This window comes from Kitasatospora sp. NBC_01266, assembly GCF_036242395.1.
Taxonomy (GTDB): domain Bacteria; phylum Actinomycetota; class Actinomycetes; order Streptomycetales; family Streptomycetaceae; genus Kitasatospora.
On record NZ_CP108458.1, the window covers coordinates 2,909,936 to 3,140,621 of the forward strand.

At 71.6% G+C, this 230,686-nt stretch carries 185 protein-coding genes, 8 tRNA genes, 3 rRNA genes and 2 pseudogenes (2 of these 198 cut by a window edge); 71 read left to right on the forward strand and 127 right to left on the reverse strand.

Annotated elements, in window-relative coordinates; all coding sequences use genetic code 11:
• The 5 genes from ppdK to OG403_RS12340 form a co-directional block, all read right to left on the reverse strand.
• Positions 1 to 374, reverse strand: the 5' end (the start) of a protein-coding gene (ppdK, locus tag OG403_RS12320; protein ID WP_329564030.1) for a pyruvate, phosphate dikinase. It extends 2,335 nt beyond the left edge of the window; the window shows 374 of its 2,709 coding nt (coding positions 1–374); it begins with the start codon at positions 372 to 374; its stop codon lies off the left edge, out of view.
• Positions 375 to 937: 563 nt separating this feature from the next.
• The gene (dusB, locus tag OG403_RS12325) at positions 938 to 2,122 is read right to left on the reverse strand and encodes a tRNA dihydrouridine synthase DusB (protein WP_329564031.1); all 1,185 of its coding nucleotides are present in this window, start codon (positions 2,120 to 2,122) and stop codon (positions 938 to 940) included.
• A gap of 95 nt (positions 2,123 to 2,217) precedes the next feature.
• Entirely contained in the window at positions 2,218 to 3,027 is an 810-nt protein-coding gene (locus tag OG403_RS12330) for a DUF4097 family beta strand repeat-containing protein (RefSeq protein ID WP_329564033.1), read from the reverse strand.
• 2 nt (positions 3,028 to 3,029) lie between these two features.
• Positions 3,030 to 3,674, reverse strand: a complete 645-nt coding sequence (locus tag OG403_RS12335; RefSeq protein WP_329564035.1) for a response regulator transcription factor — start codon at positions 3,672 to 3,674, stop codon at positions 3,030 to 3,032.
• On the reverse strand, positions 3,662 to 5,098 hold the full coding sequence (locus OG403_RS12340) for a sensor histidine kinase (protein WP_329564037.1): 1,437 nt from the start codon (positions 5,096 to 5,098) through the stop codon (positions 3,662 to 3,664). The genes OG403_RS12335 and OG403_RS12340 overlap by 13 nt, the downstream gene beginning before the upstream one ends.
• A gap of 160 nt (positions 5,099 to 5,258) precedes the next feature.
• On the opposite strand from OG403_RS12340, the gene OG403_RS12345 reads away from it, so the two are divergent.
• The 3 genes from OG403_RS12345 (at position 5,259) to OG403_RS12355 (ending at position 8,376) form a co-directional block, all read left to right on the forward strand.
• A complete protein-coding gene (locus OG403_RS12345; RefSeq protein ID WP_329564038.1) occupies positions 5,259 to 5,738 on the forward strand; it encodes a hypothetical protein in 480 nt (159 codons plus the stop codon).
• A gap of 82 nt (positions 5,739 to 5,820) precedes the next feature.
• On the forward strand, positions 5,821 to 6,237 hold the full coding sequence (locus OG403_RS12350) for a hypothetical protein (RefSeq protein WP_329564039.1): 417 nt from the start codon (positions 5,821 to 5,823) through the stop codon (positions 6,235 to 6,237).
• A gap of 186 nt (positions 6,238 to 6,423) precedes the next feature.
• On the forward strand, positions 6,424 to 8,376 hold the full coding sequence (locus OG403_RS12355) for a glycoside hydrolase family 5 protein (protein WP_329564040.1): 1,953 nt from the start codon (positions 6,424 to 6,426) through the stop codon (positions 8,374 to 8,376).
• A 33-nt stretch (positions 8,377 to 8,409) separates the two neighbouring features.
• Here the strand turns inward: OG403_RS12355 and OG403_RS12360 are convergent, their stop codons facing one another.
• Positions 8,410 to 9,267, reverse strand: coding sequence for an SDR family NAD(P)-dependent oxidoreductase (locus OG403_RS12360; protein ID WP_329564041.1), 858 nt, complete (start codon positions 9,265 to 9,267; stop codon positions 8,410 to 8,412).
• 1 nt (position 9,268) lies between these two features.
• Positions 9,269 to 9,853 carry a TetR/AcrR family transcriptional regulator gene (locus tag OG403_RS12365; protein WP_329564042.1) on the reverse strand — a complete coding sequence of 195 codons (585 nt, stop codon included), beginning with the start codon at positions 9,851 to 9,853 and terminating at the stop codon, positions 9,269 to 9,271.
• 248 nt (positions 9,854 to 10,101) lie between these two features.
• On the opposite strand from OG403_RS12365, the gene OG403_RS12370 reads away from it, so the two are divergent.
• Positions 10,102 to 11,466 (forward strand): erythromycin esterase family protein, encoded by a 1,365-nt coding sequence (locus OG403_RS12370; RefSeq protein ID WP_329564044.1) that lies wholly within the window; start codon positions 10,102 to 10,104, stop codon positions 11,464 to 11,466.
• Positions 11,467 to 11,556: 90 nt separating this feature from the next.
• Here OG403_RS12370 and OG403_RS12375 read toward each other — a convergent pair whose 3' ends face one another.
• The 4 genes from OG403_RS12375 to OG403_RS12390 all read right to left on the reverse strand — a co-directional run bounded on the left by OG403_RS12375 (position 11,557) and on the right by OG403_RS12390 (position 14,547).
• Complete coding sequence (locus tag OG403_RS12375; RefSeq protein ID WP_329564046.1) at positions 11,557 to 12,891, reverse strand: S53 family peptidase; 1,335 nt, start codon at positions 12,889 to 12,891, stop codon at positions 11,557 to 11,559.
• 452 nt (positions 12,892 to 13,343) lie between these two features.
• Positions 13,344 to 13,529 carry a DUF397 domain-containing protein gene (locus OG403_RS12380; protein WP_329564047.1) on the reverse strand — a complete coding sequence of 62 codons (186 nt, stop codon included), beginning with the start codon at positions 13,527 to 13,529 and terminating at the stop codon, positions 13,344 to 13,346.
• Between the two features lie 2 nt (positions 13,530 to 13,531).
• Positions 13,532 to 13,735 (reverse strand): DUF397 domain-containing protein, encoded by a 204-nt coding sequence (locus OG403_RS12385; RefSeq protein ID WP_329564049.1) that lies wholly within the window; start codon positions 13,733 to 13,735, stop codon positions 13,532 to 13,534.
• Positions 13,732 to 14,547, reverse strand: coding sequence for a helix-turn-helix domain-containing protein (locus OG403_RS12390; RefSeq protein WP_329564051.1), 816 nt, complete (start codon positions 14,545 to 14,547; stop codon positions 13,732 to 13,734). The genes OG403_RS12385 and OG403_RS12390 overlap by 4 nt, the downstream gene beginning before the upstream one ends.
• Positions 14,548 to 14,757: 210 nt before the next feature.
• On the opposite strand from OG403_RS12390, the gene OG403_RS12395 reads away from it, so the two are divergent.
• The gene (locus tag OG403_RS12395; RefSeq protein ID WP_329564053.1) at positions 14,758 to 15,006 is read left to right on the forward strand and encodes a hypothetical protein; all 249 of its coding nucleotides are present in this window, start codon (positions 14,758 to 14,760) and stop codon (positions 15,004 to 15,006) included.
• 105 nt (positions 15,007 to 15,111) lie between these two features.
• Complete coding sequence (locus OG403_RS12400; protein WP_329564055.1) at positions 15,112 to 15,306, forward strand: hypothetical protein; 195 nt, start codon at positions 15,112 to 15,114, stop codon at positions 15,304 to 15,306.
• A 52-nt stretch (positions 15,307 to 15,358) separates the two neighbouring features.
• Here the strand turns inward: OG403_RS12400 and OG403_RS12405 are convergent, their stop codons facing one another.
• Entirely contained in the window at positions 15,359 to 15,940 is a 582-nt protein-coding gene (locus tag OG403_RS12405) for a TetR/AcrR family transcriptional regulator (RefSeq protein WP_329564057.1), read from the reverse strand.
• A gap of 167 nt (positions 15,941 to 16,107) precedes the next feature.
• Here OG403_RS12405 and OG403_RS12410 point away from each other — a divergent pair, with 167 nt between their 5' ends.
• Positions 16,108 to 17,025 carry an alpha/beta hydrolase gene (locus OG403_RS12410; RefSeq protein WP_442911060.1) on the forward strand — a complete coding sequence of 306 codons (918 nt, stop codon included), beginning with the start codon at positions 16,108 to 16,110 and terminating at the stop codon, positions 17,023 to 17,025.
• A gap of 294 nt (positions 17,026 to 17,319) precedes the next feature.
• Here the strand turns inward: OG403_RS12410 and OG403_RS12415 are convergent, their stop codons facing one another.
• The 4 genes from OG403_RS12415 to OG403_RS12430 all read right to left on the reverse strand — a co-directional run bounded on the left by OG403_RS12415 (position 17,320) and on the right by OG403_RS12430 (position 20,370).
• Positions 17,320 to 18,288: a hypothetical protein gene (locus tag OG403_RS12415; RefSeq protein ID WP_329564061.1), complete on the reverse strand. Its 969-nt coding sequence runs from the start codon at positions 18,286 to 18,288 to the stop codon at positions 17,320 to 17,322.
• On the reverse strand, positions 18,285 to 18,635 hold the full coding sequence (locus OG403_RS12420; RefSeq protein WP_329564062.1) for a PadR family transcriptional regulator: 351 nt from the start codon (positions 18,633 to 18,635) through the stop codon (positions 18,285 to 18,287). The genes OG403_RS12415 and OG403_RS12420 overlap by 4 nt, the downstream gene beginning before the upstream one ends.
• Before the next feature lie 77 nt (positions 18,636 to 18,712).
• The gene (locus OG403_RS12425) at positions 18,713 to 19,354 is read right to left on the reverse strand and encodes a LysE family translocator (RefSeq protein ID WP_329564064.1); all 642 of its coding nucleotides are present in this window, start codon (positions 19,352 to 19,354) and stop codon (positions 18,713 to 18,715) included.
• A gap of 107 nt (positions 19,355 to 19,461) precedes the next feature.
• The gene (locus tag OG403_RS12430) at positions 19,462 to 20,370 is read right to left on the reverse strand and encodes a helix-turn-helix transcriptional regulator (RefSeq protein WP_442910904.1); all 909 of its coding nucleotides are present in this window, start codon (positions 20,368 to 20,370) and stop codon (positions 19,462 to 19,464) included.
• Between the two features lie 112 nt (positions 20,371 to 20,482).
• Between OG403_RS12430 and OG403_RS12435 the strand changes: the two genes are divergently transcribed.
• The gene (locus OG403_RS12435) at positions 20,483 to 21,931 is read left to right on the forward strand and encodes an MFS transporter (RefSeq protein ID WP_329564066.1); all 1,449 of its coding nucleotides are present in this window, start codon (positions 20,483 to 20,485) and stop codon (positions 21,929 to 21,931) included.
• Between the two features lie 125 nt (positions 21,932 to 22,056).
• Positions 22,057 to 22,620 carry an NADAR family protein gene (locus tag OG403_RS12440; protein ID WP_329564068.1) on the forward strand — a complete coding sequence of 188 codons (564 nt, stop codon included), beginning with the start codon at positions 22,057 to 22,059 and terminating at the stop codon, positions 22,618 to 22,620.
• Positions 22,621 to 22,681: 61 nt separating this feature from the next.
• Here OG403_RS12440 and OG403_RS12445 read toward each other — a convergent pair whose 3' ends face one another.
• Positions 22,682 to 24,064, reverse strand: a complete 1,383-nt coding sequence (locus tag OG403_RS12445) for a glycine--tRNA ligase (RefSeq protein WP_329564070.1) — start codon at positions 24,062 to 24,064, stop codon at positions 22,682 to 22,684.
• Between the two features lie 210 nt (positions 24,065 to 24,274).
• On the opposite strand from OG403_RS12445, the gene OG403_RS12450 reads away from it, so the two are divergent.
• Genes OG403_RS12450 through OG403_RS12465 form a run of 4 tightly spaced genes read left to right on the forward strand, consistent with a single transcriptional unit; the run spans position 24,275 to position 27,388 of the window.
• Positions 24,275 to 25,252, forward strand: coding sequence for a metal ABC transporter substrate-binding protein (locus OG403_RS12450; RefSeq protein ID WP_329564072.1), 978 nt, complete (start codon positions 24,275 to 24,277; stop codon positions 25,250 to 25,252).
• A 5-nt stretch (positions 25,253 to 25,257) separates the two neighbouring features.
• A complete protein-coding gene (locus OG403_RS12455; RefSeq protein ID WP_329572269.1) occupies positions 25,258 to 25,977 on the forward strand; it encodes a metal ABC transporter ATP-binding protein in 720 nt (239 codons plus the stop codon).
• Positions 25,974 to 26,921, forward strand: a complete 948-nt coding sequence (locus OG403_RS12460) for a metal ABC transporter permease (protein ID WP_329564074.1) — start codon at positions 25,974 to 25,976, stop codon at positions 26,919 to 26,921. Before OG403_RS12455 ends, OG403_RS12460 begins: the two co-directional genes overlap by 4 nt.
• Before the next feature lie 35 nt (positions 26,922 to 26,956).
• Positions 26,957 to 27,388 carry a Fur family transcriptional regulator gene (locus OG403_RS12465; RefSeq protein WP_329564076.1) on the forward strand — a complete coding sequence of 144 codons (432 nt, stop codon included), beginning with the start codon at positions 26,957 to 26,959 and terminating at the stop codon, positions 27,386 to 27,388.
• Between the two features lie 97 nt (positions 27,389 to 27,485).
• Here OG403_RS12465 and OG403_RS12470 read toward each other — a convergent pair whose 3' ends face one another.
• The 4 genes from OG403_RS12470 to leuA all read right to left on the reverse strand — a co-directional run bounded on the left by OG403_RS12470 (position 27,486) and on the right by leuA (position 31,811).
• A complete protein-coding gene (locus OG403_RS12470) occupies positions 27,486 to 28,325 on the reverse strand; it encodes an isoprenyl transferase (protein ID WP_329564077.1) in 840 nt (279 codons plus the stop codon).
• A 2-nt stretch (positions 28,326 to 28,327) separates the two neighbouring features.
• Positions 28,328 to 29,074 carry a DNA repair protein RecO gene (recO, locus tag OG403_RS12475; RefSeq protein ID WP_329564079.1) on the reverse strand — a complete coding sequence of 249 codons (747 nt, stop codon included), beginning with the start codon at positions 29,072 to 29,074 and terminating at the stop codon, positions 28,328 to 28,330.
• Between the two features lie 61 nt (positions 29,075 to 29,135).
• The gene (locus OG403_RS12480; protein WP_329564081.1) at positions 29,136 to 29,801 is read right to left on the reverse strand and encodes a TerB family tellurite resistance protein; all 666 of its coding nucleotides are present in this window, start codon (positions 29,799 to 29,801) and stop codon (positions 29,136 to 29,138) included.
• 228 nt (positions 29,802 to 30,029) lie between these two features.
• Positions 30,030 to 31,811, reverse strand: coding sequence for a 2-isopropylmalate synthase (gene leuA, locus OG403_RS12485; RefSeq protein WP_329564082.1), 1,782 nt, complete (start codon positions 31,809 to 31,811; stop codon positions 30,030 to 30,032).
• A 304-nt stretch (positions 31,812 to 32,115) separates the two neighbouring features.
• On the opposite strand from leuA, the gene OG403_RS12490 reads away from it, so the two are divergent.
• Both OG403_RS12490 and OG403_RS12495 read left to right on the forward strand, forming a co-directional pair.
• A complete protein-coding gene (locus OG403_RS12490; protein ID WP_329564084.1) occupies positions 32,116 to 33,183 on the forward strand; it encodes a M4 family metallopeptidase in 1,068 nt (355 codons plus the stop codon).
• A gap of 105 nt (positions 33,184 to 33,288) precedes the next feature.
• Positions 33,289 to 33,594 (forward strand): protealysin inhibitor emfourin, encoded by a 306-nt coding sequence (locus tag OG403_RS12495; protein WP_329564086.1) that lies wholly within the window; start codon positions 33,289 to 33,291, stop codon positions 33,592 to 33,594.
• A 46-nt stretch (positions 33,595 to 33,640) separates the two neighbouring features.
• Here the strand turns inward: OG403_RS12495 and era are convergent, their stop codons facing one another.
• From era to OG403_RS12510, 3 genes are all read right to left on the reverse strand, one after another.
• Positions 33,641 to 34,591 (reverse strand): GTPase Era, encoded by a 951-nt coding sequence (era, locus tag OG403_RS12500; RefSeq protein WP_442910905.1) that lies wholly within the window; start codon positions 34,589 to 34,591, stop codon positions 33,641 to 33,643.
• Positions 34,592 to 34,643: 52 nt separating this feature from the next.
• The gene (locus OG403_RS12505; protein ID WP_329564090.1) at positions 34,644 to 34,796 is read right to left on the reverse strand and encodes a hypothetical protein; all 153 of its coding nucleotides are present in this window, start codon (positions 34,794 to 34,796) and stop codon (positions 34,644 to 34,646) included.
• Positions 34,797 to 34,921: 125 nt separating this feature from the next.
• Positions 34,922 to 35,275 carry a cytidine deaminase gene (locus OG403_RS12510; RefSeq protein ID WP_329564092.1) on the reverse strand — a complete coding sequence of 118 codons (354 nt, stop codon included), beginning with the start codon at positions 35,273 to 35,275 and terminating at the stop codon, positions 34,922 to 34,924.
• 73 nt (positions 35,276 to 35,348) lie between these two features.
• Between OG403_RS12510 and OG403_RS12515 the strand changes: the two genes are divergently transcribed.
• Positions 35,349 to 35,843, forward strand: a complete 495-nt coding sequence (locus OG403_RS12515) for a hypothetical protein (protein WP_329564094.1) — start codon at positions 35,349 to 35,351, stop codon at positions 35,841 to 35,843.
• 6 nt (positions 35,844 to 35,849) lie between these two features.
• On the opposite strand, the gene OG403_RS12520 is transcribed toward OG403_RS12515, so the two are convergent.
• On the reverse strand, positions 35,850 to 36,731 hold the full coding sequence (locus OG403_RS12520; protein WP_329564095.1) for a helix-turn-helix transcriptional regulator: 882 nt from the start codon (positions 36,729 to 36,731) through the stop codon (positions 35,850 to 35,852).
• Positions 36,732 to 36,788: 57 nt separating this feature from the next.
• Here OG403_RS12520 and OG403_RS12525 point away from each other — a divergent pair, with 57 nt between their 5' ends.
• Entirely contained in the window at positions 36,789 to 38,294 is a 1,506-nt protein-coding gene (locus tag OG403_RS12525; protein ID WP_329564096.1) for an MFS transporter, read from the forward strand.
• 60 nt (positions 38,295 to 38,354) lie between these two features.
• On the opposite strand, the gene OG403_RS12530 is transcribed toward OG403_RS12525, so the two are convergent.
• The 9 genes from OG403_RS12530 to hrcA all read right to left on the reverse strand — a co-directional run bounded on the left by OG403_RS12530 (position 38,355) and on the right by hrcA (position 49,524).
• The gene (locus OG403_RS12530; RefSeq protein ID WP_329564097.1) at positions 38,355 to 39,689 is read right to left on the reverse strand and encodes a hemolysin family protein; all 1,335 of its coding nucleotides are present in this window, start codon (positions 39,687 to 39,689) and stop codon (positions 38,355 to 38,357) included.
• Between the two features lie 4 nt (positions 39,690 to 39,693).
• On the reverse strand, positions 39,694 to 40,188 hold the full coding sequence (gene ybeY / locus OG403_RS12535) for an rRNA maturation RNase YbeY (RefSeq protein ID WP_329564099.1): 495 nt from the start codon (positions 40,186 to 40,188) through the stop codon (positions 39,694 to 39,696).
• A 14-nt stretch (positions 40,189 to 40,202) separates the two neighbouring features.
• A complete protein-coding gene (locus tag OG403_RS12540; RefSeq protein WP_329564101.1) occupies positions 40,203 to 41,327 on the reverse strand; it encodes a PhoH family protein in 1,125 nt (374 codons plus the stop codon).
• 167 nt (positions 41,328 to 41,494) lie between these two features.
• On the reverse strand, positions 41,495 to 42,412 hold the full coding sequence (locus OG403_RS12545) for a ribonuclease Z (RefSeq protein WP_329564103.1): 918 nt from the start codon (positions 42,410 to 42,412) through the stop codon (positions 41,495 to 41,497).
• A gap of 4 nt (positions 42,413 to 42,416) precedes the next feature.
• Positions 42,417 to 42,770: a histidine triad nucleotide-binding protein gene (locus tag OG403_RS12550; protein ID WP_329564104.1), complete on the reverse strand. Its 354-nt coding sequence runs from the start codon at positions 42,768 to 42,770 to the stop codon at positions 42,417 to 42,419.
• A gap of 127 nt (positions 42,771 to 42,897) precedes the next feature.
• Positions 42,898 to 46,185 carry a S41 family peptidase gene (locus OG403_RS12555; RefSeq protein ID WP_329564106.1) on the reverse strand — a complete coding sequence of 1,096 codons (3,288 nt, stop codon included), beginning with the start codon at positions 46,183 to 46,185 and terminating at the stop codon, positions 42,898 to 42,900.
• Positions 46,186 to 46,305: 120 nt separating this feature from the next.
• Positions 46,306 to 47,055, reverse strand: coding sequence for a 16S rRNA (uracil(1498)-N(3))-methyltransferase (locus OG403_RS12560; protein ID WP_329564107.1), 750 nt, complete (start codon positions 47,053 to 47,055; stop codon positions 46,306 to 46,308).
• A 72-nt stretch (positions 47,056 to 47,127) separates the two neighbouring features.
• Positions 47,128 to 48,270 carry a molecular chaperone DnaJ gene (dnaJ, locus tag OG403_RS12565; RefSeq protein WP_329564108.1) on the reverse strand — a complete coding sequence of 381 codons (1,143 nt, stop codon included), beginning with the start codon at positions 48,268 to 48,270 and terminating at the stop codon, positions 47,128 to 47,130.
• Positions 48,271 to 48,345: 75 nt separating this feature from the next.
• Positions 48,346 to 49,524 carry a heat-inducible transcriptional repressor HrcA gene (hrcA, locus tag OG403_RS12570; protein WP_442910906.1) on the reverse strand — a complete coding sequence of 393 codons (1,179 nt, stop codon included), beginning with the start codon at positions 49,522 to 49,524 and terminating at the stop codon, positions 48,346 to 48,348.
• A gap of 381 nt (positions 49,525 to 49,905) precedes the next feature.
• Between hrcA and htpX the strand changes: the two genes are divergently transcribed.
• The 3 genes from htpX (at position 49,906) to OG403_RS12585 (ending at position 52,345) form a co-directional block, all read left to right on the forward strand.
• Complete coding sequence (gene htpX / locus OG403_RS12575) at positions 49,906 to 50,835, forward strand: zinc metalloprotease HtpX (RefSeq protein ID WP_329564110.1); 930 nt, start codon at positions 49,906 to 49,908, stop codon at positions 50,833 to 50,835.
• A 30-nt stretch (positions 50,836 to 50,865) separates the two neighbouring features.
• Entirely contained in the window at positions 50,866 to 51,450 is a 585-nt protein-coding gene (gene pspAB / locus OG403_RS12580; protein ID WP_329564112.1) for a PspA-associated protein PspAB, read from the forward strand.
• Positions 51,451 to 51,517: 67 nt separating this feature from the next.
• Positions 51,518 to 52,345, forward strand: a complete 828-nt coding sequence (locus OG403_RS12585) for a DUF3097 domain-containing protein (RefSeq protein ID WP_329564114.1) — start codon at positions 51,518 to 51,520, stop codon at positions 52,343 to 52,345.
• 21 nt (positions 52,346 to 52,366) lie between these two features.
• On the opposite strand, the gene hemW is transcribed toward OG403_RS12585, so the two are convergent.
• Positions 52,367 to 53,596 (reverse strand): radical SAM family heme chaperone HemW, encoded by a 1,230-nt coding sequence (gene hemW / locus OG403_RS12590; RefSeq protein ID WP_329564116.1) that lies wholly within the window; start codon positions 53,594 to 53,596, stop codon positions 52,367 to 52,369.
• Between the two features lie 149 nt (positions 53,597 to 53,745).
• Positions 53,746 to 55,659, reverse strand: coding sequence for an AMP-dependent synthetase/ligase (locus OG403_RS12595; protein WP_329564118.1), 1,914 nt, complete (start codon positions 55,657 to 55,659; stop codon positions 53,746 to 53,748).
• Between the two features lie 326 nt (positions 55,660 to 55,985).
• Here OG403_RS12595 and OG403_RS12600 point away from each other — a divergent pair, with 326 nt between their 5' ends.
• Together OG403_RS12600 and OG403_RS12605 are read left to right on the forward strand one after the other, a co-directional pair.
• On the forward strand, positions 55,986 to 57,719 hold the full coding sequence (locus OG403_RS12600) for an ABC transporter ATP-binding protein (RefSeq protein ID WP_329564120.1): 1,734 nt from the start codon (positions 55,986 to 55,988) through the stop codon (positions 57,717 to 57,719).
• A complete protein-coding gene (locus OG403_RS12605) occupies positions 57,716 to 59,731 on the forward strand; it encodes an ABC transporter ATP-binding protein (protein ID WP_442910907.1) in 2,016 nt (671 codons plus the stop codon). The genes OG403_RS12600 and OG403_RS12605 overlap by 4 nt, the downstream gene beginning before the upstream one ends.
• Positions 59,732 to 59,856: 125 nt before the next feature.
• On the opposite strand, the gene lepA is transcribed toward OG403_RS12605, so the two are convergent.
• On the reverse strand, positions 59,857 to 61,728 hold the full coding sequence (gene lepA / locus OG403_RS12610) for a translation elongation factor 4 (RefSeq protein WP_329564121.1): 1,872 nt from the start codon (positions 61,726 to 61,728) through the stop codon (positions 59,857 to 59,859).
• Positions 61,729 to 61,982: 254 nt separating this feature from the next.
• Between lepA and rpsT the strand changes: the two genes are divergently transcribed.
• The gene (rpsT, locus tag OG403_RS12615) at positions 61,983 to 62,249 is read left to right on the forward strand and encodes a 30S ribosomal protein S20 (protein WP_329564123.1); all 267 of its coding nucleotides are present in this window, start codon (positions 61,983 to 61,985) and stop codon (positions 62,247 to 62,249) included.
• 418 nt (positions 62,250 to 62,667) lie between these two features.
• Positions 62,668 to 63,456 carry a hypothetical protein gene (locus OG403_RS12620; RefSeq protein WP_329564125.1) on the forward strand — a complete coding sequence of 263 codons (789 nt, stop codon included), beginning with the start codon at positions 62,668 to 62,670 and terminating at the stop codon, positions 63,454 to 63,456.
• A 94-nt stretch (positions 63,457 to 63,550) separates the two neighbouring features.
• On the opposite strand, the gene holA is transcribed toward OG403_RS12620, so the two are convergent.
• Positions 63,551 to 64,546 (reverse strand): DNA polymerase III subunit delta, encoded by a 996-nt coding sequence (gene holA, locus OG403_RS12625; RefSeq protein ID WP_329564126.1) that lies wholly within the window; start codon positions 64,544 to 64,546, stop codon positions 63,551 to 63,553.
• Positions 64,437 to 67,511, reverse strand: coding sequence for a ComEC/Rec2 family competence protein (locus OG403_RS12630; RefSeq protein ID WP_329564128.1), 3,075 nt, complete (start codon positions 67,509 to 67,511; stop codon positions 64,437 to 64,439). The genes holA and OG403_RS12630 overlap by 110 nt, the downstream gene beginning before the upstream one ends.
• Positions 67,512 to 67,529: 18 nt before the next feature.
• Here OG403_RS12630 and OG403_RS12635 point away from each other — a divergent pair, with 18 nt between their 5' ends.
• The gene (locus OG403_RS12635; protein ID WP_329564129.1) at positions 67,530 to 67,784 is read left to right on the forward strand and encodes a hypothetical protein; all 255 of its coding nucleotides are present in this window, start codon (positions 67,530 to 67,532) and stop codon (positions 67,782 to 67,784) included.
• Between the two features lie 82 nt (positions 67,785 to 67,866).
• On the opposite strand, the gene OG403_RS12640 is transcribed toward OG403_RS12635, so the two are convergent.
• The 3 genes from OG403_RS12640 to OG403_RS12650 form a co-directional block, all read right to left on the reverse strand.
• A complete protein-coding gene (locus OG403_RS12640) occupies positions 67,867 to 68,289 on the reverse strand; it encodes a helix-hairpin-helix domain-containing protein (protein WP_329564130.1) in 423 nt (140 codons plus the stop codon).
• 888 nt (positions 68,290 to 69,177) lie between these two features.
• Positions 69,178 to 70,029 carry a DegV family protein gene (locus OG403_RS12645; protein WP_329564132.1) on the reverse strand — a complete coding sequence of 284 codons (852 nt, stop codon included), beginning with the start codon at positions 70,027 to 70,029 and terminating at the stop codon, positions 69,178 to 69,180.
• A gap of 123 nt (positions 70,030 to 70,152) precedes the next feature.
• Positions 70,153 to 70,956: a hypothetical protein gene (locus OG403_RS12650; RefSeq protein WP_329564134.1), complete on the reverse strand. Its 804-nt coding sequence runs from the start codon at positions 70,954 to 70,956 to the stop codon at positions 70,153 to 70,155.
• Between the two features lie 275 nt (positions 70,957 to 71,231).
• Here OG403_RS12650 and OG403_RS12655 point away from each other — a divergent pair, with 275 nt between their 5' ends.
• Positions 71,232 to 72,197, forward strand: coding sequence for a helix-turn-helix transcriptional regulator (locus OG403_RS12655; RefSeq protein ID WP_329564136.1), 966 nt, complete (start codon positions 71,232 to 71,234; stop codon positions 72,195 to 72,197).
• A gap of 82 nt (positions 72,198 to 72,279) precedes the next feature.
• On the opposite strand, the gene leuS is transcribed toward OG403_RS12655, so the two are convergent.
• A complete protein-coding gene (gene leuS, locus OG403_RS12660; protein WP_329564138.1) occupies positions 72,280 to 75,180 on the reverse strand; it encodes a leucine--tRNA ligase in 2,901 nt (966 codons plus the stop codon).
• 311 nt (positions 75,181 to 75,491) lie between these two features.
• Entirely contained in the window at positions 75,492 to 76,778 is a 1,287-nt protein-coding gene (locus OG403_RS12665; RefSeq protein ID WP_329564139.1) for a hypothetical protein, read from the reverse strand.
• A gap of 190 nt (positions 76,779 to 76,968) precedes the next feature.
• On the opposite strand from OG403_RS12665, the gene OG403_RS12670 reads away from it, so the two are divergent.
• Complete coding sequence (locus OG403_RS12670) at positions 76,969 to 78,261, forward strand: MFS transporter (RefSeq protein WP_329564141.1); 1,293 nt, start codon at positions 76,969 to 76,971, stop codon at positions 78,259 to 78,261.
• 72 nt (positions 78,262 to 78,333) lie between these two features.
• Here the strand turns inward: OG403_RS12670 and OG403_RS12675 are convergent.
• Together OG403_RS12675 and OG403_RS12680 are read right to left on the reverse strand one after the other, a co-directional pair.
• Positions 78,334 to 78,406, reverse strand: a tRNA-Ala gene (locus OG403_RS12675).
• A gap of 138 nt (positions 78,407 to 78,544) precedes the next feature.
• On the reverse strand, positions 78,545 to 80,038 hold the full coding sequence (locus OG403_RS12680) for an MFS transporter (protein WP_329564142.1): 1,494 nt from the start codon (positions 80,036 to 80,038) through the stop codon (positions 78,545 to 78,547).
• Between the two features lie 101 nt (positions 80,039 to 80,139).
• Here OG403_RS12680 and OG403_RS12685 point away from each other — a divergent pair, with 101 nt between their 5' ends.
• On the forward strand, positions 80,140 to 81,057 hold the full coding sequence (locus tag OG403_RS12685) for a helix-turn-helix transcriptional regulator (RefSeq protein ID WP_329564143.1): 918 nt from the start codon (positions 80,140 to 80,142) through the stop codon (positions 81,055 to 81,057).
• 81 nt (positions 81,058 to 81,138) lie between these two features.
• On the opposite strand, the gene OG403_RS12690 is transcribed toward OG403_RS12685, so the two are convergent.
• The 8 genes from OG403_RS12690 to OG403_RS12725 all read right to left on the reverse strand — a co-directional run bounded on the left by OG403_RS12690 (position 81,139) and on the right by OG403_RS12725 (position 85,637).
• Positions 81,139 to 81,211 (reverse strand) — tRNA-Ala (locus OG403_RS12690).
• A gap of 37 nt (positions 81,212 to 81,248) precedes the next feature.
• Positions 81,249 to 81,321, reverse strand: a tRNA-Ala gene (locus OG403_RS12695).
• 152 nt (positions 81,322 to 81,473) lie between these two features.
• Positions 81,474 to 82,121, reverse strand: coding sequence for a histidine phosphatase family protein (locus OG403_RS12700; RefSeq protein WP_329572273.1), 648 nt, complete (start codon positions 82,119 to 82,121; stop codon positions 81,474 to 81,476).
• Positions 82,118 to 82,561: a ribosome silencing factor gene (rsfS, locus tag OG403_RS12705; protein WP_329564146.1), complete on the reverse strand. Its 444-nt coding sequence runs from the start codon at positions 82,559 to 82,561 to the stop codon at positions 82,118 to 82,120. The genes OG403_RS12700 and rsfS overlap by 4 nt, the downstream gene beginning before the upstream one ends.
• 105 nt (positions 82,562 to 82,666) lie before the next feature.
• Positions 82,667 to 84,433 carry an LCP family protein gene (locus tag OG403_RS12710; RefSeq protein WP_329564148.1) on the reverse strand — a complete coding sequence of 589 codons (1,767 nt, stop codon included), beginning with the start codon at positions 84,431 to 84,433 and terminating at the stop codon, positions 82,667 to 82,669.
• 26 nt (positions 84,434 to 84,459) lie between these two features.
• Positions 84,460 to 85,083, reverse strand: a complete 624-nt coding sequence (nadD, locus tag OG403_RS12715) for a nicotinate-nucleotide adenylyltransferase (protein WP_329564150.1) — start codon at positions 85,081 to 85,083, stop codon at positions 84,460 to 84,462.
• Positions 85,084 to 85,210: 127 nt separating this feature from the next.
• Positions 85,211 to 85,357 (reverse strand): hypothetical protein, encoded by a 147-nt coding sequence (locus OG403_RS12720; RefSeq protein ID WP_329564152.1) that lies wholly within the window; start codon positions 85,355 to 85,357, stop codon positions 85,211 to 85,213.
• A 136-nt stretch (positions 85,358 to 85,493) separates the two neighbouring features.
• Positions 85,494 to 85,637 carry a hypothetical protein gene (locus OG403_RS12725; RefSeq protein WP_329564154.1) on the reverse strand — a complete coding sequence of 48 codons (144 nt, stop codon included), beginning with the start codon at positions 85,635 to 85,637 and terminating at the stop codon, positions 85,494 to 85,496.
• 211 nt (positions 85,638 to 85,848) lie between these two features.
• Between OG403_RS12725 and OG403_RS12730 the strand changes: the two genes are divergently transcribed.
• The gene (locus tag OG403_RS12730; RefSeq protein ID WP_329564155.1) at positions 85,849 to 86,928 is read left to right on the forward strand and encodes a M48 family metallopeptidase; all 1,080 of its coding nucleotides are present in this window, start codon (positions 85,849 to 85,851) and stop codon (positions 86,926 to 86,928) included.
• A gap of 63 nt (positions 86,929 to 86,991) precedes the next feature.
• Here the strand turns inward: OG403_RS12730 and OG403_RS12735 are convergent, their stop codons facing one another.
• Positions 86,992 to 88,335 carry a DUF2079 domain-containing protein gene (locus tag OG403_RS12735; protein ID WP_329564156.1) on the reverse strand — a complete coding sequence of 448 codons (1,344 nt, stop codon included), beginning with the start codon at positions 88,333 to 88,335 and terminating at the stop codon, positions 86,992 to 86,994.
• 178 nt (positions 88,336 to 88,513) lie between these two features.
• On the opposite strand from OG403_RS12735, the gene OG403_RS12740 reads away from it, so the two are divergent.
• Both OG403_RS12740 and OG403_RS12745 read left to right on the forward strand, forming a co-directional pair.
• On the forward strand, positions 88,514 to 89,191 hold the full coding sequence (locus OG403_RS12740; RefSeq protein WP_329564157.1) for a response regulator transcription factor: 678 nt from the start codon (positions 88,514 to 88,516) through the stop codon (positions 89,189 to 89,191).
• Complete coding sequence (locus OG403_RS12745; RefSeq protein ID WP_329564159.1) at positions 89,181 to 90,713, forward strand: sensor histidine kinase; 1,533 nt, start codon at positions 89,181 to 89,183, stop codon at positions 90,711 to 90,713. Before OG403_RS12740 ends, OG403_RS12745 begins: the two co-directional genes overlap by 11 nt.
• On the opposite strand, the gene OG403_RS12750 is transcribed toward OG403_RS12745, so the two are convergent.
• The 21 genes from OG403_RS12750 to OG403_RS12850 all read right to left on the reverse strand — a co-directional run bounded on the left by OG403_RS12750 (position 90,710) and on the right by OG403_RS12850 (position 117,453).
• Complete coding sequence (locus OG403_RS12750; RefSeq protein WP_329564161.1) at positions 90,710 to 91,786, reverse strand: SCO2583 family membrane protein; 1,077 nt, start codon at positions 91,784 to 91,786, stop codon at positions 90,710 to 90,712. The two genes, OG403_RS12745 and OG403_RS12750, sit on opposite strands and share 4 nt — an antisense overlap.
• A 71-nt stretch (positions 91,787 to 91,857) precedes the next feature.
• Complete coding sequence (locus tag OG403_RS12755) at positions 91,858 to 92,469, reverse strand: SCO2584 family spore wall biosynthesis protein (RefSeq protein WP_329564163.1); 612 nt, start codon at positions 92,467 to 92,469, stop codon at positions 91,858 to 91,860.
• 73 nt (positions 92,470 to 92,542) lie between these two features.
• On the reverse strand, positions 92,543 to 93,835 hold the full coding sequence (locus OG403_RS12760) for a glutamate-5-semialdehyde dehydrogenase (RefSeq protein WP_329564164.1): 1,293 nt from the start codon (positions 93,833 to 93,835) through the stop codon (positions 92,543 to 92,545).
• 89 nt (positions 93,836 to 93,924) lie between these two features.
• Positions 93,925 to 94,311 (reverse strand): hypothetical protein, encoded by a 387-nt coding sequence (locus OG403_RS12765; RefSeq protein ID WP_442911061.1) that lies wholly within the window; start codon positions 94,309 to 94,311, stop codon positions 93,925 to 93,927.
• A 123-nt stretch (positions 94,312 to 94,434) separates the two neighbouring features.
• The gene (gene proB, locus OG403_RS12770) at positions 94,435 to 95,589 is read right to left on the reverse strand and encodes a glutamate 5-kinase (RefSeq protein ID WP_329564165.1); all 1,155 of its coding nucleotides are present in this window, start codon (positions 95,587 to 95,589) and stop codon (positions 94,435 to 94,437) included.
• Positions 95,590 to 95,677: 88 nt separating this feature from the next.
• The gene (gene obgE, locus OG403_RS12775) at positions 95,678 to 97,156 is read right to left on the reverse strand and encodes a GTPase ObgE (RefSeq protein ID WP_329564167.1); all 1,479 of its coding nucleotides are present in this window, start codon (positions 97,154 to 97,156) and stop codon (positions 95,678 to 95,680) included.
• Positions 97,157 to 97,271: 115 nt separating this feature from the next.
• Complete coding sequence (gene rpmA, locus OG403_RS12780) at positions 97,272 to 97,529, reverse strand: 50S ribosomal protein L27 (RefSeq protein ID WP_030309712.1); 258 nt, start codon at positions 97,527 to 97,529, stop codon at positions 97,272 to 97,274.
• A gap of 16 nt (positions 97,530 to 97,545) precedes the next feature.
• Positions 97,546 to 97,860, reverse strand: coding sequence for a 50S ribosomal protein L21 (gene rplU, locus OG403_RS12785; RefSeq protein ID WP_329564171.1), 315 nt, complete (start codon positions 97,858 to 97,860; stop codon positions 97,546 to 97,548).
• Between the two features lie 276 nt (positions 97,861 to 98,136).
• Positions 98,137 to 101,649 (reverse strand): Rne/Rng family ribonuclease, encoded by a 3,513-nt coding sequence (locus tag OG403_RS12790; protein WP_329564172.1) that lies wholly within the window; start codon positions 101,647 to 101,649, stop codon positions 98,137 to 98,139.
• Between the two features lie 342 nt (positions 101,650 to 101,991).
• On the reverse strand, positions 101,992 to 102,795 hold the full coding sequence (locus OG403_RS12795) for a TIGR03936 family radical SAM-associated protein (RefSeq protein ID WP_329564173.1): 804 nt from the start codon (positions 102,793 to 102,795) through the stop codon (positions 101,992 to 101,994).
• Between the two features lie 303 nt (positions 102,796 to 103,098).
• Positions 103,099 to 105,024 (reverse strand): TIGR03960 family B12-binding radical SAM protein, encoded by a 1,926-nt coding sequence (locus OG403_RS12800; RefSeq protein ID WP_329564175.1) that lies wholly within the window; start codon positions 105,022 to 105,024, stop codon positions 103,099 to 103,101.
• 168 nt (positions 105,025 to 105,192) lie between these two features.
• Positions 105,193 to 106,395: a rod shape-determining protein RodA gene (gene rodA, locus OG403_RS12805; RefSeq protein ID WP_329564177.1), complete on the reverse strand. Its 1,203-nt coding sequence runs from the start codon at positions 106,393 to 106,395 to the stop codon at positions 105,193 to 105,195.
• A complete protein-coding gene (gene mrdA, locus OG403_RS12810; protein WP_329564178.1) occupies positions 106,392 to 108,602 on the reverse strand; it encodes a penicillin-binding protein 2 in 2,211 nt (736 codons plus the stop codon). Before mrdA ends, rodA begins: the two co-directional genes overlap by 4 nt.
• A 62-nt stretch (positions 108,603 to 108,664) precedes the next feature.
• Positions 108,665 to 109,282 (reverse strand): rod shape-determining protein MreD, encoded by a 618-nt coding sequence (mreD, locus tag OG403_RS12815; RefSeq protein WP_329564180.1) that lies wholly within the window; start codon positions 109,280 to 109,282, stop codon positions 108,665 to 108,667.
• Positions 109,283 to 109,286: 4 nt separating this feature from the next.
• Positions 109,287 to 110,270 carry a rod shape-determining protein MreC gene (gene mreC / locus OG403_RS12820; RefSeq protein WP_329564182.1) on the reverse strand — a complete coding sequence of 328 codons (984 nt, stop codon included), beginning with the start codon at positions 110,268 to 110,270 and terminating at the stop codon, positions 109,287 to 109,289.
• A gap of 47 nt (positions 110,271 to 110,317) precedes the next feature.
• Positions 110,318 to 111,343, reverse strand: coding sequence for a rod shape-determining protein (locus tag OG403_RS12825; protein ID WP_110671334.1), 1,026 nt, complete (start codon positions 111,341 to 111,343; stop codon positions 110,318 to 110,320).
• 405 nt (positions 111,344 to 111,748) lie between these two features.
• Entirely contained in the window at positions 111,749 to 112,162 is a 414-nt protein-coding gene (gene ndk / locus OG403_RS12830) for a nucleoside-diphosphate kinase (protein ID WP_329564184.1), read from the reverse strand.
• An 82-nt stretch (positions 112,163 to 112,244) separates the two neighbouring features.
• Positions 112,245 to 112,586, reverse strand: a complete 342-nt coding sequence (locus tag OG403_RS12835; RefSeq protein ID WP_329564186.1) for a DUF4233 domain-containing protein — start codon at positions 112,584 to 112,586, stop codon at positions 112,245 to 112,247.
• 2 nt (positions 112,587 to 112,588) lie between these two features.
• Positions 112,589 to 113,989, reverse strand: coding sequence for a bifunctional tetrahydrofolate synthase/dihydrofolate synthase (folC, locus tag OG403_RS12840; RefSeq protein ID WP_442910908.1), 1,401 nt, complete (start codon positions 113,987 to 113,989; stop codon positions 112,589 to 112,591).
• Between the two features lie 88 nt (positions 113,990 to 114,077).
• Positions 114,078 to 114,584, reverse strand: a complete 507-nt coding sequence (locus OG403_RS12845; RefSeq protein ID WP_329564188.1) for a hypothetical protein — start codon at positions 114,582 to 114,584, stop codon at positions 114,078 to 114,080.
• Between the two features lie 238 nt (positions 114,585 to 114,822).
• Positions 114,823 to 117,453: a valine--tRNA ligase gene (locus OG403_RS12850; RefSeq protein WP_329572278.1), complete on the reverse strand. Its 2,631-nt coding sequence runs from the start codon at positions 117,451 to 117,453 to the stop codon at positions 114,823 to 114,825.
• Between the two features lie 313 nt (positions 117,454 to 117,766).
• Here OG403_RS12850 and OG403_RS12855 point away from each other — a divergent pair, with 313 nt between their 5' ends.
• Positions 117,767 to 118,516 (forward strand): hypothetical protein, encoded by a 750-nt coding sequence (locus OG403_RS12855; protein ID WP_329564189.1) that lies wholly within the window; start codon positions 117,767 to 117,769, stop codon positions 118,514 to 118,516.
• A 115-nt stretch (positions 118,517 to 118,631) separates the two neighbouring features.
• On the opposite strand, the gene clpX is transcribed toward OG403_RS12855, so the two are convergent.
• From clpX to OG403_RS12880, 5 genes are all read right to left on the reverse strand, one after another.
• Positions 118,632 to 119,915: an ATP-dependent Clp protease ATP-binding subunit ClpX gene (gene clpX / locus OG403_RS12860; protein ID WP_329564190.1), complete on the reverse strand. Its 1,284-nt coding sequence runs from the start codon at positions 119,913 to 119,915 to the stop codon at positions 118,632 to 118,634.
• Positions 119,916 to 120,175: 260 nt separating this feature from the next.
• On the reverse strand, positions 120,176 to 120,835 hold the full coding sequence (locus OG403_RS12865; RefSeq protein WP_329564191.1) for an ATP-dependent Clp protease proteolytic subunit: 660 nt from the start codon (positions 120,833 to 120,835) through the stop codon (positions 120,176 to 120,178).
• Between the two features lie 56 nt (positions 120,836 to 120,891).
• Positions 120,892 to 121,509 carry an ATP-dependent Clp protease proteolytic subunit gene (locus OG403_RS12870; protein ID WP_442911062.1) on the reverse strand — a complete coding sequence of 206 codons (618 nt, stop codon included), beginning with the start codon at positions 121,507 to 121,509 and terminating at the stop codon, positions 120,892 to 120,894.
• Positions 121,510 to 121,848: 339 nt separating this feature from the next.
• On the reverse strand, positions 121,849 to 123,249 hold the full coding sequence (gene tig, locus OG403_RS12875; RefSeq protein ID WP_329564193.1) for a trigger factor: 1,401 nt from the start codon (positions 123,247 to 123,249) through the stop codon (positions 121,849 to 121,851).
• Positions 123,250 to 123,492: 243 nt separating this feature from the next.
• Positions 123,493 to 123,569 (reverse strand) — tRNA-Pro (locus OG403_RS12880).
• Between the two features lie 157 nt (positions 123,570 to 123,726).
• Between OG403_RS12880 and OG403_RS12885 the strand changes: the two genes are divergently transcribed.
• Both OG403_RS12885 and OG403_RS12890 read left to right on the forward strand, forming a co-directional pair.
• Positions 123,727 to 123,797 (forward strand) — tRNA-Gly (locus OG403_RS12885).
• A gap of 138 nt (positions 123,798 to 123,935) precedes the next feature.
• Complete coding sequence (locus OG403_RS12890; RefSeq protein ID WP_329564194.1) at positions 123,936 to 124,694, forward strand: DUF6348 family protein; 759 nt, start codon at positions 123,936 to 123,938, stop codon at positions 124,692 to 124,694.
• Between the two features lie 35 nt (positions 124,695 to 124,729).
• On the opposite strand, the gene OG403_RS12895 is transcribed toward OG403_RS12890, so the two are convergent.
• Positions 124,730 to 124,924 (reverse strand): hypothetical protein, encoded by a 195-nt coding sequence (locus tag OG403_RS12895; RefSeq protein ID WP_329564196.1) that lies wholly within the window; start codon positions 124,922 to 124,924, stop codon positions 124,730 to 124,732.
• A gap of 345 nt (positions 124,925 to 125,269) precedes the next feature.
• Entirely contained in the window at positions 125,270 to 126,502 is a 1,233-nt protein-coding gene (locus OG403_RS12900) for a PP2C family protein-serine/threonine phosphatase (protein ID WP_329564197.1), read from the reverse strand.
• A gap of 244 nt (positions 126,503 to 126,746) precedes the next feature.
• Here OG403_RS12900 and OG403_RS12905 point away from each other — a divergent pair, with 244 nt between their 5' ends.
• On the forward strand, positions 126,747 to 128,045 hold the full coding sequence (locus OG403_RS12905; RefSeq protein ID WP_329564199.1) for a GNAT family N-acetyltransferase: 1,299 nt from the start codon (positions 126,747 to 126,749) through the stop codon (positions 128,043 to 128,045).
• 30 nt (positions 128,046 to 128,075) lie between these two features.
• Here the strand turns inward: OG403_RS12905 and OG403_RS12910 are convergent, their stop codons facing one another.
• A complete protein-coding gene (locus tag OG403_RS12910; protein ID WP_329564200.1) occupies positions 128,076 to 128,564 on the reverse strand; it encodes a ribose-5-phosphate isomerase in 489 nt (162 codons plus the stop codon).
• 200 nt (positions 128,565 to 128,764) lie between these two features.
• Here OG403_RS12910 and OG403_RS12915 point away from each other — a divergent pair, with 200 nt between their 5' ends.
• Together OG403_RS12915 and pepN are read left to right on the forward strand one after the other, a co-directional pair.
• Positions 128,765 to 130,168: an amino acid permease gene (locus tag OG403_RS12915; RefSeq protein WP_329564201.1), complete on the forward strand. Its 1,404-nt coding sequence runs from the start codon at positions 128,765 to 128,767 to the stop codon at positions 130,166 to 130,168.
• Between the two features lie 180 nt (positions 130,169 to 130,348).
• Entirely contained in the window at positions 130,349 to 132,919 is a 2,571-nt protein-coding gene (gene pepN, locus OG403_RS12920) for an aminopeptidase N (RefSeq protein ID WP_329564202.1), read from the forward strand.
• A 63-nt stretch (positions 132,920 to 132,982) separates the two neighbouring features.
• Here the strand turns inward: pepN and OG403_RS12925 are convergent, their stop codons facing one another.
• The 5 genes from OG403_RS12925 to acnA all read right to left on the reverse strand — a co-directional run bounded on the left by OG403_RS12925 (position 132,983) and on the right by acnA (position 140,368).
• A complete protein-coding gene (locus tag OG403_RS12925; protein ID WP_329564203.1) occupies positions 132,983 to 133,933 on the reverse strand; it encodes a carbohydrate ABC transporter permease in 951 nt (316 codons plus the stop codon).
• A gap of 11 nt (positions 133,934 to 133,944) precedes the next feature.
• Positions 133,945 to 134,877, reverse strand: a complete 933-nt coding sequence (locus tag OG403_RS12930) for a carbohydrate ABC transporter permease (protein WP_329564205.1) — start codon at positions 134,875 to 134,877, stop codon at positions 133,945 to 133,947.
• A gap of 135 nt (positions 134,878 to 135,012) precedes the next feature.
• Positions 135,013 to 136,407: an N-acetylglucosamine/diacetylchitobiose ABC transporter substrate-binding protein gene (ngcE, locus tag OG403_RS12935; RefSeq protein WP_329564207.1), complete on the reverse strand. Its 1,395-nt coding sequence runs from the start codon at positions 136,405 to 136,407 to the stop codon at positions 135,013 to 135,015.
• A 507-nt stretch (positions 136,408 to 136,914) separates the two neighbouring features.
• Entirely contained in the window at positions 136,915 to 137,595 is a 681-nt protein-coding gene (locus OG403_RS12940) for a maleylpyruvate isomerase family mycothiol-dependent enzyme (protein WP_329564208.1), read from the reverse strand.
• A 127-nt stretch (positions 137,596 to 137,722) separates the two neighbouring features.
• Positions 137,723 to 140,368, reverse strand: coding sequence for an aconitate hydratase AcnA (acnA, locus tag OG403_RS12945; protein ID WP_329564209.1), 2,646 nt, complete (start codon positions 140,366 to 140,368; stop codon positions 137,723 to 137,725).
• A gap of 369 nt (positions 140,369 to 140,737) precedes the next feature.
• Here acnA and OG403_RS12950 point away from each other — a divergent pair, with 369 nt between their 5' ends.
• Positions 140,738 to 141,211, forward strand: a complete 474-nt coding sequence (locus OG403_RS12950) for a type II toxin-antitoxin system VapC family toxin (RefSeq protein WP_329564211.1) — start codon at positions 140,738 to 140,740, stop codon at positions 141,209 to 141,211.
• A 72-nt stretch (positions 141,212 to 141,283) separates the two neighbouring features.
• On the opposite strand, the gene argF is transcribed toward OG403_RS12950, so the two are convergent.
• The 3 genes from argF to OG403_RS12965 all read right to left on the reverse strand — a co-directional run bounded on the left by argF (position 141,284) and on the right by OG403_RS12965 (position 146,842).
• Entirely contained in the window at positions 141,284 to 142,285 is a 1,002-nt protein-coding gene (gene argF, locus OG403_RS12955) for an ornithine carbamoyltransferase (RefSeq protein ID WP_329564212.1), read from the reverse strand.
• Positions 142,286 to 142,538: 253 nt separating this feature from the next.
• Complete coding sequence (locus OG403_RS12960) at positions 142,539 to 145,229, reverse strand: polynucleotide kinase-phosphatase (RefSeq protein WP_329564215.1); 2,691 nt, start codon at positions 145,227 to 145,229, stop codon at positions 142,539 to 142,541.
• Entirely contained in the window at positions 145,226 to 146,842 is a 1,617-nt protein-coding gene (locus OG403_RS12965) for a 3' terminal RNA ribose 2'-O-methyltransferase Hen1 (protein ID WP_329564216.1), read from the reverse strand. The genes OG403_RS12960 and OG403_RS12965 overlap by 4 nt, the downstream gene beginning before the upstream one ends.
• Before the next feature lie 147 nt (positions 146,843 to 146,989).
• Between OG403_RS12965 and dapD the strand changes: the two genes are divergently transcribed.
• On the forward strand, positions 146,990 to 147,982 hold the full coding sequence (gene dapD, locus OG403_RS12970; RefSeq protein ID WP_329564217.1) for a 2,3,4,5-tetrahydropyridine-2,6-dicarboxylate N-succinyltransferase: 993 nt from the start codon (positions 146,990 to 146,992) through the stop codon (positions 147,980 to 147,982).
• Positions 147,983 to 148,323: 341 nt separating this feature from the next.
• Here dapD and OG403_RS12975 read toward each other — a convergent pair whose 3' ends face one another.
• The 6 genes from OG403_RS12975 to OG403_RS13000 form a co-directional block, all read right to left on the reverse strand.
• On the reverse strand, positions 148,324 to 149,439 hold the full coding sequence (locus OG403_RS12975; protein WP_329564219.1) for a DUF6099 family protein: 1,116 nt from the start codon (positions 149,437 to 149,439) through the stop codon (positions 148,324 to 148,326).
• A 159-nt stretch (positions 149,440 to 149,598) separates the two neighbouring features.
• A complete protein-coding gene (locus OG403_RS12980) occupies positions 149,599 to 149,988 on the reverse strand; it encodes a nucleotide pyrophosphohydrolase (protein ID WP_329564220.1) in 390 nt (129 codons plus the stop codon).
• A complete protein-coding gene (locus OG403_RS12985; protein ID WP_329564221.1) occupies positions 149,985 to 151,337 on the reverse strand; it encodes an AAA family ATPase in 1,353 nt (450 codons plus the stop codon). Before OG403_RS12985 ends, OG403_RS12980 begins: the two co-directional genes overlap by 4 nt.
• 160 nt (positions 151,338 to 151,497) lie before the next feature.
• A complete protein-coding gene (locus OG403_RS12990; RefSeq protein WP_329564223.1) occupies positions 151,498 to 152,358 on the reverse strand; it encodes a putative RNA methyltransferase in 861 nt (286 codons plus the stop codon).
• 40 nt (positions 152,359 to 152,398) lie between these two features.
• Positions 152,399 to 152,830 (reverse strand): fic family toxin-antitoxin system, toxin component, encoded by a 432-nt coding sequence (locus OG403_RS12995; RefSeq protein WP_329564224.1) that lies wholly within the window; start codon positions 152,828 to 152,830, stop codon positions 152,399 to 152,401.
• Positions 152,827 to 153,072: a toxin-antitoxin system HicB family antitoxin gene (locus OG403_RS13000; RefSeq protein ID WP_280690419.1), complete on the reverse strand. Its 246-nt coding sequence runs from the start codon at positions 153,070 to 153,072 to the stop codon at positions 152,827 to 152,829. Before OG403_RS13000 ends, OG403_RS12995 begins: the two co-directional genes overlap by 4 nt.
• A gap of 118 nt (positions 153,073 to 153,190) precedes the next feature.
• Between OG403_RS13000 and OG403_RS13005 the strand changes: the two genes are divergently transcribed.
• The gene (locus OG403_RS13005) at positions 153,191 to 153,772 is read left to right on the forward strand and encodes an HdeD family acid-resistance protein (protein ID WP_329564227.1); all 582 of its coding nucleotides are present in this window, start codon (positions 153,191 to 153,193) and stop codon (positions 153,770 to 153,772) included.
• Between the two features lie 86 nt (positions 153,773 to 153,858).
• Here OG403_RS13005 and OG403_RS13010 read toward each other — a convergent pair whose 3' ends face one another.
• Entirely contained in the window at positions 153,859 to 155,178 is a 1,320-nt protein-coding gene (locus OG403_RS13010; protein WP_329572282.1) for a class I SAM-dependent RNA methyltransferase, read from the reverse strand.
• A gap of 791 nt (positions 155,179 to 155,969) precedes the next feature.
• Between OG403_RS13010 and OG403_RS13015 the strand changes: the two genes are divergently transcribed.
• Together OG403_RS13015 and OG403_RS13020 are read left to right on the forward strand one after the other, a co-directional pair.
• Positions 155,970 to 156,635 carry a potassium channel family protein gene (locus OG403_RS13015; protein ID WP_329564229.1) on the forward strand — a complete coding sequence of 222 codons (666 nt, stop codon included), beginning with the start codon at positions 155,970 to 155,972 and terminating at the stop codon, positions 156,633 to 156,635.
• Positions 156,635 to 157,288, forward strand: coding sequence for a potassium channel family protein (locus tag OG403_RS13020; protein WP_329564231.1), 654 nt, complete (start codon positions 156,635 to 156,637; stop codon positions 157,286 to 157,288). Before OG403_RS13015 ends, OG403_RS13020 begins: the two co-directional genes overlap by 1 nt.
• An 82-nt stretch (positions 157,289 to 157,370) precedes the next feature.
• Here the strand turns inward: OG403_RS13020 and OG403_RS13025 are convergent, their stop codons facing one another.
• The 10 genes from OG403_RS13025 to OG403_RS13070 all read right to left on the reverse strand — a co-directional run bounded on the left by OG403_RS13025 (position 157,371) and on the right by OG403_RS13070 (position 170,580).
• The gene (locus OG403_RS13025; protein WP_329564232.1) at positions 157,371 to 158,138 is read right to left on the reverse strand and encodes a DUF3159 domain-containing protein; all 768 of its coding nucleotides are present in this window, start codon (positions 158,136 to 158,138) and stop codon (positions 157,371 to 157,373) included.
• Positions 158,135 to 158,542 carry an OB-fold nucleic acid binding domain-containing protein gene (locus OG403_RS13030; protein ID WP_329564234.1) on the reverse strand — a complete coding sequence of 136 codons (408 nt, stop codon included), beginning with the start codon at positions 158,540 to 158,542 and terminating at the stop codon, positions 158,135 to 158,137. Before OG403_RS13030 ends, OG403_RS13025 begins: the two co-directional genes overlap by 4 nt.
• Before the next feature lie 123 nt (positions 158,543 to 158,665).
• Positions 158,666 to 159,346, reverse strand: a complete 681-nt coding sequence (locus tag OG403_RS13035) for a response regulator (protein ID WP_327069175.1) — start codon at positions 159,344 to 159,346, stop codon at positions 158,666 to 158,668.
• Positions 159,343 to 161,988: a sensor histidine kinase KdpD gene (locus OG403_RS13040; RefSeq protein ID WP_329564236.1), complete on the reverse strand. Its 2,646-nt coding sequence runs from the start codon at positions 161,986 to 161,988 to the stop codon at positions 159,343 to 159,345. The genes OG403_RS13035 and OG403_RS13040 overlap by 4 nt, the downstream gene beginning before the upstream one ends.
• Positions 161,989 to 162,173: 185 nt before the next feature.
• Positions 162,174 to 162,839: an ABC transporter ATP-binding protein gene (locus OG403_RS13045; RefSeq protein ID WP_329572284.1), complete on the reverse strand. Its 666-nt coding sequence runs from the start codon at positions 162,837 to 162,839 to the stop codon at positions 162,174 to 162,176.
• Positions 162,840 to 163,137: 298 nt separating this feature from the next.
• Positions 163,138 to 163,254, reverse strand: a 5S ribosomal RNA gene (gene rrf, locus OG403_RS13050).
• An 83-nt stretch (positions 163,255 to 163,337) separates the two neighbouring features.
• Positions 163,338 to 166,457: ribosomal RNA gene (locus tag OG403_RS13055) — 23S ribosomal RNA — on the reverse strand.
• A gap of 273 nt (positions 166,458 to 166,730) precedes the next feature.
• Positions 166,731 to 168,252 (reverse strand): 16S ribosomal RNA (locus tag OG403_RS13060).
• The 16S, 23S and 5S rRNA genes sit together here, the layout of an rRNA operon.
• Positions 168,253 to 168,874: 622 nt before the next feature.
• Positions 168,875 to 169,555 (reverse strand): nucleoside/nucleotide kinase family protein, encoded by a 681-nt coding sequence (locus OG403_RS13065; protein ID WP_329564238.1) that lies wholly within the window; start codon positions 169,553 to 169,555, stop codon positions 168,875 to 168,877.
• 35 nt (positions 169,556 to 169,590) lie between these two features.
• The gene (locus OG403_RS13070; protein ID WP_329564240.1) at positions 169,591 to 170,580 is read right to left on the reverse strand and encodes a S66 peptidase family protein; all 990 of its coding nucleotides are present in this window, start codon (positions 170,578 to 170,580) and stop codon (positions 169,591 to 169,593) included.
• 343 nt (positions 170,581 to 170,923) lie between these two features.
• Between OG403_RS13070 and OG403_RS13075 the strand changes: the two genes are divergently transcribed.
• Positions 170,924 to 171,922, forward strand: a complete 999-nt coding sequence (locus tag OG403_RS13075; protein ID WP_329564242.1) for a hypothetical protein — start codon at positions 170,924 to 170,926, stop codon at positions 171,920 to 171,922.
• 190 nt (positions 171,923 to 172,112) lie between these two features.
• Positions 172,113 to 173,105, forward strand: a complete 993-nt coding sequence (locus OG403_RS13080) for an ATP-grasp domain-containing protein (RefSeq protein ID WP_329564243.1) — start codon at positions 172,113 to 172,115, stop codon at positions 173,103 to 173,105.
• A 50-nt stretch (positions 173,106 to 173,155) separates the two neighbouring features.
• Here OG403_RS13080 and OG403_RS13085 read toward each other — a convergent pair whose 3' ends face one another.
• The 3 genes from OG403_RS13085 to OG403_RS13095 all read right to left on the reverse strand — a co-directional run bounded on the left by OG403_RS13085 (position 173,156) and on the right by OG403_RS13095 (position 179,926).
• Complete coding sequence (locus OG403_RS13085) at positions 173,156 to 174,655, reverse strand: MFS transporter (protein ID WP_329564245.1); 1,500 nt, start codon at positions 174,653 to 174,655, stop codon at positions 173,156 to 173,158.
• Between the two features lie 222 nt (positions 174,656 to 174,877).
• Entirely contained in the window at positions 174,878 to 178,942 is a 4,065-nt protein-coding gene (locus tag OG403_RS13090; protein ID WP_329564247.1) for an ABC transporter ATP-binding protein, read from the reverse strand.
• A 264-nt stretch (positions 178,943 to 179,206) separates the two neighbouring features.
• Positions 179,207 to 179,926: a TetR/AcrR family transcriptional regulator gene (locus OG403_RS13095; protein ID WP_329564248.1), complete on the reverse strand. Its 720-nt coding sequence runs from the start codon at positions 179,924 to 179,926 to the stop codon at positions 179,207 to 179,209.
• A 129-nt stretch (positions 179,927 to 180,055) separates the two neighbouring features.
• On the opposite strand from OG403_RS13095, the gene OG403_RS13100 reads away from it, so the two are divergent.
• The 4 genes from OG403_RS13100 to OG403_RS13115 all read left to right on the forward strand — a co-directional run bounded on the left by OG403_RS13100 (position 180,056) and on the right by OG403_RS13115 (position 186,999).
• Positions 180,056 to 181,855, forward strand: a complete 1,800-nt coding sequence (locus OG403_RS13100) for a carboxyl transferase domain-containing protein (RefSeq protein WP_329564250.1) — start codon at positions 180,056 to 180,058, stop codon at positions 181,853 to 181,855.
• Positions 181,856 to 182,037: 182 nt separating this feature from the next.
• A complete protein-coding gene (locus tag OG403_RS13105) occupies positions 182,038 to 184,461 on the forward strand; it encodes an acetyl/propionyl/methylcrotonyl-CoA carboxylase subunit alpha (RefSeq protein ID WP_329564252.1) in 2,424 nt (807 codons plus the stop codon).
• A gap of 155 nt (positions 184,462 to 184,616) precedes the next feature.
• Positions 184,617 to 185,603, forward strand: coding sequence for a hydroxymethylglutaryl-CoA lyase (locus OG403_RS13110; RefSeq protein WP_329572286.1), 987 nt, complete (start codon positions 184,617 to 184,619; stop codon positions 185,601 to 185,603).
• A 205-nt stretch (positions 185,604 to 185,808) separates the two neighbouring features.
• Positions 185,809 to 186,999, forward strand: a complete 1,191-nt coding sequence (locus tag OG403_RS13115; RefSeq protein ID WP_329564253.1) for an acyl-CoA dehydrogenase family protein — start codon at positions 185,809 to 185,811, stop codon at positions 186,997 to 186,999.
• Between the two features lie 1,753 nt (positions 187,000 to 188,752).
• Here the strand turns inward: OG403_RS13115 and OG403_RS13120 are convergent.
• The 3 genes and pseudogenes from OG403_RS13120 to OG403_RS13130 form a co-directional block, all read right to left on the reverse strand.
• Positions 188,753 to 189,757 (reverse strand): IS3 family transposase, encoded by a 1,005-nt coding sequence (locus tag OG403_RS13120; protein ID WP_329560509.1) that lies wholly within the window; start codon positions 189,755 to 189,757, stop codon positions 188,753 to 188,755.
• A 20-nt stretch (positions 189,758 to 189,777) separates the two neighbouring features.
• Positions 189,778 to 190,161 carry a hypothetical protein gene (locus OG403_RS13125; protein ID WP_329560511.1) on the reverse strand — a complete coding sequence of 128 codons (384 nt, stop codon included), beginning with the start codon at positions 190,159 to 190,161 and terminating at the stop codon, positions 189,778 to 189,780.
• A gap of 289 nt (positions 190,162 to 190,450) precedes the next feature.
• Positions 190,451 to 190,891 (reverse strand): annotated as a pseudogene (locus OG403_RS13130) (universal stress protein); the annotation flags it as partial.
• An 894-nt stretch (positions 190,892 to 191,785) separates the two neighbouring features.
• On the opposite strand from OG403_RS13130, the gene OG403_RS13135 reads away from it, so the two are divergent.
• The 6 genes and pseudogenes from OG403_RS13135 to OG403_RS13160 all read left to right on the forward strand — a co-directional run bounded on the left by OG403_RS13135 (position 191,786) and on the right by OG403_RS13160 (position 198,593).
• Entirely contained in the window at positions 191,786 to 192,559 is a 774-nt protein-coding gene (locus OG403_RS13135) for an HAD family hydrolase (RefSeq protein ID WP_329564255.1), read from the forward strand.
• Positions 192,560 to 193,825: 1,266 nt separating this feature from the next.
• A pseudogene (locus tag OG403_RS13140) lies at positions 193,826 to 194,866 on the forward strand (helix-turn-helix domain-containing protein); the annotation flags it as partial.
• Between the two features lie 1,020 nt (positions 194,867 to 195,886).
• Positions 195,887 to 196,489 (forward strand): oligoribonuclease, encoded by a 603-nt coding sequence (gene orn / locus OG403_RS13145; protein ID WP_329564257.1) that lies wholly within the window; start codon positions 195,887 to 195,889, stop codon positions 196,487 to 196,489.
• Between the two features lie 142 nt (positions 196,490 to 196,631).
• Positions 196,632 to 196,707, forward strand: a tRNA-His gene (locus tag OG403_RS13150).
• A gap of 226 nt (positions 196,708 to 196,933) precedes the next feature.
• Positions 196,934 to 197,380, forward strand: coding sequence for a DUF4442 domain-containing protein (locus OG403_RS13155; protein ID WP_442910909.1), 447 nt, complete (start codon positions 196,934 to 196,936; stop codon positions 197,378 to 197,380).
• A 514-nt stretch (positions 197,381 to 197,894) separates the two neighbouring features.
• Entirely contained in the window at positions 197,895 to 198,593 is a 699-nt protein-coding gene (locus OG403_RS13160; protein ID WP_329564261.1) for a hypothetical protein, read from the forward strand.
• Between the two features lie 58 nt (positions 198,594 to 198,651).
• On the opposite strand, the gene OG403_RS13165 is transcribed toward OG403_RS13160, so the two are convergent.
• Positions 198,652 to 199,554, reverse strand: a complete 903-nt coding sequence (locus tag OG403_RS13165; protein ID WP_329564263.1) for a spermidine synthase — start codon at positions 199,552 to 199,554, stop codon at positions 198,652 to 198,654.
• A 58-nt stretch (positions 199,555 to 199,612) separates the two neighbouring features.
• Positions 199,613 to 200,101 carry a hypothetical protein gene (locus tag OG403_RS13170; RefSeq protein ID WP_329564265.1) on the reverse strand — a complete coding sequence of 163 codons (489 nt, stop codon included), beginning with the start codon at positions 200,099 to 200,101 and terminating at the stop codon, positions 199,613 to 199,615.
• Between the two features lie 500 nt (positions 200,102 to 200,601).
• Between OG403_RS13170 and OG403_RS13175 the strand changes: the two genes are divergently transcribed.
• Positions 200,602 to 201,960 carry a tetratricopeptide repeat protein gene (locus OG403_RS13175; protein ID WP_329564267.1) on the forward strand — a complete coding sequence of 453 codons (1,359 nt, stop codon included), beginning with the start codon at positions 200,602 to 200,604 and terminating at the stop codon, positions 201,958 to 201,960.
• Between the two features lie 7 nt (positions 201,961 to 201,967).
• Here OG403_RS13175 and OG403_RS13180 read toward each other — a convergent pair whose 3' ends face one another.
• Entirely contained in the window at positions 201,968 to 202,621 is a 654-nt protein-coding gene (locus tag OG403_RS13180; protein WP_329564269.1) for a histidine phosphatase family protein, read from the reverse strand.
• Positions 202,622 to 202,829: 208 nt separating this feature from the next.
• Here OG403_RS13180 and OG403_RS13185 point away from each other — a divergent pair, with 208 nt between their 5' ends.
• The 7 genes from OG403_RS13185 to OG403_RS13215 all read left to right on the forward strand — a co-directional run bounded on the left by OG403_RS13185 (position 202,830) and on the right by OG403_RS13215 (position 212,403).
• Positions 202,830 to 204,086, forward strand: coding sequence for a hypothetical protein (locus tag OG403_RS13185; protein ID WP_329572288.1), 1,257 nt, complete (start codon positions 202,830 to 202,832; stop codon positions 204,084 to 204,086).
• Positions 204,083 to 205,654 carry a hypothetical protein gene (locus OG403_RS13190; protein WP_329564271.1) on the forward strand — a complete coding sequence of 524 codons (1,572 nt, stop codon included), beginning with the start codon at positions 204,083 to 204,085 and terminating at the stop codon, positions 205,652 to 205,654. Before OG403_RS13185 ends, OG403_RS13190 begins: the two co-directional genes overlap by 4 nt.
• Positions 205,651 to 207,099 carry an AAA family ATPase gene (locus tag OG403_RS13195; protein ID WP_329564273.1) on the forward strand — a complete coding sequence of 483 codons (1,449 nt, stop codon included), beginning with the start codon at positions 205,651 to 205,653 and terminating at the stop codon, positions 207,097 to 207,099. The genes OG403_RS13190 and OG403_RS13195 overlap by 4 nt, the downstream gene beginning before the upstream one ends.
• Before the next feature lie 155 nt (positions 207,100 to 207,254).
• Positions 207,255 to 207,602, forward strand: a complete 348-nt coding sequence (locus OG403_RS13200; RefSeq protein WP_329564275.1) for a hypothetical protein — start codon at positions 207,255 to 207,257, stop codon at positions 207,600 to 207,602.
• A 145-nt stretch (positions 207,603 to 207,747) separates the two neighbouring features.
• A complete protein-coding gene (locus OG403_RS13205) occupies positions 207,748 to 208,416 on the forward strand; it encodes a bifunctional DNA primase/polymerase (RefSeq protein WP_442911063.1) in 669 nt (222 codons plus the stop codon).
• A 30-nt stretch (positions 208,417 to 208,446) separates the two neighbouring features.
• Positions 208,447 to 208,520 (forward strand) — tRNA-Lys (locus OG403_RS13210).
• Positions 208,521 to 208,719: 199 nt separating this feature from the next.
• Positions 208,720 to 212,403, forward strand: a complete 3,684-nt coding sequence (locus OG403_RS13215) for a glycosyl hydrolase 2 galactose-binding domain-containing protein (RefSeq protein WP_329564277.1) — start codon at positions 208,720 to 208,722, stop codon at positions 212,401 to 212,403.
• A gap of 75 nt (positions 212,404 to 212,478) precedes the next feature.
• On the opposite strand, the gene pgi is transcribed toward OG403_RS13215, so the two are convergent.
• Entirely contained in the window at positions 212,479 to 214,134 is a 1,656-nt protein-coding gene (pgi, locus tag OG403_RS13220; RefSeq protein ID WP_329564278.1) for a glucose-6-phosphate isomerase, read from the reverse strand.
• Between the two features lie 138 nt (positions 214,135 to 214,272).
• Positions 214,273 to 215,853: a Na+/H+ antiporter gene (locus tag OG403_RS13225; RefSeq protein ID WP_329564279.1), complete on the reverse strand. Its 1,581-nt coding sequence runs from the start codon at positions 215,851 to 215,853 to the stop codon at positions 214,273 to 214,275.
• Positions 215,854 to 215,981: 128 nt separating this feature from the next.
• Here OG403_RS13225 and OG403_RS13230 point away from each other — a divergent pair.
• The 5 genes from OG403_RS13230 to OG403_RS13250 all read left to right on the forward strand — a co-directional run bounded on the left by OG403_RS13230 (position 215,982) and on the right by OG403_RS13250 (position 220,020).
• Positions 215,982 to 216,055: transfer RNA gene (locus OG403_RS13230), tRNA-Lys, on the forward strand.
• Positions 216,056 to 216,311: 256 nt separating this feature from the next.
• On the forward strand, positions 216,312 to 217,808 hold the full coding sequence (locus tag OG403_RS13235; protein ID WP_329564280.1) for a DHA2 family efflux MFS transporter permease subunit: 1,497 nt from the start codon (positions 216,312 to 216,314) through the stop codon (positions 217,806 to 217,808).
• Between the two features lie 196 nt (positions 217,809 to 218,004).
• A complete protein-coding gene (locus OG403_RS13240; RefSeq protein ID WP_329564281.1) occupies positions 218,005 to 218,367 on the forward strand; it encodes a DoxX family protein in 363 nt (120 codons plus the stop codon).
• A 149-nt stretch (positions 218,368 to 218,516) separates the two neighbouring features.
• Positions 218,517 to 219,074 (forward strand): hypothetical protein, encoded by a 558-nt coding sequence (locus tag OG403_RS13245; RefSeq protein ID WP_329564282.1) that lies wholly within the window; start codon positions 218,517 to 218,519, stop codon positions 219,072 to 219,074.
• A gap of 109 nt (positions 219,075 to 219,183) precedes the next feature.
• Positions 219,184 to 220,020, forward strand: a complete 837-nt coding sequence (locus tag OG403_RS13250; protein WP_329564283.1) for a DUF4097 family beta strand repeat-containing protein — start codon at positions 219,184 to 219,186, stop codon at positions 220,018 to 220,020.
• Positions 220,021 to 220,225: 205 nt separating this feature from the next.
• Here the strand turns inward: OG403_RS13250 and OG403_RS13255 are convergent, their stop codons facing one another.
• Positions 220,226 to 221,086, reverse strand: a complete 861-nt coding sequence (locus OG403_RS13255; protein WP_329564284.1) for an ALF repeat-containing protein — start codon at positions 221,084 to 221,086, stop codon at positions 220,226 to 220,228.
• 325 nt (positions 221,087 to 221,411) lie between these two features.
• Here OG403_RS13255 and OG403_RS13260 point away from each other — a divergent pair, with 325 nt between their 5' ends.
• Positions 221,412 to 222,446 (forward strand): ketoacyl-ACP synthase III family protein, encoded by a 1,035-nt coding sequence (locus OG403_RS13260; RefSeq protein WP_329564285.1) that lies wholly within the window; start codon positions 221,412 to 221,414, stop codon positions 222,444 to 222,446.
• 234 nt (positions 222,447 to 222,680) lie between these two features.
• Here the strand turns inward: OG403_RS13260 and OG403_RS13265 are convergent, their stop codons facing one another.
• On the reverse strand, positions 222,681 to 223,343 hold the full coding sequence (locus OG403_RS13265; RefSeq protein WP_329564286.1) for a TetR/AcrR family transcriptional regulator: 663 nt from the start codon (positions 223,341 to 223,343) through the stop codon (positions 222,681 to 222,683).
• Positions 223,344 to 223,461: 118 nt separating this feature from the next.
• Here OG403_RS13265 and OG403_RS13270 point away from each other — a divergent pair, with 118 nt between their 5' ends.
• Complete coding sequence (locus OG403_RS13270) at positions 223,462 to 224,595, forward strand: FAD-dependent monooxygenase (RefSeq protein ID WP_329564287.1); 1,134 nt, start codon at positions 223,462 to 223,464, stop codon at positions 224,593 to 224,595.
• Here the strand turns inward: OG403_RS13270 and OG403_RS13275 are convergent.
• From OG403_RS13275 to OG403_RS13285, 3 genes are read right to left on the reverse strand one after another with little or no spacing between them, the layout of a single operon-like run.
• Positions 224,559 to 224,768: an acyl-CoA carboxylase subunit epsilon gene (locus tag OG403_RS13275; protein ID WP_329564288.1), complete on the reverse strand. Its 210-nt coding sequence runs from the start codon at positions 224,766 to 224,768 to the stop codon at positions 224,559 to 224,561. The two genes, OG403_RS13270 and OG403_RS13275, sit on opposite strands and share 37 nt — an antisense overlap.
• An 8-nt stretch (positions 224,769 to 224,776) precedes the next feature.
• Positions 224,777 to 226,354 carry an acyl-CoA carboxylase subunit beta gene (locus OG403_RS13280; RefSeq protein WP_329564289.1) on the reverse strand — a complete coding sequence of 526 codons (1,578 nt, stop codon included), beginning with the start codon at positions 226,352 to 226,354 and terminating at the stop codon, positions 224,777 to 224,779.
• Positions 226,351 to 226,902 carry a nuclear transport factor 2 family protein gene (locus OG403_RS13285; protein ID WP_329564290.1) on the reverse strand — a complete coding sequence of 184 codons (552 nt, stop codon included), beginning with the start codon at positions 226,900 to 226,902 and terminating at the stop codon, positions 226,351 to 226,353. The genes OG403_RS13280 and OG403_RS13285 overlap by 4 nt, the downstream gene beginning before the upstream one ends.
• 132 nt (positions 226,903 to 227,034) lie before the next feature.
• On the opposite strand from OG403_RS13285, the gene OG403_RS13290 reads away from it, so the two are divergent.
• Complete coding sequence (locus OG403_RS13290) at positions 227,035 to 227,823, forward strand: cyclase family protein (RefSeq protein ID WP_329564291.1); 789 nt, start codon at positions 227,035 to 227,037, stop codon at positions 227,821 to 227,823.
• A gap of 207 nt (positions 227,824 to 228,030) precedes the next feature.
• On the forward strand, positions 228,031 to 228,219 hold the full coding sequence (locus OG403_RS13295) for a hypothetical protein (RefSeq protein ID WP_329564292.1): 189 nt from the start codon (positions 228,031 to 228,033) through the stop codon (positions 228,217 to 228,219).
• 50 nt (positions 228,220 to 228,269) lie between these two features.
• Here OG403_RS13295 and OG403_RS13300 read toward each other — a convergent pair whose 3' ends face one another.
• Complete coding sequence (locus OG403_RS13300) at positions 228,270 to 230,231, reverse strand: AMP-binding protein (protein ID WP_329564293.1); 1,962 nt, start codon at positions 230,229 to 230,231, stop codon at positions 228,270 to 228,272.
• A 94-nt stretch (positions 230,232 to 230,325) separates the two neighbouring features.
• Positions 230,326 to 230,686, reverse strand: partial view of an aromatase/cyclase gene (locus tag OG403_RS13305; protein WP_329564294.1) — the final stretch only. It continues 608 nt past the right edge of the window; the window shows 361 of its 969 coding nt (coding positions 609–969); its start codon lies off the right edge, out of view; it ends in the stop codon at positions 230,326 to 230,328.

Sequence of the window (230,686 nt, forward strand, 5' to 3'; positions counted from 1 at the left end):
GACTGGGCGGCCAGGCCGGCCACCGAGGCGTCGGAGAGGCCGATGTTCAGGACGGTGTCCATCATGCCGGGCATCGAGAACTTGGCCCCGGAGCGGACCGAGACCAGCAGCGGGTTGTCGGCCTGGCCGAGCTTCTTGCCCATCTGCGCCTCGAGCGCCGCCAGGTGGTCGCTGACCTCCTGGTGCAGCGAGGCGGGCTCGGCACCGGTCTCCAGGAAGACCTTGCAGGCGTCGGTGGTGAGGGTGAATCCGGGGGGAACCGGCAGCCCGAGGTTGGTCATCTCGGCCAGGTTCGCGCCCTTGCCGCCCAGCAGGTCCTTGAGGTCCCTGTTTCCTTCGGTGAAGGAGTAAACAAACTTCTGCGTCGCCGCCACGGGTCGGTCTCCTCGCACGGGGTTGCCTGACGCCGGAGAACATACCCATTTCGAAGGCGGTTGCGCGCCGTCGATAGGCCGTCCGATCCCGGGGGCCGGTACCGACCCATGAGATCAAAAGCTTGTGAAGGCGTTCACCTCTGTTGCTGAAATCGTCCGGATGACGCTAGCGATCGTTCAAGTATTGAACGCGTCGATACGTGAAGATCACCGAGGCCGGACGGAGGGTAGCGGCGGATGGTCCACCGTGTTTCCCCGGCTTGATTTCCTGCAGCCAAGTGGGCGGATCGGCTCGGCTGCCCGTTCGGGAAGCGATTTGGACAACCCGGCACCTTTCGCGCCCCTGACGCGCCGTCACCCACGCCTTTGTGTGGCAAGCGTCACGGACGCGGCTCACTCATCGTACGTATCGAAACTCGTCCGTTCGTCGCCCAACGCGCCGTTCCGCTCGCGCTGAGTCATCAAGATCTGCCAAAAGGGAGCCCTCTTGGCCAGAATGGCCAAGAGGGCTGGGACACCCCGTCCGGAGTCCCCGAGAGGGCCTTTTCGACGATTCGGCGGAGTCAGCCGCCGGAGCTGTCCGATTCGGCCTCAACGCTCGGCACGGCGCAGTCGTACGGATCGTCCAACCAGCCCTCGGGCAGGACCACCCGGCCGTTGCCGCTGGTGCGCCCGCGCGGCCCGTCGGCGCCGGCCGGCCAGCGCTGCTCCTGGTCGACCTCGGCGAGCAGCTCGGCCAGCTCGCCGAGCGAGCTCGCCATGGCCAGCTTGACCCGCAGCTGGGAGCCGACCGAGAAGCCCTTGGTGTACCAGGCGACGTGCTTGCGGAAGTCCACCACTCCGCGCTGCTCGTCCTTCATCCACCGGCCCAGCAGCTCGGCATGGCGCAGCATGGTGGCGCCCACCTCGGCGAAGCTCGGGCGGACCGGGTCGGTGACCCCCTCGAAGACCGCGACCAAGTCCTTGAAGAGCCACGGCCGCCCCAGGCAGCCGCGGCCGACCACCACGCCGTCGCAGCCGGTCTCGCGCATCATCCGCAGCGCGTCCGGCGCCGACCAGATGTCGCCGTTGCCGAGCACCGGGACGTGCGCCGGAACCGCCTCGCGCAGCCGGGCGATCGCCGACCAGTCGGCGGTGCCGCCGTAGTGCTGGGAGGCGGTGCGCCCGTGCAGCGCGATCGACGAGACGCCCTCCTCGGCGCCGATCCGGCCGGCGTCCAGATAGGTGAGGTGGTCGTCGTCGATGCCCTTGCGCATCTTCATGGTGACCGGCAGGCCGCCCGCGCCCGCCACCGCCTCGCGCAGCAGCTCGCGCAGCAGGTTGCGCTTGTAGGGGAGCGCCGAGCCGCCGCCCTTGCGGGTCACCTTGGGCACCGGGCAGCCGAAGTTGAGGTCGATGTGGTCGGCCAGGTCCTCCTCCGCGATCATGCGGGCGGCCTTGCCGACGGTGGCCGGGTCCACGCCGTACAGCTGGATCGAGCGCGGCTGCTCGGTCTCGTCGAAGTGGATCAGCTGCATGGTCTTGGCGTTGCGCTCGACCAGCGCCCGGGTGGTGATCATCTCGGAGACGAACAGGCCCTTGCCGCCGGACTGCTCGCGGCACAGGGTGCGGAACGGCGCGTTGGTGATCCCCGCCATCGGCGCGAGCACCACCGGCGGCCAGACCTGGAGCTGGCCGATCGACAGCGGCGCGAACTCGCCGGCGGGGGCTTCGGGGGCGGCTGCGGGGGCTTCGGGCGTGGCGGTCATACGCGGGCGGTCCTCGGCGGGAGCGGGTGGACGGGACTCTCCATTGTCCCCCACCGCCGCGCGGCCCCCCTTTTCGGTCAGTCCGGGGGGTCCGGTCAGCCCGGGGCGAAGCCCAGGCTGGTGTTCCCCGAGCCGCAGAACGCGCTGATCGTGTTCGGCGAGTTCGGGTCGGTCAGCGCCGGGTCCACGTCGGACGAACCGGAGACGTTGAGGCGGTAGGTGCTGCCCGGCGGCAGCCCGGCGTGCAGCGAGCCCGAGGTGCAGGCCAGCGCGACGGCGTGCGGCGGGGCGGCGAACTGCAGGTCCACCGCGCCGGAGGTGACCGCCGCCTGCACCTGGGTCGAGGTGAGGTGCTGGCCGGTGAGCGAGCCGCTGGTCAGCTGCGCGGCGATCCGGCCCGAGACGTCGTCCAGCTCGATCGAACCCGAGTAGCTGCGCAGGCTCAGCGCACCGGTCAGGCCGCGGATCCTGGTGTCGCCCGAGGTGCTCTTGATCGTGACGGCGGTGCCGGGCGGCGCGGCGATGTCCAGGCCCACCGAGCAGGACGGCTCGGTGATGCCCAGCACCTGCGGGCAGCGGGTCGAGATCCGCAGCGTGTGCCCCTCCACCTTGGGGGTGACCACCGGCTTGCCGACCGTCCAGTGCTCGGACTGCTGGACGGCCAGCCGGTTGTCCAGCGCGGGGCTGATCGTGGCGTTGGCGTCCTGCAGGTCCAGTTCCAGCGCGGTGATGCGGCTCGAGTAGAGGGTCGGATGGACGCTGCTCTGGCGCACCAGGCTGGTCCAGGTCTGGCCCGCGCTGATCAGGATCACCACCGCCCCGGCCAGCGTTCCCACGCCGCGCCAGATCCGGCGCTCACTCCCGCGCCCGGTGCCGGAGGCCGCGAGCTGCTCGGCCGCGCTCACCGCTAGCCCTCCCCGAGGAAGCGCAGCACGGCCAGCACCCGCCGGTGGGTGGCGTCGGCGGCCGGCAGGTCCAGCTTGGTGAAGATGCTGCTGATGTGCTTGGCCACCGCGCTGTCGCTGACCACCAGCGCCTCGGCGATCGCCGCGTTCGAGTGGCCCTCCGCCATCAGCTTGAGCACGTCGCGCTCCCGCGGGGTCAGCTTCTCCAGCGGATCGCGGTGGCGGCGCACCAGCAGCTGGGCGACCACCTCGGGGTCCAGCGCCGTGCCGCCGGCGGCCACCCGCTGCAGGGCGTCCACGAAGTCGTCCACGTTGGCCACCCGCTCCTTGAGCAGGTAGCCCACGCCGCTGGTGTTGGAGGAGAGCAGATCGGCCGCGTACCGCTCCTCCACGTACTGGGAGAGCAGCAGCATCGCGATCTGCGGCCACTGGCGACGTATCAGCAGCGCCGCCCGGACGCCCTCGTCGGTGAAGCCGGGAGGCATCCGCACGTCCGTCACCACCACCTGCGGCTGGTGTTCCTCGACGGCGGCCAGCAGCGCCTCGGCGTCCCCGACGGCGGCGGCCACCTCGTAGCCCACCGCCTCCAGGACCTTGACCAGCCCGACCCGCAGCAGGACCGAGTCCTCGGCGATCACAGCTCGCACGGCAACTCCACAGTGATGATGGTGGGACCCCCGAAGGGGCTGCTGATGGTCAGGGTGCCGTCCACCGAAGCGGCGCGCTTGCGCAGCCCGGTCAGGCCGGTCCCCCGGGACGCGTCGGCGCCGCCCACGCCGTCGTCGCGGATCACTATCCGCAGCTGCGGACCCCGCTGGCGGACCGACAGGTCGACCCGGGAGGCACCGGCGTGCTTGGCCACGTTGGCCAGCGCCTCGGAGACCACGAAGTAGGCGACCGCCTCGACGGTGGGCGCCACCGGGGCCGGCAGGTCGACCTCCAGGCGCACCGGCAGCGGGGCGCGGGCCGCGATGCCGGAGAGCGCCGCGTCCAGGCCGCGGTCCTCCAGCACCACCGGGTGCAGGCCGCGGACCAGATCGCGGAGCTCGGCGATGGCCGCCTGCGCCTCCTCGTGCGCCTCGACGATCACCCGCATCGCCTCCGGCGGCACGTCCTTGAGCGTCTTGCGGGCCAGGCCCAGGTTCATCGCGAGCGAGACCAGCCGCTGCTGGGCGCCGTCGTGCAGGTCGCGTTCGATCCGGCGGCGCTCGGCGTCGGCGGCGTCCACCACGCCGGCCCGGCTCTCCGCCAGGTCCTCCACCCGGCGCTCCAGCTCGTGTGCCCGGCTGGGCCCGAGCAGCGCGCGGGCGGCCCGCCGGTCCATCCGGGCCACTCGGACGAGCAGCCAGGGGCCCGCGAAGAGCAGGGCCACCCCGACCGCGGTGAAGAGCAGGTCGTTGACCGAGGTCCTGGTGGTGTCGCGGACCAGGTTGCCGCGCGGCACCAGCGCGTGCCAGGCGAAGACGGTGGACATGGTCAGCCCCGCCCCGACGCTGATCAGCCCCAGCAGGCCGAACAGGGCCAGGCTCGGGCCGATCAGCACGTGGTAGCCGGCCTGGCGCCAGGTCGACTCCGAGCGGAACCAGGCCAGCAGGCGCATCGGCGCCGGGGTGCCGGGCGGTGCCAGCGGCGGGTGCGGACGGATCTCCAGGTCGCCCAGGGCCCGGAAGCGGCCGCGCTGGGCGAGGGTCAGGGCCGGCAGGAAGAGCAGCAGCAGCACGATGAGCGCGACGAGCAGCTTGGTCAGCGTGACCAGGAGGAGCAGCGGGATCAGGAACGGCAGGCCGGCGGCGACCAGCCGCAGCTCGCACAGGGCCATGGCGGACCAGGGCGCGATGTGCGCGGGGCGCGGGGCGGGCGCGGGACGCTCGTCCCGGCGGGCGTCGGGGTCCGCGTCCGGTCCTGCGTCGGGGTCTGCGGTGCGTCCTGGGCCGGGTCCTGCGCCGGGTCCTGCGCTGGGTCCGCTGTGCTGCTGATCGGCGCTGTGGTCGGAGAGCCAGGCCAGGCTCGGGTGCGCCGTCCCCCGGCGGATCTTCTCGCGCAGTCGGCGCAGCCCGCTGGTCCTGATCACGTCGGACAGCTTAGGGGGACGCTCCGGCGGCAGTCAGTGCAGTGGGGTGCCGGTGGGGGGTGTAGCTAGGTACACCCCCAAGACGGGACCCCACGCCACAGACCCGGGCCGCCGGAACCGGCAGGCTTGGGACTGTCGGAAAGCGGAGGACGGACGGCGGATGGCGACGAGCCACGTGGTGGTCCTGATGAACGGGGTGGCACGGATGAACGCGACGCGCGAAGCCCGGCCGGCGGCGGGCGGGCGGAACCCCGCCATGACCTGGCCCGCCGAGGGGCCGTGGTCGGTCCGCCTGGCCACCGGCCGCGCCGGGCGCCCGGCGCTGGAGGTCTACGAGCACGGCGAACTGCTCGACGTGCTGGTGACCAGCACGCTCGGTGGCCAACTGCTGCGCGGCGCCCGCCGCGCCGTCGACGGGGAGCAGCCGAGCGGCCTCGCCTGGGGGCGGCTGGACGCGACCGGGCGGCTGCCCGAGGTCGTCTTCGCCAGCGGCCGGCTGCGGCCCCTGTGGCGCGCGGCCGAACTGCGGGAGCTCGACGGCGGCTTCTGGCTGGCCACCGCGCCGGGGCCGCTGGCGGGCGTGGTGGCCAGCTGGGCGGACGGGCGGCGGGAGCGGCTGCGACCGTCCCGGGCGTACTGAGGTACCTGAGTCATCTGAGTTGTCTGAGCTGTCTGTGGTGGCCCGACGCGGCCGACCGCACCGACGCACCGGGGGGATCGCGATGAGTACCAGGATCAAGCACCTGCACATCGCGCTGCTCGGCGGCGCCGGCCTGGCGCTGCTGCCGTGGATCGTCGTGCTGGCGCTGACCCTGCACCACGCGGCCGGCTGGGTCGTCCTGGACGTCGCCGAGGCCGCCGCGCTGCTCGGCGCGGCCCGGCTGCTGCGCACCGGCCACCGCCTGCACCGACCGGTCGCCGCGCTGGCCGCCGTCCTGCTGCTGGCCGACGCCGGGTGGGACGTCGGCACGGCGGGCGCCCGGTCGGCGCTGCTGGTCGCGCTCGCGATGGCGGTGCTCGCCGAGCTGCCGCTGGCGGCGCTCTGCGCGGGGCTGGCGCTGCGGGGGTCGGCGCCGTGCCGCCCGGCGGTCGCGGGCCGGCCGACCGCCGATCACTACGCGCTGGCCCTGGCGGCCTGAGCCGGGAGTGGAGGGACGCCAGCGGGGAAGCGCACGCGTTTCGCAAGCGCCGGTGCAATGTTACTGAATAGTCATCCAATGGTCCGTCCAGGTTGTTCCGCTCACGACAGCGACCCGCCATCATGAGCCACCGGCCGCGCCGTTCGTCGAGTACGTGGCCCCCAACCCACCACTCCTGGACGGACGATGAAGACGTTCGCGACCCGCGCCACAGCCACCGGCGCCGCACTGTTCTCGCTGCTGGCCTGGTCGACCGGCACCGGTGCGGCCACCGCGCCGGACGCCGCCACCACGGCAACCGCTGCCGCCGCCCGCCCGGCGGTGCTGACCGGCCGTCAGCTCGCCGACTCGTGGACCGGCCCGCTGAGCACCAAGGGCCGGTACATCGTGGACGCCAACGGGCAGCGGTTCAAGCTGATGTCCGGCAACTGGGAAGGCGCGCAAGGCACCTGGACCGGCAGCGGGGACGTCGACGACCCGGCGAACAACGAGCACGGCGAGCCCTCGAACAACATGCCGCTGGGCCTGGACCGGGCGCCGATCGCCACCATCCTGGCCGGGTTCCACAGCCTGGGCATCAACAGCATCCGGCTGCCGTTCTCCAATGCGCTGATCCACAACACCACTCCGGTGCCGGACGCGTCGGTCGCCGCCAACCCGCAGCTGCGCGGCGACACCCCGCTGCAGGTCTACGACGCCGTGGTGGCCGCGCTGACCGGTGACGGCTTCGCGGTGATCCTCAACAACCACACCACCACGGCTCGCTGGTGCTGCGGCCTGGACGGCAACGAGCGCTGGAACAGCGGCCAGACCACCCAGCAGTGGGAGGCCGACTGGCTGTTCATGGTGCGGCGCTACCAGTCCAACAAGCGCGTGGTCGGTGCCGACCTGCGCAACGAGGTGCGCCGCGACGTCACCGACGACCCCAACTGGGGCTGGGGCGACGACCATGACGAGAACGCCGCCTTCGAGGAGGCCGGCAACCAGATCCTCCAGGCCGACCCGGACATGCTGATCATCATGGAGGGCATCAACTGGACCGGTATCCCGCTGAACGGGCTGCCGCACGGACGGCCGATGCTGACCCCGGTCGCCACCCTCTCCAACACCCTGATCGAGTCGAACAAGCTGGTCTACTCGGCGCACTTCTACTCCTACACCGGCCCCGCCAACTCCGGTGCGAGCAGCGGCCTGGGCGTCACCAGCGACCCGCGCTACGAGGACTTCACGCCCGCCCAGCTCGCCCAAGTGGTCAACCAGGAGGCGCTGTTCGTCACCCAGTCGGGCCAGCACTTCACCGCGCCGGTCTGGGTGAGCGAGTTCGGCGCGGCCGGACGCGGCGAGAGCGACCCCAAGGAGGTCACCTGGTTCGACAGCTTCACCGACATCCTGGCCGCCAACGACACCGACTTCGCGATCTGGCCGCTGGTCGGCTGGACCGACAGCACCGGTGCGCCGATGGACAACTGGGCCATGCTCTCGTACGACGCCAACGGCAACCAGCTGAGCGTCAACGACCCCGGTGACTGGCGCGCCGCCGACTGGAACAAGCTGGTCACCGCGCCAAGCCTGACCGGCCCGGTGCCGGACGTGAACCACTGGAACATGCTCGACCTCGACCACACCGACTACGACGTCTCGGCGGCCATGCTCGCGCTGCCCGACTGGGACTCCGGCGCCCGCAAGGGCGCCTGCCCCGACAGTGAGCGCCTGACGGGCCTGGGCCGCAGCAGCAGCCGGGGCCTGTGCACGGACGCCGGCGAGCCCGCGAAGAGCGGGGCGCCGAACGTGGTGGTCACCGACGAGCGGTACGTCACGGACGGCGACTGGGCGGTGGGGTACAACAAACTGCAGTGCCCCGACGGCGACTTCGCGGTGGGTTACAGCGTGCGCGGCGGCGCGATGTCCTCGCTGCTCTGCGCGCCCGCCGCGCAGGCGCTGCCGGGCGGCGGGCGGGACGTCTGGTTCGACCACGGCGACAACCGGCCGAGCAGCGGCGGGTCCAGCGGCAGCGACTGGGCCTCCGGGGACTACAAGGGGCAGTGCGGCGACAACGAGTACGTGGCGGGTGTCGCGTACACCTGGCAGTGGGTGCAGGAGGGCGTCCCAGACGCCCTGCTCTGCCGGCCACTGAGCTGATGTCCCCTATTTCGAAGGTTTTCTGACGTCTGGTCAGTTGAGCGGCGCGGCCGACCGGGGAACCGGGAAGCTGCGCCGCATTACCGCGTCGAAGGCGGCGTCCGGCAGCAGCCGCCGGGCGGTCATCACCACCCGCGAGAGCCCGCCGATCGCATACCGGGCGCGCGGCCGGGCCGTGGTGGCCGCCCGCACGATGACCCGGGTGGCCGCCTCGGCGGACACCGCGCCGCCTCGCCGGGTGAAGCTCTTGTGGGCGTACATGTCGGCGAGTTCGGCGCGGAAGCTGCCGTACGGGTCGTCGGCAGCCGGCGCTGTGTGCATGGTGTCCACCGCCGTGCCCGCGAACTCGGTGATGGTGGGCCCGGGTTGGACCACCACCACGTCGATCCCGAACGGCGCCACCTCGAGGCGCAGCGAGTCGCTGATCGCCTCCACCGCGTGCTTGCTGGCGTGGTAGAAGGCCCCGCCAGGCGGCGAGAACCGGCCGGCCATCGAGGAGATGTTGACGATCCGGCCGCGTCCGGCCGCCCGCATGCCCGGCAGCACCAGCTGGGTCAGCCGGACCAGCCCGAACACGTTGGTGTCGAACTGCGCCCGCACCTCGGCCGGTTCGGCCGACTCGACGGGCTGGTGCAGCCCGTACGCCGCGTTGTTGACCAGCAGCTCGACCGCGCCGTGCCGCTGCTCGATCTCCCGCACGGCGGCGACCATCGAGGCCTCGTCCGTGACGTCCAGCGCGAGGGTGTGCAACCCCTGGGCGGCCAGGTCGGCGATCGACTCCGGGCGGCGCGCGGTGGCGTACACCCGGTGGCCCAGGCGGTGCAGCGCCAGCGCCGTCTGCCGGCCCATGCCGGAGGAGCAGCCGGTGATCAGGACGGTCTTCGCACTCAATTCAGGAGTCCTTTGCGCTGAGGAGGGACCAGACGGCCTGCTCGGCCCGGTCGCGTTCGGCCTGGGGCAGATCGGTGACGGCGGCGGGCCGGATCGCCCGCAGCAGTCCGGCGAAGGCGCCGAGCGCCAGCGCTACCAGGAGCTGCGGCTCGCCCTCGCGGATCGCCCCGGCCTGCTGGCCACGTGCGATGAAGTCCGCTGCCAGCTGGTCGAGTTCGGCGGCCAGCGCCCGGCTCTCGGCGTCCAGGAAGGTGTCGTGCTGCTGGTGCTCCAGGAACGCGAAGGCGGCCGGTCGGCTGCCCGCGAACCGGGTGAACCCGGCCCAGAACTGCCCGAACTCGCCCCTGATCGACTCGGCGGGGGCCGCCGTCGCGGCGGCGAGGTGGGCGATCAGGTCGCGCTTGGCGTCCTGGAAGGCCGCGTTGCCGAGCGCTTCCTTGCTGGGGAAGTACCGGTAGATGCTGCCCACCCCGACCCCGGCGCGCGCCGCGACGGCGGGCATCTGGGCGCCCTCGTAGGTGCGGTCGGCGAACAGCGCGATGGCGGCGTCCAGGAGGAGCTGGGCGGTGTCTTGGTGTCGGGGCACGGAATGAATGTTCATTCCGGACGCCGTGGATGTCAAGCGTCCGGGGTCCACCACCGCTGCTGCGGACCGGACCCGGGACCGGGGTCCTGGTCCGGGTGCCACGGGGGTCCCTGGTCCCCTGCGCGATCTCGTCCCGCGCTCGGAGGAGAAGGCACCGGCCGGGTGATGAGCTGAGGATCGACCAGGAATCCCCGGCAGCTTCCGAGTTCGTCACCGATGCCGGCTGTTCGAGTTGAGGAGTGATCGGCATGACCGAGAACACGACGGTAGGGCGACGCCCGCTGCTGATGGCGGCAGCGGCCACGGTGGGTGCACTGCTGGTCCCCACGCCGGCCTACGCGGCCCAGCAGACCCCGGCGCCCGCCCCGGCGCAGCCTGACGGCCAGGACCTGGTCCGCGCCCTCGATCGGGCGGCCCACCCGCTGCGGTCGACGGCGCCGGGCCCGGACATGGCCGACCTGCGCCCCCTGGGGACGATGATCGGCAACGCCACGGTGGTGGGCCTGGGCGAGGCCACGCACGGGTCGCACGAGTTCTTCACCCTGAAGGAGCGGGTCTTCCGGTATCTCGTCGAGGAGAAGGGCTTCACCACCTTCGCCCTGGAGATCGGCTGGCCGTCGGGACTGCTGATCGACGACTACATCCAGAGCGGCCGTGGCGACGCGCGCCAGGTCGTGCAACAGGCCCTGGGCGGATCGCCGTTCGGGCGCGAGGAGTTCCTGCACCTGGTCGAGTGGATGCGGGACCACAACCGGCGCCGCCCCGGCCAACGGGTCCACTTCATGGGCGACGACATCGCCGCTCCCCGGATGGGCGACGAATTCTTCCAGCGGGTGACGGGCTACGTCGGCCGGACCTACCCGCAGCTGCTGGCGCGCTTCACCGAGCTCTACACTGGCCTGCGCCCGCTGGACGACGTCTTCGCCTACCTGAAGCAGGTACCGCAGGCGGACCGGCAGCGGCTGGCGGCCAACGCCCAGCAGGCCCTGGATCTGCTGGCAGGCCAACCAGGCGCGGGCGGCGAGGAGTTCGAGTGGACGGTGCAGCACGCCCGGTCCATCGCGCAGACCGCCGCGTTCCTCGCCCACGACTTGGGCAATCCCGCGGAGGTGACCGCCGCGGAGCTCTACCGCGACCAGCTGATGGCCGACAACATCATCTGGTGGCAAAGGCACACCGGCCACCGGATGATGCTGTCGGCGCACGACCAGCACGTGTCCTATGTGACCGCCCAGCCCGAGGAGTACCCGAAGATGCAGGGCGCGTTCCTGCGCGACACGCTCGGCAGCGCCTACCTCGCCATCGGAACCACCTTCGACCAGGGCTCCTTCCTGTCGGAGGCCCAGAGCCTGGACGGCTCGTGGCAGAAGTACACGGCGGACGCGGCCCCTTCCGGCAGCAATGAGTACACCCTCGCGCAGGTCCGCTACCCCGACTTCTACCTCGACACCCGCAACGCCCCGGCCCCGGCCCGCGCCTGGCTGCGCACCGCCCGCCCGACCCGCCAGATCGGCACCCAGTACCCCTGCCCGCTCGAAGACGTCGCGCTCGGCTTGTCCTTCGACCTCCTCGTCCACCTCCACCAGGTACGGGAGGCCGACCTGCTGCGCTGACATGCGGGTGGGGTGCCGGTACGGTTTCGTACCGGCACCCCACCCGGGGCCTACTGGTCCAACTGGCTTGCGAGGAACCGGATCAGCGGATCAGAAGCCGGCGAGGCCGTTGGGCGTGCCCAGGCCGGTCGGGCCGTCCCAGCCGGGGCCGGAGATGCAGAGCACGGTGCAGCCGCTGTTCGCCGGGGCGTTCTGGCCGATGGTGACGTCGTTGAACGTCGAGGAGGGCGCGGCGTAGAGGGTGTTGGGGCCCTCGACGTTCGTCAGGTTGCCGCCCCGGGCGTACAGGCCGGCGATGTACGGGCTGGACTGGCTGGTGCCGCCCACCGTGAGCCAGGTCTGGGCCGCGCCGGAGAAGGGGGTGTAGTCGTCGTAGATGGCCGCACCCGTGGTCGGGTCGGCGTCGGCGGCGATGTCCGAACCGGCGCGGTGGCCGGCGCAGTTGGCCGAGACGCTGGTGGGCTGGCCGAGCGCCGGCGGGAGTTCGGCGGCGCAGCCGCTGCCGGAGCCGTCCCAGGCGGTCTCGGTGTAGCCGTTGTGCCCGGCGCCGGGCGTGCGGTACAGCGCGGTGCCACCGACGGAGGTGACGGTGGGCAGGTTCTGCGGCCAGCCGGAGGGCGTGCCCTCGTAGCCGCCGTCACCCGAGGAGGCCGTGATCGCCATGCCGGGGTGGAAGAAGTCGCGGGCCGCCTGCCCGAGGTCGAGCGTCGCGTCCGGGGCGAACTGGTAGCTGACGCTGGCCGCCGAGGCCCCGAGCTTCGCCGCCGTGTCCATCCCGACGCCGAAGTCCTCGGCCGCCTGGTCCTGACTGGTCGTCATGTCCCGGTTGATGGTCAACTCCAGGATGTGGCAGGTCGGGCAGGCCGCGGAGGCCATGTCGACGTCCAGCGCGGTCTCGACGCCGACCTGCTCGTCGAAGTTCTTCTCGTCGGCCGTCGTGCCGGCGGCGAGCGGCGCTCCGCCGTGCTCGTTGACCTGCTTGAAGCAGCCGTTGGCCGTGGTGCAGGCGGGCAGGCCGTACTGCGTCCGGTAGGCGTTGAGGTCGGCTTCCAGGGTCGGGAACGCGCCCTCGTCCAGGATCGCGATGGTGTTGGCCGGGCCGACGTTGGCGGCCGGCAGGTTGTACGCGGCGGCGAAGTCCGCCGGCCCGTACCCGGCCGGAGCGCTGGTCACCAGGGGCTTGGCCGAGCCGTGCGCCACGGTGACCACCTGGGCCATGCAGCGCCCCCGCGCGATGCCGGCACAGGCCTGGGTCACGCCCCGGTTGGCCAGTTGGGGGCTGGGCAGGGTGGCCGCCGCACCGACGTTGGGGCTCGCGGCGTTCGCGGTGCCCTGCGCCTGCGCGGCGGTGGCCGGCAGGACGACGGGTGCTACGCCTAACGCGGCGACCGCCACTGCCGCCAGGGCGGCCTTACGGAAGTTCATCGAAGAGGTTCCTCTCACCAGGCGCGCGGCGGGGGCCCGCCGTGCGCTAGCCCGAAATGCCGACTGTCATGATCGCGTCAAGAGCTCGTTCGGGACGATGCTCGCGCGATCAGAACGCCGCTGACACGTGACACGTGGTGCACTGGAGGTTCGATGGAAACCGGCACTCCGGCGATCGGCGGGGCCCGGCCCGGTTCGCGCGGCAGGCAGGATCGCCGATCGCCGCACATCGGTCGGGCACTGCCACTCGCTGGCTGATGGACCGTCAGCATGGGTCTGCGCAAGGGCGCACGCGATACCCGGGCGTGAATTGATGTGTCCATGGGTGAAGTGCCGGTTGCAACATTCACACCACGGGACCGGCCGCGTCAATAGGCGTCACAACGGACGCAGGGGAACGCGGCGGACTCCCCCCAGCGGGCGCGAGGCGTCAGCGGGCTGGGGGTGGGGCGTCAGGCGTGGGGCAGGTAGCCGGACTTGAGGCCGGCGATGAACGCGGCGAAGGCGTCAGCCGAGAACGTCAGGGCCGGACCGTGCGGGTCCTTGCTGTCGCGGATGGGGGCAACGCCAGCAATGTCTTCGGCCACCTCGACACACTCGCCAGTGGAGTTGCTGTAGCTGCTCTTGCACCACTGCATAGTCAGGCCTCCCTGAAAGTACCGGACTTGATGCTCGCAACGAAGGCCGCGAATGCGTCGGCCGAGAACGTCAGAGCCGGGCCGTGCGGGTCCTTGCTGTCGCGGATCGGCGTGACAGCGCTCAAGCCGCCAGCCACCTCCACGCAGTCCCCGCCGTTGCTGCTGCTGTAACTGCTCTTGCGCCAGACTGGAGTCACAATGGTCATCTCAGTTCCTTCATGGCATCGGCGATCACGTCGATCGACGCGGCGGGCGAAAGAGCAAGCCCCATGAGGAGATCATAGAGCCGCCGAGCTGCCTTGACGTCAGAAGGATCGGTCAGGATCTGCCCCTGTCGGAAGCTGTCGGCGTAGACAACCCCCGGCCCCTCATCGAGCGTGAGGACGGTGAACGGACCCTCCGAGCCAGCTGGACCAGCACTCATCGGGAGGATCTGAAGTACCGTGCTGGGCACGGACGCAGCTTCAATCAAGCGTTCGAACTGCGCCCGCATGATCCGTGAACTCCCGACTGGCCGCCTCAGGACATACTCATCCAGCACGATCCACAGCTCGGGAGGCGTGTCTCGCTGAAGGATCAGTTGCCGGGCCATTCGGGCAGCCACCCGCTCCTCTTGCTCCTCCACGGCGAGTCGTGCGCCAGCGAACACCGCTCGCGCGTACTCCTCGGTCTGCAAGAGGCCTGGTACCAGCTGGAGCTGGAGCGACCGGATCGCCGCCGCTTCCTCCTCGAGCTCCACCCACGGCCTGAACCACGCCGGGTACGCGTACCTGATCACCAACTTCCACAAGTTCTGGAAGTGCTCCCCCGTCCCGAACGTCACGTCCGCCAGCACCGACAGTTCCTTCGTCGGCAGCCGCGTCGCCGACTCGATCTTGTTGAGCAGCGACGGCGCGATCAGCGCCATCTTCGCGAACGTCCGCTGGTTGATCCCGCTCGCCTCCCGCTTCCTTCGCAGGTCGGTGGCATAGAAGTTGAGGACGGATTCGGTGGGGTCGAGTTCGTTTGCCCGCGTCATGGCGTGCCCCCAAAGGGATGCAGGAGGCGCTTCGATCACGCCTCGCCGGAGGATCGTAACTACGCAGGGCAACCCGAACCCCACGTTCCGCGAGATACGTCCCCCGAACGAGTGGCGCTCCACCGCCTGAAACGTTGAAACGGCCGCTGTCAACGCCTCCGGACCCCAAACCACGCTTCAAGCCCGCCAACTTGATGCACAGTCACTTCCATGAGCAACCTCTCTCCTCTCCAGCGTCAGGCCAAGCCGCACCGCGAAGCCGCCGAGGCCGCCCTGGCACGCCTCCGCGCCGCCCTCGAAGCTGCCGGGATCACCCTCCCCTCGCTCGGTCTCGACCAGCAATACCCGTTCACCGGAACGGTGTTGATCGAGCTGGGTGCCGCCAGACCGGACATCGTGGAAGCCCTGGCCGCGGCCATCCTGCGCGGGCTGGCCCACCCGCACTGCCGCCTGCCCTGAGCACCCTCACCCGCCTCCGCCGCCTGCTGCCCCCCTACTTCCGAGCGCAACCCGCCTGCCCCCTCGGCTGGCCGAACTGCCCTCTCTGCAAAGGGAGATGAACCAATGAACCGCCAGACCGCGATCAGCGCCATGACGCTCCAGGTCTACCGGATCACCAGTACCGGCGAGCGCGTCGACCTCGCCCAGCGCACCATCACCCTCACCACACCCGCCGACGTCGAGATCGACAGCACCTGGCCGCCCTGCCGCTGCCCCCGCTGCCCACCGCCCATTCCGCCGGACCCGCTCCGCTGGTGACCGAAAATCGCCTACCGACCTGAGACCGCTGCGGTGTTCCCTCGCGCCGTGGTCAGTGCTGATCACCGCCGCGGGCGAAGTGCGGCAGCACCATCGCGACCAGGGCGTCGACATCGGCATCGACCATCGGTTCGCCGGTCATGCCCATCCGGTGGAGCAGAGTGCCGACAACGGCATCGATGAAGAACAGGACCCTGTTCTCCGGCTCGTCGAGCGCGTCCTGGAGGGCGAGCCGATAGGGGTCCTGCAACCGTGCGGAGAGGATCCCGCGCAGGGCCGGGTCGCTGACGGCGTCGCTGAACACGCCCGCGAACATGTCGCCCACCCCGGGCTCGCCGATCTTCGCCGCGATCCAGCGGATGACCGAGGCCAGGAGCTCGGCCCGATCGGCGCCCTCCTCCAGCGGCACCGGGCCGAACGCGTCGAGGAGGCAGTCCACGATCAGCGCGCCCTTCGACGGCCAGCGGCGGTAGATCGTCGTCTTCGCGATGCCGGCCGCGGCGGCGATGCGCTCGACCGTGGCGCGCGCGTAGCCGAGTTCTTGGACGGTGCTCAGCGTTGCTGTGAAGACCTCGGCGTCGACGCCGGTGCGCGGGCGTCCGGGCGGTCGGGCGGAGGAAGGCGTTCGAGTCATTCCCTCACCATAGCCAGTTCCGCTACCTTAGGTATCGATACCTTAGGTAGCGGAATCATCCGGGGTGAGGAGAAGGCATGAGCGGGGACAGTGGTGCGCGGCAGCCGTCGGCGAGCAGCAGCGGGTTGCGGCAGCAGGCGTTAGGGGGTGAGCCGGACTGGTCGGCGATGACCGCCGAGGAGCTGGCCGCCTACCGCGAGGCGGAGAACCGCAGGCGGGCGTCGCCCGCGATGCGGGCGATCACCGGGATGCCGGATCCCGGTGCCGCGATCGACTGGCAGGAGCTGGCCCTACCCGGCCGCCGTCTGCCGGTCCGGGTCCACCGGCCAGTGCGCGAGCGCGGCGCCGACCGGGACGCGGCTCTGCCTCTCGTACTCCACGTCCACGGCGGCGGGTTCGTCGGTACGGCGGTGCAGAGCGACTGGATCAACAGCCGGCTCGCCGCCCAGCTGCCGGCCCTTGTCGTCTCGGTCGAGCACCGCCTGCTCGCCCCGGACACCCCGTTGTCGGCCGCCGCCGACGACGGCTGGGACTCGCTCGACCACCTGGTGCGGCACGCCGACGACTGGGGCATCGACCCGACGCGCATCGCCGTCTTCGGTGAGAGCTGCGGCGCACTGATCACCGCCCTGGCCGCGATCCGCGCCAGGCAGGCCGGCCTGCAACTGCGGGCGCAGGTGCTGGTCAACCCCGTCGTGGACGTGACCGGGACGATGCTCGACCACCCCTCGGTCACCGAGCACGCCCACAGCCCAACCCTGACCGTTCCCCAACTGCGGCTGCTGCACCGGCTCGCCATCCCCTCGGGAACCGATCCCCGTGCGCTGTCGCCGCTGCTCGCCGGCGATCTCACCGGGCTCGCCCCGGCGCTGGTGGTGGTGCCGACCCATGACCCGTTGGCCGATCACGGCCGCCGCTACGCCGAGCACCTGCGCGCGGCCGGGACGCCCGCGCGGCTGACCGAGTTCCCCGGGGCCACACACGCCTTCGTCAGCATGCCGGCCGTAGTGCCGCAGGCCGAGGCGGCACGGACGGAGATCACCGAGTTCCTCCGCGACGCCCTCGGCCGCCCCTGCGACCGCTGACCATCCGAGTCCGACGGACGGGCCACGGCGTCCGACGGTGACCTGCGGCCCACGCGGCATGCAGGGATCACGTGCAGGTACTCGGCTGCGGCCAAGCGGTGCGGGCGGGCCCGCATCCTGCCGGACGGGTCGGGGAGAGGGCACGGCAGGCTACGGCCTGCCGTGCTCCACTTCTCCCGATCGGCCCTTGCCCCATGCCCGTTGCCCCGGACCGTCCGGTAGCCCCAACTGCCGCCGAGCGCGAGACGGGGCCGCAGCTGGACACGGTGCCCGAAGGGCCTCCGGAGCCGACCACTAAGAAGCGACGAGACTGGGGCCCGAGTTCGGGTGTTCGGCCGCGGACCGTCGGCCGCGTCCCGTCAGGTACCGGCCGCAGGCCACCAGGAGCAGGATCCCGTAGGCGCCGATCTCGGTCCACAGCATCGGAGCCGGGTGGTAGGCGAGGACGTCGCAGAACCAGGGCAGCGTGGCCAGGAGCGCACCGGCGACGGCCGCGGGGTTCGATCGGAGGCGGGCGAGGGCGGCGAGGATCACCGCACCCATCACGATGACGGGCCACGGCGAGCGATCGCCTGGGACGAGTCCCGGCACCCCCAGACTCCAAGCCACCGGCGGCAGCACGATCGCGGCCGCGGTGCCCAGCATCGCCCACCTGCTGCGGAGCGAGAGCGGCTGCAGGTCGGGCGGTGCGCACAGCAGCAGCACGATGACCAGTGCGAGGAACGGGACCCGCGCGGGCGCGGGGTTCGACAGCTGCACCAGGACAGGGCCGCCAGCACCGAACGCGATCCGCGCGACGTGCGGCCCCAGGGCGACCGCCGACGCCACCAGCAGCGCCGCGCTGCCGACCAGGGCCAACAGCCTTGCCCAGGTCCAGCGTCCGGCGACGGCGCAGAGCAGGGCGAGCGCCGACAGCGCGTTGAACACGACGCTGAACGGCCGCAGCGCCGCGGACTCGGGCGTGTAGATGGTCGGGACGAGGCCGATCAGGGCCGAAGCGGCGGTGCCGACCAGCACGTACGGCGCGGCGGCACCCAGTGCCCTTCCTGCCGGAGTGGCGGACGTGACGCCCAGCCGGACCCGGGTCGCGTGCCCGAACAGGTCGAAGGTCTCCCGTGCGCGGGCCACCCGCCCGCCGGCCGCTTCCCGAGCCTCCTGGTGGAGCGCCGCGATCTCCTCGCCGTGCTGCTGCCAGTACGCGGCGGGGTAGAGGCGCCGCAGCCGGCCGGCGGCCGGGGGCTCGGTGGAGTGCTGCGGGTTCACGCGAAGGATTCCTTCCCACGGGACATGAAGGGGCCGGCGAGGCGGCGTTCGACTTCCGCGGCGGCGGAGCGCAGGCGCTGGGCCTCGGCCGCGAGCACCACCCGCCCTTGCCCGGTCAGGCGGTAGCTGCGGCGGAGCCTGCCCGCCACGGTCTCCTCGCTGTGCACCTCGATGAGGTCTTCCAGGACGAGACGTTCCAGGGCGCCGTACAGGGTGCCGGTGCGCAGTCGCACCCTCCCCTGAGAGATCGCCAGGACCTCCTGGACGATGGCGTATCCGTGTCGCGGCTGGTCGGCCAGGACCGTCAGCATGAGCAGGGTCGGTTCCTGCAGTGCGCGCTGCGTCATGACCCGAAGCATAGGTAGGTCGCCGACCTATACACAACCCCCGGGTCGCCCAGGGCCGTCCGGCCGATGAGGGTCTGTCAGACCACTGCCGGAGCGTTCTCCGTCGCCAGCTTCACCGCCAACCCGCCCAGCACCGTGCCCATCAGGTAGCGCTGCGCGCGCAGCCAGCCCGGGCGGCGGCCGAGGAAGGCGGCGATGGTGCCGGCGGCGCAGACGATCAGCAGGTTCACCGCCAGGCTGACCCCGATCTGCGCCCCGCCCAGCAGGAAGCCCTGCAGCAGCACGTGCCCGGCCCGGACATCGATGAACTGCGGGATCAGCGACAGGTAGAGGACGGCGATCTTCGGGTTCAGCAGGTTGGTCAGCAGGCCCATCGTGAAGAGGCGGCGCGGCGAGTCGGGCGCCAACTCCCGCGGCGCGAAGGCGGACACCCCGCCGGGCCGGAGCGCCTGCCAGGCGAGCCGGAGCAGGTAGGCGGCCCCGGCCAGCTTGACCGCCAGGTAGAGCGGCGGAACCGCCACGAAGACCACCGAGAGGCCGAGGTTGGCGGCCGTGAGGTAGGCCAGGAAGCCGACCGCGACGCCCGCCAGCGAGATCACCCCGGCGCGCCGTCCCTGCGTGATGCTGCGGGAGACCAGGTACATCATGTTGGGTCCGGGGGTGAGGACCATGCCGAGCGAGACGAGCAGGACACCGAGCAACGCGTTCGTTCCGATCACCGGACCAGGATCGGCCGGGCGGACCGTTCAGCACCAGCGACGATCTCTTCAGAGAACCGGTAAGCGCTGCTGTCCGGTGGCGCACTCGGCGGGCAGTCCGCCGCCGGTCAGCCCCGCGCCAGCCGCTCCAGCCTGGCCCGGCTCTCCGCGTCGCTCGGCGTGTACGTCACCAGGCGGTTCCCCCGTCGCGGGCCGAGCCACATGTTGGTGTAGTCCAGCCAGAGCACGCCGACCTCGGGGTGGTTGAACCCCTTGACGCCGTTGTCGCCCGCCGCCACCTCGTGCCGCTGCCACATCTCCTCGAAGTCCGGTGAGGCCTGGCGCAGTCGGGCGACCAGCGTCTTCCAGGTCGGCTCGGCCACGTGCTCGGCCATCGCCGAGCGCAGCCTGGCCACGGTCTGGCGGCGGGCGCCGTCCACGTCGAGCCAACGCGCCTGGAAGGACTGGTCGGCGAAGAGCTGCCAGATCAGGTTGCGCTCCTCGAAGGGGAGTTGGGAGAAGTCACCGAGCAGCCGGGCGAACATGTCGTTGTGTGCCAGCACGTCGTAGCGGCTGTTGAGCACCCAGGCGGGCAGCGGCGAGAGCTTGTCGAGGATCTCCCGCACCACGGGGGTGACCACCGGGCAGTCCGAACTCGGCGTCGGGTTGCCCGCCCCGGCCAGGATGTAGAGGTGGGTGCGCTCGTTGGGGTCGAGCAGCAGCGCCCGGGAGACCGCCTCCAGCACCTGGCCCGACACCTGGATGTCCCGCCCCTGCTCCAGCCAGGTGTACCAGGTGACCCCGACCGCGGCGAGCTGCGCGACCTCCTCGCGGCGCAGGCCCGGCGTGCGGCGGCGGCCGGTGCTCGGCAGGCCGACCTGCTCGGGCAGGATCCGCTCGCGGCGGCTGCGCAGGAAGGCGGCCAGCTCCTGGCGGCGCACATCGGGCGGCGAGGAGGCCATGGCGGCGGCAGCAGTGCCGGCAGCGGCGCCAACAGGGCTCACGGGGGCGGTCGTCGGCGAGTTCGTGATGCGCATGCGACCAGCATGCGCCTTGCGCTCCCAGCGAGCGACCCTAGTGCCAGGTAGTCCTGATAACAGGATAACGAGACTCTGGTACCAGGTTGTGGAGAGGCGGATCGTAGTACCCGTGACTCAGCAACTGGTACGCCCACAGGCCCATCCCATCCGCTCCTCAGCTCCGGCCGCTCCCGCGCGTCACACCCTGACCACCGCGGGTCTGGTCACCCTCCTGCTGGGCGCCTTCCTGCCCATGCTGGACTTCTTCGTCGTCAACGTCGCCCTGCCCACCATCGACCACCAACTCTCGGCCGGACCAGCCGTGTTGGAGCTGATCGCGGCCGGCTACGGGATCGCCTTCGCGGTGCTGCTGGTGCTGGGCGGCCGACTCGGCGACAGCCTGGGCCGCCGCAGGCTGTTCCTGATCGGCGTCACCGCCTTCGCCCTCACCTCGCTGGCCTGCGGCCTGGCCCCCACCGCCTGGACCCTGGTCGCCGCCCGGGTCGCGCAGGGCGCCTCGGCCGCGCTGTTGGTCCCGCAGGTGCTCGCCATCATCGCCGCCACCACCGAAGGGGCCAAGCGGGCCCGGGCGCTGAGCGTCTACGGCGCGGTCGGCGGCATCAGCGTGGTGGTCGGGCAGGTGCTCGGCGGCATGCTGGTCCAGGCCGACCTGTTCGGCAGCAGCTGGCGCTCGATCTTCCTGCTCAACGTGCCGTTCGCGGTCCTCACCGTGCTGCTGGGCCTGCGCTTCGTGCCGGAGAACCGCTCGGACGCCCCGAGCCGGGTCGACGTGCCGGGTACCGTCCTGCTGAGCGTCGCGCTGCTCAGCCTGTTCATCCCGCTGATGGAGGGCCGCGCCGCGGGGTGGCCGCTGTGGAGCTGGCTGCTGCTGGCGCTCTTCCCGTTCGCCGCTTGGGCGTTCGTGGCCGTGGAGCAGCGCACCGAGCGGGCCGGCGGCAGCCCGCTGGTGCCGCTGTCGCTGCTGCGGATCCCCGACATGCGCCGTGGCCTGGGCATCGCGGTGCCGTACTTCACCAACTTCGGCGCCTTCATGTTCGTCCTGGCGATCACCCTGCAGCAGGGCCTCAAGTTGAGCCCGCTGGACGCCGGTTGGGCACTGGTGCCGCTGGCGGTCGGCTACTTCACCTCCTCGCTGGCCGGTCCGCGACTGATCGGCCGGTTCGGCAGCCGGGTCATCACAGCGGGCTCGCTGATCAACCCGACGGGCACGATCGTGCTGCTGATCACGGTTCTGACGGACTATCAGCACCTGAGCGTGCTCACCCTGCTGCCGGGGATGGCGCTGACCGGCCTCGGCAACGGGCTGATCGGGACGCCGCTGTTCCGGGTGGTGCTGGCGAAGGTGCCGGCCGACAAGGCGGGCGTGGGGAGCGGGGTGCTCGCGACCACGCAGCAGTCGAGCCTGGCCCTGGGGGTGGCGACGCTGGGAACCCTGTTCCTGTCGCTGATCAGCTCGGTCGGCATGGCGCACGGGCTGGCGATCGTGCTGGGCATCGAGCTGGTGGGCGCGGTGGTGATCACCTACCTGAGCACCCGGCTGCCGCGGAGCATGAGCTGACCCGGCGTTCGCCGGCGCCGCCGGCCGGGGCGACGGAGTCCGGGGGCCGGTCCCTACCGTGAAAGGGCGGGACCGGCCCCCGAATTCCGTCGCCCCGGTCCATCTCCTGCTGAGACGATGACCCCATGACCCACCCGTCCGACACCCGCACCCGCGAAGACCTCGCCGCCCTGGTCGCATCCGGCGCCCGGCCCAAGTACCTGTTCTTCTGGGGCCACCAGCCGCAGCGCGACAAGACGATCGGCACCGGAGCGCTGAGCCAGTGGTGGCCGTGCCGGTTCACCATCGACGACATCACGTACGGCAGCGCCGAGCACTGGATGATGGCGCAGAAGGCCCGCCTCTTCGAGGACCCCGAGACCGAGCAGCGGATCCTCGCCGCCCGCACCCCCGCCGAGGCCAAGAAGTTCGGCCGGCTGGTCCGGGGCTTCGACGAGGAGCGCTGGGCCGCCGAGCGGTTCGGCTTCGTGGTGGCGGGCAACCTGGCCAAGTTCGGCCAGGACCAGGCGCTGCGCGACTACCTGCTCGGCACCGGCAACCGGGTGGTGGTCGAGGCCAGCCCGCTGGACCGGGTCTGGGGCATCGGCCTGGCCGCCCACGACCTGGGCGCCGACGACCCGAACCGCTGGCGCGGGCTCAACCTGCTCGGCTTCGCGCTGATGGAGGCCCGCGCACAGCTCGCCGCCTGATGATGCGTCAGGGCCCGTACCGCGCGGCGCGGTACGGGCCCTGATGTTCGAACTGCGGGACTCAGCAGCCGATCAGCCGCGCGCCCAGGTACGCCTTGACCTGGTCCAGCGACACCCGCTCCTGCGACATGGTGTCGCGCTCGCGGATGGTCACCGCGTTGTCCTCCAGGGTGTCGAAGTCGACGGTGACGCAGAACGGCGTGCCGATCTCGTCCTGGCGGCGGTAGCGCTTGCCGATCGCACCCGCGTCGTCGAACTCGACGTTCCACGCGGTGCGCAGGTCGGCGGCCAGGCCCCGGGCCTTCGGGGAGAGGTCGGCGTTGCGCGACAGCGGCAGCACCGCGACCTTGACCGGGGCGAGCCGGGGGTCGAGCCGCATGCCGACGCGCTTCTCCATGACGCCCTTGGCGTTGGGGGCCTCGTCCTCGAAGTAGGCGTCGAGCAGGAAGGCCAGCATGGCGCGGTTCAGGCCCGCTGCCGGCTCGATGACGTACGGGAAGTACCGCTCGCCGGACTCCTGGTCGAAGTACTTGAGGTCCTGGCCGGAGTGCTCGCTGTGCACCGACAGGTCGTAGTCGGTGCGGTTGGCGATGCCCTCCAGCTCGGAGAACTCGGTGCCGCCGAAGTTGAAGCGGTACTCGATGTCCACCGTGCGCTTGGCGTAGTGCGAGAGCTTCTCCTTCGGGTGCTCGAAGAAGCGCATGTTCTCGGTGCGCAGGCCCAGGTCGGTGTACCAGTTCCAGCGCTGCTCGAGCCAGTACTCGTGCCAGGTCTCGTCCTCGCCGGGCTTGACGAAGAACTCCATCTCCATCTGCTCGAACTCGCGGGTGCGGAAGATGAAGTTGCCGGGCGTGATCTCGTTGCGGAAGCTCTTGCCAACCTGGGCGATGCCGAACGGCGGCTTGCGACGCGAGGTGGTCTGCACGGCCTTGAAGTTGGTGAAGATGCCCTGCGCCGTCTCCGGGCGCAGGTAGGCCAGGCCGCCCGCGTCCTCGGTGACACCCAGGTGGGTCTTCAGCATGCCCGAGAACTCCTTGGGCTCCGTGAAGGCGCCCTTGGTGCCGCAGTGCGGGCAGTTGATGTCGGCCAGGCCGTTGGCGGGCAGCTTGCCGTGCTTGGCCTCGTAGGCCTCCTCCAAGTGGTCCGCGCGGAACCGCTTGTGGCAGGAGGTGCACTCGGTCAGCGGGTCGTTGAAGGTGGCGACGTGGCCCGAGGCCTCCCAGACCTCGCGGGCCAGGATCACCGAGGAGTCAAGTCCGACCACGTCCTCGCGAGCGTGCACCATCGTGCGCCACCACTGGCGCTTGATGTTCTCCTTGAGCTCCACACCCAGCGGCCCGTAGTCCCAGGCGGCGCGAGTGCCGCCGTAGATCTCGCTGCAGGGGTAGACGAAGCCTCGGCGCTTGCTCAGGCTGACGATCGTGTCGATCTTGTCGGCGGCCACAGTGCTCTCTTCAGACGACGCCGCACGCGCGGTGCGACGGCACGGTCAAGGCGCGGCTGGTTGCGCGCACCCGAATACCTCAGGTTACCGGGCAGGCGGGTGGCGGGTTCAAATCGATAACGTCCGCGCGCGTTCGAGCCGGCGAACAACGGGCACCGCCGACGGCAGGAGATTTTGACAATCCTTTGCCATAAGATGACAATGATTTTCATGAGCTACCGACGTGCCCTCCTCCCCCTCGCCCTGGCCGCGACCGGCTCAGCGCTGCTGACCGCCTGCGGCACCAGTGCCGGCGGCGGCGACAGCAAGCACGCGGACGGCAGGCCGCAGGTGGTCGCGTCCTTCTACCCGATGCGGTACCTGGCCGAGCAGATCGGCGGGGACCGGGTCCACGTCACCGACCTGACCGCCGCCGGCACCGAGCCGCACGACCTGGAGCTGACGGCCAAGCAGGTCGCCACCGTGCAGCGGGCCGACGCCGTCCTCTACCTCAAGGGCCTGCAGCCCACGGTGGACCGGGCCGTCGCCCAGTCGCACAGCGCGCACGTGCTGGACGCGGCGGCGCTCTCGCCGCTGGTGGAGCGCGGGGCGGGCGCCGAGGACGGCGAGGACGGCGAGGCCGACCAGCACGAGCACGAGGGCGACCACGAGCACGGCCACGACCACGCGGCCGACCCGCACCTGTGGCTGGACCCGGCCCGCTACGCCACCGTCGCCCAGGGCGTCGGGGCCGAGCTGGCCAAGGCCGACCCGGCCAACGCCGACACCTACCGACGCAACGCGGACGACCTCACGGCCCGCCTCGCCACCCTGGACCAGGAGTACCGCGAGGGCCTGCACGGCTGCACCCAGCGCTCCTTCGTGACCAGCCACGCCGCCTTCGGCTACCTCGCCGACCGCTACCAGCTGCGGCAGATCGCGATCAACGGCATCGACCCGGAGTCCGAGCCGACCCCGGCCCGGATGGCACGGATCCAGCAGACGGCCAAGGCGCAGGGCGCCACGACGGTCTTCTTCGAGGCGACGGCCGGCCCCCGGCTCGCCCAGAGCGTGGCCAAGGACCTGGACCTCAGGACCTCGGTGCTCGACCCGCTCGAAGGTGTCAGGAACGGCAGCGGGGCGGACTACTTCTCGGTCATGCGGCAGAACCTGGCCAACCTCCGCCCGGCGCTGGGCTGCGCGCGGTGAGCACGGTGAGCACGGTGGCCGCCACGAGTACTCCCGCCGTCCGCCTGCACGCCGCGCACGCGGTGCTCGGCGGGCGCCCGGTGCTGCGCGGGCTGGACCTGACCGTGGCCCGGGGCGAGGTGGTCGCGCTGCTCGGGGCGAACGGCTGCGGCAAGTCGACCACCGTCAAGGCCGTGGTCGGCACCGTGCCGCTGCTGAGCGGTGAGCGCGAGCTGTTCGGCACGCCCGGGGCGAAGTTCCGCGCCTGGCACCGGATCGGCTACGTGCCGCAGCGCAGCACGGCGGCCGGCGGGGTGCCGGCCACCGTGCGCGAGGTGGTCGCCACCGGGCGGCTGGCGCGGCACGGGCTGCTGCCGCTGCGCCGCCGGGACAGGGCGGCCGTCGAGGCGGCGCTGGACGCGGTCGGACTGGCGGCCCGGGCCGACGACCCGGTGGCCGAGCTGTCCGGCGGGCAGCAGCAGCGGGTGCTGATCGCCCGCGCGCTGGCCGGCGCACCGGAGCTGCTGGTGATGGACGAGCCGACGGCGGGGGTGGACCTGGCCAGCCAGCGGGTACTGGCCGACGTGCTGCGCCGGGAGGTGGCGGGCGGCGGCTCGGTGCTGCTGGTGCTGCACGAGCTGGGGCCGCTGGCGCCGCTGATCGACCGCGCGGTGCTGCTGCGCGAGGGGCGGGTGGCCCGGCAGGGCGCGCCCGCAGACCTGACCCCGACCGGGACGCTGATATGACCGACCTCCTCTCCTTCGACCTGTTCGAGCCTCTGCGCTACGACTTCATGCGCCGCGCCCTGCTCGCCGCCCTGCTGGTCGGCGCCGTCGCCCCCGCCGTCGGCGGCTACCTGGTGCAGCGGCGCCAGGCGCTGATGGGCGACGGCATCGGGCACGTGGCGCTGACCGGGGTGGGCCTCGGGCTGGTCTTCCAGACCAGCCCGGTCTGGATGGCGGTGCTGGTCTGCGTGCTGGCCGCCGTGCTGATGGAACTGGTCCGGGCCCGCGGCAGCCGGCGCGGCGACATCGCGCTGGCGATGCTCTTCTACGGCGGGATGGCCTGCGGCCGGCTGCTGATCAGCAAGGCACCCGCGGCGAGCGGGACCGGCGGCAGCCTGGACAGCTACCTCTGGGGCTCGATCCTCGCGGTGGACACCGGCGACCTGCTGACCATCGCCGCGCTGGGCGCGGTGGTCGTCGCGGTCACCCTCGGGCTGCGCCGGCAGTTCTTCGCGCTCTGCCAGGACGAGGAGTTCGCCCGCGTCACCGGCGTCCCGGTGCGACTGCTCAACCTGCTGCTCGCGGTGCTGGCGGCGGTCACCGTGACGGTGGCGATGCGGGTGGTGGGGCTGCTGCTGGTGAGCGCGCTGATGGTGGTGCCGGTGGCGGCGGCGCAGGTGCTGACCCGCTCCTTCCTGGCCACCCAGTTGCTCGCGATCGGGCTGGGCGTGCTGGTCTCGCTGGGGGGCGTGGCCACCGCGTACCAGGCCGACGTACCACCGGGTTCCGCGATCGTGCTGCTGGCGATCGCCGTCTTCGCGGTGTTCGCCGCGCTGGCCGGCCCGCTGGCCCGGTGGCGGCACCGCGGGCGCAGGCCACCGGGCGGCGAGGTCGCCCCGATTCCGGAATCCGCTGGTACCCGCCTTGAGGACGACCCGGTCGGTAGTGCGGGACTGGCACAATGAGGGGTGACCCGCCCCGATCCTCAGGAGGAGCACCGGTGACCACCGCAGGCCCGTCGCCACGCGCCCGATCGACCAGGCAGCGCGCAGCCGTCTCCGCGGCGCTGGACGAGATCGAGGACTTCCGCAGCGCGCAGGAACTGCACGACATGCTCAAGCACCGGGGCGACTCGGTCGGCCTGACCACCGTCTACCGCACCCTCCAGTCGCTGGCCGACGCCGGCGAGGTGGACGTGCTGCGCACCGCCGACGGCGAGGCGGTCTACCGCCGGTGCAGCAGCGGGCACCACCACCACCTGGTCTGCCGCCTCTGCGGCAGCACCGTGGAGGTCGAGGGCCCGGCGGTGGAGCGCTGGGCGAACACGGTGGCGGCCGAGCACGGGTTCAGCGACATCGCGCACACCCTGGAGATCTTCGGCACCTGCGCCGAGTGCACGGCCAAGCAGCGGGCCGCCGCGCAGCCCGGCTGACCGGCGGCAGCGGCCCGGCGGGCAGCCGGAGAACGACAAGCCCCCGGCGGTTGGTGACCAACCGCCGGGGGCCATCGGGGAGTCGAACGCGGAACCGTCAGCGCTGGGTCGGCAGCTCCGGCGTCGCCGGGACCTCGTTGGGCAGCGCGCCGCCGAACCGGCGGTCGCGCATCGCGTACTGCTCGCAGGCCCGCCACAGGTCACGCCGGTCGAAGTCGGGCCAGAGCACGTCCTGGAACACGAACTCGGCGTAAGCCGACTGCCAGAGCCAGAAGTTGGACGTGCGCTGCTCGCCGCTGGGGCGCAGGAAGAGGTCCACGTCCGGCATGTCCGGGTGGTACATGTACTTCGAGAGGGTCTTCTCGTTGACCTTCTTCGGGTCCAGCTTGCCGGCCGCCACGTCGGCGGCCAGCGCGGCGGCGGCGTCCGCCACCTCGGCCCGGCCGCCGTAGTTGACGCACATGTAGAGGGTGACCAGGTCGTTGTCCTTGGTCTGCTCCTCGGCCACCTGGAGCTCCTGCACCACGCTCTTCCAGAGCTTGGGCATCCGGCCCGCCCAGCGGATCCGCACGCCCATCTCGTCCAGCTCGTCGCGGCGGCGGCGGATCACGTCCCGGTTGAAGTTCATCAGGAACTTCACCTCCTCCGGGGACCGCTTCCAGTTCTCGGTGGAGAAGGCGTAGAGCGAGATGTTCCCGACGCCCAGCTCGATGGCGCCCTTCAGCACGTCGAGCACCACGCTCTCGCCGACCTTGTGGCCCTCGGTGCGGGGCAGGCCGCGCTCCTTGGCCCAGCGGCCGTTGCCGTCCATCACGATCGCGACGTGCTCGGGGACCAGCTCGCCGGGGATCTTCGGCGGCTGGGCACCGCTCGGGTGCGGGTCCGGGGTGCGGTAGGTCCGCTGCTTGCTGCCGCCGAAGAGCCGTCGCGCTGCCATGCTCACTTCTCCACGTATCTCATCGAACGGATGCCCCGTTCGAGGTGCCACTGCAGGTAGGCGGCGACCAGCCCGCTGCCCTCCCGCCAGTACCTGGGTTCGCACGCGTCCGCCGTCCGCCAGTCTCCGGACAGCAGGGCGCCGAGCAGAACCAGTGTCTCAGGGGAGGGTACGGCACAACCGGGGACGCGGCAGTCCACGCAGAGCACGCCGCCCGCCTGCAGCGAGAAGAAGCGGTTGGGGCCGTCCAGGCCGCACTTGGCGCAGTCGGTGAAGCTGGCGCCGTAGCCGTTGACGGCCAACGAGCGCAGCAGGAAGGCGTCCAGCACCAGGTGCGACTCGTGCTGCCCGGCGGCCAGCGTGCGCAGGGCGCCGATCAGCAGCAGGTACTGCTGGACGGCGGGCTCGCCCTCGTTCTCGGCGAAACGTTCCGCCGTCTCCAGCATGGCGGTGCCCGCGGTGTAGCGGCCGTAGTCGGTGACGATGGAGCCGCCGTACGGGGCGATGGTCTCCACCTGGGTGCAGAGCGGCAACGAGCGGCTGATCAGCTCACTCCCCCGGCTGAAGAACTGCACGTCGACGTGGGAGAAGGGCTCGAGTCGGGCGCCGAACTTGGACTTGGTCTTGCGGACCCCGCGGGCCACCGCTCTGACCTTGCCGTGCTGGCGGGTGAGCAGGGTGATGATCCGGTCGGCCTCACCGAGCTTCTGGGCGCGCAGCACGACGCCGTCATCGCGGATCAGACTCATTCCCCCATTGTCCCGCACGGCGCGACCGGATCCGGCAGCCGCCGGCCAGGGGGGTCCAGGACTAGTGCGCGGTGCGGGTGGCCGCCTCCAGCAGCCGGTCCACCAAGTCCTCGGGCAGCCGCAGGCAGCAGCCCACGGCGGTCAGCGCGGCGCGCTCCTGGGGCAGGTAGCGGCCGTCGGCCAGGGCGATCCTGGCGCCCTGCAGGAGCAGCCGCTCGCGGCCCTGCTGGGCCAAGTGCGGGGCCAACGGCTCGAGCGCGGCGTGCAGTTCGACCAGCAGCCGGTCGCCCTCGGTGCTCAGGTCGAGCGGCTCGCCGGCGTCGAGGCCGAGCAGCGCGGCCAGCGCCGCGAGCAGCTGGGCCTCGCCGCCGCCCTCGACACCGGCGCCGCGGACCAGTTCACCGGCCTCGGCGCGGGCCGCGGCCGAGCCCGTCCCGCCGGCCGCGAGCAGGGCCAGCGCGATGGCGTACTGGGCGTCCCGCAGCAGCCCGGTCAGCCGCCCGCTGGTGAGCTGGTGCAGACTCTCCAGACCGTACCGGCCAAGGCAGTTGGTGCACTGCACGGTGCAGAGCACCGGGCCGAGCGGCAGCACCGGGGTACCGCACAACCGCAGCCACCGCCGACCGTGCTGCCGGCGGAAGTTGCGGTCCCCACCGCACCCCGGACAGAAGAAGTCGCCGAGCACATCCGTCCGCCACCGCGGGCGAACACCCCACAACTGCGTCACGGCGCCAACTCCCCAAGATTTGGCAGGCGGCCTGCACGACTACGGGCAGGTCTCGCGACCGGAGGCGACGGTCGTCCCACCGACCCGCGGTTCCGGTCCGTCGATGGTGCCATGGTTGCCGGACGGTGTCAGCACCCCGAACGGGTGCCGAAGGGAAAAAATGTGGCCCAGGACACATGTGTTTCCTGGGCCACACAAGTGACGGAAAGCAGTCGGAAAACCAGGGGGTCAGCGACGGGCCGTCCGGTTGACGGCGCTGATGATCGCCTTCAGCGAGGCACGCACCGTGTTGCCGTCGATGCCCACACCCCACAGCACCCGGCCGTCCACCGCGCACTCGACGTACGCCGCGGCCTGCGCGTCGCCGCCCTCGCTCAGCGCGTGCTCGGCGTAGTCCAGCACGCGTACGTCCACGCCGGTGCCGGCCAGCGCGTCGGCGAAGGCGGAGACCGGGCCGTTGCCGGAACCGGTCAGCTCGACCTCGGCACCGTCCAGCAGCGCCTGCACCACCAGCAGGTCGCGGCCGTCCTCGGTGGTCAGGCTCTGCTGCTCGCGCAGCGCGATCCGGCCCCACGGGTTGTCCGGGGTGGGCAGGTACTCGTCCTGGAAGACCGCCCAGATGTCGGCCGGGGTGACCTCGCCGCCCTCGGCGTCGGTCTTGAGCTGGATGATCCGGGAGAACTCGATCTGCATCCGGCGCGGCAGGTCCAGCTTGTGGTCGTTCTTCAGCACGTAGGCGATGCCGCCCTTGCCGGACTGGCTGTTGACCCGGATCACGGCCTCGTAGCTGCGGCCCACGTCCTTGGGGTCGATCGGCAGGTACGGCACGCCCCAGGTGTAGGAGCCCACCGGCACACCGGCGGCGGCCGCGTCGGCCTCCAGGGCGTCGAAGCCCTTCTTGATCGCGTCCTGGTGCGAGCCGGAGAAGGAGGTGTACACCAGGTCGCCGGCGTAGGGGTGGCGCTCGGGGACGTTCATCTGGTTGCAGTACTCGTAGGTACGGCGGATCTCGTCGATGTTCGAGAAGTCGATCATCGGGTCGACGCCCTGCGAGAACAGGTTCATCCCGACGTTGACCAGGTCCAGGTTGCCGGTCCGCTCGCCCTGCCCGAACAGGCAGCCCTCGACCCGGTCGGCGCCGGCCATCACGGCCAGTTCGGCGGAGGCGACCCCGGTGCCGCGGTCGTTGTGCGGGTGGGTGGAGAGCGCGATGAACTGGCGGCGCGACAGGTTGCGCGACATCCACTCGATCTTGTCGGCGTACACGTTGGGCGTGCAACGCTCCACCGTGGTGGGCAGGTTCAGGATGATCTCGCGGCCCTCGCCCGGCTGCCAGACGTCCATCACGCCCTCGCAGACCTCCAGCGCGAAGTCCAGCTCGGTGTCGATGAAGATCTCCGGCGAGTACTGGTAGCCGAAGATGGTCTCCTCGCCCAGCAGCTTCTCGGCGTACTCCATCACCAGCCGGGTGCCGTCCACCGCGATCTGCTTGATGTCGTCCTTGCTGCCCTTGAACACCACCCGGCGGAACAGCGGCGAAGTGGCGTTGTACAGGTGCACGGTGGCGCGCGGCGCGCCGACCAGGGACTCCACGGTGCGCTCGATCAGGTCCTCGCGGGCCTGGGTCAGCACCGAGATGGTGACGTCCTCGGGGATCGCGTCCTCGTTGATCAGCGAGCGGACGAAGTCGAAGTCGGTGGCCCCGGAGGAGGGGAAGCCGACCTCGATCTCCTTGTAGCCCATCTTCACCAGCAGGTCGAACATCTTGCGCTTGCGGGCCGGCGACATCGGGTCGATCAGCGCCTGGTTGCCGTCCCGCAGGTCCGTGGAGAGCCAGCGCGGGGCCTTGCTGATCAGCTTGCCGGGCCAGCTGCGGTCCGGCAGGTCCACGGTGCCGAACGGCAGGTAGCGCTCGAAGGGCATCCCGGAAGGCTGCTGGCGGACCGTGGTCGCGGTGATCGGGGTCGGCAGTTCGACGAAAGCACGGGCGACGGAAGACTGCTCAGTCATGGAGTGAGACTCTCGGCTTCTCTTCGGATGCGGGCTGGTCGGGGTGGTGCTCACCCGACGGGCCGACTCGTGCGGCGCTCAGCGATCCACGCATGCGCCCAGCACAGAACTCCGCGGCGAGGGAGCCGGCCTCCGATGGTCTTACAGGCCCTCGCCGCGGCAGCTAAGAAGAAGCAGCCCGTAACGCATGATGGGGCCAGCGTAGCCGAGCGTTCCGTGATGCCGAAGCGGGCACCGCGACATTTCCACTCCTTGAGACGGCGCCTGCGTGACAGCAGGTCATCGACTTATCACCCTGAGTGTCATGACGCAGCTCACCGCACCGCTCTGCACGATCGTGCCGCCCTATCTGCTGGACCGGCTGGCCGGACTCGGCCACGAGGGCGCCCTGCGCTCGCGGCGGCTGGACGCCGCGCTGCGCGCGGCCCGCGCCGCCCGGACCACGCTGCCGCCGCCCGGCGAGGAGCAGGCCGGCGGGACCGGCGACGACGCCGGCGCCAGGGCCTCCGGACGGCCCGGGCGGACCATCGCCGACGCCGAGCACACCGAGCAGCTGCCCGGCCGCCCGGTGCGCACCGAGGGCGGCCCGCCGACCACCGACCAGGCCGTCAACCGCGCCTACGACGGGCTCGGCGCCACCCTCGCGCTGCTCCTGGAGGTCTACGGCCGCCGCTCGGTGGACGGCGCGGGCCTGCCGCTGCACGCCACCGTGCACTACGGCACGGGGTACGACAACGCCTTCTGGGACGGCCGCCGGATGGTCTTCGGCGACGGCGACGGCACGGTCTTCACCGACTTCACCGGCTGCCCCGACGTGATCGGCCACGAACTCGCCCACGGGCTGGTGCAGTACAGCGCGAAGCTGCGCTACCACGGCCAGTCCGGCGCGCTCAACGAGTCGGTGGCGGACGTCTTCGGCACCCTGGTCAAGCAGTACGCGCTGGGCCAGCAGGCCGAGGACGCCGACTGGCTGATCGGCGCCGGGCTGTTCGCCCCCGGGGTCCGCGCGGTGGCGCTGCGCTCGCTGAAGGCGCCCGGCACCGCCTACGACGACCCCCGGCTCGGGCGCGACCCGCAGCCGGGGTCGATGGACGACTACGTGCGGACCCAGGAGGACGAGGGCGGGGTGCACATCAACTCCGGCATCCCGAACCGGGCGTTCCAGTTGCTCGCGGTCGAACTCGGCGGCGCCGCCTGGGAGCGGGCCGGGCGGATCTGGTACGACGCGGTCACCGGCCCCGGGCTGCACCCGGACGCCGACTTCGCCGACTTCGCCCGGGCCACCCTGGCCGCCGCCCGGGCCCGGTTCGGCGAGGGGCCGGTGCCGGAGGCGGTGGCCGGCGCCTGGAAGCGGGTCGGGCTCGCGGTCTGAGACCGGTCGGTGCGCGCCGGGCCGTCCGGGGGCCGGCGACACGGAACTGACGCCTTCTCAGGAAAATCCCAGCATCGGCCATCCGTGGGTAGCAGACTGGCGGCCATGCGCATACAGGTGACCAGGAGCGGCGGCTTGACCGGTCAGACCCTGCGGGCCGAGCTGGACACCGCCGCCCGGATCGACGCGCCGCACGTGCACGCACTGGCCCGCGAGGCGGTCGCCGGCGCCGCCCGGTCCCCCGGCTACGGGGTACCGGACGGCTACCACTACGCGATCACCGTGGACGGCCGCACGGTGTACTGCGCGGACCCGAGACTGACCGACTGCCAGCGGGAGTTGGTCTCGCTGATCCTGCAGCAGGGGACGCCGGTGCCGCCCGGCGGCGACTGGGTCGCCATGCCGGGCTGACCGGTGCCACCGCCGCAGCGGCAGGCCCGGCCGGGCCTGCCGGGCGTCAGAAGCCGAGCTTGCGCAGCTGCTTGGGGTCGCGCTGCCAGTCCTTGGCCACCTTGACGTGCAGGTCGAGGTAGACCGGGGTGCCCAGCAGCGCCTCGATGTGCTTGCGGGCCGTGGTCCCGACGTGCTTCAGCCGCGCGCCCTTGGCCCCGATCACGATCGCCTTCTGGCTCTGCCGCTCGATGTAGACGTTCGCGTGGATGTCCAGCAGCGGGCGGTCGGCGGGCCGGTCCTCGCGCGGGATCATCTCCTCGACCACCACGGCCAGCGAGTGCGGGAGTTCGTCGCGCACGCCCTCCAGGGCGGCCTCCCGGATCAGCTCGGCGACCATGATCTGCTCGGGCTCGTCGGTCAGGTCGCCGTCCGGGTAGAGCGGCTGGCCCTCGGGGAGCAGCTTGGTGAGCAGCTCGGCGACCAGGTCCACCTGCTTGTCGGCGACGGCCGAGACCGGGATGATCTCCGCCCACTCGATGCCCAGCTCGGCGCCGAGCTGGGCGATGGCGATCAGCTGCTCGGCCAACCGCTTGGAGTCGACCAGGTCGGTCTTGGTGACGATGGCCACCTTGGGGGTCTTCTTGATCTCGGCCAGTTCCTTGGCGATGAACTTGTCGCCGGGGCCGAGCTTCTGGTCGGCGGGCAGGCAGAAGCCGATCACGTCCACCTCGGCCCAGGTGCTGCGGACCAGGTCGTTGAGCCGCTCGCCGAGCAGGGTGCGCGGCTTGTGCAGGCCGGGGGTGTCCACCAGCACGAGCTGGGAGTCCGGGCGGTGCACGATGCCGCGCACGGTGTGCCGGGTGGTCTGCGGGCGGTCGGAGGTGATCGCGACCTTGGTTCCCACCAGGGCGTTGGTCAGGGTCGACTTGCCCGCGTTGGGTCGGCCGACGAAGCACGCGAAGCCCGAACGGTAGGGGGCTGCCGGGGAGGAGGGGGTGTCGCTCATGGGGACCATTCTCCCTGATCGCCGGGGAGCCCCCGGACATCCCCCACCCTCCCCAGCCGTGTCACTTGCGCCGCGACTGCAAAGCACCGATCAGGGTGAGCACCAGCAGCGCGATCGAGCCGCCCAGCCAGTAGGGCGAGCCGGTCTCGTGCCAGCGCCCCATCCCCATCACCACGGCCAGCAGCGCCGCGAAGAACCCGAGTGCCCCGAGCATCTCCCACCCCCTGGCAGTGAGATTATCCGCTCATCGCACGAAGGCCTGGTGATCTCTCGGAACTCGGGGAAACCCGGCCCCGCTCAGCAGCGCTCCGCTCCCCGCGAAGCGGGCCGGTCTCGGTCTCAGGCCTGCGCGCGCACCCGCAGCACCCCGTCCGGGCCGGCCAGCAGCAGCGGCGTCCCGGCCCCGCCGAGGTCGCGGATCGCCGCCAGGTCCGGCTCGGACGGCTCCTCCCCCGCCGTCACCACAGCCGCTGCCTCCAGCCCCTTCGCGCCGCTGGCCACCGCCATCGCCACCGCCGTCCGCACCGCGCTCAGCTGCAGCGAGGCCAGCGAGACGGTGCCCGCCACATAGGTGCGGCCGGTCTCGTCGCGCACGGCGGCACCCTCCGCGACCCCGTTGCGGGCGCGGGCGGAGCGGGCGAGGGTGAGGAGCTTCTGGTCTTCGGGATCAAGGTCAGTCATGCCGCCGAGCATAGGGGCAGGCCCGAACCGCACCGAAGTCACCGCTCGCGACACCACGGGTCGGCTGATACGACAGACTGACCCGGTGAACGCCATCCTGACGGCCCTGATCGCGGTGCTGGGTACCCTGCTGGGCTCGACGGTGACCCACGTCTTCCAGCAGCGTGCCGCGGACCGCACCGGCCGCTCCGCACGCCAGGAGCGGCTGCGCCAGGAGCAGCTCACCGCGTACGGCGCCTTCGCCGGGCTGCTGGTGCGCTTCCGCCGGGCACTGATGCACCACTGGTTCTGCGTCCACGAGCAGGAGGACGCCGACCTGGAGGCCGAGCTGCGCCACCGGTCGTTCGAGCTGCGCTCGGAGACCCAGCACGCGCTGTTCCAGCTGCAGTTGATCACCCATGACCCGGCCCTGGTCGAGCTCGCCGCCCGGGTGTTCCACCAGGTGGGCAAGATCGACCGGGCGCCCGACCGGGCCGACGTGGTGCGGCGCCGTGACGAGACCCAGGCGCTGATCGACGAGTTCGTCACGGCCGCGCGGGCTCAGGTCCAACTGACGCTGGCCGCTGGGGCCGCCGACTGAGCCTGCTCACCCCGCCGACCGGATCGTGGCCCGCCGCCCCTCGGGGCTGGTCAGCCACTCCAGTTGCTCGGCCGTGCCGGTGTCGGGCAGCGGCGTGTGCAGCACGATGGCGAGGTCGGGGCGGGCCGGCACCCGCAGCTGGGTCGACTCGAAGTGCAGCAGACCGGCCGTGGGATGGCGGACCACCTTGCCCAGCTGACCCGCCGCCTGAACGTCACGGCGCTGCCACAGCTCGGCGAACTCCGCGCTCTGGTGCGCCAGTTCGTCGACGATCAGCTGGTAGGCGGGGTCGCCCGGGTGTTCCGAGGTGAGCACCCGGAACTGGGCCACCACCGACGCCGCGTTCTGCTGCCAGTCGGCCGCCCGCTCCCGGTAGATCGGGCTGAGGAAGAAGCTGGCCAGGCAGTTGGTGTCGCCCTCGCCGTAACCGAAGACCAGGCCGGCCGCGTCGTTCATCGAGACGATGTTCCAGTACCTGTCCATCACGTGCGCCGGGAACGGCATCCAGGCCTCGATCAGCCGCCGCAGGCCGTCCGTCACCGGCTGCTGGACGGCCTCGGGCAGCGGCGGGTTGAGGCCGGCCAGCAGGTAGAGGTGCCGCCGCTCGGAGGCGTCCAGCCGCAGCACCCGGGAGACCGCGTCCAGCACCTGCGGCGAGACGGTGATGTCGCGGCCCTGCTCCAGCCACTGGTACCAGGAGACGCCGACCCCGGCGAGCACCGCCACCTCCTCGCGGCGCAGGCCCGGCGTGCGCCGCCGGGCGCCGCCGTCCGGCAGGCCGGCCTCGGCGGGCGTCACCTTGGCCCGCCGGCTCATCAGGAACTCGCGCAGGCTGCGGCGGCGTTCGGCGTCGGCGTCGTAACCGAGTCGCTCCTGGCTGGTGGTCATGCCACCAGCATAAGGAGGCACTCTGCACGGCGTCAGAAACCGCCGAAGGATGGGCGCATGGCAGTCACCGACACGGCACCAGCGACCACCGCACCGACCCGGACACCGACCCCGGACCCGACACCCGGCGCGCTCAGCACCCGGGCCAAGCTCATCCTCTTCGTCCTCTGCGCGGCCCAGTTCGCCATCGCCCTCGACTTCTCGATCCTGAACGTGGCGCTGCCCGCGCTCGGTTCCGACCTCGGCCTCAGCCAGGCGAACCTGCAGTGGGGCGTCACCGCCTTCACCCTGCCGTCCGGCGGGTTCCTGCTGCTCTTCGGCCGGATCGCCGACCTGCACGGCCGGCGCCGGTTCTTCCTGATCGGGCTGACCGCTTTCACCGCCGCCTCACTGCTGGCCACCGTCGCCTGGGACCCGGCCTCGTTCCTGGTCGCCCGGGTGCTGCAGGGGCTGGGTGCGGCGATGATCGTGCCCGCCGGCATGGCGCTGCTGACCACCACCTTCCGGGAGGGACGCGAGCGGGACCGGGCGCTGGGCGTCTCCGGCATGCTGATGTCGCTCGGCTTCACCATGGGCATGCTGCTCGGCGGGGTGCTGACCCAGACCTTCGGCTGGCGCTCCACCATGGCGCTCAACGTGCTGATGGGCGCGGCCGTGCTGGCCGGCGCACCCGGGCTGCTGACCGAGAGCCGGCCCGGGCCGGGGGCCGAGGGCGGCCCCGCGCCCGAGCGGCAGCGGATCGACGTGCCGGGCGCGGTGACCATCACCGGCGGCCTGCTGGCCCTGATCTACGCGCTCTCCACCGCGGCCCAGGCCGGCTTCGGCCGCGCCGACGTGTCCGTCAGCCTGCTGGCCGGCGTGCTGCTGCTGACCGCCTTCGCGGTGATCGAGTCGCGCACCGGGCAGCCGCTGGTCTCGCTGCGGGTGCTGCGCCGGCGCACGGTGGCCTGGGGCAACATCGGCGGTCTGGTCACCTTCGCGATGATGAGCTCGACGATCTTCCTGAGCACCCTCTACCTGCAGCAGGTGCTGAAGCTCAGCCCGGGGACCAGCGGCCTGGTCTTCGGCGTGACCGGCCTGGCGGCGGCGCTCGGCGGCGCGGTGGCGCCCAGGGTGGCGGGACGGCTGGGGGCGGCCCGGACCCTGGTGGCCGGGCTGCTGCTGCAGGCCGTCTGCACCGCCGCGATGGTGCTGATCGGCGCCACCGGCGGCAGCTGGCTGGTGGTGCTGTTCTGCTCGCTCGGCTGCTTCGGCCACCTGTGGGCGATCGTCGCCTACGGCATCACCGCCACCTCGGGGCTGGCGGACACCGAGCAGGGCCTGGCCACCGGTCTGGTGACCAGCACCCAGCAGGTCGGGATGACGATCGGCATCCCGCTGCTCAGCGCACTGGCCGCGGCCCGGATCGAGGGCCTCGAGGCGAGCGGCCACTCCTTCGCCCTGGCCACCCTGGGCGGCGTGCGGCTGGGCCTGGGCGTGGACGCCGCCGTGGTGCTGGCGGCGGCGCTGCTGGTCGCGCTGGGCCTGCGGACCTGGCGGCGGCCGACCGACCGCCGCGGCTGACCGGCCGGCGCTGTTGAGCGGCTGGCGCTGTTGACCGGCTGGGCGCGGCCGGCCCGGGTCTCAGGCCGGGTCCGCGCCCGCCGGCAGCTCGTCCGACCCGCCCGGCCCCACCGGGGTCGCCACCACCGTGCCGATCCGGTTGCGCCGCCCGGCCGAGCTCTCGGCGGTCAGCCGGATCGCCTTGAGCCCGGCGGGGCCGTCCTCGGGCACCGGGATCTCGCAGGCAGAACCGGGGATCGGCACCCGGCCCAGGTGCTTGGCGAGCAGCCCGCCGACCGTCTCGACGTCCTCGTCCACCAGCTCGATGCCGAACAGCTCGCCGAGGTCCTCGACCAGCAGCCGGGCGGTGATCCGGAACGAGCCGTCGCCGAGGTCCTCGACGGGGGCGATCTCCCGGTCGTACTCGTCGGTGATCTCGCCGACGATCTCCTCCAGGATGTCCTCGATGGTGACCAGCCCGGCCGTGCCGCCGTACTCGTCGATCACGATCGCCACGTGCGAGCGCATCTGCTGCATCTCGCGCAGCAGGTCGTCCACCGGCTTGCTGTCCGGGATGAAGACGGCCGGGCGCATCACGGTGTCCACCTGGTCGGACTCCGCCTCGGGGTTCACGTGGGTGCGCCGGACCAGGTCCTTGAGGTAGACGATGCCGACCACGTCGTCCTCGTTGTCGCCGACCACCGGTATCCGCGAGAAGCCCGAGCGCAGGGCCAGGGTCAGGGTCTGACGGACCGTCTTGTGCCGCTCGATCATCACCAGGTCGGTGCGCGGCACCATCACCTCGCGCACGATGGTGTCGCCCAGCTCGAAGACGGAGTGCACCATCCGGCGCTCGTCGTCCTCGATCAGGTCGTCCTTCTCGGCCAGGTCGACCAGCGCGCGCAGCTCGGCCTCGGAGGCGAACGGGCCCTCCCGGTAGCCCTTGCCCGGGGTGAGCGCGTTGCCCAGCAGGATCAGCAGCCGCGGGATGGGCCCCAGGATCCGGGCCAGCGGCAGCAGCACGAAGGAGGCGGCGGTCGCGGTGGTCAGCGGGTGCTGGCGGCCGATGGTGCGCGGCGAGACGCCGACCGCCACGAAGGAGACCAGCACCATCACCCCGAAGGCCAGCAGGATCGCCTGCCAGGTCTGCTGGAGGTTGCGCACGCAGACCACGGTGACCAGGACCGCCGCCGCCATCTCGCTGGCCACCCGGATCAGGGTGGCCAGGTTGAGGTAGCGGATCGAGTCGCTGGCCAGCGTCAGCAGCCGGGTCGCGCCGCGCCGGCCGTTGCGCACGGCCTCCTCGGCGCGGAACCGCGAGACCCGGGAGATGCCCGCCTCGGCGCAGGCGGCCAGCCAGCCCAGCACGACCAGCAGGCACGCCCCGACCAGGAAAGTCGTACTGTCACCCGTCATCGGATCAGTGGGTGGTGGGTGCCGGGGAGATCCCCGACAGCCCGCGACCGGCCCGCCAGTCGTCGAGGATCCGCTTCTGGAGGGCGAACATGGTCTGCTCCTCCTCCGGCTCCTCGTGGTCGTAGCCGAGCACGTGCAGCACCCCGTGGACGGTGAGCAGTTGCAGCTCCTCGTCCATCGAGTGCTCGGAGGGGGCGGCCAGGCCCTGGGCCTTGGCCACCTCGGGGCAGAGCACGATGTCGCCGAGCAGGCCCTGCGGCAGGTCCTCGCCCTCCTTGCCGGGACGCAGCTCGTCCATCGGGAAGGACATCACGTCGGTGGGCCCGGGCAGGTCCATCCACTGGATGTGCAGCTGCTCCATCGCCTCGGCGTCCACGAGGATCACGGACAGTTCGGACAGCGGGTGGATCCGCATCTTGTCGAGGGCGAAGCGGGCGACGTCGAGGATGGACTCCTCGTCGGCCTCCCAGCCGGACTCGTTGGCGATGTCGATGGACATGGAGCGGTGTCGACTCAGCTTTCGGTGCGATGGGGCTGGCGGGGCGTGCGGGCACGGGGGCCGCGCGGGGCGGTCTTGCGCGAGGGCCGGTCGGAGGGGGCGCGGTCGGCGTCCTCGCCGTTCTCGGCGTCCCAGCGCTCGTAGGCGTCGACGATCCGGCCGACCAGCTTGTGGCGGACCACGTCGGTGCTGGTCAGGATCGAGAAGTGGATGTCCGGGACGCCGGCCAGGATCTCCTGGACCACCTTGAGACCGCTGCGGGTACCGCCGGGCAGGTCGATCTGGCTGGTGTCACCGGTGACCACGACCCGGGAGTTGAAGCCCAGGCGGGTCAGGAACATCTTCATCTGCTCGGGCGAGGTGTTCTGCGCCTCGTCCAGGATGATGAAGGCGTCGTTCAGGGTGCGGCCGCGCATGTAGGCGAGCGGGGCGACCTCGATGGTGCCGGCGGCCATCAGCCGCGGGATCGAGTCCGGGTCCATCATGTCGTGCAGCGCGTCGTACAGCGGGCGCAGGTACGGGTCGATCTTCTCGTAGAGGGTGCCGGGCAGGAACCCGAGCCGCTCGCCGGCCTCCACCGCCGGGCGGGTCAGGATGATCCGGTTGACCTCCTTGGCCTGCAGCGCCTGCACGGCCTTGGCCATCGCCAGGTAGGTCTTGCCGGTGCCGGCCGGGCCGATCCCGAAGGTGATGGTGTGCCGGTCGATCGCGTCGACGTAGCTCTTCTGGTTGACCGTCTTGGGGCGGATGGTGCGGCCCCGGTTGGAGAGGATGCTCTGGGTGAAGACCGCCGACGGGCTGATGGCGCCGTCCGGGTCGCCGGCCGCGCCCTTGAGCATCGCGATCGACCGCTCCACGGAGTCCTCGGTCAGCGGCTGGCCGGTGCGCAGCACCAGCATCATCTCGCTGAACAGCTGCTTGACCAGGGCGATGTCGGCGCGGTTGCCGGTCGCGGTCACCTCGTTGCCCCGGACGTGGATGTCGGTGTCCGGGAAGGAGCGCTCGATCACCCTCAGGAGGGAGTCGGTGGCACCGAGCAGGGTGACCATCGGGTGCTTCTCGGGGATCACGATCCGGGCGGTCGATCCGTCGCCGCCCGGTGCGCTGGTCCGGGCGCTGGTCTGTGCGGTGTCACTCATCGGTTCGCTCATGGGTTGGCGCTGAGGCCTGCCTCATCCCATCCGTGTCTCGGGGTGCCGCTCGGTCGGTGCCGGGGTCACCAGGGTACGCCGCGCAGGTGTTCGCTGTGACGCGGCCCGATCGATGGTGGGCCAGTTCCGCCCTGGACGCCAGCGGATTTCGGCCCTCATCGGCGTGCCGGCAGCGGGATCCGGGCCAGATCCTCGGCGACCACCAGCTCGCCGTCGAAGTGCGCCCGGGCCTCGGCGAGGTGGCCCGCCAGGTCGGGGTAGCGCTGGGAGAAGTGGGTCAGCACCAGGGTCCGCACGCCCGCCCGGGCGGCCAACTGGGCCGCCTGCCCGGCGGTGAGGTGGCCGTGCTGCTCGGCCAGCTGCGCGTCGGCGGCCAGGAAGGTGGCTTCGGCGACCAGCAGGTCGGCGCCCTCGGCCAGGGCTTCGGCGCCCGGACAGAGCCGGGTGTCCATCACGAAGGCGAAGCGCTGACCGCGCCGCACCTCGCTGACCTCCGCCAGGGTGACCTGGCGCCCGTCCAGTTCGACCGCGCCGGTGCGCTGCAGCTGCCCCACCGCGGGTCCGCGCAGGCCGAGCGCGGCCAGCTTCTCGGGCAGCAGGCGACGGCCGTCGGGCTCGGTCAGGCGGTAGCCGAAGGCCTCCACCGGGTGCGAGAGCCTGATCGCCTCCAGGGTGAAGGCCGCGCCCTCGGTGGGCAGCTGGCCGGCCTCGGCGATCGGGTGCGGGCGCAGCTCGGCCGTCTCGTGGAAGGCGGTGGCCTGCCGCAGCCGGTCGAAGTACTGCTGCCCACTGGCCGGGTAGTAGGCGTGCACCGGGTGCGGGACCTGGTCCAGGTTGATCCGCTGGACCACGCCGGCCAGGCCCAGACTGTGGTCGCCGTGGAAGTGGGTGACGCAGATCCGGGTCAGGTCGGTGGCCGAGACCCCGGCGTACTGCATCTGCCGCTGGGTCCCCTCCCCCGGATCGAAGAGCAGGCCCTCGCCGTCCCAGCGCAGCAGGTAGCCGTTGTGGTTGCGATGCCGGGTGGGCACCTGGCTGGCCGTGCCGAGGACGACGAGTTCGCGCTGTGACACCGGATCAGACCATGCCCTCGCGCAGCGGCTTGCCGCCCAGCACGTGGACGTGCGCGTGGAAGATGGTCTGGCCCGCCCCGGCACCGGTGTTGAAGATCAGCCGGTAGGCGTCCAGGCCCTCGTCCCGGGCCACCTCGCCCGCCTCGGTGAGCAGTTCGGCCGCGGCCTGCGGCTCGGCGGCGGCCAGCGCGGCGGCGTTCGGGTAGTGGACGTGCGGGATCACCAGCACGTGGGTCGGGGCCTGTGGGTTGATGTCCCGGAAGGCGATGGTGTGCTCGGTCTTGCGGACCACCGTGGCCGGGATCTCGCCCGCCACGATCTTGCAGAACAGGCAGTCCGCCTGCGGCTCGCCGGCCATCGGGGTCTCCTCGCACGTGAGCGTGGTGGTGTGCTGTGGCTGTCTTCTGACGGACCGCAGCCTAGGGTCTGTCAGACAGACCCTAGCGGGGGGAGCGCCGCCGGTGTCCCTCCCCCCGCTCGCCGGGTCAGAGCTCCGGCAGCGGCGGCGGGGTCTTGGCCGGGGTCGCCGCCAGCGAGGCCAGCGCGATCCGCACTCCCTCGGCCAGTTGCGGGTCGCGGCCCGCCGCCCAGTCGTGCGGCGCGATCGGCACCTCGACGTCGGGGGTGACGCCGCGGTTCTCCAGGCCCCAGCCGTAACCCTCCAGCCAGGTCGCGTACTTGGGCTGGGTCACCCCGGTGCCGTCGATCAGGTCGTACTTGCCGTCGATCCCGATCACCCCGCCCCAGGTGCGGGTGCCGACCACCGGGCCGATGCCCAGGGCCTGGATCGCGGCGTTGACCACGTCGCCGTCCGAGCCGGCGTGCTCGTCGGCCAGCGCCACCACCGGGCCGCGCGGCGCCTCGCCGGGGTAGGGCTCGGCGGTCGCCATGCCGCGGCCGTAGCCCCAGCCGATGATCCGGCGGGAGAGCTTCTCGATGATCAGCTGGGAGGTGTGGCCGCCCCGGTTCTCCCGCAGGTCGACCACCAGGCCCTCCTTGGCCAGCTCCACCCGCAGGTCGCGGTGGAGCTGGGCCCAGCCGCCGCTCATCATGTCCGGGATGTGCAGGTAGCCGAGCCGCCCCTCGGAGAGCCGGCGCACCTCGGCCCGGCGCCCGGCCACCCAGTCGTGGTAGCGCAGCGCCTCGTCGTCGGCGAGCGGCACCGCCACCGGGTGGCGCACGGTGCCGTCGGCGTGCCGGACGGTCAGCTCGACCGGCTGTCCGGCCGTGCCGGCCAGCAGCGGGGCCGGCCCGGTCACCGGGTCGACCGGGCGGCCGTCCACCGCGAGCAGCGCGTCGCCGGCCCGCACCGCGACCCCGGGGGCCAGCAGCGGCGAGCGGGCCCTGGGGTCGGAGGACTCGCCGGGCAGGATCCGGGCGATCCGCCAGACCTCGCCGTCGCGCACCAGGTCGGCCCCGAGCAGGCCCTGCGGCCGGGAGGCGGCCGCGCCGCGCACGTGCGGCGTGATGTAGGCGTGCGAGGTGCCCAGCTCGCCGACCACCTCCCAGAGCAGGTCGACCAGGTCGTCGTGCGAGCCGAGCCGCTCGACCAGCGGGCGGTAGCGGTCCAGCACCCCGGCCCAGTCCACCCCGCTCAGGTCGGCGCGCCAGAAGTTGTCGCGCATCAGGCGGCCGTTCTCCTCGAACATCTGCCGCCACTCGGCCGCCGGGTCGATGGTGACCCGCAGCCGCCCCAGGTCCACCCGGGTCTCGTCGTCCTCGCCGGGCTTGCGGTCGGCCGGGACGATCCGCAGCTCGCCGCCGTCCAGCACGGCGAGCCGGTTGCCGTCGCCGCTGACCGCGAAGCCGTCCAGGCTCTCCGCCAGCTGCTCGGCCCGCTGCTTGAGCAGGTCGAAGCGCTCCAGCACCGGCCCCGGGCGCTCGTCGTCCGGGGTGGCGGCGTCGTCGCCGAGTTCACCGACCACCGGGTACCTGGTCCAGAGCACGCCGTCCTTGGCCGTCCTGAGCACGCCGAACCGGCCGCCCTCGACCGGGAACGGGACGATCCGGTCGGCCAGCCCCGCCAGGTCGACGGTGGTGGCCGGCACGTCCGGCTTCTCGGTGGCCGCGGCGCCCTCGGCCCCCTCGACCGGCTCGGTGCCCTCCTCGGGCTTCTCCGCCGTCTTCTCCTCGGGCTCCTCCGTCCCCTCGGCGGGCCGCCCCCCGCGCCGGGGGCCGAACGGCGAAGGCGTCTCGGCGGCCAGCGTGACCAGGTACGGGCGGGCGCCGGTGGGGAAGCCCAGGTCGAAGCTGTGCGCGTCGTAGACCGGGTCGAAGTTGCGCAGCGAGAGGAAGGCGAGGTGCTTGCCGTCGGCGGTGAAGGCGGGCGATGTGTCGACAAATCGCTGCGGGGTGGCCTCGCTGACGGTGCCCGAGGCGAGTTCGGCGAGCATGATCTGGCGCAGCGACCAGGGGCCCAGGGCCGGCTGGGACCAGGCCAGCCAGGCCGCGTCGGGGCTGAAGGCCAACCCGGTGACCTCACCGTCGACGCTGCGGGCCAGCTCGCGCACCGCGCCGTCGGCCAGCGTGACCAGCAGCACCCGGCCGTCGGCCGCGGCCACCGCCGCCTGCCGGCCGTCGGGGGCGACCAGCAGGCCCAGTACCCGGCCCAGCTCGCCCGCCGCGAGCCGGCTGCGCTCGCCGGCCAGCACGTCGGGCGCGTACTCCAGCGCGTCCTCGCCCTCGACGTCGGTCACCCAGAGCGCACCCTGTGCCTCGCCCTCGGCGGTCGGCGGGACCACCCGGGCCAGCCGGGCCCGGGTGCCCGGGGTCTCGTCCAGCACCCGGGCCGGACCCTCCCGGTGGGTCAGCCAGTGCACGGTGCCGCGCACCACCACGGCGGCGGCGCGCGCGGTGGCGTCCGGGGCGGCCGAGCCGAGCCAGCCGGTGGCGGCCAGCGGGTAGCCGCGGCGCCCGGAGCGCGGGCCGGCCGGGCGCACCTCCAGGCGCCGCGGCCGGGCCTTGCCGTCCAGCGAGTCGAGCAGCCACAGGTCGCCGCCGCTGTGCCAGACCACCCGGGTGCCGTCGGTACCGGCGTTGCGGGCGTAGAACGGGCTGTCGAGGTCGGTGTGGCGGCGCAGCTGCGAGCCGTCGGGACGGCTGGAGTAGAGCTGCCCGCTGCCCTCGTGGTCGCTCAGGAAGGCGATCCGGTCGCCCACCCAGAGCGGCGACTCGATGTTGCCGTCCAACTCCTGGTGCACCCGGGCGAACTCGCCGCCGGTGGTGCCGAGCCACAGGCGCCCGGCGGTACCGCCCCGGTACCGCTTCCAGCGGGCCGGCTCCATGCTGACCGCGGAGAGCAGCAGCACCCGCTCGCCGTCGCCCGGCCCCTCGAAGGCCAGGTTGCCGATCGGCCCGAACGGCAGCCGGCGCGGCTGGCCGCCGTCCAGCGGGACGGCGAAGGCCCAGCTCTGACGGGCCGTCGACTGGCCCGCACTGGTGATCGCCACCGGCTCGCCCTGCGGGGTCCAGCCGCGCAGCCTGCTGCGCCCGGTGTGTCCCCAGTGGGTGAGTCGGCTGGCCTCGCCGCCGTCGACCGGGGCCGCGTAGACCTCCGCCGAGCCGTCCCGGGTGGAGGTCCAGGCGATCAGGCGGCCGTCCGGGGAGAAGCGCGGGTGGGAGACCGGTGAGCGGTCGGCGGTCAGCCGCCAGGCTCGGCCACCGTCCAGCGGGGCGAGCCAGATGTCGTCCTCGGCGACGAAGGTCACCAGGTCGCCGTGCAGGTGCGGGTGGCGCAGGTAGGCGCCCGCTGGGGTGCTGTCGGTATCCGTCACTGCGTCAGGTTATGCAGCCCGGGGCGGCTGGGACCAGCGATTCCCAGGAGCCGGAGGAGGCCACCGGCCTTCGGCCGCTCGGTCGTTGGCCGCTCGGTCGTCGGCGAGGCGGCCGCGCGGTCAGGACCAGCGACCGGTGCGGCCGAGCAGCAGGGCGCCCGCGGCCACCCCCGCCGTGGAGGTGCGCAGCACCGAGGGGCCCAGCCGGTAGGGCTTGGCGCCCGCCTCGGCGAAGGCGGCCAGCTCCTCGGGGCTCACCCCGCCCTCCGGACCGACGATCAGCACCAGTTCGCCGCGCTCCGGCAGCTCGGCGGCGGCCAGCGGCTCGGCGCCCTCCTCGTGCAGCACCGCCGCGAACGCCGCCGCGGCCAGCAGCGGAGCCAGCTGACGGGTCGTCATCGGCTCGCGCACCTCGGGAAAGCGCAGCCGGCGCGACTGCTTGCCCGCCTCGCGGGCGGTGGCCCGCCACTTGGCCAGCGCCTTGGCGCCGCGCTCGCCCTTCCACTGGGTGATGCAGCGCGACGCCGACCAGGGGATCACCACGTCGACGCCGACCTCGGTCATGGTCTCCACCGCCAGCTCGCCCCGGTCGCCCTTGGGCAGCGCCTGGACCACGGTGATCCGCGGCTGCGGCTCGGCCTCGGCGCGCAGCTCGGTGAGCGTGACGTCCAGCGCGTCCTTGCCGTGCACGGCGCTGACGGTGCCGTGGCCGCCCAGCCCCAGACCGTCGGTCAGGGTGACCGGCTCGCCGGGCTCCAGCCGCTTCACGGCGGCGGCGTGCCGCCCCTCGGGTCCGTCCAGGCGGACCACGGCGCCGGGCGCGGCGGTGGCCAGCAGGGGCGTCTCGACGACGAAGACGGGTGCGGTCATGGCGCGCGCTCCTCGAAACGGGTCGGGGTGGGCCCGTTGTGCCGGGCCCACCCCGAGAGAGTTGGTGACCGCTCAGCGGCCGTTGAAGGCGTCCTTCAGCCGGGAGAACAGCCCCTGCTGCCCCGGCGCGAAGTGGCCCGAGGGCCGCTCCTCGCCGCGCAGCACCGCCAGTCGACGCAGCAGGTCCTCCTGCTCGGGGTCGAGCTTGGTGGGCGTCTGCACCTCGACATGCACTATCAGGTCGCCCCGGCCGCCCCCGCGCAGGTGGGTGACGCCCCGTCCGTGCAGCGGGATCGACTGGCCGGACTGGGTGCCGGGCCGGATGTCGACCTCCTCCGGGCCGTCCAGCGTCTGCAGCGGCACCTGGGTGCCGAGCGAGGCGGCCGTCATCGGGATGGTCACCGTGCAGTGCAGGTCGTCGCCGCGGCGCTGGAAGGTGGGGTGGTTGGTCTCGGCGATCTCCACGTAGAGGTCGCCGGCCGGGCCGCCGCCGGGGCCGACCTCGCCCTCGCCGGCCAGCTGGATCCGGGTGCCGTTGTCGACACCGGCGGGGATCTTGACGGTGAGGGTGCGCCGGGCCCGGACCCGGCCGTCGCCCGCGCACTCGGGGCAGGGCGTGGGGACCACGGTGCCGAAGCCCTGGCACTGCGGGCACGGGCGGGAGGTCATGACCTGGCCCAGGAAGGACCGGGTGACCTGCGAGACCTCGCCCTTGCCGCGGCACATGTCACAGGTCTGCGCCGAGGTGCCAGGGGCCGCGCCCTCGCCGGAGCAGGTGGTGCAGGTGACGGCCGTGTCGACCTGGAGTTCCTTGGTGGTGCCGAAGGTGGCCTCATCCAGGGTGATCTCCAGCCGGATCATGGCGTCCTGGCCGCGCCGGGTGCGCGAGCGCGGGCCGCGCTGACCGGCGGCCGCGCCGAAGAAGGCGTCCATGATGTCGGAGAAGCCGAAGCCCGCCGCGCCGGCGCCGAAGCCGCCCGCGCCACCGCCGCCGTTCGGCGACAGCGGATCCCCGCCCAGGTCGTAGACCTGCCGCTTGGCCGGATCCGAGAGCACCTCGTAAGCGGCGTTGATCTCCTTGAACCGCTCCTGCGTCTTCGGGTCCGGGTTGACGTCCGGGTGCAGTTCACGGGCGAGGCGCCGGAACGCCTTCTTGATCTCGTCCTGCCCCGCGTCCCGTCGGACGCCGAGTACCGCGTAGTAGTCCGTGGCCACCAATTGCTCCGCTTGTTCTGCCTGTGGAAAGTCCTGCTGCGACTGGGTTGCCTACTAAATCTAGTAGGGGTGCTGCTACGACTCGGCCAGGATCTGCCCCACGTACCGGGCAACGGCTCGGACCGCCCCCATCGTGCCGGGGTAGTCCATCCGCGTCGGCCCGATCACGCCGAGCTTGGCCACGCTCTCGTCGCCCGAACCGTAGCCGACCGAGACGACCGACGTGGAATTCAGCCCTTCGTACTCGTTCTCCCGGCCGATCCGCACCGTCATCCCGCCGTCGGTGGTCTCGCCGAGCAGGCGGAGCAGCACCACGTGCTCCTCCAGCGCCTCCAGCACCGGCTGGATGGTGAGCGGGAAGTCGTGGCCGACCCGGGTCAGGTTGGCCGTGCCGGCCAGCATGATCCGCTCCTCGTTCTGCTCCACCAGGGTCTCGAAGAGGGTGGAGAGCACGGTGGCGACGATCGGGCGCTCGGCCGGCTCGAAGGCCGCCGGCAGGTCGTCCACCAGGGCCGGGACGTCGGGGAACCGCTGGCCGCCGGCCCGGGCGTTCAGCCGGGCGCGCAGGTCGGCCAGGGTGGACTCGCGGACCGGACCGGGGCAGTCGACCACCCGCTGCTCGACCCGCCCGGTGTCGGTGATCAGCACCAGCATCACCTTGGCCGGGGCGAGCGAGACCAGCTCGACATGGCGCACCGCGGAGCGGGAGAGCGACGGGTACTGGACCACCGCGACCTGGCGGGTCAGCTGGGCCAGCAGCCGCACGGTGCGGGCCACCACGTCGTCCAGGTCGACCGCGCCGTCCAGGAAGTGCCGGATCGCGCGACGCTCGGGGGCGCTCATCGGCTTGACCTCGGCCAGCCGGTCGACGAAGAGCCGGTAGCCCTTGTCGGTCGGGATCCGGCCGGCGCTGGTGTGCGGCTGCTGGATGTAGCCGTCCTCTTCCAGGGTGGCCATGTCGTTGCGCACCGTGGCCGGCGAGACGCCGAGGTTGTGGCGCTCCACCAGGGCCTTGGAGCCCACCGGCTCCTCGGTGCCGACGTAGTCCTGGACGATGGCGCGCAGCACCGCGAGCTTGCGCTCGTCGAGCTGGCGCAGCTCCACCCGGCCGACCTCGGCGCCCCGGGCGACGCGGCCGGCCGGAGCGGCCTTGGCGCCCGGGCGGGCGGAGCGGGCGGCGGGCCGCCCGGCCGGCTGGTCGCCGACCGGGTCGCGACCGCTCGGACGCGGGTCGGAATCGGGTTCGTCGAACATGGCACGCACCTCCCTCTTCGCGCGTTGTCCAGGTACCAGGGTCCTGCGGGGCAAGTCCTTCGCCGAGCATCGCGCCGAGTGGTTCGGCGCACGCTCGGCACTGCTCGGTCGGATCGGGCTTGGCACTCTGCACAGTGGAGTGCCAGAACCGTACCTGCCAGTGTAAGGCCCGGGTCCGACGGCAGGAACGCCCTGGCCGTGGATGCCGCGCGGATCACTCCGCGCGGTGCCCCCTGCCGGACGGACGTGACGAGCGACGCGCGATCATGTCCGACCAGGGTGGTGCCCGCCGCCCGGCGAAGTGGCAGCATCGATAGCAACTGAGATCGGGGCCGGAACGACCGCCCCGACGATGGAGAACTGATGGACAGAGGAGCAGCCATGTCGGCGTCCGGCCCCCACACCCGTTTTGCTCCCGACCGTGGGCTGTCCACGCGGATGGTCACCACGATGTTCCTGATCGGGCTGCTGTACGTCGGTTTCACGGGTGTGCTGATCGTCCTGCTGAAGGGCGCCTGGCCGCTGATCGTGCTGCTGATGGGCGGGCTCTTCGTCGCGCAGTTCTGGTTCAGCGACAAGATCACCGAGCGGGCGATGGGCGCCCACGAGGTCACCCCCGAGCAGTACCCGCAGCTGCACGGCACCATTGACCGGCTCTGCGCCCTGGCCGACATGCCCAAGCCGCGGGTCGCGGTGGCCAACAACGACATGCCCAACGCCTTCGCCACCGGCCGCAACCCGCAGAACGCGGTGGTCTGCGTGACCACCGGCCTGCTGCGCCGGCTGGAGCCGGAGGAGCTGGAGGGCGTGCTCGCGCACGAGCTCTCGCACGTCGCGCACCGGGACGTCGCCGTGATGACGATCGCCGGCTTCCTCGGCGTACTGGCCGGCGCGATCACCCGGATCGCGCTCTACAGCGGCATGATGAGCGGCGGCAACCGGAACAACAACAACAATGACAGCGCCGCGATCCTGATGATCATCATCCCGATCGTCAGCGTGGTGGTCTACGCGCTCAGCTTCCTGCTCACCCGGCTGCTCTCCCGCTACCGCGAGCTGGCCGCCGACCGCGCCGCCGCCCAGCTGACCGGCCGGCCCAGCGCGCTCGCCTCGGCGCTGACCAAGGTGACCGGGCAGATCTCCGCGATCCCGACCAAGGACCTGCGCCAGGCGCAGCCCTACAACGCCTTCTTCTTCGCCCCCGCGCTGAACGCCCGCGAGGCGGCCACCCAGCTGATGTCCACCCACCCCAGCCTGGAGCAGCGGCTGGAGCAGCTGGGCAAGATCTCCGCCGAGCTGGGTCAGCACTGACCCACGCACCATCCCCGAAAGGAACGATCCGTGGGATTCCTGGACGCGCTGCTCGGCCGCACCAAGCCGGTCAAGCCCGACCTCGACCAGCTGTTCGGTGTGCCCTCGGCCGCCCTCACCCTGGAGGCCGCCGCCGGCTTCACGCCCACCGGGCTGGGCTCGGTCTGCTTCGCCGCGGTCGAGGGCGGCGCCTTCGTCGAGGTGGAGCGGCAGGTGCGGGCCCTGCTGGACGCCGACACGGCGGGCGGCGGCACGCCGGTGGAGGCCAGCCGGGACCAGTACGGCTACTCCTGGCTGCTCGCCCGGCACACCCCCGAGGAGCTGCCCGACCTGGTCAACGACCTGCACGCGGTCAACAGCGAGCTGGAGGCCAACGGCTTCGGGCCGCAGCTGCTCTGCTCGCTGGTGGGCTTCCGCAACGAGGCCGGCCAGTCGCTGGCGCTGGTCTACCTCTACAAGCGCGGCGCGTTCTACCCGTTCGCCCCGATGCCCGGCGGCGGCGAGCGCCGCAACAGCCCGCTGGAGCTGCAGGTGAAGGCGATGCTCGGCAACGACCTGCGGCTGGAGACGGACCTGAGCCGCTGGTTCCCGGTCTGGGGCGCGCCCGGCCTGTGACGCGTTCGTGCTGAGCCGACGGCCCGTGGATCCTGACGGGCCGTCGGCTTTTCCTATAGTTCCTCCCATGCGCAGCACTCAGTACGGCCCCGACCTGACCCCGCCCTGGAAGCGGCCGGGGGGACAGCCCGCCCCGGAGGTGGCCGCCCAGCGGGACCTGGTGGTCGAGGAGGCCACCACCGGCTTCTGCGGCGCGGTGGTGCGCTGCGAGAAGACCGCCGAGGGCCTGACGGTGACCCTGGAGGACCGGTTCGGCAAGCACCGGGTCTTCCCGCTGGTGCCGCGCGGCTTCCTGCTGGAGGGCAAGGTGGTCACCCTGGTCCGCCCGTCCGGGCCGGCACCGGCCCGGGGTCCGGGCCGGACCGCCTCCGGCTCGATCGCGGTGCGCGGCGCCCGGGCCCGGGTCGCCCGGGAGTCGCGGATCTACGTCGAGGGCCGGCACGACGCGGAGCTGGTCGAGCGGGTCTGGGGCGATGACCTGCGGATCGAGGGCGTGGTGGTCGAGTACCTGGAGGGCATCGACGACCTGCCGGCCATCGTGGCCGAGTTCGCCCCCGGCGAGGGGCGGCGGCTGGGCGTGCTGGTGGACCACCTGCTCCCCGGGACCAAGGAGCACCGGATCGCCTCGGCCGTCACGGGGGAGGCCGTGCTGGTGGTGGGCCATCCGTTCATCGACATCTGGCAGGCCGTCAAGCCCGCCAGCGTCGGCATCGCGGGCTGGCCCGAGGTGCCGCGCGGTGAGGTCTGGAAGGAAGGGATCTGCCGCCGCCTGGGCTGGCCGGTGGACACCCCGGCGGCCTGGAAGCGGATCCTGGCCTCGGTGGACTCGTTCCGCGACCTTGAGCCCCAGTTGCTGGGGCGGGTGGAAGAGCTGATCGATTTCGTGACCGGGTAGGGGCTGACCGCCCCAGCCAGCTCAGTCCACCAGGTCGCGCACCACCGCGTCGGCCAGCAGCCGCCCGCGCAGGGTCAGCGCGGCCCGGCCGGCGGCGAACGGCTCGGCGGCCAGCAGGCCGTCGGCCAGCGCGCGCTCGGCGGCCCGCAGGCCGGTGGCGGTGAGCAGATCGAGCGGGCAGCCGTCGACCAGGCGCAGCTCCAGCAGGATCCGCTCCACCCGCTGGTCCTCGGCCGGCAGCACCTCGCGGCCCTGGGCGGGCGTGCGGCCCTCGGCGAGCGCCCGCGCGTAGGCTGCCGGGTGCTTGGCGTTCCACCACCGCACGCCCCCCACGTGGCTGTGTGCACCAGGGCCCGCGCCCCACCAGTCGGCCCCGGTCCAGTACAGCTCGTTGTGCCGGCAGCGGGCCGCCTCGTCGGTGGCCCAGTTGGAGACCTCGTACCAGCTGTAGCCGGCCGCGGTCAGCGCCTCCTCGGCGATCAGGTAGCGGTCCGCGTGCACGTCGTCGTCGACCATCGGCAGCTCGCCGCGCTTGATCCGGCCGGCCAGCCGGGTGCCCTCCTCGACGATCAGCGAGTAGGCCGAGACGTGGTCGGGCCCGGCGCCGATCGCGGCACTCAGCGACGCCCGCCAGTCCTCGTCGCTCTCCCCCGGCGTGCCGTAGATCAGGTCCAGGTTGACGTGCTCGAAGCCGGCCGCTCTCGCCTCGGCGACGCAGGCCTCGGGCCGGCCCGGGGTGTGGTGGCGGTCCAGCACCTGGAGCACGTGCGGGCGGGCGCTCTGCATCCCGAAGGAGATCCGGTTGAAGCCGCCCTCGCGCAGCTCGGCCAGGTAGGCCGGGTCGACCGACTCGGGGTTGGCCTCGGTGGTCACCTCGGCGTCCTCGGCCAGCCCGAACTCCTCGCGGATCGCGGCCAGCATCGCCACCAGGTCGCGGGCCGGCAGCAGGGTGGGCGTGCCGCCGCCGAGGAACACGGTGCGCACCGGCAGCTCGGCGTCACCCAGCACCTTGCGGGCCAGCCGGATCTCGCCGACCAGGTTGGCCGCGTAGGTCTCCTGCGAGGCGACCGCCCCCGCCGAGTGCAGCTCGGTGGCGGTGTAGGTGTTGAAGTCGCAGTACCCGCAGCGGGTGGCGCAGTACGGCACGTGCAGGTAGAAACCGAACGGCCGGTCACCGAGTCCGGTGCGGGCGTGGGCGGGCAGCGAGCCGTCGGACGGCACGGGTTCGCCGTCGGGGAGTGCGGAGGGCATGGGTCCATTGTCCGGTACCGGCGGGGGTGCCCTTGAGCGACTGGGCTGCGAGGCAGCGGATGGTGGGGGTCGCCGAGGAACGAGGCGGCACCCGCCATCCGCGTAGGAGCAGCCCACCAAGCGGCCAAATGTCCCGCCGGTACTGGGACTCAGGCCTCGTTGGCGCCCGCGTACATCTCCTGGACCGCCTCGGCGTAGGCCCGCTCGACCACCGGGCGCTTGACCTTCAGGCTCGGGGTCAGCTCGCCGTGCTCGACGTCCAGGTCCCTGGGCAGGATGTGGAACTTCTTGACCGTCTGCCAGCGCTGCAGCTCGGCGTTGAGCTTCTTCACGAAGCCCTCGACCAGCGTGCGGACCTGCGGCGAGCCGACCACCTCGGCGTAGCTCCTGCCGGCCAGGTCGTGCTCGGCGGCCCACTGCATGATCACCGGCTCGTCCAGCGAGATCAGCGCGGTGCAGTAGTTGCGGCCGTTGCCGATCACCAGGATGTTGCTGACGAACGGGCAGATCGCCTTGAACTTGCCCTCGACCTCGCTGGGCGCGACGTACTTGCCGCCGGAGGTCTTGAACATGTCCTTCTTGCGGTCGGTGATCCGCAGATAGCCGTCCGGGCTGACCTCGCCGATGTCACCGGTGTGGAACCAGCCGTCCGGCTCCAGCACCTCGGCGGTCTGCTCCGGGTTGTCGTGGTAGCCGCGCATCACGGCCGGTCCGCGCAGCAGGATCTCGCCGTCCTCGGCGATCCGGACCTCGGTGCCCGGCAGCGGCTTGCCGACGGTGCCGACCCGGATGTCCTCCGTGGGGTTGACCACCACGCCCGCGCTGGTCTCCGTGAGCCCGTAGCCCTCCAGGATCGGCACGCCAGCGCCCAGGAAGAAGTAGCCGATCTCGGGGGCCAGCGCGGCGCTGCCGGAGACCGAGCCGCGCAGCCGACCGCCGAAGGCCGCCCGGATCTTGGCGTAGACCAGCTTGTCGGCCAGCGCGTGCTGGACCCGCAGGCCGAGCGGAGCACTGTCGCGGCCGGTGGCGAGCCGGTTCTCCTGGACGGTCCTGGCGTAGTCGCGGGCCACCTTGGCCGCCCACATGAAGATCTTGTACTTGGCGCCGCCCTCGGCTCTGGCCCTGCCCGCGATGCCGTTGTAGACCTTCTCGAAGATCCGCGGCGCGGAGGCCATCAGGGTGGGCCGGATCGCCGGCAGGTTGTGGATGATCCGGTCCACCCGGCCGTCCACCGCCATCACGTGGCCGGTGGCGATCTGGCCGCAGATCAGCGACTTGCCGAAGACGTGCGACAGCGGCAGCCACATGAACTGCAGGTCGTCGGAGCGCAGCAGGCCGCTCTCCTGCTGGGCGACGCCCTCGTAGGACCAGCAGTCGTGGACCAGACGCACGCCCTTGGGGCGGCCGGTGGTGCCGGAGGTGTAGATCAGGCTGGCCAGCTGCTCGGGGTCCAGTCCGTCCACCGCCCGGCGGATCGCGTCCGGGTGCTCCTTGAGGTAGGCGGCGCCGCGCTCCTCCAGCTCGGCCAGGGTGAGCACGGTGATGCCCTCGGGCTCGGGGCGCTCGGCCGGCAGGTCGAAGAGGACCACGGTGCGCAGCTCGGGCAGCTGGTCGTGCTGGTCGACCGCCTTGGCCAGCTGGGCGGCGTTCTCGGCGAAGAGCAGCCGGCTGCCGGAGTTGGCCAGGATGAAGCCGGTCTCGTCCGCGTTGGTGCTCGGGTAGATGGTGGTGGTGGCCACACCGGCGCACATGTTGCCCATGTCGGCGATGATCCACTCGATCCGGGTGGACGCGGCGATCGCCGCCCGGTCCTCGGGCTCGATCCCCAGCGACATCAGGCCGGCGGCCGTGTTGCTGACCCGTGCGGCGATCTGCGCCCAGGTGAGCGAGCGCCACTGCTCGGCGCCCGGCGCACCGTCGGCCGCGTGCTCGTCGACCGGAGCGGGGAACCTGTATGCCTCCGCGTCAGGCGTGGCCTTTACCCTGCTGAGGAACAGGTGGGCCACTGAGGCCGGACGCCCGGCGATCTTGTCGGAGCCGATGACGGACTGCGCTGAACTCAACGAGACCTCCGGGGGACCAGGTGGCCGAGGGTGGATGTGTGCGGGGGCTTGGGGGTGGACCGCCCGACGGGTTCGTTATCGGCGAGTTACTTAACTCGCCAGTAACAAAGCTGTCGACAGCCTAGGCCCAACAGGGCACCCCTGTTAAGAGGCAACCGCCCTCTGACATCGTGCCGAACTTGTGGTGCCTCAACCGTGCCTCAACGATGCTTCAACCGAAGAGATGACCAATCCGATCACCGGATCAGGAGATATACCCGCGTGGTAAGCGTGGCAAGGCAGAAAATGAGGATGCGAATCCTCCCGTCGACATCGAGAGTGTCCGAGTGCTGATCAGACTTCTCAGGGCCCACCTCGGGCCCTACACCAAACCCATCTCAGTGCTGGTACTGCTCCAGCTGGTTTCCACCATCGCCTCGCTCTACCTGCCGACCCTCAACGCCGACATCATCGACAAGGGGGTGATCAAGGGCGACACCGGCTACATCCTGCGGATCGGCGGGGTGATGATGGCGGTCACCCTCGCGCAGGTGATCTGCTCGATCGGTGCCGTCTACTTCGGCGCCCGCACCGCGATGGCGGTCGGGCGGGACATCCGGGCCGCCGTCTTCGACCGGGTGCAGAGCTTCTCGGCCCGCGAGGTCGGCCAGTTCGGCGCGCCCTCGCTGATCACCCGCACCACCAACGACGTCCAGCAGGTCCAGATGCTGGTCCTGATGTCCTTCACGCTGATGGTGGCCGCACCGATCATGTGCGTGGGCGGCATCATCATGGCGCTCAACCAGGACGTCCCGCTCTCCAGCCTGCTGGTGATCGTGGTCCCGGTGCTCGGCATCATCGTCAGCCTGCTGGTGCGCAAGCTGCGCCCGGCGTTCCGCGGCATGCAGGTGCGGATCGACGGCGTCAACCGGATCCTGCGCGAGCAGATCACCGGTATCCGGGTGATCCGCGCCTTCGTCAAGGACGGTCACGAGCAGGACCGGTTCGCCGTCGCCAACGACGAGCTGACCGAGTTCTCGCTGCGCACCGGACGGCTGATGGCCTTCATGTTCCCGTCCGTGATGATGGTGGTGAACCTCTCCAGCATCGCCGTGCTCTGGTTCGGTGCCCACCGGATCGCCGGCGGCGGCATGCAGGTCGGCGCCGTGACGGCCTTCCTCTCCTACCTGCTGCAGATCCTGATGAGCGTCATGATGGCCACCTTCATGTTCATGATGGTGCCGCGTGCCGAGGTCTGCGCCGAGCGGATCGTCGAGGTGCTGGACACCGACTCCAGCGTGGTGCCGCCGAGCACGCCGATCACCGAGCTGCGCTCGCACGGCCACCTCGAACTGCGCGGCGTCGACTTCCGCTACCCCGGCGCCGAGGCCTCGGTGCTGCGCGGTATCGACATCACCGCCCGCCCCGGCGAGACCACCGCCGTGATCGGCAGCACCGGCAGCGGCAAGAGCACGCTGCTCGGCCTGATCCCCCGGCTGATCGACGCCAGCGAGGGCCAGGTGCTGGTCAACGGCGTGAACGTGCGCGAGGTCGATCCGGACCTGCTGGCCGAGAAGGTGGGCCTGGTCCCGCAGAAGCCGTACCTCTTCTCCGGCACGGTGGCCAGCAACCTGCGCTACGGCAAGCCCGACGCCACCGACGAGGAGCTCTGGCAGGCGCTGGAGACCGCACAGGCCAAGGACTTCGTGGAGCGGATGGAGGGCGGCCTGGAGGCGTCGATCGCGCAGGGCGGCGGCAACGTCTCGGGCGGCCAGCGCCAGCGCCTGGCGATCGCCCGGGCCCTGGTCCGCCGACCGGAGATCTACCTGTTCGACGACTCCTTCTCGGCCCTCGACTACGCCACCGACGCCAAGCTGCGCGCCGCGCTCTCCCTGGAGACCGCGGAGGCGACCGTGCTGATCGTCGCCCAGCGGGTCAGCACCATCCGCGACGCCGACCGGATCGTCGTCCTCGACGAGGGCGCGGTGGTCGGCAGCGGTACGCACCACGAGCTGATGGCCGACAACCCGACATACCGGGAGATCGTGCTCTCCCAGCTCACCGAGCAGGAGGCGGCGTGACCACCCCGCAGAAGGCCGGCCCACCCGCCGCCGGCCCGGCCAAGCCGGGCGGCGTGCCGTCCGGTTCGCAGGAGGCCGCCGCCCGCCGCGGACCGGCCGGCCCGGGCCGCTTCATGGGCGGCCAGGGCACCGAGAAGTCGATGGACTTCGCCGGCTCCGGCAAGCGCGTGCTCGGCCTGCTCAAGCCCGAAGGAACCACGCTGGCCGGCGTGCTGGCGCTCGGCACGCTCAGCGTGGGCTGCGCGGTGGCGGGCCCCAAGCTGCTCGGCAAGGCGATGGACCAGATCGTGGCCGGGTGGGCGGGCAAGCAGACGCCGGCCGGCCTCACCCACGCCCAGGTGATCGACGGGCTGCGGGCCAAGGGCCAGGGGCGGATCGCCGACGTCCTCAACGCCGTGCCCTTCACCCCCGGGCACGGCATGAACTACGACAAGCTCGGCACCATCCTGCTCTGGGTGCTGCTGATCTACGTCGCCTCCGGGGCGTTCGGCATCCTGCAGGGCCGGCTGGCCGCGCGCGCGATCAACCAGACGGTCAACCGGCTGCGCGCCCAGGTCGAGACCAAGATCAGCCGGCTGCCGCTGAGCTACTTCGACAAGCAGCCGCGCGGCGAGGTGCTCAGCCGGGTCACCAACGACATCGACAACGTCGGCCAGTCCATGCAGCAGACCATGGGCCAGGTGGTGAACTCGCTGCTCACCATCGTCGGTGTGCTGGCGATGATGTTCTGGATCTCCTGGATCCTCGCGCTGATCGCCCTGGTCTCGGTGCCGCTCTCGGTGATCGTCGCGGCCCGGGTGGGCAAGCGGGCGCAGCCGCAGTTCGTGGCGCAGTGGAAGACCACCGGCAAGCTGAACGCGCACATCGAGGAGATGTACACCGGGCACGCGCTGGTGAAGGTCTTCGGCCGGCAGAAGGAGGCGGCGGAGACCTTCCGCCAGCAGAACGAGGAGCTCTACGCCTCCAGCTTCCGGGCGCAGTTCATCTCCGGGATCATCCAGCCCGCGATGATGTTCATCGGCAACCTGAACTACGTGGCGGTCGCGGTGGTCGGCGGTCTGCGGGTGGCCAGCGGCGCGCTGTCCATCGGCGACGTGCAGGCCTTCATCCAGTACTCCCGCCAGTTCAGCCAGCCGCTCACCCAGGTCGCCAGCATGGCCAACCTGCTGCAGTCCGGCGTGGCCTCGGCCGAGCGGGTCTTCGAACTGCTCGACGCCGAGGAGCAGTCTGCCGAGCCGGAGCACCCCGAGCGGCCCGCCGAACTGCGCGGCCTGGTCTCCTTCGAGGACGTGGCGTTCCGCTACGACCCCCAGAAGCCGCTGATCGAGGACCTCTCGCTCAAGGTGGAGCCCGGCCAGACGGTGGCCATCGTCGGTCCCACCGGCGCCGGCAAGACCACCATGGTCAACCTGCTGATGCGCTTCTACGAGGTCACCGGCGGCCGGATCACCCTGGACGGCGTGGACATCGCCGCGATGTCCCGCGAGGAACTGCGGTCCGGCATCGGCATGGTGCTCCAGGACACCTGGCTGTTCGGCGGCTCGATCGCCGACAACATCGCGTACGGCGCCACCGGCGCCACCCGCGAGCAGGTGATCGAGGCCGCCAAGGCCGCCCACGTCGACCGCTTCGTGCGCACTCTGCCCGAGGGCTACGACACCGTCATCGACGACGAGGGCACCGGCGTCAGCGCCGGCGAGAAGCAGCTGATCACCATCGCCCGCGCGTTCCTCGCCCAGCCCAGCATCCTGGTCCTGGACGAGGCCACCAGCTCGGTCGACACCCGCACCGAGGTGCTGATCCAGCGGGCCATGGCGCGACTGCGCACCGGCCGCACCAGCTTCGTCATCGCGCACCGCCTCTCCACCATCCGGGACGCCGACGTGATCCTGGTGATGGAGAGCGGCTCGATCGTCGAGCAGGGCACCCACGACGAGCTGATCTCGGCCGAGGGCGCCTACGCCCGGCTCTACCAGGCCCAGTTCGCCCAGGCGGTGGCCGAGCAGGACTGACCCGCCGGTACGCCTGAGGGCCGCCGTCCGCTCACGCGGACGGCGGCCCTCAGGCGTACTGCGGTGTTCCGGGGCTGCTCGCGTTCCGGGACTGCATTCGTTCCGGGACTGCTCGCGTTCCGGGACTACTTCTTGGCTTCCTTCGGGGCGTCGGCGTCGGTGGACAGCGCGGCGATGAAGGCCTCCTGCGGGACCTCCACCCGGCCGACCATCTTCATCCGCTTCTTGCCCTCCTTCTGCTTCTCCAGCAGCTTGCGCTTACGCGAGATGTCGCCGCCGTAGCACTTGGCGAGGACGTCCTTGCGGATCGCGCGGACCGTCTCACGGGCGATCACCCGCGAGCCGATCGCGGCCTGGATCGGCACCTCGAACTGCTGGCGCGGGATCAGCTTCTGCAGCTTGCCGGCCATCATGACGCCGTAGTTGTAGGCCTTGTCCTTGTGCACGATGGCGGAGAAGGCGTCCACCGCGTCACCGTGCAGCAGGATGTCGACCTTGACCAGGCTGGCGCTCTGCTCGCCGATGGGCTCGTAGTCGAAGGAGCCGTAGCCGCGGGTCTTGGACTTCAGCTGGTCGAAGAAGTCGAAGACGATCTCAGCCAGCGGCAGGGTGTAGCGCAGCTCGACCCGGTCCTCGGAGAGGTAGTCCATGCCCTGCAGGTTGCCGCGGCGGGTCTGGCACAGCTCCATGATCGCGCCGACGAAGTCGTTCGGGGCGAGGATGGTGCCGCGCACGATCGGCTCGTACACCTCGGCGATCTTGCCGGTCGGGAACTCGCTCGGGTTGGTGACGGTGTGCTCGGTGCCGTCCTCCATGACCACCCGGTAGATCACGTTCGGCGCGGTGGAGATCAGGTCCAGGTTGAACTCGCGCTCCAGGCGCTCCCGGATGATCTCCAGGTGGAGCAGGCCGAGGAAGCCGCAGCGGTAGCCGAAGCCGAGCGCCACCGAGGTCTCCGGCTCGTAGACCAGCGCGGCGTCGTTGAGCCGCAGCTTGTCCAGCGCGTCGCGCAGCAGCGGGTAGTCCGAGCCGTCCAGCGGGTAGAGGCCGGAGAAGACCATCGGACGCGGGTCCTTGTAGCCGCCCAGCGCCTCGGTCGCACCCTTGTGCATCGAGGTGATGGTGTCACCGACCTTGGACTGCCGCACGTCCTTCACGCCGGTGATGATGTAGCCCACCTCGCCGACGCCCAGGCCTTCGGCCACCTTGGGCTCGGGCGAGATGACGCCGATCTCCAGCAGCTCGTGGGTGGCGCCGGTGGACATCATCGCGATCCGCTCGCGCTTGGTCAGCTGGCCGTCGACGACACGGACGTAGGTGACCACGCCGCGGTAGGAGTCGTAGACCGAGTCGAAGATCATCGCGCGTGCCGGGGCGTCCTTGACGCCGACCGGGGCCGGGATCTTCGCGACCACGTGGTCGAGCAGGTCCTCGACGCCGAGGCCGGTCTTGGCGCTGACCTTGAGCACGTCGTCCGGGTCGCAGCCGATGATGTGCGCGATCTCGGCCGCGTACTTCTCCGGCTGGGCGGCGGGCAGGTCGATCTTGTTGAGGACCGGGATGATCGTGAGGTCGTTCTCCAGGGCCAGGTAGAGGTTGGCCAGGGTCTGCGCCTCGATGCCCTGGGCGGCGTCCACCACCAGGACGGTGCCCTCACAGGCGGCCAGGGAACGGGACACCTCGTAGGTGAAGTCCACGTGGCCCGGCGTGTCGATCATGTTGAGGATGTGCGTGGTGCCCTCGTGCTCACCGGTCTTCGGGGCCCACGGCAGGCGGACCGCCTGCGACTTGATGGTGATGCCGCGCTCGCGCTCGATGTCCATCCGGTCGAGGTACTGGGCACGCATCTGCCGGGGGTCGACCACACCGGTGATCTGCAGCATCCGGTCGGCGAGGGTGGACTTGCCGTGGTCGATGTGGGCGATGATGCAGAAGTTGCGGATCAGCGCCGGGTCGGTACGGCTGGGCTCTGGCACGTTCGTAGGGGTCGCGGGCACCTTGGTCCGATTCTCCGTTGGTCCGGGGGGCCGGACGCTGTCGTCCGATCCAGGAGCCCTGGACTGTGTCTCAATTACCAGGGTTCCGTCCATCTTCCCACGAGCCCGGCGCCACCCGCCGGTTTGGGGGGCGTGGCAGGGCCCTGGTAGCGTGGGGCGCTGCACCTCGCTTTCGGCATGCCCTCTCAGCAGGACCGGAGCGGTGGTCGCAACACCCGCAGACCCGATCGATCAGATAAGACTGAGGCTCTTTCGTGGCGAACATCAAGTCCCAGATCAAGCGCAACAAGACCAACGAGAAGGCGCGCCTGCGCAACAAGGCCGTCAAGTCCTCGCTGAAGACCGCGCTGCGCAAGGCCCGCGAGGCCGCTGCCGCCGGTGAGACCGAGAAGGCCACCGTGCTGGCCCGCGAGGCCTCCAAGGCCCTCGACAAGGCCGTGAGCAAGGGCATCATCCACAAGAACCAGGCCGCCAACAAGAAGTCGGCGATCACCAAGCAGGTCGTCGCCACCCAGGCCTGAGCCCACTGGGCGGCGATGCCGCCGAGTAGCTCGTGAGCACCTCGTGCTCGACCTCGTACCACCCCTCGGGTGACCGTCCGGCCCTCTACCCGGAGCCCCGAGGAGCACAGAACTCGTACCGCACGCGGCCTGCGTTCGCCACGCGGGTGCGGTGCACAGCTCGACCGGCAGGCGCCGTGGCAGTCCCTTTCGGGGACGCTGCGGCGCCTGTCGGCGTTTGCGGCGACCGGCGGGGGTTTCAGGGGTCGCGGGCTTTCAGGGGTCGCGGGGCTTCAGGGGTCGCGGGAGTCGCGGGGGCGGGGTTTGCAGGGGGCGCGGGCGGGGCGATTGCCGGGGGCCGGGGGTGCGCCCGGGTATATCGTCTAGCGACGCTCCGATCCGGCCTCATCACTCTCCGCCGCCTCCTGGAGGACCGCCCATGTCGACACCGCCGCAGGCCCAGCCCGGTTTCGGCTACGGGTATCCGGTGCTGCCGACCCAGCTACCAGGACAGCCGGGGCAGCTGGGGCAGCCAGGGCCCCCGGGGCAGCAGCCCGTGCCGGGCCCGCCGCCGGTGCCGCGCGGGCGGCGGCTGCTGATGCAGCGGGCCCGTTGGGGGTTCGCGGGCGCGCTGGTGGCCTCGGTGTTCTGGACGGCGGCGGTGTGGACCGTGCCGGGGATGGTCAGACCGCCCTCGGCCGCGCTGTCGACCGCGGCCTACCGGTTGACCGACAACCTCTGCACGACGGTGCCGCTGAGCCGGCTCGGACAGCTCTACCCGGTCTCGGCCGGGACGCCGAACCACGTCACCACGCGGACCAAGGCACTCGACGACATGAACTGCACCGAGTACCTCAAGCAGTCCGCCACCGACTCCGGATACGTCTCCGTGTACCTGGACCTGGAGCTGCACCACGCGGTCAACCCGACGGCCGAGTTCCAGTCGCAGCGAAGCGCCCTGTCACAGCGGCAGTTCCAGATCAGCGACGTCCCGCAGCTGGGCGACCAGGCCTTCACCGGGTACCAGGACCTGCAGAACGGCCCCGACCGCAACCAGCACTTGCTGACCGAGCTGATCTACGTCCGGGACGGTGGCGCGGTCTTCTACCTGGCCTGGTCGGGCTCCTACGAGGCGGGCAAGGACACCCCGCCCGACCCGGACGGGCTCCGGCAGGCGGTGGTGATCGACGCCCGGGACGCGCTGCGGGCGCTCGGCGGGCGGGGCTGACCGGGACGGGGCTGACCGGGGCCGAGCTGAGCGGGTGCGGTTGAGCGGGACGGGGCTGAGCAGGGCCGAGCTGAGCGGAACAGCCGGCAGGCCGTCAGTACGAGCGGGCGCCGGCGCGAGCCGCCCGGGCGACCGCGACCACGGCGCGTTCCAGGGCATAGGCGGGATCATCCGAGCCACCCTTGACGGCGGCGTCGGCCTGGGCGATCGCGGTCAGCGCGGCCGCGACACCGTCGCCGGTCCAGCCGCGCATCTGCTGGCGGACCCGATCCACCTTCCACGGCGGCATGCCCAGCTCACGGGCCAGGTCGGCCGGACGCATCGAGCGGTCCGCCGTGGCGAGTCGGCCGATGCTGCGCACGCCGGAGGCCAGCGCATAGGTGATACCGGTGGCCGGCTGGCCCACCGCCAGCGCCCAGCGCAGCCGCTCCAACGCGTCGGCGGCCCGCCCGGTGACCGCGAGGTCGGCGACCTCGAAGCCGGTGGCCTCGGCCCGACCGCTGTAGTAGCGGGCCACCACGCGCTCGTCGATGGTGCCCTCGACATCGGAGGTGAGCTGGCTGCAGGCGGCGGCCAACTCCCGCAGGTCACCACCGAGCGAGTCCAGCAGTGCCTGGCAGGCCTCCGGGCTGGCCGAGCGGCCGAGCGTGCGGAACTCGCCACGGACGAAAGCGATCCGCTCACTGGCCTTGGTCAGCTTGGCGCAGGCCACCTCGCGAGCACCGGCCTTGCGCGCCGCGTCGAGCAGACCCTTGCCCTTGGCTCCCCCGGCGTGCGCCAGGATGATGATCACCTCATCAGCCGGTGCGTCGAGGTAGGCCTTGACCTCCTTGACCGACTCGGCCCCGAGGTCCTGCGCCGCCCGGACCACGATCACCTTGCGCTCGGCGAAGAGCGAGGGCGTGGTCAACTCGGCCAGGCTGCCGGGCTGCAGGGCGCCGGGGGCGAGGTCACGCACGTCCGTATCGGGATCCGCCGCCTTAGCTGCGGCCACCACCTGGGCAACCGCACGGTCGAGTAGCAGCTCCTCCTGGCCGACCACAAGGGTCAGCGGGGCGAGCAGGTCGTCGGGTGCACTCTTCCTGGCCATCGCGTACCAGCATCCCATGGGCGACCGACAGGACCGAAGCTCCCGCAGCGCGGGCACCGGCGTGCAGAGGCCGGAGCGCAGAGACCGGAGACAATGGTCTGCGTGAGTTCTCCTGACATCCGTGATGACATCCCCGACACGCGCGACATCGCCACCGATGCCCCCGGGGCCGCCGGTCGGCAGCTGCTCGTCCTTGCCGACCGCGACGAGGCCGAGGCGGTGGCCGAGGCGCTGCTCGAACAGTGGCCCCTGCTCGGCCCGTTGGAGCTGGTCCGGGACGCCCTGGCCGGTGAGGACGACGCCGAGGACGCCCAGTGGCTGGTGGTCCTGGAGGAGCCCGCGAGCGGCTGGGACGCGGTGCTGCTGGCAGGGGTGGACGCCGTGGCGGCAGAGCATGAGGGGTGGCGCGAGGAGGGGTAGCGGCTTCGGTGGTACTGGTGCCGTCGCTGCTGCTGTTTCCGGTGACGGCACCAGCGTCGTCGCCGTCGCTGTCCTGGTGCGGGTGGGTGAGTGCGTGCAGGGCGGCGGGGGTGTCGCCGAGGACGGCGATGTCGCCCGACCGGTCGGTGCGCAGCACGGTGGCGCCCTGGGCGCGCAGTCGGTCGACGGTACGGGCGGCCGGGTGACCGTAGGGGTTGTCGGCGCCGACCGAGATCAGCACGAGCCGGGGATGCAGGGCCCGGGCCAACTCCCAGTCCTGGTTGGCCGAGCCGTGGTGAGCCACCTTGAGGACGTCGACCGGGCCCGGCCGCACCCGGCTGAGGAGTTCGGCCTGGGCGGCCGGTTCGAGGTCACCGAGCAGCGCCAGTCGCAGGCCACCGGCCCTGACCAGCAGCGCGATGCTCGCGTTGTTCGCCCCCGGCGTCGCCGGACCCAACTCCCCGACCGGCCACAGCACGTCCCAGGACAGCTCGGGCCCGGCCACCCGGTGCTCCCCCGGCACCGCCCGCAGCAGCGGCACCCCCGCCTGTGCCGCCCACCGGGTCACCTTGGCGACCTCCCCCGGCGGCGTCGCCACGGTGGTCGTCTCGATCGCGCCGACCGAACGGTCGCGCAACACACCCGGCAGGCCCTCACTGTGATCGGCATGGAAGTGGGTCAGCAGCACCATCGGCACCCGGGTGATCCCCAGATCGCGCAGGCAGGCATCGGCTGCCGCCGGATCGGGACCGGTGTCGACGACCACGGCGGTGTCCGTGGCATCGTCCCCCGGTCCGCTGGTGACGGGGAGCACGAGCAGATCCCCCTGGCCGACCGAACACATGATGAGCCGGGCTCCGGTGGGCGGCCAGCCGGTGGCGATCCGGACCAGCGGTGCCGGACGGAGCAGGAGCAGCAGGAAGCCGACCGCGAGCACGGCGGCCACCAGAGCACGGACCCGCCGCCGCACCGGGGTTCGGAGACCGGAGGTGGACAGCACGCCGATCTGCCGCCCCGCCGGCTCGGGTTCGGAGCCGGACCCGAGGGCGGGCGGGAACTCGGCCAAGAGCGCGGGCTCGGAGTCGGAGTCGGAGTCGGGGTCAGGCTCGGGGTCGGGCTTCGCGGGCAGCAGCAGCCGAACCGCGTAGCAGGCCGCGAGGACGGCCAGCGCCAGGCTGACCGTGCCGGGCCAGCCCGGGGTCCAGTCGAGTTCGGCACCGGGGAGGGCCGCGCCCGATCTGGCCACCAGCGCGAGCCACTCGGTCGGCAGCGCGGCCAACTCCGCCAGGAACCGGGCGAGCCCGGCGGAGAACGGGGCGAGTGCCAGGCAGAGGAAGCCGATCAGGGTGGCCGGAGTGATGGCGAGTTCGGCGAGTACGTTGCACGGGATGCCCACCAGGCTGACGCGTGGCGCCAACAGCACCGTGACCGGCGCGCAGAACGCCTGGGCGGCAGCGGTGACGGCCACACCGCTCGCCAGATGGTGCGGCCAGCCGCGCTCGTGCAGCGCATGCGTCCAGCGCCGACCGGCGGTGAGCACCCCGAGCGTGGCGAGAGCCGACAGCAGGAACCCGTAGGAGCGGGCCAGGAACGGGTCCACGAGCAGCAGCACCAGCACCCCGCCGGCCAGCGCCGGGACCGCTCGGCGAGGCCGCCCCATGGCGAGCGCGAGCAGGCCGACCAGGCCGGTGGCGGCCGCCCGCAGCACGCTCGGGTCGGGCCGGCAGAGCGTCACGAAAGCCACCGTCAGCACCGCGCCCAGCAGGGCCGAGACGCGCAGCGGAACGCCCAGCAGCGCGGCCAGCCCACCGCGCTCGGCGGTGCCGACCCGGGCGGGCGCGCCGAGCAGGACGGCGAGCACGATGGAGAGGTTGGCGCCGCTGACGGCCGTGAGGTGCACCAGGTCGGTGACCCGGAACGCCTCGTCGAGATCGTCCGGCATCGCGGAGGTGTCGCCCACCACGAGCCCCGGGAGCAGCGCACGGGCGTCGGGGGACAACCCCGCGCAGGCTGCGCGCAGGCCCGCGCGCAGCCGACCGGCCAGCCGCTGGGCCCAGTCGGGTGGGGCCAGTTGGCGCGGTGACCCCTGGGCGAGCAGGGCGGCTGCCGTGTCCCGGCCGGTCCCGGTGGCGGGCATCACCCGGGCCTGGGCGGCGATCCTCTCGGACGGCAGCAGGCCCTGCCAGGCGACGGTGTCGCGCTCCTGGACGATGAGTGTGACCGGCGTGCGGGTTCGCGTGGTGACACCGGTCGACGTGGTGACCTGGTCAGCGGTCGCGTCGACGGTGAGGAGCGGGTGGCCCGGGTTGGACCCGCGGGCGTGGGAGGTGCGGGTGCGCGGGTCACCGGTGACGGTGAGTTCGACCGAAACGCGGGTGGCAGCGGGCGTTGGGGTGGGAACGGGGGGTCTGGCGGGGACGGGCCCCGGGCTGTCCGGGGCGGCGGCGCGCGCCAGCGCGGGCAGGGGGCCGCGCTGCAGGTCGGCAGTGTGCAGCACGGTGCAGGTGGTGGCTGCCGCGCCGGTGAGCAGCAGGGCGGCGGCCATCCCGAGTGGTGAGCGCGGTTGGCGACGGCCGTGCTGGTCGTTGTTCTGGTCGCGGTCGTGCTGATCTCGCTCGCTCCGGTGGTGACGACTGTTGTGATGGTGACGACAGTTGTGATGGTGGCGGTGGTTGCGGTGGACGAGGTGGACGATCAGCAGGACGACCACGGCGGCGCCGGCGGCGAGGCCGGCGGCACCCAGCAGCGTCGGCACCTGGTCGGCCTCGGCGCCGAGCAGCAGGGCGGTGACACACCAGGCAACGATGGCGGGCAGTAGCAAGCGAAGATCGGTGTCCTGCCTTGCGGCGGACGGAGGTTGCGACATCAGTGCCCCCGGAGGCGGGTGGGCGGGCGCGGGCTCACAGGGTCACCAGGGGTTTGAGTTCGGCGAGCTTGCGGTCTCCGATGCCACTGATCTGGCGGAGTTGGTCGAGCGAGCGGAACAGGCCGTGCGAACTTCGGAAGTCGAGGATGTGCTTGGCCAGCACCGGCCCCACTCCGGGCAGCGCGTCGAGTTGGTCCAGCGTTGCGTGGTTCAGGCTGATCGGGGCCTTCGGACCGGGTGACGGGCGACCGCTCTGAACCGGCGGGGACGGAGCACCGACCAGGACCTGCTCGCCGTCCACCAGGACTCGGGCCAGGTTGAGGGTGTCGGTATCGATCCCGGGCAGCGCGCCGCCGGCCGCGCGGAGCGCATCGGCGACCCGCGACCCGCCCGGGAGCGTGCGGATGCCCGGCTGGCTGACCCGGCCCGCGACATCGATGACGACGGGCGGCGACACCGGGGTGCCGCTCTCCGGGCCCGGCCCGCCCGGAGAGGCCGGGCCCGGGGCCCCGTCGGAAACGGGCGGTGTCGCGGTCGCGAGGCCGGGGCCAGGAGCGGCCGAGAGTTCGGCTTGAGCGGCCGACCTGCTGACCGATGCCGTGGAAGCGACAGGGACGGCAACGGGTTGCGGGCGACCGAGCCAGAAGTGCTGCACCGCGTAGCCGACAGCGAGCAGGAGCAGCATGGCAAGGCCGAGCACGGCCTTGCGGTCGGCGAGAAGTAGGGAGTGCAGGGCCGTGGGGATCCGAAAGCGGCGAGCGGAACGCCTGCGGGTCAGGGCTGGTGGGACCACGGGTTCGGGGTCACGGGGAGCGGCAGGCGGCAGAGCGGCGGCGGGCGGGACGGGGGCAGCAGCGGCGGGAGTTGCGGGCACGGCCGGGGCGGGGCCGCTGGATGGCTCGGCACCCGGACTCGCTGATGCCGTCCGACGCCCGTACCCCTGCGGCCAGCCATCCGGGAGAACGGCGGGCTCGCCCTGCACCGCACGGGAGCCAGGCGCCACAGCAGCAGCGGCCGTCGCCGACCGCCCCTGAGCGAGTGAAGCCCGAAGGAGGGCCGCCGCGGCAGGATCGGCGCCCACCCGCGGCGCGGCGGCCCGCGCGGCTGTCGGGGGGCGGCTGGGTGGTGGAGCACTGAGGACGACCAGCCGGCTGCGGGCGAGAGCGGCGGCGTCAAAGCGACGGGTGGCGGCAGGAGTACGTAGGCGCTTCATGGGCCCGACCGTACGGAGCACCCCGAGCACCCGTCAGCGACGGTTCAAAACCTGTGGACAACCCCACCCTTGTGGATAACCAGCCCCTGGCCGCCCCCAACCTCAGCCCCAGCCAGCCACACTGACCCCCCGTCAGTCCAGCACCGGCGCCACCACCACCGCGAGCAGCCCGGGCCCCACATGGGCGCCGATCACCGCGCCCACCTCCCCCACCAGCACCTCGCGGACCCCCGGAACCCGCTCGCGCAGCCGCTCGGCCAGCGGCTCGGCGCGCTCCTCCGCGGCCAGGTGGTGGACCGTGATGTCCACCGCCCCGGCCCCGGCCTGCTCGACCGCGATCTCCTCCAGCCGCGCGATCGCCCGGGACGCCGTGCGGACCTTCTCCAGCGGCTCGATCCGGCCGTCGCTGAGGTGGAGCAGCGGCTTCACGGCCAGGGCCGAACCGAGCAGCGCGCGAGCGGTGCCGATCCGGCCGCCGCGGCGCAGATGCTCGAGGGTGTCGACGTAGAAGAACGCCCGGCTCGCCGAAGCCCGGCGTTCAGCGACTGCGGCCACGGCCGCCGGCTCGAGGCCGGCGTCGCGGGCCTCGGCCGCGGCCAGCACCGCGTAACCCAGAGCCATCCCGACCAGGTGGCTGTCGACCACCAGGACCGGGACCGGCGCGTCGGCGGCGGCCAGCCGCGCGGCGTCGGCGGTGCCGGACAGCTCGGCGGAGAGGTGGATCGACACGACAGCGCTCGCACCGCCCTCGGCGGCCGCTCGGTAGGCCGCGGCGAAGGTCTCCGGATTGGGTCGGGAGGTGGTCAGGCGCTGCTTGGCCCGCAAGGCCTCGGCGACGTCCTTGGGGGTGATCTCGACGCCCTCGGCCCGCACCTCGTCGCCCACCACCACACTCAGCGGGACCACCGAGATCTTGTGCCGGTCGATGGCCTGCTGGGGCAGATAGGCCGTGGAATCGGTGACAAGCGCGAGGTCGGCGGGCATGTGCCGGAGGTTACTCCCCGAAACGGGCAGACGACAGCCGGGCCCGCACTGATCCGGCCGACTCGTCCACGACCCCGGCCGACCCGTCCCGGAGGACCCCGGTCAGCCGGTCCAGAAGTCCGGTCAGCTCGCCGAGGAACCGGGGTTGGCCTTGCGCAGCCGCTGCCCGAGCCGGGTGAGCGGCTCGCTCAGGTTCAGCGCCTCCTCCGCGCTCAGCCGCCCCACCCGCGCCGCGATCCCCGGACGCGGCGAAGCGGCGGAGCCGGCAGCCGAAGCGGCGGCAGCACCGCCACCGGCGGACGAGGCACCCGCAGCACCAGTCCCGGCACCCGAGGCCGAGCCACTGTCGGCCCCCGCCGCAGCCCCGAGGTCCACCCGGTCCCAGTGCCGCAGCGCCCCGGCCTCGCTCTCGCACTCCGCGCTCAGCCGGCTCAGCTCGTCCGCCGCGAACCGGTGCGCCCGGTCCTGAGCCGCCCAGCGCATCGACTCGGCGGAGTGGGTGATCCGGTCCGCGCGCTCACGCAGTTCGGGCAGCTTGCCGGCGATCCGGGCCTGCTCCGGTTCGCGCTCCAGCATTCGCAGTTCGGCGTCCAGCTCGGCGGCGTGCGCGTCGAGGCGGTCCAGCAGCCGCAGCGACTCGGCGAGTTGGGCGTCCACGCCGACCCCGCCCGCCAGCACCTCGCGGGTGCCGGCCAGCGAGGTGCGCAGCGTGAGGCGGACGGCGGCGAGCTCGCCCAGTGGGCCGGGCTTGGTGTAGCGCTTGGCCTTCAGCGTGACGTTCTCCACCGCGCGACGGGCCTGCACCTCGGTCTGCTCGACCTTCGCCACCACGGCCTTGGTGGCCTTGACCGCGCCCACCACGACGAGTACGACCACGGCGGCCGCGAAGAGCCCGAGCAGGATGAGCACTGCGCCGATCGCGTCCATCAGTTGCCGCCTTCCAGCAGAGCCGGGCTCGTCCGGGCTCCGTTTCGGATACCGGAGTACCACGGTAGTCGTCGCGGAGCCGCTGGAGAGCAGAAGCCGGGGGTGGATCAGGGTCCGGTCAGGGATCTCCCTGAGCCTCCAGGCCTCGGACGGCTCTCCCGAGCCGCCGGCCCCGGCCCGCCCCGGCAACCCGCACAGCCCCAGCGCCCCAGCAGCCCAGCACCTGACACCACCCACGGACCGTCCCCGGCCACCAGCGGTGCCAGACTCACCTCATGCTGGAAACCTCCGCCCGCCTGCTGCGCCTGCTCTCGCTGCTCCAGGTCCGCCGCGACTGGTCCGGCGCGGACCTGGCGGCCCGCCTCGAGGTCGACGTCCGTACGGTCCGCCGGGACATCGACAAGCTGCGCGGCCTCGGCTACCCGGTCGAGTCGACGCGGGGTACGGCCGGCGGCTACCGGCTCGGGGCGGGTGCCGAGATGCCGCCGCTGCTGCTGGACGACGATGAGGCGGTCGCCGTCGCGGTGGGCCTGCGGACCGCGGCGAACGGGAGCGTCGCCGGGATCGAGGAGACCTCGCTCCGCGCGCTGGCCAAGCTGCTGCAGGTGCTGCCGACCCGGCTGCGCGGCCGAGTGGAGTCGATCGCCGGCGCGACCGCCGAACTGCGCGGCCGTGGCCCGGTGGTGGACGCCGACACACTGACCGTGATCGCCGGCGCCTGCGCGGCGCACCAGCGGCTGCGCTTCGACTACACCGCGCGCGGCGGTGCCGACACCCACCGGGACGCCGAGCCGTACCGTCTGCTACACACCGGCGACCGCTGGTACCTGGCCGCCTGGGACGTCGGCCGGGCGGACTGGCGCAGCTTCCGGGTCGACCGGATGCGGCTACGGCCGCCGCACGGACCAAAGTTCGCCCCGCGCACCCCGCCGGAGCAGGACTTCAGGGACTTCATCTCCTGGAAGGTCGCGATCGGTCAGTACCGCTACCAGGCCCGGTTCACCGTGCACGCGCCGGCCGAGCGGGTGGCCGAGTGGATCGGCCCGACCGCCGGGGTGATCGAGCCGCTGACCGCCGACAGCTGCACGCTGCGGGCCGGGTCCAACTCGCTGAACGGCCTGGCGGTGCGCATCGGGCTGCTGGACCTCCCGTTCACCGTCCACGAGCCGCCCGAACTGGTCGACCACATCGCCCAGTTGGCCGATCGACTGCACCGGGCGCGCCCAACTCCCGAAGCCTGAAGGGCAGCCGAGCCGGGCCCCCGACGAACAGCGGCCGGCCGCCCCGCGAACGGAGCGGCCGGCCAGTCGATCTGACGTAGCGTCAGCCGGTGACGATGTTCACCAGCTTCGGCGCCCGGGCGATCACCTTGCGCACCGGGGCGCCCGCGATCGCGGCGACGACGGCCGGGTCGGCCAGCGCCAGCGCCTCCAGCTCGGCATCCGTGATGGTCGGCGCGACCTCCAGGCGGGCCTTGACCTTGCCCTTGATCTGGACCACGCAGGTCACCGCCTCGTCCACCAGGAAGGCCGGATCGGCGACCGGGAAGTCGGCGAAGGCCAGCGAGTCGGTGTGGCCCAGCTTGCGCCACAGCTCCTCGGCGATGTGCGGGGCCAGCGGGGCGACCATCAGCACCAGCGCCTCGGCCACCTCGCGCGGCGTGGAGCCGCGCTTGACCAGGTAGTTGTTCAGCTCGATCGCCTTGGCCACGGCCGTGTTGAAGCGCAGCCCGGCCAGGTCGCCGCGGATCCCGTCGATCGCCTTGTGCAGCGCGCGCAGCGTCGGCTCGTCGGCCGGCTCGTCGGCGACCACCAGCTCACCGGTCTCCTCGGAGACCACGTTGCGCCACAGCCGCTGCAGGAAGCGGTAGGAACCGACCACCGCACGCGGGTCCCACGGACGGGAGACGTCCAGCGGGCCCATCGACATCTCGTACAGGCGCAGCGTGTCGGCGCCGTACTCCTCGCAGATGGTGTCGGGCGCGACGGCGTTCTTCAGCGACTTGCCCATCTTGCCCGCCTCGCGGGTGACCGGCTCGCCCTGCCAGACGTAGCCGCCGTCCACCTCCTCGACCTCGACGGCCGGGACCGGGAAGCCGCGCTCGTCACGGTAGACGTCAGCGGTGATCATGCCCTGGTTGAACAGCTTGTGGAACGGCTCGACCGAGGAGACGTGGCCCAGGTCGTGCAGCACCTTGTGCCAGAAGCGGGCGTACAGCAGGTGCAGCACCGCGTGCTCGGCACCGCCCACGTACAGGTCCACGCCACCGGCCGGCTTCTGCTCGGTCGGGCCCATCCAGTAGGCCTCGTTGGCCGGGTCGACCACCTTCGAGGAGTTCACCGGGTCGACGTAGCGCAGCTCGTACCAGCAGGAACCGGCCCAGTTGGGCATGGTGTTGGTCTCGCGGCGGTAGGTCTTCACCCCGTCGCCCAGGTCCAGCTCGACGCTGACCCAGTCCTCGTTGCGCGACAGCGGGGTCTTCGGGGTGCTGGCGGCGTCGTTCGGGTCGTAGGTGTGCGGCGAGTAGTCGTCCACCTCGGGGACCTCGACCGGCAGCATCGACTCGGGCAGCGCGTGCATCACGCCGTCCTCGTCGTAGACGATCGGGAACGGCTCGCCCCAGTACCGCTGACGGCTGAACAGCCAGTCGCGCAGCCGGAAGTTGACGGTGCCCTCGCCGATCCCGCGCTCGGCCAGCCAGGCGGTGACGGCGGCCTTGGCCTCCACCACCCGCAGGCCGTCCAGCGACACGTCGGGGCTGGCGGAGTTGACGATCACCGAGTCGTAGGTGTCGAAGGCGTCGTCCCACTCGGCCGGGTCGGTGCCGCGCCCGTCGGTGGGCTCGACCACGCAGGTCATCGGCAGCGAGAAGGCGCGGGCGAAGGCGAAGTCGCGGTGGTCGTGGGCCGGGACGGCCATGATCGCGCCGGTGCCGTAACCCATCAGCACGTAGTCGGCGATGAAGACCGGGATCGGCTTTCCGGTGACCGGGTTGGTCGCGTAGGCACCGGTGAAGACGCCGGTCTTGACCTTGGCGTCGACCTGCCGCTCCACGTCCGACTTGGCGGCGGCAGTGGCCCGGTAGGCGGCGACGGCCTCGGCGGGGGTGTGCGCCTCGCCCTTCCAGTCGGCGTGCGTCTCGGCCGGCCAGGCGGCCGGGACGATGGCGTCCACCAGCTCGTGCTCGGGCGCCAGCACCATGTAGGTGGCACCGAACAGGGTGTCGGGCCGGGTGGTGAAGACGGTGATCGCCTGCTGCGCGGCGCCGCCGTTGTGGGTCGGCACGGTGAAGTCGACCCGGGCGCCCTCGGAGCGGCCGATCCAGTTGCGCTGCTGCAGCTTGATCGCTTCGGGCCAGTCCAGCTGGTCCAGGTCGGCGATCAGGCGGTCGCCGTACGCGGTGATCCGCATCATCCACTGGCGCAGCTTGGACTTGAAGACCGGGAAGTTGCCGCGCTCCGAGCGGCCGTCCGCGGTGACCTCCTCATTGGCCAGCACGGTGCCCAGCCCGGGGCACCAGTTGACCGGCACCTCCTTGCTGTACGCCAGGCGGTACTCGCCCAGCACCTCCTCGCGCTCCGCGCCGGACAGCTCGGACCAGGCGCGGCCGTCCGGGGTCGGGCGGGAGCCGTCGGCGAAGGCCGCGACCAGCTCGGCGATCGGGCGGGCCGCGTTCGCGGCCGGGTCGTACCAGGAGTTGAAGATCTGCAGGAAGATCCACTGGGTCCAGCGGTAGTACTCCGGGTCGATGGTGGAGATCGACCGGCGGGAGTCGTGGCCCAGGCCCAGGCGGCGCAGCTGGGCGCGCATGTTGGCGATCGCGGCCTCGGTGGAGACCCGGGGGTGCACGCCGGTGGCCACCGCGTGCTGCTCGGCGGGCAGGCCGAAGGCGTCGTAGCCCAGGGTGTGCAGCACGTTGTGGCCGGTCATCCGCTGGAACCGGGCGTAGACGTCGGTGGCGATGTACCCCAGCGGGTGGCCGACGTGCAGGCCCGCGCCGGAGGGGTACGGGAACATGTCCATGATGAAGGCGTGCGGCTTGGCGGCGACCTCACCGGCCGCGGCGCTCTGCGAGGCCAGCGGGCCGGCCGGGTTGGGGGCGTCGAACGTCCCGTCCTTCTCCCAGGTGTCCTGCCAACGGGCCTCGATGTCGGCGGCCAGGCTCGCGGTGTACCGGAACGGCTCGGTGGCCGCCGCGGTGGCGGCGGGGGTCGTCTCGCTCATGATCCTTCAGGCTCCATCGTGTCAGATCGCGAATCGTCAGCGGGGTTGCCGGGCGCGGCGTGCAAGGCCCGGAGAAACAAAAAAGCCCCTCGACAGGAGGGGACGCCACGCTGACTCCGGCATGGCCCGCTGGGGTCGGCCGGTCCTGGTCAGCGCGGCCGGCTAAGGAGCAGGCGCACGGTTCGCATGGCAGCAGGGTACCGCAGCCGTGCTCGGGGCGTGGCGAGCGGCCCGAGCACCGGCCGGGCACGCACCCAGGCACAGGCGGGCACGAACCCAGGCGCGGACCCAGGCTCGGGGCACCGGCCAGGTCAGTCGGCGACCCGGGACGCCACGTCGAATTCCCGCAGCAGCCGGGCGACCACGTGCGACTGCATGCCGGCGGCGAGGCGGCGGGCCCGGTCGGCGGCCTCGACCGCGCGGGCCGCGTCGCCGGTGCGGCGCCAGGAGTCGGCCAGCCGGATCAGCAGCAGGGCGCGGGCCCGGGCACCAGGCGCGCCGCCCACCGCCTCGGTCAACATCGGCCGGGCCGCCTCGTGCTCGTCCAGGAACAGGTACGCGCCGCCGACCAGGCCGAGCAGTTCGGCCCGCCGCCGACCGCCCTGCCGCCCGAGCAGCGCGAGGGCCCGCTCGGCGGCGGCCTCGGCGCCCGCCCGCTGCCCGGCGCGAGCCCGGGTCAGCGCCAGCCTGCCCAGCTGGCGGGCCTGCTGATGCGGCGTCAGCTCCCCGGCGACCGCGGCCAGCGCCCGCTCGAGCAGCGCGGCCGGGTCCAACCCGCGCCCGGCGCCCTGGTAGCTGACCTGCACCGCGAGGCCGCCGACCACGCTCATCGCCAGCCTCGGCTCGCCGGCCGCGTGGGCGGCCCGCAGCGCCGCCACGTAGCAGCGCTGCGCGGCCGCCTCCTGCCCGAGGTCGGCGGCGGCCCAGCCGACCAGCCGGGCCAGGCGCCCGGCCACCCCGTAGAGCGCACGGCCGAGCGCCTGGTCCTGGGCGTAGCCCCCCAGCTCCAGGAGCTTGCCCGCCATCGACAACTCGGCCCTGGCCGGGTCGAGCACCAGGCCGCCGCCGCAGGCCTGGGCCAGCCGGCGCTTGCCGTGGTAACCGAGGCGGAGGTCGGTCAGCTGTCCGGGCGTCACCCGCAGCGCGCCCTCGCCACCGGTGAGCGGCGGCGGCAGCGCGGCCCAGTGCTCGACCGCCGCGGCCAGTTCCTCGCCGCGGAACAGGTCGGTCAACCGCACCGGGGCGTCCTGCGCGCCCGCCTCGCGCAGCGCCGTCTGCGCGGTGTCGGTGGTCCACGGGTCGGTCAGCAGCCGGGCGGAGAGCACCTTGGCGCCACGGCTGCTGCCCATCCGCCCCCAGAGCTGGCCGTAGGTGACCGCGATCCCCACGGCACGGCTGAGCACCTCGCAGACCACCTGGTCGTGCGGCGCCCTCGGCACCATGCCGCGGTCGCGCCACTTGTACGGGGCGGTCTGGCTGATCGACAGCCCGGCGGGCAGCACCTGGTTGACCTCGCGCGCCAACCGCTCGGGGCTCCAGGAGAGCTGATGCAGTATCCGGGCGAGCTCTTCGTTGCGCCTGCGGGCGAGATCGGCCATGGGCCGACGGTAGCTGGCTCGGGCCCACGCCCGAGGGCCATCGGGGATACCTCACGCTCCGTATCCGACAGGGCCGAACGGTCCAGTGCTTTCACCAGCTCAGGGCCCACGGAGGCGACAGGCGTAACCGGATCCGGTCACCCGGCGTAGGACACCCGGAATCCTCCACCCTCGAGAAACGGTGATCCTCTTGCCGCAGACCGCCCTGCTCCCCCGCCCCGGCCTCGCCACCACCGCCCCGCCCCGGTCAGCTCGGCGGATCGGCCGGCGGATCGGCCGCCGCCGGGGCCTGGTGGCCGCCGCCGTGGTCCTCAACCAGCTGGCCTACGGGTCGGTCTACTCCTGGAGCATCCTGTCGGCCGGGCTCCAGGCCCGGAGCAACGGCTTCGCCCTCGGCCGCGACGAGGCCGGGCTGCCGTTCGCCACCGCGCACGCGCTGGTCTTCCTCGGCACCGTGCTCGGCGGGACGCTGATGAGCCGACGGCCGCCGCGCGGGATCGCGCTGCTGGCCGGGGTGCTCTACGCGGGCGGCCTCCTGCTGGCCGGCTGCGCCCACGGACGGGCGGACTTCTGGCTGGTGCTGCTGGGCTACGGCGTGGTGAGCGGGGTGGGTCTCGGGCTCGGCTACATCGTGCCGACCACGCTGCTGCAGCGCTGGTTCCCCCGGCACCGGGCGCTGGCCGCCGCGATCGCCACCGGCGGCTTCGGGCTCGGCTCGGTGCTCAGCGCGCCGCTCACCCGGCTGCTGGTCGCGCACTTCGCGGCGAACCCGGTGCGCGCGCTGCTGGTGCTCGGCGGGCTCTTCCTGGTGACCACGCTCACCGGCGCCGCCTTCTTCCGGAACCCGCCGCACACCCAGTCGGTGCCCGCCCAGCGCGGCCAGGGCGGCCCGGACGGCGCCAGGGGCTACCGCCCGGCCCAGGCGCTGCGCACCCGGCAGTGGTACCTGCTGACCCTGATCCTCTTCTTCAACACGGCGGCCGGGATCAGCATGCTCTCGGTCATCGCCCCGGCGGCCGGCAGCCTGACCGGCCTGAGCCCCACCGCGGCCGCCGCGCTGACCGGCGCGCTGGGCGTCTTCAACACCGTGGGCCGGCCGCTCTGGGGCTGGCTCTCGGGCCGCACCGGGCTGCTGAACGCGTTCGTACTGATGCTCACCTCGCAGGGCCTGTGCCTGGTCGCGCTCTCCCAGGTGGCCTCCCCCGAGCTGTTCTTCCCGCTCGCGGCGCTGGTCTGCCTCTCCTTCGGCGGCGGCTTCGCCACCATGCCGGCCGTCGCCTCCGACTTCTTCGGGCTGGCGCACGCGGGCGGGGTGTACGGGCTGATGCTGATCGGCTGGAGCCTGGCGGGGATCGCCGGACCACTGCTGGTCTCCGAGCTGGCGGCGCGCTCCTCGTACGGGACGGCGTTCCTGGTGCTCGGCGCGGTGACGGTGGCGGCGGCACTGCTGCCGCGGTTGACCCGGCGGCCGGCTGCGGCCTGACCACAGCATCGACCGCGGTGGCCGAAAACGCCGCAGGGCGTCCGGGATATCCCGGACGCCCTGCGGTTTCTGTGGAGCTACGGGGAATTGAACCCCGGACCTCTTGCATGCCATGCAAGCGCTCTACCAACTGAGCTACAGCCCCATGTGCATTTTTTTGCCGCCCCCGGTCTCCCGCGGCGACATGTCTTACTTTACACGGTCGACGGGACGGTTAACGAATCCATTCCCCGCCCCCACCCCGGCGGGGCGAGGACGGGGCGGTCACGGACCCGAGCCCGGGCTACCCGAGCGCCGCCGCGCGACGCGTACGGAAGGCCAGGACCGCCGCCAGCGCCGCGGCGACCAGCATCGCGCACGTCGTCGCGGCCAGCGCGTGGCCCGAGGTCGCGGCCGGGGCCGGGTAGTTCACCGAGCTGAGGAAGATGGTGCCGAGCAGCGCCACCCCGACCACGGAACCCAGCTGGATCATGGTGACCATCACCCCGCTGGCGTCCGCCGCGTCCGCGACCTCGACCCGGTGCAACGCCCGGGCGAAGAGCGGGCTGTACGAGGCGCCGGAGGACACGCCGATCACCAGCAGCAGCAGTTCGGCGCCGATCCCGAGATGGCCGCCCGAGCGCAGCAGCTGACCGAGCGCCAGATCGCTCCCCGCGAGCCCCAGCAGCGCCAGCACCGGCAGCGGCAGGTGCAGCCGCGCGGGCAGCCGCTGCCAGTTCAGGCCGGCCAGCCCGAAGCCGACCGCCAGCGGGACGAAGGCCAGGCCGGCGTCGAGCGGACTGAGGCCCAGCCCGGCCTGCAGGTGCAGGGCGAAGGCGAACAGGAAGCCGGCGAAGTTGAACATGATCAGGAAGATCGCCACCGCGGCCGGCAGCAGGCCCGGCGCCCGCAGCACCCGGCCGTGGATCAGCGGCTGGCCGCCGCGCGCCGCGATCCGGCGCTCGACCACCACGAAGAGGGCGAAGGCCAGCGCCGAGCCGGCCAGCATCAGCCAGCCCCAGAACGGCCAGTTCAGCTCGTGGCCGAGCACCAGCGGCACCACCAGCAGCCCGATCGCCAGCGCCAGCACCAGCAGGCCCACCAGGTCGAAGCGGCGCCCCCGGTCCACCGGCAGCTCGGGCAGCAGCCGCTGTCCGGCGACCAGCAGCACCAGCCCGATCGGCACGTTGACCAGGAAGACCGGACGCCAGCCCGAACCGAACAGGTCGGCGCTCACCAGCAACCCGCCCAGCACCTGCCCGACCACGTTGGCGCCGGCCAGCACCGCCGTGTAGATGCCCAGCGCCCGGGCCCGGGCCGGGCCGCTGAAGGTCTTCTGGATCAGGCTCATCACCTGAGGCACCATCAGCGCGGCTCCGGCGCCCTGGAGCAGTCGGAAGGCGATCAGGCTGCCGGTGTCCTGGGCCAGACCGCAGAGCAGCGAGGCGGTGGTGAAGCCGACCAGACCGCTCTGGAAGAGCAGCCGGTGCCCGAACCGGGCACCCAGCCGGGCCCCGGTGATCAGCAGCACCGCGTAGGCGATGGTGTAGCCGGCGATCACCAGTTGCAGGGCGGCGCCGGAGGCGTGCAGGTCGGTGCGCATGGTCGGCACCGCGACGTTGACGATCGCCACGTCGAGCACCGCCATGAACTGACCGGTGAGGATGAGCCCGAGCAGCAGGCCGGAGCGGCGGCGGCCGGCGGGTCCGGCGTCAGCGGCAACGGCGTCGGATGGGAGGGCGGCGGGTGTGGCGGTGCGAGCGGTCCGAGATGACCCGGCGATCTGAAGGTCCGTCATGGGAGCATCCTGCGGGAGTCCCGATACTGGTGGTTAGAGCCTGCTGATCCTGGTACCGGCACTACCTCCCTAACCGCGCGGGACCGAGCCAGAATAGGGGAATGACCGTGCTGGACACCCCTCCCGAGGCCCCCACCGACGCTGCCCGGCCGGGCCGGGCGCGGGCTCGGCGGACCGAGCTCGCGGCCTTCCTGAAGGCCTGCCGGGCCCGGGTCACCCCCGAGGACGTCGGCCTGCCGCCGGGCCTGCGCCGCCGCACCCCGGGCCTGCGCCGCGAGGAGGTGGCGCAGCTCGCCGGGGTCGGGGTCACCTGGTACACCTGGCTCGAACAGGGCCGGCCGATCAACGCCAGCGAGCAGGTGATGTCGGCCGTCGCCCGGGCACTGCTGCTCGACGCGGTGGCGCGCGCACACCTGTTCCGGCTGGCCGGCCTGTCCGCCGGCGAGCTGGGCGCCTCGGTCTGTCCGGCCGTCGACCCCACGATGCAGGCGATCCTGGACGGCCTGAGCCCGATGCCGGCCGCGATCTGCAACCGCCGCTACGACGTGCTCGCCTTCAACCCCGCGTACGAGGCGCTCTTCCCCGGCGCCACCCGCCCGGTGGCACCGCACGGCCGGCGCAACGCGATCTGGTGCGCCCTCACCGTGCCGGACTGCTGCAACCCGTTCCTCAACCGCGAGGAGGAGCTGCCCCGGATGATCGGGGTGATGCGGGCCGCCTACGCCTCGCACGTCGGCGAACCGCTCTGGGAGGACTGGGTCCGCGAGCTGTCCGCCGCCAGCGGCTGGTTCCGCGAGCTGTGGGCGACCCAGCAGGTGGCGCCGCCCACCACCTCGCTCAAGGTGTTCCGGCACGCCGCCGTGGGCGAGATCCGGGTGCAGGCCGCCTACCTGACCATGCCCGGCTCCCCCGAGCTGTACATGGTGGTCTACACGCCGGAGACCGAGCTGGACCGGGAGCGGCTGACCTGGGTGACCGCGCATCCGGACGCGCCGGTGACCGACGCCCACAGCCACTGAGCGGTCCGGCAGTCCCCGAGCCGGCTGTCCGGAGAAACACCGAAGGCCGGTACCTGGAGGTACCGGCCTTCGAAGCGTCTGTGGAGCTACGGGGAATTGAACCCCGGACCTCTTGCATGCCATGCAAGCGCTCTACCAACTGAGCTACAGCCCCGCGACACGCACGGCCCGAACGGACCGCTGGTGCGGAGTGGAGCTACGGGGAATTGAACCCCGGACCTCTTGCATGCCATGCAAGCGCTCTACCAACTGAGCTACAGCCCCGCACTCCCAGGATCCCGCGCCGCCCAGCCGGGCCGCGTTCTCTCCTGCGAACGAGGAAGACTCTAGCTGGTCAGACCCGGAATGACGAAATCCCGCCGGCCCCGACCCACCGCACCCACCGCACCCGGCGCGCTCGGCGCCGTCCGGCACGCTCAGGTGTCGTCGCCGATCACCGGCTCCGGCAGCGTCCCCGCGTTGTGCTCCAGCAGCCGCCAGCCGCGCGCGCCCTGGCCGAGCACCGACCAGCAGCAGTTGGACAGCCCGCCGAAGCACTCCCAGAGCGTCGGGTCCAGGCCGAGCAGCCGACCGAGCATGGTGCGGATGGTGCCGCCATGGCTGACCACCACCAGCGTGCCGTCCTCCGGCAGCTTCTCGAACGCGTCCAGCACCACCGGCACCGAGCGGTCCGCGACCTCGCTGGACAGCTCGCCGCCACCGCGCCGGATCGGCTCGCCACGGCCGAAGGCCGCGTAATCGTCCGGGTACCGCTCGCGGATCTCGGTGTGGGTCAGGCCCTGCCAGCTGCCCGCGTACGTCTCCCGCAGACCCTCGTGCAGCTGCACCTCCAGCTGGACCAGCTTGGCCAGCTCGGCGGCGGTGTCCGCGGCACGCTGCAGGTCGGAGGAGACCAGCAGGTCGGGCCGCAGGCCCGCGAGCAGCCGCGCCGCGCGCTGAGCCTGGCCGCGGCCGTGCTCGGTGAGCGGGATGTCGGTGCTGCCCTGGAACCGCGACTCCAGGTTCCAGGAGGTCTGGCCGTGCCGCCAGAAGACGATCCGCGGTCCCCCCGCGCGGCCGGTCAGCTGAAGTCCTGGATGAAGCCGACGGCGTTGCCGGCCTGGTCGGTCGCGGCGTCCTCGGGACGGTTGCGGGTGGCCAGCGCGTCGGCCGGCAGCGGCAGCTCCGGGCAGTCCTTCCAGAGCCGGTCCAGCGAGTAGAAGGAGCGCTCCTCGGAGTGCTGCACGTGCACCACGATGTCCAGGTAGTCGAGCAGGATCCAGCGGCCCTCGCGCTCACCCTCACGACGCACCGGCTTGGCGTCGAGCTTCTCGCGCAGCTGGTCCTCGATCTCCTCGGCGATCGCCTTGACCTGGCGGTCGTTGGCGGCGGAGGCGATCAGGAAGGCGTCAGTGATCGCCAGCACCTCGCTGACGTCGAAGGCGATCACGTTGTGCGCGAGCTTGTCGGCCGCTGCCTGGGCGGCGGCGTTGATCAGTTCCTGCGAGCGTTCGGTTGCGGTCACGATGTTCTTCCGGCTCGATGACATGAATTTCCGTCTCCAGGATCTCACGCCAGCACACCTGGCCCGGCCGGAGTTCTCCGACCGGGCTCGCGGGCGCACCGCCGACTACTGCTTGGGCGGCTGGTAGTCCTTGCCCAGCACCACCACGATGTCCGCGGTCTGCGCGGTGCCGACCTTCTTCACCGCGCCGGCCGGCAGGCCCAGCGTGGTGGCCAGCGACTGCGCCGCCGCCTGGCGGCTGTCATCGGTGTAGTCGATCTCGGTGGTCGCCTGCGGACTGGGCGCGGTGCCACCGCCCGGGACGAAGTTCAGACCGGCGTTGACCACCTGCACCTGGGCGGCCTGGGCGTTGGCGCCGCCGCTGCCGGAGGCGTCCACGATGCTCACCCGGGCCGGGGCGCTGGTGGCGGCGGCCAGGTGCACGGTGCCGCCGAGCACCTCCTTGACCACCGGTGCCGCCTGGGCCTGGTTGAGCGTGCCGTCCGGCTGGACCGGCAGCTCGGTGCTGCTGAAGTGCCCGGCCGCCGCCTGCTGGGAGAGCTCGACCAGCAGACCGGCCAGCGCCTTCTCCGGCAGCGACGGGTCGAGCACCGCGCCCATCTTGTCGACGTCGTCGGTGGCGGCCGAGAGCGTGGTGGGCATGGCGGAGATCACCGCCGAGAGCACCTGGCCGAAGCGGTTCAGCTGGGCGTCGCGGCTCTCGCCCGGCGCCTGGTAGGTCGCGTAGGCCACCGCGGCGTCGCCGGTCAGGGTCCGCCCCTGGCCCTGCTGGACCAGCGGCTGGCCGTCCGGGCCGTTGATCGCCGCGTTGGTGTTCATCGTGATGCCGCCCAGCTGGGCGACCAGCAGCCGCAGGTACGGGGTGTCCAGCCGCCAGGTGCCGGCCACCGGCGCGCCGAGCAGGCTGCTCAGCGCGTCCCGGGTGGAGGCCGGACCGACCGAGTCCATCGCGCTGCCCAGCGGGGTGGTGGGGGTGTCACCGCCGGTCGGCAACTGCAGGGTGTCCGGCAGCAGCAGCATCGAACCCTTGTGCCCGGCCGCGTCGTTGACCAGCAGCACGCTGCTCACCTTGCCCTGCAGGTCGCGCAGGTGGACCACGACCACGCTGCGCTGGCCGACCGCGGCGGCGGCCGACTGGGAGCTGCCCAGCACGCCGGTGTGGAAGAGGTAGGCCACCGTGCCACCGCCCACCAGGGCCAGCGCGACCACGCCGCCGACCAGCCGGTTGCGCAGCTTGCGACGGCGCTCGTCACGGCGCTCGGTACGCGACTCGGCGAACTTCAGCCAGTCGATGACGTCCTCGGTCTCCTCCGCCGGTTCGTCGACGAAGGTGAACTCGCCCGTCTGGTAGGGGTCCTGGTCGCCCTCCCGGGCCGGCTTGGCAGCCGCCCGACGACCGCCGACCTGCTCGGATGGCTCGGCCGGAGCGGGCACCGGGGGTGCCGCGGGCGCGGGGCGCTGCCGCGGCGGGGCCGGCCGAGCGGGCGCGGCCGCCGGTGCGGCGGGCGCGGGCGGGACGGGCGCGGGAGCGGGCGGAGCGGGCTGCCCGTAGACCGGCTGCTCGTAGACCGGCTGCTGCTGGTAGGCCTGCTGCTGGTACGGCTCGTACGGCTGCTGCTGGTAGCCGGACTGCTGGTTGGCCGACTGCTCGTAGACCGGCTGCTCGTACCCGGGCTGCTGGTACGGGTCGTACGGCTGCTGCTGGTAGGCCTGCTCCTGGTACGGCTGCTGGGCATAGCCCTGCTGCTGCTCGTACTCGTACACCGGCTGCTGGTAGGTCTGCTGCTGGTACGGCTCGTACGGGTACGGCTGCTGGGGGTACTGCCCGGTGGACCAGTCGCCGTCCTCAGGGCCTTGGTGGTCTGCCGTCACGCCATCCCTCAAGGTCTTCCTCCGGCTCAGCCGGCGTCCAGGTAGAGCGCCCGCTTGTCGATGTACCGCACCACGCCGTCCGGCACCAGGTACCAGACCGGCTCGCCCTTCGCCACCCGCAGCCGGCAGTCCGTGGAGGAGATCGCCAGCGCCGGCACCTCGACCAGGGAGACCCCGCCGGCCGGCAGTCCGGCGTCGGACAGGACGTGCCCGGGGCGGGTGCAGCCGATGAAGTGGGCGAGCGAGAAGAGCTCCTCCGCGTCCCGCCAGGAGAGGATCTGGGCCAGTGCGTCCGCGCCGGTGATGAAGAAGAGGTCGGCGTCCGGGTGCTGGGCCCGCAGCTCGCGCAGGGTGTCCACGGTGTAGGTGGCGCCGCTGCGGTCGATGTCGATCCGGCTGACCGAGAACTGCGGGTTCTCGGCGGTGGCGATCACCGTCATCAGGTACCGGTCCTCGGCGGACGAGACGGAGGTACCGTTCTTCTGCCAGGGCTGACCGGTCGGGACGAAGATCACCTCGTCCAGGTGGAAGGCGCTGGCCACCTCACTGGCGGCGACCAGGTGCCCGTGGTGGATCGGGTCGAAGGTGCCACCCATCACGCCGAGCCGCTGGCGCCGCGCGGGGCCCGTGGTCGGCCTGCTCTCTCCCATGCCGCAACACCTTACGCGACCGGCTTGAGCACCGATCGCCCCGCCCGAGCCGACCGGAACCCGACGTGCCGAAGGGAGCGTCCCGCACTGCGGGGCGCTCCCTCGTCGCTCGCGCGCACCTGCCGGTCTAGCGGTCCTTGTTGAAGCGGGTGACCAGGAAGAGCAGCATCAGCAGGATGAACAGCGCGCTACCACCGGTGAGCAGCGGGTTCAGGCTGGGGTGGCCGCCACCCTCGGCGAGGCGGGTCAGGGCGGGCAGAGCGCTAGCGGTCATGTCGGCAGGGCCTTCTCGACTCGGTGGGGGCCAGGACGCGGGTCCCGGCGAGCCGCTTCGGCCCGCACCCCTCATCCTACGAGGCCCTTACCCGCAGCCGCTCGGCGGCTCCCCGCGTCTGACAGCAGGTGAGACGTCAGTTGTCGCGACCGGCTCGGACCAGGATCCACGCGAGCAGGCAGACACCGATCATCGACCCGAACACCACCAGCCGCAGGAACAGGCCCGGACCGGGGCCGTTGGAGATGGCGGCCAGGTTCACCAGGGCGTCGGGGGACATCGGCGGGCTCCTCGGGGAGGGGTGTGACACTTCGGATTCCAGCGTAAACCGGCTATCGCCCGGCACCGCGCACCACCCCCGCCCCGGTGCCGCCGCGGCACCCGACGCCGGGCCCCGGGGACGAGTACGCGCGCACGGGCGTTGAAGCAGACGAACTCAGCGGGGGCCGGCGGCAGGCCGGGACCGGCGTCGAGCAGGAGGTACTCAGCACATGACCGATTCCACCCAGCCCGGCGGCACCGCGGGCACGCCCAGTCGCCGCCGCCAGCGCTTCCCCGGGATCTCCACCCGGGCCTGGGAGCACCCGGCCGACCGCTCGGCGCTGGTCGCCCTGCGCAAGCTGTCCGGCTTCGACGACATCCTCAAGAAGCTGGCCGGCCTGGTCTCCGAGCGCAGCGTGCGGCTGATGTTCCTGGCCACCGCGGTGAAGACCTCCGAGCGCCAGTACCCGGAGATCCACAACATGGTCCGGGACGCCGCCTACGTGCTGGACCTGGAGCAGGTCCCCGACCTGTACGTGACCCAGGATCCGACCGTCAACGCGATGTGTATCGGCATGGACACCCCGGTGATCGTGCTGACCACCGGGCTGGTCGAGCTGCTGGACGAGGAGGAGCTGCGGGCGGTGGTCGGCCACGAGGTCGGGCACGCGATGTCCGGCCACGCGGTCTACCGGACGATGCTGCTGATCCTCACCAACCTGGCCGCCCGGGTCGGCTGGATACCGCTCGGCAACCTGGCGATCATGGCGCTGGTCACCGCGCTCAAGGAGTGGTTCCGCAAGGCCGAACTCTCCTGCGACCGGGCCGGCCTGCTGGCGGGTCAGGACCCGCAGGCCTCGATGCGCGGCCTGATGAAGCTGGCCGGCGGCCACAACCTGGGCGAGATGAACGTGGACGCCTTCCTGGAGCAGGCCGAGGAGTACGAGAAGGCCGGCGACCTGCGCGACGGCGTGCTGAAGCTGCTTCAGGTGCTGCCGCAGACCCACCCGTTCGCGGTGGTCCGGGTCGCCAAGCTCAAGCAGTGGTCGGAGAGCGAGGAGTACCGCTCGATCATGGCCGGTGCCTACCCGCGCCGCGCCGACGACCCGGACAGCAGCGTCTCCGACCAGTGGCGGGCGGCGGCCGACTCCTACGGCAAGTCGATCAAGGAGAGCAAGGACCCGCTCTTCTCGCTGCTGCGGGACATCGCGGACGGCGCCGGCTCGGTGGGCGGCAAGCTGCGGGACACCTTCACGGGGGCCAAGGGCGGCCCGCGCGACGGCGAGAGCGAGCGCGAGCCCGCCGAGTAGCCGTCGCCGCCATCGGGCGCCCGCCGGTGCGGCCGGCAGCCGGCCGCACCGGCGGGTGCCCGCTCACCCCACCCAGTGGTAGACCGTGATGCCACCGCCGGCCGCCACCACCTGGTAGCCGGCCGCCGGCAGCGCCGCCAGGGCGGCCAGCTGCTCCCCCTGCGGGACCGGGAAGTCGCCGGGCCGGTCCCAGGCCGCCACCCAGCGGGCCACCGGGCGCCCGTTGGGTCCGGTGGCATCGGGGTAGGTCAGATACGGGAAGAGCGAGACCGTGCAGCGGTCGGTGAGCTGCGGTGCCAGCTGGTTGCTGGCGGCCACGGTGGCGCCGTCCGGTATCACGGTGAGCACCTGGCGGGCCGCGCGCACGGCGGGAGTCGGCCCGGCCAGGTTCGGCAGCGGCACGGTGGCCAGGGCGAAGACCAGCGCCACGGCCGGCACCGCACCCACCACCCGCTCGCGCAACCGGGCCGCGACGCCCCGCTGGTCGCCCGCCGCGCCGCGCAGCCGGTGCAGCCCGTCCACCAGGGCCACGAAGAGCACCGGCATCAGCACCGCGTTGTAGTGGTAACCGGTGCCCCAGTACGTCGGGGCCGGCGTCCAGAACCGGGCCGCCAGCGGCAGCACCAGCAGCAGCGCGAGCGGCGAGCGCAGTGCCACGAAGAGGGTGGGCGCCAGCAGCATGATGACGGTGTCCTGCTTGGGCTGCCAGGGCAGCAGCAGCCGGGTGAGCGGGTCGCCGTGCCAGGCGCCGTTCGCGCCGTAGCTGTACACCCCGCCCGGGTTCAGCGCCGGCACCACCACCAGCACCGCCAGCAGGGTGCCGGCGATCGCCGCCAGCACGGCCGCGGCGCCCAGCCGCCTCCGGCCGCGGCAGAAGACGTAGACGCCGACCCCGGCGAGCAGCAGCCCCTGGTCCTCCTTGACCAGCAGCAGCGGCAGCGCCCAGCAGACGGCCGCCCGGTAGCGCCCGCGGGCCAGCGCCACCGCCGACCAGGCGATCAGCGGCACGGCCAGGGCCACCTCGTGGAAGTCGAAGATGCTCGCCTTCCACAGCCCCCAGGAGAGCCCGTAGGCCAGGCCCACCGCCACCCCGCGCAGGCGGCCCAGCCGCTCGACGGCCAGCCCGGTGACCGGCACGCAGGAGAGCGCGAACAGCCCGGCCTGGGCGGCCAGCAGGGTGGCCGCGCAGGGAAAGAGCCGGTAGAGCGGCGCCAGCACCGCGAGCAGCGGGCTGAAATGGTCCCCCAGCAGGTTGAACCCGGTGCCCTTCAGCGCGGCCACCGGCGCACCGAACCGGGCGTAGCCGCGGACCGCCTCCTCGAAGATCCCGAGGTCGAATCCGGCGGTCTCCATCCGCCACTGCCGGGGCACCGAGAGCAGCAGGTCGAACACGGCGACCGGCAGCACCGGAATCCAGGAATACCGTCCGGGGGCCGTAGAAAATCGTCCACTATCCACCCCGGCGACATTAGGAAAAGCCCGCTGAAGGAATTCTGAACGGAGCTGAGGATTCGTTCAGCAAGGAGCTTTACGGCATATCGGACAGCGCCTTCTGCGTGCTGCGGAACTGGCCTACGCTGGGCCGATGCGCCTGCTGATGGTCGAGGACGAAGAGCGGCTCGCGCAGTCGCTCAGCCAGGGACTGCGAGCCGAGGGTTACGCGGTCGACGTGGTCGGGGACGGCCTGCTCGGTCTGGACCGGGCCCGCGAGGGCGGTTATGCGGCGATCGTGCTCGACCTGATGCTGCCCGGCCTCAACGGTTTCCGGATCTGCCAGGAACTGCGCCGCGAGCAGAACCCGGTGCCGATCCTGATGCTCACCGCGAAGAACGGCGAGTACGACGAGGCCGAGGCCCTGGACTGCGGCGCGGACGACTTCCTCAGCAAACCGTTCTCCTATGTGGTGCTGACCGCCCGGCTGCGCGCCCTGCTGCGCCGGGGCGCCACCGCCCGGCCGACCGTGCTGGCCGTCGCCGACCTGCGGATCGACCCGGCCGCCCGGCGCTGCACGGTGGACGCCACCGCGCTGCGGCTGACCGTCAAGGAGTTCGGCGTGCTGGAGTGCCTGGCCCGCCGCCCCGACCAGGCGGTGCCGAAGACCGAGATCCTGGACGCGGTCTGGGACTCCGCCTTCCGCGGCGACATCAACATCGTCGAGGTCTACGTCGCCGCGTTGCGCCGCAAACTGGCCGCCGCGGACGCCCACTGCCTGATCGAGACGGTCCGCGGCATCGGCTACCGGCTGACGCCCGATGAGCGCTGACCGTCCACCGCCCTGGTGGCGACGGCGCCCCGGGATCCGGGCCCGGGCCGCACTGGCGGCGCTGATCGCCTCCGCGCTGGCCTTCGGGGTGGCGGCGTTCTGGGTCGGCCGGGCGGTGCACGACTCCCTGCAACGGGATGCGACCGGCCGGGCGTTCACCGCGCTGGAGAACGTGGTGGCCAAGATCCCGCACAGCCCGGACGAGGAGTACCAGGACACCTCCTACGCGGTGATCGCGCAGGACGGCACCTGGCTCCGCTCCGCCAACCTGGACGACCCGCGGACTCACGGGCAGCAGGTCGGCCTGGACCCGATCAGGCCGGACCAGCCCCAGGACATCCCGCTGCGTCCGATCACCCTGCGCTACCCGGCAGGCTTCGCCCCCGACGAACACCTCTCCGAGCTGCGGGGCCACTCGTTCCAGTTCTTCCGGCTGCGCACCGGCCCGGTCCCCGGCGATCAGCTGTCCCAGTACTCCGGTGGCGGGTACTCCGGTGGTGCCGACGGCCGGCTGGCCACCCAGCAGGTCACCGTCTACGTCCTCATCGACCCGCTGAACGCCGACCGGACCAGCGCCACCGTGGCCCGGATCCTCGGCTGGTACCTCACCCCCGGCGCCTCACTCTTCGTCGCCCTGATCGCCTGGCTGGTCACCGGCCTCGCGCTGCGCCCCGTCGAAGCCATCCGCCGCCGGATGGCCGAGATCGGCGACGGCGCCATCCACCAACGCGTCCCCGTCCCCACCACCCGCGACACCATCAACCGCCTCGCCCGCACCACCAACCACACCCTCGACAGACTCGAACACGCCCTCGACGAACAACGCCGCCTGGTCGCCGACGCCTCCCACGAACTCCGCAGCCCCCTCGCCGCCCTGCGCACCTCCCTCGAAATCCCCCTCGCCCACCCCGACCACGCCCACTGGCCCACCGTCGTCGCAAACGCCCTCACCGACACCGCACGCCTCCAAGAACTCGCCGACGACCTCCTGCTACTCGCCCGCACCCAGGAAACCCACACCCAGGAAACCCACACCCCCACCGACAGCACCGTCGCCCTGCACGACATCGTCGCCGAACAACTCGCCGAACGCACCGTCACCGACCCCACCCTCAAATGGCACGGCCACCTCACCGAAGCCACCGTCCCCGGCCACGAAATCCTGATCGGCCGACTCGTCCGCAACCTGCTCGACAACGCCGCCCGCCACACCACCGACACCATCACCGCCACCCTCCACACCACCGACGGCTGGGCCGAACTCACCATCACCGACAACGGACCCGGCATCCCACCCGCCGACCGCGAACGCGTCTTCGACCGCTTCGTCCGCCTCGACACCGCCCGCAACCGCGCCACCGGCGGAGCCGGCCTCGGCCTCGCCCTGGTCCGCACCATCGCCACCACCCTCGGCGGCACCGCCACCGCCACCCAACCCCCCACCCCACCCGGCGCCCACCTGCTCATCCGCCTCCCCCTCGCGCAAGAAGCCCGGCAGGCCCAACAAGCCCGGCAGACCTAGCCGCCGGTCGGTGTCGCGAGCACCGCGCAGCTCTGCCAGGCCGGCTGCGCGTGGTCGGCTGGGTTCACCGCGACCGGCTGCCCACCGGCCGGGCCGGCGGCGCCGACCGGCAGCGGCTGCAGATACTCGGCCTGCGCCGCGCCGCAGGCGCTCGGTCCGGCCTGCTCGGCGGAGTTGACCAGGTCCAGCTGACCGCTCGCGAGGTCGGCGGTGTTCAGGTCGAAGGTCAGCTCGCGGCGCACGGAGTAGAGGCTGACCGGGCCGTTGGTCACCGCCCCGGCCGGGCGCAGCGCGTAGACCAGGGTGTGGTCGCTGGTGATCTGCAGGGTGCCCGGGTCCAGCTCGGACACCGTCACGCCGCCGGCCACCTTGACGGTGTCCGTGGCCAGCGCGATCTTCATCGGGTCGAAGCGGACCATCCAGCCGGTCGCGCTGTGGTGCTGGTCGTCGAGCGGGGCGGTCAGGCTCTGATCGAACTGGCCCTGCTCGTCGGGTGCCAGCAGCAACCGCACCGGCGCCGTCTGGCCCTGCACCAGCACGGCGGGGGCCAGCTCGGAGGCCGCCAGAAAGCGGCCCACGGTGTCGAGGGCGGTGCTGACCTGGGCCTGGCTGAAGTGCGCCGTGGCGTCGCGGACGGTCGGCAGCCCGAAGCCGGCGGCACCGTCCGCGTAGCCCGTCGCGCCCGGCAGGGAGGCGAACGGGCTGCTCGGGTCGGCCGCCGGCACGCTCCCGGTGGCCGGCGTGAGGACGGTCAGCTCGGTGGTCAGCTCGGTGCCGCCCACGCCACCCGCGTCGCGCAGCGGGGCGGTGACGCCGAAGTACACGGCGGCTCCGAAGGCCAACACGATGAGCAGCAGCAGGGTCAGCGCCTGCCGCGGCACCGTGCCGAACAGCCTGCCGCCGGCCTTGTGCCGGATCGCCTGCGCAGCGCCGCCCAGGCGCTCGTTCGCCGAGAGTTCGGTGATCCGGGCAGCACGGACGAAGGATTCGTCGAAGACGACGGATCGGAATTCGTCGTCGCTTCCGGAACCGCCCTCGGGCGCACCCTCCGGAGGCTCACCCGGGTCACCCATAGCTCAAGGGTAGAGCGGGAAGCAGGATCTGAACGAGGCCCCGGCGGCACCGTGTCCGAGCGGTGATCCGCTCACCGGGCGGGCAGCGGGCCGACGCCCGCGCTCGCCGCGGCACTCGCGCCGACACCGACACCGACACCAGCGCCCGGCGGCGCCGGGGCGGCCGAACGGCTGGTGCCGACCTCGGGACGCCGTCCGGGGGCACCGCCGGCGCCCCGGTAGACCGCCGCGACGGCGACGGCCACCAGGCTGACCCCCATCACGATCACCAGCACCCAGGCGAGCGGCCGGTGCCAGCGCTGCTGCGCGACCTGGCCCCGGGCACCCGACCGCGGCCCGTAGCCGGGCCAGCGCACCGCCCGGCGGCGACCGGGGCCCCGCCCCGCGCCGACCCAGGGGTCGGTGTAGATCCGGTCGTCCTCCAGCCCCGCGGGATGCGGGCGCAGCTCCAGCGGCAGCCCGTCGTACCGGTCGGCGCCGTACTCGACGACCAGGCCGGTAGCGCCCGGATCCGGCTCGCTGCGAGCCTCGGCCGCGGCCAGCTGGCGCTCCTTGGCGCTCGGCTCGTGCACCGCGGCGGATCTGATGAAGGCCTCGTCAAGGACCACGGTGGCGAACTCGTCGTCCGCTCCACCGTGGTCGGCGCCGTCGGAGTACGGCGAGCCCCCCACATCCTCAGCCACGGGAATCAGCGTATTACCGGGCGCGCGATTTGTCTGTGGCTCCCGGCACTTGGGACGGCGCGGCGTGCGCCGATCAGCCGCCGACGGTCGGGGTGGCGGCCCCGCGCAGGTGCCCGTCGCCGGTGACGATGTACTTGGTCGAGGTCAGCTCGGGCAGGCCCATCGGTCCACGGGCGTGCAGCTTCTGGGTCGAGATGCCGATCTCGGCGCCGAACCCGAACTCACCTCCGTCGGTGAACCGGGTGGAGGCGTTGACGGCGACCGTGGCCGCGTCGACCAGCTGGGTGAAGCGGCGGGCGGCGGCCTGCGAGGTGGTCACGATCGCCTCGGTGTGGCCGGAGGACCAGCGCCGGATGTGCTCGACGGCGGCCTCCAGCGAGGGCACCACGGCGGCGGCCAGGTCCAGCGAGAGGTACTCCGCCGCCCAGTCCTCGTCGGTGGCGGGCAGCACGGTGGCGGGCGAGCCGGCCGCCAGCTTCAGCACCGCCTCGTCCCCGTGCACCGTCACCCCGGCCTCGGCGAGCGCGGCCAGCGCGAGCGGCAGGAACTCCCCGGCCACCGCCTGGTGGACCAGCAGGGTCTCGGCCGTGTTGCAGACGCTGACCCGCTGCGTCTTGGAGTTGAGCAGGATCCCGACCGCCATCGCGAGATCGGTGTCGGCATCCACGTAGACGTGGCAGTTGCCGGTCCCGGTCTCGATCACCGGCACCGTGGAGCCCTCCACCACGGTCTTGATCAGCGAGGCGCCACCGCGCGGGATCAGCACGTCGACCAGGCCGCGGGCCCGCATCAGCTCGGTCACCGAGTCGCGGCTCTCCCCCGGCACCAGCTGGATCACGTCGGCGGGCAGCCCGGCGGCGGCCACCGCGTCGCGCAGCACCGCGACCAGCGCGGTGTTCGAGCGGTAGGCGGAGGCGGAACCGCGCAGCAGCACCGCGTTGCCGGACTTCAGGCAGAGCGCGGCGGCATCCACCGTGACGTTCGGGCGGGCCTCGTAGATGATGCCGACCACGCCGAGCGGCACCCGGACCTGGCGCACGTCCAGGCCGTTGGGCAGCGTGTAGCCGCGCACCACCTCGCCCACCGGGTCGGGCAGGCCGACCACGCTGCGCACGTCGGCGGCGATGGCGGCGATCCGCTCCTCGGTGAGGGTCAGCCGGTCGATCACCGACTCGGGGGTACCGGCCGCGACGGCCCGGGCGACGTCCTCGGCGTTGGCGGCGGTGATCTCCGCGGCCCGCCCGGTGAGCGCCTCGGCGATCGCCAGCAGCGCGGCGTCCTTGGCCGAGCGCGGCAGCGGAGCGAGTGCGGCGGCGGCCGTACGGGCGCGGCGCGCGGTGGCGAGGACGGGGCTGTCGATGGTCATGCCCTGAGGGTAGCGACTGGGCGACGGCCGACTGCCCGGCCGCCACCCGGTGAGACGGCTCGGGCCGGTCGGTCTCGGTCCGGTCGGTCTCAGTAGGGATGCACGCCGCCCAGCTGGGACGGCGGTTCGCCGAAACCCTCGGCGACCCGCTGGTGGTAGGTGGCCCGGTCGACCACCTCCAGACCGACGATCTCCCACGGCGGCAGCTTGGCGCTGGCCTTGTGCTCGCCCCACAGCCGCAGCGCGATGGCCGCCGCGTCGTGCAGGTCACGGGCCTGCTCCCAGTAGCGGATCTCCGCGTGGTCGGCGGCGTACCGGGCGGTCAGGAAGAACGAGTGGTCATGGGCGAGCCGCTCCAGCCCGGCGCGCAGCGCGCCCAGCGGCGTCACCTCCCCGGCCACGCTGAGCACCACGTGCCAGAGCCGGCCCTGCTCCACGCCGTCCGCGCCATCGGCGCCGTCGTAGCCCAGCCGCAGCTGATGGACGGTGGCACCGCCCTCCCCTGCCGCCTGCGGCAGCGCTCGGTCGCCCCAACGTCCCACCGGCGGCCTCCTGTTCGGCGTTGGTCTGTACCGGCCCCGCCGCGACCGGACGGACCGTCAGCCGCGCAGCACCACCAGGTCGTCCCGGTGGATGACCTCGCGCTCGTACGCGGCACCGAGCTTCTGGGCCAGCTCCCGGGTCGAGCGACCCAGCAGGCGCGGCAGCTCCCTCGCATCAAAGTTGACCAGGCCACGAGCGACGATGTGGCCGTTTTCGGCAAGAAGGTCGACCGGATCGCCCGCGGCGAACTCGCCGTCCACCTTGGTGACACCCGCCGGCAGTAGCGACTTGCCGCCCTCGACCACCGCGCGCACCGCGCCCTCGTCCAGGTGCAGGGCACCGCGCGGGCTGCTCGCGTGCGCCAACCAGAGCAGCCGGTCGGCGGTGCGCGCGCCGGTGCGGGTGAAGAGGGTGCCGGTGGGACGGCCGGCCAGCGCGTCGGCGGCGTGCCGGGCGGCGGTGAGCACCACCGGGATGCCGGCGCCGGTGGCGATCCGGGCCGCCTCGACCTTGGTCACCATGCCGCCGGTGCCCACTCCCGCCTTGCCGGCGCTGCCGATCTCGATGCCTTCGAGGTCGTGCGGGCCGTTCACCTGCTCGATCCGCCGGGTGCCGGGCCTGCTCGGGTCGCCGTCGTAGAGGCCGTCCACGTCGGAGAGCAGGATCAGCAGGTCGGCCCGGACCAGGTGGGCGACCAGCGCCGCGAGGCGGTCGTTGTCACCGAACTTGATCTCGGCGGTGGCGACGGTGTCGTTCTCGTTGACCACCGGGACCGCGCCCATCGCGAGCAGCTGGTCCAGGGTCCGGTAGGCGTTGCGGTAGTGCGCGCGGCGGCTGGCGTCCTCGGCGGTGAGCAGCACCTGGCCGACCCGCCGGCCGTAGCGGGCGAAGGAGGCGGTGTAGCGGGCCACCAGGAGGCCCTGGCCGACGCTGGCGGCGGCCTGCTGGCGGGCCAGGTCCTTGGGGCGGTTGGCGAGCCCCAGCGGCGCCAGGCCGGCGGCGATGGCGCCGGACGAGACCAGCACGATCTCCGGTGCGGCGGGCCTGGCCAGCACCTTGGCGAGGGCGTCGACCAGCGCGTCCACCCGGTCAGCGTCCAGCCCGCCACTCGCCGTGGTGAGCGAGGAGGAGCCGACCTTGAGCACGATCCGCCGGGCGGTCAGCACGTCCTGACGCAGGGTCGGATCGGTCAGGGGGATCTGATCGGTCATCGGTCTTCCTCGCTGTGCCGGTCCGGTCTTCCGCGCAATCTACGCGAGATCCCGGACCGGCCAGTACCGGGTTTCACCCGGTGGACGCTCAGTCCTCGTCGTCGCTCTCGTCCAGCTCCGCCTGGCGGCCGGAGGAGAGTGCCTCGAAGGCCAGGAACTCGGCCTCGGCGGCGTCCCGGCCCTTCGACTTCTCGCGGCGGCGGTCGACGGCCGGACGGGGCGTCTCGAAGCGGTGGTCCTCGCCGCGGCGGCCGAGCATCTCCGCGCCGGCGGCCATGGTCGGCTCCCAGTCGAAGACGACCGCGTTCTCGTCGGGGCCGATGATGACGGTGTCACCCTCTTGGGCGCCGACCTTCCACAGCCTGTCCTCGACACCGAGGCGGGCCAGCCGGTCGGCCAGGTAGCCGACGGCCTCGTCGTTGGCGAAGTCGGTCTGGCGCACCCAGCGCTCCGGCTTGACGCCGCGCACTCGGAAGGCGCCATCCTCCTCGGTGACCGTGAAGCCCTCGTCGTCAACGGCCTTGGGCCGCAGCACGATCCGGGTGGCCTCCTCGATCGGCTTGGCCGCGCGGGCCTCGGCGACGATGCCGGCCATCGCGAAGTTGAGCTCGCGCAGGCCGGAGCGGGAGGCGGCGGAGACCTCGAAGACCCGGTAGCCGCGCTCCTCCAGCGAGGCGCGGGTGAGGTCGGCGATGTCCTGGCCGTCCGGCACGTCCACCTTGTTCAGCGCGACCAGCCGGGGCCGGTCGTCCAGGCCGCCGTACTGGGCCAGTTCGGCCTCGATGGTCTCCAGGTCGGAGAGCGGGTCGCGGCCGGGCTCCAGGGTGGCGCAGTCCAGCACGTGCACCAGCACGGTGCAGCGCTCGACGTGCCGCAGGAACTCCAGGCCCAGGCCCTTGCCCTGGCTGGCGCCGGGGATCAGCCCCGGCACGTCGGCGACCGTGTAGACGGTGTCGCCGGCGGTGACCACGCCGAGGTTGGGGATCAGGGTGGTGAACGGGTAGTCCGCGATCTTCGGCTTGGCGGCCGAGAGCACCGAGATCAGCGAGGACTTGCCGGCGCTCGGGTAACCCACCAGGGCGACGTCGGCGACGGACTTGAGCTCCATCACGATGTCGCGGGCCTCGCCCGGCTCACCGAGCAGCGCGAAGCCGGGGGCCTTGCGACGGGCCGAGGCGAGCGCCGAGTTGCCGAGTCCGCCGCGACCGCCGGCCGCGGCCACGAAGGTGGTGCCGTGGCCGACCAGGTCGCCCAGCACGTTGCCCTGCCGGTCCAGCACCACGGTGCCGTCCGGCACCGGCAGCACCAGGTCCTCGCCGTTGGCACCGGTGCGGTGGCCGCCCGCGCCCGGCTTGCCGTTGCCGGCCTTGCGCTTGGGCGAGTGGTGGTACTCGAGCAGGGTGGTGATGTTGGCGTCGACCACCAGGGTCACGGTGCCGCCCTCACCGCCGTTGCCGCCGTCCGGGCCGCCGAGCGGCTTGAACTTCTCCCGGTGTACGGAGGCGCAGCCGTGGCCTCCGTTACCCGCGGCGACGTGCAGTTCGACGCGGTCCACGAAGGTGGTCATGAGCGGTGCCTCCAGTTGACGAACAGGGTGACGAACCCGGGTTCTGTAAAAAAGCGTGCAGGGTGGACCGGAGAGACCCGATCCACCCTGCACAGGACCCAGCGGAAGAGCTGGATCAGGCCTCGACGGCCACGATGTTGACGACCTTGCGGCCGCGACGGGTGCCGAACTGAACCGCACCGGCGGTCAGCGCGAACAGGGTGTCGTCGCCACCGCGACCGACGCCCGCACCCGGGTGGAAGTGGGTGCCACGCTGGCGGACCAGGATCTCGCCGGCGCTGACGACCTGGCCGCCGAAGCGCTTCACGCCCAGGCGCTGGGCGTTCGAGTCACGGCCGTTGCGGGTAGAGCTTGCGCCCTTCTTGTGTGCCATCTCGCTATCCCCTTACTTACTTCGCGGAGTCGATGCTCGTGATGCGGACGGCGGTGTGGCGCTGGCGGTGACCCTGGCGCCGACGGTAGCCGGTCTTGTTCTTGTACCGAAGGATGATGATCTTGTCACCCTTGGTGTGGTCGACGACCTCGGCGTGAACCTTCACACCGGCCAGCACCCACGGGTCGAGCGTGACGGCCTCGCCGTCGACGACCATGATGGTCGAGAGCTCCACCGAGTCACCCGGCTTGACGTCAACACGGTCGATCTCCAGCACGTCGCCCACGGCGACCTTGTGCTGGCGGCCGCCGGCGCGAACGATCGCGTACATGCGGTACCTGCTTTCACTACTCGGTTCGGAACTCTCGATGCCAGCCGCTGGGTATGGACACAGCAGCCTCCCCCGATCCTTCTCGCGAAGGTCCGGGAGGTGATGTGCTCGGGAGCGTGGCGTAGACACGCCGAAGGTCAAGAATACGGACCGGCTGCCGCTGGGGCAAACTGGGCAGTTTGCCAAGCGATCACGGACTCGGCAAATCACCGGGCGACCCGCGAACCGATCCCTACGAGGCGCGGGGGCGGCCGGTGGCCGCCCCCGCGCTCCGGGTCACTCCGCGGCCGAATCACCCTCGGCCGCAGCTGCCTTCTTGGCCGCCGCGCTGGTCCGCTTGGTCGCGGTCTTGCGGGCGGTGGTCTTCTTGGCCGTCGTCGTCGTCTTCTTGACGGCGGCGGCGGTCTTCTTGGCGGCGGCCTTGCGCGGGGCCCGCTTCTTCGGCGCCGGCTCCTCGGCCGCGGCCTCCTCGGCCTCCGGCTGCTCGACCGGCGCCTGCTCGACGGCGGGCTCCTGCTCGACGACCGGGGCCTCGGCAGCCGGGACCTCGACGGCCGGGGCCGGCGCGGCGGCGGCCAGCGCGGCCTCCACCACGGCCTCGGCGCGCGACTGCAGCACCACGATCTCGGCCTCGTCCGGCGCGCCCGCCGAAGCGGTCGCCTTGCGCACCGCACGGCGGCGGGTACGGCCGGCGGCCGGGGTCGCGACCGGCGCGATCTCCACCAGGCTCGGCTGCTCCGCCACGGGGGCCTCGACGGCCTCCTCGGCAGCCGGCTCCTCCTCGACGACCGGGGCCTCGACGCGCTGCGCGGCCGGCGCCTCGGGAGCGATCAGCTCGAACTCCTCGTGCTCGTGGTCCGCGCCCGACTCGTCCTCGATCAGGTGCGGCTGCGGCTCCTCGTGCCCGACCCCGCCCTTGCCACGGCGCCGGCGCTTGCCCGTGCCCGCACCCGCGGCCTCGCCGGCGGTGCCGACCGGGCCGCCACCGCCGCCGGGGGCGGTCGGCTGCTCCATGTGGACGATCACGCCGCGCCCGTTGCAGTGCACGCAGGACTCGGAGAAGGACTCCAGCAGCCCCTGGCCGACCCGCTTGCGGGTCATCTGCACCAGGCCGAGCGAGGTGACCTCGGCCACCTGGTGCTTGGTCCGGTCCCGGCCCAGGCACTCCAGCAGGCGGCGCAGCACCAGGTCGCGGTTGGACTCCAGCACCATGTCGATGAAGTCGATCACGATGATGCCGCCGAGGTCGCGCAGCCGCAGCTGGCGGACGATCTCCTCGGCCGCCTCGATGTTGTTGCGGGTGACGGTCTCTTCCAGGTTGCCGCCCTGGCCGACGAACTTGCCGGTGTTGACGTCGACCACGACCATCGCTTCGGTCCGGTCGATCACCAGCGAACCGCCGCTGGGCAGCCAGACCTTGCGGTCCAGCGCCTTCATCAGCTGCTCGTCGATCCGGTAGGTGGCGAAGACGTCGACGTTGGACGTCCACTTCTGCAGCCGGTCCACCAGGTCGGGGGCCACGCCGCCGACGTAGTCGTGGATGGTGGTCCAGGCCTCGTTGCCGGAGACGATGACCTTGGTGAAGTCCTCGTTGAAGATGTCGCGCACGACCCGGACGGTCATGTCCGGCTCGCCGTAGAGCAGCGTGGGCGCGTTGCCGGAGGCCGCCTTCTTCTGGATCTCCTCCCACTGCGCCTGCAGGCGCTGCACGTCGCGGGTGAGCTCCTCCTCGCTGGCGCCCTCGGCGGCGGTGCGCACGATGACGCCCGCGTCGTCCGGGACGATCTTCTTGAGGATCTGCTTGAGGCGGGCCCGCTCGTTCTCCGGGAGCTTGCGGCTGATGCCGGTCATCGAACCCTCGGGCACGTAGACCAGGTAGCGGCCGGGCAGCGAGATCTGGCTGGTCAGCCGGGCGCCCTTGTGGCCGATCGGGTCCTTGGAGACCTGGACCAGCACGGACTGGCCCGACTTCAGCACCGACTCGATCCGGCGCGGGCCGCTGTGGCCGAGCTGACCGAAGTTCACCTCACCGGCGTAGAGCACCGCGTTGCGGCCCTTGCCGATGTCGACGAAGGCGGCCTCCATCGACGGCAGCACGTTCTGGACCTTGCCCAGGTAGACGTTGCCGACGTAGGAGGTGGCCTGCTCCTTGTTGACGTAGTGCTCGACCAGGACGCCGTCCTCCAGGACGCCGATCTGGGTGCGCTCACCGTTCTGCCGGACCACCATGACCCGCTCGACCGACTCGCGGCGGGCCAGGAACTCGGCCTCGGTGATGATCGGCACCCGGCGGCGGCCCAGCTCACGGCCCTCGCGGCGGCGCTGCTTCTTGGCCTCCAGGCGGGTGGAGCCCTTGATCGACTGCACCTCGTCCGGGTCGAAGGACGGCTCGGTCGAGCGGCGACGCGGCTCGCGCACCTTCACGACCGTGCGGACACCGTCCTCGGCGGCCGGCTCGGCGACCTCGCCCCCGGTCTCCCCGCTGCGGCGGCGACGGCGACGGCGACGGCGCGAGGAAGCCAGGCCGTTGGCCAGGTCGTCCTCGTCCTCCTCCTCGGCCTCGGTGTCGGCCTCGACGGCCTCGGTCACCGCGGCTGCGGGCTGCTCCAGCTCCTGGCCCTCGGTCTCGAACTCCTCGGCCTCGCCACGACGGCGGCGACGGCCGCCACGACGGCGACGGCGCGAGGACGGGCGACCGTCCTCCTCCCAGTCGGCTTCCTGCTCCGGGCCCTGCGCGGGCGCGACGGCCTCGACGGGCTGCTCCGGCGCCACGGGGGCGGGAGCAGGAGCGGGCGCGGGAGCGGCGGCGGCAGCGGCAGCGGCCTTCGGCTCGGCGGCCCCGCGGGCGGGACGGGACGGCGGAGTGACCCGCACGGCGGCCCGTCCGCCGCGGCGACGGCGGCCGACGCCGCTGTACTCGTACTCGTCGTCCGACTCGGACGCGGCGGGCACGGCCTTGGCGGCGGCCTTCGGCTCGGCGGCGGGCGCGGCCTTGCTGGCGGGCGCGGCCTTGGTGGCGGCCTTCGGCTCGGCGGCGGGCGCGGCCGGGGCAGCGGCGGGGGCCGCCTGGGCCGGCGCGACGTAGGCGGCGGGCTCCTGGAAGACCGGGGCCTGGAAGATCGCGGTGGCGGGGCGCACCGCGCGGCGCCGGGCGCGGGGGGCCTCGGCGTGGTGCTCCTCGACCGGGGCGGGCTGCTCAGCCGGGGCGGGCGCAGCCGGGGTCTCCTCGGTGGGCTCCTCCTCGGCGACGGGCTCCTCGACGGCGGGCTCCTCGACGACCGGGCTGGTCACCGGGGACTCGGCACGCTTACGGGTGCGGCGGGCCCGGACCGGCTTCTCAGCGGCGGGCTCCTCGACCGGCGCCGCAGCCACAACCGGCGTCTCCTCGACAGCCGGGGTCTCCTCGACCACCGGGGCCTCGGCACGCTTGCGGGTGCGGCGGGCCCGGACCGGCTTCTCAGCGGCGGGCTCCTCGACCGGCGCCGCAGCCGCAACCGGCGTCTCCTCGACAGCCGGGGTCTCGGCCGCCGGGCTGGTCACCGGGGACTCGGCACGCTTACGGGTGCGGCGGGCCCGGACCGGCTTCTCAGCGGCGGGCTCCTCGACCGGCGCCGCAGCCACCGCAGCGGTGGCGGCGGCCTCGACCGGGATCACGGTCTCGACGCCCTCGGCCCCCTGCGGGGTACCGGTCGGGCGGGACACCGCGCGGCGACGCCGACGCGGCGGGGCAGCATCCCCGATCGGGTTCTGCTGCGAATCGTTGTTCTCGTTGTTCTCGTTCTCAGGCATGCGGGTGGATCTCCCGTCAGGCCCCCGGGCTCCGCACCCAGGCACGGCCGGGCACCGGTGGCCGGCCTCGGGCGCGATGGCGCCCAAGCCGACTCTCCACGGTGCCGCCGTGCGGACGCGAGGCCGCACAGGGGCTCGTAGTCTCGCTCGGCGCCCCGCACGGTGCGGGGTGTCGAAAAGTCTTCTGGTCTGACCAGTGTTCTCAGGTTTTCCCAAGCTGCGCGGCCCCACAACCCAGGTGGCTCCCAGGGCCTATGCGCGACGACGCTCGCTCCCCGAGGGAGCCGCGGCGGCCTGGAGCGCGCGGAGCCGGGCGGTAAATCCGGCTCCTGCCTCCGCCCGCTAGGCGGACGCTGCTGCCTGCGGCTCGACGGCCGCCTCCGATGGGACGGCCGGGGCCGCAGCGCGGTCGAGCGCCAGCGGGTCGGTCACCGTGCCGGTCTCCTCATCGAGCGGCCCCTGCGCCAGCCTGGTCACCTCAGCGGGGACCGGCAGCGCCAGGTCGGCCGTCGCACGGAGACCGGACAAGACGTCGTCTGGTCGTACGGCGGGTGTGGCGTGTCGTACTACCAGGCGCAGTATCGCACAGGCCTGACCGGTACGAACATCGGAGGTGGCTGAGGATTCCCCGAGCGGACCAACGCCGACCTGCGGGGAGACCAGCTCCAGCCGGCTCACCGCCTCGCGCGCGTCGAAGACCCGCAACCCGTTCTTGGTCTGCCGTTCGACCTCGACCCGCTCGGCGGCCAGGAACAGCCCGATCGCCGCGCCCGCCTCGTCCTCGGTCACGCCGGGCAGCCGCAGCTCCCAGAGCGAGGCCTCCAGCCGCTCCACGAAGTTCGGGGTGCGCACCTCGACGGCGTCCACGATGTCCAGCCCGGCCGGCAGCGACTCGTCCAGCTGCGCGCGCAGCGCCTCGGGGTCCCGGATCTCGGCCAGACCGATCTCCAGGTACTCCGCCTCACTGGCCACCCCGGTCGGGGCGGCGTTGGCGTAGGAGACCTTGGGGTGCGGGGTGAAGCCGGCCGAGTACGCCATCGGGACGGCGGAACGGCGCAGGGCCCGCTCGAAGGCGCGCTGGAAGTCGCGGTGGCTGGTGAAGCGCAGACGGCCCCTCTTGGTGTAGCGCAAACGGATGCGCTGCACCGTCGGCGCGGGAGGCGGACCATCGGGCGTGCGGCGTGCCAGGGTCGCTCAGTCCTTCGTGAGAAGCCTGGTCCGGGGCGGCGCTGATGGTACTGGGTGCCACCGGTCCGGACGCTGTCAAGGTCCAAGCCTACCCGGGGCCGCACGGCCACCCGCCCGGTCGGTCCGGCGAGCCCGGCCCGGCCGGCCCGCCGGTCTTCAACTCGGCGTGCCAGGTGATGGTTTCGACGTCGCCCACCCCGCTCGAACACGAGAATGCCCCGGGCGGACAATCCACCCGAGGCATCCCCGGCACTCGAACGGCTACTTCACGACGGTCAGCGGCAGCAGCTTCTGTCCGGTAGGCCCGATTTGAATGGAAGTGTCCATCTGCGGGCACACCCCGCAGTCGAAGCACGGGGTCCAGCGGCAGTCGTCCACCTCGACCTCCTCCAGGGCGTCCTGCCAGTCCTCCCAGAGCCAGTCCTTGTCGAGGCCGCTGTCCAGGTGGTCCCAGGGCAGCACCTCCTCGTAGCCGCGCTCGCGGGTGGTGTACCAGGCGACGTCGACGCCGGTGCCGGCCAGGCCCTTCTCGGCGGCCTGCATCCAGCGGTCGTAGGAGAAGTGCTCGCGCCAGCCGTCGAACCGGCCACCGTCCTCGTAGACCGCGCGGATGACCGCGCCGATCCGGCGGTCGCCGCGGGAGAGCAGGCCCTCCACGATGCCGGGCTTGCCGTCGTGGTAGCGGAAACCGATGTTCTTGCCGTACTTGCGGTCGCCGCGGATCGAGTCGCGCAGCTTGGCCAGCCGGGCGTCGGTCTCCTCGGCGGAGAGCTGCGGGGCCCACTGGAAGGGGGTGTGCGGCTTGGGGACGAAGCCGCCGATCGAGACGGTGCAGCGGATGTCGTTCTGACCGGTGACCTCGCGACCCTTCTGGATCACGTTCTTGGCCATGGTGCCGATCTGCAGGACGTCCTCGTCGGTCTCGGTGGGCAGGCCGCACATGAAGTACAGCTTCACCTGGCGCCAGCCGTTGCCGTAGGCGGTGGCGACGGTGCGGATCAGGTCCTCCTCCGACACCATCTTGTTGATCACCTTGCGGATCCGCTCACTGCCGCCCTCGGGGGCGAAGGTGAGGCCGGAGCGGCGGCCGTTGCGGGTCAGCTCGTTGGCCAGGTCGATGTTGAAGGCGTCGACCCGGGTGGAGGGCAGCGAGAGGCCGATCTTGTCCTCGGTGTAGCGGTCGGCCAGGCCCTTGGCGATGTCCCCGATCTCGGTGTGGTCGGCGCTGGACAGCGAGAGCAGACCGACCTCCTCGAAGCCGGTGGCCTTCAGCCCGCGCTCCACCATCTCGCCGATGCCGGTGATGCTTCGCTCCCGCACGGGGCGCGTGATCATGCCGGCCTGGCAGAAGCGGCAGCCGCGGGTGCAACCGCGGAAGATCTCCACGGACATCCGCTCGTGCACCGTCTCGGCGAGCGGGACCAGCGGCTGCTTGGGGTAGGGCCACTCGTCCAGGTCCATCACGGTGTGCTTGGAGACCCGCCACGGCACGCCGGGCGCGTTCGGCACCACGCGGGCGATCCGGCCGTCGGCCAGGTACTCCACGTCGTAGAACCGGGGCACATAGACCCCGCCGGTCCTGGCCAGGCGCAGCAACAGCTCGTCCCGGCCGCCGGGGCGGCCCTCGGCCTTCCAGGCCCGGATGATCTCGGTGATGTCGAGCACGGCCTGCTCGCCGTCGCCGACCACCGCGCAGTCGATGAAGTCCGCGATCGGCTCGGGGTTGAACGCGGCGTGGCCGCCGGCCAGCACGATCGGGTGCTCGTCGGTGCGGTCCCTGGCGTCCAGCGGGATGCCGGCCAGGTCGAGCGCGGTCAGCATGTTGGTGTAGCCGAGCTCGGTGGAGAAGGAGAGCCCGAACACGTCGAAGTCCTTGACCGGCCGGTGCCCGTCCACCGTGAACTGGGGCACCTGGTGCTCGCGCATCAGCGCCTCCAGGTCCGGCCAGACGCTGTACGTCCGCTCGGCCAGCACGCCCTCGCGCTCGTTCAGCACCTCGTAGAGGATCATGACGCCCTGGTTGGGCAGCCCGACCTCGTACGCGTCCGGGTACATCAGGGCCCACCGCACGTCACAGGAGTCCCACTCCTTGACGGTCGAGTTGAGCTCGCCGCCGACGTACTGGATCGGCTTCTGGACGTGCGGGAGGAGGGCCTCCAGGCGTGGGAAGACCGATTCGACTGGCATACGGCGAAACCCTTTGTCTCGGTAGGTGCCGCGCGCGGCGCGCCCTCGGTAGGGCGGCGGGCGACGGGTGGGCGGAGGGGGTGACCCTCAAGGGTAGCGTGACGCGTCGGCCATCCCCGAACGACGAGTGGCCGTGCGCGTTCGAACGCGCACGGCCACCGCTGGTACTCAGCCCGCTATCGGCCGCTGGGTCCGGACCGCCTGGAGCAGCCCGATCGCGATCCACCCCGCGAACATCGACGAGCCGCCGTAACTGACGAAGGGCAGCGGGATGCCGGCCACCGGCATGATGCCCAGCGTCATGCCGATGTTCTCGAAGGACTGGAAGGCGAACCAGGCGATCACCCCGCCGGCGACCACGGTGCCGAACAGGTCGGTGGCCTGCCGGGCGATCCGGCAGGCCCGCCAGAGGATGATGCCGACCAGCACGATGATGGCCAGCCCGCCGACGAAGCCCAGCTCCTCCCCCGCGACCGTGAAGACGAAGTCGGTCTGCTGCTCGGGGACGAACTGCCCTATGGTCTGCGTGCCGTGGAAGAGGCCCTTGCCGGTCAGGCCGCCGGAGCCGATCGCGATCCGGGCCTGGGCGGTGTTGTAGCCGACGCCCGACGGGTCCAGGGCCGGGTTGGCGAAGGCCGCGAAGCGGTCGATCTGGTACTTGCTGAGGATGCCCAGCTTCCAGACCGCGGCCGCGCCGAGCCCGCCGGTCGCCAGCAGGCCGAATAGCCAGCGGTTGGCCACCCCGGCGGAGAGCAGGATGCCCAGGATGGTCACCGCCATCACCATCACCGAGCCGAGGTCGGGCATCAGCAGCACGACCGCGATCGGGATCCCGCCCAGCACCAGGGCCTGCAGCACGGTGCGGCTGGTGGGCATGTCACGCTCGCCGCTGTCCACCCGGGAGGAGAGCACCAGGGCCATCCCGAGCACGATCGCCAGCTTGGCGAACTCGGCGGGCTGGATCGAGAAGCCACCGCCGAACTGGATCCAGGAGTGCGCGCCGTTGATCGTCGAGCCCAGCGGGCTGAGGGTGGCGAGGAGCATCAGCAGCGCCAGCGCGTAGAGCACCGGCACCGCGGCCTTGATCCGGTGGTGCCCTATCGCGATCGCGCCCGCGCAGAGCGCAACGCCGATCACCATGTTGGTCAGGTGGCGGTACAGGAAGTACTGCGGGTCCCCGTGGGTCAGCGAGTCGCGGCCCCGGGTCGCCGACCAGACCAGCATCGAGCTGCCCAGCGACAGGGCCAGCGCGGCCAGGATTATCACCCAGTCGAGGCGGCGCAGCGGGGCGTTCTTGGCCAGCGCCCTGGCCACCGGGCCACGTTGCGGGGAGAACCGCACCTGGCGGTAGGAGCTGTAGGAGGACGTCATGCCCGGCCCCTTCCGGTCGGGGTGCGCAGCGCGGGCTCCAGCGCGAGCAGGTCGGTGTAGACCGCCGAGTGGCCGGGCGCCGACGGGTAGTCGTAGCTGTAGGAGGCGGGCTGCAGGATCGCGGTGCCGTCCGGGTTGAACTTGGGCAGCGCGGTCTGCGGGGTGGGCAGCAGCGCCTTGGTCTGGTCGATGTTGCCCTTGTCGTCCACGCCGTACAGCGCCTGGTAGATCCGGCGCACCGCGTCACCCGAACCGCCGGAGCCGGTACCGGCCTGGCTGATCGTCATGACCACCGCGTAGTCCTTGCTGTAGGTGGTCAGCCACGAGGTGGTCTGCTTGCCGTAGACCTCGGCGGTACCGGTCTTGGCGTGCAGCTGGATCTTGTCCTGCGGCCAGCCGGCGCCGGTGAACTTCCAGGCCGCGGTGCCCTCGGTGATCACGCCCGCGGTGGCCTGGTCGATGTACTGCAGAGTCTTCTGGTCGTCCGGCAGCTTGCCGCTGACCTGCGGCGCGATGTCGCGGACCAGCTGGCCGCCGGGGGTGACGATCGCCTTGGCGACGCTGGGCTTGTAGAGCGTGCCGCCGTTGGCCAGCGCCGAGTAGATGGTGGCCATCTGGATCGGGGTGACCAGCGTGTCGCCCTGGCCGATGGCGTAGTTGACGGAGTCACCGGCGCGCATCACGTTGCCGTCCACGCAGTTCTCACGGGCGATCTGGGTGGCGTAGTCGGTGCCGCCGCCGGCCGCCTGCTTGCACCAGGCGTCCTTGTTGGCGTTGAAGAAGTCGGTCTTCCACTGGCGGTCGGGGACCCGGCCGGGCACCTCGGCCGGCAGGTCGATGCCGGTCTTGGCACCGAGGCCGAACTGGTGGGCGGTCTTGTAGAACCAGTCGGCCGGGTTCTTCGGGTGGATCCCGCCGTCCTTCATCCACTGGTCGTAGGACAGGCCGTAGAAGACGGTGTCGCAGGAGATCTCCAGCGCCTTCTCCAGCGAGATGTCACCGGCCGACTCGCCCTCGAAGTTCTTGAACTCGCGGCCGCCGATGGTCAGGCTCGACGGGCACGGGTAGTGGCCGTCCAGCGAGTAACCGGCCTGCACGGCCGCGCTGGTGGAGACCACCTTGAAGGTCGAGCCGGGGGCCGACTGGCCCTGGATCGCGCGGTTGAGCAGCGGGTAGTTGGAGGCCTGGTTGGTCAGGTTCGCGTAGTCCTTGGCGGAGATGCCGCCGACCCAGAGGTTGGGGTCGTAGGTCGGGGCACTGGCCATCGCGATGATCCGGCCGGTGTGCACGTCCATCACTATGGCCGCGCCGGAGTCGGCGACGAAGTTCTGGTTGGTCACCGTGTCGAAGGTGCTGCGGGCGTCGACCATCGCCTGGTTGAGGTTGTCCTCGACCACCTTCTGCACCCGGGCGTCCAGGCTGGTCACCACGTTGTCGCCGGGCTGGGCCGGGGTGGTGCCCGCGCTGCCGATCACCCGGCCGAGGTTGTCCACCTCCAGCCGGTCGACGCCGGTGGTGCCGCGCAGGTCGTTGTCGTAGACCGACTCCAGGCCGGCCCGGCCGATCTGGTCGCTGGGCAGGTACTTGTTCTTGCCGCTCTGGTTCGCGGTCTTGGTGACCTCGTCGTCGGTGACCGGCGAGAGGTAGCCGAGCACCTGGGCCATGTTGGCGCCGTCCGGCCCGGGGTACTGGCGCAGGGCGGTGGGCTGGGCGGTGATGCCGGGGAAGTCCTCGCCGCGTTCCATTATCTGCATCGCCTGCTGGGTGGTGGCCTGGTCGGTCACCGGGATCGGCTGGTACGGCGAGCCGTTCCAGCAGGGCTGCGGGGTCTTCGCGTCGCAGAGCCGGACCTTGTCCTGGACGTCCTTGGGGTTCATCCCGAGCACCTGGGCGAGCCGGGTCAGCACCGCCTTGCCGTGGTCCTTCTGCTCCAGCAGCGAGGTGCGGCTGACCGAGACCACCAGCTTGGTCTGGTTGCCGGCCAGCACCTGCCCGCTGGCGTCCAGGATCTCGCCGCGGATGGCCGGCGAGACCACCTCGCGGATGTGGTTGTTGGACGCCTGGGCGGTGTACTGGCTGCCGTTGCGGATCTGCAGGTACCACAGCCGCCCGCCGAGCGTGCCGAGCAGCGACAGCACCAGGATCTGCAGGACGACCAGACGGATCGTCACCCGGCGGGTGCGCCCGGTCTCCGGGATGTTGCTCACCTCAAGGACTCCCCTCCGGCAAGGTGGCCAGGACGGTCAGGAACAGTCAGGCCAGAGAACGATCAGGGCCGCGTGCCGCGGAACCGACGACCGGGCGGCCCGGCGGACGGCTCACGGGTGGTGCGGTAGCGGGCGATGGTGCCCAGGCCGGGACCGGTCACCTCGCCGCCGGTCGAGGACGGATCGAGCCGGCGGGCCAGCAGCATCACCACGGGCACCACGAACGGCGCCAGCAGCAGGTCGTAGACGAAGGCGGTGGCCGCCAGCGACGGGAGTCCGACGTGCCGGGCGGCGGTGTCGCCGACCAGCGCGCCGACCCCCGCGTACAGCAGGGTGGAGACCACCGCGGCGCCCGCGACCACCACCAGCGGGGCGAACACCGACCGCTGGCGGCCCGGGTCGGCGCCCAGCAGCCCGGCGCCGTACCCGATCAGGCAGAGCACCAGCGCGTAGCGGCCGATCGCGTGGTCGGAGGGCGGCGCCAGATCGGCCAGCAGCCCGGCGGCGAACCCGGTCAGGCAGCCGGCCGACGGTCCGAAGACCAGCGCCAGTGCGACCACCACCAGCAGCAGCAGGTCCGGGGTGGCCCCGGGCAGCTGGAGCCGGCCCAGCACGCTGACCTGGAGCACCAGGGCGAGCAGGATCAGCGGGGCGGCGAACAGGGCGCGCTTGACGACCATCGGATCAGTCCCCCGTGGGCGAGGCGGACGGCTGGGCAGGCTGCTGCTGCGGCGCGCCGGAGGGCTGCGCCGTGGCGGTGGGCTGGGCCGCCGCCGGCTGGGCGGGCACCGGGGTGGGGCTGGGGCTCGGGACCGGCGGCAGCACCGAGTCCCTGGGGTCGGTGCGCGGCGGCACCACGACCACGCCGACCAGGTCGAGGCTGGTGAACGAGACGAACGGCTGGACCAGCACCGTCTTGGTCAGCTCTCCGGGAGTCGCTTCCACCTGGGTGACCGAACCGACCGGCACGCCCGGCACGAACGGCCGCCCGCTCTGCGAGCCGAAGGTGACCAGCCGGTCGCCCGGCTTGACCTGCGCCTTGCCGTTGAGCAGCTGTACCTTCAGCGGCCCCTGACCCTGGCCGGTGGCGAAGCCGATCTCGCCGCTGCCCTCCATCCGGGCGCCGGCGGTGAAGCCGGGGTCGGTGGCGAGCAGCACGGTGGCGGTGGTCGGGGCGACCGTGGTGACCCGGCCGACCAGGCCCGCGCCGTTGATCACGGTCATGTCCCGCTGCAGGCCGTCGTCGCTGCCGGCGTCGATGGTGATGGTCCAGGAGAAGCCCTGCGCAGCGCCGATGGCGATCACCTGCGCGGCCTTGATGGTGTAGCCGCCGGTGCCGGCGGTCCGCAGCAGGTCGTCCAGTTGCTTGGTGCGTCCGGTGGCGGCGTCGGAGGAGGCGAGCCGCTGGCGCAGCTCGGTGTTCTCCTCGCCGATCCGGTCCAGCCGCTGCTGCTCGGTGCCGGAGTCCCGGATCGCCCGGACGGTACGCGCTATCGGGTCGACGGCCCCCGCGGCCCCCCGCTCGACCGGACCGAAGAGGTCGGCCGCGGTCCTGCGGGCACCGTTCAGCGGGGAGCTCTCGCCGCCCTTGATGTCCACGGTGATCAGGGCGAAGGCGACGGCCACCAGCAGGATGAGCAGCAGTCGACTCTCTCGTGTGTCCCTCACGGCGGCGCGGCTGCCCCTTCTGAACGTGTTCGGCCTTGACGGTGGGTCTAACGACGCGGCTGCGCGTCCAGTACCTGCTGCAGTGCCTCGAACTCCTCGACGCAGCGGCCGGAGCCGAGCGCCACCGAGTCCAGCGGGTTCTCCGCGATGTGGATCGGCATGCCGGTCTCCCGGCGCAGCCGCTCGTCCAGGCCGCGCAGCAGCGCGCCGCCGCCGGTGAGCACCACGCCACGGTCCATCACATCGCCCGCCAGTTCCGGCGGGCACTGGTCCAGGGTGGTCTTGACGGCGTCGATGATCGAGTTGACCGGCTCGTCGATCGCCTCGCGGACCTCGGCGGCGGAGATCACCACGGTCTTCGGCAGGCCGCTGACCAGATCCCGGCCGCGGATCTCGGCGTGCTCGTCCTTCTCGTTCTCCGAGCCGTAGGCCGAGCCGATGCTCATCTTGATCTGCTCGGCACTGCGCTCGCCGAGCAGCAGCGAGTACTCCTTCTTGATGTGCTGGACGATCGCGTTGTCCAGCTCGTCACCGGCCACCCGGATGGACTGCGCGGTGACGATGCCGCCCAGCGAGATCACCGCGACCTCGGTGGTGCCGCCGCCGATGTCGACGACCATGTTCCCGGTGGCCTCATGGACCGGGAGCCCGGCGCCGATCGCGGCGGCCATCGGCTCCTCGATGATGTGCACCTGGCGGGCGCCGGCCAGGTGGCTGGCCTCCACCACGGCCCGGCGCTCGACGCCGGTGATGCCGCTGGGCACGCAGACCACCACCCGGGGGCGGGCCAGGTAGCGGCGGCGGTGGATCTTCTGGATGAAGTAGCGCAGCATCCGCTGGGTGATCTCGAAGTCGGCGATCACACCGTCCTTGAGCGGGCGGATGGCGATGATGTTGCCGGGCGTGCGCCCGATCATCTTCTTCGCCTCGGAGCCGACCGCGAGAATGCCGCCGGTATTGGTGTTGACCGCCACGACTGACGGCTCGTTCAGGACGATCCCCTTGCCCCTGACGTACACCAGCGTGTTGGCAGTGCCGAGGTCGATCGCCAGGTCACGGCCGATGAACGACAGATTGTTGGCCATGGAGTGTGGAACGCCTTCCCGAACTGGATGTCATGGGCAGGGAGTTGAGCCTCGCATGAGACCCGCACAGCGGCGCGCCGAGAGCGCGGCGGGCCACTCGGGCCCGCAGGGTGCCTCCATCGTAGCCACGCCCGGCGAGCTGGTCGGCGGGGTGGACATGGCGTCCATTCTGCGTGGCATGACCGCTTCTGCTGGCATTGGACGCCGTGTCGGCGCACCCAGTTCCATATTTGACGATCAAATTCCCACGGTTGGCTGAGCCTTTGCGATGGTGCTCGGCCTATCGGGGGCGGTCTGACGGAGCGTCAGATCCAGCGAATGCCTCGACCCGGACCGGGCATCGGGGCCGCATGGAGCCCTGAAGCCGGACCGGGTGTCGCCGCCGGGCGCGGGTCAGGCGTGGTCGGGAAAGAAGATCTTGATCTCGCGCTCGGCCGAGGCCTCCGAGTCCGAGGCGTGGATCAGGTTCTCCCGGGTGATCGTGGCGTAGTCGCCGCGGATCGTGCCGGCCCCCGCCTGCAGCGGGTCGGTGGCGCCGGCCAGCGCGCGGATGCCGGGGATCACGTTCTCGCCCTCGACGATCAGCGCGAGCGACGGACCCGAGGTCATGAACTCCAGCAGCGGCTCGTAGAACGGACGGCCGACGTGCTCGGCGTAGTGCTGCTCCAGCGTCGACCGCTCGAAGGTGCGCAGCTCGACGGCGGCCAGCTGCCAGCCGGCCTTGCGCTCGATCCGGCTGATGATCTCGCCGGTCAGGCCACGGCGGACGGCGTCGGGCTTGAGCAGGACGAGAGTGCGCTGGGTCACGGTGCGGCTCCAGTGGTGTGGGTGGGACGGCAGGAACTGGTGTAGGCCACCGAAGCAGAGATTACCTTGCGTGAACAGCGGCTCAGGCAGCCGCTGTCGCCCGCTCCCGTTCCGCCTTGATGACGTCGATCTTGCGGCCGTAGTGCACCGAGCACCACCAGAGCCCGGCGAAGATCACGCCCAGCCCGTACATGGTCGGCAGCAGCAGCCCGGAGGCCAGCAGGCCCAGCTGGAGCGCCCAGCCGGCGGCCACCGCGCCGGGCCGGGTGATCACACCGCAGAGCAGCACGCAGAAGAGCATGACCACCCCGCTGACACCCCAGACCACCGCGGTCGAGACATCCGTCATCTTCATCGCGACACAGGCCGCGAACAGCACCACGAAGACCTCACCGATCAGCGTGGACGCGCAGAGCGTACGCATCGTCACTTCCTTCCGAGCAGCAGACGGGCTTCGCCCACGGTGATCACCGAACCGGTGATCAGCACCCCCGCGCCACTGAGGTCGCCCTCCTCTTCGGCGAGGGTGACGGCGGCCTCGATCGCGTCGTCCAGCCGGGGCTCGATCTGCACCCGGTCCTCGCCGAAGACCTCCACGGCCTGGGCGGCCAGCAGGTCCACCGGCATCGCCCGGTGGGTGGAGTTCTGGGTGATGACCACCTCGGCCAGGATCGGCTCGAAGGCCTCCAGCAGGCCGGTGACGTCCTTGTCGCCGCTGGTGGCGATCACCCCGATCAGCCTGCTGAAGGCGAAGGCCTCGCCCACCGCGGTGGCCGTGACCCGGGCACCGGCCGGGTTGTGCGCGGCGTCCAGCACGATGGTGGGGCTGCGCCGGACCACCTCCAGCCGGCCGGGCGAGCTCACCCCGGAGAAGGCCTGGCGCACCTTGTCGATGTCCAGCTGGCCCTCGCGGGCCGCGCCGACACCGAAGAACGCCTCCACCGCGGCCAGCGCCATCGAGGCGTTGTGCGCCTGGTGCTCGCCGTGCAGCGGGATGAAGATGTCCGAGTACTCGCCGCCACCGAGCCCGCGCAGAGTGATCAGCTGGCCGCCGACCGCGATCTCCCGGCTGAGCACGCCGAACTCCAGGCCCTCCCGGGCCACCGTGGCGTCGACCTCGACGGCGCGCTCCAGGATCACCTGGGCCGCGTCCAGCGGCTGCTGGGAGACCACGGTGAGCGCGCCGGGCTTGATGATGCCGGACTTCTCGGTGGCGATCTCGCCGGTGGTGCTGCCCAGCCGGTCGGTGTGGTCCAGCGAGATCGGGGTGATCAGGGAGACCGCCGCATCGATCACGTTGGTGGCATCCCAGCTGCCGCCCATGCCGACCTCGACCACGGCCACGTCCACCGGCGCGTCGGCGAAGGCCGCGTACGCCATGCCGGTGAGCACCTCGAAGAAGGAGAGCGCGACCGGCTGGGTCTCGTCGACCATCCGCACGTAGGGCTCGATGTCCCGGTAGGTCTCGACGAACTTGTCGACGCTGATCGGCTGCCCGTCCATGCTGATCCGCTCGGTCACCGACTCCACGTGCGGGCTGGTGTAGCGGCCGGTGCGCAGTTCGAAGGTGTTCAGCAGCTGCTCGATCATCCGGGCCGTGGACGTCTTGCCGTTGGTGCCGGTGATGTGGATCGAGGGGTAGGCGCGCTGCGGCTCACCCAGGATGTCCATCAGCGCGCTGATCCGGTCGAGCGAGGGCTCCAGCTTGTTCTCCGGCCAACGCTTGGCCAGCTCGGCCTCGATCGCGGCCAGGCCCTGCGGCTGGTCGGCGTCGTCCGCACTGCTGGGACGGATGGTGTACGGGTTCGGCCCGGCGCTGCTGCTCACCCGCCCAGTCTACGAGCGCCGGCGCCCGCTTCCCGCGCAGGGGGCGCGGGGGCCCGCCGGCGCCGGGCCGCCACGCGCGGGCCTCGGCTCAGACCCCGGCCGGTACCGGACTCTGCCGCAGCCGCAGTTCGGCGAGCACCTCGTCCACCTCGTCCTCGGCCAGCAGCGGCAGCATCATCGCCACCGCCTGGAGCAGGCCGCCGAGCAGGAAGGTGGTGTCCGGTGTGGCGGCCACCAGCTGCCGCACGGCGGACACCCGGCCGGCCCGGACCGCGTCGATCAGCTGGGCCGCGTCCGCCGACTCCTCGTCGACCAGCACCCCGATCTCGTCCTGCGGAGCCCGTCGGGCCAGCGCCCGCAGCACCCGGTCACCGACCTCGGGGGCGTAGGCCTTGCGGACCGCCTCGGCCGCGATCCAGGCGAGCAGGGTGACCACCTCGCGCTCCGCCTGGTCCGCCAGCAGGCGGTCCAGCGCCGCGTCGAAGGCGACCTGATTGCCGTGTCGGAACGCGAGCAACAAGGTCGCGGCTCGCCCCTTCGCCTCCTCGACCCGCTGCGCAGGAAGTTCGCCGGCCAACCTGTGAGCTGCCACCATGCCCTGCCTTCCCTTTCCCGAGTGCCCGTACTCGGAACTGCGGAACACGCTATACGGCACGCCTTCGCAGGTCACCGGACCTGGCCGCAAGAACTGACGAAAGAACGAAAAAACCCGGTCACCGATTAAAGCAATCGGTAATTCCTCGCCGGAATCCAAACCGAAACGCCACTGGCCGCACCCCGAGCGGGGTGCGGCCAGTGGCGTGAGCGCCGAGGGCTGCCGTCGGCGCGGTCGGTCAGCCCTGCGGCAGCGCGGCCAGCTGCGCGGTGATCCGGGCGATGTCGGCCTCGGCCGCCTCCTGGCGGGCCCGGATCTTCACCACCACGTCGTCCGGCGCCTTGGCCAGGAAGCCCTCGTTGCCGAGCTTGGCGGCGGTCTGCGCCTTCTCCTTCTCGGCGACCGCGAGGTCCTTGGCCAGCCGCTTGCGCTCGGCGGCCACGTCGATGGTGCCGGAGAGGTCGAGCGCGACGGTGGCGCCGGCCACCGGGAGCGAGGCGGTGGGCGCGAAGCCCTCCTCCGGCAGGGTCAGGCGCAGCAGCGAGCGGATCGCGTCCTCGTGCGCGACCAGCGTGGTGCCGGCCAGCTCCAGCGCGGCCGGGACCTTCTGACCCGGCTTCAGGCCCTGGTCCGAACGGAACCGGCGGACCTCGGTGACCACCTGCTGCAGGGTGGCGATCTCGGCCTCGGCGGCCGGGTCCCGGTAGCCGCTGTCCTTGGGCCACTCGGCGATCACCAGCGACTCGGCGCCGGTCAGCGTGGTCCACAGGGTGTCGGTGACGAACGGGACGATCGGGTGCAGCAGCCGCAGCGTCACGTCCAGCACCTCGCCGAGCACCCGGCGCGAGGCGTCGGCGGTGGCGCCGCCCTTGGCCAGGGTGGTCTTGGAGAGCTCGACGTACCAGTCGAAGACCTCGTCCCAGGCGAAGTGGAAGAGCGCGTCGGAGACCTTGGCGAACTGGTAGTCGTCGTAGAGCGCGTCCGCCTGGGCGACGGTCTCGTTCAGCCGGGACAGGATCCAGCGGTCCGCCGCGGTCATCGCCTCGGGCGCCGGCAGCGGGCCCTCGACGGTGGCGCCGTTCATCAGCGCGAACCGGGTGGCGTTCCAGATCTTGTTGCAGAAGTTGCGCGAGCCCTTGACCCACTCCTCGCCGATCGGCACGTCGGCGCCGGGGTTGGCGCCGTTGGCCAGGGTGAAGCGGACCGCGTCGGCGCCGTAGGCGTCCATCCAGTCCAGCGGGTCGACCGCGTTCGGGTTGGACTTGGACATCTTCTTGCCGAACTGGTCGCGGACCAGGCCGGTGAGCGCCACGGTGTGGAACGGCGCCCGGCCGTCCATCGCGTAGAGGCTGAACATCATCATCCGGGCGACCCAGAAGAAGATGATGTCGTGGCCGGTGAGCAGGACGTCGGTGGCGTAGAACTTCTCCAGGTCCGGGGTCTGCTCGGGCCAGCCCAGCGTGGAGAAGGGCCACAGGCCGCTGGAGAACCAGGTGTCCAGCACGTCGTTGTCCTGGGTCCAGCCCTCGCCGGTCGGCGGCTGCTCGTCCGGTCCGACGCAGACCACCTCGCCGTCGGGGCCGTACCAGACCGGGATCCGGTGGCCCCACCAGAGCTGCCGCGAGATGCACCAGTCGTGCATGTTGTCGACCCAGGCGAAGTAGCGGCCCTCCATCTCCTTGGGGTGGATCTGGGTGCGGCCGTCGCGCACGGCGTCGCCGGCCGCCTTGGCCAGCGGCTCGACCTTGACCCACCACTGCAGCGACAGGCGCGGCTCGACGATGGTGTGGCAGCGCGAGCAGTGGCCCACCGCGTGCATGTAGGGGCGCTTCTCCTCGACGATCCGCCCCTGCTCGCGCAGCTCGCCGACCACGGCCGAGCGGGCCTCCAGGCGGTCCAGGCCGAGGAAGGGGCCGTGCACGGTGATCGCGCCGTGCTCGTCCATCACGGTCAGGCTGGGCAGGTCGTGCCGCTGGCCGATGGCGAAGTCGTTGGGGTCGTGCGCCGGGGTCACCTTGACGGCACCGGTGCCGAACTCCGGGTCCACGTGCTCGTCGGCGACCACCGGGATCCGGCGGTCCGTCAGCGGCAGCGCGATGGTGCGCCCGATCAGGTGCTGGTAGCGCTCGTCGTCCGGGTGCACCGCGACGGCGGTGTCGCCCAGCATCGTCTCGGCGCGGGTGGTGGCCACCACGATCGACTCGTCGCCGTCGCCGTAGCGGATCGAGACCAGCTCGCCGGGGCTGTCCTCGTGCTCCACCTCGATGTCGGAGAGCGCGGTCAGGCAGCGCGGGCACCAGTTGATGATGCGCTCGGCGCGGTAGATCAGGCCGTCGTCGAAGAGCTTCTTGAAGATGGTCTGGACGGCGTGCGAGAGGCCCTCGTCCATCGTGAAGCGCTCACGCGACCAGTCCACGCCGTCGCCCAGGCGGCGCATCTGACCCAGGATCTGGCCGCCGTAGTTCTCCTTCCACTCCCAGACCTTCTCGACGAAGGCCTCCCGGCCCAGGTCGTGGCGGGAGAGGCCGGAGGAGGCGAGCTGCTGCTCGACCCGGTTCTGGGTGGCGATGCCGGCGTGGTCCATGCCGGGCAGCCAGAGCGCCTCGTAGCCCTGCATCCGCTTACGACGGGTCAGGGCGTCCATCAGGGTGTGCTGGAAGGCGTGGCCGAGGTGCAGGGCACCGGTCACGTTCGGCGGCGGGATCACGATGGTGTACGCCGGCTTGTCGCTCTTCGCGTCCGCCGTGAAGTAACCGCGCGATACCCAGCGCTCGTACAGCTCGCCCTCTACCTCGCCCGGGGCGTAGGTGGTCGGGAGAGCTGCTGCATTGTCCCCGGACGCGTGGTCGGTGGGGCGCTGGTTCGTCATGTCGGTCACGACACACAGTTTACGGAACCGGAGGTCATGCCTTGCGCCCGCGCGGCGGACGTACGGTAGCGTGCCCGAAGCTCGGACGGGTGCTCGACCAGGCCCGGCCGGACCGGTGGATCAGAACGAGGGCCGCACGCACGCGGCGGGGGAGCGCAGAGGCATGTACGGCCAGGGTCAGCCGCCGCAGGGCCAACCACCATACGGGCAGCCGCCGTACGGGCAGCCACCGCAGTGGGGGCAGCCCCAGCCGCAGGCACCGCAGCCGCCGCAGTACGGGCAGCCGTCCTATCCCCCGCAGCAGGGCTACGGGGTGCCGCCGCAGCAGCCCTACCCGCAGGCCCAACCGCCCTACCCGCCGCAGCCGCAGGCCGCTTGGGGCCAACCGCCGATGCAGCCGATGCAGCCGCAGCAGGGCTGGGGCCAGCCGGGACCGGCACCGCGCAAGGGCAAGGGCGGCGTGCTGGTCGGTGTGCTGGTCGCCGTGGTAGTGCTGGGCGGCGGCGGGTTCGCGATCTTCAAGGCGGTCGGTGGCTCCACCGCCGCGCCCGGCAGCTACAAGCTGTCCGTCCCGCAGATGCTGGCGCTCGGGCCGGACAACGGCTGGACGCTGAAGGACACCAAGAGCACCCCGGTGGACCCGGCCAAGGCCGCTGACACCGGCACCGGCATCACCTCGGTGCAGGCCGACTACACCAACGACGCCGACCGAAACACCTCGATCGCCTTCTTCGGCTACTACGGCAAGCTCAAGAACCCGGCCAAGGCGATGTCCGACTACACGACCCAGCTGACCGCGGGCGGCGGCACCTGGACCACCCCGCTGACCAGCTACTCCGGCGGCGCCAACCGGGACGGTGCCACCCTCAAGTGCGGCGTGCTGGACTTCAGGATCGCCGGCGCCCCGGACACCGGCGGGCAGACCGTCTGCGTCTGGTCGAGCACCTCGACCTTCGGCAGCGCCAGCTACTTCAAGGCCGGCCCCCAGACGCTGACCCTCACCCCGGCCCAGGCCGCGAAGACGACGGAGCAGCTCCACGACGCCATGGTGGTGGCGAAGTGACCCGCCGGACCTGAGGGCCTGCGGGTCAGTGCGAGAGGGGCCCGCGACCGAAACCGGTCGCGGGCCCCTCTCGTCGTCCGCTCTCGCCGTCCCGCCGGGATCCGGCGGCGCGGGGTCAGGCGCTCTTGTCGCGCCGCTCGCGCTTGATCATGTCGCGCGGGACCAGGGTCGGGATCGCGTGCTTGGAGACCACGTCTCCGGTGACCACCACGCGGGCGACGTCCTGACGCGAGGGGACCTCGTACATCACGGACATCAGCACCTCCTCCATGATGGCCCGCAGCCCGCGCGCGCCGGTGCCGCGCAGGATCGCCTGGTCGGCGATCGCCTCCAGCGCGTCCCGGCTGAACTCCAGCTCGACGCCGTCCAGTTCGAAGAGCTTGCGATACTGCTTGACCAGCGCGTTCTTCGGCTCGGTGAGGATCTGCAGCAGCGCCTCGCGGTCCAGGTTGTGCACGCTGGTGATCACCGGCAGACGGCCGATGAACTCCGGGATCATGCCGAACTTGACCAGGTCCTCCGGCATCACCTGGCGGAAGTGGTCGCTGGCGTCGCTCTCCCGCTTGGAGCGGATGGTGGCGCCGAAGCCGATGCCCTTGCCGCCGGCCCGGCCCTCGATGATCCGCTCCAGGCCCGCGAAGGCGCCACCCACGATGAACAGCACGTTCGTGGTGTCGATCTGGATGAACTCCTGGTGCGGGTGCTTGCGACCACCCTGCGGCGGCACCGAGGCGGTGGTGCCCTCCAGGATCTTCAGCAGCGCCTGCTGGACACCCTCGCCGGAGACATCACGGGTGATCGAGGGGTTCTCGCTCTTGCGGGCCACCTTGTCGATCTCGTCGATGTAGATGATCCCGGTCTCGGCCTTCTTGACGTCGTAGTCGGCCGCCTGGATCAGCTTCAGCAGGATGTTCTCGACATCCTCACCGACGTAGCCGGCCTCGGTCAGCGCGGTGGCGTCGGCGATCGCGAACGGCACGTTGAGCATCCGGGCCAGGGTCTGCGCGAGCAGCGTCTTGCCGGAGCCGGTCGGGCCGAGCAGCAGGATGTTGGACTTGGCCAGCTCGATCGCGTCGTCCCGGCCACCGCCACGGCCGGCCTCGCCGGCCTGCACCCGCTTGTAGTGGTTGTAGACCGCGACGGACAGGGCCTTCTTCGCGAGATCCTGACCGACCACGTACTGGTCGAGGAACTCGTAGATCTCGCGCGGCTTCGGGAGCTCCTCGAACCGCACCTCGGAGGACTCGGCGAGTTCCTCCTCGATGATCTCGTTGCAGAGATCGATGCACTCGTCGCAGATGTACACGCCGGGGCCGGCGATGAGCTTCTTCACCTGCTTCTGCGACTTGCCGCAGAACGAGCACTTGAGCAGGTCGCCACCGTCTCCGATGCGTGCCACGAGGTGCTTCCCCTTCGCCAGGGGCCCCGCGGGGGTCCGGGGCCTGGTGCTGTGGACCGCGACCGCCAGCGCGGCGGTCGAGTCTCGGTATCCGACGGTACTCTGCCAACTCGCAGAATCCGTCGACTTCGACAGGTCTGCCCTACGCCCTGGGCGAATTGATACCGAACAGATGCCGTCGGGCGGGCCATGTCCTGGTGGGCCTGAGCCCGGCGGGCGGGGTGCGCTCGCGACACCCCGCCCCATCCATCATGCGCGCCTCAGTCGGTGAGCGAGGCCTTGCGGGTCGAGATGATCTGGTCGATCAAGCCGTACTCGAGGGCTTCCTCGGCGGTGAGGATCTTGTCGCGCTCGATGTCGTCGCGGACCTGCTCGATCGGCTTGTTGGAGTGCTTGGAGAGCATCTCCTCCAGCTGCTCGCGCATCCGGAAGATCTCCCGGGCCTGGATCTCCAGGTCGGAGACCTGACCGCGGCCGGTCTCGGTGTACGGCTGGTGGATCAGGATCCGGGCGTTCGGCAGCGCCATCCGCTTGCCGGGGGTGCCGGCCGCCAGCAGGACGGCGGCGGCCGAGGCGGCCTGGCCCATGCAGACGGTCTGGATGTCCGGCTTGACGTACTGCATGGTGTCGTAGATCGCGGTGAGCGCCGTGAAGGAGCCGCCGGGCGAGTTGATGTACATCTGGATCTCGCGGTCCGGGTCCATCGACTCCAGGCAGAGCAGCTGGGCCATGATGTCGTTGGCCGAGACATCGTCCACCTGGGAGCCCAGGAAGATGATCCGCTCCTCGAAGAGCTTGGCGTACGGGTCGTACTCGCGGATGCCCTGCGAGGTGCGCTCGACGAAGCGCGGGACGATGTAGCGCCCTTCTGCCCTCGGGGCAGTGAACTCGGCGCGGGCGGAAAGGGGGTTGAGGTTCATCGCTGGTCTGTCCTCCGGATACGTTCCGACGTGTCTGGGGTGCGGGGCTCAGGCGCTCAGGCGCCGGTGCCGCCGCCGCCGGGGACGTCCGCGGCGCTGTGCATGATCTCGTCGATCAGCCCGTACTCCTTGGCCTGCTCCGCGGTGAACCAGCGGTCGCGGTCGGAGTCCTTGGTGATCTGCTCGAAGGTCTGGCCGCTGTGGCTGGCGATCAGCTCGGACATCCGCCGCTTGGTGCGCAGCAGTTGCTCGGCCTGGATCTTGATGTCGGTGGCCGAGCCGCCGAGGCCCGCGGAGGGCTGGTGCATCAGGATGTTGGCGTTCGGCAGCGAGAACCGCTTGCCCGGGGTGCCGGCCGTGAGCAGGAACTGGCCCATCGAGGCGGCCATGCCCATGGCGATGGTGACCACGTCGTTCTTGATGTACTGCATGGTGTCGTAGATCGCCATGCCGGCCGTGATCGAGCCGCCGGGAGAGTTGATGTAGAGGTAGATGTCCTTGTCGGGCTCGGCGGCGAGGAGCAGCAGCTGGGCGGTGATCTTGTTGGCGATCTCGTCGTCCACCTGCTGGCCGAGGAAGATGATGCGCTCGTTGAGCAGCCGGTTGTAGACCTGGTCGCCAAGTCCGCCGAGCACGTCACCACCGGCGGCGCGCGGCGTCATCAGGCCAGGCATCTGCATCTGCGGGAACGTCACTTAGCCACCTGCTCAGTCGATTCGGACGGTCCGTCTGGTTCGACCGTCGCTACGTCACATACGAGGACCGGGGCGGGCGTCCCGGGCACGCGCCCGCATCGGGCCACCCCGCCCACGCTGTTCAAAGCTTGCTTCCGTCGACCCTAACGCGCAGGCCGGGCCCGACCATCCCCCACGCTGAACTGTTCGCTGTGAGCGCAGGGTCACTCCCCCGGTAGGGATCCGCGCTGCGGCACTCGGCCGAGGGGCCCGGTGAGAAGCGGACAGGCCCGGACGCGCATGCGCGTCCGGGCCTGGTCAAGCGGTACCGCGGGAGGCTCAGGCCTCCTCGGTGGCCTCGGCCTCAGCGGCGGGGGTCTCCTCGGCGGCGGGGGTCTCGACGGTCTCAGCCGTCTCGTCCTCCTCGTCGAAGTTGATCTCCTCGCCGTTGGTGTCCTTCACCGTGGCGGCCTCGACGACCAGGGCCAGCGCCTTGCCGCGGGCGACCTCGCCGACCAGCAGCGGGACCTGGTTGCCCTGGACGACCTGCTGGGCGAACTGGTCCGGGGTCAGGCCCGAGCCGGCGGCGCGGCGGATCAGGTGCTCGGTGAGCTCCTCCTGGTTGACGCCCACCTCCTCCTTGGCCACGATCTCGTCCAGCACGAACTGGGTCTTGATGCCCTTCTTCGCCTGCTCCTCGGTCTCCGCGTCGAACTCCTCGCGGGTCTTGCCCTGGGCGGCGAGGTAGCCCTCCAGGTTCTGCCCGATCGGCTCGAGCTGGTGGTGCTCGAGGTTGTGCGTGCGGGTCTCGATCTCGTCCTTGAGGAGCTTCTCCGGGAAGGCGATCTCGACCTTCTCCAGCAGCGCGTCCAGGACGCGCTCCTGGGCCTGGGTGGCCTGGTCGAACTCCTTCATCCGGCCCAGACGACCGCGCGAGTCCTCGCGCAGCGCCTCCAGGGTGTCGAACTCGCTGGCCAGCTGGGCGAACTCGTCGTCCAGCTCGGGCAGCTCCTTCTCCTGGACGGCGGTGACCGTGACGGTCACCTCGGAGCTCTTGCCGGCCTGGGTGCCGCCCTTGAGCTCGGTGCCGAAGGCCTTCGACTCGCCGGCCGACAGGCCGATGACGGCCTCGTCGATGCCGTCCAGCAGACGGCCGGAGCCGATCTCGTAGCTCACGCCGGTGGCGGTGCCGTCCTCGGGGACCTCACCGTCGACCTTGGCCTCGAGGTCGATCACCACGATGTCGCCCTCGGCGGCAGCGCGCTCGACGTCCTTGACCGAGGAGAAGCGCTCGCGCAGCTGCTCCAGCGACTTGGCGACGTCCTCGTCGGTGACCTCGATCGGGTCAACCTCGACGGAGATCTCGGAGAACTCCGGCAGGGTGATCTCCGGGCGGACGTCCACCTCGGCGACGAAGGTCAGGCCGCTCTTGGCGAGGTCCTCGACACCCTGGATGTCGGTGATGTCCGGCTGCCCGAGGACCTCGATCTTGCCCTCGTCGACCGCCTGCGTGTAGAAGCGCGGCAGGGCGTCGTTCACGGCCTCTTCGAGGACGGCGGCGCGGCCGAAGCGCTGGTCGATGACCCGGGCCGGGATCTTGCCCTTACGGAAGCCGGGAACCGTGACCTGCTGGTTGATCTTCTGGTACGCCGCGTCGAGGCTGGGCTTGAGCTCCTCGAAGGGCACCTCGACGGTGAGTCGAACCCGGGTCGGGTTCAGAGTCTCGACGGCGCTCTTCACGGTTTGGTCTCCTATGGGGCTTGCGGTCGGCTGGTCTGCCTGCGAACCGAGACCCTCGCGGGCCGCGGGCCGGGCAGACGGGTGATGAGCCACCTGGTGCGGCATCTCCCGTATGGGGTGGACGGCGAGCGGCCCGGTCCCCGACTGCCGGGGAATGGGCGGTGGCTCTTCCGCCAGCGGCCCATCCTACCGGTACCACAAAGCCACCTCGCCGACGGCCGTGGCCGCCGTCTGTGATGGTGATGGTCGGGGTGACCGGATTCGAACCGACGGCCTTCCGCTCCCAAAGCGGACGCGCTACCAAACTGCGCCACACCCCGCACTTTGCGAGAGGAAGCGTACACGCCGGGCCCATCCGGCTCGCCGATATTCGGGCCGCCAATATTCAGGACATCGAAGGCGCGTGCGCGCCGGGCGCCCGACCAGGTACGCTGATCCCCGTCCGGTCCGGCCGATCAGCCGAGCGCGGACGTCTGTGCGGGCGTAGCTCAATGGTAGAGCCCTAGTCTTCCAAACTAGTCACGCGAGTTCGATTCTCGTCGCCCGCTCTGTCCCCAAGGCCCCGGCTTTCGCGAGCCGGGGCCTTTGGCATGCCCGGAGGCGGCGTGCCCGGATGCGAGGCAGGAGGAGGGCGGGTGGACCCCGAGCAGCGACTAGCGGTCATTCGACGCGGTGTGGTGCGGGAAATGGCGCGTTATGGGCGGGAGTTCACCATCGACGGCGCCGTGGTGCGCGGCCCGGGCAGCACCGCGGTGGCGGTGCGCGAGCACCCGGGGCCGGACGGTGGCCATGTCGACCTCGGCTTCGTGCTGACCCTGGGCAGCGCCGAGGCGCCGGTGCTCTGGGACTGCACGGCGGGTCTGGGCACCACCGAGGAGGAACGGCTCGACAACGCGGTGCGGATGTGGGCCGGCACCACGGCCGCCACGGTGGTGGAGTTCCTGGAGCGCCAGGGCCGGCACGGCGACCACCTGCGGCTGCCCGCGCTGCCGGGCTGGCAGGCGGTGCAGGGCCCGGCCACCGTCTTCGGCTTCCAGAGCGCGCGGCTCTCCGACTGGCTGGGCGGGCGCGAGCTGATGGCCGAACTGGGCGGCACCCTGGCCGGGGAGTTGACGGACCCTCGGCTGAACGGCGTGAAGCTCTTCCTGGGCGGCCGGGCGGGCGACGAGGTGGCCGAGGTCCGGGTGAACGGCACGGTGGCGCAGGCCACTTCACGGGCACTGGGCGGCCTGGACTGGCCGCGGGGCGAACGCTTCTGCTGGGCGCGGCTGTTCGTGCTGCTGGCGGCGGACGAGCCCGGCCTGGCCGCGGTGCGCGCGGCCGAGGCCGCGCCGCCGTTGCCACCGGCATATCCGATGGCGCTCGACCCGGTCGCCGCCGGGCCGGTGGCACGGCGGCGCGAGGCGATCGGCCGCTGGTGGCGGACCAGACGCGCCGGGCAGTGAGCCGGGCGGATGCCGAGGCGTCAGCTGGCCGGGCGTCAGGTCCCGATGTTGGAGAGCGTCTTGGCGACCTGCGCCAGGAAGTCCTGGATCGGCTTGGCCGCCGTGGACTGGTTCAGCATGAAGCCGAAGAGCGCCGCCAGGATGGCGTGCGGGATCTTGATCGACTTGTTGCGGATGAAGATGATCAGGATGATGCCGAACAGGACCAGCGCGGAGACGGAGAGTGCCACCCGGACTCACTTCCTCATGTCGTGGCGGTATGGACCACGGCCTGTCCGACGGTCCCGAGACGCAACCCGCCGCCACCCCCGTGCCCCCGAGATCCGGCCAGTCCCGCCCCAGACTCAGTGTGGTCGACCGTGCCGACTGCGTAAAGGACTTGCCGCTGACCCGTGCCGAACATCCTGCGATGTGAGACGAGTTTCCGTCGGACGAGACGATAACCCACTGGAGTTGACGGAGCGTCGGCGGGGGCGTCCACCTGGGCCGTTCGTCCACCGATCAGCTGCCGGACAGGGCAACCGGATTTGGCCGAAGATCACCGGTGCCGGGTGGTTGATCATTGACAGGAGCGATCAGGCCCGCCACAGCAGCAGCACCGCCCGGTCGTCGTTGATGTCCTTGGCCACCGTCTCGATCAGCCGCACCGCCGCACCCGAACTGTCGCTGCCCAGCTGGGCGCCCGCCACCAGCCGGTCGGCCTCGCCCATCAGCCGGTCCATGCCCTCGGAGAGGTCGCGCCCGGGCGCTTCGACCATGCCGTCGGTGCAGAGCAGCAGCACGTCCCCGGGGCCCAGCCGGCCGCGCACCCCCTCGAACTTGGCGCCGTCGTAGAGGCCGAGCAGCGGGCCCTCGGTGGCCTCCTTGACCTCCCAGCGCCCGGCGCCGGCCAGCCGCTGCATGCCGGGCAGGTGGCCCGCCGAGAGCAGCTCGTACTCCCCGGTGTCCAGGTCCAGCGCGAGGTGCACCGCACTGGCGAAGCCCTCCTCCCAGTCCTGGCGCAGCAGGTAGCCGTTGGCGGCGGGCAGGAACTCGTGCGGGGAGAGCGAGCCGAGCAGCCCGCCGAAGGCACCGGAGAGCAGCAGCGCCCGCGAGCCGGCGTCCATCCCCTTGCCCGAGACGTCGGCCAGCACGACCTCCAGCATCCGCCGTCCCGGCCCGGTGCGGGCCGCGACCACGAAGTCACCGGAGAAGGACTGCCCGCCCGCCGGGCGCAGCGCCATGTCGGCGTGCCAGCCGTCCGGCAGCTTCGGCAGCCGGCTCTGCACCTTGAGCCGCTCGCGCAGGTCGAAGAGCATCGAGCCGCCGCCGCGCCAGGGCACCCCGACCCGGCTGCGGAACTGGGCCAGCAGCAGGCCGGCCACGCCGACCGCGCCGACCACCAGGGCCGCGCCCGGGGTGACGCCGAAGACGTACTCGTCGGGCCGGCTGCTGGCCGCGCGCTCGCCGGTGTGGATCACCGACTCGGTGGACAGGCCGAGCGCGGCGGTCGCGTAGAGCAGCACCAGCGAGACCGGGCGCAGCAGCAGCGAGCCGACCAGGATCGGCAGCACCAGGGCGGTCGGCGGGACCCAGGCGGGGATCCAGACGTTGAGCGCGACCAGCAGCGGGACCAGCAGGAGCAGCACCGCGAAGGCGAGCCAGTCGGCGGCGTCGCCGCGGAAGTAGTCCACCCCGGTCCGGCGCAGGGTGCGGCGGGCCCGGTAGAGGCGCTTGCGCAACCGGGCCGTGAGGGGATCCGCGGCCGCTTTCGCCGTGGTCCCCGTCGCACTCGTCTGGGGCGGTGTGCCCGGCGTGCTGCCAGCCATGGGGCCCGACCTTATCCAGCGGGGGCGTCCCGCGTCGACGGGCGTTCACCAGCTCTCCGCGCTGACGCTCGATTTCGGCCGGGCGGCGCGGGCCGCCAGGGGCTCACCAGGGGCTCGCGGCGGCAGCGCCGGGGGCAGCGCAGGGCGCGTCATCGCAGCGTGCGCCGGTGTATCGAGCCGTCCGCCGCGCGTGCCGGATGGCGATCGGCTCGCCCGGGACCGGCCCGGGTGATAGCTGTGGCATATGACACAGCCTGCCGAGCCGGAGGGCGCCTCCGACGACGCGCCCCAGGAGGCACTCAGCCTGCGACCGCTCGCGGCGGCCGACTGGGACGCCTGGTACGACGCGCTGGAGGTGGCCTTCGGAGAGGTTGAGGCGGCCGAGCGCCGGGCGCTGTGGCGCGCGCTGACCGAGGTGGACCGTGCGCTCGGCGTCTGGGACGGCGCGGTACCGGTCGGCTCGGCCGCCGCCTGGACGTTCCGGATGGCGGTGCCCGGCGGCGCGGTGCTGCCCACCGCCGGGGTGACCATGGTCGGGGTGGCGCCCACCCACCGGCGGCGCGGGGTGCTGACCGCGCTGATGCGCCATCAGCTGGACGAGATCCACGAGCTCGGCGAGTCGCTGGCGGTGCTGAAAGCCTCCGAGCCGGGCATCTACGGGCGGTACGGCTATGGCCTGGCCGGCTGGAAGCTCGACGTGCGGATCGCCCGCAGCCGGGTGCGGATCCTTGGTCCCGGCCCGGGGCGGGCGCAGCAGCAGCGGATCCGGCTGCGGCTGGCCGACCCGGCGCGGAGCTCGGCGGCCTGCGAGCGGTTGTACGCCCGCCAGGTGCCGCCGCGCCCCGGCATGCTGGCCCGCCGCCCCGGCTGGGACCGGCTGTCGCTGCTCGACCCGCCCGAGGAGCGGCAGGGGCACACCGCGCTGCAGTGCGTGCTGGCCGAGGACCGGCGGGACGGCGAACTGCTGGGCTACGCGCGCTACTCGACCAAGGTGGAGTGGCAGCACGGCGGCGCGGCGGGCGAGGTGCGGGTGCGCGAGGTGACGGCCGCCGAGCCCGCGGCGCACGCGGCGCTCTGGGCGTATCTGCTGGATCTGGACCTGACCGACACGGTGCTGGCGGAGAACCTGCCGGTGGACGATCCGCTGCTGCACCTGGTATCGGACCCGCGCCGGCTCTGCCCGCAGCTCTCCGACTCGCTCTTCGTGCGGCTGGTGGAGGTGGGCGACGCGCTGCGCTCGCGACGGTACGCGGCGCCGGTGGACGTGGTGCTGGAAGTGGCGGACGAGTTCTGCCCGTGGAACACCGGGCGCTGGCACCTGCACAGCGCGGGTCCGGCCACCGCCGCGGCCTGCGAGCCCACCGACGCGCCCGCCGATCTCGCGCTCTCGGTACGGGAGTTGGGCGCGGCCTACCTGGGCGGCGGCACGCTGGCCGCGCTGGCCCGGGCCGGGCTGGTCCGCGAACTGCGCCCCGGCGCGCTGGCGGCGGCGTCGCACGCCTTCGCCTGGGACGTGGCGCCCTGGCTGCCGCACGAGTTCTGAACGCCCGTGCGGCGCGCCAGGGGCGCGGGGTCAGCCCTGCTGCGGGTGGTGGGCCGGGATGGGGGGCAGCTCACCGGTGGCCTCGTAGGCCGTCAGCATCTCGATCCGGCGGGTGTGCCGCTCCTCGTTGCTGTACGGGGTGTTGAGGAAGACCTCGATGAACTTGGTCATCTCCTCCCGGGTGTGCATCCGCCCGCCGACGCTGATCACGTTGGCGTTGTTGTGCTCGCGGCCCAGCGCGGCGGTCTGCTCGCTCCAGGCCAGCACGGCGCGCACGCCCTTGACCTTGTTGGCGGCGATCTGCTCGCCGTTGCCCGAGCCGCCGATCACGACGCCCAGCGCCTCGGGGTCGGCGGCGGTGCGCTCGGCGGCGCGCAGGCAGAACGGCGGGTAGTCGTCCTGTGCGTCGTAGACGTGCGGGCCGCAGTCGATCGGCTCGTGGCCGGCCTCCTTGAGCCACTCGACGAGGTGGTTCTTCAGTTCGAATCCGGCATGGTCGGAACCCAGATACACGCGCATGGGGAGAAGTGTGGCACGCGGGTCGCCGGTCGTCGGCGAAGGGCGGGCACCACGTCACCTCAGCGCGGGCGCATCCGGAACATCACGCTCGGTCATGACCCGTTCCGGATGGTGAGCCCAGCGGGTGGCTTCTTGGCACCCGCTCACCGCCCACCGGATAGTGAGACGGGTCGTCCGCTCACCGAACGTCTGGATCCCCGATGACCACCACCGCCCCGTCGGCGCCCAGCGCCGCCCCCGAGGCGACGGCCACCGCCGGCCCGCAGCTCACCCACGGCCTGAAGCAGCGCCACCTCTCGATGATCGCGCTCGGCGGAGTCATCGGGGCCGGCCTCTTCGTCGGCTCCGGCGCGGGCATCGCGGCGGCCGGCCCCGGGGTGATCCTCGCCTTCACGCTCTCCGGCCTGCTGGTCATGCTGATCATGCGGATGCTCGGCGAGATGTCGGCCGCCCACCCCGCCTCCGGCTCCTTCTCGGTGCACGCCGAGCGGGAGATCGGCCCCTGGGCCGGGGTCACGGCGGGCTGGATGTACTGGGTGATGCTCTGCTGCGGGGTGGCCGCCGAGGCCACCGCGGCCGGCTCGATCATGAACTCCTGGCTCCCCGGCGTGCCCGGCTGGGCCTGGGTGGGCGTCTTCATGGCCTTCTTCTGCGCCAGCAACCTGACGGCGGTGAAGAACTTCGGCGAGTTCGAGTTCTGGTTCGCCGCCATCAAGATCACCGCGATCGTGGCCTTCCTGGCGCTGGGCGTGCTGGGCGTCACCGGCGTGCTGGGCAGCGCGCCCGGCACCGCCAACCTGACCGGCCACGGCGGCTTCCTGCCGCACGGCGCCGGCGGCCTGATCACCGGCCTGCTCGCCTCGGTCTTCGCCTACGGCGGGCTGGAGACGGTGACCATCGCCGCCGCCGAGTCCGACGACCCGCGCCGCAACGTGGCCAACGCGGTGCGCACCGCGGTCTGGCGGATCGCGATCTTCTACATCGGCTCGATGGCCCTGGTGGTCACTCTGGTGCCCTGGAACGACCCCGATGTGGTCAAGCTGGGCCCGTACGTGACGGTGCTCCAGTTCCTGCACGTGCCCGGCGCCGCCCAGGTGATGCAGGCCGTGGTGCTGATCGCGCTGCTCAGCGCGATGAACGCGAACATCTACGGCTCCTCCCGGATGGCCTTCTCGCTGGTCTCCCGGGGCCAGGGACCGCGCGCGCTGGCGAAGGTGAGCGGCGGGGTGCCGCGGCTGGCGGTGCTGGCCTCCTGCGGCTTCGGCTTCGCCGCCGTGCTGGCCGGCTACTGGTGGCCGGACACCGTGTTCAGCTGGCTGATGAACACCACCGGCGTGGCGATCCTGGTGGTCTGGCTCTTCATCGCCGTGGCCCAGCTGCGGATGCGCCGCCGGCTGGAGCGCGAGTCCCCCGAGCTGCTGACCGTGCGGATGTGGGCCTTCCCGTACCTGACCTGGGTGGCGCTGGCCGGTGTGGTGGGCGTGCTGGCCCTGATGACCACCTCGCCCGGCAACCGCGACCAGCTGTACGCGGCCGGGGTGCTGGTCGCCGTGCTCAGCGGCGCGGGCTACTGGCGCCAGCGGCGGGTCGCGGCGCGCGGGTAGCGGGCCAGGTTGGGCGCGGGGTAGGGCGCGGGGTAGCGCGGCAGGTACGGCGCGCGGGTAAGCGGCGCCCAGCCAGGTTGCCCGGTACCTCCCGGGGCGCGCGTGAAAGGATGCGCCCCGGGGCAGGACCTGCCCCAACACGTGCACAGCACCGTGCGAGTCGGACAAAGGAGTACCGCAGTGCCGGGCAAGAACCTCAGCCGGGACGAAGCGCAGGCGCGCGCCGGCATCCTCAGCGTCGACGGCTACGAGGTTCACCTCGACGTCACCAGCGCTCCGGACACCTCGAACGCGACCTTCCGCTCCGTCACCACCATCCGCTTCCGCTGCGCCGAACCGGGGTCCGAGAGCTTCGCCGACCTGCTCGCACCGAGCGTGCGGGCCGTCACCCTGAACGGGCGGGCGCTGGACCCGGCCGCCGTCTTCGACGGGGCCCGGGTCGCGCTGCCCGCGCTGGCCGCCGAGAACGTCCTGGTGGTGGACGCGGACTGCGCCTACAGCCGGACCGGCGAGGGCCTGCACCGGTTCACCGACCCGGCGGACGGCGAGACCTACCTCTACACCCACTACGAGCCGGCCGAGGCCCGCCGGGTGTTCGCCAACTTCGAGCAGCCGGACCTCAAGGCGCCCTACCGCTTCACGGTGACCGCGCCCGCCGCCTGGGACGTCTACGCCAACGCGGCCGAGGAGACCGTCGAGGACGACGGCGCCTCGAAGACCTGGCGCTTCCTGGCCACCCAGCCGATCTCCACCTACCTCACCGCCGTGGTGGCCGGCCCCTACCACGTGGCCCGCGACCACTGGAGCCGCGAACTGCCCGACGGCAGCACGCTGGAGATCCCGCTCGCGGCCACCTGCCGCCGGTCGCTCGCGCCGTACTTCGACGCCGACGAGATCTTCACGGTCACCAAGCAGGGCCTGGACTTCTTCCACGACGAGTTCGACTACCCGTACCCGTTCGGCAAGTACGACCAGTGCTTCGTGCCGGAGTACAACATCGGCGCGATGGAGAACCCCGGCTGCGTCACCTTCCGCGAGGAGTACGTCTTCCGCTCGAAGGTCACCGAGGCCGCCTACGAGGCCCGCGCCAACGTCATCCTGCACGAGATGGCGCACATGTGGTTCGGCGACCTGGTCACCATGAAGTGGTGGGACGACCTGTGGCTCAAGGAGTCCTTCGCCGACTTCATGGGCTCCTTCGCGCTGCGCGAGGCCACCAAGTACCAGGCCGCCTGGGTGACCTTCGCCAACCAGCGCAAGGCCTGGGCCTACCGGCAGGACCAGTACCCGACCACCCACCCGATCACCGCGGACATCCGCGACGTCGAGGACGCCAAGCTCAACTTCGACGGCATCACCTACGCCAAGGGCGCCTCGGTGCTCAAGCAACTGGTCGCCTACGCCGGTCGGGACGCGTTCTTCGAGGGCGCCCGGCGCTACTTCAAGGCGCACGCCTTCGGCAACACCGTGCTCGGCGACCTGCTGGAGGTGCTGGCCGTCACCTCCGGGCGCGGCGAGCAGGCGATGGCCGACTGGTCCAGGGCCTGGCTGCAGACCCCCGGCGTCAACGCGCTCACCCCGCAGCTCACCGTGGACGCCGGGGGCCGGATCACCGAACTCGCGGTGCTGCAGGACGGCGAGACGCTGCGCCCGCACCGGATCGCGATCGGCCTCTACGAGCGCGAGCCGGACGGCAGCCTGCTGCGCACCGCGCGGGTCGAGCTGGACGTCACCGGCGCCCGCACCGTGGCCGAGGAGCTGGCGGGCCGGCCGCGCCCGGCGCTGGTGCTGGTCAACGACGATGACCTGACGTACTGCAAGATCCGCTTCGATGCCGAGTCGCTGGCCACCCTGCGCACCTCGCTGGGCTCCATCGAGGACACCCTGGCCCGGGCGCTGGTCTGGTCGGCCTGCTGGAACCTGACCCGGGACGGGCTGCTGCCGGCCCGCGACTACCTCGACCTGGTGCTGCGCTTCGCCGGCCAGGAGTCGGACATCGGAGTGCTGCAGACCCTGCACACCCAGGCGCGGGCGGCGCTGGACCTCTTCGCCGACCCCGAGTACCGGGCCACCGGCGCCGCCCTGCTCGCCGAGTGCGCGCTGCGTGAGCTGCGCGCGGCGGCCCCGGGCAGCGACCACCAGCTGGCCTGGGCCCGGTTCCTGGCGCAGAGCGCGGAGCAGGAGACGGAACTGGGGCTGCTGGAGCAGCTGCTGGCCGGCACCGCCCGGATCGACGGGCTGGAGGTGGACCAGGACCTGCGCTGGTCGTTCTGGATCGCGCTGGCCGCCGCCGGACGGGCGACCGTCGAGGAGCTGGACGCCGAGCTCAAGCGGGACCACACCGCCAGCGGCAGCCAGAAGGCCACCCAGGCGCTGGCCGCCCGGCCCACCGCCGAGGCCAAGGCCGCCGCCTGGTCGGCCGTGGTGGACGACGACTCGCTGCCCAACGCGCTGGTCGGCGCGCAGACCGCGGGCTTCGCCCAGGCCGGGCAGCGGGAGCTGACCGCGCCGTACAGCACGCGCTACTTCGAGCTGCTGGAGACGATCTGGGCCGAGCGGAGCATCGAGATCGCGATCCGCTTCGTCGGCGGCTTCTTCCCGCGGCTGCAGACCGACCAGGCGACGCTCGACGCCACCGACGCCTGGCTCGCCGGGCACCCGCAGGCCGCGCCGGCGCTGCGCCGGCTGGTCCTGGAGTGCCGGGACGAGCTGGCCCGCGCGCTGCGGGCGCAGGCGGCCGACCGGGCCTGACCCCGCGCCGAACGCCGAACGGCCCGCCCCGGGTGCACCGGGGCGGGCCGTTTCGCGTGCGGGCTACTTGAGGGTGGCCGAGGTGAGACCGGCCTGCACCTGGCGCTGGAAGGAGAGGTAGACCACCAGCACCGGCAGCATCGCGATGGTCATCCCGGCGAAGAGCGCCGGGAAGTTGCTCGCGTAGCCGGTCTGCTGAGCCAGGTTCAGCAGACCCTGGGTCAGCACCGAGCGGTCCGGGTCACCTCCGTGCTGCTGCTGCATCAGGGTGACCGGCAGCAGGTACTGGTTCCACTGGCCGAGCACGTTGAAGATGCCGACACTGATCAGCCCGGACTTCGCCATCGGCACCATGACCTGGAAGAACGCCCGGGTGTGCGAGCAGCCGTCGATCATCGCCGCCTCGTGCACGGCGGTGGGCAGCGAGCGGAAGAAGGAGTACAGGAAGAAGACGGTGAACGGCAGCGAGTACGCGACGTACACCAGGATCAGGCCCAGGTAGCTGTTCAGCCCGAGCAGCGGGGAGATCTGCCCGAGGTTCTTCACCATGAAGAAGAGCGGCACCAGCGCCAGGTAGACCGGGAACATCGCGCCGGCCACGAAGAAGAAGTAGATGACCCGGTTGCCGGGGAACTCGTAGCGGGCCAGCACGTAGGCCGCCATCGCGCCGAGCAGCATCGTCAGGGTGACCGAGCCCACCAGCACGATCAGGGTGTTGGCGAAGTAGTTGGCGATCCCCTGGTGCCAGGCGTAGCTGAAGGCGCTGAAGCCCCAGTGCGCGGGCCAGGACCAGGCGCTGCCGCCGATCTGCGCGTCGGTCTTGAAGGAGCCGAGCACGATCCAGACCAGCGGGGCGATGATCATCACCGCCCAGAGCGCCAGGAAGCCGTGCGAGAAGACGTTGAGCACCCCTCCCCCGTCCGCGAACCGCTGCTCCTTGGCGGGCCTGCGCGGCGCCGCGGGGCTGTCGCGCGGTGCGGGGACCTCGGTGGTCAGGTCGGTGTTGGTGGTCATCACGGCCCCGCTCAGTACTCGATCCGCTCGCGCCGGGTGACCCGCAGCGAGACGACGGACAGGATCAGCGTGATGAAGAAGATCACCACGCCCATGGCGCAGGCGTAGCCCGCCTTGCCGAAGGTGATGAAGTTGCGCATCAGGTAGGTCGACATCACCTCGGAGTGGTAGTTGGGGCCGCCGCCGTAGTACGCGCCCGGGGTCATGGTGGAGACCAGGGCGAAGGCGTCCATGGCGGCGATCGCCAGGTAGACCCAGGCGGTCTGCACGGTCTCCCAGAGCAGCGGCAGGGTGATCGTGAAGAAGGTCTGGGTGCGCTTGGCCCCGTCCAGCAGCGCGGCCTCGTAGATGTCCCTCGGGATGGACTGCATCGCGGCCGAGAAGAGCACCAGGTAGAACCCGACCCCGGACCAGACCAGCACGCCCATCACGCACCAGAGGGTGAAGTTCGGGTCGGCCAGCCACTGCCAGGGGTGGTCCGCGCTCTCCACGCCCAGCTTGACCAGCACGCCGTTGAGCAGGCCGCCCTGGTCGGTGCGGTAGACCGCCTGGAAGAGCACCGACAGGATGGCCACCGAGAGCACCTGCGGGAAGAAGAAGACCACCTTGTAGAACCCCGCGCCGCGCACCCCCTGCACCCCGCCGGTGCCACCACGGCCGCCGACGTTGAGCATGAAGGCGAAGAACAGCGCCAGCAGGATGGTGACGACCGGCAGCACCAGCAGTAGCAGCATGTTGTGCAGCAGCGCGGTGCGGAAGACGCTGTCGCCGAAGAGCTGGGTGTAGTTCCGCAGCCCGATGAAGTGCATCGTCTGCGAGGCCCCGGACCAGTCGGTCAGGGAGTAGCCGAAGGTCTGCAGGTACGGCCAGATGACCAGCACCACGTAGAGCACGACCGGGATGATGAGGAACCCCACGATGAAGGGGTACTTGCGGTGACGCATGCGCCTGCTCCTGTCCGCCACAGCCTGTGTCCGACAGGCTTGGTACCGCGGTGTCGCCCGAATGCACCAGGAGCACCGGGACCCGCGCACGGGTCCCGGTCTCCGTGAAGTGGTCTGCCTGACCCGTTCGGGCCCTCAGACCTTCTTGGCGGTGGCGGCCTTGGCCGCCGCCACCCACTGCTGCGGGGTCATCCGGCTGTTGACCAGCTCGTTGGTGGCATTCTGCAGCGCCAGGTCGAAAGCGGTCTGCAGATCGGGGTAGGTGAAGTTGAAGGTGTTGCTGCCGGCCGCCGTGACCGCCGCCGCCGAGGACTTGGTGCCCGGCTTGAGCTGGACGCTGGGGTCGATGCCGTCCTTGAGCACGGTCAGCGAGTTGGCCGACGCGGCGAACTTGCCGGAGGCCTCCTTGGTCAGCATGATCCGCATGAACTCCAGGCCGCCGGCCTGGTTCCTGGCCTTGGCCGGAACGATGAACGGCTCGCCCGCGCCGGCCCGCACCGCGATCTGCGGCAGCTTGTCGCCGGCGAGCGAGGGGACCGGCAGGAAGGCCATGTCGAAGTCGGGCGGGGTGATCTTGATCATCTCGTTCTCGAGCCAGGAGCCGCACGGGATGAAGGCGGCCTTGCCCTGGCACCAGGCGGTCTGCGACTCGGTGTGGGTCATGCCGTTGGTGCCCGGCAGCAGGTAGTCCTTCTGCATGATCTCGAAGAAGGCGCTGACCCCGGCGAGCACCGCCGGGTCGTCCCAGGCGGTCGGGTCGAGGGCGTCGATCCGGGTCACCAGGTCGGTGCCGCCCTGCTTGGCGATCAGGTCCAGGATCAGGTAGTTGGCGTAGTACGGGTACTTGCCCTGGTGGCAGAACGGGGCGATACCGGACTGCTTGATCGTGGCACCGAGCGAGATGAAGTCGTCCCAGGTCTTGGGCGGGGTCCAGCCCTTCTCGGTGAAGAGCTTGTTGGAGTACCAGAGGCCGTAGACGGTGTACACGTAGTTCAGCGAGTACATCTTGCCGTCGATGGTGCCCTGCTCGACGGTGCCGGGCAGCAGCACGTCGCTGATCTTCTTGGACGGGTCGTCCCGGTACGGCGCGTTGAGCAGCACGGTGAGGTCGGTCAGCTGGCCGGCCTTCTGCAGCACGTCGATCTTCATCTGCTGGGCACCCGAGTCGTCGATGATGTCCGGCGGGTTGCCCGCGTTGAAGCGCGGCTGCAGCTTGCCACTGATCTCCTGGGTGGCCAGGTGGGTGATGTTGGCCCCGCTGTAGTCCTGCTTGTAGATGCCCTCGATGGCCTTGGCGTAGTCGTCGCCGTAGCCGCCGTCGAAGATCACGACGTCGAGCGGATCGCTCGACTTGACCCCGAAGGGGTTGTCGGCGGAGCCGGTGGTCGGCGCGCTGCCGCCGTTGTTGCTACTGCTGCTGCCGGAGGCGGCGCAGGCCGCGAGCAGCGGGCCGCCGGCCGCCGCCATCACGGTCAGGGCGGCGGCGCGCTTGAAGATGTCACGGCGGTTGTACTCGGTTGCAGAGCCCATGTGTGCGCTAACCCCTCGCTGTCAGGTGATGCCACGATGCGGTGAACTCCGCGCCGGGGCAGGGTGGTTGCCCAGGCGGGTGACTGAGTGACGGATCGACCGACGACCACCCGAACGGGTTCGACGAGCCCCGGTGGATCCGACCTGTCGTCAACTTGCTTCCCTCTCACGTGCCTTGACCTTGCCTCGCGGCCAAGGTGCCGATCAGGAGGGGGTTTTGTCGATGCGCAAAGGTATAGTCCTCTGTTCACTCGGCGGCAATAGTCTCCCCGTCGGTTACGGTCCGGAGCACTCAAAGCGTTGTCGGCGGTGCAGCATGTGCAATGTTCAGGGAACCTGCATATTTGCTGGAATCCGCTCGACCGTGACCTCGGGTGCGCTGTGCGTCGAGACCTTAACGTGCTGCTGATCGCCTGAACATAGAAACGCGCAGCTTCGAGCAGACGAATGCGTGGGGCGTGAGCACGCGGGGGCGGTCAGTGCGCGGGGCGGTCGGCGCGGCGAGCGTCAGTGCGGGGGGCCGTCAGTGCGGGGCAGCCGGTCGGCCAGGGTCGCCGTTCCCGGGCCGGTCAGGTCGGCCAGGCCGGCCGGGCGCCCGGTGATCACCAGCAGCAGGTCCAGCATCGGGCCGCTGACCTCGTTGCCCTCGGCCGGCTCCCCCGCCGACCAGTCGGCGTCGGTCGCGGTCAGCCGCAGCCCGGCGATCCGCTTCTTGCCACCGATCAGCAGGTTGGAGCCGCGGTAGAAGTCGGCGCAGCGGACCAGCGCCTCCTGCGGGTAGTCGTGCGCGATGCCGAGCGGGCGCCGGATGTCCTCCGCGTGCACCACGGTCTCACCCAGCCAGCTCTCCACCGGGCCCGGCGGGTGGTCGGTCGAGTCGATCTGCGCGGCGAAGGCGTTCACCGTGCTCGACGGGCGCCCACGGGTCAGCTCGTGGATCTCGCGGTCGGTCATCACGTCGAAGCGGAAGCGCGCGCGGGCCAGCTTGGCGAAGAAGCTCGGTGGCGTCATCCGGGCGGTGGCGGCCAGGTGCGCCAGCGTGTCGCGCACCGTCCGTCCCGCGCAGAGCGAGAACACCTTCCACTGCTCGGGCGTCAGCCGCTGCACGTCGGCGAGCAGCGCGCGCCGCTCGGTGTGGATCAGCACCCAGGTATCGGAGACGTCGGGGGGATCGGATCGCGTGCCCATGTTTCCGGCATAGCACAGGCCGCGCCCCTCCACAGGAGGAGCGCGGCCTGGTGACTACGGCGGGCCGTCCGGAACGGGCCGGCTACGGCATGGCCGAGTCACTGTGCACGACAGTCGCGATGCTCGATCAGCCGATCAGGCTGCGCAGCACGTACTGCAGGATGCCGCCGTTGCGGTAGTAGTCCGCCTCGCCGGGGGTGTCGATGCGCACCACCGCGTCGAACTCGATCTCGCCGGCCTTGACCTTGACGGTCTTCGGGGTGCGACCCTCGTTCAGCTCGGTGACACCGGTGATGGTGAAGGACTCCTCGCCGGTCAGGCCCAGCGAGTCGGCACTCTGGCCCTCGGGGAACTGCAGCGGCAGCACGCCCATGCCGATCAGGTTCGAGCGGTGGATGCGCTCGTAGGACTCGGCGACGACGGCCTTGACGCCCAGCAGCGCGGTGCCCTTGGCGGCCCAGTCGCGGGACGAGCCGGAGCCGTACTCCTTGCCCGCCAGGACGACCAGCGGGATGCCGGCGGCCTGGTAGTTCTGCGAGGCGTCGTAGATGAACGACACCGGCGCGTCGGCCTGGGTGAAGTCGCGGGTGTAGCCGCCCTCGGTGCCCGGCGCGATCTGGTTGCGCAGGCGGATGTTGGCGAAGGTGCCGCGGATCATCACCTCGTGGTTGCCACGGCGCGAGCCGTACGAGTTGAAGTCGCGCTTCTCCACACCGTGCTCGGTGAGGTACTGGGCGGCGGGCGTACCGGCCTTGATGTTGCCGGCCGGGGAGATGTGGTCGGTGGTGACCGAGTCGCCCAGCTTGGCCAGCACGCGGGCGCCGGCGATGTCGCTCACCGGGCTCGGGGTCTTGGCCATGCCCTCGAAGTACGGGGGCTTGCGGACGTAGGTGGACTCGGCGTCCCACTCGAAGGTGTTGCCGGTCGGGATCGGCAGCGACTGCCAGCGGTGGTCACCGGCGAAGACGTCCGCGTAGTCCTTGGCGAACATGCCCTGGTCGATGGAGCCCGCGACGGTCTCCTCGATCTCCAGCTCGGTCGGCCAGATGTCGGCGAGGAAGACGTCGTTGCCGTCGGCGTCCTGGCCCAGCGCGTCGCGGGTGATGTCGACGTTCATGTTGCCGGCCAGGGCGTAGGCGACCACCAGCGGCGGGGAGGCCAGGTAGTTCATCTTGACGTCCGGGTTGATCCGGCCCTCGAAGTTGCGGTTGCCGGAGAGCACCGAGACGACCGCCAGGTCGGCCTCGTTGACGGCGGCCGAGACCTCCTCGGGCAGCGGGCCCGAGTTGCCGATGCAGGTCACGCAGCCGTAGCCGACCAGGTTGAAGCCCAGCTTCTCCATGTAGGGGAGCAGGCCGGCCTTCTCGTAGTAGTCCATGACGACCTTGGACCCGGGGGCCAGGGTGGTCTTGACCCAGGGCTTGACGTGCAGGCCCTTCTCCACGGCCTTCTTCGCCAGCAGGGCGGCGCCCAGCATGACGGAGGGGTTGGAGGTGTTGGTGCAGGAGGTGATCGAGGCGATCACGACCGCGCCGTTGTCGATCTCGTACGACGTGCCGTCAGCAGCGGTGACAGCGGTCGGCTTCGAGGCCTGGGCGGCGTAGGAGGGCAGCACCTCGGCGAACTTCTGCGCGGCCTCGGCGAGGATCACGCGGTCCTGCGGGCGCTTCGGGCCGGCGATCGACGGCACGACGGTGGCCAGGTCCAGCTCGAGGTACTCGGAGTAGACCGGCTCGACCGACGGGTCGTGCCACAGGCCCTGCGCCTTGGCGTAGGCCTCGACCAGGGCGAGCTGCTGCTCGCTGCGGCCGGTGAGCTTGAGGTAGTTGATCGTCTCGGCGTCGATCGGGAAGATCGCGCAGGTCGAACCGAACTCCGGCGACATGTTGCCGATGGTGGCGCGGTTGGCCAGCGGGATCGCGGTGACGCCGGCGCCGTAGAACTCGACGAACTTGCCGACCACACCGTGCTTGCGCAGCATCTCGGTGATGGTGAGCACCAGGTCGGTGGCGGTGGCGCCGGCCGGCAGCTGGCCGTTGAGCTTGAAGCCGACCACGCGCGGGATCAGCATGGAGACCGGCTGGCCGAGCATGGCCGCCTCGGCCTCGATGCCACCGACGCCCCAGCCCAGCACGCCCAGGCCGTTGACCATGGTGGTGTGCGAGTCGGTGCCGACGCAGGTGTCGGGGTAGGCCTGGCCGTTGCGGACCATGACGGTGCGGGCCAGGTGCTCGATGTTCACCTGGTGCACGATGCCGGTGCCCGGCGGGACGACCTTGAACTCGTCGAAGGCGGTCTGGCCCCAGCGCAGGAACTGGTAGCGCTCCTTGTTGCGGCCGTACTCGATCTCGACGTTCTGGGTGAAGGCGTCCTTGGTGCCGAACTTGTCGGCGATCACCGAGTGGTCGATGACCAGCTCGGCGGGGGCCAGCGGATTGATCTTGGCCGGGTCGCCGCCCAGCTCCTTCACGGCCTCACGCATGGTGGCGAGGTCCACCACGCAGGGCACGCCGGTGAAGTCCTGCATGATCACGCGGGCCGGCGTGAACTGGATCTCCTGGTTCGGCTGGGCGTTCTCGTCCCAGTTGCCGAGGGCGCGGATGTGGTCGGCGGTGATGTTCGCGCCGTCCTCGGTACGCAGCAGGTTCTCCAGCAGCACCTTGAGGCTGTACGGCAGCCGCTCGGAACCCTCGACGGCGGAGAGCTTGAAGATCTCGTACGACTCGTCGCCCACCTGCAGCGAGCTGCGGGCGTCGAAGCTGTTCGCGGACACGACTGACTCCTTCTAGGTGCTTCGTGCGGCTACAAGGGCTCGGGTGGACCACACGCTGAAGCCCGGGATCGCCTCTCGGCATTTATCTTGACGTCAAGATAAACCCTAGCGCGGAGTTATCTCGATGTCGAGATAAACCATAGTGCATGGGCAGATACAGAGTGACCTCAGGCAGGCCCCGGCGCGCCCAGGTGCCACCGGGGACCAGGGCCGGGCGATGGGCGCATCCGGGCGGGCCCGCATCAGGGCTGGTCAGACCCGCGACGGGGCCGACCGGGGCGGCGGTGGAGCCGGCCGGGGCCGCAGTGGGGCCGCGTCCTGGCGCGGGGCGGTGGCCGCCGTCGGGGCCCGGGTCGCTAGCGTGGAGGCATGATCGTCGTCGATGCCTCCACGCTGGTACTCGCACTCGCGGACCAGGGCGGGCGCGGAGTGGCGGCCCGGGCCGCGCTCGCGGCCGACCCGGAGTGGGCCGCGCCCGAGCATCTGCTGATCGAGGTGATGCAGTCGCTGCGGGGGCGCTACCTGGCCAAGGAGAACACCGCCGAGCAGGTCGCGGCGGTGGCCGCCGAGCTGCCCCGGATCACGTTCCGCAAGGTGGAGCTGGCTCCCCTGCTCGGCCGGATCTGGGAACTGAAGGACAACCTGACCCCCGACGATGCCGCCTACGTGGCCGTGGCCGAGTTGCTCGGTGCGCCACTGGTCACCGCAGACCTTCGCCTCACCCGGGCCAGCGGGCCGCGGTGCGAGATCCGCGCGGTCCGCGCGACCGGCGGGGAGGGTGGGGACGGCGGGGCCAGTGGGGACGGCGGGGACGGCGGGGACGGCGGGGCCGCGACCGGCTGAGGCCGCGACTCCGGTGGTCCCGCCGCCACTGCGGCGGCGGGACGAGGTGCGGCGGCGCCGGCTGCGCTGGCGTCAGCTGCCGAGGGTGGCGACCAGCACGGCCTTGATCGAGTGCAGGCGGTTCTCGGCCTGGTCGAAGACGATGGAGTGGGTGGACTCGAAGAGCTCGTCGGTGCACTCCAGCTCGGCCATGCCGGTGGCCTCGAACAGCTGCCGACCGAGCTCGGTGCCCAGGTCGTGGAAGGCCGGCAGGCAGTGCAGGAACTTGACCTGCGGATTGCCGGTGGCCCGCACGGTGTCCATCGAGACCTGGTAGGGCTTCAGCAACTCGATCCGCTCGGCCCAGACCTCCTTGGGCTCGCCCATCGACACCCACACGTCGGTGTAGAGGAAGTCGGCCCCGGCCACACCCGCTGCCACCTCGTCGGTGAGGGTGATCCGCGCACCGCTCACCGCCGCGAGCCGCTCGGCGGCCTTGCGGACCTCCTCGCCCGGCCACAGCCGCTCGGGGGCGACGATCCGGACGTCCATACCGAGCAGGGCGCCGGTGACCAGCAGCGAGTTGCCCATGTTGGAGCGGGCGTCGCCGAGGTAGGCGAGGGTCACCTCGGTCAGCGGCTTGCGGCAGTGCTCCTGGATCGTGAGCAGGTCGGCCAGCATCTGGGTGGGGTGCCACTCGTCGGTCAGACCGTTCCAGACCGGCACCCCGGCATGGGCGGCAAGCTCCTCGACCAGCGCCTGGCCGTGGCCCCGGTACTCGATGCCGTCGAACATCCGGCCGAGCACCCGCGCGGTGTCCTTGACCGACTCCTTGTGGCCGATCTGCGAACCGGCCGGATCCAGGTAGACGGTGGAGGCGCCCTGATCGGCGGCGGCGACCTCGAAGGCACAGCGGGTCCGGGTCGAGGTCTTCTCGAAGATCAGCGCGATGCTCTTGCCGCGCAGCCGGGGCTGCTCGGTTCCGGCGTACTTGGCGGCCTTGAGCCGGGCGGCGAGCTCGATCAGGAAGTGGAACTCCTGAGCCGTGAAGTCGAGCTCCTTGAGGAAGTGCCGATTCCTGAGGTTCAAGGCCATGGCCGGGCTCCTGGGTGGGACGGGACGAGGGATGAAGAGGAGGGACCGGGCAATAGTATACGAGTGTCTGAATTTCTATACATCAATCGTTGACATCGACCGCTCCGGTCGCTTCTCGTCACGCCATGGTGACTTTGAGGCGTCCTGGGGCCCGGCGCACCCCTGGCGCCTCCCCGGAGCGACCAGGGTCACTCCGGGGAGGCCGGCTTCGCCCGCCGGTGGTGCGGCGCGACCGCCGGCTCCGGGCCCGCCACTACAGGCGCGGGTCCACCGGCTCCGACTCCAGTGCCAGCACCGCGAACACCGGCTCGTGCACCCGCCAGAGCGGCTCGCCGCCGGCCAGCCGGTCCAGCGCTTCCAGGCCCAGCGCGTACTCGCGCAGCGCGAGCGAGCGCTTGTGCCCGAGCGAACGCTGGCGCAGCGCACCGAGGTGCTCGGTGTAGTCAGGACCGTAGATCAGCCGCAGGTACTCCCGGCCGCGGACCTTCAGGCCGGGCTGCACCAGCCCGCCGGGTCGCCCCTCCCCCGCTGCGCCCCGCACCAGTGAGGCGAGCGGCTTGACCACCATGCCCTCCCCGCCGGACCCGGTCAGCTCCTCCCACCAGGCGATGCCGGCGGCGATCGAGGCCTCGTCCTCGGTATCGACCAGCAGGCGCCCGGTGGCCCGCAGCAGCGGCTCCGGCTGCTGCTCGCCGCCTGCCTCGGCGACCTCCTTCACCCACTCCTCGTCGGCCGCGACCAGGCGGTCCAGCCAGGCGAGGTGTTCGTCATGCGGGCGCACCGCGAGGTTGGCCCCCTCGGCCGCCAGCACCTGGAACGGCGCCAGCCGGACTCCGGCCAGCCCCTCGGTGGGCCAGCAGTAGCGGCGGTAGGCCGCGCTGAAGGCCTCGGCATCGGCCGCCCGGCGGCGGTGGCGCTCGGTCAGCTCGCTCAGGCCCTCGATCCCCTGGGCAGCGGCCCGCTCCAGCGCCGCGAGCACCTCGGGCAGCGCGGAGCGGGCCGCCGCCCCCACCGCCGCGTACTGACGGCGCAGCAGATCGAGCGCCTTGAGCGACCAGGGCAGCAACTCGGTGTCCAGCAGCAGCCAGTCGGTGGCCAGCTCGGTGAAGAGCCCGGCCCGCTCGGCGGCGACCCGCACCCGCTCGAGCAGCGCCCCGGTCAGCTCCGGATCGCCGAGGAAGGCGCGTCCGGTCCTGGTCCAGATCGCCCCCGGGCCGGCCAGGCCGAACCGCCGTTCCAGCGCCTGCGGATCACGAGCCACCAGCAGCACGGCCCGGGAGCCCATGTGCTTCTCCTCGCAGATCACCTGCCGCACACCGTCGGCACGGTAGGCGAAGAACGCCTCCTCGGGGTGCTCCAGGTAGCCCTCACGCCGAGAGGTGGCACTCGGGGCCATGGTCGGCGGCAGGTAGGCGAGCAGTCGTGGATCGAGTGCGAAGCGGCTCATCACCTCCAGCGCGGCCGCCGCGTTCTCCTCGCGGACCGAGACCCGTCCGGCCAGCGAGGTCTCCACCACCCGGCGACCGGCCACGTCGGCGAGGTCCAGCGGGCGACCCTCCCGGGCGCCCGGGGCATCGCTGATCATCGGCCGGACCGGCGCGTACCACTCCTGCTCGGCCGGGACACTCACCAACTCGCGCTCCGGGTAGCGCAGCGCGGTCAGGCTGCCGCCGAAGACGCAGCCGGTGTCCAGGCAGATGGTGTTGTTGAGGAAGCTCGCCACCGGCACCGGTGTGTGACCGTAGACCACCAGCGCCTTGCCCCGGTACTCCTCGGCCCACGGGTAGCGGACCGGGAGCCCGAACTCGTCGGTCTCGCCGGTGGTGTCCCCGTAGAGGGCGTGCGAACGCACCCGGCCCGAGTTGCGGCCGTGGTAGCGCTCCGGCAGGCCCGCGTGGCAGACCACCAGGTTGCCGCCGTCCAGCAGGTAGTGGCTGACCAGGTCCCGCATGAAGGCCCGGACCTCGGTGCGGAACTCCTCCGGCTCGGTGGCCAGCTGGTCCAGCGACTCCCGCAGCCCGTGCGCGACGGTGACCTGACGGCCGCTCAACGCGCGTCCCAGCTTGTTCTCGTGGTTGCCGGGCACGCAGAGCGCGTGTCCGGCCGCGACCATGCCCATCACCAGGCGCAGCACGCCCGGGGTGTCCGGGCCACGGTCGACCAGGTCACCGACGAAGACGGCGGTGCGGCCCTCGGGGTGAGCCGCGTCCACCGCGCGGCCCTGGTCGTCACGGCTGAGGTGATAGCCGAGCTGGGTGAGCAGGGTCTCCAGCTCGGCCCGGCAGCCGTGGATGTCACCGATCAGGTCGAACGGGCCGGTGCGGTCACGCAGGTCGTTCCAGCGCTTCTCCAGGACGATCTCGGCGGCTTCCACCTCGGCCACCCCGCGCAGGTGGTGGACCTTGCGGAAGCCCTCACGCTCCAGGCCGTTCAGCGAACGGCGCAGCTCACGGTGCTGACGCGGGATCACATGCGCGCCGAACGCGCGATCGGGCCGGCTGCGGTTACGCTCGGCGCAGACTCCGGGCGGGACGTCCAGCACGATCGCGATCGGCAGCACGTCGTGGGCCCGGGCGAGCGCGACCAGCTGCTTGCGCGCGGCGGGCTGCACATTGGTCGCGTCGACCACGGTGAGCCGCCCGGCCGCCAGCCGCTTGCCGACGATGTAGTGGAGCAGCTCGAAGGCATCGGCGGAGGCGGACTGGTCGTTCTCGTCGTCCGAGACCAGGCCACGGCAGTAGTCGGAGGAGATCACCTGGGTGGGCGCGAAGTGCTCGCGGGCGAAGCTGGACTTGCCCGAGCCGCTGGTGCCGACCAGCACCACGAGGGAAAGATCGGTGACCGGCAGTCGTCGGGGCACAGCGGTCGCGGCGCTCGCGTGCGACGTCTGGTCGGCGGGCGTCCGGTCGGTGGGCGTCCGGTCGGTGGGCGTCTGGTCGGTCATCGGGATGCACTCCTCTCGGCGGTGGTGCCGGCGGGTTCGACGCCGCGGCGGAACAGGGCAAGCTGGGTGGGCGGGCCGACCTCGGGGTCGTCCGGGCCGACCGGGCGGAAGTCGACGCTGTATCCGTAGTTCGCCGCCACTCGCTCGGCCCAGCGGCGGAACTCGGCTCGGTCCCACTCGAAACGGTGGTCGGCGTGCCGGTGGTGACCCGCCGGGAGGGTCGCCCACCGCACGTTGTACTCGACGTTGGGCGTGGTGACGATCACGGCCGCCGGTCGAGCGGCACCGAACACCGCATGCTCGAGCGCCGGGAGCCTGGGCAGGTCCAGGTGCTCGATCACCTCCGAGAGCACCGCCGCGTCATAGCCCTTGAGCCGGGCGTCGGTGTAGGTCAGCGCCCCCTGCACCAGCCGCACCCGGGCTGCCTGACGCTCCGACAACCGCTCCAGCCGCAGCTTGCGGGCAGCGGCCGCCAGCGCGCTGGTGGAGACGTCGACGCCGAGGACCTCGGTGATCCGCTTCTCCTTGAGCAGGGCACCGATCAGCTCGCCCTGGCCGCAACCGAGGTCGAGCACCCGGGCGGCGCCCACCTCGGCCAGCAGTGCGACGATCGCCTCACGGCGCTGCCGCGCGAGCGGGACGGGCCTGGGGTCATCGGCGGCCGACGGTTCGGCGCGCGGCGCTGCCTCAGGTGCCTCAGGTGCCTCAGGTGCCTCAACCATCTGCGGCAGCCCGGGGGCCGCGCCCTCCGGCTCCAGGACGACCGCGTTGTCCAGTTCCTCGGCCTCACTGTCGTCGGCCTCGGCGAGCCGGGCCAGCTCCAGCCGACGCAGCGCCTCGTTCGCCAGGGACCAGCGGCGGTGCAGGTAGCGGCGGGTGATCAGGGCCCGGTCGGGATGGTCCGCGAGCCACCCCTCTCCCGCGTCGAGCAACTTGTCGACCTCGTCCGGCGCCACCCAGTAGTGCTTGGCACCGTCCAGCACCGGCAACAGCACATAGAGCTGCTGGAGCGCGTCGGACAGCAGCAGGGTGCCGGTGAGCTCCAGACGCTGGTAGCGCGAGTCGCCCCAGGCCGGAAAGGACTCGTCCAGCGGGATCGCCGAGGCGGTGACCTGCCAGCCGAGCGGTCCGAAGAGCCGCTCGACCAGCGGCAGTTCGTCGGACTCCGGCTCCTGCCGGCGGCTCTCGCCGCCGCCCACCGCGACTGCGGGCAGCCGCACGGTCAGCGACCGCGGGCGCTCGGCCAACCCCGGCCGCTGCTCGCAGACGCCCTTCATCGCTGTCCGGAACACCGTGCGCAGCGCCACCGCGAGCAACGAGGAGGCCGCGTACGGGCGGTCGTTGACGTACTGCGAGAGGGCAGCGGCTCCGCTGGTCGCGCTCGGGGAACCGGGCCGCCCCTTGCCCCTGCTCCGCCGGACCAGCGAGATCGGGTCGACATCCAGCAGCAGCGCGGCCGTGCACCGCCGCTCGCTCGCCTCGGGATAGAAGACGTGTGCTTCGCCGTGCGAGGTGCTGAAGCGCTGTGCCTTCCCGGGGTGCTTGTGCAGCAGGAAGCCCAGGTCGGTGGCCGGGTGCTCGGCAGTTCCGGTGGTGGAGATCGAAATGAACACCTGCTCGAGTATTCCGGTCGACCCGCGTCCGAAGCACATGGTTTTGTGGCGACTTGAGGCCACTGTGGCCGGCGGGCGGCTCGCCGCGCCTGTCCGATGCACGGGCGGTTTCGGCAGGCCTGGCCGGAATTGGTTACCGTGCACGATGTGACTGCTGAAACGACCTCCGTTCCCGCCCGTGGTGCCATCGCTGCCGGTCTGGCGACCATCGCCGCCGACGGCACCGTTCTCGACACCTGGTTCCCCGCCCCCGCGCTGACCGACCAGCCGGGCCCCTCCGGCACCGTCCGGCTGACCGCCGAGCAGGCCGAGGCCGAGCTCGGCGCCGGTTCCGCCGCCGCGCTGCGCGTCGACGCCCGGCGTGGGGTCGAGGTCGTCGCCGTGCGCACCACGATCGGCTCGCTCGACGAGAAGCCGCTGGACGCGCACGATGTCTACCTGCGCCTGCACCTGCTGAGCCACCGGCTGGTCCAGCCGCACGGGCAGAGCCTCGACGGCATTTTCGGCCTGCTGGCGAACGTGGCCTGGACCAGCATCGGCCCCGTCCCGGTGGAGCTGGTCGAGCAGGCCAGGCTCGCGGTGCGCGCCGAGGGCGGCCAGCTGGCCGTCTACGGGATCGACAAGTTCCCGCGGATGACCGACTACGTCGCGCCGAGCGGCGTGCGGATCGCGCACGCGGACCGGGTGCGCCTGGGCGCCCACCTGGCCGCCGGCACCACGGTGATGCACGAGGGCTTCGTCAACTTCAACGCGGGCACGCTCGGCACCTCCATGGTGGAGGGCCGGATCAGCGCCGGTGTGGTGGTCGGCGACCACAGCGACATCGGCGGTGGCGCCTCGATCATGGGGACCCTCTCGGGCGGCGGCAAGCAGACCGTCTCGGTGGGCGAGCGCTGCCTGCTGGGTGCCAACGCGGGCATCGGCATCTCGCTGGGCAGCGACTGCGTGGTGGAGGCCGGCCTCTACGTGACCGCCGGCACCCGGGTCACCCTGCCGGACGGCACGGTCGCCAAGGCGGTCGAGCTCTCCGGTCAGGACAACCTGCTGTTCCGTCGGAACTCGCAGTCCGGCGCGGTCGAGGTGATCTCCCGGTCCGGTTCGTGGGGCGGCCTGAACGCCGATCTGCACGCGCACAACTGACCTCCTCCCAGGTCGATACGCTCCGGTGAGTTGATGCGTTGGCGCACGGACGCGCTGATCCGCCAACGTCTGATGGCCTGAGCTGTCGCGGGCCCCGACCGTGCTCCCCAGCACCGGCCGGGGCCCGCTGCCGTGCGGGGAGCAGGGCGCGGCGCGGTCGGCGCGATCAGGGGATCAGGGTGATCAGGGCTGGGGCATAGTGCAGCGGATCGGGGCGGGGCAAGCCCGGATCACCCGAGGGGCTGAGACACGGGGCCAGGTGGACCTCATCGGGTGGTCCGTGGTGACCCGGCGGCGCGAGGGGTCGTTGGTGTGACGGGGTCACACGCCCCGCCGACGCGTCACATCGCACTCCCGAGCTGGAGGGTCCCCCTCATGTCCGAGCCCAGGTACGAGGCGCCCGTCGCCCCGCCGCAGAACCCGGCCAAGAGCCTGCTGGACCAGATGCAGGAGCTGCTCGCCTCGGTCAACGCCGACCTGGCTGACCTGGCCGGTCTGGGCGCCGACCTCGGCCCGGCCCGCGGCTCGGAGTCGGTCATGGATGAGAGCGACGGAGAACCGCGCGGTGGACTGGAGGCATCCGGCGCCCTGGCAGCGGACCGCTCCGGTGCCGCCGAGAGCGGCAGCGCCACCGCCTGGTAACGCTGCCCGGGCGGGGTGAGGGTGATCACCAACCGCAGCTCGTCCTCGACGGGATCATCCTCAGCGGGATCGCCGTCGGTCGGCACGGCCTCCGGCCGCTCAGCGCCGGTCGCCTCGGCGGCGGGATCCACCTCCACCGACAGCTCATCAGTCGGATCGTCGGTAATCGCCGGGACCGGCAATCGACCCGACGGCCCGCCAGGCCGCCCACCGATCGACCAAGGCATCGGCTCGGCCCCGGAGCCGACCGGTGCACCCCGACCGGCCGGACCCCGCTTCACCCCCCAGCCGTCTCCCCCCGGTCCGCAGTCGGCCGAATCGGCGTCCGGCTCCTCCAGCGGCTCCACCACAGCGCGGCACCGCAGTGTCCGGAGCAACTCGATCACCAGCGCGCGGCACTCGCCACTGGCGTCAAGCCCGTCAATGGCCAGCCAGTAGACCCCCTGCGCCGCCGAATCAGTGGAGTCCGCGATGGCGACCAGTGCCTCGGCGACCTCGGCGAGCAGCAGCCGAAGCTGCTCCAGCACCGGCCCGAGCTCGCCGATCCGACTCAACCGGTCGGCCCGCCTGGCCGCCGCGCAGTCGCTGCCGTCCGGCGGGTCGGCGACTGCTTCCAGCAGCCCCACGGCGTGGCCGCCGGCCCGGCTGAGCAGCCTCGCGACCGTGGCCACCTCCTCGGCCGGATGACCGCTCAGGCGCTCGGCCAGCACCGCGATGAGCGAGGCCGTCTGCCAGGTCTCGCAGAGCACATCCGACACCGTGCGGGCCTCGGCCAGCGCGTGGCGGGTGGTCTTGATCAAACGCAGTGCGTCCATGACGGCGTCCTGCCCTTCACTCCTGACGGGGCCTCGGACCGTTCCGTTGAACGGTCCGTCAGAAGTAGAGGGTGCGACGGATGACGAGGCAGTGCAGCAAGCGGTCCTGAACCTGTGGACAACTCCGGAGCTGTGGACGGCCGGGTTACCTCGAACAGCTCAGTCCGCGGGCGCGGCAGGGAACCGCTGCTCGTTTCGTTCGATCTTCTCGTCCAGCGCCACCAGCGGATCGACCCCGACAGCCGTGCAGAACTGCAGCAGGTACGCGAGCACATCCGCCACCTCGTCGCGGACCCGGTGCGCGCTCTGCGGATCGTCCATCACCGCAGCGGCCTGCTCGGGGGTGAGCCACTGGAAGATCTCCAACAGCTCACCCGCCTCAACGGTGAGCGCCGCCGCCAGGTTCTTCGGCGTGTGGAACGGCTGCCAACGGCGCGCCGCCGCGAAGTCGCCCAACCGCTCGGCGAGTTCACCGAGTGTGGGCGGCACGACGGACCGATCGGGCTGGTCGGGCCGTCCAGCGGGGTGCGGAGCTGCGTTCTTGTTCATCTTCCCAGGTCTACCGCATCGCTCGCGCCACCCGCCGTCGCGCCGGCCAGCTGGGGTGGCACCCGGGCCGCGGACTTCAGCACGCTGTGCCCGCTCGTCGGGTCCCGTCGGCACTCCACCAGGTCGATCCCGTCGACCAGTTGAGCGGCGGTCGGATCCTGCACCGCGGCCAGCAGCCGCAGGTTGTCCTTGTCGCACATCTCCTTGGCCAGTCGAAGCAGCGAGGCGGTCTGCTCGGCGCCCAGGCCCGCGCCCAGGTCCTCGGCGAGCACGGTCAGCTGCCGGCGGGCCCACGGCACCTCGGCTGCGGGGTCGACGTCCAGGACCCCGGCCCCGGTCAGCAGCACGGCGGCGAACGCGAGCAGCCGCAGCATCCCGTCCGAGGCCTGATCGGCGCCGGTGCGCCCGAGCACCCCTTCGTCGAAGACCGCGAGCACCCGCTCCTGAGTGCCGCGCCGCGCCACGTCCAGGCCCAGCAGCGGGTGCGGCGCGGCGGCCTGCACCGCCTTGAGCAGGCGACCGTACCGGCGGGTGCACTCGCCCTGGAGGCGGGCCAGCACGGCGGAGACGTTGGCGGCGGTGGGCAGCAGCCGGACCTGCGGGTCTGGCCGGACCCAGCCGCGCATCAGCGCCGGGACCGGATGCACCGGGAACACCTCGCGCAGCGCGGTGAGTAGCTGCTCGGTGGCGGCCAGCACCTTGCGCTCACCCGGCGAGGAACCGGCCACCCGCAACGGGATCTGCGTGGTGATCAGGCTGCCGCTCGGGAAAGGGGCGCGGATGTCGCCCTGCCGGGTGTCGTTGTGCCAGCTGACGTTGACGCGGCCGCCCGCGACGTCCTGCTCGCCGGTCTCCACCAGGGTCTGCCCGTCGCAGGCGAGCCACTCGCGGGCCACCCGGACCCGTCCGTCGGTGCGGATCACCAGCTCCAGCCGGATCGGCCCGTCACAGGAGTGGACCGTGCAGCCCAGGATGATCGCGTTGCGCCCGTGCGGGACGCAGCCCAGCAGCCCACCGCGCACCGGGGCCGCCAGCGGACCGGCCAAGCCCCCGATGCCGTCCAGCGAGGGCCCGATCTCCTCGCCGAGCGCGAGCCGGGAGAGCACGGCGAGGGCGTCCAGCGCATTCGACTTGCCGACCCCCGAGGGGCCGTGCAGCACGGTGAGCGGCGAGAGCGAAAGGCCGGCGCGACGGTAGGACTTGAACGACGTGAGGCGCAGTTCCTCGACGGTCGGCCGGAGCGCCGGACGGGGCTCCGCACCGGGCAGGGCCGACGGGGTTGGGGTGGAGCGTGGAACGACTTCGCTGGTCGCTGAGTTGGTCACAGAGCTGGCTACAGAGCTGGTCACCGAGCCGACCCTACTGACGGTCGATCAGTTCACCGGCGGCAGAAACGTGCCTGCGCTCAGCGATTCATCCCAACGGGGAGTCCGACGGCCCTCGGAAGTCGGCGACCACGGCGCCTCGCACCAGGGAGCGAGCGCACCGCACCGCGCGGCCCAGATCGGCTCAGTCCCCCGCCCGCGCCACCCGCCGGTAGACCGCGACCCGCACCGACCCGGTGACCGCCACCGGTTCGGGCAGCGCGGCGAGCGCCCGCGCGATCCGGCCCGGGTCGGTGTGCCAGGCGTTCGGGCCCATCCCGACCACGGCCGCCGCGTCCCGGTGGGACAGCCGCAACTCGAACTCCACCTCACGCGCCGCGACCGGGCTGAGCCAGGGGCTGAGCTTCTCGTCGATCCGCCGTTCCTTCTCCTCGTCGACCGAGAGCAGACCCAACGTGTCGACCAGTTCGCGCAGATGGCGCGAGGTGGGCGAGACCAGCAGCAGGCTGCCGCCGGGGCGCAGCACCCGGCGGATCTCGGCACCGTTGCGCGGGGCGAAGACGTTGAGCAGCAGCTCGGCGCAGCCGTCGGCCAGCGGCAGCGGTCGCCAGGCGTCGCAGACCACGGCGCCGGCGCGCGGGTGCGCCCTGGCCGCCCGGCGCAGCGCGAACTTGGAGATGTCCAGCGCCGCGCCCACCGAGCCGGGCAGCGCGTCGAGGACCTGGGCCAGGTAGTAGCCGGTGCCGGCCCCGAGGTCGACGACCAAGCCGTCAACGCCGGCCGCCGCGTCACCCGCCGCCTCGGCGAGCGCCGCGGCGATCGGCTGGTAGTGCCCGGCGGCGAGGAAGTCGGCACGGGCCGCCACCATCTCGGCCGTGTCACCGGTGCCGGTGTGCGCGTCCCCGGGCAGCAGGCTGACGTAGCCCTGCTTGGCAAGGTCGAAGGCATGGCCGCCGGGGCAGCGCAGCGCGCGCCCGGTCGCGTCGAAGGCGAGGCCGAGGGCGCAGTGGGGGCAGGTCAGGTACCGCTCGATGTCCCGGAGCACCGCCCCACCCTAGCCGTGCCCCGGCCGGCCCCGACGTGCCTCACTCCGCGTCGGAGTCGTCCTCCCCGTCCTCGCCCGCGACCCCTTCGCCCTCGGCCTCGTCGACCACCCAGCCGTTCAGCCGTTCGGCCACCCCGTCCACGCCCAGCCTGCCTTCCCGGATCGCGCGGGCCAGACTCCGGACCTCGCGTGCGGTGGTGGCGACGTGGCAGCCGCTGGCCACCAGGTAGGCGTAGGCGACAGCGGTGGCGAAGAGTTCGTTGGTGCGTTCCAGGGCCGGGACCCGGATCAGCTGGTGCATCAGGGCCGCTGCCCGGTCCTGCGGTTCGGGGTAGACGGCGATGTCGAAGATCTCGGCGTGGTGGCGCGCGACCGCCGCGAGCAGCGACCCGTAGTCGGTCACCTGCGGGTCGCCGGGGGTGTACTGCTCGGCGGTCATGAGCAGCCAGGAGAGGTCGACCTCCAGGTTCAACGACGACCGCCCTGGCGCTCGTCGGCCGGCACCCGCTCGCCGAACTCCGCGAGGAACTCGCTCTCGTACTCCTTCATGAACTGGGCCGCCGCGTCGACGAAGCGCAGCCCGGCCTCGCCCATGTCCTGCTGGACGAGCCTCTCGATGTACTGGTTCATGCTGATCCCCTGCTGCTCCGCCCGCTCGCGGGCCATCTCGGCGGTGGTGACGTCCACCCGCACGTTGAGCTGCTTCTTACCCATGCATTCGAAGCTAGCGCTCACCTGCTAGCACCACAAGGGCGCGCGCGGAGGCCGCCCGCACGCCCCCTTCGCGCTCCCCGGGTCGCGGGCGGCCCGGGTGACTCGGAGGGTAGGGGGTATGACCTTCTCTCCCAACGATTCCCTCCCCGGCCCCTTTCAGCCGCTGGCCCGCGCGGCCTGGCAGGCGCTGCTGGCCGCAGGGCTCGCGGCTGCGGTGCTCGGGGTGCTGGTGCTCGTCTGGCCGCACGCGACGCTGATTGTCATCGGGGTGCTGTTCGGGCTGTTCCTGCTGGTCAGCGGGCTGGTGCAGCTGGTCGCCGCATTCGGTACGCACGGCAGCACGGCGCTGCGGGTGATGGCCTTCATCAGCGGGGCGCTGTCGATCGTGCTGGGGCTCTTCTGCTTCCGCGGCACGTTGGAATCGATCCTGCTGCTGGGGCTGTGGATCGGCATCGGGTGGCTGTTCCGCGGGATCACCCAGGTGGTGGCGGCGGCCCATGATCCGGGGACCCCGGCCCGCAACTGGCTGATCTTCCTCGGACTGGTCAACGTGGTGGCCGGCATCGTGCTGATCAGCTGGCCGATCAAGTCCGTCACCGTGCTCACCGTGGTCGCGGGCTGCTGGCTGCTCGCCGTCGGCCTGGTCGAGGTGGCGGCCGCACTACGGCTGCGGCACGCGGCGGGACAGCTGGGCGGGTAGCACGGCCGCGGCTGTTCCGGCCGCTCCACCGAAAAGCCGCTGGCGGTCCACCTCGGAGGTGGACCGCCAGCGGCTTTACCGGAGCGCTACGACCAGGCGTCGGCCGACTGCTCCTGGGCGACCGGCTCCAGGATCGCCACGCACTCGAAGTGGTGGGTCATCGGGAACAGGTCGAAGGCCCGCAGCGAGACCGGGCGGTAGCCGCCCTCGCTGAAGAAGGCCAGGTCACGGGCGAGCGCGGCCGGGTCGCAGGCCACGTAGGCGATCCGGCGGGCGGCCAGACCGGCCAGGTGGCGCACGGTCTCGCGGCCGGCCCCGGCGCGCGGCGGGTCCAGGACGATCAGGTCGGTGGAGGTGATCCCGGTGCGCGGCAGCAGGGTCTCCACCTTGTCGCACTCGATCCGGACGTTCTCCAGCTCGGCCAGGTTGTGCCGGGCGTCCAGCACCGCCTGCTTGGCCGACTCGATGCCCAGCACCGCGCCGTCCTCACCGACCCGGTCGGCCAGCGCGCCGGCGAACAGGCCGACCCCGCAGTACAGGTCCAGCGCGTTCTCGCCCCACTGCGGGTCGAGGCCCTCCAGCACCGCCTTGACCAGGGTCTCGGGCGCCTCGGGGTGGATCTGCCAGAAGCCGCCGTTGGAGACCCGCCAGGTCCGGCCGGCCGCCCGCTCGCGGACGAAGGTGCGTCCGTGCACCCGGTGGAACAGGTCCTGCTCGTCGATCCGGGAGATCGACACCGGCTTGTCCAGCTCGACCAGCGGCAACTGCTCACCCGGCATCGGGCGCAGGATCAGCTGGCGGTCCGAGGACCCGCTGGCGCCGATCGCCTCCACCGAGGCGAGGCCGGTCCAGTCACGGGACTCGATGCCCAGCTCGGTCACCTCCTCGGCCGCGATCAGGCAGCGGTCGATCAGCTGGACCTCGTGCGAGCGGTGCTTGCGCAGGCCGACCTGGCCGCTCTCCTGGTCCACGGTGTACTGGACCCGGGTCCGCCAGGCGGGCACCTGCCCGGCCGGCAGCTTGCCGCCGACCGGCTCGACGCTGCCGTCCCACCCCGCCTCGGCGGGGGTGAGACCGGCCAGCTTGGCCAGCTGCTCGGTCAGCACCTGCCCCTTGAGCTTGCGCTGGCCGCCCGGGCTGACGTGCTGCCAGTCGCAGCCGCCGCACTTGCCGGGACCGGCGAACGGGCAGGGCGCCTCGATCCGGTCCTTGGCCGGGGTCAGGATCTCCACGGCGTCGGCGCGCAGGAAGCGCGACTTGGTGGTGCCCTCGGTGACCTGGGCGATCACCCGCTCACCGGGCAGCGCGTGCCGCACGAAGAGCACCCGGCCCTCGTGGCGGGCCACGCAGTGCCCGCCACCGTGCGCGACCGCGCCGACCTCGACCTCGTAGCGCTCGCCGACCAGCGGATCGCCGCCGGGGCCCTTGGGTACCTGCGGCGCGGCGGTACGCGCCGCACGAGGCGGACGCGGGGCCTTCGCGGCCTTGGCGGGCTTGGCGGGCTTGGCGGCGTCCTTCTCGGTGGCCTTGGCCTTCTCCGTGGCCTTGGCCTTGCCCGTGGCCGTGGCCTTGGTCTTGGTCTTGTCGGCGGCCTTGGCCGACTTGGCGGCGCCGGGCCGCACACCGCCGACCGGCGCCGGACCGGGCTGCTCGACCCGCGGCTCGGCCGGGGCCAGCGGAGCGGTCTGCGCGGTGTAGCCGTCCCGGTCGGTGGCGGCGGGGCGGGCCTGCTTGGCCCCCCAGCGCGGCCGGGCCACCTGACCGAGCTTGCCCGGCTTGCCGGCCTTCCCTGACTTGCCGGCCTTCCCGGACTGCGCCCCCGAGCGGGACGATCCTGACTTGCCCGAGGAGCGGGGAGGGGTGTTGCGACTCACGAAGCGGTGTCCTTGCTGGGCTCGGCGGGGATTCGGCACGGCGTCGAGCAACTCGACCGGACCAGGCTTCTCGACGGAACCCGACGGTACCGTGCGCCGCCCCGCTTTGCCGCGCCTGACCGGCGCCACTCCGCCGCCCGTCGCGTGCCAGTCTGATGAACCGGATAGCGTGTCGGATGATGAACTTACGGGCAACACTCCGGTTGCCAGGCCGCTCCCGAGTCACGAGGGTGGTCCCCAGTCGCCCCGGCCAACGGGCACGGAAGGATGATGAGCGGTGTTTGCGCAGGTCAAGAACCCAACGGACCGGGTGAGGTAACACCGTGCACATCGTCATCATGGGCTGCGGGCGGGTGGGCTCCGCGCTGGCCAGAGCCCTGGAGAAGCAGGGCCACTCGGTGGCCGTGGTCGACCAGGACCCCACTGCCTTCCGTCGACTCGGCGCCGGGTTCAACGGCCGCCGGGTGACCGGCGTCGGCTTCGACCAGGACACCCTGCGCGAGGCCGGCATCGAGGAGGCGGGCGCCTTCGCAGCCGTCAGCAGCGGCGACAACTCGAACATCATCGCGGCCCGGGTGGCCCGGGAGAACTTCGGCGTCGAGCACGTGGTGGCCCGGATCTACGATCCCCGCCGCGCCGAGGTCTACCAGCGGCTGGGCATCCCGACGGTCGCCACCGTGCGGTGGACCGCCGACCAGATGCTGCGCCGGCTGCTGCCCAGCGGCGCCGAGCCGCTCTGGCAGGATCCCAGCGGCACCGTCCAGCTCGCCGAGGTGGCCTTCGCCCCGGGCTGGGTCGGCCGTCGGGTCAGCGAGCTGGAGGAGGCCTCCGGCGCCCGGGTGGCGTTCGTCACCCGGCTCGGCGAGGGCGTGCTGCCCAGCCCGCAGATGGTGGTCCAGGAAGGCGATCTGGTGCAGGTGATGCTGCGCCGGGCAGATCAGGCGACGGTCGAGGCCGCGTTCGCCAAGGGCCCGGAGGAGGGTCACTGATGCGGGTAGCGATTGCGGGAGCGGGCGCGGTCGGGCGGTCCATCGCCGGCGAGCTGCTGGAGAACGGCCACGAGGTGCTGCTCGTGGACAAGAACCCGAACTCCATCTCGGTGGAGCGGGTCCCGATGGCGGAATGGCTGCTGGCCGACGCCTGCGAGATCACCTCGCTGGACGAGGCGGCGCTGCAGCACTGCCATGTGGTGATCGCGGCGACCGGTGACGACAAGGTCAACCTGGTGGTCTCGCTGCTGGCGAAGACCGAGTACGGGGTGCCGCGGGTGGTCGCCCGGGTGAACAACCCGAAGAACGAGTGGCTCTTCAACGAGTCCTGGGGCGTGGACGTGGCCGTCTCCACCCCGCGCCTGATGTCGGCGCTGGTCGAGGAGGCGGTGAGCGTCGGCGACCTGGTCCGGCTGATGCGCTTCAGCCAGGGCAACGCCAACCTGGTCGAGCTGACCCTGGCCGCGGACACCGCACTGGTCGGCACCCGGGTCGGGGACGTCAGCTGGCCCACCGACACCGCGCTGGTGACGATCATCCGCGAGGGCCGGGTGCTGGTCCCGAGCCGGGACGACACCCTGGAGGGCGGCGACGAGCTGCTCTTCGTGGCCGCGCAGGAGCGCGAGGAGGAGCTGGAGCAGCTGCTCTCCTAGCCTGCGCCCAGCATGTGACACGTCAGGGCCCGCCTCCCGGAATCGGGGGCGGGCCCTGACGTTCGTCCCGGTCGGGCCGGAGTCACTCCTCCTCGGGCTGCTCCGCCTTGATCGGCGCCGGCGCGGTGAGCAGGATCCGCCAGGTCACGTACATCGCCAGCAGCATCGGCGGGATGCCGAGCGCGACCTTGAGCCAGCCCAGCAGGTTGACGTTGCCGGTGAAGTAGAGCGGGAAGAGGATCAGCGGCTTGATCCCCATGATCACCACCCAGGCCCAGGTGGCCTTGGTGTAGGCGGCCAGCCGCCCGGGGTTCTGGGTGCGCCAGGTGAACATCTCGCCGGTGACCGGGCCCAGTGTCAGGCCGATCAGCGGCCAGCGGACCAGTGCGGAGACGGCGAGGGCCAGCGCGTAGCCGACGTTCCAGAGCAGGCCGGGCAGGTAGAAGTCCTGCGCCTTTCCGGTGTGCATCGAGATCCACGCGCCGATCGCCACGCCGAAGACGCCGCTGAACGCGTGCTGGATGGTCTCGCGGCGCAGCAGTCGCACCACCACGAAGACCGCGCTCAGCGCGAGCGCGCCCCACGCGGCGGTGGACACCTGGTGGGTCAGGTTGTAGGTGACGATGAAGACCAGACCCGGCAGGGTCATGTCGATCATGCCGCGGACGCCGCCGAAGGCCTGGATGATCGAGTCGGCGGCCTCCTTGCGGGCCGCCTCGTCCCGGGCCGCGGCTTCGTCGCGGGCCGCGGCCTCATCGGCAGCGCCGGCTGCCTCCTCGGGATCGAACTGCTGGTTTTCAGTGATCAGTACGTGCGGGGCGGCGTGCTCGCCGCCGGGCGGATTGGTCACTGCTGTTCGCTCCCCTGTCCCACCGGACGCAACTCGTAACGAGGGTTGAAGAGCACGCGACGTCCGCGTGCCTGACTGAGCCGGCCGCAGGCGGTCAACCGGCGGCCGGGCTCTATGCCCGCGATCGAGCGGCGGCCCAGCCAGACCACGTCCAGCGCGTCCGTCCCGTCGAAGAGCTCGGCCTCCAGCGCCGGCACACCCGCCCGGGGGCGCAGCGTCACGGTGCGCAGGGTGCCGGAGACGGTGACCACCTCGCGGTCCTCCGTCTCGGCGATCGGTGTGCAGCCGAAGACCGCGGCGTCCTGACGCAGCTCCTCGGCCTGGAGCTCCTCGGGGCTGGAGGTGAGCCGGGTGAACATCCGGCGCAGCCTGCCCTGAGGCTGGTCGCTGCTGTTACCACTCATGCAGAAAGGCTACCGGCTATGACCCCGTCGGCGGGGGTGCGCACGTGTTCCGCTCCGGGTTCCGCGCAGCGGCCACCGGTCCGGTGCGGTGCGATTCGCCCGGCCGTTCGCCTCGCGGCCGCCTCAGGGTTCGAAGCGGTAGCCCATGCCCGCCTCGGTGATGAAGTGGCGCGGGTGCGAGGGGTCCACCTCCAGCTTGCGGCGCAGCTGCGCCAGGTAGACCCGCAGGTAGTTGGTCTCGGTGCGGTACGCCGGGCCCCACACCTCCTGGAGCAGCTGGGTCTGGCTGACCAGCCGGCCCGCGTTGCGCACCAGCACCTCGAGCAGGTGCCACTCGGTCGGCGTGAGCCGGATGTCGGTGCCGTCCCGGTTGACCTTCTTCGCCGCCAGGTCGACGGTGAACGCCTCGGTGGTCACCAGCGAGTCGTCCTCGCCGGCCACCGGCTCCGCCCGGCGGACCGCCGCGCGCATCCGCGCCAGCAACTCGTCCATGCCGAACGGCTTGGTCACGTAGTCGTCGGCGCCGGCATCCAACGCCTCGACCTTCTCGTCCGAGGCGTGCCGGGCCGACAGCACGATGATCGGGACCCGGGTCCAGCCGCGCAGACCCTTGATCACCTCGACCCCGTCCATGTCGGGCAGGCCGAGGTCGAGCACCACCACATCGGGGTGGCGGGCGGCGGCCAGCTCCAGAGCGCTGGCGCCGTCGTGTGCGGCGTCAACCTCGTACTTACGGGCCTTGAGGTTGATCACCAGGGCGCGGACGATCTGCGGTTCGTCGTCCACGACGAGGACCCGGGTCATGCGTGCTCCGTCTTTCGGGGGGCCTGAGAAGCGGTGGTCAGGGAAGGTTCGGCGGCGGGCGCCGGCTCGGCAGCCGACTCGACGGCCGCTGCTGCGGTGGCGTTGCCGGCCTCGGGCGGGTGGTCGACGGCGGGCAGCGAGACCACCATGGTCAGCCCACCGCCCGGAGTGTCCTCCGCCGTGAGGGTGCCGTCCATCGCCTCGACGAAGCCGCGTGCCACCGCCAGGCCGAGTCCGACACCCGCGCCGCGCGGGGCGTCGCCGTAGCGCTGGAAGGGCGCGAAGATCTTCTCCTTGGCCTCCTCGGGCACCCCCGGCCCCCGGTCGACCACCCGTAGCTCGACCCGGCCCGCACCGGCCGCCGCCTCCAGCGCATCCGCCTTGACCAGCACCTTCACGTCCGGCGGGCTGTACTTGACGGCGTTCTCGATCAGGTTGGCCAGCGCCCGCTCGAGCAGCCCGGCGTCGGCCGGGACCATCGGCAGGTACTCCGGCACCTCCAGGCGCACCGACTCCAGCGGGACCCCGCCGAGTGCGTAGGGCACCACCTCGTCCAGGTCCACCGCCCGGATCAGCGGGGTGACCGTGCCGGTCTGCAGTCGGCTCATGTCCAGCAGGTTGTTGATCAGGTGATCGAGCCGATCGGCGCCCGCCTCGATACCCGCGAGCAGCTCCTGCTCGTCGGCCTCGCTCCACTGGACGTCGTCGGCGCGCAGCGAGGAGACGCTGGCCTTGATCCCGGCCAGCGGGGTGCGCAGATCGTGCGAGACGGCGGCCAGCAGGGCGGTGCGGATCCGGTTGCCCTCGGCCTGCCGACGGGCCGCGGCCGCCTCCTTGGCCAGCCGGCGGCGCTCCAGCAGCACCGAGGCCTGCGCGGCGAAGGCACCGAGCAGCCGACGGTCAGCGGCCGGCAGCACCCGGCCGGAGAGCACCAGCGCCAGGTGTTCACCGACCGGCACATCCACATCCCCGTCGTCCGGCCGGGTCGGCGGGTTGTTGCCGACGAAGGCGGTGCAGGTCCACGGCGCGTGCTCGTCGGCGCGCTCCAGCAGAGCCGCCGCGTCCTGCCCGAAGGTCTCCCTGATCTGCTCCAGCAGGGCGGTCAGGCCCTCACCGGTGGGCGCCCGCAGCACGGTGCCGGCCAGCGTGCTCAGGGTCTGCGCCTCGGTCTGGCTGCGGGCCGCCTCATGGGTGCGCCGGGCGGCCACGTCCACCACGGTGGCCACCGCGATGCCGACGGCCGTGAAGATCCCCACCGCCAGGATGTTCTGCGGATCGGAGATGGTCAGCTTGTGGATCGGCGGGGTGAAGTAGTAGTTCAGCGCGGTGGAGCCGACCAGCGCCGCGGCGATCGCCGGGAAGAGCCCGCCGATCAGTGCCGCACCGATCGTCACCGAGAAGAAGAGCAGCATGTCGGTGGGCAGCGCGGTGTCGTTCAGCTGGGTGAGCAGCACCGCGAGCAGCGGCGGTCCGACCACACCGATGAGCCAGCCGGCGATCGCCCGAGGTCGCCCCAGATCGGTGACCTTGCGGATCGGCAGCCGTCGGCGCCGCCCGTGGGCCACATGCTCGTGGGTGACGATGTGCACGTCGATGTCACCCGCGTCGCGGGCCACCGTGGAGCCGACGCCCGGGCCGTAGATGTACTCCCAGGCCTTGCGGCGGCTGGAGCCCAGCACGATCTGGGTGGCGTTCACGCCCCGCGCGAAGTCCAGCAGCGCCTGGGCCGGCTCGTCGCCGAGCACGGAGTGGAAGCTGCCGCCCAGGCTCTCGAGCAGCGCCCGCTGCTCGATCAGGGTCTGCGGGGAGCCGCCGTTCGCCAGGCCGTCCGAGCGCGAGATGTGCACCGCGAGCAGCTCGCTGCCCGAGCCCTTGGCGGCGATCCGCGCCGCCCGGCGGATCAGCGTGGCCCCCTCGGGGCCACCGGTCAGGCCGACCACGATCCGCTCGCGGGCCTGCCAGGTGCTGTCTATGCCCTGCTCGGCACGGTAGGTCTGCAGGTACTCGTCGACCCGGTCGGCGGTCCACAGCAGCGCCAGCTCGCGCAGAGCGGTCAGGTTGCCGGGGCGGAAGTAGTTGGAGAGCGCGGCGTTGATCTTCTCCGGCGCGTACACGTTGCCGTGTGCGAGTCGGCGGCGCAGCGCCTGGGGCGACATGTCGACCAGCTCGATCTGGTCGGCCCGCCGGACCACCTCGTCGGGCACCGTCTCGCGCTGACGCACGCCGGTGATGCCCTCGACCACGTCACCCAGCGACTCCAGGTGCTGGATGTTGACGGTGGAGATGACGTCGATGCCGGCCGCCAGCAGTTCCTCGACGTCCTGCCAGCGCTTGGCGTTGCGGCAGCCGGGGACGTTGGTGTGGGCCAGCTCGTCGATCAGCGCGACCTGCGGTCGACGGGCCAGCACCGCGTCCAGGTCCAGCTCGGTGAACTCCGCGCCCCGATGCTCCATCACCCGCCGCGGCACCGCCTCCAGGCCGTGCAGCAGCTCGGCGGTGTTCGACCGGTTGTGGTGCTCGACGAAGCCGATCACCACATCCGTGCCGCGCCCCAGCCGACGGTGCGCCTCGCAGAGCATCGCGTACGTCTTCCCCACCCCGGGGGCCGCCCCGAGGTAGATCCGCAGCCTTCCGCGTGCCATGCGTCCCATTCTTGATCGAGCCTGTCGCGGGGACCACCCCCGGACACCTGTTCGCGCAGACGAGACTACGGGAGGGGCGGGCCCACGCCTTCGATCGGGCTGGTCGGAAGGCAGATTTAGCGGCATCTTGACGACACTTCGCGGCCCTGGACCAGGCGTTCTTCGCCCGCTGGGGCACTCCTCGGTCACTCGACGATATGACCGTCCCGCAGCTCCACGACCTGGTCCGCCAGCTCCATCAACTGCGGGTCGTGCGTGGCCACGAGGGCGGTCACTCCCTCACTGCGCACCACCGCGCGCAGCAGCTCCATCACCGAGCGCCCGGTTTCCGAGTCGAGCTGGCCGGTCGGCTCGTCGGCGATGATCAGGGCCGGCTCGTTCGCCAGCGCCCGGGCGATGGCGACCCGCTGCTGCTGGCCGCCGGACAGCTCGGTGGGCCGCTGGTCGGCATGCTCGGCCAGACCGACCAGGGCGAGCAGGGTCGCCACCCGCTCCTCACGCTGCGCGGTGGGCACCTTGCGCAGCCGCATCGGTACCCCGACGTTCTCGGCCGCGCTCAGGATCGGGATCAGCCCGAAGGACTGGAAGACGAACCCGATCCGCTCCCGCCGCATGGCCAGTCGCCCAGCCTCGTCCAGCCCCGCCAGGTCCGCGCCGTCCAGCATGATCCGCCCCGAGGTGGGCGCGTCCAGGCCGCCGACCAGGTTGAGCAGCGTCGTCTTGCCGGACCCGGAGCGGCCGCGGAGCGCGGTCAGCTCACCGCGCCTGGCACTGAACGACACCCCGCGCAGGGCGTGGACGGCGGTTGTACCGCTGCCGAAGCTGCGCCAGACGTCGGTCACCTCGATCATCGGCGCGAGGGTGCCGGTCGCGGACTCACTGTTGCTGTTGATGTTGCTGCCGGTGGCGGTGCCGGCGCCCTGCTGCTCGCTCACGTGGAGTCCCCCCGCGTTGCCCTGCTTGCTGATGTCAGTGGGGAGAACGGTAACGCCAGCCGGGCGGTTCATGAAGGCGCCGGCGCCGACTCTCGTGCCGCCCGCCCCGCCCCGCCCGCCCGCTTCGCACCGCGACGACGCTGTGCCGGAAAAGGCCGGAAACGCAGAAAAGCCCCCCATCCGTTCCCGGATGGGGGGCTTTTCTAGAAGAATTGTTCGGCGGCGTCCTACTCTCCCACAGGGTCCCCCCTGCAGTACCATCGGCGCTATGAGGCTTAGCTTCCGGGTTCGGAATGTAACCGGGCGTTTCCCTCACGCTATGACCACCGAAACACTATGAAACTGTCAACCGCACCACACCGTGACCTGGCGTGGGGTCGTTGTTTCAGAACAACACAGTGGACGCGAGCAACTGAGGACAAGCCCTCGGCCTATTAGTACCGGTCAGCTCCACCCCTTACGAGGCTTCCACATCCGGCCTATCAACCCAGTCGTCTACTGGGAGCCTTACCCTCTCAAGGAGGTGGGAGTGCTCATCTCGAAGCAGGCTTCCCGCTTAGATGCTTTCAGCGGTTATCCCTCCCGAACGTAGCCAACCAGCCATGCCCTTGGCAGGACAACTGGCACACCAGAGGTTCGTCCGTCCCGGTCCTCTCGTACTAGGGACAGCCCTTCTCAACACTCCTACGCGCACAGCGGATAGGGACCGAACTGTCTCACGACGTTCTAAACCCAGCTCGCGTACCGCTTTAATGGGCGAACAGCCCAACCCTTGGGACCTACTCCAGCCCCAGGATGCGACGAGCCGACATCGAGGTGCCAAACCATCCCGTCGATATGGACTCTTGGGGAAGATCAGCCTGTTATCCCCGGGGTACCTTTTATCCGTTGAGCGACGGCGCTTCCACAAGCCACCGCCGGATCACTAGTCCCTGCTTTCGCACCTGCTCGACCCGTCGGTCTCACAGTCAAGCTCCCTTGTGCACTTACACTCAACACCTGATTGCCAACCAGGCTGAGGGAACCTTTGGGCGCCTCCGTTACTCTTTAGGAGGCAACCGCCCCAGTTAAACTACCCACCAGACACTGTCCCTGATCCGGATCACGGACCCAGGTTAGACATCCAGCACGACCAGAGTGGTATTTCAACGACGACTCCACAACAACTGGCGTTGCTGCTTCAAAGTCTCCCACCTATCCTACACAAGCCGAACCGAACACCAATATCAAGCTATAGTAAAGGTCCCGGGGTCTTTCCGTCCTGCTGCGCGAAACGAGCATCTTTACTCGTAATGCAATTTCACCGGGCCTATGGTTGAGACAGTCGAGAAGTCGTTACGCCATTCGTGCAGGTCGGAACTTACCCGACAAGGAATTTCGCTACCTTAGGATGGTTATAGTTACCACCGCCGTTTACTGGCGCTTAAGTTCTCAGCTTCGCCCTGACGAATCAGAGCTAACCGGTCCCCTTAACGTTCCAGCACCGGGCAGGCGTCAGTCCGTATACATCGCCTTACGGCTTCGCACGGACCTGTGTTTTTAGTAAACAGTCGCTTCTCGCTGGTCTCTGCGGCCACCCCCAGCTCAGAGAGCAAGTCTCATCACCAGGAATGGCCCCCCTTCTCCCGAAGTTACGGGGGCATTTTGCCGAGTTCCTTAACCATAGTTCACCCGAACGCCTCGGTATTCTCTACCTGACCACCTGAGTCGGTTTGGGGTACGGGCCGCCATGAAACTCGCTAGAGGCTTTTCTCGACAGCATAGGATCATCCACTTCACCACAATCGGCTCGGCATCAGGTCTCAGCCTTAATGAGTGACGGATTTGCCTATCACTCGGCCTACACCCTTACCCCGGGACTACCACCGCCCGGGCTGGACTACCTTCCTGCGTCACCCCATCGCTCACCTACTACCCTGTTGGATCAGCGGCTCCACCACGTCCCTTTGTCCGAAGACTCCGGGCCGGCTTCACGGCTTTAGCATTCAGAGGTTCAGCGTTGGCGCTTCAAAGCGGGTACGGGAATATCAACCCGTTGTCCATCGACTACGCCTGTCGGCCTCGCCTTAGGTCCCGACTTACCCTGGGCAGATCAGCTTGACCCAGGAACCCTTGGTCAATCGGCGCAAGAGTTTCCCACTCTTGTATCGCTACTCATGCCTGCATTCTCACTCGTATCCCGTCCACGACTCGATTCCTCGGCCGCTTCACCCGGAACACGACGCTCCCCTACCCATCCACAGCGTCGTTGGACGTATTCTGTGAATGACACGACTTCGGTGGTGTGCTTGAGCCCCGCTACATTGTCGGCGCGGAATCACTTGACCAGTGAGCTATTACGCACTCTTTCAAGGGTGGCTGCTTCTAAGCCAACCTCCTGGTTGTCTCTGCGACTCCACATCCTTTCCCACTTAGCACACGCTTAGGGACCTTAGTCGGTGTTCTGGGCTGTTTCCCTCTCGACCATGGAGCTTATCCCCCACAGTCTCACTGCCACGCTCTCACTTACCGGCATTCGGAGTTTGGCTAAGGTCAGTAACCCGGTGAGGCCCATCGCCTATCCAGTGCTCTACCTCCGGCAAGAAACACGTGACGCTGCACCTAAATGCATTTCGGGGAGAACCAGCTATCACGGAGTTTGATTGGCCTTTCACCCCTAACCACAGGTCATCCCCCAGGTTTTCAACCCTGGTGGGTTCGGTCCTCCACGCGGTCTTACCCGCGCTTCAACCTGCCCATGGCTAGATCACTCCGCTTCGGGTCTTGGGCATGCAACTCAAACGCCCTATTCGGACTCGCTTTCGCTACGGCTACCCCACACGGGTTAACCTCGCTACACACCGCAAACTCGCAGGCTCATTCTTCAAAAGGCACGCAGTCACGGCCCGCCAGCAAGCTGACGAACGACGCTCCCACGGCTTGTAGGCACACGGTTTCAGGTACTATTTCACTCCGCTCCCGCGGTACTTTTCACCATTCCCTCACGGTACTATCCGCTATCGGTCACCAGGGAATATTTAGGCTTAGCGGGTGGTCCCGCCAGATTCACACGGAATTTCTCGGGCTCCGTGCTACTTGGGAGAAGCTCAAGTGAGCCGCTAATGTTTCGTCTACGGGGGTCTTACCCTCTACGCCGGACCTTTCGCATGTCCTTCGACTACACCAACGGTTTCTGACTCACCCAGCCGCCGGCAGACGACTGAAGAACTTTCCCACGACCCCGAAATGGCAACCCCTGCCGGGTCTCACACCACTCCGGTTTAGCCTCATCCGGTTTCGCTCGCCACTACTCCCGGAATCACGGTTGTTTTCTCTTCCTGCGGGTACTGAGATGTTTCACTTCCCCGCGTTCCCTCCACATACCCTATGTGTTCAGGTATGGGTGACAGCCCATGACGACTGCCGGGTTTCCCCATTCGGACACCCCCGGATCAAAGCTCGGTTGACAGCTCCCCGGGGCCTATCGCGGCCTCCCACGTCCTTCATCGGTTCCTGGTGCCAAGGCATCCACCGTGCGCCCTTAAAAACTTGGCCACAGATGCTCGCGTCCACTGTGCAGTTCTCAAACAACGACCAGACACCCACCCTCAACACCCCAACAGGGCGCCTCGCATGGGACCGGCACTGAGACAACGATTACTCGTTCCCTCAGGACCCAACAACGTGCCCGACACACCAGATCAACCGAAACCGTTCCACGCCGAAGCAGTACTAGGAGACAACCAACCCTGTGTGCCGAATAGTCAACGTTCCACCCATGAGCAACCGTGCGAGACATTCGCTCGCAACCGGCCATGTGCTCCTTAGAAAGGAGGTGATCCAGCCGCACCTTCCGGTACGGCTACCTTGTTACGACTTCGTCCCAATCGCTGGTCCCACCTTCGACGGCTCCCTCCCAAGGGTTAGGCCACCGGCTTCGGGTGTTACCGACTTTCGTGACGTGACGGGCGGTGTGTACAAGGCCCGGGAACGTATTCACCGCAGCATGCTGATCTGCGATTACTAGCAACTCCAACTTCATGGGGTCGAGTTGCAGACCCCAATCCGAACTGAGGCCGGCTTTTTGGGATTCGCTCCACCTCACGGTATCGCAGCCCTTTGTACCGACCATTGTAGCACGTGTGCAGCCCAAGACATAAGGGGCATGATGATTTGACGTCGTCCCCACCTTCCTCCGAGTTGACCCCGGCAGTCTCCTGTGAGTCCCCATCACCCCGAAAGGCATGCTGGCAACACAGAACAAGGGTTGCGCTCGTTGCGGGACTTAACCCAACATCTCACGACACGAGCTGACGACAACCATGCACCACCTGTATACCGACCACAAGGGGGCGCCCATCTCTGAACGTTTCCGGTATATGTCAAGCCTTGGTAAGGTTCTTCGCGTTGCGTCGAATTAAGCCACATGCTCCGCTGCTTGTGCGGGCCCCCGTCAATTCCTTTGAGTTTTAGCCTTGCGGCCGTACTCCCCAGGCGGGGAACTTAATGCGTTAGCTGCGGCACCGACGACGTGGAATGTCGCCAACACCTAGTTCCCAACGTTTACGGCGTGGACTACCAGGGTATCTAATCCTGTTCGCTCCCCACGCTTTCGCTCCTCAGCGTCAGTAATGGCCCAGAGATCCGCCTTCGCCACCGGTGTTCCTCCTGATATCTGCGCATTTCACCGCTACACCAGGAATTCCGATCTCCCCTACCACACTCTAGCCTGCCCGTATCGAATGCAGACCCGGGGTTAAGCCCCGGGCTTTCACATCCGACGCGACAGGCCGCCTACGAGCTCTTTACGCCCAATAATTCCGGACAACGCTCGCACCCTACGTATTACCGCGGCTGCTGGCACGTAGTTAGCCGGTGCTTCTTCTGCAGGTACCGTCACTTGCGCTTCTTCCCTGCTGAAAGAGGTTTACAACCCGAAGGCCGTCATCCCTCACGCGGCGTCGCTGCATCAGGCTTTCGCCCATTGTGCAATATTCCCCACTGCTGCCTCCCGTAGGAGTCTGGGCCGTGTCTCAGTCCCAGTGTGGCCGGTCGCCCTCTCAGGCCGGCTACCCGTCGTCGCCTTGGTAGGCCATTACCCCACCAACAAGCTGATAGGCCGCGGGCTCATCCTGCACCGCCGGAGCTTTACACCAACCCCCATGCGGAGGAAGGTCATATCCGGTATTAGACCCCGTTTCCAGGGCTTGTCCCAGAGTGCAGGGCAGATTGCCCACGTGTTACTCACCCGTTCGCCACTGATCCACCCCGAAGGGCTTCACCGTTCGACTTGCATGTGTTAAGCACGCCGCCAGCGTTCGTCCTGAGCCAGGATCAAACTCTCCGTGAATGTCTGCTCGACAGTGCTTAATTAAAAGCGCGAGCGGCCACCCGCGTTGAGCGGCACGACAACCACCGGAATAGGGTGACCTCGTGCACTGCGTCCTCGCTAGTGTTTTACTTCAAAAGGAATCTCCAACCCCGATCAAGCGATCGAGGCCGGGGATGTCAACATATCTGGCGTTGACTTTTGGCACGCTGTTGAGTTCTCAAGGAACGGACGCTTCCTTCAAGCCGCTCTCGCAAGCTCTCCGGGCGCTTCGTTCTTTCTTCTCTTCGAGCTTATCAGACCCGCCTCTCGGCGTTTCCCGACTCGCTCTCGGTGTTTCCAACCTTACCAGGTCTTCCGCACCGCTTCGGCCTCCAGGAGGCCTTCGCCGTACCGGACCTGACGGCCCGTCCGACGTGTTGAACTTTAGCCCAGTCCCGCTCCGAAAAGCGAATCCGGCCGCACTCACCGAATTACCGGCACAGCAAAACAAGCCCATCACAGAAGCGTGCAAAAAGCGACACGTCAGCGATCGACAATCTTGCTGAGGATGGTGTTTCAGGAGAGTGGCCGCCCCGGGACCGTCCGCGCAGATGCGTGTCCGGTGCTCCCAGCCGAGCGACTAGGAAACCTTACTCCCCGGTCAGGAGTGCGGCAAATCGGCCACTCGGACGGTGCGGGTGCAGCGGGCGCGGCTCAGCTTCACGTACTCGCCGTTCGGCTGGTCGTTGGCCGCAACCCGGTCCTCGGCGGAGCGGCGGTCCTGGCCACCCGCCTGGTGCCGGCGGATCAAGCGGTCAGTGCGGACCTCGTCCTCGGCCTCCAGGTACCAGAGCTCGTGGAGCAATGAGCGTGCCCGGGACCAGTCAGGTGTGTCGGCTGCGAGGTAGTTGCCCTCGGTGATGACGAGACGGGTGCTGGGGGTGACCAGGTGACGGGCGGCGACCGGCTCGTCGAGGGTGCGGTCGAAGTCGGGCACATAGATGTCGTGGAAGCGGTCGGTGGCCAGTCGCTCCAGCAGTGCCAGATAGCCACGCGCGTCAAAGGTCGGCGGTGCGCCCTTGCGGTGGCGTAGTCCGAGGCGGTCGAGCTGCATGTTGGAGAGGTGGAAGCCGTCCATCGGAACGTAGGCAGCGGTGCCCTGGCCCTGGGTCCGGTTCACCTCGGTGACCAGGTAGCGCGCCAAGGTCGACTTGCCGGCGGCGGGCGCGCCGGCCAGCCCGAGGAGCATCCGCCCGCCGGGGCGGCCGGTGCGCAGGGTGGCGAGCAGCTGGGCCGCCAGAGTGGCGGGCTGCTCGGGCGAGGTGAGGTCTGGCTGGTCCACGTTCTTCATTCGGTGCTCTGGTTCGTTGGTCGAGTTCAGTGGTCGAGTTCGCCGGCCAGCGCCGGAAGCTCCATGGTGAGGGTGCCGGCGTCGGCGTCCAGGATGGCGGGCACGCCGAGCGGGACGGTCAGCGTGGACGAGCTGTGGCCGAAGCCCAGCTCCCAGAGCACCGGGACGCCGAGTGGGCCCAGGCGTTCCAGCATGACAGCGCGGACCCGGTCGGCTGGCCCGCAGCCCTCCCAGGAGCCGAGAGCCACCCCGCTCACGCCGTCCAGGGCGCCGGAGCGCAGCAGCTGCGTGAGGATGCGGTCGATCCGGTACGGCTGCTCGTTGACGTCCTCGAGCAGCAGGATCGTGCCGGCGTAGGAGGGGCGGGCACCCGGCGTGCCGCATTCGGCGGCCAGGACGGACAGGCACCCCCCGGCCGTTATGCCGTGCGCGCGGCCCGGCACGAGCGGACCCGCCTGCGGACCGGTCAACGTGGTGACGCCGGCCGGATCGAAGAGGGTGCGGCGCAGGTGCTCGCTGGTGGCCGGGTCTTCGACGAAGGAGCCGGCCGCACCCATCGGACCGTAGAGCGAGGCCAGGCCGAGGCGCACGGCCAGTTCTTCGTGCAGCGCTGTCACATCGCTGAAGCCGACCAGCAGCTTGGGCGGGGCGGCACGCAGCGCGTTCCAGTCGAGCAGGTCGCAGACCCGCTGGGCGCCGTACCCACCGCGGGCACAGATGACGGCCGCGATCGTCGGGTCGAGCCAGGCCTGCTGGAAGTCGGCGGCCCGGTCCTCGTCGGTGCCCGCGAAGTAGTCCAGGCGTGGGTGCACGTCCAGGACGTGCGGTGCGACCACGGGCTCCAGGCCCCAGGAGCGCAGGATCGCGCAGCCCGCCGCCAACCGGGCGGCGTCGATCGGGCCGCTGGGGGCGACCACGGCCACCCGGTCACCGGGGACGAGACGTCGCGGACGGGTGAGGCCGTGCGGGGAGGGCAGCGCGGTGGCGGCGGGTGCGGGCACGAGGGGCGTGGTCATGTCGTCCGTCCTCCAGGTGGGCAGGGGGCGGGCCCTGGTGGCCGGGCCGCCAGGCGGTCGTGCGTTCGGATCACATTGTCGCCCGACCGGGACTCTTCACCTGTCAAAGGGCCACGCACAGATGAGAGTTCTATGAGATCAACCGTCGATGAAACGTCAGTTCGAGTCACTGGGGCGGGACTTGGCGGAAACTCGCTGCTGTGGCACGGGTTCCGCCCACTGGATGCCAACAGGGCACGTGTGATTCGCTATGCGATCCCATGGACGTTCCCCCTCCGGTACGGCAGGATTCGGGCGGACTGTACACCGGAGGACCTCACCGATGAGCTCATCGTTCATACCGATGGACACACCGAACCAACCCCCGGCCGGTGAGACGACGGCCGAGCTGCCGCAGGTCTGCGCGCCGCCGACCTCGGCGCAACCGGTGCGCCGTGATCCCGGCGCCGCGACCACCGCGAACCTCCGGGCAGGGCTGGCCTCGCGACTGCGGGCCGCCTACGAACGAGGTGCCGAGCTGTCGGAGTTGGCGGCGGCCAGCCACCAGTCGGTGGCCGAGGTCGAACAGTTGCTGGTGCAGGCCGGGGTCGACCCGTCGGCCGAGCGACCGTTCCGATCCGCTCCCGGCCGGACGGCCGGGGCCGTGCCGGCACCCCGGGACCGCGCGGTCGAGGCTCTGGCCGGTGGCGAGCCGCAGACCTACGGAGATGGGGCTAGCGGGGACGGAGCGCGTGGGGACGGGGAGCCGACCGGGCCGGTCGGCCTCTGGCGTCCCTCGCCGCCCCGTCCGCGGCCACGGATCCGGCGGCCGGCACCGCCGCGGCGGACGGCGCTCCGGAACGGGTCCACAAACCCCGGCGAGGACACCGAAACGCGACCGGAGGCCACCGGGGCGGAGGTGGTCGCAGCGGCAGCCGGCATCGAGCTGGTCGACGCGGCGCTGGTCGACACCGCGATGGTCGACACCGCGATGGTCGACGGCGAGGCCGTCGAGGCTCCTGCGGCGCCCGTACCACCGCTGGGCATCCTGATCGGCGGTCCCCGGGCGGTGCCGGGCTCGGTCGGGCGGGCGGAGGAGCAGCGCTGCCGCCGGGTCACCGCACAGCTGATCCGGGTCGGCCGGGGCACCACCTTGGCCGTGCTGCCGTCCTGGCGTCCGTCGATCGCGATCTCGGTGCCGACCGAGTTACTGCTCGCCGCCACCAAGCTGAGCTTCGAAGAACTCGGTCGGGCCGAGTTGACCGTTCTGATCAACTCCGACGCGTTGCACGACCGTGAACTGCGCCCCCGGGAGTGGCAGGTCACCCCGGAACACGGGGCCGGTCGGCGCCGGCGCGGCTGAGCAGCCGCCAGGGCGGGGTAGCCACCAAGGCTGGGCGGCGCGATCAGCGCAGTCCTTGCTGGTCGAACGCGCCGTTGCGCCGTGCCGTGCTCCGGACGCACTCCGCGGCGCACCCGTGGCTGCGCGCTCCCGACGCGCGGAGCGGTCAAAGCCACGGACCGGAGCACGGTGCGCCGCTACCCTGTGGGCCATGCCAGCCCCGACCATCCTGTTGCCGCAGGATCCGCTGAACCACCGGCGCGTCGACCCGCACTACTCCTACGAAGCCCAACTGGTCCGCGGGCTGGGCGGCGAGACCGCGTTGGTCGACCATGACGCGCTGCTCGCCGGGGAGGCCACCGAGGCTGTCCGCCGGGTCCCCGCCGGGATCGGCCCGGCCTGGTATCGCGGCTGGATGCTACCGGTGTCGGCGTACGCGGCCTTCGTGAGCGCACTCGCCGACCGTGGCTGCCACCTGCTGACCAGCGCCGCCGCCTATGCGGTCGCCCACGAGCTGCCCGGCTGGTACAGCACCTTCGAAGGCGCCACTCCGGACAGCGTCTGGCTGGCGGCCGACCATGATCCGGCCGAGCTGGCCGAGGCTGTCAGCCGGCTGGGCGGACACGGACCGGCCATCGTCAAGGACTACGTGAAGTCCCGCAAGCACGAGTGGCACGAGGCCTGCTACCTCCCCGAACTGGCCGACCTGCCCGCGGTGAGCCGGGTGGTGAACCGCTTCGTCGAACTGCAGGGTGAGTTCCTGGCCGGTGGCGTGGTGCTGCGGAGGTTCCACGCCTTCGCCCCGCCCGAGGCCGTCGACGTCGGACGAGTCCGGGATGCGGTCGGCAGCAGAGCCGGGGCTCGGACCAGGGCCGAGGCCGAGGCCAGGGCCGCGGCCAGGACCGGGACGGCGCCCGCCACTCCGCTACCCGGGCAAGCGGCCGAGGCCCGGGTCTGGTGGGTGGACGGTGAACCCGTGCTGACCGGGCCGCACCCCGACACCCCCGAGGTGTTCCCAGCCCCCGACCTGACCCAGGTGCGCTCGCTGGTCCGCGCGTTGGGCTGCCGGTTCGTCACCACCGACCTCGCGCTGCTCGCCGACGGTGGCGGGTGGATGGTGGTGGAGGTCGGGGACGGGCAGGTGAGCGACCTGCCTCGTGGGACGGAGGTGTCCGGGCTGCTCTCCTCGCTGATCTCCACCTGAGTCGTCCGCCGCCGGGCGGAGTGCCGGTCGGCCACCTTGCTGATCTGCCGTCAGGCGGCTTTGTCGACAGTTGGATCGGAGCTTTGCTGATCAGGAGTGTGCTGATCAGGGGAGTGCTGATCTGGGGTGTGCGGGGCGGGCGGGTGCGGGTCCGGGCTGCGCGGCGTGGGAAGCGGGAGTGCCACCGCCGCTGGGCTCGGCGGCGCTCCGAAGGCGCGGGCCAGCAGCACCAGCGGCCCAGCCGTGAGCAGCAGCGTGCCGCCGAGCACCGCCGCCAACACCGGGCAACCGAGGTCGACCAGCAGGGTCGCACCGGTCAGCGGACCGCACGCGACGCCGAGGGCGGAGGCCGACCCGACCAGGACGGTCCACCGTCCGGCCGGGTCCAGCTCGGCCGCCAACCCGATCAGATAGGTCAGGACCAGCGGGTAGAGCGCGTTCCAGAGCACCTCGCCGCCGGCGAACCCGGTCGCCGAGCGGGCGTCGGCGCTCACCGCGACACAGGCCGCGATCACCGCCGTCCCGAGGCCGAGCGGCAGTGCCCGACCCACCCGGCTGCCGAGCGCCCCGGAAGCCAGCACGCCGAACAGTCCCCCGCCCAGGGCCACCGCGAAGACCAGCCCGAGTTCACGCTCGGAGAAGCCGACCTGGTGCAGCCCGATCTGACCGCTGACGCCCCAGAGCGCGTTCTGCGCGACCGCCCAGAACACCGTGGTCGCGGCCAGCAGCAGACCGGCCGTGCGGTGCGGCAATCGGCGGGCGGGCAGTGCGGGACCGGGCAGTGCAGGACCGGGCAGTGCAGGACCGGGCAGTGCGGGGTCGGGCAGTGCAGGACCGGGCAGTGCAGGACCGGGCAGTGCCGTCAGCAGTGGTCGGACCAGCGGGCCGAGCGCCGCGAGCAGCACGAACGGTACGGCGGGCGAGTCGCCCAACCGGGGCAGCAGCAGGTAGCAGCCGGCCGCGACGACCGAGGGGACCAGCAGACCGAGCACCGAGGCGCGATGCGGATCGGCCGCGGCCGCCACACCCGTGCCGGCCACGGCGGAGGCGGTCCCGGCACCGAGTCCGCCGAGCAGGCAGCCGACGACCAGCAGCGGCAGCGCTCCGTAGGGTGCGGCGGCGGCGAGGGTGAAGCCGCAGGTCAGCAGGGCCAGCCCGGCGCGGGCCAGGCGGGCCGGGCCGATCGCCGCAACCCGGCCGGCCAGGGTGAAGCCGGCGGCGGCCGAGGCGAGCAGCAGCGCGCTGCCGACCGCGCCGGCGTGGGTGGCCGTCAGGCCGAACCCGCTGGTCAGCCGGGTGGCGATGGTGGGGACCAGGCAGGCCGGCAGGTAGCCGACCGTGAACAGGGCGGCGAGCGGCACCAGCGGCAGCGCGTTGGGGGCGCCGCTGTCGCCGGGGGTGGCGGCCGCGTCCGTTGCTGAAGCTGTGCCGGCGGGGGTGACCGTGGGAGTACTGGATTGCTCGGCGGTGCCGGACTCGGCGGGGCCGGTGCAAGAGGGTGGAGTCTGGTGCGCAGTGCTGCGCCCCGTCTCGCGAGCGCGCGAAGACATGGGCAGGGGCCTCTCGACCTGAGGGTGGTACGGGGGGAGGTCGCGTACCGCTGTCCGTGCGGTCGCCCCGCTTGTCTACCAGCTCGGGGCGCCACCCCTGTACCAGGTGGCGCCCCAATGGCCCTCAGTCAACCTAGTTGGCGCACGCTCGATATCAGTCCGTGATCGAACGACCCGTCGGGCAACAGCGCCGCAGGAAGTCGAGTAGGCCGATCGGTCGATTCAACCGGTCACCTCCGCAGGCACCGGCTCGCGGCGGTGGCCCTCGGCGACAAATGCGCGCCAGAGCCGGGCGTACGCCCCGTCAGCCTTGAGCAGTTCGGCGTGCGTGCCGTCCTCGACCACCTTGCCGTGGTCCAGTACGACCACTCGGTCCGCCCGCTCCGCTGTGGTCAGGCGGTGTGCGATGACCAGGGTGGTGCGGCCGCCCGGACGGTCGGGGTGGCCGTCGCGCAGCCGGTCCGAGGCGTGGTTCACGGCCAGCTCGGTGGCCAGGTCGAGGGCCGCGGTGGCCTCGTCCAGCAGCAGGATGTCCGGGTCGACCAGTTCGGCCCGGGCGAGCGCGATCAGCTGCCGCTGACCGGCCGACAGGTTCCGGCCGCGGCCGGCCACCTCGTGCTGGTAGCCGCCGGGCAGCGAGGTGATCATCTGATGCGCGCCGACCGCCGTGGCAGCGGCCTCGACCTGCTCGTCGGTCGCCTCCGGGCGGCCGTAGGCGATCGCGTCGCGGACCGTGCCGGCGAACAGGTAGGCCTCCTGCGGCACCACACCGAGCCGGTGGCGGTAGTCCACCAGGCGGTAGCGGGTCACGTCGCAGCCGTCGACCCGCACCGTGCCACCGGTCGCGTCGTAGAACCGGGCGACCAGCTTGACCAGCGTGGACTTGCCCGCGCCGGTCTCACCGACCAACGCGACCGTCTGGCCGGCCGGGATCCGCAGGTCGATGCCGCTCAGCACCTCCGGGTTGCCTTCGCCGCCGCCGTTGTAGGCGAAGCTGACGCCGTCGAAGTGGATCTCACCGCGCAGTCGCTCGGTCGGCACCGGGTCGGCTGCCTCGGGCGTGCTGGTCGGGGTCCGCAACAGCTCGCGGATCCGGCCGAGGCCGACGGCGGCCTGCTGGTAGCCGTCGAAGATCTGCGACAGCTGGTTCACCGGAGCGAAGAACAGGTCGATGTAGAGCAGGTAGGCGACCAGCGCACCGACCGTCAGCGTCCCGGCGTTCACCCGGGACGCGCCGGCGATCAGCACCAGCGCGGCGGCGACGCTGGAGAGGAACTCGACGAACGGGAAGTAGAGCGAGATGTAGAACTGCGCGCGGACGCGAGCGTCGCGGTAGGCGCGGCCCTGCTCGGCGAACTTGGCCCTGGTGTCGCCCTCGCGGCGGAACGCCTGGACGATCCGCATGCCCGCCACGTTCTCCTGCAGGCCGGCGTTGACCGCGCTGATCAGTTCGCGCGAAGCCTGGTACTGCGCCACCGACTTCCGGCGGAACACCACGGTGGCCACAGCCAGCAGGGGCAGCACGGTGAACACGGTCAGGCCCAGGCCGACGTCGATGATCAGCAGTGCCGCGAAGATCCCGAAGAAGGTCAACAGGCTGACCACCGAGGTGACCACGCCGGTCTGCAGGAAGCTGGAGAGCGCGTCGACATCGGTGGTCATCCGGGTCATGATCCGGCCGGTCAGCTCGCGCTCGTAGTAGTCCAGGCCGAGCCGGTTGAGCTGGGCGAAGATCTTCAGCCGCAGGGTGTAGAGGACCCGCTCGCCGGTGCGACCGCTGACCTTGGTCTCGGTGCTCTGCACCAGCCAGTCGAGCAGCACCACCAGCAGCGCGATCAGCGAGGCCACGGTGACGCCGGACATCACGCCCTTGGTGACGCCGTCGTCGATACCGTGCCGGATCAGGATCGGGACCACCAGCCCGGCTCCCGCGTCCAGCGCGAGCAGCACGAAGGCCAGCGCCAGGAAGCCGCGGAACGGCTTGAGCAGGCGGCCGAGCGTGAACTCCGGGTCCCCGGCGGCGGCTTCCGCCATCGGGACCGCCGGGATGTCGGTGGCCGGCGCGAGCGCCGCGACCTGGGCCAGCAGCTCGGGGGCTGCGGCGCGGCCGGTGAGGGAGCGCGCAGCGGTGGTGGTGCGGGCGGACTCGGGGGTCGTCTGGGCGGGCGGGGTGGCTGGAACGGCTGGGACGGCTGGGACAGCTGGGATGTTCGGGGTGGCTGGGCTGACCGGGCCTTGCAGGTTGGCCGGGATGGCCGAGTTGCTCGTACCGTCCGGCGTGGTGTGGGACGTGGCATGACCCGCGAGCGCTTCCGGGTCGGTGATCAGCGCACGGTACTGCGGACATCGGGCCACCAGTTCCTGGTGGGTACCGACGTCGAGCAGCCGACCGTGGTCGAGCACCGCGATCCGGTCGGCGAGTTGCAGGGTGGAGCGGCGGTGAGCGATCAGCACGGTGGTACGGCCGACCATCACGGTGCGCAGCGCCTCGTGGATCTCGGCCTCGATCTGCGGGTCGACCGCCGAGGTCGCGTCGTCGAGCAGCAGCACCTGCGGGTCGGAAAGGATCGCGCGGGCCAGTGCGATCCGCTGGCGCTGGCCGCCGGAGAGGGTCAGGCCCTGCTCCCCCACCTTGGTTTCGTAGCCCTGCGGAAGGTCGCGGATGAAGCCATCGGCCTGGGCGGCGCGAGCGGCGGCCTCGATCTGCTGCTCGGTGGCGTTCGGACGACCGTAGGCGATGTTGGTGCGCACCGTGTCGGAGAAGAGAAAGCTGTCCTCGGGGACGATGCCGACCATCGCGCGGATCGAGTCGAGGGTGACCTCGCGCAGGTCCTGACCGTAGAGCCGGATGGCACCGGCCGCGGGGTCGTAGAACCGGGGTATCAGCTGGGCGAGCGTGGACTTGCCCGAGCCGGAAGTACCGACCAGGGCGAGCGTCTCGCCCTGGGCGACCTGGAAGCTCAGGCCACGCAGCACGGGGGTCGGGGCCTGACCGGCCTCGCCCGCCTCGCCGGCCTCTCTGGTCTCGCCGGTCTCGCCGGTCTCGCCGGCTGGTGCGGCTGCTCCGGCGGCTCCGGCCGTCGAGGTCGGGGTCCGCTCCTGCTCCCGTGCCAGGTAGTGGAAGTCGACCTGCTCGAACTCCAACGCCGGGGCGCCCGGCACCGGCCGCAGCGGGTGAGCCTCGGGCGCCTCGGTGACCAGCGGCCGCTCGTCGATCAGCTCGAAGACCCGCTCCACGCCGGCGCGAGCCTGCTGGCCAACCGTCAGCACCACGGTCAGCATCCGGACCGGGCCGGTCATCTGGGCCACGTAGGTGGAGAAGGCGACGAAGGTACCCAGGGTGACCTCGCCGTTCACGGCCAGCCAGCCGCCGAGCGCCAGCACCGCGACCTGCCCGAGCGCGGGGATCGCCTGCAGGGCGGGGGTGAAGCGGCTGTTGAGCCGGATCGCCCGCAGTCGCGCCCCGTACAGGCTGCGCGAGGCCTCCTCCAGCTTGTCGAGCTCCTGAGCCTCCTGGCCGAAGCCCTTGACCACCCGCACGCCGCCGATCGCCGCGTCGACCACGCCCGCCACCGCTGCGGCCTCCTGCTGGGCCACCCAGGTCGCGGGGAAGAGCCGCTTGCGGCTCAATGTCGCGACCCACCACAGGGCCGGACCCATCACCAGGGCGATCACGGTCAGCGGCAGCGACAGCCAGAGCATCACGGCGATCGACATCGCGAAGAGCAGCAGATTGCCGATCATCATCGGCAGCATGAAGAGCAGGCCCTGCACCAGCTGCAGGTCCGAAGTGGCGCGACTGACCACCTGGCCGGTGTCGAGCCGGTCGAGCTTGGCCCCGTCGAGTCGGGTGAGCGAGTGGAACAGGTCAGCACGCAGATCCTGCTGCACGTCCAGGGCGAGCTGGCCTGCGGTGTAGCGGCGGATCTGGGTGAAGCCGAAGACCAGAACGGCGCCGAGAACCAGGGTGACCGCCCACGGCATGAGCGCGCGGGTGTGGGTGGTGATCACGTCGTCGATGATCAGCCTGGTGACCAGCGGAACGATCGCGGTGACCGCCATGCCACCGAGCGAGGCGCCGAGGGAGAGCAGGAAGTTGCGCCGGTAGCGCCAGCAGTAGCCGGACAGGCGGCGGAGCCAGCCGGTCGCGGCCGGGGGCGCGGGAGCCTCCGGGCTGTCCGGGGCGCCTGGCGCGGGTGCGGTGAGGGGCGCGGTGGATCCGGGCCTCGCGGGGCTGGCGACCTCTGCCGCGGGTATCTCCCTGGTGGAGCCGTGAGTCTCAGGCATATTTAGGGATACTAACCATTTCATGAGGCGGTCGTCCACGACGTACCGGCGCTGCCAACTGACTGCCCAACTGACTGACCTGGCACGAACCAACAGCCTGCGGTCGGCTTTCCTTCCCCATCAGACTGCGTCATCGGATGCCTGGGCGCACCGGTCGCGCGACGGATGGAGCGAGGACGCTCGTCCTACGTCCAGTCGAGTAGGCCGCGCGCGGGCAGACGTCTGCGCCGGGCTCGCGGGCCTCGGTTGCTGTCGCCGTTCGGACTACGGTCGCGGCTGCGTTTCCGGCTGCGACGCCTCCTGCGCCGCCTGCGCCGCCGGCTCTGGTGCCGGCTGCGCCCAGCCGTCCGCCGCCGCCGCGAAGGCGCCGTGCGCCAGGCGGTGCAGCAAGGCCGCCATCTCGGGGCGCGGCAGCAGGACCGCCCGGTCGCCGACCGTCTTGCCCGAGCCGGTCGAGCGGAGGCCGATGCTGTGCGGAGTCGAGTTGAGCAGCCCGAACACCGCGTGCACCGCCGCGCGGGCGGCCGATTCGGCCTCGGTCACGGCCAGCTCGGGAAAGGCGGTGCGGACGGCTTCCACCCAGAGCTCGACGTAGCCGCGCTGCAGGCGGCGCACCCGGCGGCGGTCCTCCTCCTTGAGATGGAGCAACTCGCGATCGTGCAGCGTGATCAGGTCGGGATCATTCAGGGCGAAGTCGACATGTCCACTGATCAACGCGTCGAGTGCGGCCTGCGGGCCGTCCGTTGTCCCCGCGCGGCGGCGCCCCTCATCCAGCAGCCGCTCGCTGATCCCGACCAGCAGGTCGGCCAGCATGGCGTCCTTGCCGGAGAAGTGCCGGTAGAGCCCTGGACCGCTGATGCCGACTGCCTTGCCGATTTCGTCCACCCCGACGCCCAGGAATCCGCGCGCGGCGAAGAGCCGGGCCGCCTCGCGGCGAATCTGGTCGCGGCGGGGGGTCGCGGGGACGACGGGAACGTTCGACATGAATCCCATCGTAGACAGGGCGGTTATCGGTGGTTAACCTGACCGCAGGAGTTAACCACCATTAACTTGTGGGCGCCGGACCTATCCAGCCGCCACGCCCGCTGGTTCCTGGAGCAAGGAGCTCTTGGAATGGCCCTGTCGACCCCCGGCCTCACCCCCCAGCATCCGTGGGAGGCTGCCGGCACCACGGGAGCAGCCGCGACCCGCGCACCTGCGGCCGGTTCTGCACCGTTCGGTCCGCCGACCGGCTCCTGGCCCGGCCCGGTGTCGGCCGCCGGCGGCGGTCGCTCGGTGTCACCCGCCGCCACAGCTGCCCCGGCGCCCAGGCTGCGCTCGTCCGTCGACCCGGCTTCGGCTGCGTTCCGGTCGAACACCGAGGCGCACCAGGCCCTGGTCACGGAGCTGCGCGCCAAGCTGAACGCCGCCGCGCTCGGCGGTGGCGCCAAGGCCCGCGAGCGGCACACGGCGCGCGGCAAGCTTCTCCCCCGTGACCGGGTGGACACCCTGCTCGACCCGGGCTCACCGTTCCTGGAGCTCTGCCCACTGGCCGCCGACGGTCTCTACGACGGAGCGGCGCCGGCGGCCGGGGTGATCGCCGGGATCGGCCGGGTGGCCGGCCGCGAGGTCGTGGTGGTGGCGAACGACGCCACCGTCAAGGGCGGCACCTACTACCCGATGACGGTGAAGAAGCACCTGCGGGCCCAGGAGGTGGCCCTGGAGAACCGGCTGCCCTGTGTGTACCTGGTGGACTCCGGCGGCGCGTTCCTGCCGATGCAGGACGAGGTCTTCCCCGACCGCGACCACTTCGGCCGGATCTTCTACAACCAGGCCCGGCTGTCCGGCGCCGGGATCCCGCAGATCGCGGCCGTGCTCGGCTCCTGCACGGCGGGCGGCGCCTACGTCCCGGCGATGAGCGACCAGGCAGTGATCGTCCGCAACCAGGGCACCATCTTCCTCGGCGGCCCGCCGCTGGTGAAGGCGGCCACCGGTGAGGTCGTCACGGCCGAGGAGCTCGGTGGCGGCGAACTGCACTCCCGCACCTCCGGAGTGACGGACCATCTGGCCGAGGACGACACTCACGCACTCGACATCGTGCGCACCATCGTGGCCGGTCTCGGTCCGCGCCCGGCCCAGCCGTGGCCGCTCGCCCCGGTCGAGCCCCCCGCCGTCGACCCGGCAGAGCTGTACGGGGCGGTCCCGGTGGACCCGCGCACGCCTTATGACGTCCGCGAGGTGATCGCCCGGCTGGTCGACGGCAGCCGCTTCGCCGAGTTCAAGGCCGAGTACGGTGCCACGCTGGTCACCGGGTTCGCCCGGATCCACGGGCACCCGGTCGGCATCGTCGCCAACAACGGCGTGCTCTTCGCCGAGTCCGCGCTCAAGGGAGCGCACTTCATCGAACTCTGCGACCAGCGCGGCATCCCGCTGCTCTTCCTGCAGAACATCACCGGTTTCATGGTCGGTCGCCAGTACGAGGCGGGCGGCATCGCCAAGCACGGCGCGAAGATGGTCACGGCGGTGGCCTGCACCCGGGTCCCGAAGCTGACCGTGGTGATCGGCGGCTCGTACGGAGCCGGCAACTACTCGATGTGCGGCCGGGCCTATTCGCCTCGCTTCCTGTGGATGTGGCCGGGTGCCAAGATCTCGGTGATGGGCGGCGAGCAGGCTGCTTCCGTCCTCGCCACGGTCCGCCGCGACCAGTTCGAGGCCCGCGGCGAGGAGTGGGCGCCCGAGGCGGAGGAAGAGTTCAAGCGCCCCGTCCGCGAGCAGTACGAGCGGCAGGGCAACGCGTACTACGCCACCGCTCGACTCTGGGACGACGGCGTGATCGACCCCATGGACACCCGGACGGCGGTCGGCCTGGCCCTGACCGCCTGCGCCAACGCCCCGCTCGCGCCGCCCGCACCGTACGGCGTGTTCCGGATGTAAGCCGGTCGCGAGCCGCCGGTAAGTCTCCGGTGAGCCGCCGGTAAGCCACCGGTGAGTCTCCGGTGAGCCGGTTCCGCGTGTGTCGGTCGGGGGTCGCCGGCCCTCGACGGACACACCAGCCCTCTTGATCGTCAAGATCGTCTCCGTCGCACCACTCCCTTCGTCACGGAGGAACGCCTCCCATGTTCGACACCGTCCTGGTCGCCAATCGCGGCGAGATCGCCGTGCGGGTGATCCGCACCCTGCGGCGGCTCAGCATCCGGTCGGTCGCCGTCTACAGCGATGCCGACGCCGACGCCAGGCACGTCCGCGAGGCCGACACCGCCGTACGGCTCGGTCCGGCCGACCGCAGCGACAGCAGCGCGACCGAGACCTACCTGCGAGGCGATCAGATCATCGCCGCGGCGCTGCGCACCGGGGCCCAGGCCATCCACCCCGGTTACGGATTCCTCGCGGAGAACCCCGGCTTCGCCCGTGCCTGCGCCGAGGCCGGTCTGGTCTTCATCGGCCCGCCCGCCGAGGCGGTCGAGCTGATGGGCGACAAGATCAACGCCAAGGAGGCCGTCCGCGCCGTCGGCGTCCCCGTGGTGCCTGGCAGCCGGGCCGGCGCGACGAGCGACGAGGAACTGATCCGCGCGGCCGAGGAGATCGGCTACCCGGTGCTGATCAAGCCGTCGGCCGGCGGTGGCGGCAAGGGGATGCGGTTGGTCCGCGACCCCGCCGAGCTGCCCTCCGAGCTTGCCGCGGCCCGTCGGGTGGCCCGTACCGCCTTCGGTGACGACACGCTGCTGCTGGAGCGCTGGGTGGACCGCCCCCGGCACATCGAGGTGCAGGTCCTCGCGGACGCCCACGGGACCACCGTGCACCTCGGCGAGCGGGAGTGCAGTCTGCAGCGCCGTCATCAGAAGTTGATCGAAGAGGCACCCTCCGTTCTGTTGGACGAGCGGACCAGGGCAGCGATGGGGGCCGCCGCCGTCCGTGCCGCCGAGGCCTGCGGCTACACCGGCGCAGGCACGGTGGAGTTCATCGTGCCCGGCGACGATCCGGACCAGGTGGCTGCCGACGCACCGCTCGCCGCGGCTACGGGCGTCGGGGGCACCGCTGGCGCCAGCGGCATCGGCGGCACCGAAAGCGCCGGGGACACCGGAAGCACCGGAAGCGCTGCGGGTGCCGTACGCGACTTCTTCTTCATGGAGATGAACACCCGCCTCCAAGTGGAGCACCCGGTGACCGAACTGGCGGTCGCGGTCACCCGCTCGACCTCGGCCGGCCCGTCCGCCGGCTGGGCACCGGCCGGCGAGCGGCTCGACCTGGTCGAGTGGCAACTGCGGGTCGCCGCAGGTGAGTCGTTGTCGTTCTGCCAGACAGACATCTCCTTTCTCGGTCATGCCATCGAGGCGCGGATCTGCGCCGAGGACCCAGCGCGGGACTTCCTGCCGACCGGTGGTCGGATCCTGGTACTGGAGGAGCCGTACGGCGAGGGCATCCGGGTGGACTCGGGCCTCACTACGGGCACGGAGATCACCAGCGCCTACGACCCGATGCTCGGCAAGGTCATCGCCTACGGCCCGGACCGCGCGACGGCACTGCTGCGGCTGCGCAATGCACTGGCGGACACCAAGCTGTTGGGCGTGACCACGAATGCCGGCTTCCTGCGCCGGCTACTCGCTCACCCCGATGTGGTGGCCGGTCGACTCGACACCGGTCTGGTCGAGCGGGCCGTCCAGCAGCACCCCGAACTGCTGGCCGACCAGGGCCGCCACGACTCCGTGAACGGCTCTGGGCTCGGGGACCCTGAGTCGTCAGCGGACTCGGTGACTTCCATTCCCGATGCCGCCGCCTCCGACGCCGGGCTTGCGCCCGCGCCCGCGACACCGGATGCGGTGCTGATCGCCGCGGCACTCCTGCGGCACCATCGGCTCGTGCCCGCCGCCGCCTCCGACGGCTGGACCGATCCCTTCGCGCTCCCTTCTGGTTGGCGTCTGGCCGGCGAACCGGCCTGGACAACTCACCGACTTCGCGTCGCCGGGCACGACCCGCTGTCGGTTCTGGTACGACCGGTCAGTGCTGACAAGGTAATTGAGGCGACTGACAGTCCGTCAACCGTTTTCTCGGATCTACTGGTCCGTCTGGGTGAAGGTCCGATCCGTCGGGCCCGCGCCACGGTCGGCGCGACCGATCTGGCCCTCACCCTCGATGGTCTGCGCATCACGTTCGCGCACGCCACTGACAACTCGCCGTCGGTTTCCGGTGGCGGCCCGGTGCTCTGGCTCGGCAGCGGCGGCGACAACTGGGCGGTACACCCGTACGACCCAGTGACCGACCGCAGCGCAGCCGGTGATGCCCACCACGGCGCGCTCACCGCGCCGATGCCCGGCACCGTCACCGTGGTCAAGGCCTCGGTCGGCGACCTGGTCCGACGCGGCCAACCGCTCCTGGTCCTGGAGGCCATGAAGATGGAGCACGTGATCTCCGCGCCGCACGACGGCGTGGTCAGCGAACTGCACGCCGCCGCGGGTAGCACCGTCGCGATGGAGCAGCTCCTCGCGGTCGTCCTCCCGGAGGAGGAGGCCGCTGCCGGCGACCCTGCGGAGGTGTCCTCATGACCACTGATCAGCCCCTGAGCACCGAGCGCAAGGTGAGTGACGTGCCCGGGACGAGCGCCGCGAGTTCCGCAAGCGCTGCTGGTGCTGCCGGTGTTGGTGCTGGTGCAGCGTCGGCGCCGGGTACCGATCAGGCCTCGTCCCGCGAGCCGGGCGCCCTGGAACTGGGTCTGCCCGACGTGGTCAGGGACCCGGCGCTGCCGGCCCGGGTGCGGATCCACGAAGTGGGCGCCCGCGACGGGCTGCAGAACGAGAGCGCGCTGGTCCCGGTCGAGGTGAAGGCCGAGTTCATCGCGCGCCTCGCCGCCGCCGGACTTCGGACCATCGAGGCGACCAGCTTCGTACACCCCAAGTGGGTCCCCCAGTTGGCCGATGCCGAACAGTTGCTGCCGCGACTGGCCGAGCTTCGTGACCAGTACCCCGGGCTCCGACTCCCGGTGCTGGTCCCCAACGAGCGTGGCCTGGAGCGCGCGCTCGCACACGGCGCCGACGAGATCGCCGTCTTCGCCAGCGCCACGGAAGCATTCGCCCGACGCAATCTCAACCGCTCGGTTGCCGAGGTGCTGGAGATGTTCCGTCCGGTGGTCGGACGGGCCGGCGACCAGGGCCTGACCGTGCGCGGCTACCTCTCGATGTGCTTCGGCGACCCGTGGGAGGGCCCGGTCGCGCCCGAACAGGTCGTCGAGGCCGGGCTGCGGCTGATCGAGTTGGGCTGCACGGAGTTGAGCCTCGGCGACACCATCGGTGTCGCGACACCGGGCCAGGTGGCTGGGCTGCTCGACGCGTTCGAGCGCGCCGGCGTACCGGTGGCACAGCTCGCCGTCCACTTCCACGACACCTACGGGCAGGCGCTGTCCAACACACTCACCGCGCTGCGCCACGGGGTGACCATCGTCGACTCCTCCGCCGGCGGGCTCGGTGGCTGCCCTTACGCGAAGAGCGCCACCGGCAACCTCGCCACCGAGGACCTGGTCTGGATGTTGCACGGGCTGGGCATCGAGACCGGCGTGGACCTCGCCGCGTTGGCCGCCACCAGCGCCTGGTTGGCCGGGGAGCTCGGTCGCCCCAGCCCTTCCCGCGCGGTGCAGGCGCTGGTCGGCCCGACCGGAATCAGCTCGACCGGGAACAGCGCTGCCGGTCGGTGACCGGGCGGCCTGGCGCCTCTGGATCGCCAGCGCCGCGCCGAACTGATCGACCGTCGTCACCAGCTGGGCGCTGACAGCACGCAGACGGCGCGCCCAGCCATCGCGAACCGGTGCACGCGACCCGCGTGCGCTGGTCGCCCCCACTCTGCCACTCGCACCACTCTGCGCCCGGACCACCCTCCCGGGCGAACCACTGGAGGATCAGATGCTCGACCACCGACTGGATTCCGAGTACGAGGAACTGCGCCGAACGGTCGCCGAGTTCGCCAACGACGTGGTCGCCCCGACGATCGGCGAGTTCTACGAGCGGGAGGAGTTCCCGTACGAGATCGTCAAGGAGATGGGACGGATGGGCCTGTTCGGGCTCCCCTTCCCCGAGGAGTACGGCGGCATGGGCGGCGACTACTTCGCGCTCTGCCTCGCGCTGGAGGAACTCGCGCGGGTGGACTCCTCGGTGGCCATCACCCTGGAGGCCGGCGTCTCGCTCGGTGCGATGCCGATCTACCGGTTCGGCACGGAGGAGCAGAAGCGGGAGTGGCTGCCCCGGCTCGCCGCGGGTGAGATCCTCGGCGCCTTCGGCCTGACCGAGCCCGAGGGCGGCTCGGACGCCGGTGCCACCCGGACGACCGCCCGGTTCGACGAGACCACCCGGGAGTGGGTGATCAACGGCACGAAGTGCTTCATCACCAACTCCGGCACCGACATCACCGGTCTGGTCACCGTGACGGCACTGACCGAACCGATCGCTCGTTCGAGTGAAGACGGGGGCGAGACCTCGTCAAAGCGCGAGATCTCCTCCATCATCGTGCCTGTCGGCACCCCCGGGTTCCAGGTGTCGAAGAAGTACTCCAAGGTCGGGTGGAACGCCTCCGACACCCGCGAACTGTCCTTCACGGACTGCCGAGTTCCTGAAGCCAATCTGCTCGGCCAGCGTGGCCGTGGCTTCGCCCAGTTCCTGCGGATCCTCGACGAGGGCCGCATTGCCATCGCCGCCCTGTCCACCGGTCTGGCCCAGGGCTGCGTCGACCAGTCACTCCAGTACTCCGCGACCAGGCGCGCGTTCGGGCGCGCGATCGGGTCCAACCAGGCCATCCAGTTCAAGATCTCCGACATGGAGATGCGTGCGCACCTCTCACGCCTCGCCTGGCGGGACGCGGCCTCCCGGCTGCTGCTCGCCGAACCCTTCAAGAAGGAGGCCGCCATCGCGAAGCTCTACTCCTCCGAAGCCGCGGTCGACAATGCCCGCGAGGCCACCCAGATCCATGGCGGCTACGGCTTCATGAACGAGTACCCCGTCGCCCGCTTCTGGCGCGACAGCAAGATCCTGGAGATCGGTGAGGGCACCTCCGAGGTCCAGCGGATGCTGATCGCGCGCGAGTTGGGCATGAGTTCCTGACCATCGCTCAACGCCAGCATGAGATAAGAGATACGAGTACAAGAGCGCGTCGGTGGATGGTCGCCGGCTCGGAGCCGCACCTCAGCCGGGACGCCCTGGCGGAGGCCGGCTCAGTCGATACCCATCCACCGGCCGCCAGCTCAAGCCCGCCCGGCCAGGGCAGGCGGGATGCGATCACTCTGCCGACCGGAAACGGCAGACGAGTTCACCACACATGCGAACAGCTCAGACGCCAGCGAATCGGGCACGAGTCCGGCGGGCCCCGGTCCTGGTACCGGCCTGAAACGGATGAGAGCCGGTTCGGAGGCCGACGGCTGGGCCCGACATCACCGTGCTGTACGGGCTGCTGCGTTGGAGTACCCAGTTGACCGCGAACGCGACCGATACGCCTACGCAACGACGCACCAAGTACCAGCCCCAGCACCACTTCGCGGATGTCGGACCGGTCAGCTTTGCACGCCGGCGCGTGGCTTGCGGGTCGGTCGGGTTCCGCACCGTGCCGGACTTCGCTGGCAGCGGCCGTACCTCCGACCTTCGGCCAGGACCGCAACTGGCATTTTGTAGGCCCGCCAGGTGGTCGGTCGGACCAGTTGCCGGTTTCTGCGCCAGGGGTGCCCGGCTGCCGGGCCGCCGCCCGCAGCGGTAGTGCCCCCGGTGCCGGGTCGCCTGTCCTCCGCCTGCCGGGCTGGTGGCGCTACCGGCGACAGCAAGGGCGCTGGTGAAGGCGGTTGGGGTGCCTCCACCGCCACTCGTGAGTGACGCTTCGCGCCCAGGGCGGTTTCCATCGGCCTGAGCGAACAGGTCACGTTCGGGGAGAGCGCACCCATCGTCTCCGACCGTCTGCTCCGGTGCCGTGGCCTAGGCTCACGCGGTACTGCTCAGGCGGGCCCGGTACCGCAGCAACCCTCAACCGGGCACGGGCACTGGACCCAGCGACACGACAGCCTGGGACGGCCGTCCATGACACGAGGAAGCCGCGCAGGCGTCTGAGCGGACGAGGAAGCGGTAAGGGCGCCCGGGTAGTACAGATTGACGGAATATCGGCTGGTCTTTTGAGCAGTTGAGTCGATACCAGAGGCTGACGGCAGCGGCCAGGCAGTGCGGGCGGCGTCGAACATCCCGCCAGCAGTGGGTGGAACGCAATGACTCGCGGAGCAGCGGGCTCGTCGGCGAGGTGGTCGAGGCAGAGACCCGAAGGCACGCCGCTCGACCGTGCGGACCATGGTGTCGGGGCCGGGGAGGCCACCGGGCTCCTCGGTGTGAGCCTCCACCGTGGTGGCCCAGCCACCGATGAAGGCGATGACACGAGCGCGAATGTCGGTGCTGACGCCTGTCGGAAGAACCCGTGGAACAGCGGTCCAGCTGAACAGCCCAACGCGGAATACCCCGCGGTTCGCCGGAGGTCCACCCGCATCAGCAACTCCAGCGCGGGGACTCAGAACAGGCTCAGGACAGGCTCGGGGCGGACTCGGAGCCGGCTTGGGAACAGGCTCAGCGCGGGCTCGGGAGAAGCTCGCAGCGGACGCCTGGAGGTGCCGCCGGCGGTCACCTCCAGGCGGAGGACTACGCGAACCGCACCGCCCCGCGTAGCGGCAGAGCGGAGGAGCGTGCAGGACGGCTTGCCACGCCAAGGCCCGACAGGACTGTTGAAGCCGAAGAGGCCAGGGAGACGACGGCAGCCAGTGACCGCGTAGGGCTGCCAGGACCGACCGGACAGCCGGAAGATTTCAAGTCCAGTGAGACGGTCGTGACGCTATGAGGTTTGTGGTGCGGGTTCCCTGCGCTTGGCGGGGTCGTTGATCCACGCTGTCTTCGGGATCTCGGGTGGTCTGGGGCGGCGGCCGAAGCGTTCGGGGTGGCGTGTGTAGGCCTCGGCGAGGGTGACGGCCCGCTGGTCGCGGATCTCCTCGGCGGTGCCGAAGTGGACGCTGGCGGGCGTGTGTAGTCCGATGCCTGAGTGCCTGTGCTCGTGGTTGTAGTACGAGATGAAGGCGTCGAACCATTCGCGGGCGTGGGCCAGGGATTCGAACCGTTCGGGATAGTCGGACATGTACTTGGTGGTCTTGAACTGGGCTTCGCTGTAGGGGTTGTCGTTGGAGACCTTCGGGCGCGAATGGCTTCTGGTGACGCCGAGGTCGATCAGCAGCTGGGAGACCTTCTTGGAGGTCATGGAGGTGCCGCGGTCGGCGTGCACGGTCTCGGGGACGATGCCGTTGCGCGTGATGGTGTCGCGGATCAACTCCTCGGCTCGCTCGGCTGATTCGGCCGCCTCGACGGTGTGGCCGACGATGTAGCGGCTGAAGATGTCGATGATGACGTAGGCGTGGTACCAGATGCCCTTGCTTGGGCCGGCCGCTTTGGTGATGTCCCAGGTGAAGACCTGCGACGGGCCGTCGGCGACCAGTTCGGGCACCGTCTTGGCCGGGTGGGTGGCCTGGCGGCGGCGCTCACCGGACTGCCCCCGCTCACGCAGGATCCGGTACATCGTGGAGACCGAGCAGTGGTAGTGCCCGGTGTCCAGCTCACGGGCCCAGATCTGCGCGGGCGCCAGCTCGGCGTACTCGGGGCTGTTCATCAACTCCATTACCGCGTCACGCTCTTCGGCCGTCAGGGCCGACGGCTGGACCTGCGGCGACCTTGGCTCGCGCACGGGCGTCGGCTTCAGGCTGCGGTAGTGGGTGGCCCGGGAGCGGCCGGTCAGCCGGCACGCGGCTGTGACGCCCAGCTCGTGTTCGACGGCGGCGAACGCCTCGTCCACGACGGGATCGGCGGCGTGCCTCAGTCCGCGCTCTCGGAGATCATTTCCAAGAGCGCCGACGCTTTTCCCAGGACCTCCAACGCGGCCTTGTTCCGGGCGAGTTCCTTCTCCAGCCGTTCCACCTGGCGGCGCAGCTTCTCGTTCTCGACCTCGGCGGCGGACTTCTTCGGGCGGGCCGGGCTCGTGCGGTGGTCGACCAGGTTCTCCAGGGCCCCGGCATCGCGCGCGGCCCGCCACTCGGTGACGTGCGAGTGGTACAGGCGCTCGCGGCGCAGGACCGCGCCCTTCTCGCCCTCGGGCGCGGCGTCGTACTCGGCCACGATCCGAAGCTTGTACTCGGGACTGAACGTGCGGCGCTTCGGCCGGGGAGCCGGGTCGGCTGCGGACGGATTGGTGCTGGTCATCAGGGGTGGAACTCCTACTCGGGCCCTCTCAGGCTAACCCGACAAAGCGGGACGTCTCACCCAAGGCTGACAGAGAGGGAGCTGAGGACAACGGCACCGAACCGACATGACCAACAGGGCTGACAGGGGTAGCTGGCGTCGCCGCGGCCCGAGGGCCGGGGGCCGGGGGCCGGGGGCCGGGGGCAGCATGACCGGGCGGCGCACCGAGAAGCTACAGTGCGCCAGCGTGCCTGCTCCCTGGACCGGCTGAGCTCACTTCAGCTGATCATTCTTCAGCTGCTCAGGGGCTTCACGGGATCACGATCACCGGTCGGTTGGCTCGGCGGGCCAAACGACCGGCCACCGAGCCGAAGAGCCGCCCGAGCAGGCCACGGGTGGTACCGACCACGATCGCATCGGCGGCGTACTCCCTGCCGACCTCCTCGATCTCGTGGCAGATGTCGCCGCCGCGCTCGATCAGGATCCACGGGACGCCGGCCAGGAAGTCCGCACAGGCCAACTCCAGGCCCATGAGCTCGCTCCGGTGGTCGGGCAGGTCGACGAAGACCGGGGGCTCGCAGCCTGCCCAGACTGTCGCGGGCAGGCGGTTGGCCACATGCACGATGACCAGGCCGCACCGGGAGCGGCGTGCCATGCCCACCGCGTAGGCGAGCGCGCGTTCACTGGACAGGGAACCGTCGAAGCCGACCACCACGCCATGCTGGAACGCCGGGTCGCACGACCGGACCGCATCGAACTCAAAGCCGGGAGACTGCCCATCGAGCGGGGCGGTCTGCTTGGAGTGCCGGGACTTCACGTCGCCTCCACCATCCTCGCCGACACCTGCTGCGGTGCCGACACCATCCGAATCGCCCGCCTCAGCGACCGCCGACTCCTCGCGACGCCGCCGTGGCTTGGGCCAACCCCGGCGCACCTTTGCGCCGCCGGTAACTGACTGCGGTGACTGCGGTGGCTCCGGTGGCTGTGGTGACTGCACTGGCTGCCCCGACCGCGGTGACTGCGATTCCTGTCGTGCTTGTGGGGACCGCTCGGAATCGGGCTGCGAATCCGTGGAGGAGAAATCCGCCGCACCGGAAATACGGAACGGGTCCGTTGATCGTGGAGACTCAAAACCGGCCATGAATCGAGACTCTTCGAGTGAGATGGGCCGACAGGAAGGACAGCGCTGCCCAAGCGGCAGGCCATTCATTGGCACGTAGTCGGTTGAGGCCGAGCAGCACCGTAAGTGACCTGTTCCTTTCAGAGTACGACGGGCAGACGCGCCCGCCCAGCCTTTGCGGCTCAGAAGGACAACGATCCCGCTAATGGCAGCGGCGCGAGGTTATCGACGCGCGCCCCGTAACAGCGGGATCACGCCCCGGCTGCTCGTGGTTCCCTGGAGCTTGCCTGACGGAGTCTGTCGATGCAACAGGTCGGCCACACACCAGATGCACGGAGTTCAGGTGCCGGTGAGGCCGATGGAGAGCTCTGTGACTCCGGAGGCAGCCGCGCGGCCGGCGGTAGCAGCAGGCGACCGGGGCCGCAGCGGAGCGGGGCGGCCACGGGACAGCAGCGGGACAGCAGCGAGACGATCATGGGCGAGGCGCGCTTCCTCCCGCCCGTCGGCACTGGCAGCATGCACCGCATGCCGCTGCTCCTGCTCGACCTCGACAACACCCTGCTCCCACGCGATGCCGCATTCCGCGCCTGGGCTGCCGGGCTGCTCAGCGAGTACGGACTGCCGTCCGGCGAGCTCGACTGGCTCTGCCGCCTCGACGGCGGCGGCTACGTCCCGCGGGGCACGGTGCTGAGCGCCGCGCGGCGCCGGTACGGCCTGGAGCTGTCCATGGACGGGCTGCTCGCGCACTACCGAAGGGGGATCAATTCTCATATCCGCTGTCCGAGTTCTCATGTTCAAGCGCTCCGGGCCGCGCGGACGGCGGGCTGGACGATCGCCATCGTCAGCAACGGCGGGACCGGCCCACAGCTGGAGAAGATCCGCCGTACCGGGCTCAGCTCCCTGGTGGACGCCTGGGTGGTGTCGGAGGAGGCCCGCTGCGCCAAGCCGGACCCACTGATCTTCGAGATCGCCGCACAGCGCTGCGGGGTCAGCCTGGCCGACGACTGGGCCGCCGAGGCCTGGGTGATCGGCGACCACGGCCCCAACGACATCGCGGGAGCCGACCTCGCGGGCATCCGGAGTGTCTGGCTGCGGCACGGCCGCCGCTGGTCGGAGCCGGACTACCGGCCGACGCTCTGCGCACCGAGCCTGCCGGAGGCGATCGCCCTGGTGCTGGCGGACCAGGAGTTGAGCGGGCAGGAGCTGCGCGGCCTGGCGGCGGCGATGCCCGCGAACGGATTTCCGCACTCGGACTCCCCCCGGCAGGGGTCGAACGAGCGGGCCGCAGTGCTCGGTTGACGCCGTTCAAGTGTGGATGGGAAAGGCGGTCACGGAGGGGGCCAACGCCGTTCAAGTGTGGAGGCGGGCAGCTCCACGGTCGATCTGCCGAAAGCGCCGCGGAATAGCCGGATGGAATGGCGGTGTGGAATGGTTCAGCCGAGGCTGCCGTTCCGGCAGTGGCCCGTGCGTGGTGGCATACGACGGAAAGAGGTACTCAGCCCTCGGTGATCAGCGTTTCTATTATCATCAGTTTGAATACAGATCTTATTGGCCGCTCCATCCTCCGGCATGAGCAGCGGCCCCCGGTCCAGCGGGACCCGCACGACGTGGCCTGTTCGAGCCGGCCCCCCGCCATCCATCGGCCGACGCGAGGCCGCCGACCCAGGCGCAGGCGTGACCGACGGACGGCCGCACCCGAAGGCAGCACGCGGACGGCAGCACGCGGACGGGGCGCTCAGATTCGGTGCACCAGGCGCGCGCGGGCAGCTCACGCCCCATCTCCGCAACGCCTATTTTCAGTCAGTTTTGGGCCGGATGGCGACAGCTCGTAATACCTCCAGGCCACCAGGCCCCGAGAGCGCGACGATCGGTCGGCGCAGCGGATCCGCCGTACAGCAACCAGCCATCGCTCGACCTGCCCCCTTCCCAGACGGGTCGACGGGTGCCACGCTTCGTGATCGAATGCATCACGCCAAATTGCCATGTCGACATAGCGTCGGATGGTGAACTTGTCACAACGGCAACGGTCCAGCCAGTAGATTCGATCTTGTTGAGCAGTGCCGCATCACCACACCACACCACCGAGGGGGCTTGGGCGCCTTGAACAGGGTGAGCAGGAGCGAGACAGGTCCTGACAGCGGCCAGTCCCCGGCCGGCCGGGTAGGTCGCATCCCGAGAACCTCGTCGGCGCTCACCCCACCGCACCCCGCCACCATGTCGAACACCACGTCGAGTCCAGCGCCTTCGAAGGCCGCCGCCCGCCCCCTCGGCTTTCCGGTCGGCACCTCGCACGCCCTCGCCCAGCCGGTCGACTCCAGCGGCCAGAGTGGACCCAGCGGCCAGGGCGGCCTGGCGGGCGAGGGCGGCCCGGCGAACGGACAGACCGTCAGCGCAGCGGCGAGCGGTGCGGGAACGTACTACGGTGCCGGCGGCGGTTCCGGAAGCGGACATGTCGTCAGCATGAGCGGACATCCCATCAGCTCCCCCGGACCAGCCGTCAGCACGGTCGGCCACCCGGCCGGTTCGAGCCTCGGCGGCCCCGGCGGGACCCTCGGCGCCAGCGGCATCGGCGGGCCGGGCGGCAGCGGAACGGCGGTGAGCGTGGCGCCGCGCAAGCTCGCCGGACGGCGACGGCGCGAGACGGTGGCCGTGCTGATCTTCAGCGGCGCACCGATCTTCGAGAGTTCGATCCCGCTCTCCGTCTTCGGCGTGGACCGTCAGGACGCGGGGGTGCCGCGCTACCGCCTGCTGGTCTGCGCGGGCGAGGACGGCCCGCTGACCACCACCGGCGGCGTGACGCTGACCGCACCGTTCGGCCTGGAGGCCCTCGCCCGGGCGGGCACCATCGTCGTCCCGGCCTGGCGCTCGATCTCCCAGCCGCCGCCGGTCGAGGCGATCGCCGCACTGCGCAAGGCCCACCACGAGGGCGCGCGGATCATCGGCCTGTGCACCGGCGCCTTCGTGCTGGCCGCCGCGGGGCTGCTGGACGGCCGGCCGGCGACCACCCACTGGATGTACGCCCCGACGCTCGCCAAGCGGTACCCGCGCGTGCACGTCGACCCGCGAGAACTCTTCGTGGACGACGGCGACGTGCTCACCTCCGCCGGGACGGCGGCCGGGATCGACCTGTGCCTGCACGTGGTCCGCAGCGACCACGGCGCCGAGGCCGCCAACGCGCTGGCCCGCCGCCTGGTGGTGCCCAACCGGCGCGGTGGCGGCGGCCAGGCGCAGTACATCGACCAGTCATTACCGGAAGAGATCGGCAACGACCCGCTCGCCGAGGTGGTGACCTGGGCGCTGGAGAACCTCAACCAGCAGTTCGACGTCGAGGTGCTGGCGGCTCGGGCGTACATGAGCCGGCGTACCTTCGACCGGCGGTTCCGCACCCTCACCGGCAGCGCGCCGCTGCAGTGGCTGATCACCCAGCGGGTGCTGCAGGCGCAGCGGCTGCTGGAGACCTCCGAACTGTCGGTGGATGACGTGGCGCGGCGCTGCGGCTTCCGTTCGCCGGTCGCGCTGCGCGGGCACTTCCGGCGTCAGCTCGGCGTCTCCCCCGCCGCCTACCGGACCACCTACCGGGCTCGCCGCCCGGGAACGGGTCCGGCGGTCGGTGTGCCCAGCCAGGTCGGCGTCGCGGAGCGGGTGGCCGGTTCGGCGGGCGGGTCGGCGAACCCGGCGACCGGGGTCGGCTTCGGCACCGGGCTGAACCCCACCGGCGTCGGGACCGGACCGGCCGCCGCCGGTGCCACGGGTGCGACCGGGGTCGGCGGAGCGGCGGGCCAGGCCGGGGTCGGCGGCTTCGGCTACGGCGGCCCGGGTGGCGCGGCGGTCGGCGGCAGCGGGACCGGCGGTGCGATGGCCGGCCTCGCGGGAGCGCCGAACGGCAACGGCGGGCCCGGCGGCGCGGGCGGCCGGTCCTCGGCACTGCCCGCGCCGGGCAAGAACCGGATCCGGCCGCTGGTGCCGCCGCAGCCGGGCCTGGCCACCCGTCGCGGTCCGGCCGGTCCGCCGCGGCCGGTCGAGCACGCGGTCGCGGAGGACGGTCACTCCCAGCCGAGCGCGCGGGGTACCGGCTCCGGGCATCGGGCCGAGCGGCCGTCACCGGAGCGGTCCGACCGCTCCGACCGCTCGGACCGCTCGGACCGGCCTGACCTGACCGACGGCCAGTCCGGCCGGTCCGCCGCAGCCGGCCTGCGGGGCATGCCGGGTCGAGGCGGCCTGACGCCCGGTCAGCCGGGCAGCGGGCGGGGCGTCGGGGCACCGGGCGTGCCGCGCACCCCGGCGGCGGGCCAGGTGGCTCCCCGGGATCGCCTGGTGCGCCGGGAGGCGACGCGCCCGGCACCGGAGGAGAGCACCACCGGGCAGCGCGGCGCGCGGCCACCCGAGGCGCCGTCAGCGGCCGACACCCCGGCCGAGGCGTAGTCGCGGACCGTCGCGGCGGCCGGGGACGGAAGGCAGGGCGCGGGGCGGGGACCACAGGGTCTCCGCCCCGCGCCGTGCCGCCCGAGGTCGTCGAGGAGCGGGCCGAGCCCGCCGCTCGCGAGGAGCGCCATCGAGCGCCGACGGGCACCCGCGAGCGGCCCCGGCACTGCTCGGGCGGCGGGCGGGCGCCGTAGGGTGGTTCATGTGAACGACCGTTTGGTATGGATCGACTGTGAAATGACCGGCCTGGACCTCGATCGCGATGCGCTGATCGAGGTCGCCGCGCTGGTCACCGACTCCGAGCTCAACATCCTCGGCGAGGGCGTGGATGTCGTGATCCGCCCGCCCCAGGAGGCACTCGCGACCATGCCGGAGGTGGTACGCGAGATGCATACCGCTTCCGGCCTGCTCGACGAGCTGGCCGAGGGAGTGACGCTGCCCGAGGCCGAGCGGCTGGTGCTCGACTACATCCGGCAGCACGCCCCGGAGGCCCGGAAGACCCCGCTCTGCGGGAACTCGGTCGCCACCGACCGCGGGTTCCTGGCCCGGGACATGCCGGCCCTGGAGGGTCACCTGCACTACCGGATCGTGGACGTCTCCTCGATCAAGGAGCTGGCCCGTCGCTGGTATCCGAAGGCGTACTACAACAGCCCCCAGAAGGGCGGCAGCCACCGGGCGCTGGCGGACATTCGGGAGAGCATCGCCGAACTGCGCTACTACCGCGAAGCGGTGTTCGTCCCGCTGCCCGGCCCGGACGGCGACGCCGCCCGGGAGATCGCGGCGAAGCACCAGCTGCCGACCGACTGACTCCAGGGGCCGTGTGGTGCCGGCTGTGACCGGCGCCACACAACGTCCGTCCGCCCTGGTCCTGCTGGGAAACCCTGGCGCGAGCACCCGCTCGGATCCTGTAGAGTTCTTCCTGTCAGCGCGGGAACGCGCCGGACAGATGGTGGGTGTAGCTCAGTTGGTAGAGCACCTGGTTGTGGTCCAGGTGGCCGCGGGTTCGAGTCCCGTCACTCACCCCATCAACCTGAGGGCCTGATCTCCGAACCGGAGATCAGGCCCTCAGGCGTTTCACGGTCCAAGCGCGGCCACGCAGCCACGCGTCCGACGCAGCCCATGCGTCCCGCGAACCCGTAAAGCGCGTCCCGTACAGCGCGGTTCATTCGGTGGGAACGGCCGCCGGAGCGATCGAAATCGCCCGCCGAACCCCCTGCCCAGCAGAGGCTACCGGCAAGTAACATGGCGCCCATGACCACACCCACGATCGGCCAGATGCTGGCCGCCACGGTCCCGATGGCCCGCACCCTGAACCTGGAGTACCTGGAGACGACTGCCGAGCAGGCCGTGCTGCGGCTGCCGGACCAGCCGGACTTCCACAACCACGTGGGCGGTCCGCACGCCGGTGCGATGTTCACGCTGGGCGAGTCGGCCAGCGGCTGCATCGTGCTGGCGGCCTTCGGCGACCAGCTCTCGCGGGCCGTGCCGCTGGCCGTCAGCGCCGAGATCGCCTACAAGAAGCTGGCCAAGGGCCCGGTGACGGCCACCGCCACCCTGGGTCGCCCGATCGCGGAGATCGTCGCCGAGCTGGACGCGGGGCAGCGCCCCGAGTTTCCGGTCGCCGTGGCGATCACCCGCGAGGACGGCGCGGTGACCGGCGAGATGAGCGTGCTCTGGACGCTGCGCCCGAACTCCTGAGCCGCGGCCGTCCCGCCGTCAGATCGGCCGGAAATCGACGCTGACCGGTCGTTCGGTTGACGGTGCGTCAACAGTCGGCGTGACCTCGCGGTGGCACGGCTCGTTCTGCCCTCACGTGCGAGCCAATCACGCGTCCTCGGCGCCCGAGCCATCGCCCGCTCCGCCGGCCCTCGCCTTGACGAGTCCCGCGGCGCCACGGGTGCCGGGGCAGCGCCAAGGACACGGGGGTCGGCGCTCGGGGCCGCTGGCGCTCGCGGTCGGCGGGGCGGTACTCGCACAGGTCTGGGGATTCGGCCTGGGGCTCACGGCCGCACACGCCGCCACCGTCGCACCGGCCGCGGCGTCGATCCGGACGGTCGGCGGGCACACTCCGGGGGTCCCGGCCGGACCGAGCCGCGCGGCCGGGCCGGGCGGAGCCCTTCGGCGTGGTGCCGGCGGGCGGGCGCCCGAGAACGGCGCGGGGGCAGCACCGTCACCGTCGGCCGCCACCGGTGACGGCGGAGGGCCGGCGAGCGTGTCAGGGGTGCTGGGGGCTACCGGCCTGGCCGACGCGGGCAGCGGGGTCGACCAGTTGCTGCACAGCCGGATCCGGGCCGGCGGATTGCCGCTGCCCGGTCAGGCGACACCGCTGCCGGACGCGTTCGCGCTGGCCGGGTCGCTGCTGCCGACCGTGTCGCCGCAGGGGCAGCAGCCACCGGATCCGCAGGCGGTCGGCAGCAGCGAACAGGGTGCGTCAGCGGGCGCCGGCGGGCGGAGCGCACGGGGCGCGGCGGGCGGCGGCGGACTGCCGGCCGCTCGGGGCGGCGTACTCACGGGGGACGGCGAGCGCGGTGAACGGGGCGCGGCGCCGGACGACAGCGCGGGCTCGCGTCCGGACCCGGGCCCGGCGGGCGGTCTGCCGGGTGACGGTGGGTCGGGGATCATCACCAGCCCCCGCGGCGTCGAGCTCGCCGCCTCCAGGGATGGCGGTCGCGCGTCGGTGGGCGGACCGGCCCGGTCGGCCGACGGCGCCGCGGGCCCGGCCCTGGGGGCGGATCCGCTGCGCGACGGCGGTCCGACAGCCCCCGGAGACCTCACCGTCCGGGCCGGCGTCGCCGCCGGGCCGCTGGCCGCGACCGGCACCGAGGACGCGGTGCTGATTCCGATCGCCGCCGGGCTCCTGCTCACGGGGGCCGCGATGTACAAGCACCGCGGGCTGCCGCGCGGTCACTGAACCCGAGCCGCGCGGACACCGGACCCGAGCTGGCCGGCCTGGTCGACGGCGGGCGGGGTCAGCGACCGGCCTGCTTGAAGGTGTCCGGCGGCGGCGCCGGGGAGGGCGCGGCCGCGGCATCGGTCGCCACCGGTGCGCCGGCCGGGAAGGCGGCCAGCTCCCGCCCGTGCTCGACCCGGCCGAGCCCGGCATCGCTCGCGGTGCGGCGGGTGAGTTCGGCGATCGGCAGCGGAGTGTGGGCGGCGACCAGGATCAGGTTGCCGAAGCGCTTGCCCCGCAGCACCGCCGGATCGGCGACCAGCGCGACCTCGGGGAAGACCGCGAGCAGGGTGGCGACCTGGGAGCGGGCGAAGGCGAGCGAGGCGCCGTCGGCGATGTTGACCGCGTAGCGGCCGCCGGGGGCCAGGGCGCGGGCCGCGAGGGTGGCGAACTCCACCGTGGTGCAGTGCGCGGGAACCCGGGCACCGGAGAAGACGTCGGCGATCACCAGCTCGGCGCCGCCCTCGGGGGCGCGCTCCAGCACGGCACGGGCGTCGCCGCCACGGACCTTGATCTGCCAGCCGGACGGCATCGGCAGTTCGGCGCGGACCCATTCGGTGAGCGCGGTGTCCAGCTCGGCGACCTGCTGACGCGAGCGCGGACGGGTCGCCGCGGTGTAGCGGGCCAGGGTCAGCGCACCGCCGCCCAGGTGCAGGACCCGGATCGGCTTGCCGGGTTCGGCGGCCAGGTCGATCAGGTGGCCCAGCCGGCGCTGGTACTCGAAGGCCAGCCGGGTCGGGTCGGCCAGGTCGACGTGTGACTGCGGCGCACCGTCGAGCAGCAGCGACCAGGCCTGCGGATGGTCCCGGTCGGGGATCAGCTCGGCCAGGCCGAACTCGGTGCGGTGCGAGCGCGGCCCGGTGACGGCGGGTGCCTCGGAGGTGGTCGGCCGCCTGCGCGGGGCTCGCTGCTCTCGTCCCATGGATCGAAGTATCTCCTGCGGCCACGGGAGAACGCGCAGGTAGGAGGGGAGGAGCCGGTCAGGACGGGCCGAGGCCGCCGGCGATCAGCGTGCGGGCGGCCTCGCAGAGGGCGGAGCGCAGCGCCCCGGGGTCGGTGGGAGCCGCGAGGGCCTCGGAGCCGGCCGGCGGGACCAGCCAGCGCGGGTCGGTGGCCGCCAGCGGCGTGGCACCCGGCGCGGCGGAGGTGCCCGGCAGGTGCCAGCGCCCGGCGGTGCCGACCGGGACCAGGAAGGAGAGCGTGGCGCCGCGGGTCCCCTGCACCACCGAACCGCAGGCCTGGCGCAGCCGCAGGATGTCGACCGCCTCCAGCCCGAGGCGCAGCGGGACGACCACGGCGTCGTACCGCTGGGGGGTGGGCGAGGTGGCGGGCCGGCGACCCGACGCGCGCCCCCGGACCCGACCGTCGGCGGCCGGCACCCGACCGTCCGCGGCCGGGACCTGGCCGTCGGCGGCCGGTGCCAGGAAGCGTGGCACCTCGTCCGGGCGGAGACTGCGGAACTTCGGCATCCCGATGAGCATCGTGTGGGCCCTCCTGGTTCGGTTCGCTCCTCGCACCCCTCACGTCCGCTTTCCCCGGTGTTCGGCTGATCGTCGCCAGGCTCCCCATCCGCCGACGGAAACTGATGGTTCGTCAGTGAGGCGAGAAGCGGGACAAGTGAACAGCGGGGCAAGTGAACTGATGGTATGAATGCGACGGGAGCTGGACGATGGATGGGTGATACGTCGAGCGACGACCCCGGGCCGCTCGATATCAACACAACGGGCCGCAGCGCCGATTGGCCACGGGGCGCCTTACAGCAAGCCATGGCATTTCATGGCAGAAGCCCCGAGAAATGTCTGCTTTGACATCAATTGGGGCCTAATCTCCGACAGACCCATCGTGACCACTTGATGACAGCCGGTACTGTCGAGCCGTCGCCTCACCGGGCCACACGGGTCCGTCGAGGCGCAGCCGTCCATCCCGCACCGGTCGGCGTCACCCGCACCGCCTCAGCTCGGAGCGCACCATGGCCCCCGCAACCGCCGTGCCCACCCCCAACACCGCGATGCGCGAGCTGCGCGGCGACCTCTCCCCCGCCGAGTTCGCCACCGTGATCCGGCGCGCGGCACGGGAGATCGGCGAACACGTCTCCTGCGACGCCCGGTACATCGGACGCGTCGAGGCGGGCGCGATCCGCTGTCCCAACTACGCGTACGAGCGGGTGTTCCGGCACATCTGGCCGGACCGGTCACTGACGGACCTCGGCTTCTCCCCCCGGACGGCCGTGCGCGGTCGCCCCGCGCAACACCCCCCGCACCATTTCGACGAGGAGAACGACGACGTGCGTCGCCGTACGTTCCTGAGCGGCGGACCGACCGCCCTGGCCACCGTGCTCGGCCTGGACGGGCCGGCCCAGGCCGCCACCGCGCACCCCGCGCTCCCCCTGCCGCTGCCCGCGCCGCGCGCGCTGTCCACCGCGCGCCGGGTGGGCGGCGCCGATGTCCGGCGCGTCGAACAGGCCGTCCGGGACATCCGGTCGGCCGACGACGCGCATGGCGCCGACGCCCTGTTCGAGCGCGCCGGGCGATCCCTGCGCAACGCGTACCTGCTGCTCAACGAGGGCGAGTACTCGCTGGACACCGAGCGGCAACTGCAGTCCACGGCCGGCGAACTGGCCATCTCGGTGGGCTGGCTGGCCCATGACTCGCAGCGGCTGACCGACGCCCGCTCGTTCTACGCCGAGGCGCTGGCCACCGCCCGGATGGCGGACGACTCGGCGCTGGAGGCCCATGTCTTCTGCAACAGCGCCTTCCTGGCCCGGGACGCCGGCCGACCGCGCGAGGCGCTGCGGGCCGCGCAGGCCGGGCAGAGCGCGGCCCGCCGGCTGGACTCCGACCGACTGCTCGCCCTGCTCGCCATGCGCGAGGCGGGCGGCTGGGCGGCGCTGGGCGACCGCGGCTCCTGCGAACGGGCGTTGGGCCGGGCCTACACGCTCTTCGAGCGGGGCGAGAGCGAGTGCGACCCGGAGTGGATGTCCTTCTTCGGCGAGGCCGAGATCGCGGGTCTGGAGGCGCAGTGCTGGTCGGCGCTGGGCGAGTGGGACCGGGCCAGTGCGCAGGCCAGCCTGGCCATGGCGCTGCAGCAGCCCCAGTTCGTCCGCAACCGGGCGCTGTACACCGCCGAGTTGGCCCACGACCGGCTCGGCCGCGGCGACCTGGCCGGGGCGGCCGAGCACGGCAGCGCGGCGGTGGAACTGCTCGGCCAGGTCCGCTCCGCCCGGATCCGCGGCATGCTCGCGGACACCGCGCAGCGGCTGCGCGCCTTCCGCGGGGTGAGTGAGGTCAGGACGTTCCTGGCCGGCTACGACAGTGCGGTGGCGGCCTGAGAGCCGGTCAGACGGTGGTCAGCGAGTCCAGGTGACTGTGGTCGTTCCAGATCTCGATCGCGGGCAGGCCGTACTCCCAGGAGAGCACCGAGAGCGCCGCCGTACCGAGCTTGAGCCGCTGACCGTACTCCGGTGCCAGGCCCAGCCAGCGGGCGGCCAGCACCCGCAGCAGGTGACCGTGGGCGAAGACCAGCACATCGCGGTCGGCGGCGTGCATGGTGGTGGTCTCGGGGTGCGGGGTGCCGTGGTCCTCCTCGACCCCGGCGAGGAAGGCGTCCGCGCGGGCACCGACCTCCGAGAGCTTCTCGCCCTCGGGCACGCCGTCGCGCCAGATCAGCCAGCCCGGCCGGTCGTGCTCGCGGATCTCGACGCCGGTGCGGCCCTCGTACGCGCCGTAGTCCCACTCGAGCAGTTCGGGCCGGTCCACCGCGCGATCGCCGAAGCCGGCCAGCTCGCAGGTCTCCCGGGCCCGGGAGAGCGGGCTGGTGTAGACCACGGCCTCCGGCAGGCCGTTCCACGGCGCGCGGCGCAGCCGGGCACCGACCAGGCGGGCCATCTGCCGCCCTTCGTCGGTGAGCGGGATGTCGGTCCGGCCGGTGTGCTGGCCGCTCGCCGACCAGGCGGTCTCACCGTGGCGGACGAGGATCAGACGAGCGGGCATCACGGGCTCCTGAGGGCTGGGCACCGGCACGCGGGCCGACGCCAGGACGGTGGGGTGCACTGCCATGATCCCCTACCCGGCGGTTACCGACAGGTACACCCCCGGGGGACGGGACCGCGGGCACTGCGCGAGGTCGCGGGCCGTGACCTGCCGACAACGGGTGGCGGCGGCCGCGTTGTCAGCGGCGGGTGCGAGACTGGCGAACACCATGAACGTCTCGCTCACCGATCAGGCCCGGCGGCTGGCCGCGCTGCGTGGCGGGGCCGAGCAGCGCGGGCTCGACGCCCGGGCGCTGGCCGCCCTCGCCGCCAACCCCGGCTGCCGCCGCCGGGCCGTGCTGGATGCCGCCGGGGTGGACAAGGGCGCCGTGGCGGGGCGCCTGGGCCGCCCCGCGCCGTTCGGCCGCTCCCCGTTCGCGATCGCCCGCGGCACGGTCTTCGAGGCCCGGCTGAAGGCCGACGACTGCGCCGCGCTGCTGGACCCGCTGCGCCGCCACCTCGGCCTGCCGCCGGGCGACGGCGAGCGGGTCGAGATCCCGGACCTGCTGCCGCGTTCGGGCCCGGCGGTGCGAGCCGCGCGCACCACCGAGGCACTGGCCGAGGCGGTCGCCGCCTCGCTGGCCGATCCCGCGCTGTGGACGCTGCTCGACCATCCGATGCTGCGGCTCACCGTGGCCGGTGCGTCCGCCTATCTGGAGCCGGACGCGGTGCTGGTGCGCGGCGGCCGGTGCACCGTGGTGGAGATCAAGTCCTTCCCGGTGCTGGACGGTTCGGCCGATCCCGCGAAGGTGGGCGCGGCTGCCCGGCAGGCCGCCGTCTACGTGCTGGCGCTGCAGGAGGCGGCCGGCCAGGACGGGGGCGTCCAAGGTGCGGTGCCGCGGGATCCGGGGCTGCGGGATCCCGGGCTGCCCGGCAGCCCGGAGCTGACCGTGCTGCTGGTCTGCCCCAAGGACTTCGGCCAGCAGCCGGTGGCCGCCGCGATCGATGTCCGGCGCGAACTGGCGACCACCAGGCGGGCGCTGGCCCGGCTGACCCGGATCGAGGAGCTGCTGGACGCGCTGCCGCCCGGCATCAGCTTCGACCTGGCGCCGGACCCGACCGGGCAGCCGACCCGACCGGTCGCGGAGCTGACCGCGGCGGTGGACCAGGTGGCGGCGAGCTACGGCCCCGAGTGCCTGTCGGCCTGCGAACTCGGCTTCCACTGCCGGGCGCAGGCGCGCGCGGCCGGCTCGGTCGAGCAGATCGGGCGCGGGGTCAGGGCGGATCTGGGCGACCTGCGCACGGTGGCGGCGGTACTGACGGCCTGCGGCGCCGGCGAGTGCCCGGCCACGGATGCGGGCCCGGCGGGCGAGGATCCGGCAGGTGATGACCCGGCGGCCGCGCGGCTGCGGTACGCGGCCGTGCTGCGCGCCGAGGCGCTGGCGGGGACGGCCGCGCCGGCCGCGCCGACCGGGGCGGCCGGATGAGCCTGCTGACCACGCTGGCCCGGCTGGAGGCGATCCGCAGCGGCCACGCCGAGCCGCTGGCCACCGTGTGCCACCGCCACCTCGCGGACCGGCCGATGGTGCTGGTCCCGCTCGCCACGGCGGCCGAGGACGGCGCGCCGCTGGCCGTGCTGCTCGGCACCGACCGGACCGAGCCCCGGCTGCACATCGTGCCGCAGCCGCTCAACCGGGAGCGGCGGGCCGAGTTCCTGACCGCGCTGGCCGACGACCTGCTGCCGTACCTGGACTCGTTCGCCGAGGCGGTCGAGCTGATCGAGGGCTCCGAGAAGGACCCGGCCACCGGCGAGAAGACCCTGACCACCCGTGAGTTGTGCCTGGACGCACCGCAGTTGATCGTCCCGAACGTCGGTTCGGTGCGGCACCTGGCACTGCTCGGGCGGGCCACCAGGTTCCGGCGCACGGCGGAGGACCCGGACCCCGGGCCGTACCCGGCGCCGCCCCGGGTGCCGCTGCTGGGGCGCTGGCTGACCCATCTGACCGAGCGGGCCCAGGTGCCGGGCGCGAGCCTGCTGCTGCCGATGACCGCGCTGCTGGCCCGGCACTGGGCGACCGGGCAGAGCCTGCTGGAGGACCAGCACCTGGCCGCCCAGCTCGCCTGGCACCAGCCGCCGGACGGCCTGACCGGCGCCGCGGCCGCCGAACTGGCCGAGACGGCACGCGACCCGCACGGCCAGCTGCTGCACCCGCCGGCCGGCCCCGCCACCGATCCCCGGTTCGACGAGAAGCTGCTGGCGCCCGCGATCGCGCGCTACGACGCGGCCCAGGCAGCCGTCCGGCAGCAGCGCGCGGACGCCGCGGTGGAACTCGCGGCCTGCGTGGACGATCTTCGGCGGGTGCTGTCGCAGGTGCTGCTGCCGACCTGGACGGACGTCTGGCGCGGGCTCGACCTGCTGCGCGCGCTGCCGCCGGGCGGGCACTTGGCCGAGCGCTGGGAGAGCGACCGCTGGTCCTACACCGGCCACCGGGACCGGCTGGCGGCCGGCGAGCCGCCGCAGCCCCGGGTGGACGACGCGGTCACGGCGGCCCGCAAGCTCGCGCAGCGCGAGCGCGAGCAGGTGCGGGTCGCGGTGCAGGAGGCGCTGGACGATCCGCTGGCGATGGCCGAGCGCCGGCTGGCCGGCGAGGCGTTCAGCGGGGTGGTGACGGAGCTGGAGCCGGCCTACGACACCAGCGGCCGGACGCCGAAGCCGAGACCGCTGCTCACCGTGCGCACCATCGACCGGCCGCACGCCGACCTCGGCCGCGAGGTGCACCGGGCGTCCGGGCCGAGCGCTCAGAAGGCCGAGGTGGTCGCCTTCGACGCGGCGGCGGGCCTGATCACCGTGCGGGTGCTGAACGGCATGGGCCGCCGGAAGGAGCCCGAACCCGGCAGCCTGCCGCAGCCCGGCGAGCCGGTGACCTTCACCCTGTTCGAGCTCGCCCCGCGCCAGTCGGCGCCGCTGCCGGAGCCGGATGACACGCCGTGGACGCATGGCGGTCCCCCGTCGGCCGCCCGGAGTTCGACTCCCGTCCCCGAAGAGTGGGCATGAGCAGCACTGTGAGCCGTCTGACCCCGTCCACGCCGCCATCCCCCGCGGCCGCCGCCGACGCGGCGGTGGCGGCGATCCTGGCCGCCACCGTCCACCCGGCCCCCGGCGCGCCGCGCGGCGTGGTGGTCGACTCACCGCCCGGCGCGGGGAAGTCGACGCTGGTGGTGAAGGCCGCCCGGGAGCTGGTCGGAGCGGGCGAGCGGCTGATGATCGTGGCCCAGACGAACAGTCAGGTGGACGATCTGGTCGACCGCTTGGCCACCAAGGGCAGCGAGCTGACCATCGGCCGGCTGCACAGCGGTGAGGCCCGCCCGGCCGCCGAGGCACTGCGGCACCCGAATGTGACGGCGAGCAGCAAGCCGGGCGATCTGCTGGAGCTGGACGTGGTGGTCTCCACCGCCGCCAAGTGGCAGTGGGTCAAGGACGTCGAGCCGTGGCGGCACGCGATCGTGGACGAGGCGTACCAGATGCGCTCGGACGCGCTGCTCGCGGTGGCCCGGCTCTTCGAGCGGGCGCTCTTCGTCGGGGATCCGGGCCAGTTGGACCCGTTCACGGTGGTCGGCACCGACCAGTGGAGCGGGTTGTCCTACGATCCGTCGGGCAGTGCGGTGGTCACGCTACTGGCGCACAATCCGGCGATCGAGCCGCACCGGCTGCCGGTCTCCTGGCGGCTGCCCGCCTCGGCGGCGCCGCTGATCTCGGACGCCTTCTACCCGTTCACGCCGTTCCGTTCCGGGACCGGTCCCGGCGACCGGCTGCTGCTGCCGGGCGTCCGTTCGGACGGCAGCGCGGTGGACGCGACGATCGACGAGGCCGCCGAGTACGGCTGGGCACTGCTGGAGCTGCCCGCCCGGCACACCGTGCGGACCGATCCACAGGCGGTGGCGGCGGTCGCGGCGCTGGTCCGCCGGCTGCTGGAGCGCGGCCTGGTGGCCACCTCCGAGCAGGGCCGGGTGCCGCTGACCGCCGGGCGGATCGCGGTCGGCACCGCGCACCGCGACCAGGCGGCGGCGGTCCGCGCGGCGCTCGGCGCCCTCGGCGTCCCGGTGGACCCGACGGCCGGCCCGGCCGTCAGCGTGGACACCGCGAACCGGCTGCAGGGGCGCGAGTACGACGTGACGGTGGTGCTGCATCCGCTCTCCGGACGCCCGGACGCCACCGCCTTCCACCTGGAGACCGGGCGGCTGTGCGTGCTGGCCTCGCGGCACCGGCACGCCTGCATCGTGGTGGCGCGGGCCGGGATCCCCGAACTGCTGGACGAGCACCCGGCCACCGATCCGGTGCAGCTGGGCAGTGCGATGCGGATCCCGGCCGGGTGGGAGGGGCGGCTGGGCGGGGAGGTGATCGGGCTGCTGGAGCGGGTCGGGGCGCAGTTCCCGGACGGCTGGGAGGCCAATTACCGGGTGCTGCAGCACCTGGCGGAGCACCGGGTGCGCGGCTCGTAGGGCCGGCCGGCGGCCGGGGCGCGCGCCCCGGCGTACTGCGGCGACGAGTGCCGGTGCAGGCACCGTTCCGCGATGGGTGGGACGCGAGCGACAATGGACGACGGCCGCCCACCGACCGTCATGCAGTCGGTCCCCGCTAGCGAAGGTGTTCTCGCATGCCCGATCGCCAAGATCCGCCGCGCCGCCTGCGTCCGGCTCCGCTGCTCTTCGAGCCCGATGCCCTGGTCGCCGAACCGGAGCGGTTCTTCCAGTTGGAGAGCATCGAGGACCCGGCCGAACTGCTGAAGAGGTCGACCGAATTGGCGCTGGCCTTCCGGGCGGCGGCCGAGCGGGCCACCGACTTCCAGGCGATCGCGGCGGCCCAACTGGCCGATCCGCGCCGGTTCGACGCGCTCTCGGCGGCCGAGGTCGCGGCGCGGGCGGACTGGACGGCGGACTACGCGACCCGGATGGTCGAGTACGGCCGCGGCCTGCTGCGCCAGCGCGGAGCCGGCGAGAGCTAGCGGCAGGCCGCGGGAGTCAGCCGCTCAGGCCAGGCAGAGAGCCAGGCCAGGGCGCCGGAGGAGCAAGCCGGGCGAACGGGCCGCGGTGGGCCACGGCTGGCCGCTGGCATATGCGGCGGGGAAGCGTACGCCGCTCGCCCCCGCGCTGTCCGGCGAATCCCGGTTTCGTTGCGCTCCGCTCACCGAGCGGAGCAACCTGCTGGGCGTGGACATCTGGACGCATCACTCCGTGGAGCACCTGACCGTTGCGGGCGAGGCCTGGCTGGCCTCGGCCAGTGAGTATCCGCGCAGCCTGCGGGCACTCTGGGAGGCGCGCCCCTGGGCGCCGACCGTGCTGCCGTGCGGGAAGGCCTTCGACGTGATCAGCCTGCCGGTGCTCTTCGGGCGGCGGGTGCTGGACGAACTGTGGTCCTCGGGGCCGGGCTGTGGACCGGTGGCCGAGCACCGGGGGCGCACGCTGCTCTTCGTCCAGCCGGGTGCGGCGCCACGGCTGCGTCGGCTGCTGGCCTGGGAGGAGTGGGCGCGGGACGTGCCGCCGCTGCTCTGCCACGGCCGAGGGGACGCGGTGACCGTGCCGCCGGTGCGCCGGCTGCTCGACCGGCCGGTCGCGCCCGGTCTCGGCACCGGCCGCTGGATCGTCGCCCCGGACACCCGGGAACCCTGGCTGCCCGGCGCCGACGTGCTGCTCTGGGCCTGCGTCCGGGCCGCGCGCGGGCGGGATGCCGAGCAGGTCGCCGGGCGGGACACCGGGCAGCCGGCGGGCGCCGGCACCGCGCCGGCACCCGCCGCGGTATTCGATTTTGGCTCGGCCTGAGCCCGCTGCTACAGTTTTCTCTGTCAGCAGGCGCCGCTAGCTCAGTTGGTTAGAGCAGCTGACTCTTAATCAGCGGGTCCGGGGTTCGAGTCCCTGGCGGCGCACCGACAGCCGAGAGGCCCTTCGCTCAGAGTTCTGAGCGAAGGGCCTCTCGGCGTTTCCCGACCGGCGCCTTCCGACCGGCGTTTCCCGACCGGCGCCTTCCGACAGACGCCCGGTGCAGACCCGTTGACCCCCGCCGGGCGGGGCCAGTACTTTGCCAGTGCTCATAAGTAAAGTTTCCTAACTTTATAGGAGCCCGCCATGGCACCCCCGAGACGCGCGCTGGCGACCGCGGTCGCCGCGCTGGGCCTGCTCGCCCTGACCGTGCGCCCGACCAGCGCCACCCCCACCGCCCCCAGCACGCCGGCCCCCACCAGCGCTCCGCCGGCCGTGACCAAGTTCAAGGATCCGGCCACCGGCTCCACCGCGCTGACCAACCTCGGCGCGGCCAACGGCTGGAAGGTGCTCACCAGCGCCACCGCCACCCAGTCCGGCGGCCAGATCTCCACCCCGGGCTTCAGCACCGCCGGCTGGCTGAACGTGGCCGACGACGGCGGCGGGGCTCCCGGCACCGAGATCAACGCACTCCTGCAGAACGGCAGTTGCCCGAACATCTTCAGCTCGACCACGATGAAGAGCTGCTTCGGACAGCTCGGCGCGGTCGGCGACAGCGCCCCCGCCCCGTTCAACGTCCCCTGGTGGTACCGGACCGACTTCACCGCCCCACCCGCCGGGCAGGACGCCACCCTGGTGCTGAACGGCGTGATCGGCGCGGCCGATGTCTGGGTGAACGGCAGCCAGGTGGCCGCCGCGGCCGACGTCACCGGCGGCTACGCGCGCAACGCCTTCGACATCACCAAGCTGCTGACCGCCGGCACCAACTCGCTGGCGATCGACGTGCACCCGAACAACCCGAACAACATGCTCACCGTCGACAACGTGGACTGGACCCAGATCCCGCCGGACAACAACACCGGCATCCAGTTCCCGGTCCAGCTGCAGACCGGCGGGCCGCTGGTCGACGGCAACGCGCACGTCGTCCAGAACACCGCCGCCGACCTGAGCAGTTCGGCGCTCACCGTGAAGACCGACGTCACCAACACCTCGTCCACCGCGCAGACCGGCACGGCGACCGCGACCGTCACCCCGCCCGGCGGCGGCACGCCGATCACGGTGAGCCAGAGCGTGACGGTGCCGGCCGGCGCCACCCGGACGGTGACCTTCGCGACCATCAACCTGACCCGGCCGCAGATCTGGTGGCCCTACCAGCTGGGCGCCCAGCCGCTGTACACGCTGGCCACCGCGGTGGCGCAGAACAGCAGCACGCTCGGCTCCACCAGCGAGACCTTCGGCATCCGCACCGTCGACTCCTACCTGACCGGCGCCTCCACCGCCGCGCCGGACGGAGTGCGAGCCTTCAAGATCAACGGCACTCCGCTGGTGATCCGCGGCGGCGGCTGGGACCCGGACCTGTTCCTGCGCTACGACCCGGCCGACACCACGAAGCAGATCGCGCTGCTGAAGGCGATGGGCGTCAACACCGTGCGCCTCGAAGGCCACTTCATGCCGGACGACTGGTACCAGCAGATGGACGCGGCCGGGATCCTGGTCAACGCGGGCTACCAGTGCTGCGACTTCTGGGAGGCCGCCAGCTACACCAGCGCCCAGCAGTCGCTCTACCAGCTGACCGCGCAGACCCTCGGCCAGACGCTGCGCAACCACCCGAGCGTCTTCAGCTTCCAGTGGAGCGACAACGCGCCGACCGCCGGCCAGGAGACGCTGGCCCTGAAGGGCTTCGCGGCCGCCGACTACAGCGGCCCGTTCATCTCCTCCGCCGAGTACAACTCCAGCCCGCAGCTGGGGACTTCCGGCGAGAAGGAGGGCCCGTACGACTGGGTGCCGCCGAACTACTGGTACGACACCTCGCACTACGACAGCGGTGACTCGACGCTGACCAACGCGGGCGGCTCCTGGGGCTACGACAGCGAGCAGAGCGGCGGCAACACCATCCCGACGCTCGACTCGATCAGGCGCTTCCTCTCCCCGGCCGAGCAGGCCGCGCTCTGGCAGTCCCCCAGTGCCAACCAGTACCACGACAACTACGAGGGCACCTCGCACACCAACTACCACTTCGGCACCAACTACAACCTCGACACCGCGATCACCGACCGGTACGGCGCCCCGTCCAGCCTGGCGCAGTACGTCGAGGAGGCGCAGGTCCAGAACTACGAGGACACCCGGGCCCAGTTCGAGGCGTTCATCGACCACTCCACCAACACCACGGCGCCGGCCACCGGCACCGTCTACTGGCAGCTGAACAAGGGCTGGCCGACCCTGCTCTGGTCGCTCTACAACAACGACGGCGACCAGGCGGGCGCGTACTTCGGCGCGCAGCAGGCCAACCGGCCGCTGCACGCGCTCTACGCGCTGGACAACAACACGGTGACGCTGGACAACCTGGGCGGCCAGAGCCGGTCCGGGGTCAGCGTGGAGGCCAAGGTCTACAACACGGCCGGCGCCGTGCTGGACGACCAGACCGCGAGCGGTCTGACCCTCTCCTCCCAGCAGGTGGCGAACGCCGTGCTGAAGCCGAAGCTGCCGACCGCCGCCAACACCGTCTACTTCGTCGAACTGCTGGTGAAGCAGAACGGCACCCTGGTGGACCGCAACGTCTACTGGAACTCCACCACGCCGGACGCCGTCAACTGGTCGAAGAGCATCGGCCAGCCGCAGTCCACGATGACCTCCTACGCCAACCTCAAGGCGCTGCAGAGCCTGCCGCAGGCAGGCATCTCGGCCACCGCGAGCACCAGCGACCAGACCGGGGCCGGTGGCGGCGCCGACAGGCTGGTGACGGTGACCGTCACCAACACCTCGACCACCCCGACCGTGGGCTTCTTCCTGCGGGCCGACATCCGCCGGGGCACCGCGAGCGGGACCGAGCTGTCCGGCGACAACGAGCTGCAGTCCTCGATCTGGAACGACAACGACGTCACGCTCTGGCCGGGCGAGTCCGAGACGCTGACCGCGAGCTACAACTCGGCGGACCTGCAGGGCGCCACGCCGGTGGTCAGCCTCTCCGGCTGGAACGCACCGAAGATCGACGTGGTGGCGGGCACCGCGACCGGCGGTACCAGCGACTTCTCGCTGCAGGCCGCCCCGGCCACCGGCTCGGTGGCGGCGGGCTCCACCGCGACCGCGACCGTGGCCACCGCGGTCACCGCCGGCGGCGCGGAGCCGGTGGCGCTGTCCGCCACCGGCGCGCCCAGCGGCGCCACGCTCACGCTGAACCCCACCTCGGTGACCTCGGGCGGCAGTTCGACGCTGACCGTGGCGACCTCGGCGAGCACCCCGGCCGGCAGCTACCCGATCACGGTGACCGGCACGGCCGCCTCCGGCAGCCACAGCGCCGGCTACACGCTCACCGTCACCCCGGCCGGCAGCGGCTGCACCCCGGTCCAACTGCTCGGCAATCCAGGCTTCGAGAACGGGAGCAAGACCGCGCCGTGGACCCAGTCCTCGACCACCGGCTCCTCGCCGATCAACGACGACACGGCCGACGAGCCCACGCACAGCGGCAGTTGGGACGCCTGGCTGGACGGTGACAGCAAGGCGGACACCGATACCCTCGCGCAGAGCGTCACCATCCCGACCGGCTGCTCGGCGGCCCTCTCCTACTGGCTGCACGTCGACACCACGGAGAGCACCAGCGGCAAGGCCGATGACACGCTGCAGGTGCAGGTGCTCGACACCAGCGGCAACGTGCTGGGCACGGTGGGAAGTTTCTCGAACCTGGACGCCCACTCCGGCTACACGCAGCACACCGCGGACCTGTCGGCCTACGCGGGACGGACGGTGACGCTGAGGTTCACCGGCACCGAGACCGACGCCAACGGCGGCACCACCAGCTTCGTGCTGGACGACACGGCGCTGCAGACGTCCTGACGCAGCGTCAGTCTGCTGGCCGGTCCAACAGCCGGGCCCCGGATGCCGAGTGGCATCCGGGGCCCGCGCGCTGCGTCAGCGACCGCGCAGCGAGCGGTACTTGGCCACCAGGTTGGCGCTGGAGCTGTCCAGCTGCGCGATCCCCTCACCGGTCAGCAGCACCGGCTCGATCCGCTTGGCCAGCACCTTGCCGAGCTCGACGCCCCACTGGTCGAAGGAGTCGATGTTCCAGATCGCGCCCTGCACGAAGACCTTGTGCTCGTAGAGCGCGATCAGCTGGCCGAGCACCGAGGGGGTCAGCTCGCTCGCCAGCACCGCCGTGGTCGGGTGGTTGCCGCGGAAGGTGCGGTGCGGGACCTGGAACTCGGCCACGCCCTCGGCGCGGACCTCCTCGGCCGTCTTGCCGAACGCGAAGGCCTGCGCCTGGGCGAAGAAGTTGGCCATCAGCAGGTCGTGCTGGCCGACCAGCTCCGGGGCCAGGTCGGCGACCGGCTTGGCGAAGGCGATCAGGTCGGCCGGGATCACCTTGGTGCCCTGGTGCAGCAACTGGTAGTAGGCGTGCTGGCCGTTGGTGCCGGGAGTGCCCCAGACCACCGGCCCGGTGGTCCAGCCCACCGGGCTGCCGTCGCGCTGGACCGACTTGCCGTTGGACTCCATGTCCAGCTGCTGCAGGTAGGCGGTGAACTTGGACAGGTAGTTCGAGTAGGGCAGCACCGCGTGCGACTGGGCGTCGAAGAACTGGCCGTACCAGACGCCGAGCAGGCCGAGCAGCAGCGGGACGTTCTCGGCCGCGGGGGCGGTGCGGAAGTGCTCGTCGACCAGGCGGAAGCCGTCCAGCATCTGCTGGAACTGCTCCGAGCCGATGGCGATCATCAGCGAGAGGCCGATCGCCGAGTCGTAGGAGTACCGGCCGCCGACCCAGTCCCAGAACTCGAACATGTTCGCGACGTCGATGCCGAAGTCGGCCACGCCCTGGGCGTTGGTGGAGAGCGCCACGAAGTGCTTGGCCACCGCCTCCTGGCCGGCGCCGAGCTGCCCGAGCAGCCAGTCGCGCGCCGAGGTGGCGTTGGTGACGGTCTCGATGGTGGTGAAGGTCTTGGAGGCGACGATGAAGAGGGTCTCGGCCGCGTCCAGGCCGCGCACCACCTCGTGCAGGTCGGCGGGGTCGACGTTGGAGACGAAGTGACAGGTCAGGTCCCGCTGGCCGAAGGCGCGCAGCGCCTCGTAGGCCATCGCCGGACCGAGGTCGGAGCCGCCGATGCCGATGTTGACGACGTGCCGGATCCGCTTGCCGGTGTGGCCCTTCCACTCGCCGCTGCGCACCCGGTTCGAGAAGGCGGCCATCTTGTCCAGGACGGCGTGCACCTCGGGCACCACGTTGACGCCGTCCACCTCGATCACCGCACCGCGCGGGGCCCGCAGCGCGGTGTGCAGGACGGCGCGGTCCTCGGTGACGTTGATCTTCTCGCCCCGGAACATCGCGTCCCGCAGGCCGAACACGTCGGTGGCCGCGGCGAGCTCGCGCAGCAGGTCCAGGGTCTCGTCGGTGACCAGGTGCTTCGAGTAGTCCAGGAACAGGTCGCCGACCTGCAGGGTGTAGCGGCTGCCGCGCTCGGGATCGGCGGCGAACAGCTCACGCAGGTGCCGGTCGCCGAACTCCTCCCGGTGCTTGCCGAGAGCGGCCCACTGCGGGGTGCGGTCCAGGGGGGTACGGGCGTCGGCCTGGGGCATCGGTATCTCCTGAAATCGGTCTGGAAGCGGTACGCGGGCCCGGAGAGACAGGCACCGGCGCGCAGTGTCGTCGTCGCTCGCTTTCAGCCTACGTAACTGTCAGGGCGACTGGCGTCACCAGCACCTGACGCAGTGGCGTCAATTCCGGTCCGAGCGAAGGTCCAGTCCGCGCAGCACCTGGTCCACCAGCTCCGGATCGGCGCCCGGCTCGCCGCGCGCCAGGACCATCTCGCGCCGTGAGGCGGCCAGCAACTCCTGCTCCAAGGAGCGGAGTTTGCGCAGCCCCGCGACCCGCTGGCGGGCCTCGGCGGCTTCCTCCTCCTCGTACTGCTCGGGGCAGAGCCGGGCGAGCCGGTCATGCTGACGGACCCGCAGCTTCTCCACGAGTTCGACCGGTAGCCGGTCCTCCTCCTCCAACTCGGCGAGTCGGCCCAGCGCGGCCCGCGCGGCCCGCCACCACAACTGGCGCTCCTGCTGCTCGCGCAGGTCGAGATGCGGGTCGATGCCCAGGCGCCTGACCAGCCAGGGCAGCGAGAGCCCCTGCGCGAGCAGGGTGAAGAGCACCACGCTGAACGCCGTGAAGACGATCCGCCCGCGCCCGGGGAAGTCGTCACCGGCGTGCGTGGTCAGCGGGATGGCCAGCGCGAGCGCCACCGTCGCCACCCCGCGCATGCCCGACCACCAGAGCACCACGGTCTCCCGCCAGCTGATCGGCACGTCGTCCTCACCCCGGCTCAGCCGCTTGGAGATCCAGGCCGCCGGCAGCAGCCAGACCAGCCGGACCAGCACCACCACGGCGATCACCGCGGCCGCCTCGCCGATCATCGAATGCCAGCCGGACCCGGCGTCCTTCAGCACGGTTGCCAGTTCCAGGCCGATCAGGCCGAAGGCGACACCGGTGATCAGGATCTCCACCACGTCCCAGAAGGCGCTGCCCACCAGCCGGTAGGAGACGTCGTCGGCGTCGGCCGCCCGGTCCGCCAGGTAGAGGCCGACCACCACCACCGCCAGCACGCCCGATCCTTCGAGCTCCTCGGCCAGCGTGTAGGCGGCGAACGGCACCAGCAGGTTGAGCGCCACCTGCTGGGTGGGGTCGTCGAGCAGCCCGGCGACCTTGGCGGCCAGCCAGCCGAGCGCCACGCCCACCACCACCGCCAGCACCGCGGAGAGCACGAAGCGCAGCAGCGCGTGCGGCACCGAGAAGTCGCCGTCCACCACCGCCTCGACGGCCAGCGAGTAGACCACGATCGCGGTGACGTCGTTGAAGAGCCCCTCGCTCTCCAGTATCGCCACCAGCCGCCGGGGCAGCCCGACACTGCCGGCCACCGCCACCGCGGCCACCGGGTCGGGCGGTGAGACCAGCGCGCCCAGCGCCACCGCGGCGGCCACCGGCAGGGCGGGCGCGAGTTGGTGGAAGGCGACGGCGACCACGGTGGTGGTGACCACCACCAGTGCGACGGCCAGCAGCAGGATCGCCCGCAGGTTGGCCCGGAAGTAGACCAGCGAGGCGCGCCTGGCCACCGCGAAGATCAGCGGGGGCAGCACCAGCGGCAGGATCAGCCCGGGATCGACCGCGACGTTGGGGATCTGCGGGACGACCGCCATCACCAGGCCGAGCACGGTCATCAGGACGGGCTGCGGGATACCGGTGCGGCGGGCCAGCGGCATGGTGACCACGGAGGCGAGCAGGACCAGGAAGAGCAGGGACAGCTGGCCCACGGGCGAATCCTCTCCGGTACGGACAGAGTGAGTGTAGATATGACAAACAAGGACGGACCTGGTCGGCGCGCCGGGAGGCCGATTCGGAGAATCGGCTGCTGACCAGGTAATGTTCTCGGTGTCAGCAGGCGCCGCTAGCTCAGTTGGTTAGAGCAGCTGACTCTTAATCAGCGGGTCCGGGGTTCGAGTCCCTGGCGGCGCACCGACAGCCGGAAGGCCCTTCGCTCAGAGTTCTGAGCGAAGGGCCTTCCGGCGTTTCGGCGTTCCGGCGCCGCCGATCACTCCCCTCGCTCCGCCGCTCCCCCGCTCCGGGGCCCGGCGCAACCGGAAGCTCCCCCGCTCGGCTCTTCAAGGCCCGCTCAAGTCGGCACGGGCAGGCTCAGTTCGGGTTCAACCGGGTCCAAGCGCTCCACACACACGCACCGCCACGCGCACCCGTAGGAGACTGAGGAGAAATCGTGAGTATCGTCGAGAAGAAGCCGACGGTCGAGGGACCACTGACGACGGTCGAGGCCACCGGCGCTCCCGCCGACAGTCGGCGCTGGTGGGTGCTGATCGTCGTCTCGTTCGCGGAGTTCATGGTCGGACTCGACGCGACGGTCGTCAACGTCATGACGCCCAAGCTGCAGACCGCCTTCCACATGTCGCCGACCGGGCTGCAGTGGGTGATGAGCGTCTACGTGCTGCTCTTCGGCGGCCTGATGCTGCTCGGTGGCCGGCTGACCGACGTGCTGAGCCGGCGCACCGTCCTGATGACCGGTCTGGCCATGTTCACCATCGGCTCGTTCCTGGCCGGCATCGCCCACAGCGAGAGCCAGTTGCTCTGGGCGCGTGCCCTCCAGGGCATCGCCGCCGCCGCGGTCTCGCCCGCGGCCCTGTCCATCCTGGTCACCAGCTTCCCCGACCCGAAGGAGCGCACCAAGGCCTTCGGCATCTGGGGCACCGTGGTCGGCGTCAGCGCGGCGCTGGGCACCCTGCTCGGTGGTGCGATCATCACCATCGGCTGGCGCTGGGCCTTCTACCTCAACATCCCGGTCGGTGTGGCCCTGCTGATCGCCGCGCCGTTCCTGATCTCCGGCGCCCGCCCGGCCGGTGACCGTCCGCGCTCCGACATCCTGGGCGCCATCACCTCGACCGCAGGCCTGCTGTCGCTGGTCTTCGGCATCACCTGCACCACCACCCGGGGCTGGGGCGACGGGCTGACCCTCGGCTCCTTCGCCGCCGCCGTGGTCCTGCTCAGCCTCTTCGTCATGATCGAGCTGCGCAGCGCCGCCCCGCTGCTGCCGATGCACCTGTTCCGCCGCCGCACCCTGGTCTCGGCCGGGCTCGGCCAACTGCTGACGGCCGGCGTCATGCTGCCGACCTTCTTCATGCTGCCGCTCTTCATGCAGAGCGTGCAGCACTACACCCCGATGCGCACCGGCCTCGCCTACATCCCGACCAGCCTGGCGATGATCATCTTTGCCGGAGTGGTCTCCAAGCTGATCCCCAAGACCGGCCCCATGGTGCTCTACGTGTTCGGCACCGTGCTGCTGATCGTCATGATCGTGCTGATGCTCAACGCCAAGCAGGACAGCAACTACTGGGCCCTGATGATGCCGGTGACCGCACTGCTCGGAGTCGGGCTGCTGTTCTGCCTGATCCCGACCCCGGTGGTGGGCACCTTCGAGGCAACTCCCGCCGACGCCGGCACCACCTCGGCGCTGCTCAACTCCGCCACCCAGGTCGGCGGTGCCTTCGGCCTGGCGGTGGCCGCCACCACCGTGCAGTCCCGGGCCGCGCAGCTGATGGCGCACGGCGTGCAGCCGGGCGAGGCGCTCACCCAGGCGCTGCACCGCGGCTTCGCGGTGCTGCTGATCTGGGCCGGGCTGAGCTTGATCACCGGCCTGATCGGCTTCCGCGGGCTGAAGCCGAGTGAGGAGGCGGTCGCCAAGGCGATGGCGCCGGCCGCCTGACCGCGGTCCGCACCAACGCACCAACGCACCAACGCACCACACTCGCGCTGCCGCACCGCCGCACCAACGCACCGCGCTCGCACTGCCGCACCGCCGCACCAACGCACCGCGCTCGCACTGCCGCACCGCCGCACCAACGCACCGCGCTCGCACTGCTCCGCTCCACTCCGCACCGCTCTCGAAAGGAGTCCAGATCATGCGCATCCTCGGCGGCGTGGCCTCAGGCATCCTGATCCTCGAGTTCAGCCTCTCGGCGGTCGCCAACATCCCCGCGATGCAGGTGGCGGTCAACCGCTTCACCTCACTGACCCGCACCCCGCCGCGGCGCGACGTCATCGTGATGATCGGCCTGCTGGACCTGCTCGGTGTGGTCGGCGTGATCCAGGGCTTCTGGCACACCGCACCGGCGGTGGCGGCCGGCTCGTTCTTCGCACTGCTGAGCGGGTTCGTCGTCTACCGCCAGCTGACGCACGGCGACAAGGGCAAGGAGCTGGTGCCGTACACCCTCTTCCTGGCCTGCGCGCTGATCATGATCATCTCTCGGGTGCAGAGCTCCTGAGCTGACCCCGCTGACGGCGTGTGGCGCACGGCAGTTGCCGTGCGCCACACGTCTTTGCGCATACCCGCGCCACCCACCTTGCGCCATCATGGCACCCATTTGGCGTCATGACGCTTGCCCTGGTGCCATGGGCGCGCCATGATGGCGCCATGGACCTCACACCGTACGTCGACAACCTCCGGCACGAACTCGCGGTCGCCGCGGACGCGGGCGGGGACGAAGCCCGCGCCCTGGCCGAACGGCTCACCGCGCCACTGGAGTCAGCCGCCCGCCTCATCCTGTTGAGCGCGCTCTCGACCGCCATGGGCGAGGTGACACTGGAGCTGGCACCCGGCTCGGTGGATGTGCGGCTGCGCGGGCTCGACCCGGAGTTCGTGGTGACGCCGCCGGGCCGGCCCGGGTACGAGCACCCGGCCGCTCGCGGCGGCGAGCTGATGGCACCGCCCGCGCCACCCGCACCGGGCCTGGTGGCAGCGGCGGCGGCAGCTCCGGAGGGAGGAGACGAGGGCGGCATGGCGCGGATCAACTTCCGCCTGCCCGCCCATCTCAAAACCCGGGTCGAGGAAGCTGCCGCGCACGAAGGCCTCTCGGTCAACGCCTGGCTGGTGCGGGCCGCTGCCGCCGCACTGGATCCCGTCGAGCGCGGCCGGCCGGGCGCCGACAGCCGCCACTGGCGCCAGCAGGGGTACACCGGCTGGGTCCGCTAGGGCCTGTCGTGGCTCGCACGGACCACTGGGCCAGGTAACACGCCACCTTCTCCTTCGCCCCCGCTCCACCAGCGGAACCGCATCACCGAGCCAAGAGGACGGGACAGCCATGCCTGAATTCGACACCCCCGAACCGATCTCCGTGAACCTCGAGTTCGACATCGGCTCGGTGCGGATCATCGCGAGCAAGCGCACCGACACCGTCGTCACGGTGCTGCCGGGCAACCGCGCCGAGGACGCCGACATCCGGGCCGCCCAGCAGACCAAGGTCAGCTACACGCACGGCAAGCTGCTGGTCCGGGGCCCCCGGAAGCGGTCGCTGTTCGGCCGCAGCGGGTCGCTGGAGATCAGCATCGCGCTGCCGAGCGGCTCGGACATCCATGCCACCTCACCGATGGCCGACTTCACCGGTCAAGGCCGGCTCGGGGACTGCACGTTGAAGACTTCGGCCGGCGACATCCAGTTGGACGAGACCGGCAGCGCGCAGCTGCGGACCACGCACGGCCGCGTCCAGGTGGACCGGGTGGCGGGCAACGCCGAGGTGACCGGGTCGGGCCGGGTCGCGATCGGCGAGGTCACCGGCACGGCGACGGTGAAGAACCTCAACGGTGAAACGGTGGTCGGCGAGGTCACCGGTGACCTGCGGGTGAACTCCTCCAACGGCCGGATCGTGGTGGGCATCGCACACGCGGGCGTCCAGGCCAAGTCCGCCCACGGCGACATCCGGATCGACGACGTGGCGCGCGGCCAGGTCGTGCTGCAGACCGGCGCCGGTGACCTGGAGGTCGGCATCCGGCAGGCCACCGCAGCCTGGCTCGACATCAACACTGGCCTGGGACGCGTGCACAACTCACTCGGCGCCGCCGACGGACCCACGGCCACTGGCGAGACGCTCGAGGTGCGGGCCCGCACCGGCCTGGGCGACATCACGATCCGCCGCGCCTGACCGGCCGCCGCACAGCGCAGCGCACCCCCGCACACCAGCCACTGGGACAAGGAAATCGGGCGTCACCAGCCCGCCGCAACAACGCCTGGGCACAGCTTGCGGGGGCGAGCGGTCCGCCCCCGCAAGGGTGTTCGTCGAGACCGACGGCCGATAGCCGATAGCCGATAGCCGATCCGGAACTACCGAACGTTGAGCCGGTCCCCGCTCAGCCCTCGGTGGAGGAGCGCCGGCGGCCCGTACGGATCAGGGCCGCGCCGGCGCCCAGCGCGACAGCGGCGCCGCCGATCTCCCACGGGAGTTCGGGACCCGCGCCGGTGTAGGCGAGCACGGTGTGACCGGCGACGGGGACCGGAGCGTCGGCGCCGGTCCCGGGCAGGCCGGCCTTGGGTGCGGGTGTGGGCGCAGCGGTGACGCCCGCAGACGGGACGGCCTGCGGGGTCGTGGCCGAGACCGGCTTGACGGCGGCGGCGACGGCAGCCGGCTCGCTCGGGTTGGCCGGGGTCGGCCGGGCGGCCGACCCACCGCCGGCGCTCGCACTCGGAGAGGACGCGTTCTGGGCCGCGTCCGCCGCCGCCTTGTCCTTGGCGCGGGCCTCGAACTGGCCCACCTCCAGGAACTGCTTGACGTCCGCAGCCTTGCCGCCGCCATCGAGCACAGCACCGGCAGCCTTCTTCACCGCAGGACCGCCGGCGTTGTAAATCTGAGTCACCAGCACCAGATCGTCATCGGCGCGGGCCTTGAACTGGCCCACCTTCAGGAAGTTCTCGACGTCCTGCGGCGTCCCGTTCAGCGCCGCCCTCGCCGCCTGCTGCACTCCAGGGCCACCGACACTGGCGATCTGCGCCACCCGCACCCGATCGTCCTCCGCATCCTTGTCCGCTATCGCCTTGTCGGCCGTGGTCTTGTCGGCGGGGGCCTTGTCCTGGGCGCCCTGCTCCGGGTTCGCGTCAGGGGTCGAAGCGGCGGGGGTCTGGCCGGTGTCGGCGGCGTTCGCATACGACGGGAAGAGGACGGCCGGCGCGATCGCGACCGTGGCGAGGATCGCCGAAACACGGGCCAACTTCATCAGCTCAACCTGCTTTGCTTGATCATCCCAAAGTTATCCCCAGAGGATAGCGTGGACTTGGGCTTCTTTTTACTATTAATTGGCTCCCCTAATTGGCTCCCCGGCGACCCCCGCCAACTGCTCACCGTCAGGCCGCCGCAGGGCTTTCCCGCGACCAACGACGGCGGCGCGGATCCGGCCAGCGGCGCCGGAGTCGGCCGGTCAGCTGCGGGCGCCCTTCACCGGCAGTTCGACCCGGGCTCAAGCCCACCCGCACACCATGGAACACGTCACGCTCCGTGCCGCTCTCCACCTCCATCACAGCCCTAGACCCCTGGAGCCATCAGTGCGTTGGGAGAACCTGTACATCGCCGGGCTCGGCGCGTACCTGCCCGAGCACGAGGTGACCGCCGAGCAGGCGGTCGCCGCCGGGCAGTACGACGCCGACCGGGCCAAGGCGAACGGCATCCGCGCCGTGCGCGTCGCCTCGCACGAGGAGACCGGTCCGGTGATGGCCGCGGCGGCCGCCCGCCAGGCCATCGCCCGCTCGGGCCACCCGAACGAGGAGTTCGGCCTGGTGCTGCACAGCGGCATCGGCCACCAGGGTCAGGACTTCTGGTCGCCGGCCCACTACGTCCAGCAGGAGACGGTGGGTGGCGACGGCGCCGCCATCGAGTACCGCCAGGGCTCCAACGGCGGGCTGGCCGGCGTCGAGCTCGCCGCCTCCTACATCGCCTCCCGCCCCGACGTCACCGCCGCGCTGGTGACCGCCGGCGACTCCTTCAAGCTCCCCTACATCGACCGCTGGAACAGCGACGACCAGACCGTCTACGGCGACGGCGCGGGCGCGATCGTGCTCTCCGGCCGTGGCGGCTTCGCCCGGATCCGCGCCACCGCCAGCATCTCCGAGCCCTCGCTGGAGGCGATCTACCGCGGCGCCGACTGGACCGACATCCCCTTCGAGACCGGTCGCCCCGCCGACATCCACGCCCGCAAGGGCGTCTGGCTGTCCCGTCAGGAGAACAGCTACGAGGCGGCCATGGGCCGGATCGGCGAGAAGCTCGCCCTCGTGCTCAACAAGGCCCTGGCGGACGCGGACACCAAGCTTCCCGACACGCAGTGGTTCATCCACGGCAACATCGCCCAGCCCGTCGCCGAGTGGGGCTTCTACCGCCCCCTGGGCCTGAGCCTCTCCCAGACCACCTACGACTGGGGCAAGGGCCTGGGCCACATGGGCGGCGCCGACCACCTCATCAGCCTCAACCACCTCTTCGAGACCGGCCGGCCGAAGGCCGGGGACCTGATCGTCGCGGTCGGCGTCGGGCACGGATTCATGTGGACGGTGGCGGTGGTGGAGGTGCTGGAGACGCCTAGCTGGTGACAAGTCGCCAGGGATCCGGCCGACAGGGCTCCGGCTATCGGGCTTGGCGGCGGGCTTGATCCGCTTGTGGTGACCCGGCAGCGGTGCTGCCGGGTCACCTTCTGGTCGGCGTGGACGTCGGCGCGAGCGGGTGTTCGCCGAGCTCGCCCCGGACGAGTCACCGCGCCTGGCGCAGGTCGCGGGCCGCTGGGCCGCTGGGCCGCGCTGACGGCTCAATCCCCGCCCTCGACGGCGTCAGGTCAGGTGCGCTCCCCCGCTGCCGAGCCCCTGCTCCAGCACCGCGAACGCGCGCTGCGCGTCGCCCGCCGCCTCCTGGTACGCGTCGGCCGCACCGCGCCCCGACGCGATCTTGCGCCAGTTCTCGCGGCCCAGCTCCTGGTGCACCGTCACCAGCTGGAGGGCTGCCAGCCGAGCGCCCAACCGGCCGTCACCGTAAGCGGGTTCCACCGCCTGCGTGAGCAGCTCGACCTCGCGGGCGGTGTAGTGGGCCAGCCGGGTCCGCAGGCTCGCCGTGCCGTAGAGCAGGCGCTGGAAGGCGATCACCTCCGGGTCGTCGTTGAGCCCGGTGATCGGGTCGTGGGCGCGCAGGCCGGCCTGGAAGTGGGCGTGCAGCGCCCGCAGCGGCGTGCTGCCGTCGGCGCGGGCGAGCACGACGCGGGCCGCCTCGCCCTGGTGGTCGGCGAAGCGGTCGAGGACCAGGTCCTCCTTGGTGGGGAAGTAGCGGAACAGGGTCGGCTTGGAGACCTCCGCCGCCGCCGCGACCTCGGCCACCGAGACCTCGTCGAAGCCGCGTTCCAGGAAGAGCCGCAGGGCCGTGGCGGCGAGATGCCGCCGGGCACGCTGCTTCTTCTGCTCGCGCAGGCCGGACGGGGTGGGCGGGGTGGCCGGTGGCTCCATGCGTCCGAGGCTAGCAGCAGATCAGTGACTCGGTCAGTTTTGTTACTCGGTTGCTTTTTCCTCGGGCGGCAGGTTGGGTGGAGCGCACCCGAGCACGTCGAGCACGAGGAGCACCGTCATGACCGAGGTCCTGATCGTCGGCGCCGGCCCCACCGGCCTCACCCTTGCCTGCGCACTCGCCCGGCGCGGCGTCGCCGTCCGCGTCATCGAGCGGAGCGCCGTCCACCACCACGAGTCACGGGGCAAGACGCTCACCGAAGGCAGTCTGGAGATCTTCGCGGAGTTCGGCATCGCCGACCGGCTCCGGGCGGAGGGGACGTCGCCGCAGATCAACCGGAAGTACTTCAACGGCGAGCACGTCAACGACACCCCCTCCCCGACCCCCGCCGTCTTCATCGCCCAGTGGCGCACCGAGGAGTTGCTCCGCGAGTGCCTCGCCGACCACGGCGTGGCCGTCGAACCGGGCAGCGCGCTCGCGGACTTCGAGCAGGACGAGCACGGCGTCACCGCCACCCTCGCCGACGGGCGGCGGATCGGTGCCCGCTACCTGGTCGGCTGCGACGGCGGGCACAGCACCGTGCGCAGGCGGCTGGGTCTGGCGTTCGACGGGAAGAGCGAGCGGAGCACGTCGATGGTCTGCGGGGACGTGGAGGCGGACGGGCTCGACCGGGACGTCTGGCACCAGTGGTTCACGCCCGAGGGGGCGCTGCTGCTCTGGCCGATCCCGGGCACCCGGGCCTTCCAGTTGCAGGCGTCGCCGGAGACCGACGAGCACGGCGCGCCCCTCGCACCGTCGCTCGAAGGCTTCCAGCGCCTCTTCGACCGCTTCGCCCGGGTGCCCGGGATCCGGCTGCGCAACGCGAGTTGGCTGTCGACCTGGCGGGTCGGCGTGCGGATGGTCGACCGGATGCGGGTGGGCCGGGTCTTCCTGGCCGGGGACGCGGCCCATGTGCACCCGATCGCGGGCGGGTTGGGGATGAACACCGGGATCGCGGACGCCCACGCGCTGGCCCGCGTCCTGACGTCCGAGGGCGCCGACGAGGCACGGCTGGAGGCCTACCAGGCCGAGCGGCTGCCGGTCGCCGCCTGGACCCTGAAGGTCACCAGCGACCGGCTCGCGCACGTCATGGCGGCCACCCGGCAGCCCGGCGTCGGCACCGAGGCGGGCGCCGTGCTCGACCCGGCCCGGTCCGGCGGAAACCGGCCCCTCGGCGCTCAGCCCACCGAGGCCCAGGCCGCCGGGGGGCGGTAGGCGCCGGCCATCCGCCACGAGGTGCGGCGGCGGGGCGGGGTGTGCGAGGCCGACCGGGCCGGCGCCGCGGCGGCGGGGTGCGCCGCCTGGGCCACCCGGGCCATCAACACGGCGGTCAGCGCGGCGAGTTCGTCGGGGGTGGGGTTGCCGTGCAGCACCTGAAGGGTCAGCATCTCGGTCCTCACATCGGGGGGTTGGCGTGTTTGCGGGCCGGCAGGTCGGAGTGCTTGCCGCGCAGCACCGCGAGGGCGTGGGCAAGCACGGAGCGGGTCTCGGCGGGGTCGATGACGTCGTCCACCAGGCCGCGCTCGGCGGCGTAGTAGGGGTGCATCAGCTCCTCGCGGTACTCCTTCACCCGGCGCTCGCGGGCCGCGTCAGGATCGTCGGCGGCGGCGATCTCACGGCGGAAGACCACGTTGGCCGCGCCCTCGGCGCCCATCACGGCGATCTCGTTGGTCGGCCAGGCGAAGGAGAGGTCCGCGCCCACCGAGCGGGAGTCCATCACGATGTAGGCGCCGCCGTAGGCCTTGCGCAGGATCAGCTGGATCCGCGGCACGGTGGCGTTGCAGTAGGCGTAGAGCAGCTTGGCGCCGTGCCGGATGATGCCGCCGTGCTCCTGGTCGCGGCCCGGCAGGAAGCCGGGCACGTCGACCAGGGTGACCAGCGGGATGCTGAAGGCGTCGCACATCTGAACGAAGCGGGCCGCCTTCTCCGAGGAGTGGATGTCCAGCACCCCGGCCAGGTTCTGCGGCTGGTTGGCGACGATGCCGACCACCCGGCCCTCGATCCGGGCCAGCACGACGAGCACGCTGGTGGCCCAGCTCTCGTGGATCTCCAGGTACTCGCCGTGGTCGACGATCTCCTCGATCACCTTGCGCATGTCGTACGGGCGGCAGCCGGAGGCGGGGACCAGGTCGAGCAGCGACTCGGTGCGGCGCTCCAGCGGGTCGTCGCAGGGCGTCATGGGCGGCGTCTCGCGGTTGTTCTGCGGCAGCAGCGAGAGCAGGAAGCGGACCTCCTCCAGGCAGGTCTGCTCGTCGTCGTAGACGAAGTGCGCCACGCCCGAGATGCTGCCGTGCACATCGGCGCCGCCCAGGCCGTTCTGGGAGATCTTCTCGCCGGTGACGGCCTGCACCACGTCGGGGCCGGTGATGAACATCTGCGAGGTCTCGCGGACCATGAAGACGAAGTCGGTCAGCGCGGGGCTGTAGGCGGCGCCGCCGGCGCAGGGGCCGAGCATCACCGAGATCTGCGGGATGACCCCCGAGGCCCTGACATTGCGCTGGAAGATGCCGCCGTAGCCGGCCAGCGCGGTGACACCCTCCTGGATCCGGGCGCCGGCACCGTCGTTGAGCGAGACCAGCGGGGCACCGGCCGCGATGGCCATGTCCATGATCTTGTGGATCTTCTGCGCGTGGGCCTCGCCCAGCGCGCCGCCGAAGATCCGGAAGTCGTGCGCGTAGACGAAGACCGTCCGCCCGCGGACCAGTCCCCAGCCGGTGAGCACGCCGTCGCTGTGCGGCTTTCTGTCCTCCAGGCCGAAGCCGGTGGCGCGGTGCCGGCGCAGCCCCTCGACCTCGTGGAAGGAGCCCTCGTCCAGCAGCAGTTCGATCCGTTCGCGCGCCGTCAGCTTGCCCTTGGCGTGCTGCGCCTCGGTCGCCTGCTCGCTGGGGCCCTGCCGGACCCGCTCGCGCAGCGCCAGCAACTCGGCGGTGCGGGCGCGCAGGTGGTCCTCGTCGGTGCTGATCATGGTGGTCATGCGTCACCTGTTCCTGAGGTACGGAGTCCTGAGGTGCGGGCGTCCTGAGGTACGAAGTCCTGAGGTACGAAGTCCTGAGGTACGAAGTCCTGAGGTGCGAAGTCCTGAGCTGCGGGCGTCGCTGGCGCACGGACGTCGTCCCGCAGCACGGACCGGCTGCGCACCTGCCAGTCGGCGGCGGCGTCCCGGCGGACCAGGACGTCCTCCAGGACGGTGCTGACGAACGGCTGCGGCGGCCGGCCGGCCCGGTTCTCCAGCACCAGGACGTAGGAGCGGGCGAAGACCTCGTCCGCTCCCCTGGGCTCCACCGTGAGAGCGCTCAGGAGGTGACGGTGCGCCACCCCCTCGGCCCGGCGGGCGGCCAGGTTCGCCAGCGTGCCCGCCTCGATGGCGGCCCGGCCGCGCACCGGCGCGGGCAGGCCGTTGGAGGCGAAGACACCGTCCTCGGTGAAGGTGGCCGCCCAGCCGACGGCGTCGCCCTCGTCGATGGTCCGCATCTGGCGGGCGTAGAAGTCCAGGATCCGCGCGTACACGTGCTCAGCCTGCATGCGGTGCAGGGTGGCGCGGGGCGCTGGAGATGCGCTGGAGTGGATGACCGGGCTGGTCGGAACGGGTTCGAGTTCCGTTCGAGGGCGACGGCCGATGCTGCGCAGGCCGGCACCACGCCCTGGGAGGACCTCATGCCACTGATCGACCTGTCCGCCACGGTGGACGCACAACTCTGGGAGCCCGACCCGGTCACCCACACCACCCTGTCGGCCGTCGAGGGCGCCGAGCACATGGCGAAGGGGATGCGGGCCGCGTTCGGCATCGAGTTCTCCCCCGGGGAGCTACCGGGCGGCGAGTTCCTGACCAACGACCTGATGTCGCTGACCACCCACACCGGCACGCACGTCGACGCCCCGGCCCATTACGGCGCCCGGGCGGACGGCAGCCAGGGGCGGACCATCGACCAGCTGCCGCTGGACTGGTTCCACCGGCCCGGCTTCGTGCTGGACCTGCGCGGGGTACGGGAGCAGGGGCGCAGCGTGGCCGACGACGCCGACCTGCGGGCCGCGCTGGACCGGATCGGCTACCGGCCGCGACCGCTGGACATCGCGCTGCTGCACACCGGTGCCGACGCCTGGGGCGGCACCCAGCGCTACTTCACCGAGTTCACCGGTCTGGACGGCTCGGCCACCCGGTTCCTGCTCGAGCTGGGCATCCGGGTGATCGGCACCGACGCGTTCAGCCTGGACGCGCCGTTCGGCGACATCATCGCCCGCTACCGCGCCACCGGGGACCGCTCGGTGCTCTGGCCGGCCCACTTCGCCGGACGGGAGCAGGAGTACTGCCAGATCGAGCGGCTGGCCGGACTGGCGGCGCTGCCCCGTCCGCACGGGTTCACGGTGAGCTGCTTCCCGGTCAAGATCGCTCGGGCGGGCGCGGGTTGGACCCGGGCGGTCGCGCATCTGCCGGACCCGGAGTGAGCGGGCGTGGGAACGCACCGGGAGAACGCACGGGGAGAACGCACCGGGAGGGAGAACGCGGCGGCTTTGGCGGCCGACCGGCGCCGCCGACGAAAAGCATCAAGATTCGCTCAACCGCCAGCGCTTTTTCGGCCAGTCGGTCGTACCCTGATCACGTCTGACTCACCTGGTGAGCAGCGCGGACCAATCACGTCTCGGGGCGGAAACATGAAGCGTATTCGCAGTGCATGGGCGGCAGTCAGTCACCTCTTCCCGGGCCTCAACCGAGGCTGGGAGACCCGCTACGACCACCCGCACTCCCACCTGCGCACCCAGGCGCCGGACATGAAGGCGGTCCGAGCCCGCGAGGCCGACCGTCTGCGGGGCTACGGCGGGAACCTCGGCGGCGGCCTGTAGGCAACTCCGATCGGCCCTGAGCAGACCCGCTCAGGGCCGATCTGGTCTGCTCAGGGCTGATCGGGCGAGAGTTGGCGCTTCGCCACCTGCCAGCCGGCGGTGGCGCTCCAGACCAGTTCGTCGGTCAGCCCGGCGCCCGCCAGCGCGCGCGGGCGCTCGCCCGGCAGGGTGGCGAAGATCAGCGTGTGGGCCCGGGCGGTCAGGCGGCCGTCGCCGTTGCGGTGCAGGGTCAGGCCGCTGATCAGGTGCCGGTTGACCTGACCGGTGGCCGCGCGCTGCTCGCGCATGCGACGGCTGTGCTCGACGATGGCGGCCCGGCCGCGCAGCGGGTCGGCGGAACCGGTGGCGCCGAACTCGGCCTCGGGGTGGAAGGTGGCTCCGTAGGCGTCCAGTTCGCCGTCGTCCACGGCCTGCACCTGGCGGGCGTAGAACTGCGTCAACTGCTCGTGGAGTTGGTCGGCGCGGGCGCGCAACTCGGCGCGCAGGGCGGCGCGGTCCACCTTGCCGTTGGTCGGCCGGCGCGGGATCGCGGACAGCGGCTCGGCGTGCACGATCCGCTGGGCGGCGGGGAGTTCGGCGTTGACCTCGGCGAGGACGGCGGCAACCGCGGGCCCCGACCCGGAGGGTGACTCGGCGTGCGACTCGGCGTGCGACTCGGCGTGCGGCTCGGCGCAGACGATGAAGGCCATCGGGACCGGGTTCCCGTCCGCGTCCGGGCCGTCCAGCACCGCGGCGTCACGCACCGCCGGGTGCGCCAGCAGCGCCCGTTCCAGCACCGAGGGGCAGATCAGCTCGCCGGACCGGTGGAAGACGTCGGCCACCCGGTCCAGCACGAACAGGTAGCCGTCCGCGTCCAGCCGGACGACGTCGCCGGTGGCGAACCAGCCGTCGGCGTCGAACGGCGCAAGATCCGGACGGTCCAGGTAGCCAAGCATCAACTGCGGCCCCTGCACGAGTAGTTCACCAACGCTGCCGGACGGCAGCGGACGCCGGGTGACCAGGTCGACCACCTGCGAGCGGGTGTCGGCCAGCGCCGGACCGGCCGAGCCGGCCCGCGGCGCGCGCGGGCCGTCGGAGTGCAGCAGGTAGGCGGCCTCGGTGAGCCCGTAGCCCTGGAAGACCGGCACCCCGAACTGTGCGGCGAGGGTGCGCACCACGGGCGCGGGCAGGGTCGCGTTGCCGGCCGCGATCTGGCGCACGGTACGGAACTTGAGCTCGCCGAGTCCGGGGTCGGCGGCCATCCGGGCCAGCGCCACGGGGAGCGCGTAGTAGTGGGTGGCGCCGTAGCGGTCGGCCCACTCGACGGCCTCGGTAGCGCTGCCGCCCGGACCGCCGGGTGCCAGCACCTGCGAAGCTCCCGCGAACACCCCGGCGTTGAGGTGCAGCGGGGAGCAGATCGGCAGGTGCGCGAAGAGCGTCGAGTCGGCGTCCACCTGGTGGGCGTGGGCGAACTGGACGGCGCAGGACTTGATCGCGTGGTGGCCGAGGGCAACGCCCTTGGTCGGCCCGGTGGTGCCGCTGGTGAAGGTGATCGCGGCCGGCCGCTCGACGGGCGGCGGCCCGGCCGGCCGGAGCCGACCGGGCTCCAGGTCCGTCCCGGTGGCCTCGCCGATCACCAGCACCTGCTCCAGGAAGGGGAGTTCGGCGCGCAGCGCGGCCAGCCGACCGGCCAGCTCGGGGCTGACCAGCGCGACGGCGACCTTGGCGGCGGCCAGCAGGTGGCGCAACGCCGGGTCCGGCAGCAGCGGGTTGACCGGCACCACGGTGTTGCCGCTGCGCAGTACCGCGTAGTAGCCGACCGGGAAGTCCGGGTGGAGCAGGGCGCAGACCGCGATCCGGACCCCGCTGCGGCCGAGCCCCTCCGCCAGCCGGCCGGCCCAGTCGTCGACCCGGCGGTCCAGCTCGGCGAAGCTCAACTCCCCTGCGGCGCTGTACAGCGCGGGGTGGTCGGGGCGGCGGCGGGCGGACTCGGCGAGCAGCACGTCGACCGTGCCGGGTGGGACGGTGAGCATCGGGAGCCTCCTGGGGCGCGGACGGTGCGGGGTCTCACGGGTCGGCGGGGGATCAACGGCGGGGATCAACGGCGGGGCTCAACAGCTCCCGGAATCAAAGGCGTTGACTCCTGCGGGCTTCGGCGAACTCCTTGGCGTGCCGCAGCGTGGTGGCGCTGTTGGTGCCCAGCGCCTGCCGGACCCGCTCGCGCGCCTGGGGCACCGTGGCCGCCGGGCCCAGCAGTTCGGCGATGCCCGCCCGGTCGAGGGTGACGGCGTGCCAGGAGGTGGCGAGCAGACCGGGGCCACCGTCCGGATCGGGTCCGACCACCCAGCGGCCGGTGTGCGCGGCCAGCACCGGAGACGCCTTGACCTGCTTGTAGACGATGGTGCCCCGGTCGGCGAAGGGCAGCCGGACCGAGCCGGTGGTGTGCACGCTGCCGTCCGGTGCTCGGGTGTCCATCTCCAGGTACTGC

Excerpts from the sequence above, each read along its gene's own strand:
- OG403_RS12490 (WP_329564084.1), top strand. The coding sequence starts at position 32,116 with ATGACGCAGCTCACCGCACCGCTCTGCACGATCGTGCCGCCCTATCTG.
- OG403_RS13170 (WP_329564265.1), bottom strand. The coding sequence starts at position 200,101 with ATGCCGAAGTTCCGCAGTCTCCGCCCGGACGAGGTGCCACGCTTCCTG.
- OG403_RS13185 (WP_329572288.1), top strand. The coding sequence starts at position 202,830 with ATGAACGTCTCGCTCACCGATCAGGCCCGGCGGCTGGCCGCGCTGCGT.
- nadD (WP_329564150.1), bottom strand. The coding sequence starts at position 85,083 with ATGGGAGAGAGCAGGCCGACCACGGGCCCCGCGCGGCGCCAGCGGCTC.
- OG403_RS13075 (WP_329564242.1), top strand. The coding sequence starts at position 170,924 with ATGGACACACCGAACCAACCCCCGGCCGGTGAGACGACGGCCGAGCTG.
- hrcA (WP_442910906.1), bottom strand. The coding sequence starts at position 49,524 with ATGTTCGACGAACCCGATTCCGACCCGCGTCCGAGCGGTCGCGACCCG.
- OG403_RS12940 (WP_329564208.1), bottom strand. The coding sequence starts at position 137,595 with ATGGGCACGCGATCCGATCCCCCCGACGTCTCCGATACCTGGGTGCTG.
- OG403_RS12685 (WP_329564143.1), top strand. The coding sequence starts at position 80,140 with ATGACCGTGCTGGACACCCCTCCCGAGGCCCCCACCGACGCTGCCCGG.
- OG403_RS13155 (WP_442910909.1), top strand. The coding sequence starts at position 196,934 with ATGACCACACCCACGATCGGCCAGATGCTGGCCGCCACGGTCCCGATG.
- OG403_RS12800 (WP_329564175.1), bottom strand. The coding sequence starts at position 105,024 with ATGCCAGTCGAATCGGTCTTCCCACGCCTGGAGGCCCTCCTCCCGCAC.
- OG403_RS12665 (WP_329564139.1), bottom strand. The coding sequence starts at position 76,778 with ATGGCCGATCTCGCCCGCAGGCGCAACGAAGAGCTCGCCCGGATACTG.
- OG403_RS13280 (WP_329564289.1), bottom strand. The coding sequence starts at position 226,354 with ATGACCACCATGATCAGCACCGACGAGGACCACCTGCGCGCCCGCACC.
- OG403_RS13240 (WP_329564281.1), top strand. The coding sequence starts at position 218,005 with ATGCGCATCCTCGGCGGCGTGGCCTCAGGCATCCTGATCCTCGAGTTC.
- OG403_RS12530 (WP_329564097.1), bottom strand. The coding sequence starts at position 39,689 with ATGACGGGTGACAGTACGACTTTCCTGGTCGGGGCGTGCCTGCTGGTC.
- OG403_RS12655 (WP_329564136.1), top strand. The coding sequence starts at position 71,232 with ATGCTGGAAACCTCCGCCCGCCTGCTGCGCCTGCTCTCGCTGCTCCAG.
- OG403_RS13085 (WP_329564245.1), bottom strand. The coding sequence starts at position 174,655 with ATGTCTTCGCGCGCTCGCGAGACGGGGCGCAGCACTGCGCACCAGACT.
- dusB (WP_329564031.1), bottom strand. The coding sequence starts at position 2,122 with ATGACCGCCACGCCCGAAGCCCCCGCAGCCGCCCCCGAAGCCCCCGCC.
- OG403_RS13285 (WP_329564290.1), bottom strand. The coding sequence starts at position 226,902 with ATGCAGGCTGAGCACGTGTACGCGCGGATCCTGGACTTCTACGCCCGC.
- OG403_RS12760 (WP_329564164.1), bottom strand. The coding sequence starts at position 93,835 with ATGACCATCGACAGCCCCGTCCTCGCCACCGCGCGCCGCGCCCGTACG.
- OG403_RS13190 (WP_329564271.1), top strand. The coding sequence starts at position 204,083 with ATGAGCCTGCTGACCACGCTGGCCCGGCTGGAGGCGATCCGCAGCGGC.
- OG403_RS13270 (WP_329564287.1), top strand. The coding sequence starts at position 223,462 with ATGACCGAGGTCCTGATCGTCGGCGCCGGCCCCACCGGCCTCACCCTT.
- OG403_RS13200 (WP_329564275.1), top strand. The coding sequence starts at position 207,255 with ATGCCCGATCGCCAAGATCCGCCGCGCCGCCTGCGTCCGGCTCCGCTG.
- OG403_RS12505 (WP_329564090.1), bottom strand. The coding sequence starts at position 34,796 with ATGCTCGGGGCACTCGGGTTCTTCGCGGCGCTGCTGGCCGTGGTGATG.
- OG403_RS12630 (WP_329564128.1), bottom strand. The coding sequence starts at position 67,511 with ATGGCCGCCGCCCTGCTGCTCACCGGCGCGGCAGCCACCACCTGCACC.
- OG403_RS13105 (WP_329564252.1), top strand. The coding sequence starts at position 182,038 with ATGTTCGACACCGTCCTGGTCGCCAATCGCGGCGAGATCGCCGTGCGG.
- OG403_RS13135 (WP_329564255.1), top strand. The coding sequence starts at position 191,786 with ATGCCGCTGCTCCTGCTCGACCTCGACAACACCCTGCTCCCACGCGAT.
- htpX (WP_329564110.1), top strand. The coding sequence starts at position 49,906 with ATGTCGGCGTCCGGCCCCCACACCCGTTTTGCTCCCGACCGTGGGCTG.
- OG403_RS12390 (WP_329564051.1), bottom strand. The coding sequence starts at position 14,547 with ATGACGCGGGCAAACGAACTCGACCCCACCGAATCCGTCCTCAACTTC.
- OG403_RS12400 (WP_329564055.1), top strand. The coding sequence starts at position 15,112 with ATGAACCGCCAGACCGCGATCAGCGCCATGACGCTCCAGGTCTACCGG.
- OG403_RS13035 (WP_327069175.1), bottom strand. The coding sequence starts at position 159,346 with ATGACCCGGGTCCTCGTCGTGGACGACGAACCGCAGATCGTCCGCGCC.
- OG403_RS12730 (WP_329564155.1), top strand. The coding sequence starts at position 85,849 with ATGACCGATTCCACCCAGCCCGGCGGCACCGCGGGCACGCCCAGTCGC.
- OG403_RS12910 (WP_329564200.1), bottom strand. The coding sequence starts at position 128,564 with ATGCGCGTGTATCTGGGTTCCGACCATGCCGGATTCGAACTGAAGAAC.
- argF (WP_329564212.1), bottom strand. The coding sequence starts at position 142,285 with ATGGCCTTGAACCTCAGGAATCGGCACTTCCTCAAGGAGCTCGACTTC.
- OG403_RS12380 (WP_329564047.1), bottom strand. The coding sequence starts at position 13,529 with ATGCAGTGGTGCAAGAGCAGCTACAGCAACTCCACTGGCGAGTGTGTC.
- ngcE (WP_329564207.1), bottom strand. The coding sequence starts at position 136,407 with ATGGGCTCTGCAACCGAGTACAACCGCCGTGACATCTTCAAGCGCGCC.
- OG403_RS12740 (WP_329564157.1), top strand. The coding sequence starts at position 88,514 with ATGCGCCTGCTGATGGTCGAGGACGAAGAGCGGCTCGCGCAGTCGCTC.
- OG403_RS13125 (WP_329560511.1), bottom strand. The coding sequence starts at position 190,161 with ATGACCAGCACCAATCCGTCCGCAGCCGACCCGGCTCCCCGGCCGAAG.
- OG403_RS12495 (WP_329564086.1), top strand. The coding sequence starts at position 33,289 with ATGCGCATACAGGTGACCAGGAGCGGCGGCTTGACCGGTCAGACCCTG.
- OG403_RS12450 (WP_329564072.1), top strand. The coding sequence starts at position 24,275 with ATGAGCTACCGACGTGCCCTCCTCCCCCTCGCCCTGGCCGCGACCGGC.
- OG403_RS13005 (WP_329564227.1), top strand. The coding sequence starts at position 153,191 with ATGACCTTCTCTCCCAACGATTCCCTCCCCGGCCCCTTTCAGCCGCTG.
- OG403_RS12355 (WP_329564040.1), top strand. The coding sequence starts at position 6,424 with ATGAAGACGTTCGCGACCCGCGCCACAGCCACCGGCGCCGCACTGTTC.
- OG403_RS12345 (WP_329564038.1), top strand. The coding sequence starts at position 5,259 with ATGGCGACGAGCCACGTGGTGGTCCTGATGAACGGGGTGGCACGGATG.
- OG403_RS12850 (WP_329572278.1), bottom strand. The coding sequence starts at position 117,453 with ATGACGAACCAGCGCCCCACCGACCACGCGTCCGGGGACAATGCAGCA.
- OG403_RS13290 (WP_329564291.1), top strand. The coding sequence starts at position 227,035 with ATGCCACTGATCGACCTGTCCGCCACGGTGGACGCACAACTCTGGGAG.
- OG403_RS13195 (WP_329564273.1), top strand. The coding sequence starts at position 205,651 with ATGAGCAGCACTGTGAGCCGTCTGACCCCGTCCACGCCGCCATCCCCC.
- OG403_RS12440 (WP_329564068.1), top strand. The coding sequence starts at position 22,057 with ATGACCCACCCGTCCGACACCCGCACCCGCGAAGACCTCGCCGCCCTG.
- OG403_RS12375 (WP_329564046.1), bottom strand. The coding sequence starts at position 12,891 with ATGAACTTCCGTAAGGCCGCCCTGGCGGCAGTGGCGGTCGCCGCGTTA.
- OG403_RS12680 (WP_329564142.1), bottom strand. The coding sequence starts at position 80,038 with ATGACGGACCTTCAGATCGCCGGGTCATCTCGGACCGCTCGCACCGCC.
- OG403_RS12870 (WP_442911062.1), bottom strand. The coding sequence starts at position 121,509 with ATGCCTGGCCTGATGACGCCGCGCGCCGCCGGTGGTGACGTGCTCGGC.
- OG403_RS12420 (WP_329564062.1), bottom strand. The coding sequence starts at position 18,635 with ATGACGCAGCGCGCACTGCAGGAACCGACCCTGCTCATGCTGACGGTC.
- era (WP_442910905.1), bottom strand. The coding sequence starts at position 34,591 with ATGGTCCCCATGAGCGACACCCCCTCCTCCCCGGCAGCCCCCTACCGT.
- OG403_RS12525 (WP_329564096.1), top strand. The coding sequence starts at position 36,789 with ATGGCAGTCACCGACACGGCACCAGCGACCACCGCACCGACCCGGACA.
- OG403_RS12650 (WP_329564134.1), bottom strand. The coding sequence starts at position 70,956 with ATGGACGCGATCGGCGCAGTGCTCATCCTGCTCGGGCTCTTCGCGGCC.
- OG403_RS12975 (WP_329564219.1), bottom strand. The coding sequence starts at position 149,439 with ATGGACGCACTGCGTTTGATCAAGACCACCCGCCACGCGCTGGCCGAG.
- mreD (WP_329564180.1), bottom strand. The coding sequence starts at position 109,282 with ATGGTCGTCAAGCGCGCCCTGTTCGCCGCCCCGCTGATCCTGCTCGCC.
- OG403_RS13040 (WP_329564236.1), bottom strand. The coding sequence starts at position 161,988 with ATGGCACGCGGAAGGCTGCGGATCTACCTCGGGGCGGCCCCCGGGGTG.
- OG403_RS12865 (WP_329564191.1), bottom strand. The coding sequence starts at position 120,835 with ATGAACCTCAACCCCCTTTCCGCCCGCGCCGAGTTCACTGCCCCGAGG.
- OG403_RS12510 (WP_329564092.1), bottom strand. The coding sequence starts at position 35,275 with ATGCTCGGCGGCATGACTGACCTTGATCCCGAAGACCAGAAGCTCCTC.
- OG403_RS12725 (WP_329564154.1), bottom strand. The coding sequence starts at position 85,637 with ATGTCCCCCGACGCCCTGGTGAACCTGGCCGCCATCTCCAACGGCCCC.
- OG403_RS12890 (WP_329564194.1), top strand. The coding sequence starts at position 123,936 with ATGGCGCGTTATGGGCGGGAGTTCACCATCGACGGCGCCGTGGTGCGC.
- OG403_RS12950 (WP_329564211.1), top strand. The coding sequence starts at position 140,738 with ATGATCGTCGTCGATGCCTCCACGCTGGTACTCGCACTCGCGGACCAG.
- leuS (WP_329564138.1), bottom strand. The coding sequence starts at position 75,180 with ATGAGCGAGACGACCCCCGCCGCCACCGCGGCGGCCACCGAGCCGTTC.
- OG403_RS12790 (WP_329564172.1), bottom strand. The coding sequence starts at position 101,649 with ATGCCTGAGAACGAGAACAACGAGAACAACGATTCGCAGCAGAACCCG.
- OG403_RS13070 (WP_329564240.1), bottom strand. The coding sequence starts at position 170,580 with ATGACCACGCCCCTCGTGCCCGCACCCGCCGCCACCGCGCTGCCCTCC.
- OG403_RS12560 (WP_329564107.1), bottom strand. The coding sequence starts at position 47,055 with ATGACCGCACCCGTCTTCGTCGTCGAGACGCCCCTGCTGGCCACCGCC.
- OG403_RS13045 (WP_329572284.1), bottom strand. The coding sequence starts at position 162,839 with ATGATCGAGGTGACCGACGTCTGGCGCAGCTTCGGCAGCGGTACAACC.
- OG403_RS12980 (WP_329564220.1), bottom strand. The coding sequence starts at position 149,988 with ATGAACAAGAACGCAGCTCCGCACCCCGCTGGACGGCCCGACCAGCCC.
- OG403_RS12540 (WP_329564101.1), bottom strand. The coding sequence starts at position 41,327 with ATGAGTGACACCGCACAGACCAGCGCCCGGACCAGCGCACCGGGCGGC.
- OG403_RS13300 (WP_329564293.1), bottom strand. The coding sequence starts at position 230,231 with ATGCTCACCGTCCCACCCGGCACGGTCGACGTGCTGCTCGCCGAGTCC.
- OG403_RS12960 (WP_329564215.1), bottom strand. The coding sequence starts at position 145,229 with ATGACCGACCAGACGCCCACCGACCGGACGCCCACCGACCGGACGCCC.
- OG403_RS13030 (WP_329564234.1), bottom strand. The coding sequence starts at position 158,542 with ATGAGTGGTAACAGCAGCGACCAGCCTCAGGGCAGGCTGCGCCGGATG.
- OG403_RS13000 (WP_280690419.1), bottom strand. The coding sequence starts at position 153,072 with ATGGGTAAGAAGCAGCTCAACGTGCGGGTGGACGTCACCACCGCCGAG.
- OG403_RS12430 (WP_442910904.1), bottom strand. The coding sequence starts at position 20,370 with ATGCGCATCACGAACTCGCCGACGACCGCCCCCGTGAGCCCTGTTGGC.
- OG403_RS12470 (WP_329564077.1), bottom strand. The coding sequence starts at position 28,325 with ATGGCAGCGCGACGGCTCTTCGGCGGCAGCAAGCAGCGGACCTACCGC.
- OG403_RS13250 (WP_329564283.1), top strand. The coding sequence starts at position 219,184 with ATGCCTGAATTCGACACCCCCGAACCGATCTCCGTGAACCTCGAGTTC.
- OG403_RS12915 (WP_329564201.1), top strand. The coding sequence starts at position 128,765 with ATGACCACCACCGCCCCGTCGGCGCCCAGCGCCGCCCCCGAGGCGACG.
- OG403_RS12370 (WP_329564044.1), top strand. The coding sequence starts at position 10,102 with ATGACCGAGAACACGACGGTAGGGCGACGCCCGCTGCTGATGGCGGCA.
- proB (WP_329564165.1), bottom strand. The coding sequence starts at position 95,589 with ATGACCGATCAGATCCCCCTGACCGATCCGACCCTGCGTCAGGACGTG.
- OG403_RS12385 (WP_329564049.1), bottom strand. The coding sequence starts at position 13,735 with ATGACCATTGTGACTCCAGTCTGGCGCAAGAGCAGTTACAGCAGCAGC.
- rplU (WP_329564171.1), bottom strand. The coding sequence starts at position 97,860 with ATGTACGCGATCGTTCGCGCCGGCGGCCGCCAGCACAAGGTCGCCGTG.
- OG403_RS13020 (WP_329564231.1), top strand. The coding sequence starts at position 156,635 with ATGCGGGTAGCGATTGCGGGAGCGGGCGCGGTCGGGCGGTCCATCGCC.
- OG403_RS12720 (WP_329564152.1), bottom strand. The coding sequence starts at position 85,357 with ATGACCGCTAGCGCTCTGCCCGCCCTGACCCGCCTCGCCGAGGGTGGC.
- OG403_RS13080 (WP_329564243.1), top strand. The coding sequence starts at position 172,113 with ATGCCAGCCCCGACCATCCTGTTGCCGCAGGATCCGCTGAACCACCGG.
- OG403_RS12460 (WP_329564074.1), top strand. The coding sequence starts at position 25,974 with ATGACCGACCTCCTCTCCTTCGACCTGTTCGAGCCTCTGCGCTACGAC.
- holA (WP_329564126.1), bottom strand. The coding sequence starts at position 64,546 with ATGGCCAGGAAGAGTGCACCCGACGACCTGCTCGCCCCGCTGACCCTT.
- OG403_RS12845 (WP_329564188.1), bottom strand. The coding sequence starts at position 114,584 with ATGGTGGCAGCTCACAGGTTGGCCGGCGAACTTCCTGCGCAGCGGGTC.
- OG403_RS12405 (WP_329564057.1), bottom strand. The coding sequence starts at position 15,940 with ATGACTCGAACGCCTTCCTCCGCCCGACCGCCCGGACGCCCGCGCACC.
- OG403_RS13115 (WP_329564253.1), top strand. The coding sequence starts at position 185,809 with ATGCTCGACCACCGACTGGATTCCGAGTACGAGGAACTGCGCCGAACG.
- hemW (WP_329564116.1), bottom strand. The coding sequence starts at position 53,596 with ATGCCCTCCGCACTCCCCGACGGCGAACCCGTGCCGTCCGACGGCTCG.
- OG403_RS12520 (WP_329564095.1), bottom strand. The coding sequence starts at position 36,731 with ATGACCACCAGCCAGGAGCGACTCGGTTACGACGCCGACGCCGAACGC.
- OG403_RS12930 (WP_329564205.1), bottom strand. The coding sequence starts at position 134,877 with ATGCGTCACCGCAAGTACCCCTTCATCGTGGGGTTCCTCATCATCCCG.
- OG403_RS12585 (WP_329564114.1), top strand. The coding sequence starts at position 51,518 with ATGCGCAGCACTCAGTACGGCCCCGACCTGACCCCGCCCTGGAAGCGG.
- OG403_RS13100 (WP_329564250.1), top strand. The coding sequence starts at position 180,056 with ATGGCCCTGTCGACCCCCGGCCTCACCCCCCAGCATCCGTGGGAGGCT.
- pgi (WP_329564278.1), bottom strand. The coding sequence starts at position 214,134 with ATGCCCCAGGCCGACGCCCGTACCCCCCTGGACCGCACCCCGCAGTGG.
- rpmA (WP_030309712.1), bottom strand. The coding sequence starts at position 97,529 with ATGGCACACAAGAAGGGCGCAAGCTCTACCCGCAACGGCCGTGACTCG.
- OG403_RS12350 (WP_329564039.1), top strand. The coding sequence starts at position 5,821 with ATGAGTACCAGGATCAAGCACCTGCACATCGCGCTGCTCGGCGGCGCC.
- OG403_RS12410 (WP_442911060.1), top strand. The coding sequence starts at position 16,108 with ATGACCGCCGAGGAGCTGGCCGCCTACCGCGAGGCGGAGAACCGCAGG.
- OG403_RS12745 (WP_329564159.1), top strand. The coding sequence starts at position 89,181 with ATGAGCGCTGACCGTCCACCGCCCTGGTGGCGACGGCGCCCCGGGATC.
- OG403_RS13180 (WP_329564269.1), bottom strand. The coding sequence starts at position 202,621 with ATGCCCGCTCGTCTGATCCTCGTCCGCCACGGTGAGACCGCCTGGTCG.
- rodA (WP_329564177.1), bottom strand. The coding sequence starts at position 106,395 with ATGACGTCCTCCTACAGCTCCTACCGCCAGGTGCGGTTCTCCCCGCAA.
- OG403_RS13295 (WP_329564292.1), top strand. The coding sequence starts at position 228,031 with ATGAAGCGTATTCGCAGTGCATGGGCGGCAGTCAGTCACCTCTTCCCG.
- OG403_RS13095 (WP_329564248.1), bottom strand. The coding sequence starts at position 179,926 with ATGTCGAACGTTCCCGTCGTCCCCGCGACCCCCCGCCGCGACCAGATT.
- OG403_RS13255 (WP_329564284.1), bottom strand. The coding sequence starts at position 221,086 with ATGAAGTTGGCCCGTGTTTCGGCGATCCTCGCCACGGTCGCGATCGCG.
- OG403_RS13175 (WP_329564267.1), top strand. The coding sequence starts at position 200,602 with ATGGCCCCCGCAACCGCCGTGCCCACCCCCAACACCGCGATGCGCGAG.
- OG403_RS12905 (WP_329564199.1), top strand. The coding sequence starts at position 126,747 with ATGACACAGCCTGCCGAGCCGGAGGGCGCCTCCGACGACGCGCCCCAG.
- OG403_RS13275 (WP_329564288.1), bottom strand. The coding sequence starts at position 224,768 with ATGCTGACCCTTCAGGTGCTGCACGGCAACCCCACCCCCGACGAACTC.
- OG403_RS13165 (WP_329564263.1), bottom strand. The coding sequence starts at position 199,554 with ATGGGACGAGAGCAGCGAGCCCCGCGCAGGCGGCCGACCACCTCCGAG.
- OG403_RS12550 (WP_329564104.1), bottom strand. The coding sequence starts at position 42,770 with ATGGCCGGCGAGCCGCAGGCGGACTGCCTGTTCTGCAAGATCGTGGCG.
- obgE (WP_329564167.1), bottom strand. The coding sequence starts at position 97,156 with ATGACCACCTTCGTGGACCGCGTCGAACTGCACGTCGCCGCGGGTAAC.
- OG403_RS12900 (WP_329564197.1), bottom strand. The coding sequence starts at position 126,502 with ATGGCTGGCAGCACGCCGGGCACACCGCCCCAGACGAGTGCGACGGGG.
- leuA (WP_329564082.1), bottom strand. The coding sequence starts at position 31,811 with ATGACTGAGCAGTCTTCCGTCGCCCGTGCTTTCGTCGAACTGCCGACC.
- recO (WP_329564079.1), bottom strand. The coding sequence starts at position 29,074 with ATGAGTCTGATCCGCGATGACGGCGTCGTGCTGCGCGCCCAGAAGCTC.
- OG403_RS13090 (WP_329564247.1), bottom strand. The coding sequence starts at position 178,942 with ATGCCTGAGACTCACGGCTCCACCAGGGAGATACCCGCGGCAGAGGTC.
- OG403_RS13215 (WP_329564277.1), top strand. The coding sequence starts at position 208,720 with ATGGCACCCCCGAGACGCGCGCTGGCGACCGCGGTCGCCGCGCTGGGC.
- OG403_RS12645 (WP_329564132.1), bottom strand. The coding sequence starts at position 70,029 with ATGCCCGCCGACCTCGCGCTTGTCACCGATTCCACGGCCTATCTGCCC.
- OG403_RS12395 (WP_329564053.1), top strand. The coding sequence starts at position 14,758 with ATGAGCAACCTCTCTCCTCTCCAGCGTCAGGCCAAGCCGCACCGCGAA.
- ybeY (WP_329564099.1), bottom strand. The coding sequence starts at position 40,188 with ATGTCCATCGACATCGCCAACGAGTCCGGCTGGGAGGCCGACGAGGAG.
- OG403_RS12835 (WP_329564186.1), bottom strand. The coding sequence starts at position 112,586 with ATGCGTACGCTCTGCGCGTCCACGCTGATCGGTGAGGTCTTCGTGGTG.
- OG403_RS12620 (WP_329564125.1), top strand. The coding sequence starts at position 62,668 with ATGTCGACACCGCCGCAGGCCCAGCCCGGTTTCGGCTACGGGTATCCG.
- OG403_RS12925 (WP_329564203.1), bottom strand. The coding sequence starts at position 133,933 with ATGACCACCAACACCGACCTGACCACCGAGGTCCCCGCACCGCGCGAC.
- OG403_RS13265 (WP_329564286.1), bottom strand. The coding sequence starts at position 223,343 with ATGGAGCCACCGGCCACCCCGCCCACCCCGTCCGGCCTGCGCGAGCAG.
- OG403_RS12750 (WP_329564161.1), bottom strand. The coding sequence starts at position 91,786 with ATGGGTGACCCGGGTGAGCCTCCGGAGGGTGCGCCCGAGGGCGGTTCC.
- OG403_RS13245 (WP_329564282.1), top strand. The coding sequence starts at position 218,517 with ATGGACCTCACACCGTACGTCGACAACCTCCGGCACGAACTCGCGGTC.